Source organism: Nitrospira sp. MA-1 (assembly GCA_032139905.1).
Lineage (GTDB): Bacteria > Nitrospirota > Nitrospiria > Nitrospirales > UBA8639 > Nitrospira_E.
In genome coordinates, this window is sequence record JAQJDB010000004.1 from 173,014 (window position 1) to 358,917 (window position 185,904).

Here is a 185,904-nt window from a genome sequence, read left to right on the forward strand (position 1 = left end):
TGAGCCGGAATCCAGAGGGGAGATGAGGCTGACTGCAAGGGGGTGTTGAATAATAATTTCCAAGGGCATATTGACCCACAGACACGTTGCCTATCAGAGGCCTCGGGGCGGTTCAAAAAAAAATGATGCCCTGAGCCTTTCGAAGGGTTCGTCCAGACCTGCCCTGAGTCATGTCGAACGGAAGACCGCAGTCATTTTTGCGCGCAGAGCGTACTTCCCGTATGTGAGCACGGAAACATGGCAAAAACGCCGCTGGCGGCGTTTTTCAACAGCCCCCACTTGGATCGATGAGCTTACCAGGCAATGGAGTACTGGCGACGACCTCTCCCTCGAAACGGATGTGCTCTCACAACGTGCTGATCGGATCTGGGGGAAACGGAAGCCTCTTTCGGCGCAGGACGTCGGTGTATTCGATTAGGATTCTGTCATTGAAGCAGGCAGAGAGGCTTCTGGAAGCCACCATCATGATAATTTCTCCTTGTGGGCCGAAAGGAGAAAAGAACCCAGAGACAAGCGCATTGGTATCGACAACAACCCACACTTCCGCTTGGCTGTCCGAACAGCCTTTACTTCGGTCGTAATGTCCTCCAAGGACAACTTATCTGTTCCTGTCTCTATTGAATGAGATTGTACTTTTTCGACGGCCGCAACTGCGCTGGCCCGTCGTACCGCAGAAAATGATTCTTCAGGGTTGTCTTCCGATACCGCAGAAAGAATGGCCACAGGTTTGCCATTGGATATGAGAACAAGATCGCATTCATGGGCCAATTGATTCCAACCCTGTCCCGGACGTCCACCTAAACCACGAACGGTCATAAATTTCATATTAACCTCTGCCCGCGCGGATTAGTCTGTGCCCGCGCAGGCTCATCCGGTGATTGTCACTAGGAGCCTGTGGGACTGAGGATGAGGGCTGCAAACGTGTCGAAGCGGTCCATATTTCGCCGGCGAAATCGTCAAAATCCGGCCTCGCTCATCCGCTTTGTCGCTCTCGATTCCCCAAGCCGATAGACTCCTAAGCCGGTGCGCAATCCAGCAACTGCTTGATGTCCTTGTCGAGCGCATCGGCCAGCTCCACCGAAATATTCTTGTCGCGTTGCGCATCGACGTAATGTTCCAAGGCAATCAACCGGTTCGTCGCCACCAAGGACTGACCCTGTTGGAACAGGCGCTGCACCGCCTCTAGCTGGGCCAGCATCTGTTTTGGGGCCTGCCCGCTCAAGGACCAATCAGCCGGCAGCGTCGAGGACTCCGGATCGGACTGGAGGCGCGTAATGACGTTGCTCATTCTGCCCAGCTTCGCCACCGGATCCATGGTGACCTTGAGGGTTGCCTGTTGGGTGGCCGGCAGCGCTGTGCCGTCCGCGGGAATAGCCTTGACGAACAGGGTATGGAGACCGCACTTGCGTGGCTGGAACGGCACACGGGTCACGAAATCGCTGTCGGCCGGGATGCGGGGAACATTTTCCATGTCAAACAGTTGGGCGCCCTGCGCCGGGTCACCGTCATAGAACAGCACCAGCACGTCGTCCAAATCGGCACCGGGGACGTGGTAGTCGGCACGCACCTGAACGCGATCATTTATCGGCACTTGCGTGACCGGCGCGCCGTCCTTTTCCGCGTTCGCGCTCGCGGTCTTCAAGGTCTTGGATGTGGGCTCGGCTCCGGGCGATGGGGCGGTCTTGGCCACCACGGAGAACACCTGATTATAAAAGCCCAGGTTGTTGCTGTAGGTCTGAACCGGGATGTCGGCCAAGGAATTCACATCCGTGGGCGGAATACTTGTCAGGCCGTGGTCGGCCAATTCCGGTACGCCGCCGCTGCCGTCCTCGGGAAACGCCACAACCCAGAACTTCCAGTAGCTGGCTAAAACGGAATCCGGCAACGCGGGGGGATCCCAGGTGGCTTTTGCGTAGGCCCAGTTGAGTCGCGCATTTTGGTCGGTACACGGATCATCGGGCTCGGTCGACGACCCGCCGCAGAGGGCCGGGATCGGGTTCAAGACGTCCTCGCCGATGGCTATCGCCCGGGCAAAGCCGTGCGGGCCTGAGCCGGCGGCAAACTGCCCGCGCTGGTTGTCCCAGGGCTGCGCGTAGAAGCGCACGCGCACCGTGCTGCCCGCCGACAGGTTTGTAAGGCTGTAGTTGTAGACCCGCGCCCGCAGCATCACCGAATTGCCCTCCGTTATCCGCGTGATCTGCGGTCCTTCGGCCGAAGTCCCCGGGGTCACGAACAGCCCCTTCATCTGATAGAAAGGATTGGTGGCAAGATTCGCCGGGGTCGGCGTCTGGCCATTGGGCGTGCATCCCGGCGAGGCGAACGAGGAGCTGAACCCGACCGGGCAGTTGAAGGCCACGCGCTCCCCGTCGGTGCCCTGCGGTATTGTCTGCTGCCAGCGTTGCGGATGGTTGAACGCGATGTCCGGCAGGACATAGGTTTGTTTCCACCAATCACCGGCCTGGATACCGCTCGTGCTGAGCGGATCGGCCGCATAGCCTGCCGTGATGAATCCGTCGCCCTTGACCGTCTCCGCAGGCGTGCGGTCGTCGATGGTGCCCGCCGTCGGCAGTTGTCCAAAAATATATGACTGGCCCTCATACAGGTACGCCGAGTTGGTGGTTGTTGCGTCAGGGCCGAGCCCGCGGTTCAAGGTAATGCCCGTGGAGTCGGCGAAGCTGGTGGCGGTGGTGTTCAGCGTACTGCTGGAACGACTCTGATTGTAGGCAAAGCTCGCGCCGCCGCTCAGGCCAAGCCCTTCGATATTGGCGCTGCCGGAGACGCTCACCGAGACGTCGAAGGAATGGGTGCTGACCGAACCGGCGGAGACATTCGAGCCGTTGCCCTCAGTCCAGTTCACCTTAACGAGTTCATTGCCCCCCTGTGAGCCCCAGGCCGAGTTTGCACCTGAAAGCAGCTGCAAGGCGCTCGTCCCCGAGGCCGTCTGCGGCTGCTCCTGCTCCAGTTGCGCGAAACTGCCAGGATAGGAAAATGCCTGACCCGGCTGCTGAGGCGGCTGATACCATTCCAGACCAGCCCCCTCGGTCGGCTGGAGATGGATAATCTGATCCGGCCCCGAGAATTGCAGGATCATCGGGCGTTCCCCGGCGGGGCAGGCGCTATTCTCCCCCGCCGCCGAATCGCCGGCGCCGGAATCCTTGATGCAATGGCCGATGACGGGATAGGAATAGATATTGAGCCGTTTAATGGTCGCCGCGACCAGATCGTCGAACACCGTCGATGCACTCAGGTCGAAGGATTGTTTGGAATAGGTGTTGAACGCTTTGCCAGCCGTGTTCTTATACATTTGCTTGGCGGCCTCTTTTAGCGAAACCGAGACGGAGGCGATGTCCGGGATACCATAGGAGATCTGCTGCTCGGCGGATTCGTCGGTCGCGTAAGTGAAGCTGGTGGTGCTCTGGCGACTGACCGCGCTAGAAGAGGATGAAACGAAGTTGTATTGAGAATTGTAGGTCCCTGGGAAAACAGTCACGTTCACGGCGCTTGGCGTAGTCGCGCCGACGGGGTTGACCCAATCGAGGTGCATGGGCGGCAGGCCGAGGATGGTGTCTGGCTGGATGTGCGCGTTCACCGTCGCCTTGGTAGGCGTCCCGAGCAGCAGTGAGCGGCCCTGTAGGTCGCCGGCGGTCAAGGAGGCGGGGAAGCTGTACAGGACATCCGGCGCTGTCTGATTGTTAAGTGGATGGATTTCTAAAGGAAACGACCCGTTATCTTGTGGTGTGGATAGGGTAACCTTTCCGTTGCCATCAAAAGCGATACCATACACGGCCTGGTTCAAACGGAGATTGGGAGAAGAGCCATTCGTGCAGTACGTCGCATAAAGAATCGAAAGTTGCAGCGTCTTGGGGATTTCAATCGTGCCACTGTGGTCGGTTTGATCGTAATTGCCGATGGCGAAATCGCGCAAAGCCAGGTCGGGATACCCGGTGGCGCAACCCCGGAGATTGGTGAGCTCAATATCTCCCAGCACGATAGGGGTCGGCCCGGCGCTGTTCTTGCCGCCGATAAACACCAAGTTAATCAGTTTTTTCTTCCAACTACTGGTGTAGCCGAACACGATCTGCTCCTGGTTGCTCAGCCAGTTCAGTCGAGCAGCCGTCATGTTCCCGATACTCCCGACCCCCAAGAGTCCCGTGATTTTCATGACGGGTGTCAGTGTTGCGGGCGTCTGAGAGGTGTCGACATCGACATGGCCGGATGCCATAAGGAGTGTGGTCTCATCATTCCAGGTGAGAGCGAGCTGATCTCTTGCGCCGTTGTCCCCTGGCAACGGTGCGGCGCCAGTGAAATTCCCGGCCAGAATATGGATCTGGGTGTAACTGTCATAGGGGGGCCGATCCTCGTTCGGAGAGGGGGAAAATTGCCTGGAACCAGCAAGGTGAAACTGGCCATTCTGGCGAGAAAACCGGTAGATTTCTATTTCTATCCCAGGTTTCGTTGCTCCACCATGCACGGGCCAACCCACAATGACTTCCGGCATACCGTCCCCGTCGAAATCCCCCGAGGTAATGGATGCCGTGCCGAGAGCATTCGCGCCGACCGGAAAGTCGACGGAAGTATAAGGGCCGGCATTGAGACCCTGATTCAGGTCGTTGACATCGTTGGCGGTTACGAATTCAAGATAGCCATGCCATTTGCCGTCTTTGCCGAGGTCGGTCTGGGCCAGCACAAAATCGTCGAAGCCATCGCCGTTGAAATCGGCCATGGTTATGCCGTTCGGGACCGGGGTCTCGGTCAGGGGAAAGGCCTTGACGATAATGGGCGGACCCTGGTCGCGGACGGTGACGATACCTTGTGTCGCGGTGACGATGACGTCGCGAGACAGATTGAACATGCGCCCGACAGCGGTGGCGGATGCTGCCACGTTGTGACTGATCTCGTACTGAGACGCATTCTCTATCGGCGCTTGTCCATTTTTCGTCGGGCTTACGATAATGCTCACGTTCGCGGGCCCGCTGGTATTCGGCTGCCCGTAGGTCGTGACCAGGTCGTCGACCGGCAACAGCGAGCGCTGTCCCTGCAGGATGTCAGTGACCTTGGAAAAGCAGGGGTCGTTCGAGTTGTCCGCGCTGCTGCAACCGCTGGTGTCGCCCGGTTGCTGGGCGAGCACGGGCGGGCTTCCGGCCATAGGCCCGGAGACGATGAGTAGGGCAATCAAAAATACGATGCGTAAGCGCAGGAGCCGAGGTGTGAACATGGTCAATCCTTCCTTATGGTTTCTTTCCGGTCATTCCCCTACCGGCAGAAATCCCGGATCATCGATAAGCTGTGCATCCGCATTCCGCGAGGAGAAGGGGAGTAGGAATGTGAAAAGACCTTTTTGACTAGGGCGGAAAGTACCAAGAAATTTGTTGAGGAATCAATTCCCAATCTTCATCTCCTGCAATTTGGTTTGCTGCATGACGGTACTTTTCTACCTTTTTTCCATGGGCATACTCGCGACAAGCGAGGAGTGCCTTGCATGGATGATGGATGTTTTCGATTAATTATTTTTCAAATTTTCCTTGTCCAAAGAAATAGGGGTCAGGAAGCTTTTTTATGATATGGTTTCGTTTAAGGTGGCTTCATACCCAGACTTGTCCGCATAGAATAGGACAATGCCTAGTATCCTGTGATGAATCGTGGGAGACAGCGCCAACGGATCTTTCAGCCCGAAACGTAAGATCAAGCGTTTCTGAATACCCTAGCCGAAGTTCATCAATGGTTTGGAGTCGAGATTCATGGGTATTGCTTATTTGGGAATCACGGGCATCTCCTGCTTTAAACCCCGCACGGGAATCTCGGTCGCGCTATGCGCCCTACTTAACGGCGTGTACCCACCACGATATAACCGCCTGAAGCGCATCAATGAACCGTTATTCAGAGGACGGTTAAATCAATCTTGGTCGAGAGGGATCGCTATCTCTTGCCGCTCTCAGGCGATATTTATCGGCATCCCGTCGAGACGAGCCCTCCCGTGGTCAACCTGCTCGAAACTTATCCCTGGTCCAGCTATCCCACGTATCTCAATCACCCAAAAGAACCCAAATGGTTATCTCGGGAGAGTGTCGCACCCGCTTTTAAAAAACCGAAGGAAAATGCCTGGGATGTTCTTTCAATCGTTTCATCTCTCACATGACAACGCAGGGCACAAGTACACGATGAAATGATATCCTGCTGTGCAGGCTAAGGTGGCAGACATGTCGGAGACGGGGACGCTGGAGTTTTTTTATTTTTTACGACGGGTGCTGGGGCCAATCGTTTGAATGGGGATCATGAGGCATTTTCTGGTAGTGTCGTCCGGCATAGAAAGTTTATGAGTGCTGATGGCCAACACCACCATCTGGTGCCGATGTGGCTCTCCTCGGCTCCACGGTGCCGTACGTTCGAAATATTTTCAATGATGGCACTTCAATTGTCGCTGACGCCAGATGAAATAGATGGCGGGGATGACCAACAGCGTGAGCACGGTTGTCGTGACCATTCCGCCGATCATCGGCGCCGCGATGCGTTGCATCACATCGGCACCCGTTCCCTGGGACCACATGATGGGCAGCAAGCCCAGGATGATGGCCGAGGCGGTCATGATTTTGGGGCGGACTCGTAGGACGGCACCTTCGATGATGGCGTCACGAAGGTCCGCCAAAGACTGCAGTCGATTCTCCCGTTGCCGGCGGGCACAGGCCTCATCCAAAAACATCACCATGATCACGCCGGTTTCTGCGGCCACTCCTGCCAAGGCGATGAGTCCGACCCACACGGCAATGCTGAGATGATAGTTTAGGACATCCACATACCAGATAGCCCCGACCAACGAGAACGGCACCGATAGCAATACAAGAAGGCATCGGGGGACGGAATGAAAGTTGAGATACAGAAGGAGGAAGATGAGAAACCCTGTGAGGGGAATCACAATCTTGAGTTTTTCTTGTGCCCGCTCCAGATACTGATATTGACCGGCCCATTGTAATGTATACCCGGATGGAAGGGTGATGTGCTTCTGAACCAGGTCTTTGGCCTTGTGAACATAGGTGCCGAGATCCTCGCCCGCAATATCGACAAACACCATACTCGCTAACGATCCATTTTCATCTCGGATAGAAGGTGGTCCCGTGGTGGTGGAGATGTGAGAAAGTTGGGCTAGAGGGATCTGTTCGCCGTTTGGCGTGCTGACGAGGACGCGCTTGAGCGCTTCCACATCTTGTCGCAGATCACGTGGGTATCGAACATTAATCGGATAGCGTTCACGGCCTTCCACGGTCCATGCAATATTTTTTCCGCCAATAGCGGATTCAATGACATCCTGCACGTCCCCAACGGTGAGGCCATAACGGGCAGCGGCGGTGCGGTTCACGTCGATATCGACATAGTACCCTCCCATGACCCGTTCGGCGTAGGCACTCCGGGTGCCCTGAAGTGGTTGAAGCAGACTTTCAATCTGTAGCCCGATGCGTTCCAGTTCTTCTAATTTCGGCCCCAGGATACGAATCCCTAAACTAGTTCGAATTCCGGTGACGAGCATTTCGGTTCGTGTTTGAATCGGCATCCACCAAATATTGACCATCCCCGGGAATTTTACCTTTTGGTCCATTTCAGCAATGAGCTTGTCCCACGTCATGCCCGGCCGCCAATCTTCCTGAGGCTTCAGGGTCACCATGGTCTCGCCCATATGTAAGGGGGCCGGATCGGTTGCGGTGCGCGCCCGCCCCATTTTGCCCATCACCTGATCCACCTCCGGGAATTCTTTTAATAATCGGTCTTGCTTTTGGAGGATGGTGGAGGCTTGTTTGATGGACATGCCCGGTATGCTGGTGGGCATATACAAAATCGTGCCTTCGTTCAGGGGGGGCATAAATTCAGAACCTAACCGTTGGTAGATGGGAACGACGACGATCATTCCGATTATGGCCAAGCCGACCACCAGCCATCGGACTTTCAGAACACCTTTCAGAAGAGGGGTATAGATCCAGACCAGAAAACGGTTTAACGGGTTTCGACGTTCAGCCATGACCCGGCCGCGAATGAACCATTTCATCAAGAGGGGAGCCAACCCGATGGACAACAACGCTGCAAAGAACATGGCGAATGTTTTGGTGTAGGCCAGCGGCTTGAACAGACGGCCTTCCTGCGCTTCTAATGTAAATATGGGCAGAAACGAGACGGTGATGATGAGCAAAGAAAAGAAGAGGGGCTTGCCGACTTCCCGGGCGGCTTGAATAATGACGTCATCGCGTGAGCCTGAACGTTCTTGGGCTTCCCACTCTTCCAAGCGACGGTGGGCATTTTCCACCATGACAATGACCGCATCCACCATCGTCCCGATGGCGATGGCGATGCCCGAGAGTGACATGACATTCGAGGAGACGCCCAGATAATACATCGCAATAAACGATAGGAGAATCGCCACCGGCAGTAAGAGGGCGGGAACCAGCGCGGAGCGAAAGTGAAATAAAAAGAGGAGGCTAATCACGCTCACGACGATGGTGATTTCAATGACTTTTTCTTTGAGCGTGGCGATGGCCCGAAGAATTAATTCCGAGCGATCATACACCGGAACGATACGGATGCCTTCGGGAATGGAGGGCGTGATGGTGGCTATTTGTTCTTTGACCCGTTGAATGACGTCAAGCGCATCTTCGCCATAACGCATCACGACGATGCCACCGACGGTTTCTCCTTGTCCATTCAATTCAGCAATGCCACGTCTGAGATCCGGACCGAACGTCACGGTCGCGACATCGTGGACGGTAATGGGCGTCCCCTTTCCGTCCGTTCCGATGGGAATGGTTCGAAGATCGTCAAGCGATTGGATGTATCCACGGCCTCGTACCATATATTCCCGTTCACTGGCCTCAATGACCCGTCCTCCCACTTCATTGTTACTGCGTCGGACAGCCTGAATGACCTGGGGAAGGCCGATACCATATCCCTGTAATTTCACGGGATCGACCTGGATTTGATACTGTTTGACGAACCCGCCGATGGTCGCCACTTCCGCCACGCCTGGCACACTTTGCAACCAATAGCGCAAATACCAATCTTGAAACGAGCGAAGATCGGCCAGGCTATGGTTTCCGCTTTCGTCCACCAAGGCATATTGAAAAACCCACCCGACCCCTGTCGCATCTGGTCCTAACGTCGGAGAGATCCCTTCCGGCAGTTTTCCCACGAGCCCCTGCAGGTATTCCACCACACGGCTTCGGGCCCAATACATGTCGGTTCCGTCCTGAAACACAATGTAGACAAAGGACAAACCCAGCATCGATTGTCCCCGAACATATTTGATGCGTGGAGCGCCTAACATCGAGGTGACAATGGGATAGGTGATTTGATCCTCAATCAAATCCGGGCTTCGGCCAGGCCACTCCGTCAAGACGATCACTTGCACATCGGATAGATCGGGCAGGGCATCCAGGGGCGTGTGAGAGACCGCCCAGATTCCCCAACCCATCAGAAAAAGGGTCAGGATTCCTACCAAAAAACCGTTGCGCGCGCTCCAGCCAATGATTCGTTCAATCATGTTGGATCACTCACATTCCGGACATGCCCGGCATCCCGGACATTCCTCCGCCTCCGGCAACCAACGAAAACGTTTCCTGAATATCGGGCTGCCCTGCACGGTGAATCAGGATCGTCAGATCCCATTGTCCTGCCATGCCGAGATTGACCGTGGCTTCATAGGTGCCTTCCGCTCTTGCTGTCATGGGAACGGTAGCTGGGCGCATACCCGGCATTGGCATGGTGAAGGTGAGTTGAACCTGCACAGGAGAGACCGGTTTGCCCTGTTGATTGGAGACGATCACCTGAATACGGTTTTCCCCTATGCGTGCTGGCGAGGGGTTGGTTGACAAGGCCAGCGCGAGGTCACCGGCTTTCTTATGACTCGTTCTTGCCGGTGGCTTGTTCGCCGGCGCCATTCCTGATCCTGTCATGGCCTTGTCCACACTCATATCCATATCCATCTTGCCCATGTTCGCCTGCTCCATTTTGATACCTCCCATCCCAAGCGCACCCATCATGTTCGAACTCGCCATGAGCTTGCTTTCCGAATCGAGGAGAAACGTGCCGGACGTGGCGATCCGTTCGTCCAGAGCCAGACCCTCGACGATTTCATAGTAGCCGCCTACTTTCGGGCCAAGGGTGACTTGCCGTGGTTCAAACATGCCTTCTCCCCGGACCACATAGACGACCTGTCGGGTTCCGGAATCGAGCACCGCTTCTTCAGGAACCACAAGCTTCCTTCCGCGATTCACCTGAATCTGAACGGTTCCATACATGTCAGGTTTCAGCCGCAGCTTCGGGTTCTTGAACACCAGCCGAACGGTATTGGTTCGGGACTCCTGATTGAGGTAGGGATAGATAAAGGTAGTCTCTCCTTGAAAGGTTTCTCCAGGATAGGCCGCCAGGGTCAGGGTTCCCTGTTGTCCCACTTGGACGAAGGGCATTTCATACTCAAACACTTCCGCCTGCACCCAGACGGTAGAAAGATCGGCAATCGCATAGAGGGTCATCTCGGGTTTCACCAACGTGCCTTTAAACACCTGCTTATCGATAACGTACCCGGCGACTTGGGAATAGATCGTGACATAGGTCTGCGGCTTGCCACGACGCGCTAACTCATCGATCTGCGCATCCGTCAACGTCCAATGTCGGAGACGGTCGCGCGCAGACTGGACCATTTGTGCCGTCTGATGTCGGGTTTCGAGCAGGGGGCTGCTCTGAATCTGCTCGTTGGCCTTCATCGCAAGCAGATATTCTTCCTGCGCCGACACGAGTTCCTGGCTGTAGAGGGTGAACAAGGGCTGACCTTTTCGAACAAGTTGGCCCGTGGTATCCACAAAGAGATCTTCCACCCAACCTGAAATGCGAAGATTGATATGGGTGAGACGTTGTTCGTCATAGTCCACTTTCCCCACGGCGCGGATCACCGTTTGGAGCGGGCGCATGCTCACCAGGGCGGTGGTGAGGCCAATCAATTGTTGCCGCGCCGGAGTCACCATGGCATAGGCCTGGCTGGATTCCTTCTCCATGGAGGAATGGCCGCTCATGGTTCCCATGTCCTGCATGGGTTGGTCGGTATGCCTCGCCTCGTTCGTGGTCGTCCCCGTTGATTGGAAGAGGGGCCACCAGGATTCTTTGAAAAAGAACAGGCTTGCCACAAGGATACAAAGCAATACTCCAAGGATGATCCAGCGTGGGCGTGAGGTGTGCGTAATCATCGTGCGTCTCCTTCTTACAAGTCCGCGCCGAGCACGCGTTCCAGTTGGGCGACTTGCTGTTCCCGGTTCACGAGCGCCCGGATATATTCAAGCCGAAAGCTGATGAGGGCGCGTTCCGCATCGATCAGATCCAAAAAATCCGTGCGATCCGTCCGATAGCCCGCATGGGCAGCTTGGAGAACCTGCTGTGACTGAGGAAGGATGGTGGTGCGATAGAGTTCCAGAACCTCTTGAGTGGCCTGAATTTGCACCACCAGATCCTTGACCTGAAAGCGAGTGAGTGTGACAAGGGTCTGTTGCTTGGCTTGTGCGGATCTGACCTGCGCCGCCGCTTCCCTGACACCTGCGTCATACTTCGGTTTGGTCCAGAACGCAAAGGGAATGTTCATCATCACATTCCCGCCGAATCCGTCATCGGCGTTGTTGTTTTGCCAGCGCTGGAGTTCCACCCGAAGGTGAGGGTAGTACTGCAATTTGGCCAGTTGCGTGGCCGACTGAAATCGCGTCACCGCCAGATCAGCTTCTTGCAGTTCCGGGCGGAGTCGAAGCGCGTGCGCCTGGAGTTCTTCAAGCGAGCGTGTCAGCGGTTGTGGATGTGGTGCTCGCGGAATACCAAGCGGAGCATGGGGATCACGATTCAGAATGGTATTGAGATGAGCTTGAGCGGTTTCCCGTTGTTGATTGAGGACGGGTAATTGTTGGGAAATTTTGGAAAGCTCTACTTGAGCTCGCAGGACGTCTACCTGTGTTCGGGTTCCCACTCCGTATTTGGCATTGGCAATATCAAAGAACTGCCTGAGTAATTTTTGCTGTTCATGATGGACCTCAATGGCTTTGTGGGCGAACAACAGCTCAAAAAAGGCCGTCTTGACCGCAGCGGTAATTTCGCGGATTTTGGCAGCCACGCGTTGTTCCGCCTGGTCGGCTTCCCGTGTCGCCACCTCGGCTTTCTTCGAAAGCAACCCCGGGAAGGGAAATTGTTGGGCAACCCCGTAGATAACTGTTTGCGTTTTGGTGACATTCAGCGAGTCAGGAGTATTCCACAACTGAACCTTTAATTCGGGGTCGGCCAGGGCTCCTACTTGAGGGGCGCGCTCCTTCATGGCCAGGACCTGCTCTTGGGTCGCCGCGATTTCAGGATTCTGTTGAATCGCTTCCTGGATCAGGGGCACCAGCTCCAAGACCGGTTCAGTCGTGCCGGTTGGTTGAGCCGCGAGTGGACCTGCCGGACCAAGCCATACCATACCGAATGCCACTATCACCACGTATCTTGAAATAATCTGGTGCATGGTTGACTCCGCTTGTTATGTAGCGACCATGGACTTCTCACCGATTCTGCCTCATACCCAAAAAAGCAGGAAGGAGAAAAGGGTCCTGTCGATCAGGCCTGAAGATGTCAGACCGGGATCAGTAAGGTCGTGAATTCAGGGATTTGGTGATGAACGGAAAAACGGGGAGCGGATCAAATACGAAAAACCGAGATGAGGAGGAGAAGGTCTTTTGTTACGGCCACATGGCCGGTACCGGGCGGAAAGATGATATTTCTGGAGGGGACAAGGTCAGGAAGAAGCAGGGCCATTTCGCCAATGAAGGGGACGTGAGCCTGGTTGTTTGAAGGAGTATCGAGACTCGATTGGACCGCGAGAGTTTTAAACCCGTCACAGAACTGAGTAACCGGCTCTTCCCCTGGCATAGTGCAATCGCTCACTTGAGGGACCGGCATTTTGGCATAGACCGGCACCAGACAAGCGTAGGCGTTAAAGCTGAACGCGAGGAACAGACCAATCAGAAAGAGGGCTAACAGTTTCGGGAAGGATCTCATCAGAGTTATCCTACTCTTAAAACCCTTGTCAGTAAATAGCGTTTCTAGCTAGAGAGTGTTGAGTAATAAAAATTTCCAAGGGCGTATTGACCAACAAGCACGTTGCATATTAGAGGCCCTCGGGGCGGTTCAAAAAAGCATGCCCTGAGCCTTTCGAAGGCTTCGTCCAGTCCTGCCCTGAGTCATGCCGAAGGGAAGGCCGCAGTCATTTTTGCGCGCAGAGCGTACTTCCAGTACGTGAGCACGGAAAAATGGCGAGAACGCCGCTGGCGGCTTTTTTCAACAGCCCCAGCAAGCAGCCGTTGGGTATGCTGACTGGCCCTTCATGAATCCATGGGGACGAATGATCGTAACCGCCAATTTTGATGCTCTCTTGCTAAAAGACGATGGATGAAGTTTTCATCGAATAACCTTGAGAAGTAAAAACGGAAGTCATTACTGACCGCACTTGGATTCAGGATCAGGGAAACGGAAGGCCCTTCTGGATGAAGACGGGACAGCGCAGCTAATATGAAATTAGTGAACCATAGTGGCGGCAGGCCGAACTTTTTAAGGGATTGTGACTGTAGATTATTGAAGAAACCTGTCTTGGAACCTTGTTAGGGAGAACTAGGGTTGGAATGCTAAGAAGGTCAAATGGGGTTTTTCCCATACGGGATCAAATGCAGCGAGATGTTAGGATCTTGGGTTTACGGACAGCTGGACACCCACGTCGTCCACTGAATTTGACTTCATGAACTTGTAAAGCGCTTCCCCGACAAACAGGTGGTAGTCTATAACAGAAAGTATCCAGGCCAGCAGCTGCCACTCTATGTCAACCCCCTTGGAGGTGAAGTAGTCCCGACCAAGATAGCGGACTGGCTGGCCGCTAACGAGGCAGTCTCGCCAAGGCATGTGTGAATAATGAAGCGGCAGCTCATTGACCTCGCCGGTTTGAAATCCAATAAAGATTTTCTCCATCTCAAGAATTGTAGTGCTATGAACTAGATCATGACGCAATTGAGTTAGTGAAGAGAATTGTCTTTCATTTTTTCCCCGTGCAACAACCCTTTCAACTAATTCCATTGGCAGTACTGTCGCTCTCATCTTGGAAAGATCGGAAAAATGCTTACTTTGCACATTTTTAAAACGTAAAATAGGTCTAGAACATCCATTTAGAAAGTGCACTAGCTTGCTTGATATATCAAGCGATGTGCAAAGCGATATGACACAATATGTGATACTAGTTGCCGCCTTGTATGAACTTGGACCAGTGTGGACTATCTCCGGGGTGTCCATTTGCACTGCAGCCCAATACTCATTTTTTATTGTTGCTCTCTGAATCGCTAACAATTCAGCAAAGGCATTGATTGCGCGTTGCATGAGTGACATCAGATCGCTGCAAATTCTAATAAGTTGTATGTGCGAAAGCCTGATGGCAATGTATTCACTGGTAAATGGTACCTGTCCAGTTTTAGCAGCCGAATGCACCATGTTGTCGATTTCCTCAAGTTGCTCTCTGCTGCCTTCACCAAATCCGAGGTGAAAGTATCCGTTTGGCAACAATCTCGATAGCAAGTCGAACGTTGACACTGATGTAGTCCCGACCTGCCAATAGCGGAATTGGTCCGTTAAATTAGAAACGTAATACTTTTCTAGCTCGAACCACTGAAACGGAGGCAAATTCAACGAGAGATCAAGTGTGGCCTCATGGCAAAGCAGTTCCACTCCACATAATTTATTTGCCTTGGCTGAAGCCGACTCAATACCGTCAGCGCGAATTGGCAAAGTGCAATTACCAAATATGTCTTCCAAGACATACCGCTTGGAGTCTATTTCTCTCAAGAAGAGACCCTTGGTAGTAAAATATCGATTCATTGCCGATTCCTATGGGTTCGCACGAGGCTCGAGTTTAATTCCCTTTTTCACTCGAAGGGCGATTGACAAAATCACACCTAGAAAGCGTAGTGGTCAATATAACACTCTCCTCAATGCAGTAAATCTTGCCAATGTCAAATCATTTCGACCACAATCCCTTCGCTTTTCGTATGACTTACAAACATTTCCAAAGGCATCGAAAATGACAAATGGAGCAAGGATGGTTAGTATATCTTACCTTTTGGCCAAAGTCGTATAGAGCTGGATCAAGTGGAGTGCTAATTCCATGTATCCGAATACCGCATTCGGTTTCAATATTTTTCCTTTATTGCATAAATCAAATGAAGAAAATTCTTCGTAAAAATTGGTTGAACGCACTTTTACTTCTGTAAATAAAGTGCGCTCTAAGACCATATCTGCGATTAGAGGAAAGGGGAATGAATTAACAGAGGTTAGACTAAGACTTGCATTTGTAAGAGCTGGTCGCAAAGTTGGACAATGTATGGAAAGACCATTGTAGAAAAACCCGACTTTTTTCTAATAATCAAAAGCTAGCATTTCTTGGTGATGGGTGTTTTGGCATGGTTGACCTTTGTCTGGTCATATTCCAAAGACCAATCCCTCTTTTTGAGAAACAGAATTCAAGTTAAACTAAATGCGCGATCGGAACACGAAAAAATCGATTAAGAGCCGAAGGCATTAACGTTCTAAAAATTTGGAAACATGATATCAGAAAAAATATCAACTCTCTTTTGAAGAAAACTACTGAAAATTTAAATGAACCATCCAAACAGTTGATCTCCCTTGAAAAATGAAAGCCTTGTTGCCTTAGATCCTTGTGCTAAAAGCGTTTCAATTCGGCACCATTTTCTTTAAATATACGGACCCTACCAAAAATGTCCCAAAAGCCATTTTCCTCAAAGCCAACGTATTTGAGTTTATTCGCAGGGTGTGGTGGTTTTGACTTAGGCTTCCATAAGGCAGGATTCACTTGTCTTAATGCATTTGATATAAATCTTTCGGCTGTTGAGACCTACAACCAGAACATTCCGTCTTCGAAAGCAACAATCGCTGATTTAAATAATTGGAAAAACCTTAACCTAAAAAAAAGGGGTGCTGACGTTGTTGTGGCGGGCCCTCCTTGCCAAGGATTCTCAACCATTGGGAAAAGACTCCTTGATGATCCTCGAAATAATCTCTTACTTGTTCCTGTGGAAACTGCGATATATGTGGGTGCAAAAGTTCTTATTATAGAAAACGTACCCGGAGTATTGGCCGACCCACATTCCAAATTTTGGTTTCTGGCCCAAGCCCGCCTCGCCTCAAAGGGATTTCAAAGTAGGACAATATTTCTAGATGCTGGGCTTACCGGTCTTCCTCAAACAAGAAAAAGAATCCTACTTGTTGCGCACAAAGGAAAAGATCCAATACCCGAATGGCCAACGGACCTTGGCAACCCTAGATCTCCATTAGAGACTATTCTCTCCCTCAAATCATCGTTGCCTAATCATTCCCCTAAACTACTAATCCCGGGATCGAAAGAAGCCAGAATTGCAAAATACATTAATCCTGGGCAAAAGTTGTGTAATGTCCGAGCGGGGGATTCTTCTGTCCATACATGGGATATTGCAGAAGTATTTGGAAAGGTTACAAGGAACGAAAAAATGTTCCTAGAGACACTAATGGTTATTAGGAGAAGGGACCGGAAACGCGATTGGGGTGATGCAGACCCTATAAGCAGTAAAATTCTCAGAAAAGCCATGGGGAATAATTGGAATAAATTAGCGGAAAGCTTAATAAACAAAGGGTACGTACGAAAATTGAGAGGGAATTTGTATGATCTTTCTCACACCTTTAATGGTAAATACCGTCGATTACTTCCTAACAAACCCACTAATTGTGTATTGACTAGATTTTGTCAGTCTACCTATTTCCTTCATCCTTATGAGGAAAGGGGCTTCACTATTCGTGAGGCTGCAAGACTACAAGGGTTTCCTGATAATTTCATATTTTCCGGCAGTGAAAAATCACAGATGGAACAAGTAGGCAATGCAGTACCACCGCCAATGGCATATATGGTGGCAAAATGGGTTAAAAGGAATTTACTTTAGGTAGAGAATGAACTTCAATAATCTAGATGATTTGGTCTCCGACTTTGACACCGAGGATTTTGACGTGGAAGCCCGCATTGTTACAGATAAAAGACCAACCTTTAAAGCGCTTTTAAAAGAAATTCGCTTTCATGGAAATAAACGTTTTTGCCAATATATTCCCACCCATGCAAGTGGAATTGATTTTGAGCTTAGATTTGTTAAGTGGCTCAAAAACAATGCTATAACAAAAGAAATGGCCAAGGTTTTATTGAGACTATTACCTCAGATCCAATTTGTAGATCGAGAAGATTTGTTAGCCCTATATACAGCCTCGTTTAATGGGCCTATAAAAAGATGGTTCATGGATCAACTCTCTTTTGACTTTTTTCTTGCACAAGAAGATCTCAAAAAAAAATTAAAAGAGGCAATAGATTCCACATGGTTTTGCCCCATTACTGACAGTATGGATATTGCCCAATTTCACCATATTAATGGGATAGCCAACCAGGACCAAAGGCCGCCGTGGAGGACCCTTCGCGAGTTTGGCGATATAAAACTAATAAAAAAATACATGAGGGAAAAAGGGTTCCAAAGAATTGTTTTAATTGAGGACTTTGTCGGAACCGGGACCCAGGCCAAATCTGTCCTACAATTCGTGGAAAAGGATTTTTGTAAGGAATTTCCTGTTTTATTCCTCCCACTAATCATTTCTCAAATAGGAGTAGAGAGACTCGAGAACCAATTTGGAAAAGTAATGGGTCTCTACATCCAAAAATTATTTGTCCTGCCACTGCAAGTACACTTACTTAAAGAAGTACAAATTTTTGAACCTAGTATTTTTCCTGCACTTAGGGAACTCGTTGATGAAACTTTCGAAGATGTAAAACAACCCTTTCCCCCAGAAAAAAACCCGTTAAGGAAAAGGGAAAAGTTTGGATTTGGTGAAACGGGAGCCTTAATTGTCCTTTTTACAAATTGCCCAAATAATACGCTTCCGATTATATGGCACAACTCACCTAACTGGTCAGCTTTGTTTCCACGAGTACAACGGCATTGATGGAGAAAAAATGCGCGGTAATGGCGGAAATCCTTTCCAAGAGCTTTATTTGACCGAAGCGCTTGAGGACCCTAGGAAATATTGGAGCTTATTTAGCCCAAAGATTATTACAGGTGAAGCCCAGCTATTATTTAGAAAAGGCAATGTGGTCCTTAAAGGCAGCAATGGAACGGGCAAAACCATGCTACTAAAGCAACTATCCCCTGAAGTGCAGGCTGCCTGTCTGCAACAAAACATTGAATCTCCTATTCCAGACCGGAACCGGTTATTTGTGAGTGTTGGAATAAATTTTATACATGCAGGATTTGGTGTTCTTGGAAATAGAAAACTCGCAGATGACCCGTTTGAGAATATAACTCTTTGGTCCCTTGTCTTTGCGGATATGGTTAATCTCCACATCATAGTTGAAATCATTAAGTTACTTGAGTTCCTAAAAAGTGAAAAGGGGAGAATGCTTGCACAATACATAGATGCTGGTATTAAAGGAAATTGTCTTGAGGAGTTTGCTCAATATTTTTCGGCCCGAGACTGTTGGCAGGGTGCCCTTAAGAATGTGAATAGCCTCTCTGAATTCAAGGATAAGATTCACAAACGAATAAGTGGGTATCGCGCATTTATAAACTGGAATAGGGATGATCTGCCCGATATTGTGAAAACAACAAAAACTGAAATTGGCGTTCCAATCGTCGAATGCAAAGAAGCCCTAGAAAAATTCCAAATTCTCCGACCAGGTATACTATTATTTGTTACCCTCGACCAATACGAAACACTTTTGAGCATAGATTATGAAAGCCAAAATGATAAAAATAAAGCTGTAGGTCGGAGCTTTTGCCGAGTGATAAATTCGTTATTGGCTTCTCGAAACCCCAAGGTTTCTTACAAAGTGGGGGTCCGGCCATACAGCTGGGAATTGGAAGCACGTACCTTTGGGACTGACGCAAAATTAGAGGTAGGCCGCGATTATCAAATAGTCAATCTGGATGATATCCTCAAGCTAAAAGAAGATAGTGGAACTTGGATTTTCCCTGATTTTGCGCGTGATGTCGCGAGTAGAAGAATAGCTGCAGAAAAAGGTGGAGAGCATGATGAATATATAAACTGGTGGAAAGAACATCTGGAATCCCTTAAGCCCGAGGATGAGCTAAAAAAATACTGTCGGAATAACAATGAAAGATTATTACCTTTTGACTCAAGTTGGCCATCCGTCTGGAACAAGTTCCTAAAGAAAATTTATACCAAGAATAAATTTCAGGCGAAGCTGATGGAGACTTGGATAAATCAGGAACTAAAAAGGGCAAATACTCTCCCTGAGCATCCGCCCAATGGGCCTGATTTTCCCTGGCGCAAAAAATATTGGGAAAAAGAAAGGCGTGAGGCTTTGTTAATGCAAATTGCTTCTTTTTGTCGACAAAGAAGATTGTATGGGGGATGGGATACAATTATTACACTGAGTGCTCCAAATATACTCGTTTTTTTAAGTGTATGTCGCGAAATATGGGACAGCTCTGAAAGAGCTAAAGCTAAGCATAAATCATTGGAGGAAAAAATTTCACCAGAAATTCAAACACAAGCCATTAGGCTGGTCTCAGAAATGTGGCTAAAAAAGCAGAATGCGTGGCCAGGCGGAGCACGTCGAAGGGACTTTATAGAGAGACTAGGGATTGGAATTAAAAGTTCAATTTTAGAGGATAAAGGTCTTGTTTATCCTGGGCATAATGGGTTTTCTTTGTTAGAAGAAGAAATCCGTTCCCCCGAAGGTGAAGAAGTGCGGAGATTTCTCGAAGATGCAACTGATTTTGGAGCGCTGATTTCCTCACCCCACACTACAAGAAGTAATGACAGGAAATTAAGGAGGAAATGGTATCTTTTTCCTATTCTATGTCCAAATTTTGAGATCCCTGCGATCCGAACAAAAGAGCCCTACTATGCCAAACTTTCTGAGGTAAAAAACTGGATAAGTCTCAAAAGGCCACCAATTAAATTTCGCAAGTCGAGTCACATGACCAAAGAGCAGGCTCAGCAGCAATCCCTATTTGAATAGGTTTTTTATATTAAGGATAACCAATGAAACCATGGGGGCCAATTGATTGGTTACTTAGCAAAACAGGGGATACCTCAGCTTCCTTTTATTTATTGGGTTGCATAGCGGCGGAAGAACGGTGTCAAAAAATCCCTCTCCTAGCCAAAAGTTTAGGTACCCCAAGTGTTAGATTATTAAGAATCGATGATCCCGTTTCACATTATGTTGTATACCATAAAGAAAAAGTACTGAATAATGAGAAGGCTTTGAAAAAAGGAGGTTTAAATCAATGGGATCAGATAAATATCAAACTTGAGGCCTCAGATGATGAAATTGCCCAGACCTTAAACAATTTTCTACCTTCCGGTAATACAGAAAAACCCATAACATTATGGATTGATATTTCCTGCATGCCAAAACGTTTTTTCTTTTTACTCATTAAGCTTGCCTTAAGACACCCAACCATTGACAACTTATTGGCCACCTATACCCAACCTAGACCTGGACATTACACAGTCGACCGGCTTGCTGAAGACCCTGGTCCAGTTAAAGAGCTCCCAGGGTTTGGCGTGATGGGAGAGGAACCAAAAACTCTTGTGGTCGCGGTCGGTTTTGAATCTTTGGGACTTTCGCAATTAATTGATGAATTTAAGGACAAAGATTACAGGATTATTGTATTGCTACCTTTCCCTCCTGGCCAACCCTATAGCCGAAGAATTTGGGAAACAGTCCACGATGTGGGAGTTGAAGTCTCTGAACCGCTTATAAAGAGAGTAGATGCCATTGATGCCTTAGGAACTCAACAACTGCTTTTGGAAACCCTTCAAGATTCAAACCCAACGAACCCAGCGGGACTTGCTCCCTACGGACCTAAGCCTGTTTCTTTGGGCATGTGTCTTTACGCAATTCAGACTGGTTCACCAGTTTTCTATACTCAACCACGCGTTTACCATCCTGATTATACTATAGGGATTGGTGAATCTTGGGGTTACTATCTAAAGTTACGGGGTGGAGAAGTTTGGAAATGTTAATAAAATTTCAAGAAAGATGAGAGCCTAACTCTCAGAAAAAACATTTCCATAACAATTTTTCTCTGGGAGGGGTCCAGGCGGAATACGCGTAAGTGCTTGAATATATGGTGGGCCGTGTAGGGGTTGAATCTACGGCCCGCTGATTAAGAATCGGCTGCTCTACCTTCCCACTTCATCCTCACCTTGTTCTGCTTCATTGGAGATTCGAGCTAAGAGAATCGAGACTAACTGTGTTCTGCCCACCAAGGATTGTAAAATCGTCCATCCTCTGGAAGAATTGGCACCACCGCCCTTGAGGCCAAGGCTTTCTACTGTGGGCAACCCTTTGGCCTGCATCATGGAGCCATCAGTTCTCCCACCGGAGAGATAAGTGCCGACAATCTGTTCACCGATAACGGCGGACAGGCCCATGGCTTTAGCGATGATCTGATCTGTACTCTGATATCCATGGGTGCGATAAGCTTCTGCGAGGGCCTGCTTCGGCGTGTGTTCCGATGCAAGAGCGCAGAGAGCCGTGGCCTGATCGTTTGGGTTTGCTGGCGAGAAATTACTCTTTGGGCGAGGCAATCGAGAAAGGCCTGGGGGGGCACGATTTTGACAATTGCTTGTCGGGCATGGCTCCGACTGGTCACGTGATTTAGGGCAGGAGCAAATTGGAGTCGAAGCGGCCGAGCCATTGGAAGAGTCTGCATGGGGACCCTATCGTATTGCTAGACCTGACCCTAGGTCCGTAGAACACAACGGGATCCATTTTGGCATCATCGTCAAGTTCAGCGTAAAGCCTTTCTCTCTCAGTTAGTCTCCACACTCCCACCATAATTGAAAATGTTTCAGGGCCAATGGTTGAGATTTTTTCTGGTGAGGGTTTTCCTCAGTTGTACGTTCCATAAGATCTCCTTACAGTCAGTTCGACTCTAAGTGTGATATATGCAACGATAGGGTTCCATTTTGTCCATCAGGATTCACCAGACTAGGCCGACAGGAGCTGAGTTCCGTGGAGGAAGTGGTTTTGAGATACCTACATTTTGGGGAGGCATCCATGCGGAGTGACGCGTTGTGAGTCCGGTCAAAGTCATCATGGAGAGGCCTGAAGTTGCAGCGCCTCTGTTTCCCTTTAAGGTGACCTTTTTACAGGAAGGTAATCTCATTACTGTTCAGATTGATCCGGCGGAGATTCCCTACGGATCGACGGGGCTACCCGGCAGCATTTTGGATATCGCGCTTGGGGCAGATATAGAGTTGGAACATGCCTGCGGCGGGGTTGCGGCATGTTCCACCTGTCATGTGAAGATCAAGGAAGGACTTGAGACGTGCAATGAACCTTCGGATGATGAACTTGACCAACTCGATGAGGCACCTGACCTCTCGTTGAAGTCCCGCTTGGGATGCCAAGCCGTTCCGAACGGTACCAAGGATCTTATTGTTGAAATTCCTTCATGGAACAAAAATCTTGTCAAGGAGAAGCAGGGCTCCTAATGGGGAATATGGATAGTAAGCAAGCAAGAAGTGGTTCTCGTGACAAGCAGTGTAAATCTTTTTTGACAGGTGAACATATAATCGATTGAAACTCCATTTACTCCGCTAATAGTGTCTTTTACATAAGAGTTCACGTAATCTTAAATCCTTTTTTGTCGGGTGACTGATGCCAAAGATTGTCCGAGTTCGGAGATGATATCAATGGAAACCTTCAGATTACTTATCGTCTTTGTGGCCCTAGGAGCGTCCGTCTTCGGCCAAGATGTCATGGCAGAAGAGCTGCCATCCTTTACGACTGGTTTGGCGCAAACGGTCAATCCCGGCCTTTATGCGTGCAGTGATACCAACGCGCGCATCAGTGCAGTCGGAAAGATCAAGGCAAAAGACGGCACAGAGTGGATCGTGCCGGCCAAGACGCATTTCGAAAGCGCGGCAAAGGCGGCGGATCTCTACAATGAATGTAACGGAATCCGGTTGCGCCGGTCGGCAGATCTCGACCTCAAGTCGGTTCCCGTGATCGATGCCGGTGGCAGCGATATCTTCACGGCATACATTTTTGCCGACAACTATTTTGAGCTTTACGTCAACGGTACACTCCTCGCGGTCGATGCGGTTCCTTTCACGCCCTTTAACAGTAGCGTCATTCGCTTCAAAGCGACCCGGCCGTTTTCTCTCGCTGTGATGGGCGTTGACTGGGAAGAAAACCTTGGTCTCGGCTCTGAGCAGAACAGGGGACATGCCTATCATCCAGGTGACGCCGGGTTGGTTGCCGTGATTAAGGACGAGAGCGGGCAGACAGTTGCCGTCACGGACAAAACGTGGCGTGCTCAAACATTTTACATTTCGCCACTCAATGCCCGCGCTTGCCTGAAAGTACGTGGCCCGGTTCGAGACAGCTCTGCCTGTTCGATGGAAAGTGTTCGAGACGGCAGTTCATTCTCCGCGGCGCATTGGCAGGTTCCTGCTAGCTGGTTCGCACCGGTTTTCGATGATAGCGACTGGCCGCACGCCACCGTTTTCACCAACGACACCGTTGGCGTGAATAACAAACCGGCCTACATGAATTTTCGGAATGTATTCGATGACCCGATTGCCGACGCCGACTTCATCTGGTCATCGAATCTGATCCTCGATAACCTGGTGCTCATGCGAAAGGTCGTCGAATAACGAGAGGCACTGGGTGTGTTTGTTTCTAGGGAAAACTGCAAAGACCCGCATGGGTTGAATCAGCACATCTTATTGGCAGAGAGGCATCGTCCCTCAACCAGAGAGAGGTATCGACAATTTTTCACCAAGGAGCATACTCAGGCTTCATTTTGCCAATTGGTAATTGACGAATCCGCACTATTCAAGTGTGTTTACAGAGGAAGCGTGCTGACTCCCTGAGCCCCGGAGGTCGAGGCGAATTCTTGCTTCGGCAAGATCCAGGTGACTGAGAATCCCGACCGGTCGGGATTGATGATCCAACACTGGAGCCTGTTTCACATCCTTCATATACAAAACCCGTAAAGCTTTCCGGACAGTCTGCCCCTCACGGAGTGCGGCGACCTCATGCTTGGCGATCGTGTCGACGGACTCACCGAAATCCTGGCCATGGGTCATGGCCCGATAGAGATCCGTCTCTGTCAGAATGCCGGTCATTTTCCCTTCCGCATCCACGATAGGCAACAAGGTCTGTGAACAATTTCCAAAGGCCAGGATGGCCTCATTGATCGTGGCGGTTTCGGATAGACTCGGTGCGGATTTTTTCATCACGTCTTCGACCGGAGAGGAGAGCAGTTCCGTCGTCCAGCGTGTTTCGCCCAATACTTCTTCTTGTGACGGTCGTTGGGCCGTGTGACGAAGGATCTGACTGAGCGTTTGGAAACTCTCGACGAAGGTTTTGAATTCTTTTGAATTAAACACCATGAGGGTTGCTCCGGTCTTGGCTGTGACGGTGACGCGCCGCACCATCCCATATAAAAACGATCCCTCACCAAAGTGTTCCCCAGGGAGTACTTCGTCTTGCCACAGCACTTTCCCGTCGCCATCGTATCGGGTGGCTTCCAATGTGCCGTCTTCCACAATATAAAAAGCGGAACCTCGTTCCCCCTGGCGGAAAATCACATCCCCCGGTTCCACATGTATGCGCGCAATTTTTTGTGTTTTTTTTAGATCCAGGTAATTGAGATCCGGCGGGAAAAAGAGCTCAAAAGTCCAATCGACCATGACCCGCAGTTTGCGGTCGAGTCCGGGCAATTTCAGCAAATGAACTGTGCGTGTTATCCACCAGGCAATAAACCCGCTAAACTGGAAACCCATGATCGAACAGACGCCTTTGTGATGTCCGATCGTGGCCATCTGGCCCAGCGTTTTGTAACGGAACGAAGCAAGGGGTTTGCCGGAGGAAGATAAGGCAATGTTCTCGGCCGCATGCCGGCCAAGTTGTATGGCAAATTGGGCCGTTGGCGGACATTGATTCCCATACCCGTCGGGATTGGCTGCGCCATCCCCAATGCCCCAGACATGGGTATGTCCCTTGAGTCGTAAATATTCGTCGGTCACCAGCCATCCGTTGGCATACTCTGCGGCCAAATCTTTGAGCACCGGATTCGGGGCATTGCCAATGGTACAAATCTGGTTCTGGGATTCAAGGCTGGTGCCATCGTTCAAACGGATATATCCTGCGCTCACCGAGGAGGCCCGCCTGTTGAGCAACACGGTCATTCCCCGGGATTCAAGAAATCGTTGCGCAAAATGCCCGAGGTCTTCGCCCAGTTCAGGGAGTAAATGTGCGCCCGAGTGCACCAGGGTGACCCGCAACTCCGACGGGTCAAATGCGGGATAAAACCCTCTGGCATCCTGTAACAAATCAAGAATTTCACCAGCCGTTTCGACCCCGCTGTATCCACCACCGACGACCACGAAATGAAGGAGAGATCGGCGGATATCGGGGTCGGGTTCAAGATCCGCCTCCTCCAACCGTTTAATAATATGTTCCCGGATTCCCAGGGCATCAGCCAATGTTTTTAAAAATAACCCGTGCTCCATCATGCCCGGTACCGCGCGGAGATTGGTGCTACTTCCCAACGCGATGACCAGGTGTTCGGCCTCGACGGGTTCCAGGCTTGCCCCCTCATCCGCATTGAATTCGATTCGTCGTTCTTCAAGATCAATGTTCGTGACCTCGGCACGTTGCACCTTACAGCGGCGCAAGGCTAGTCGAATGGGATTCATGACATGGCGCGGCTCGATACCCGCCCCGATCACTTCCGAAAGAAAGGGTTGATAGACGAAATAGTTCTCAGCGCTGACCAGCAGCACGCGTTTGGCCGTGTCGTTCCCCCAAAGTTTTTCGAGTCGACGGGCGCAGGCCAGACCGGCAAATCCACCACCAAGAATGACGACTTCCCATTTTTTTTGCATACGGCCTATCGTCTTTTCTTTTATTGATCAGGTGTCGTGATTACGTCAATCTTGTGCAGGAACACTTCTCATCGCAAAAATTTTTTCGTTCGCCCAAGATGCTACCGAGTTTAACATGCTTATACTCCTCATCGCCCCTCAGGAGAACTGGGAATTTCCCTGGTTGGGTAGATGAAAGACCCTTGCTGAGTCTCCCGTTCTGACCTGTTAGCCGAGAAGATCCTGTTTCAGCTTGCCGGGCCTTCGCCGAAACAGCTAGATTTTCCTATTGATGACCGTGTCCAGGAAGCACGGTCAAATGAACCATGGGTCAAGGTGTGAGAGGATAGACAAAACTTTCACTGTGGCTCTTCGCCTGCCGGTCCTGCCACCGCGAGGCCAGGTGATTCACGACCATCGCGACGATTAGGAGATATGACATGTCGATTGAACTCAATCACACTATCGTCCCGGCGCATGACAAAGTGGCATCGGCAAAATTCTATGCGAAAATTTTCGGGCTCGTGTTCGACGAAGGAAAGGTCGGATATTTCGCGCCGCTACGGATTAATGAGACGCTCACGTTTGATTTCGATGATGATGAGGTCGGCACCTTCGACATTCATCACTATGCATTCAAGGTCGGTGAAGAGGATTTTGACCGGATCTTTGGTCGCATTCAGGCCGAAGGCATTCCCTATGGGAGCGGACCAAGTGCGCGGGAGGATATGACTATCAACCACCGGGGTGGCGGGCGCGGAGTATACTTTTGCGATCAGAACGGACACATTCTTGAACTCCTTACGGTGGAGTAGGGTGGGATCAATTGTCTTGATGGTCTAGGGAGGAAATGATGGGGAATGCTCGTTCAGATGCTCTTGTGCTTTTCGGGGCCACAGGCGACCTCGCACAGAAGAAAATTTTTCCGGCGCTTCAGGCCATGATTCAACGTGGGAAGATCGACGTTCCGATTATCGGTGTCGCCAGAGGCGGCAAGGATGTGGACCACCTCCGACAGCGTGCCAGGGACAGTCTGGAAAAATTCGGCGGCGGGGTCGATGAGACGGCTTTTGCCAAGCTTTCCGATTTGCTCAGATGTGTTGATGGGGATTATCAGGAGGAAGATACGTTTACCCGTTTACGTCAGACCCTAGATACCGCGCAACGCCCTCTCTTCTATTTGGCCATCCCTCCGTCTCTGTTTCCAGCCGTGGTGAAAAGCTTAGGAAAGTCAGGCTGTGCCTCCGGCGCACGAGTCGTCGTGGAAAAACCTTTCGGGCGCGATCTGGCTTCCGCTCAAGCCCTGAATGGTACCCTGCGCAGTGTTTTTGATGAATCGGCAATTTTCCGCATCGATCATTACCTCGGAAAGGAGTCGATTCAAAATCTCCTGTTTTTTCGTTTTGCCAATTCATTTCTTGAGCCCATCTGGAACCGCAACTACGTCGAAAGTGTGCAGATCACGATGGCGGAGCAATTCGGGGTAGACGGGCGTGGCAAGTTTTATGAGGAAACCGGTGCGATCCGGGACGTCGTGCAGAATCACTTATTGCAAGTGGTGGCCAATCTGGCCATGGAGCCACCCGTCAGTTCCGGTGGGGAAGCTCTGCGCGATGAACGGGTTAAGGCCTTCAAGGGCATTCGGCCACTCACGGGAAATTCCCTGGTGCGGGGGCAGTTCCGGGGCTATCGTGAGGAAGCCGGGGTGAGGCCGGATTCGCAGGTGGAAACCTTTGCCTCGATGCAGCTTCATATCGATTCGTGGCGGTGGGAAGGCGTTCCCTTTTTCATTCGAACAGGGAAATGCCTTCCGGTGACGGCCACAGAAGTGTTGGTCAAACTGAAACATCCCCCTCATCAGCTCTTTGACGACAGTCGGTCAGATGCATCGAACCATATTCGTTTCCGGTTGGGTCCGGATCGAGTCGCGATTGCGATGGGCGCCCGAGCGAAGAAGCCGGGCGAACGGATGACCGGCGAAGACATCGAGCTTTATGTCTGTCGCCAACAAGGGGACGAACAAGGAGCCTATGAGCGCCTCATCGGCGATGCGATGGCGGGAGATGCCGCGTTGTTTGCCCGGGAGGATGGAGTCGAAGAGGCCTGGCGCATTGTGGATCCAGTTTTGAAGATGTCCACCCCTGTCTTTGAATATGCGGCAGGGACGTGGGGTCCCAATGAGGCGCAGGCTGTCGTGGCGGATATTGGTGGATGGCACAATCCGGCCGAGGAAGATTGAGCTGATCAACTTGCTCTTAATAAGCCTTCACCCGTTTTTCTCCATTCGTTGAAACGTTCTTTCCTGCTGTATGTACTGATGAATGTCCCGGTCACATGGAGAAGGATCGCCTGACTAGGAAATTCTCAAGGAGGCCTGCAACAATTTTGGCGCAGGTATATAGAGGTTTTGCTAGAATTCAGAGTAGGCGAATCTGATAATGGGTGGGGCCGATGCGAGTATGGCGAACTTCTGCCAGTACCTGCGCTACTCTTCTGGTGGCGACAGCGTGCGGTGTCTTGGACGGCTTTCCTGTCGCCGCTGAACAAACCGTACCCACCCGATGAACAAGCCGGATGCCCCCTCTGTCGCGCCTCCCGCATCACCCCCAACGCCGGTGACCTTCTGGCAGGCCTTCGTCTTCTGGCTCAAGCTCGGATTCATCAGCTTCGGCGGGCCTGCCGGACAGATTGCCATTATGCATCAGGAACTGGTCGAGCGTCGGCGCTGGATTTCCGAGCGGCGTTTCCTGCATGCGCTGAACTACTGCATGATCCTGCCCGGCCCGGAAGCCCAACAGCTCGCCACCTATATCGGTTGGCTGATGCATCGAACGTGGGGCGGAATCGTGGCCGGGGCACTGTTCGTCCTGCCGTCGCTTCTGATCCTGATCGCCTTGTCGTGGATCTATATCGCGTTCGGTGACGTGGCGCTGGTTGCAGGTTTGTTTTACGGCATCAAACCCGCCGTGACGGCCATTGTGGTTCAAGCCGCTCAGAGGATCGGCTCGCGGGCGCTCAAGAACAATGTGCTGTGGGCAATTGCCGCCGCATCCTTTGTGGCGATATTTGCACTCAACGTGCCGTTTCCCGCCATTATCCTCTTAGCTGGACTGATCGGCCACTTCGGCGGTCTGATCGTTCCTGACAGGTTTAGAGCCGGTGGCGGCCACAACCAAACCGACACCTCGGTTGGCTCAACGCTTATTGACGACGACACTCCGCCACCCGAGCATGCCCATTTTCGTTTGACAAAATTGCTCAAAATCACTGTCGTTGGAGGCGTGTTGTGGGCTGCCCCGATGGCGTTGCTGGTGGCCAACTTTGGCTGGCAGCACACGCTGACGCAAATGGGCTGGTTCTTCACCAAAGCGGCCCTGGTAACTTTCGGAGGGGCCTATGCGGTGCTGCCCTACGTGTACCAGGGTGCGGTTGGGCATTATGGCTGGCTCACCCCCACGCAAATGATCGACGGTTTGGCGCTTGGTGAAACCACTCCGGGGCCGCTCATCATGGTCGTGGCTTTTGTCGGGTTCGTCGGCGGCTACGTGAAAGTATTATTCGGGCCGGAGTTTGTATTTCTCGCCGGGGCGGTTGCCGCAATACTGGTGACGTGGTTCACCTTTCTTCCCTCATTCCTGTTCATTCTGGTGGGAGGCCCCTTGGTCGAATCGACCCACGGCGACATCACATTCACAGCACCCCTTACCGCCATCACAGCGGCCGTTGTGGGAGTCATCCTCAATCTGGCGCTGTTCTTCGGCTACCACGTTCTATGGCCGCACGGCTTCACCGGCGCCTTCGACTGGGTGTCGGCTTTAATCGCGCTGGCCGCCGCCGTGGCCCTGTTCCGCTACCGGCGGAATGTCATTGAGGTCATCGTCGTCTGCGCGCTAATCGGGCTGATCATAAAAACATTGATTCTGTGAGGTGAGTCATGAAGTGGATTTCCGGGGACGATCCCCAAAAAGTTCAGGGCTTGCGTCTCATAAAGCGACAATAGATGAACGGTTGCTTGTTGCCCCCAGGGATGTGGTGGATCTGTTCAACCGACTCAACAAGCTCAAAATTATTCCCAATGGCTAAGGTCAAAAATTCAGGGGAATAGCAAACAACAGGTAAGCCGCTGCATGTTGGTGGCGCCTCATAGGCAAAGGCCGCGATGATCAAGTGACCTTGCGCACTAACAGTCCTGTGCATGGTCTCGCAGTATTTTTCTCGATCCTCCGCTTCGGTCAGAAAATGAAACAGGGCCCGGTCGTGCCACACATCGTACGTCTTGGACGAACGAAAATGGGTGACATCACCTTCGATCCAGGTCACCCGGTTCGCGCGATCGCACAGTCTGTCCTTGGCACGATCCAAAGCGGCGGCAGAAATATCGAGAACGGTAAGGTGCTCGAAGCCTTGGTCGAGAAGATGATCAACCAGGGTTGAATCGCCCCCTCCCACGTCGATTAGGCTTGCGGTCTTTTGAACCCCTGTTGACTCGATCAAATGCAATGACATCGTGGGATGGGACTGATACCAGCCCCACTCCTCGGCAGCTGTGGTCCGGTAGATCTTCTCCCAATGGGTTTTCCTGTCCATCTGTTAACCTCTTTTTTATTATTTAATACGCAATGATGGGGTTCGCAGATTGAAAAAGTTCGACCATGTGTTTCAATGCAATAGGGGTGACTTCTGGTGCGACGTCCTGAAGGTCAATATTATACAGGGGCATCATGGTCAGATTGCCATAGATAGGTACTCCCATCTTTTTCAGGAACGCCAAGTATTCTCCATACTGATGGGGAATCTCTTCCAACGGCATGCCCATCTGGTCAGCCAGACTGATTCGCTCGCGTTCCGGTAGCTCGGCCCGATCGAGGGCTGTTGTGTCTGAATGTACCAAACGCCGGAACCATCCAACCCCCTTTGTGACGGAGATAAGGTTCTGGCATCCGCTAGAATGGTGACCTGATGCCCGGCATTCACTATTGCCCAGGCCACGTTGGGGACCGGGCAAATCTGGGCATCATCTTCGGTCAAGGAAGACTTCATATGGATCGGGATGTGTTGACGCTGAATTTGCTCAGCCTCAACGGCCCTATTTCCGTAAGAAGTGGTAAGACGACGACGCACAGGCCCAAAATGAATTTCATGTTTTTCTTACACCATCTCCTTCGCGATTGTTACAACTATGGGGTTTACGTGTCCAAGTGGGTTGTCTGCTGAGGCGGACAGGACACCGTTCCATAGGAACAAAAGACGCAACAATCTCCTTTCTTGGGTTTGAGAATCGTCCGGCACTTCAGGCACTCATACATCACCCGGCAGGAATCAAGTGACATGGTTTCGGTCTTCTGAAAACCGCATTGCGGACAGCGTAGGACGGATTGTCGTTGTGCGCTTACTCCCATTGGCCATTCTCCATTTTTTTCTGCATGATCGTTCGTACTACCCCAATCTTTATTCCATAGAGTTAGTCCAAGTCAGGAAACGTTTCATACTTATAAGACAAGTTTCCTCCTTCCTGATTCTCATGGTACAACCTGTAGCAACTACAGATGCAAGAAGGTGTCTTAAGGAGCGAGGCAGCATGGATACGATCGGAGTCTTGTCTCGAAAGACCGGGTGCCACATCGAGACCATCCGCTATTACGAGCGTATTGGTTTGCTGTCGAAACCACCGAGAACCGAAGGCGGACACCGTCTCTATGACAAGGAACCACTCAGACGGTTGGTCTTTATTCGTCGTAGCCGGGAACTGGGATTTTCGCTTAAGGAGATTCGCACGCTGTTCAAGTTGGTTGACGGCGAGCGGTACACGTGCCAGGAAGTGAAGGGGGTAACGGAGCAACATCTCAGGGATGTCAGTAAAAAAATCTCAGATTTGCGTAGGCTTCAAAAAATACTTCGTTCGATTTCCTCTCAATGCGAAGGAGGTTTGGTTCCTGACTGTCCCATTATTGAATCGCTGTTTGAGGAGAAATGCCCATGAATACGTTAGCGGTTTATGTCGGAGCCGCTTTGGCTGAAATCGGCGGATGTTTTGCGTTCTGGATGTGGCTTAGGCTACACCGAACACCCTGGTTGGGAATAGTGGGAATCGTTTCCCTTGTGATTTTTGCCGTGATACTGACACGTTCAGAAGCGGTCTTTGCGGGGCGAGCCTATGCGGCCTATGGGGGAGTCTATATCATGGCCTCTCTGGTATGGCTGTGGGCTGTGGAAGGAATGCCCCCTGACCGGTGGGACGTGGTTGGAGCCGGGATGTGTTTAGCGGGAGCGGCGATGATTCTCTGGGCTCCCAGAATGGGGTAGAAGAAAGGCTAATCATGTCTGTCAGCTATGCGTTGTTTTTTATTAGGGAAGAAGTTTTTGATCATCTTAAAAAAAACAAAGGTTGGGAGATCGGCGTAGGTCCAAGCCTCATGGTGGTAGACTCCAGATTTGGAAGTGCACTTATGAGTACAACGGCCTGGGACGACATCAAGTTGGTGAAGGACGCGAGTTACGCCCGATTGGATCTAGGATTTTTTGAGGGGGTCGCCTTTGTCGGAAAGATACATGCCAACAAGCCAAGCCACCAGGACGGCAACATAAAATTGTCCGACAATCGCCTCGAGATAGGTGAGGGTGCGTGCGATCGGCTTAATGGGCGTGAGGTCGCCATAGCCTACTGTGGTAATGGTGATATAGCTATAATACAGTAATTCTGAAAATTGGACTCCTATGGCGGTAGATGTCAGGCCTTGAAAAGAGTTCGGGTTGGCCAGGTTGGTGAATAGATAGAACATTGCCCAGTTTAGTCCGATCAGGAGATAAATGCAGATGGCGCCAATGATTTTATTCACAGTGATTGAGCCTGTAAGAAGCAGATGTCGGTAGGCAATCCAGGTACTGACCAGAGAAAACACAAATAGAATAGACATGTTGACCAAATGAAGCTCAGGAATGCCTAAGAAGTAGTCGATTGTGGCAGTCGCGACCCCGCTTACTGCAAGGATTCCTCCCCCTATCATCAACCATTTTTTTTCACTGACATGGCTCCAAATCCCCATCAGGAGCATGAGACAAAGAACTGGCTCTAGGAACAGACGTCGGGTCTCACCCATGACTCCTTCCTCTTGAGCAAGGGCAACCGAGAGCATGAGGATCAAGAGACCTCCTAACAAATATCCAAAATTCATCCTTTTAATTTTCATTGATGTCGTCTCCAAATAATGAAATGGGGAGGCTTCATATTCATGAACAGACCTGGGTTCCCAGCACTTCAATGGCTCGTATGGTTAAACCTTGCTTACCGGCTGATCTGAATGTTTGACTTGTGTGTCCCACCGGCAGAGAGAATTTTCCTCTGTGGAAGTCATCGCCACAAGATAGAGGTGATTGGTTTTAGGACAATATGCCGGAATATCGACGTGTGGCGATTTCCGAATTCTTTCATCCCATACAAAGAGATTGTGTATCAGCATCTGTGAAAAAGACTGTATCCCGCCCACTCCTGTGCGGGGTTGAAAGGGTGAGGGCAGGGCCAAAAACCCCTCCTTTCGGTGCCAGGCATTCCGGAGAGTCTATCATAGAAAAAAAAGGACAGGATCCAAAAGTTTTTTAATGCAAAACTCTAGGGAAGCGTCCACACGACAATCCCTGAAGACAAGCGTGGGTGAATTCAATAGTTCCTCACGGGAAGTAAGTGTGGTGATGGGCCTCTACTACCTGGTCCTCCGTTCCATGAAATTTTTTTGTGGGTAGGCGGAAATTTTGAGTAGGGTTGCTTCTCAGCCCGAAACAGGTACTATAGCCATTCTTCCTTAGCTGGGAGGTATTCATGAGATTACTGTATTTGTGGGAGGCTTTTTATGATGATTTCTGGTAAAGGTGTTTTCATGAATAGGGGATGGTATTGGGTACAACGAACATGCGCATGGGTTGTCACCATTATTCTCCTCTCGGCATGTTCGCAAAATCGTGCCTATCTCTATGAGACGGGCGAGAGGCCGATACCTCCAGGCATCGAAAACCAAATCCTCCCTCATAAAACGACTCAGGATGAGGTATTGACTCTACTTGGAGAGCCGATTGCCCGCCTCAAAACCAAGACGGGTGGGGGGCATATTCATATCTGGACCTATTCCTATATGGATCTCCAGAGCCCCTCACATGACAAGGGTGAGTCATTGACGATCACCTTTGATGACAAATCCTTTGTGGTCCTCAGTGTCACCAGAGGCCCGCTCTAACTCAGGATGGGGAAACAAGGAATATCTCATTTGCGTCCCTTCGGATAGGCAAATGGATTTTGAGGGAACTCTCCCGGATGTATTCTTCGCATTTGTCCTGAGCCATGGGGTTACCTTGGAAAATGCTTGAAGGAAAAATTTCCAACGGATTGGCAGGAAATGCCTCAAGCGTCCATTTGCCTTATTGCCATTAAAGGGGGCAGGTCTCTGTTTGAGGACATAGCAGATCAACCGTTTCTCTAAATGGTATTTTTCCATCCTCATGATCATCTTTTACGGGTCCAATCCGTGCCTGTCAGCCCATGGTTGTTGGCTAATTGATAGTGAAAGATATTATCGAATATGTTAAAAGCATCATGGACGTGGTGGATCGTTCCATTGGTCTCCACTCAGGGGAGAGGATGTGTTTCCCGCTAGATCGAATGAGAATGACATGGCTGCCGTACACACCTTAATCGCCTGTCATGAATGTGATCTCCTTCATCGTATGCACCCTCTGCATTATGGTGAGCGGGCCAAGTGTTCAAGATGTGGTGCATCGCTGTATGCGAAAAAACGAGATAGTTTTGAGCATACCATCATCCTGGCGTTGGCCAGTCTCATTTTCTTTACCATTGCGAATGTTTTTCCGTTTATGACGTTTGAGCTCAATGGCCGTGTTCAGGAGAGCCTGCTTTCCACAGGGGTGAAGGAGTTCTTCGATCGGGAAATGTGGGCGTTAGGGGTGTTGGTCTTGTGTGCGAGTATCCTCTTCCCCGCCCTGAAAATTCTTGGCATGTTGTATGTTCTTGGGCCGTTGGAATTAAACAAGCGACCGTGGCACGCCGCTCTGGTTTTTCGGATGGTTGAGCACTGTCGGACCTGGGCCATGATGGACGTCTATTTGCTGGGAGTTATTGTCGCTGTGGTGAAATTGTCGGATTTGGCGAATCTGGTTCCCGGTGTCGCGATTTATTCATTCGTTGCCCTAATCCTGACCTTAGCTGCTGCCGATTCTGCACTTGACATTCATGCGGTTTGGGAAAAAATGGAGAAGATTTCATGATGGGCTTTTCCCCCACCGCAGCCCGGTCGGGACTCATGAGTTGTCATGCCTGTCATCTACTCAGTCCAATACCTCCGCTGTCGAGTGAGGGCGAGGCCATCTGCCCTCGCTGCGGGGCCACTCTCCATTTGCGAAAACCCAATAGTATTTCGCGCACATGGGCACTTTTGATTGCGGCCTACATTCTGTATATCCCGGCCAACCTGCTTCCCGTGATGACGGTGATTTCGTTTGGGAAAGGCGAGGCGGATACGATTCTGAGCGGAGTCAAGGAACTCATTCATGCCGGAATGATGCCGATTGCCTTGCTGGTGTTCTTCGCCAGCATCACCGTGCCGGTCTTAAAGCTTTTGGCGTTGACGTATCTGTTGCTTTCCGTTCAATACAAATCTCAATGGCGCCCAAGAGAACGGACCAAGTTATACCGGATGACCGAGGTGGTCGGCCGGTGGTCCATGATTGATATTTTTATGATTTCGATTTTAATCGCTCTGGTAAAACTTGATGCCGTGGCGACCATTGAACCCGGGCCTGGGGCGATCTCATTTGCGGCAGTCGTGATTCTGACCATGTTTGCCGCCATGAGCTTCGATCCCCGATTGATCTGGGACAGCATAGAGGAGAAAACATGAAGGACAGCGAACCCAATCCTGGCAATTTTGAGGAATTGGCGGAAGTGACGGTACAAAAAAAGCGCGGGATTTCTATCGTGTGGATTATTCCCGTGGTTGCGGCACTGATCGGAGGGTGGCTGACCTACAAAACCATTTCCGAAAAGGGTCCCACGGTCACTATAACCTTTGAAGATGGAGCGGGATTGGAAGCCGGCAAAACGAAGATTAAATATAAGTCAATTGAGATTGGAACAGTCAAAAGCGTGCATATAAGTCCTGATCTTTCTCACGTGGTTGTAACCACCGAATTCAGCAGACGGGCCGAGACTCATCTTACGGAAAATTCCAGGTTCTGGGTGGTCCGACCCCGGTTGGGATTAGGCGGCATTTCAGGGCTTGAGACCTTAGTGTCCGGAGCCTATATTACGATGGATCCTAGACCCGGACCGTCGGCTCGAACATTCACCGGACTGGAAAAACCACCTGGAGTGACACGAGAAGACGAAGGGGCTCAATTCCAATTGCAGGCGGAAAATCTGGGATCAAGTTCCCCCGGTGCCCCGGTCTTTTATCACGACATCCAGGTTGGACGTGTTCTTGACTATGTCTTGGACAAGGAAGGGGAGGGTGTGTTTATCGATATTTTCATTCATGCCCCCCATCATCTGCGGGTACGGGATACCAGCCGATTCTGGCAATTAAGCGGGTTTGAAGTTTCGATTGGGGCAGGAGGTCTGGATGTGAAAATGGAGTCGCTCTCCTCTCTCCTCACAGGTGGAATTGCATTCGATTCCCCGGCAACCGCAGGAGGGTCGGATGAACCCAGCCAACCGGGCACCGCCTTTAAACTTTTTAAAAATTTTTCCAGTATTCAAGACGAGAAGTATGTCATGACGCGTCCCTTTGTGGTCAATTTCGATGGATCAGTGAGGGGCTTGAGCGTCGGGGCTCCTGTGGAATTCCGGGGGATTAAAATCGGGATCGTCTCCGATATCGCGGTCAATCTTAATCCCAAGACGCTTGAGATTAAAATTCCCGTGCTTATCGAAATCCAGCCGGAACGAATCACAACGCCACAGACGGTGCAATCACATGTAATAGAGGATAGATACGCCATCATGAAGCATATGGTGAAACGTGGCTTGAGAGCTCGACTGGAAACCGGGAGCCTACTGACCGGACAATTGTTCGTCGGGCTTGACTTCCACCAGGATCTTCCGCCGAAAGAGCTGATCCTGACCGGAAAATATCCGGAGATTCCGGCAATACCGGCCGCGATGGATGAATTGCGACGGACGGTTAGCGATTTGATGGCGGAGATTCGACGGTTACCTCTTGATAAAATTGCTACGGAAATACTGAAAACCGTGGAAGGAGGCAACCGTCTGGTTAATTCCCCGGACACTCAAAAGGCCGTCCACAACCTCAATGTTGCATTAGGAAATGTGGAGAAATTCACTGAGGGTCTCGACCGGCAGGTTGATGGCCTGGTGAAGAATTTGGACAAAACTCTGGCAACGGTCCAGAAAGGGTTACAACAGATTGATCCCAATTCACCCGCTGCGGTGAATATGAATAATGCCTTGAAGGAACTATCTGCTGCCGCCCGCTCTATTCGGGTTTTGGCTGATTATCTTGAACAACATCCCGAGGCATTAGTCAAAGGGAAAAATTAAATGAGGTGGACATGAACTGGATCATAAAGGGGATTGTTTTATTCGTCGCTGGTGTCGGCGTGCTGAATGTCCTGGGGTGTGGGACGAGTCAACCTTCACATTTTTATTTGTTGCGAGCCGAATCGCCTCACTCTGTCCCGAGCCTATCGGACTCGAAACTATCAAGCCTGTCCTTTGGACTAGGGCCGGTCACCCTTCCCAAATATCTGGACCGGCCGCAGATTGTGACCAAAACGAGTGCCCATGAAGTCGAGCTGGCAGAATTTCATAAATGGGCTGAACCGTTGACTGGGAATGTGTCTCATGTCCTGGCCGAAAATCTTTCAGCCCTGCTTTCAACGGATCGAATTCTGGAGTATCCGTGGAGGAGTTCAATCTCCCTGGATTACCAGATTACCGTGGATGTCTTGCAGTTCGATGGCACTATGGGAGGGGAGGCCATTCTGGTTGCCCGGTGGAGTCTGTTGGGTGGCGATGAACAAACGGTGCTCACCACCAAGAAAACGCAGATGACCCATCGTCCGACCACCCAGGATTATGAATCGTTGGTCGAGGCCATGAGTCGGAATCTTGAGGATCTCAGTCGAGAGATCGCAGAGGCGATCACCACTCTTCCATAAAAAATCCAACCCGGTACTTTTTCCTAATCTGCGGGTGGCAGGGTTGTTCCTGCGCTGTGGGTAGAATTACACCCAAGAATGTCCGTGGTAGTGAGGTATCGCCACGAATAGAACATTCAACGGGATTTTTTATCCGGAAATTTTTATGATTTTCACCCTGTGATGGTGGACACTTAGATTTAACTTGCTGAATATGAGACGCACTTACACGGAGAACAATTCATGGGAATGCTTTCGTCAGTCAAGCATGAACTTAAAGAAGTCGGTTTAGTGACCCTGTATTTTTTCTGTTGTTTCGGGATCATCCTCACCCTCAAGAAGCTGATGTTAGAAAGTTATCATATTGAGTTCTATGCCTTCTCAACGGCACTGATCGGCGCACTTATAGTTGGAAAGGTTGTGGTTCTGTTGGGTAAAACCCGAGCGGGCTCCAGGTTCGATTCTCAACATTCGCTTGTCGCTGCTGTTCTATATAGGACCATGGTTTATAGTGGATGCACCTTCCTGGTTTTGTTTACTGAAAAAATGTTCCATGCTTTTCGCGAGAGTGGTATGTTGGGTGCGGCATTCATGGACGTATGGGAACATAAGGATCTTTCTCTCATTCTTGCTAAGGTTCTCTGCGTCGGGCTGGCCTTTATGGGGTTTTTTCTTTATAGAGGTATTGATCGGCGGTTAGGAGAAGGGACCTTGAGACGCATCATATTCGCATCTCCCTGATGCCCTTCTATGGAATGTGCTTAATGAATTTCATATGCAAAAATTTTGGAACATTGCATCTTTGCATTCCAACCCTCCTTTTAAATGGAAATTTTCCCGCCCCAATTTCTTGAGGATGCAATAAGTTATTGGGCACCACGATTCTCCCAAAGACTGGCGGAAATTTCCCAAGCCAGGTGGTCTGGGGCGATACCCATCTGTTCGCTGGCATATCCATGAGTGCGGGACCCTTTGGTGCCTATAAAAAGAAGAATTTCATGTATTCTTAGATTGTTTTCCCTGGTTAAACAATGAAGATCCACCTGCGAATCGGGTGTGTCATCCCAAAGAGCAAAAAAGGATGGTTGAAAAATTTACATCACACAAAGAGAGGAGCCATGTGCCCACTTTACTGGAGACCTTTGATGGATGCCCCTCAATCAGGTGGTCACCGAATTTTTCCGATGACCTTTTTCGAGAAAGGGTCATTTGAGGGCTTCGGCTCCGCCCACAATGTCCATCAGTTCCTTGGTAATGGCTTCCTGACGGCTCCTGTTATATTTGAGGCTGAGTTGCTTGATGAGTTCACCGGCGTTGCGAGTAGCGCCATCCATGGCAGCCATCCTTGCGGATTGTTCGGCAGCAGATGATTCCAACAAGATGCGGAATACCTGGCCCTGGGCATACTTGGGAAGCAGTGTTGACAGCAAATCCTCCTGATCGGGTTCATACAGATAGCCGCCGCCGGATGGCGCCTCAGCCGCTCCGAATTCTTTCAGCGGTTCGATAGGGAAGACTTTATCCACGACAACTTGCTGCTGGACGACGTTTTTAAACTCGTTGTACACGATATATCCTTCATCAAAGGCCCCTTCGGTAAACGCCTCTACGGCAGCCCATCCGACTTCAAGTGCATGCTCATAGGTCAATCGGTCAAACACATTCACATTCGGATCGCGAAGGGGCCAATGACGGCGGCGAAAATACTCGTTTCCTTTCCGGCCGACCACTCCCACGATGACCTTCGCCCCTGTTTCTTCGCATTTCTGGATCATCTGGAGAGCTCTGCGAATCACGTTCATATTGAACGCTCCGCATAATCCACGGTCACTCGTCACGACGGTCACTTGAATGATCTTGACCTGGCGTTTTTGGAATAGGGGGTGGATAGATTGATTGACCCGACCACTCAGGTTGGCAAGCACACGGCGTAATTCTTGTCCATAGGGGCGAAACGCCAGAATTCGCTGCTGTGCACGGCGGAGTTTGGATGCAGCCACCATCTTCATGGCCTTTGTGATCTTTTGTGTGTTCTTGACCGAGCCGATTTTACGGCGTAAGGCCTGAAGATTTGCCATCCCTGTTCCTCCTACATCTTGAATGCGATCTTGTGAATTGAATCATGAGTTTCCTATTTTTTTTCTTACAGTCTTCTCTTGAATTGTATGCCTTCTCATCCTGATCAGGATCTGACGAAGAAAGGCCTGCGAACCAGAACCGCGTGCCCTCCACATCGGGTTCTTAAAGCCATTGCTCCCTTTTTTAAGGGGTCCCATGACAAGTCGGAGAGTCTAGCAAGTTCAACCGGCGATTATGATCCCATGAGGCAGGAATGCAGAAAAGTATTGTGCATGGAACGAGGGAATGTTGCAAGAGGATGTGGTTGAAAAAATTAAAGGGTTTCCCTCACGGGTACAGAAAATCCGGTTCAAACTTAAATTTCATGATGGCCGGTAGACAGAGACAACCTTTTTCTGTCGCCGACTTCCGCTCGTTTAACTTTTCAGTTCAGGCTGCATTTCATGGTCTATTGGACCAGGTTCTGAAGGGGAGGAAACAGGCTGCCCCTCTTTATCTGTCGGCGACCAGCCGCCCCCTAGGGCTTTGTACAGCCGGACAATTGAACTCAGGTTTTGCTGGCGTGTAGAGACAAGTCCCAATTCGGCCTGAAAGAGGTCCCGTTGGGCTGTTAAGACATCCAGGTAGGAGGCGAACCCTCCGCGATACCGTTTGTCCGCGAAATTCAAAGCAGACTGTAACGATGAGACCTGGGATTCCTGCGCCTCACGTTGTTCGCCAGTTTTTTTGATGGTGATCAACGAATCCTCAACTTCTCTAAACGCACTCAGGATAGCCAACTCGTACCGGGCAAGAGCCTGTTGTTCCTGAGCGGTCGCCACTCCGACGCCGTAGCCCAGCGCGGTTGCATTTAACAGCGGACCGGTTAAGGTCCCTGAGACGCCTGCGGTCGCAAACGGTCCTGTCGCCATCGAGTTCAACTGAAAGCCGGCTACGCCACCACCGGCATTGAGACTGAATTGGGGAAAGCGTTGAGCCTGGGCCACACCGATGTTTGCGGTAGAGGCGGCAAGTTTTTGTTCCGCTTCCAGAATGTCCGGGCGCTGACTCAACAGGCTGGAAGGCAACCCGACCGGCACTTCAGGAGGCAGAGTCTGTTCCGTCAGCGCAATTCCACGAGGGATCGCCATCGGTCGGTGTCCCAACAGAACGCTGATCTGGTTCTCTGCCTGGACGACCTGCTGTTCCAGATTTGCCAATTGTGCTCTCGTGCCGGCTTGTTCGGCCTCGAAGCGATCCAAATCAAGCTTCGAAGCATACCCGTGCTCGTATTGTGATCGGCTTAATCTCACGGCTTCATTCCAAACTTTGAGTGTGCGTTCGGCAATCTCCACTTTGAGATCAAGAGCCCGGAGGCTGAAGTAGGATTGGGCCACGTCACTGACCAGGGCAATGACCAGGCCTCGCTGGTTTTCCACTCGTGCCAATAATTCTGCATGGGAGGCCTCGACGTTCCGTCGAATCCGGCCCCACAGATCAATCTCCCATTTAACGCCCCCCACGAAGGATTGCCTCGAAAAATCAAGGTCCCCCCGTCCACTTTGTCCGCCGGCTTGCCCGGGTATCACGGCCCCGTTTCCGGTGGATAACCCATTATTCGTATTGTGATAGTACATGCCCTCTCCTTGATATCCTAAGGAAGGGGCAAGGTCGAATTTGGCAATGATGAGTTGGTTGTTGAATTCAGCAACGGTCGCGGCGGCCACCCGAAGGTCAAGATTTTCCTGTAAGGCGGTGTGAATAAGTTTCTGAAGTTCTTCATCCTTGAACAATTCCCACCAGGGCATATTCGCAATAGATTCCGAGGTTCCAGGGGCGAGCCGCCAGGAATCCGAGGTGGGAACGTCCGGGCGTTTGTAATCCGGACCCATGGTGCAGCCGGAGAAGAGCAGGAGGCTCAGAACGATGGCTCCGCATTTGTTCATATCCGCGATCTCCCTAGAGCTTGAAAGGAGTTGGTGCATTTTTGGGTTGGGGGATGACTCCAACCGCATCTTCGTCTTCCATGAATTCAGGATCCACAAAATCATGGTCGTCGGGGTCTCGGTCAGGATGGTCGTCGTGGCGGTGGACTAATCGCTCCACCACGTAAAACGAGACCGGGATGAGGAAAATCGCGATAAAGCTTGCCGCGATCATCCCTCCGATGACGGTGACGCCCAGAAGGATTCTCCCATGAGCTCCGGATCCCGAAGAGAGAACAAGTGGAATCACTCCGAAGATAAAGGCGAAGGATGTCATGAGGATCGGCCGCAATCGCAGGCGGGCTCCGGTCAGAGCCGCATCGACGAGAGAACGGCCCTTTTCATACTCCATTTTGGCAAATTCAACAATCAGGATCGCGTTTTTCGCGGACAGCCCGATGAGCATGACGAGACCGATTTGGGTGAACACATCGTTTTCCATCCCGAGTGCCCACAAGGCGCCGAAGGCACCGACGACTGCAATCGGTGTGCAGATGAGAACACTGAACGGAAGCCCCCAACTCTCATATTGGGCCGCGAGAATGAGAAAGACAAAGAGAAGGGAGAAGCCGAAGATCACGCTGGCCGGGACTCCTTCGGAGGCAACTTTCTCCTGAAACGACATTCCGATGAAGTCGTACCCCATCTCCCGTGGCATCGTTTCGGCGAAGACTTCTTCCAGGGCCTGCATGACCTGACCGGAGGTAAATGCGGGATTCGCTGAAGCGAAAACCTGCGCGGATCGGTAGCCGTTGAATCGCATGGTGAATTCCGGACCAGAAATTTTTTCCATTGTCACCAGTGTCGAGAGAGGGACCATTTCATCGGATTTATTTCGCACGAAAAATTGCCCCACGTTTTCGGCCTTGGTCCTGAATTCTCCTTCAGCCTGCACATACACCTGCCAGACCCGCCCGAACCGGTTGAAATAATTTACCATTACGCCGCCCATAAAGGTCTGCAGGGTTTTATAGACATCTTCAAGTTTCACCCCTTGCTTCAGCACTTTGTCGCGATCGACATGGGCAAAGACCTGTGGGACGTCGGGGATGAAGGTGGTGTTCATGGACGCGATTTCGGGACGCTGTCGTGCAGCTTCCATGAACGTGTTGAGGTTGTCGGCGAGGAAGGCCACATCCTGTCCGGAACGGTCTTCCAGGATGAAGGAAACGCCACCCGATGTGCCGACGCCGGGAATGGCCGGAGGCGGGAAAAGAAAGGCGTTCGCTTCGGGTAAGGCGGCGAGTTTCTCGTTCACATTTTTGAAGATCGCCTGAAGCTTTTCCTCGGGTTGGGTCCGTTCATCCCATGGAGCGAGCGTGACGAAAAAGAACCCGTTATAGGTCGTATTGACGGTGCTCAGGAGACTAAACCCTACGATGGTGCTCACAAATTGAATTCCGGGAGCTTCTGAAAGAATGGCTTCGATTTTTTTTGCAACCTCATCCGTTCGTTGGAGAGAGGCGGCCAACGGCAGTTGGACGTTTAAATAGACATATCCCTGATCCTCCATCGGAAGAAACCCGGTGGGAAGTTTGGTTCCCAACAGACCGGCACATACCGCAGCCACGACCAGAAAGATCATCGCACGGCCGGACTTTCGGATCAGGTAGTGGCAATACCCGACATACCCGTTGGTGGCCCGTCCAAACCAATGGTTAAACCATCCGAAAAATGCCCCCAACGGGCCTCTGGCTGGAGTTCTGGGCCTCAGAATCATTCCGGCAAGCGCGGGGCTGAGGGTCAAGGCATTGAAAGCGGAGATGATCACCGATAAGGCAATCGTCAGCGCGAATTGTTGGTAGAGCCGCCCCGTAATGCCCGGAATAAACGCGGTGGGCACGAAGACCGCCGCGAGAATCAGTGCGATCGCGATCACCGGCCCGGAAACTTCCTCCATAGCTTTCCGGGTCGCATCCTTGGGCGACAGGCCTTTTTCGATATGGTGTTCGACGGCTTCGACTACCACGATGGCATCGTCTACGACGAGCCCGATGGCTAATACCAGTCCGAATAAGGAGAGCGTGTTGATCGAGAAATCCATCAATGGGAAGATCGCGAACGTCCCTATCAGCGACACCGGCACGGCCAGCAGAGGAATGAGCGTGGCCCGCCATCCCTGTAAAAAGAGGAAGACGACGATTATCACGAGCACAATTGCTTCAAAGAGGGTATGCACGATCTCCTTGATTCCCTCCCTCACAGCCAGTGTCGTATCGAGCGAGATGGCGTAATCAAGGTCTTCGGGAAACCGCTCTTTCATCTCCTCCATTAGCTTCTTTGCCCGATCAACCGTATCGATTGCGTTTGAGCCCGGGAGTTGGTAGACGGCAATGAGCGCGCTGGGCTTTCCGTTGAAACGTCCGATCATACTGTAGGATTGCGCACCTAATTCCACCCGGGCCACGTCCTTCAGTCGGATGATGGAACCGTCGGGATCGGCCCGAACGATGATCTGTCCGAATTCTTCCTCGTTAAGCAGACGACCTTGTGATCGGACCGTATACGTGAATTCCTGGCCTTGCGGAACCGGTTGAGCTCCGATCTGACCAGCCGGGTTGACGGTATTCTGCTTCTTGATGGCATCCAGGATCTCGGTCACGGTGATGCCCAGTTTGGCGAGATGATCGGGTTCCACCCAGAAGCGCATGGCATACTGGCCAGCTCCAAAAATCGTGACCTGACCGACCCCTTGGCTCCGGGAAAGAGGATCGTTGAGGTTCACATAGGCATAGTTAGCGAGGAAGATTTCGTCATAGGTGCCATTCGGGGAATACAGGCTGAAGAGCATCAGAGGACTGGTGGTGGATTTTTTGATGGTCACCCCGTAGTTCTTCACGTCGGAAGGCAATTGAGATTCGGCCTGCAGGTACCGCATCTGGGTCAGGATCTGGTCATCGTTGGGGACCGTGTTCACGTCAAAGTCCACGCGCAACGTCATCTGCCCATTACTGGCGTTTGTGGAGTACATATAGATCGAGTTGTCAACACCGGCCATCTGCTGTTCGATGGGGGTGGCGACCGATTGTTCGACGGTGACTGCGTCCGCTCCGACGTAGGTAGCCTGCAGTTGGATTTCCGGAGGCGCAATGTCGGGAAACAGCGCGATGGGAAGTTGCACCATGGCGATCAGCCCGAGGATCGTCATGATGATCGAAATGACGATAGCGACGATGGGCCGGTCGATGAAAAATTTAGCCATAAGACAGCTTTAGATTATGTGGCGCTAACCGGGTCTGGAGAACTCTCAGAGCCGGGTTGTGGTTCGTCCGAAGTTGCTTTTGGCGTGACCACCATACCGTCTCGAACCTTGAGAAGTCCCTCGACGATGACCATCTCGCCGGGGTGAAGGCCCTCGTCGACCAGCCAGAGAGATCCAATTCTTGGCCCCAGGGTCACTTTTCGAATCGCCACCTTGTTTTCCTCCCCGATCACGGCGACCTCATAGGTACCCTGAAGCTCCTTGACTGCCCGCTGTTGGACTAACAGTCCCCCGGTTCGAGTTTCGATTGGGGTGCGGACCTTGGCAAAAAGGCCGGGGCGGAGGATGTTGCCGGGGTTGGGAAAATAACTGACGATGGTGATCGTCCCGGTTTTGACATCCACCTGACGGTCGGCCAGGACGGCTCTTCCCTTATGTGGGTATATGCTCCCATCAGCCAGAATCAGCTCAAGTCTTTTTTCATGGGAGGGGTTCAAATTTTCCTGACCGCCGGCCTTTTCAATCCGTTCCGCCAGTTTTAAATATTCCCGCTCGCTAATGGGAAAGTTGACCTTGATGGGGTCCACCTGGGACACCGTCGTCATCAATGTATTCTCGACGATAAGATCACCGATTTGGGCTGTGGCGATTCCGGCTATCCCATTGATCGGGGCGGTCACGCTCGTCCAGTTAAGATTCAGTTGAGCATTCTCCAGTTTGGCACGCGCCGAAGCGACTGAGGCCAGGTTGACTGCGCTTGCCTGTAGAGCATCATCCAATTCTTTTTGGCTGATGGCGCCTTCTGCTGCCAGGGGGGTGTTCCGCTTAACGTCAAGCTGGCTCTTTTTATAGGCCGCTCCTGCACGGGCAAATTCGGCTTTCGCTTGGTCCAGGGCAGCCTGGTATGGTCGTGGATCGATTTTAAATAAAAGGTCATTGGTCTTTACCACCGACCCTTCCGTGTATTGGCGGGACAACAGATACCCCTGGATTCTTGCACGAATCTGTGCGTCCACATACCCGACGGTCGTTCCGACCCACTCCCCATAAATCGGGACGTCCTTTTGTATCACCTCAGCCACCAACACCTCAGGCGGCGTTGCGGTGGATTCCACCTCTTTTCGATCGCACCCCCAGGTTATACCTAATAGAAGGCATACCATGAGGCCTGCCACTCCCCGGAAGTCCCGACGGGCGGTTTGCGGTTGCGCCCTCACGATAAAAGGTCTTGGGGCCTGGGAAAAAGCATTGAAACGATTGATGGTCATACTCGTACTTCCTATGGGGGGGGGAAGAAAATGAAACGGCTGTGATTCTTTCATGTTTCGAGTTCCATTCTCAAGTAGGAATTCTAAATATATTTGAGTTGTTTATTGAAACTGGCTGGTGAATTTACATTTGAGGAAGCGTCGTGAAAGAGTAAGAAAATGTATTTCCGGGATTTTTCATGTTTCAAGGTGGCCATTTCGGACGATCGATGGTCTTCATTCGACGTCTTACCTTTCCCTGCTAAATTTGCATTCTCAAAACCTTCCTTTATGGGGATATTTCATCAAGAAAAAATGGGTAGGGACTGAAGCCGATTGTTTTGAACGTACAAAACCTTTAAATTTACTCCCTCATGACGCATTTTCCCGGAGGTAGGGTCTTCCTCCAAAAAGGATTGGACCGATCTCGGACGAACGGATTTAGATCTCACAAGAGATTAACCCTCAACGGAGCATTTTCTTATGACCTCTCTCACTCAACGACCTGTTTGGAATTCCCTTGAACAACATCATCAACAGGCCAAGAAACTCCATCTGCGCGACTTGTTTGCGGATGATCCTGAAAGAGGTCGACGGATGGCCGTGGAGGCTGAGGGGATCTACCTGGATTATTCGAAAAATCTTATCACCGGAGAAACTCTACGCTTACTCCATGAACTGGCGGAAAACGTGAATTTGCGGGGCCACATTCAGGCGATGTTCCGGGGTGACAAAATTAATATCACAGAACAACGGGCAGTTCTTCATGCCGCCCTGAGAGCGCCCAGAAACGCATCTATTTTGGTGGATGGCAGAGACGTGGTGCTGGATGTTCACGCGGTGTTGGATCAAATGGGGGATTTTTCTACACGAGTCAGAAGCGGAGAATGGAAGGGCTATACCGGGAAACCCATCCGGAATATCATCAATATCGGCATTGGAGGTTCGGATCTAGGGCCGGTGATGGCCTATGAAGCCTTAAAGCACTACAGCGACCGCAATCTCACGGTGCGGTTTGTTTCGAATATCGATGGAACCGATCTGGCGGAGGCTACCAGAGATCTCGACCCTGCAGAAACTCTTTTTGTCGTCTGTTCAAAAACCTTTACCACCATCGAAACCCTGACGAATGCGCAATCCGCCCGAGACTGGTGTCTCAATGCTCTTCATGACAAACAGGCTGTTGCCAAACATTTTGTCGCCGTTTCAACAAACCGTAACGAGGTCCAGAAATTCGGAATTGACCCGGCGAATATGTTCGAATTCTGGGACTGGGTCGGCGGGCGCTATTCCCTGGATTCGGCCATTGGACTTTCGCTGATGATCGGGGTCGGGCCTGATCATTTTCGAGACATGCTTGCCGGATTTCGAGCGATGGATGAGCATTTCCAATCAGCACCTTTCGAGAAAAACCTTCCGGTGCTTCTCGGCCTTCTAGGTGTGTGGTACGTCAACTTTTTCCAGGCTGAGACCCATGCCATTCTCCCCTACGATCAATATTTGTGGCGGCTCAGCGCCTATTGCCAGCAGCTTGATATGGAGAGCAATGGAAAACGGGTGACTCTGGACGGGACCGTTGTGGATTATCAGACAGGCCCAATCATCTGGGGCCAGCCCGGCACCAACGGTCAGCATGCCTATTATCAATTAATTCACCAAGGAACCAGGCTGATACCCTGTGACTTTATCGGCTTCTGCCGTTCCTTGAATCCCTCCGGGCCGCACCACGACCTGCTCATGGCCAACTTTTTCGCTCAAACCGAGGCCCTCGCATTCGGCAAGACAGCCAAGGAGGTTGAGACTGAGGGAGTCTCGCAAACGTTAATTCCCCATCGAACCTTTCCTGGCAACCATCCCAACAACACGATCCTGGCGGAGGAACTCACACCGGCTATGCTGGGAAAACTTATTGCCTTGTATGAACATAAAGTGTTCGTCCAGGGGACCATCTGGAATGTGAATTCCTTCGATCAATGGGGAGTGGAATTGGGCAAAGTGCTTGCCAATCGGATTGCTCCGGAACTGACGGCACAACGGGAATCGGACCTGGGTCATGACAGTTCCACCAATACCCTTATTCGACGGTATCGACAGAACCGTCGAGTCCAGGCTTGATGCTGCCATTTTAAGTCTTGAAATCCTCCCAACATTCATTTCTTTTTAGGATCGGAAAAGGGACGGTTGAATAAAGCCCGTGCGAGGCTTTCTCCTGGGGCGGTGACGGTCAAGACCATCTCCTGAAAGGGCCACGGAACAATCCAATCCATACTCATCTGAACCTTTGCAGGTAAGGTTTTTGATGTTTTCGATCAGCCTTTTTAGGTAGAATCGACTCCGGATCGTGGCATGCAGTTCCGAATGTGTTTTTCTTAAATTAAGGAGGGTTGAAGCTATGCGGAAGACTCGCCAGCGAACTTTCTTGGTTCTCTTCCTCTTTGTTTTCTTTCTGCAGGGGTGTGCGGCGACACAACAACGGCGAGATGTGGTCGAATCAGGATTTCTAACGGAGGGTGAGCATGCCATGCTCACAGAAGGTGTGAAAAACGAAGCACTCCTTCGTTACGTCAATCCGGATGTCGACTGGCGTTCGTATGACAAGGTGATTCTTGATTCCGTGTCAGTCTGGAAAGACCCCGAAACCCAAGATGTGTCTCCGGAAGATCTTAAGAAGCTGACCGATTTTGCCTATGGCCAACTGCATGACGCTCTGAGTCTGGACTATACCCTTGTGACCCAACCTGGACCCGGAGTCATGCGGGCCACCTTTGCCATCACGGAAGCGGAGGCTTCTAATCCGGTTGCAGATGTGGTGACGTCCATTATTCCTCAAACCAGAATTTTAACTGGAGTCAAAGGTCTCATTGTGGGGGGTAAACCTGGTTTTGTGGGAACAGCCGGCTTAGAGGCCAAGTTTACCGACGCCCAAACCGGGAAAGTTTTGGGTTTGGCCGTGGACCGGCGGGGCGGGACCAAAAATCTCAGGGGGATGACCGACAAATGGAATGATGTGGAGCAAGCGTACATTTTTTGGGCAGCATCGGTTCGCTATCGATTGTGCATGCTTCGTGGCGATGCCAATTGTGTGGAACCGGATTCCTAAGGAAACCATTTTGTGAAAAACAAGACAATTGAAGAGCGAGTGCGGGATTCTGTATTTAGTTTATCTAGAAAACCCTAGGAATTCCCTTTCACGCAGCGTTGGATGTAGAGTGAATGTGTTGCGAGTGAAGAGGAGAGGGTCGTCCGGGGTCCACACCGGCAAGCCGAATTCTCTTATCCGCGTCATGTCGGACAAGGGCTATTGCGGAGTTCCGCGATTCAGCCATGCCCGACATTGGTTATCGGGAATCGATCCTGGTTTCCTTTCTGATGCCTTGCCAAAAACTTCCGGTATGATCGAAGGAAAAATGAACCTCTGCCACTGATAAGCAGGTATGACAAAGAGGGGAGGAACCTCTCCTTCCCTGCCGGCAGGGATGACGATTAAAAGAAAGGGAAATACAACTGGTGTTACCAGGAAACAATCAGGCACGATCCTTTGGTGCGCCAAATTCTCAAACGTGTTGTTATTCGGACAGCCGCTAACTTGAGCTGTCTGAAGAATGCCGCAATCGAAACAAAAGAAACCGGCGAATGGGAGTGATTCCCTTGTTGGCAGCCTGCTGCAGGGATTCCTGATGAGTCTTTCGCTCTCTCTAGCGAAGGAGAAAAGTGAAATGCCGTTGGCCAAGAAGACGCAAAATCCAGTCGCAGATCTCCTCAACATCATTTCCTTGCACAGCGCATGAATTTTTGGCTGGGGCCTAACCCATCGGACACAAAACATGTTGAATTTTCAGCCGGGTATTCCTTTAAATCTTACCCGGTGCATAGAACCTGATTGACGCGCACGGAGCGTACACGTCTTACATGAGCTTAGCTGTCTGCGCGAAGCCACACTGGCGAAGGTAGGGAACGCGGCTGGGGGGCAAGAGGCGCATTATGCAGAGTCCTTGGGTACAGGATAATCTGGCGAATAACACCTGGTCGTTTGCCTGGAATAACCATCGCAAAGATCAGAGTCTGTTTTTTTATTTATTTGTTAATTGCCATTTACCCCAAGGCTGGTATCTTACTTCATTGCCTGCTTATCACTGTCGATTGGGAGGCGGAAGGCAAGGGGAATAAGTGGACGGTGCCTGCGAGGGAGGGAATGTCTTTATTGAGAAACGTTAACCATCAGCGTGAGACAAGAAAATGAATATACAGTCAAAGGCACAGTTGTCGGTGGGGTTATGCTTTCTCCTGCTGTCAGCCTGCGGTCTTTCCCAGCAATGGGTTAAGCCCGGTGCGACAGAGGAAGACTTACGTTCAACGATTACTCTCTGCGATCGGGAAAACCGTCATTTTAATCAGGAAGGCATTTCGCATTTTGGACCGGAAGATGAAACAATCCGACCAAGAAACTATCGCAGAGGTGGAGGGGACATGATGAGGGAGCAATGTCTGGAAAGTCACGGTTGGACACTTGAATATGTGGAGTAAACCGGCTGGTATCAAAAGGAAGTACAGCTCAAACGGGCCACGGGCCAATGCGGATAAACTGGGAAGTCTTCCCACGCTGGAAAGTGACCCGCTCTAGGCAACCAGAAAGTAAAATTCTGGCGTGAGTGAAGTTTGAGCCGGCACAACGAATTCATGTAACCGATTAACCGGTACAGAGTTTCCTGGTGAGGGAATAGGTTCTGGTGTGCAGAGTCTCCACAATCCGTTAAATTGCCAACACCCTGTAGGAAGGAATGCTTGGTGACCTCAACCCATGAGGTTTCCTAGACGAGAGGGTTTTGAAGAGTGAGAAGGCGCTCCCCCTTCCTCAATCCTGAATCCAAATGGGGAGTGCTCTCTCAGTGCAAAGTACTAATTGGACGGGTTTCCCATAGAAAAAACGGGAATCCGAATCTCCAGCCATCAGTTCCTCTTCATGGCATTTCATCCTATGAATTTGAGGTATTTCTCAGCAGTGGTCAGTAGGAATTTCAGGTCATTCAATTTGTGCTTGCAGGATTCGGTATCTTTCGCCATTCACGAAGCCGTTGGGCTAATTTATCCGCCCAATATTCAAATGCCTGGTGGGCGTCGTCCCATGAATCCATAGAACCATTCAGGGATCTGCCCCCTACTCGGCGATCCGCAGCCGCCATCAATAAGGTTCCGGTGTTGCCATCGGTTAATTTCGCCTCGATGCTGGCGCGACCCACAAACGCCTGTGTTCCTGTTGCCAGTTCTTTCGCTCCGGATACCATGGTGGCAGGTGGAATAATCGTGGACACGATATCCATCCCGACGTCAGATGGTTCAGCCTCCGTTAGGGCCAGTTGAATTTGCAACGCACCCGGAACAAGTTTGGGTACCACAAGAAAATCCTCTTTAAGTTTCCAGATGACTTTTGAACGTAGATCATCGGCCAACCGGTGTAATTCTTCCTGAGGCACGGTGGATTGTTTGGATAGCAATACGATGGCCGGCTCCACATACACAGCCCGATAAATTGAAAAATCAGCTTGAGGATTTTTGTAAACAAGAAGAGCTTCCCCTTCCTTGCCCGGTTGGAGAATGGAATAGTCTCCGAGAAACCCCGAGGTTTCCATATCTCTAGCTTGTTCCGTTTGAGCACATCCTGCTCCCCCGGACACCATGATCAGAATCGACAGCATCAAATGCCATCGTGCCAACCTGAGGTTTCCTTGAATTTGTAATTCACGTTCCTCCCCATCCATGCGAAAGGATTTATTGAGAGTGGGACTTGGCACTTGATTTTTCATCGGATAATCCTTTTGCTCATCATGTGATCCTGTATCTGAAAAGCCCTGCGATAAACCATACACCCCTCTTTTTTTCTTTGATTCTAATGTGTTCCCGTTCAGTAGTAAAACGAGAATTGTCTCAGCAGGGGAGTTGGGTTCCCACCAAAAACGCGGATCTGCAAATCCCTCCAGATCTGATGTGGAAAAAAAGGATACATATCAGGGTCACTGACCCCGATAGTGAAAAGCCGTGATCATACAAAAATTATGGTTCGAGCCATTCGATGTTGAATTCGAAACAAGCCATTTGGCCAAGCCCAGGGCAGGCCCTAGAAGGATGCGAGCCTCTCTTTGTCATTCTGAGACCAACGAAGGATCTGTGCCCAGATCGACCGGGCTCTGGCTTAGCCAGATGCTTCGCGCAGCTCAGCATGACAATCTTGTTGAGAGTGTTTTCCCCCCGGTCTTCTTGTCATCCTCAGACGTTCAATGGACCCCATCAGGATTCATCTCTTCAGGGTCATGAGTGCTGTAAATCGTAGACCCCTAAATTCTTTATGATCCGAAAGGATAGAGTGTGGTCGTCGCCGATGCCTTCACGCTCACTGCAGGCTCGATGGAAGTCAGCTACATTCGCGTCCCTCGGCGGATCGGGGATGGTCATGTGCCGTCTGGTTGAGGAACGACGTTTTAGTCAGCTGATTGAGACCTGGTTAGATGTCACAATTAAGACCTGACTGCATTCTTCTGATGGTGTGGGGACTGTGTGGCTGACTCAGGTTCCCTTGAGTGGATCGTTCGCACAGTCACCGGTGTTGCATCCACTCAAACCCCTGAGTACTTCCAGTCCTCGAGCTACCTTGCGAAGTTTCATCGTGACTATGCAGGATGCGTTAGAAGTCTTTAATTCCTTGGTGTCCACCCATTGGAGCCAGCCTGGACTCTATTCTTCTCCTTTCCCCTGGGAGCATGACGTCCGTTGACGTTTCCTTCTGATACGCGCACGGAGCTGCCTGGATCTTTCGGATGTTGCCTCGACCGTTCAAGAAAAAGTCGGATTGGAATCTCTGCTATTGCTCAAAAAGATTTTTGATCGTATTGAACTCCCCCTTCTCGAATCAGTCTCCGATACGGGGAGGGTGGCAAGGGCAGGACTCGACCAGTGGCGGATTCTTCAGACCGAGATTGTCGTCGCGCTGGTGAAAAAAGGAACCCGGTTTGAATTCCTCTCGTTTGTAAGGAGAGGCAAGGTGAAGGAGGGTCCTGCCTGGTACATTCGGGAAACCACGAAGGTATCAGCCATCCAGTGCCGTGAAGAGGCTACCTCCCCTTCGTCTTAGTCCCTGCTCGGAACCAAGCCTTACAAAGGAGGGGGACTGATGGACAATCAACTCTACTTTTTACCCATGCGAATGTCCGAAGGACTTATTTTTTGATCTGCTCTTTCGCCGCATCGACCATATGTTCAACCGTAAATCCGAATTTCCTTGTGAATTCCTTGAGGGAGGCCCGAAGCCCCAAAGGTCCCCATGCCGATGATTCGATCGGTTGATCCCATATATTGCTCCCAGCGGAGCGTAGAAGCTTCCTCCCCGGAGACCCTGCCGTTCGTCTTTCGTATTGACGGATTTGATCTCACAAAGTGGCAGCAGCAATTACAGCAAGATGGACGCATGACGGATGGACGGACGAAGCCATCCGGGTTTCCCCATATGGGGTCGTCAGGATCGAACCGTAGGAATCGATTTCATAAACAGCACCACCGGCGCCAGTGCCATCGGTGTGCCGGGATGTCCTGAGTTGGCCGCCTGGACCGCATCCATGGACAAGGTGCGGATGGTGTTGATGCAGAGTTGCTCAGATTGTTTGTCCGGCATTCTGTCACGGCTTCAAGATGTGGTTCAGAACTTTTCCGGGATGAACTTTCTTCCCTTCAACGTCGCCTGATCGTCGTACTTCCTCTTGTTCGATCGCTTGGGTATTTTTATTTTTTCACGCGGCAGCTTTTCGTAGGGAATTAACGACAGCAAATGGGTCATGACGTTGAGGCGTGCGCGCTTCTTGTCATCCGAGCGCACGAGATACCAGGGGGCATGCTTTGAATCCGTGGCCTCCAGCATTCGGTCGCGTGCGCGGGAATAGTCGTACCATCTCTCGCGTGACGGCAAGTCAATGGGACTGAGCTTCCACTGGCGCAACGGATCCTCCACGCGTGCCTCGAACCGACGCTCCTGCTCCTCGTTGCTTACCTCGAGCCAGTACTTGACCAGGATGATCCCGGATTGTGTCATATACCATTCGACATTTGGGGCATGTTCGAGAAAGCCTTTGTACTGTTCCTTTGTGCAGAAGCCCATGACATGTTCGACCCCGGCCCGGTTGTACCAACTGCGGTCCCAGATAACAATTTCGCCGGCTGCCGGGAAATGCTGCATGTAGCGTTGAATGTACATCTGGCTTTTCTCCCGGTCGGATGGGGCAGGGAGGGCCACCACGCGGAATACGCGTGGACTGACACGCTCGGTAATAGCCCGAATTGTGCCTCCCTTTCCGGCCCCGTCGCGACCTTCAAAGACCACCATGACCCGCAGGCCTTTGTGTTTAACCCAATCCTGGAGAATGCAGAGTTCGGCCTGAAGCCGACGCAGCTCCTTCTCGTATTCCTTGCGTTTGAGCTTCGATCCGGGCTCATCTTTTTGTTTTTTAGGCATGCCTGTTATCCTCCCTTAGTTTTGCGAACACCCAAAACGTTCTAAAAAGAATTTTCCATGATTCATAAGGCCATCCGACCCCTCTGAGGCCGTACGATAGCCATGTGGTTTTCCATTAGGAGCCGGGAACCGATCGTGAATCCCACGATTACGGAATCCGGCATGGCTTGACATTCCGGATATCGGCTGCGTATTCAGCAATGGTCCGGTCGCTGGAAAATTTTCCCGAACCGGCGATGTTTATAATTGCCTTGCGTGCCCATCCATCTTGGTCACTATACAAGTCACAGATTTGACAGTCAGCCTCGAGATAAGATGTGAGGTCCGCCAGATGCATGTAGTGGTCTCCGCCTGTCAGCAACGAGTGCCGCAGGGGTTCGAAGATGCCCGGTTCATACTGGTTGAAGTAGCCTGAGAAGATCAGGTCAAGCGCGGCGCGGGTTTCCGCTTCGTTGTCATAATGCCAGCCCGGACTATACCAACCCTTGCTGCCGGCAACCTGGTCGGCTGTGAGGCCGAAGAGGAAAAAATTCTCTTCACCCGCCTCTTCTGCCATTTCGATGGTCGCGCCATCTCGTGTGCCTAACGTTAACGCACCGTTCATCATGAACTTCATATTGCTCGTGCCGCTGGCTTCGTAGCCGGCGGTCGAAATCTGATTGGAGACATCCGTAGCCGGGATCAGCCGCTCTGCGAGGGAGACGCAATATTCCGGTAGGAAGACGACCTTGAGTTTCCCCCGAACGAGGGGATCCCCCTCGATGGTGCCGGCCAGGTTATTTATGAACTTGATGATGATTTTAGCCAAGTGGTATGCCGGCGCCGCCTTGCCGGCAAAGAAAAATGTCCGTGGGGTCATCTTGAGGTTCGGATTCTCCCGCAACCGATTGTAGAGCACGACGATGCGCAGCGCGTTGAGCAGTTGCCGCTTGTATTCATGGATGCGTTTGACCTGGCAATCGAAGATCGTGTCCGGATCGACCGTCTGCCCGGATGTCGTCTTGAGCCATTGGGCAAACTGTAACTTCGCCTCGCGTTTGGCGTTTTGGACGGCCCCGCGAAAGCTCTTGTCGGCGGCCAGTTTCTTGAGCTTACTCAATTGGCTGAAATCAGTAATCCACCCGTCTCCGATGGCTTCGGTAATGGCGTTGGAGAGCGCAGGATTTGCCAGGAGCAACCAGCGTCTTGGAGTCACCCCGTTGGTCTTATTGTTGAACCGTTCGGGATACAGCTCGGCCAGATTCTTGACTGTCCTTTTGCGGAGCAATTCGGAGTGAATGGCCGCCACGCCGTTCGTGCTATGGGTCCCGACAATGGCCAGGTTGGCCATACGGACTTTACGCGTCGGGCTTTCCTCGATGAGGCTCACATTGGAGAGCCGGCTTTCGTCACCGCCGAAACGGATGCGCGCTTGGGCAAGGTGCCGGTGGTTGATTTCAAGTATTATTTCCAGATGACGTGGCAACATCGTTTCGAACCATGCGAGCGGCCATTTTTCCAATGCTTCGGGCAGCAGGGTATGGTTCGTATAGGCGAGCGATCGTTGCGTCAGGTCCCAAGCCTGGTCCCAACTGAGATGCGCGTCGTCCAGTAGAATCCGCATCAGTTCGGGAACAGCCATCGTCGGATGCGTGTCGTTCATCTGAATGGCGACTTTGCCGGGAAGGTCATTCCAGTCGGTATTGCCTTGCCGGAAGCGCCGCACGAGATCAGCCAGGGAACAGGCAACAAGAAAATATTCCTGCAGGAATCGCAACCCCTGGCCCCGGACGGTGGAATCATCCGGATACAACACACGGGTTATCGACTCGGCCGCCAGGGTGCCCGGCAAGGCGGACGTGAAATCTCCGCTGCTGAACCGCTGAAAGTCGAAAAAGGCCGGGACGGCGGCAGCCCAAAGTCTGAGTGTATTGATGGTCTTGCCACCATATCCGATGACCGGACGGTCGAATGGGATACCAATAAGACTGGACGGCTGTCCGGGGACCAAGCGTACGTCCCCCTCACGTTGCTCGAACGAACAGTTCAATTTCACTTCCACCGCATCCTCGAGCCGCGTCACTTCCCATGGGTCCGGACGCCGCAACCAATTATCCGGTTGTTCGCATTGCCACCCATCCTTTACCGTTTGCTTGAACATTCCGTATTCGTAACGGAGTCCATATCCCATACCGGGGATCTGCATTGTCGCCATCGAATCGATGAAACAAGCCGCCAATCGACCGAGCCCTCCGTTCCCCAATCCGGCATCCGGCTCCATCTCGGCTAGGGCGAGGGGATCAAGACCCCGTTTTTTCGCGGCCTCAAGAGCCAACGGCCCCAGCAGCCCGTTGGTGAGGTTGTTGGCCAGCGATCGGCCGAGCAGGAACTCCATCGACAGGTAATACACCCGCTTAGGATTTTTTTCCTCGTAGGTTGTTTCGGTCTTGAGCCATCGTTGGGAAATGACGTCGCGGACCGAGCGGGTCACTGCCTCAAACTGGTCTTGCAATTCGGCCTTCTTGGGATCGATGACATGGTCGAAGATGAGATGGCGTTCATAGAGCGCATCGTTCGTGCCGGAAAATTTGATCGGTCCGCACCCGTATTGTTCAAGAATCTCCTTGCGACGGTCTTTCATACTGCCTCCCCAAAAAATTTAAAAAAATCAAATTGCCGGCAACCCGAGCAGCGGAACTGCTCGAAGGTCTTCCGGCGTCAAGACTTTAGCTCTGTGTCTGGATCAGCGGTGTTCTATCCCACTTTCTCACGCTGGGGATGCCGGGGTTCCCCGGCGTCAATGCGCGCGAACGCCACCACTACTGAGCGTTCCTGGGCGCGGTACGTCTGACCGGGAATCGCGGGTGAGATTTCCCACGGGACGATGTCCTGCGGCGAATCAAATGCCGTATCGATCCATCGGTGCCAGAGGCTCCCGTCTCCGTTGGGAACCGGAGGTAGTTCGAATTCAAGGGGCTCCCAAAAGGCGTTCAGAATAAAGTGGACGAGGAGTTTGGTTTTGGGAAGTTCAACGGTAAACGCAAGGATGTGTGACTGTGGGCTCCAGTCCGGTTGGTTGAGTTTGACGCCGTGCCACGCCTTATTGGCCTGTTGGATCAACTGGTTCAGACTCATCCGTTGCTGCTCTCGTTCAACTTCCCGCAACAGCCGACGTGCGTTGAGCAGTGTCACGAACCGATGGACATCCGCATGTTTCGCGAGCAGCGTCCAATCGAACCAATTCGTTTCGTTGTCCAGACAATAGGTGTTGTTGTTGCCATTCTGCGTGCGTCGTACCTCATCGCCCATCAGGATCATGGGCACTCCCGCGGAAAGCAGCGTCACGGCCAAAAAATTCTTGACCTGCCGGTTCCGTAGCCGTTCCACGGCCTGATCATCCGTCGGCCCTTCAACCCCGCAGTTCCAGCTTTTGTTGTCATTGGCCCCGTCGCGGTTGTTTTCGCCGTTGGCTTCGTTGTGCTTGTCGTTGTAGGAGACGAGATCGTTGAGTGTGAAGCCGTCATGACAGGTCACAAAATTGATGCTCTGCTCCGGCTCCCGTTCTTTATGACCATAAATCTCCGGACTGCCGATCAAGCGATCGGCGAAACGTGCCGACGATCCTTCCTCGCCACGGAAGAAATCCCGGATATCGTCACGAAACCGTCCATTCCATTCTTTCCAGCTGTCTCCGATAAACGAACCGACCTGGTAGAGTCCGGCTGCATCCCAAGCTTCCGCAATGAGTTTCGTCCCGGCCAGGAAGGGGTCGGAATCAATGTCCCAGAGAATGGGAGGATTCTGTAGCGGCCGACCGGCTTCGTCGCGGGAGAGAATCGATGCGAGGTCGAATCGAAAGCCGTCCACGTGCATCTCATCCACCCAATATCGGAGACTGTCCATAATGAGACGACGGACAATTGGTTGATTGGCATTTAATGTGTTACCCGTCCCGGTATAATTACTGTACCGGCTCCGGTCCTCCTCCAGGATGTAATAGACACTATTTTCGAGGCCGCGATAACAGAGCGTGGGTCCATCCTCATTGCCTTCGGCAGTGTGGTTGTAGACCACATCAAGAATGACTTCGATGCCCGCTCGACGTAGCGCCTTGACCATGTCGCGGAATTCGTCAACCACTTCGAGCGGATTCTGACGTGAACTATACTGCGGATGTGGTGCGAAGAAGGATATCGGTGCATAGCCCCAATAATTGACTCGCCCCGTGGGGCAATCTTGTGGATCGAAATGAAACACGGGTAGGAGTTCCACAGCCGGGATGCCAAGTTCCTGGAGGTACGGAATTTTTTCAATCAGACCGGCGTAGGTCCCCCGTGTCTTCTCCTCGACGCCGGAACTGGGGTGGCGGGTAAACCCGCGCACATGCATCTCGTACACAATGGTCCGAATTGCGGGCCGTTTGAGCGGGGTATCGCCCTCCCAATCGTACGCGTCCACATCCACCACCACGCTTTTCATTGCTGTGGGGCAATTGTCTCCCGGCTTGGATGCCGCGACCCGGCTGTATGGCTTCGGTACGGCCACTGCCTTGCCATAGGGATCGAGCAAGACCTTCTCAGGGTCAAATCGCAGCCCTCGTTGCGGCTCGAACGGCCCGTGGGCCCGATACCCGTAGATCTGGCCCGGTCGGAGACCAGGGACGAAGATGTGCCAATAGTGGCCCGTCCGGTTTCTCCAGGAATCGAGGGGGATACTCGTCGCCGGCTTCGTCTCATCCGGGTGATTGAACAGCAGCAATTCCATGAGCGTGCAATTCTTTGAGAAGACGCAAAAGTTCACTCCCTCAGGGGAAACAGTTGCCCCGAGGGGAAAACTTTTTCCGGCTATGGCTGCTCTAGCTTGCATATTCACTTTACTTGTGGCCACTTTTTTCTGGTCTTCGGCATGGGTTTCGATCCTCAGGCATAGATCTATACGCACAACTCTGAACCTGGAACTGATCTGGTGTCAGGGTGGCTCTCTGTCTTTTCTCTCCCTCGGCGTTGCTCCTCAGGGTTTGATGATTAGTTGTTTAGCAGTTTGGCTAAGTCTTCTTTGTATACCGGGGTATCAGATTCGTAGCCATCGGGGAGTGTATGGCCTATGCCTTTGTGGCAATCGATGCAGGTTTTCCCTTCCTTCATGGCTTTCTGCATGTCCCGTTGGGCAAGAAGCGACTGGGCGTGCCAGTCCATGGCCTCATAGGAATGGCAATTCCGGCATTCTTGGGAATCGTTTTCTTTCATTTCCAGCCAAACTTTTAAGGCCATCTGTTCACGCTTGGCCTCAAATTTTTCTCGCGTATTAATGGAGCCGGTGATTTTACCCCATAATTCCCATGTGGCCTTAATCTTCCGAACGACCTTTGGACCCCATGCTTTGGGCACATGGCAGTCGGCGCAAATGGCCCGGACACCTTGGGCGTTGGTGTAGTGAATGGATTGCTGATATTCCGGCAGGACGAAATCCGTCATTTCATGGCAGGCATTGGCACAAAAGGGGAGCGTATTGGACTGCTCCATGGCGGTGTTGAAGCCTCCCCAGAAAATAATCCCGGCTATTCCGCCCACGACGAAAATCGCTCCCCAGGAATATTTGCTGGTGGGGCTCCAAAACCATTTCCAGAGTCTCGTGAGCATTGAATGATGTAAACCCTATATTCTGACTCGTGCTTACTTCAATGAGCCTTTCCCGTAACGGGATTCAAATCCTTTTCGAACGGCGTCAAGCTGGGCAGGGTTCATCCCTTCAAAGTACCAGGCATGGCCAGGGATCGGTTTGAAATACTTTTCGAGTAATGCTTGCGCTTCTTTTTCTCCTGCCACCTTTTTAAGTTCGGGAATGAATTCGAAATAGGTGTGCTTGGCCACTTCGTACATCCCATGCCACCAGGTGTAATCGGGACCACTCATGGAGGCGCCATGCCGTGCTCGACGACCTTCGTGATGCCAGATTTCCCACCAAATCCATTCGATCTTCTCGTCGAAGGGGGCTGAACTGATGGTCCCGGCTTTCTGGAGGTCACCCATGATGGCGGCAATGGGCTTAGCAAATTTATCGTTATAGAGGTCCACTACCTTATCAAACTGGTTGTAATGTCCCAATATCACCGAATCGGTGTGACAGGCTGTGCATACATTTTGCATTTTCAGACGACGTTCTTTCCACGTCAGCACCTCAACCACCTTTGACTTCTTGGCCTTGTCTCCAACCTTGGGCAATGGTTGACCTTCCGGCACATCAAACTCACTGCCATCTTGAAGTTTCACCAGATTGTTTTTGACGGAAATAGGAGGCCGCAAGGTCCAGGAGATCCGTTCGCCCACATTATGGGTGGGCTTTTCTCCCCCTCCGGCGCTCATATGGCATGAAGCGCAGGTGGGGGCGGCCGAATAATCCACGCCGGCTTCCCATTTGTCCGATTCGAGATTCATTTCAGTCGTTTTGGCGTGATAGATGATGCCATGCTTGGATTCGTTATAGACCTCGATCTGAGGATGATCCGGACCGACATGACATTTTCCGCAGGTATCCGGTGTTCGTGCCTGCGCTTTGGAGAAGCGGTGCCGACCATGACAGGCGGTACAGGAACCCCTAGACCCGTCGGGATTAATACGTCCAATTCCGGTGTTGGGCCAAGTGGTGGGTAGAGGTTTTCCATCTTCACCAATTTCAATGGTTGAGCCGTGACATTGTTTACATCCGGCATTCACAGCCTCCGGGCCGCCAACGACCTCGCCCAAAAGATTATCGAACGATGCGAGAATATCGCCGGCTTTCGAATGATGCGACCCATCCATCTCTTGGAATTCCGTGTTATGACAGCGCGCGCAATCCTTGGGCGTCACAATGAGAGAGATCAATTGACCCTTGTGCCTGAACCCGTCCTTGTCTTTCCCATCCGCTTTGTGACAATCAAGGCAATTCACTCCTCGTTGCCCGTGCATGCTTTGATTCCATTCCTGGTACAACCCCGGTGTATGTTTCCGATGACATTGCACGCATTCCTCACCGTCGGGATTTCCCCAATCCTTGCCATAGGTGCCGTCGGGTCTTGCCGCATGGGCCTCGCCGGCTTCTCGAACCAGCATGGTGCCCCCGTCTAACAACACCATCGTCCAACTTCCGATCAGGAGAATCAGGATCACACTAAACGACATCCGAAGAGAATTTCCTAACCAGGAATCATTTTTGATGGTCTTCATGCGTTTTCCTCACAGAGCATTGGGTTGGCGGTGATGGGGTATTCTCTGGGGTTGATGTGCCCTTCACCTTGAGGGGCTCCCAAGTTCCTGCCACTGTACTTGAGAAACGTATTTTTTCGTCACTCATACATTATCGGCTTCCGTCGAGCTTTTTCTTCGCCCGGTGGCCACGCGCTGTCCCCATTGCCAACCACTTATTTCCGGCATGTCGTCGCCATATTTGGCAATGTACTGTTTGTGCTCAATGAGCTTGTCATGGATGGCCTGCTTGGCGTATGCCGCCCGAGTTTCCAGTTTCGGCACACGGTCGATCACATCGTCTACTAAATGGAAGCGATCCAGATCGTTCATCACACAAATGTCGAACGGCGTGGTGGTCGTGCCCTCTTCCTTATAGCCACGCACATGCAGGTTTTTGTGATTCGTCCGCCGGTAGGTCAGCCGGTGAATAAGCCAGGGGTATCCGTGAAACGCAAAGATAATCGGTTTGTCTTTCGTGAACAGCGCGTCGAAGTCCTTGTCGCTCAATCCATGCGGGTGTTCGCTCTGAGGTTGCAGCTTCATAAGGTTGACCACATTGATGACACGAACCTTTAACTCTGGAACATGGGAGCGAAGGAGGTCTACGGCCGCGAGCGTTTCCAGTGTCGGGACATCGCCACAGCATGCCATCACCACATCCGGTTCGCTTCCCCGATCATTACTCGCCCACTCCCAAATGCTGAGGCCTGCGGAGCAATGCTTAATGGCCTGATCCATGGTCAGCCACTGGGGAGCCGGTTGCTTTCCGGCCACCACGACATTGACATAGTTCCGGCTCCGAAGACAGTGGTCGGTCACGGAGAGCAGGCAGTTCGCATCCGGCGGCAAATACACCCGAACCACGTCTGCCTTCTTATTGATGACGTGATCGATAAACCCAGGATCCTGATGACTGAACCCGTTGTGGTCCTGACGCCACACATGGGATGAGAGCAGATAATTCAGCGACGCGATTGGTCGCCGCCAGGGGATTTCGTCGCATACTTTCAGCCACTTCGCATGCTGATTGAACATGGAATCAATAATATGGATGAACGCTTCGTAACAGGAGAAGAAGCCATGCCGTCCCGTGAGCAGATAGCCCTCCAGCCATCCCTGGCATTGGTGTTCGCTAAGCATTTCCATGACCCTACCGTCAGGTGCAAGATGATCATCGTAAGGAAAGGTGTCGGCCATCCAGGTACGGTTGGTCACCTCCAAGACGTCCTGCCAGCGGTTGGAATTGCTCTCGTCAGGACTGAACAACCGAAAGTTTTTGCTGCTCAAGTTCTGCTTCATGACATCTCGCAGGAATGTTCCCATCACCCGGGTGGACTCGGCGATTACTGATCCAGGGGATGTCACCTTTACGGCATAACTGCGGAAATCTGGCATGCGCAGGTCTTTAAGCAGCAACCCACCATTTGCATGGGGATTGGCGCTCATTCGTCGCTCCCCTTTGGGTGGCAGGTCTGCCAGTTCAGGGTTCAGCTGCCCATTCTTATCGAACAGTTCATTTGGTTTGTATGTCTTCATCCATTTTTCAAGAATTCGCACATGGTCCGGTTTCTCATGCATTTCTCCCATCGGGACTTGGTGAGAGCGCCAGTACCCTTCGGTTTTTTTGCCGTCAATTTCCTTGGGGCAGGTCCAACCCTTTGGGGTGCGGAAAACGATCATGGGCCAGAGTGGTCGCTTGGTACCTCCTTTTTTTTGCGCATCCGACTTGATGGCTTGGATTTCTTTGGTCACGATGTCGAGCGTATCGGCCATGAGTTGATGCATCTTCATGGGGTCATCCCCCTCAACGAAATACGGCGTATACCCATACCCGCGAAACAAGTGATCCAGCTCTTCGTGGCTGATTCTGGCCAGGACACAGGGATTGGCAATTTTGTAGCCGTTGAGGTGGAGAATCGGTAAGACCACGCCATCGGTTGCCGGATTCAAGAATTTGTTGGAATGCCAGCTTGTCGCAAGCGGTCCGGTTTCTGCCTCGCCATCACCGACCACGCAAGCCACGATTAGATCGGGATTGTCGTATACGGCGCCATAGGCATGAGAGACGGCATACCCCAATTCACCGCCTTCATGGATCGAGCCGGGAGTTTCAGGAGCGACATGACTGGGAATACCGCCGGGAAAGGAAAATTGGGTGAAGAGGCGCTTCAACCCTTCTTCATCCTGTGAGATGTTCGGATAGACCTCGCTATACGTTCCCTCCAGGTACGCATTCGCAACCAGACCAGGCCCACCATGTCCAGGTCCCGTAATGTAAATCATGTTCAAGTCGTGTTTTTTGATTAACCGGTTCAGGTGAACATAGAGAAAATTCAATCCCGGCGTTGTCCCCCAGTGGCCGAGAAGCCTCGGTTTGATGTGTTCTTTGGTCAACGTCTTTTTCAATAACGGGTTGTCATACAAATAGATTTGACCAACTGACAAATAATTGGCGGCCCGCCAATAGGCATCGATCAAATCCAGTTCTTTTTTTGACAACGTATTCGACATGCTGTCCTCCTTTAATGTGGCATCATCCAGCTTGAACACCGACTCAAGGTAAATGTGGTTCTTCCGGGTTTAGTGTGGGGAAATTCCTGGGACAATATAAGAGGCCCTAGGCCGACACATTCCTCGTCTTTATAAGGGGAAGTTGGGCGAGGTACAAGCGGATTCATCGAGACCTACCGGGTCCCTTCGAGACAACGTACCGTCTCACGGGCAATCCAGGTTTCTTCATCCGCAGCCCCGACATACACTTCCAACGATTGTTCATCTTTACTGATTCTGGTGACATCTCCCGGTTGAAGCCCGACGGCTTTGCTATTGAGGCTAGGATCCAACCGTAATCCGCACCACTCCATCCCTTCACAAATTTTGCGTCGAATATCGGGAGCCGCCTCGCCGATTCCGCCCCCGAAAATGAGGGCGTCCGCACCGCCCAGAACCGCAAGATAGGCCCCGATGTATTTTTTAGTGCGATAGCAAAACACATCAATGGCCATTTGCGATGGTTCATGCCCTTCGCGGTCGGCCGCCTGCAGTAGTTCCCTCATATCATTCGTTCTTCCGGAAAGTCCCAGAAGGCCAGACTGTTCATTCAGCCAGCGTTCTACTTCCGACGGTCCCACTTTTTCCTTTTGACAGAGATAACTGACAATGGAGGGATCCAGATCACCGCACCGCGTGCCCATGACCAGCCCTTCCAGCGGTGTGAATCCCATGGATGTCTCTACAGATCTTCCGTCTTCAACAGCAGAGATAGAACATCCATTCCCGAGTTGCACGGTGATGAGTCGGGATGGTGTCGACGGTCTTCCGGTTTTTTCAAAATAACTTCCAACCAACGAGGCATGTGCGATACCGTGGAACCCATAGCGACGAATATGATGGCGATTGGCTAACGCGTAGGGCAGCGCATACACTTTGGCATGCGAGGGTATGGTGGCGTGAAAGGCTGTGTCGAACACCGCCACCATTGGGACCTGGGGGCCCAGAATGGCCCTGACCCCCCGAATCCCTTCCAGACAGGCCGGGTTGTGCAAGGGCGCTAATTCCCCAAGCGTATCAATCTCGCTCATCACTTCGTCCGAAATCACGATCGATTGAGAAAATCGTTCTCCTCCATGGACCACCCGGTGGCCGACGGCTTCCACCCCGGCGAGGGAGGCGGGATCATGATCCGCGCTGTCGAGTTGTTTGAGTTGCTCAAACAGCCAGCGAATAGCCTGATGGTGGTTAGCAATCACCCGGGTGATTTTCGGAGAGGGTTTTTCTTCGACCGTACATTCAAAACTCGCCGTGTTGCCGATGCCCTTCACGGCGCCTTTTATCAGTGCCCGATCCGGCCGAATTTCGCGAGGTGACGCTTGAGGATCAACATCGAGCACCCGAAATTTGACGGACGAACTTCCGCTGTTCAGCACGAGAATTCGCATGGTCCCTTTCGACTCACTTCGCCGGCCAGGTCAAGATCGGTCGAGTGACAATCGGAGCCTCGGGCGAAAGGTGTAGCTCTTCATCTTCATGTCGGATCATCAACCCGTCGCCCTCCCGCAAAGCATACCTGGCCCCTTCGGGCCCCATTTCGATATCGAGGATTTGACCGTGATAGGTCAAAGGAAAGCGTAACTTTGCCGGCTGATCCGGTTGACGTCTAGGTTTGAACGTCAGGATACCGTCGAAGTCGCGCATCCCGGCCAGGCCATACACCATCGTCATCCAGGTCCCGCCCATTGAGGCAATGTGGCACCCGTCTTTAACATTTCCGCCCACATCGGCAAGATCCATCAACAAAGCCGCCCGTGCGTATTCCAGCGCTTTATCCATGTAGCCTATCTCCGACGCGACAATACTCTGAATGCAGGATGAAAGGGAGGAATCACCTGTAGTCAGGGGGTCATAATTGTCAAAATTACGTTTTTTCTGCTCCGGGGAAAGTTCTTTCCCTATCAGAAACATGGCCAGAATAATATCCGCTTGCTTAATGACTTGATATCGGTAGATGACCAGTGGGTGAAAAAACAACAAGAGAGGGAATTTTTCCGGTGGCGTTGCCTTAAGGTCCCACAACTCTTTTTCTAGAAAGGAATCATCCTGCGGGTGAATCCCTCGATTTTCATCATAAGGGATGTAAATATTTTCCGCAGCCCTCCGCCATTCCTTGATTTCTTCCATCCCGACGCCGGTCTTGCTGACAAGGGCGGCGAACACCTCGGGTTTTTGTTCCCGTAATGTCTCGATGGTCGACACCGCATACTGGAGATTTTCCCGCGCCATGAGATTCGTATAGGTATTGTTATTGACGACGGTGTTGTATTCATCCGGTCCGGTGACCCCATGAATGCAAAATTTTCCCTTCTTGTCGTGGTCTTCCGAAAAAACCCCCAGATCACTCCATAAGCGTGCCGTCTCGATCAACATTTCAGCTCCGTACTCATTCAAAAAATTCTCATCACCCGTTGCCTGGATGTATTTTCTGAGGGCATACATGATGTCCGCATTGATGTGATACTGGGCGGTCCCCGCGGCATAGTAGGCGGAGGCTTCTTCTCCGTTGATGGTTCTCCACGGAAACATCGCCCCTTTCTGACTCAGTTCCCGGGCCCGTTCCCTGGCTTTGTCCAACATGCGATAGCGGAACATCAGCAGGTTCTTGGCAATGGACGGAGAGGTATAGATCAAAAATGGCAGCAGATAGATTTCCGTATCCCAAAAATATTGCCCTTCATAGGCCTGGCCCGTCAGCCCCTTGGCCGGCACTCCGGTGGTATCGGCTCTGCCTGCTGCCTGAAGGATATGAAACAGGTTGAAGCGAATGGCCTGCTGGATTTCAATGTTGGAGCGCTTCGCCCGTTTTGGATCCAAGTTGCTGATCTGGATATCGCTTCTTTGCCAGAATTCGTCCATGTATTGCTCCTGGTCGGCCAGAATGCGAGGGAAGCCCTGTCCGAGGGCTCGATCTAAAGACCGTTCGGCCCTTGCACACAGTCCTTCCGGAGATGCGGTGTCTGTCGTGTGATAGGTCATGTATTTGAACAGGCGAATGGGGATGCCCGGCTTGGCCTCGATCGAGAAGACAATCGCCCCGAAGTCCTCGTAACACTTGTCCTGCATGGTGTACGCACAGTCAGTCGCCAGATCGTGATCCATACCGCACGCCAGTGTCATGTTGCTGTTCTTGGTACTGTGACACAGCACCACACGACGATCTTTGGCAATTTGCTTCCTGGGATGTAAGGTCCGGTCGAGTAAACCTTTGGCCAATCGAGGATCTCCATTTCCCTTCTGATGGTCATGAAGGTAGAGCATTTCAGAGGACAGCACGATCGGCGCTTCTGCATTCAACACCGTCACTTCATAAGAGATGGCCCCAAGGTGGCGGTGGGGAAATGACACCAGGCGCCTGGATTTGATGCGTACCTGTTTCCCGGACGGGGTCTCCCACAAGATCTCCCGGTCCAGTGTGGCGGATTTCATGTTCAGGCGACGGTCATAGTTCAGCAGATTGGCGTCGGGTAAATACAAAGGCTCGTCGTCAACATAAAGTTTGATTTTGTTGCTGTTTGTCACATTGACGATGGTCTGACCGGTCCGGGCAAAACCAAAGGCCTCTTCGCCGTAGACGATCGGCCAGGATTCGTAGAAACCATTGACAAAAGTGCCGTTTTGAACGGCGGGCACGCCCTCTTCCCCGCATCCTCGCATGCCAAAATACCCGTTTCCTATCGCAAAAGTTGTTTCGGTCATTTCGATGGCTGGAAGGTGGAATTTTTTTTCTATCAGATTCCATTCATCGGGAGGATAAATATGGGGAGGAGGTTTTACGCGCTCATGGTGTATCATGAATTTTTCACCTTTTAATCAAACGCCATATGCTCACATTGCTGCCGGATGTTTATCAGTGATGACGAACCGTACAGAGATGTGAGGGAAATATTTCCGGCAGCTTAATCGAGAAATTCTCCAAGATCTTTCACCACGATATCAGCGCCATGTTGCCTGAGTTCTTCGGAATCTCCTTTTCGCGCGACTCCGATCACCAGCCCGAATCCGCCATTCCGTCCTGCTTGAACTCCCGAAATCGCGTCTTCCACCACCACCGAACGTTTCGGGTCCACTCCCAATTTTTTGGCTGCGGCAAGGAAAGCATCCGGAGCCGGCTTTCCCGAGAGATTTTCGTCGTGGATGACGTTGCCATCGACTTTCACATTAAATAATCTTTCAATTCCTGCAGCCTTAAGTACGGCATCGCAATTCTGACTTGAGGTCACGACGGCGACTCCGATTCCTTCTTTGCGGATTTGTCGAACCAATGTGATACTTCCTTCGTAGACCTCAACACCATTAGACTCAATCACCGCGTTAATCATTTCGTTCTTGTGGTTTCCAAGGCCGCAAATCGTTTCCGTTTGGGGTGGGTCGTCTGGAGCCCCTTCCGGTAGTTCAATGTTGCGGAACCGGAGAAAATCCCTGACTCCATCAAATCGCGGTTTTCCATCGACATAGAAACGGTAATCCGTGCCAATTTCAAAGGGTTGGAACGACTCGCCAAGCCGGGTTGCCCGTTTTTGAAGATACTCGTCGAACATTTTTTTCCAACAGATCGCGTGCACCTTGGCGGTCGCAGTCAGAACTCCATCAAGGTCAAACAGTACAGCATCAAATTTGTCTCGGGTAATGGGATTGGGTGCTTTCTCTCCACTCATTGTTGGTGTTCTTTCCGGCTGAGCTTTGTTGCTCGAGCTACCAAATTTTCCTCATAATCGCCATCACAGTCATTCAAAACGGACATGCGATGCTTGTCTCCAAATCTTTCATGGTAAAAAGGATTCGTCCAAATGCGGTTTAGTCATTCTGCCAGTCTGCACGGTGTGCCGGTGCAGTTTTCGGTGACGAATCCGCTTCCATCTCTTCTGCGTATTTCCCGAAGCACGCAGCATTGTTACATTTGGCTCTATGATAAAGAGCCTGTTGACCGGCCTGGATGTTTTGGCTTTCCCCATGCCAGGCCTCCAGCGTCGGATCCTGTAGAGCCCGGCCATAGGAATAGCTGATTTTCCATGGGTTCGTGGAGGGAAGTTGATTGATGGCATTTAAATGTGCGGTGGCAAGGCGATCATGTTGACCGCCTGATAAGAACACGATCGCGGGAGCAGCGGCCGGTACATGGAGGGACAGACAATGTAGCGTAGCTTGAGCCCCATCCTGAACCGAGGCCTGCGTTGAACACTCCTTCCCCGAAATGACCATGTGGGGTTTCAGGAGCATACCTTCCAATGAGATTCTCTGGTCATAAAGGGCGTTGAAGATCGCGTGGAGTACCTGACCGGTGACCTCTCCGCAGTGTTCGATGGTATGGGGACCGTCCATCAGCACCTCGGGTTCGACAATCGGGACAAGCCCCTGCTCCTGACAGAGCAGCCGCGTAGCGTCCCAGCGCGTGAGCATTGACCACCAGGCAGGTTTGGCTTGGTAACCCCTCGGAAATCCGAATGACCGCTCTCCATTTGGCAAACCGGGCACCCATTTTGTAATAGTCACTCAACCTGTCCCGAAGGCCGTCTAATCCCTCCGTCACTTTTCGCCGGGCGATCCTGCAAAATCCTTCGCCCCTGTATCCACTTTGATCCCAGGGATGATTCCCAGTCTGATGCAAATTTCTGGCAGGGGAGTTCCATGGGAGCCTTTTTGTCGAATGGTTTCGTCGTACATGATCACGCGCTAATAAACTCCGAAACTCCGGGGGCGGAGACCAGCATTTCCCGGTAGGTTCGGCGGCTGTCTTCCGTTGCACTGATCTTCAGGGACTCAAATCGTTTCGTAATCGTTCCGACGGTTTCATCGGCCGCCAGAATACCTTTCCCTTCAGCTACCAGGGCTTTCGCCGTCGCTTCAAGACTACCGTCTTTCATGATGAGATTCCCTCTCACGTGCCTTTGTTAGTCGAAAAAGCAAAAGAAATGCCATTGAGTTCAAATTGGAGCACTCATGATAATAATACAGTGAAATGGTTTCAAGCAGTGCGGTTTGATGTTCAAAGTACAACGGTGCTTGATGACGCAGGTGTGTAGACACCTCCAGGGGCGTCCGACACTCAGGTGTGTGTAGGATAGCTTATTCCTTACAACACCGAAGCCCATCCTAGCCTAAAGTCCCTCAGAACCTAAGAAGAAAAAATGGGGAAGAATGGGGCAAAGGAGTTGTTAAGACTGTTCTCTTTTGGGACATGAGTTGACAGTAGGGGAGGACAAAAAGTTAGAGTTTTTTCTTTCTTCGAGAATTTCATTTGGAATACTCATGTCAGATAATCCGCAAGAAATCTACGTCATTCGTCATGGAGAGACGAAATGGAGTTTGAGCGGCCAACATACCGGAACCACAGATTTGCCTCTCACCGAAAATGGTCGAAATCTGGCGAGGCTTCTCAAGCCCCTATTTGCCAATCACTCCTTTGACTTTGTTCTCACCAGTCCTCTGCAGCGTGCCCGGGAAACATGTCTGTTGGCAGGATTTGGCGAGAAGGCAGAGGTGGACGGCAATCTTGTTGAATGGAATTATGGAGAGTATGAAGGGCTTACCTCCAAGCAGATTGATGAAAAAAGACCCGGTTGGATAATTTTTGCCGACGGTTGTCCGGGTGGCGAAACCCCCGAGGAGGTCGGCGCCAGGGCCGATTGTGTCATAGCCAGGGTCCGAACGGTGAGTGGCGATGTTGTCCTATTTGCTCATGGTCATATATTGCGAGTGTTGGTCGCTCGATGGCTCGGTCTACCAGCCGCCGCAGGCCGGCATTTTCTCCTTCAGACCGGCACATTAAATGTTTTGAGCTATTATCGGGGAATTCCTGCCGTGAAGATATGGAATGCTCCACTTATTTCCGCCGAATAAGGCATTTAGCTACTCCGCCTCCCGCCTTAAAGGTTTTCTCAAGATTGCCATGTATGGCCTGGTCTCCTGACCTTCATGAGATGGTAGACGTTCACTTAACGGAATTAAAACAGAGGAGGGGCTGAGGCGCATTGGCGGGTCGGCGGAACATATTGGGGCTTTTGAAAAAAGCCGGCAGCGGCGTTCTCGCCATTTTTCCGTGCTCACGTACTGGAAGTACGCTCTGCGCGCAAAAATGACTGCGGCCTTCCCTTCGGCATGACTCAGTGCAGGACTGGACGAACCCTTCGAAAGGCTCAGCGCATGCTTTTTTGAACCGCCCGGAGGGCTCTCATATGCAACGTGCCAGTGGGTCAATATGCCCTTGGAAATTATTATTATTCAACACTCCCTTGAATGAAAACGAGGACGGTCTCCTTGTTCCGTGGTAAGCGTAGACGCTCTTTGACTGTTTAGAGCGGGAGATCTTTGGGAATAGAGTAAGGAGTCGAGACGACAGGCTTACTCAAGAGTAATAGGCCGCCACCAGGACGTCCGATACAAGCTTTTTCGTATATGTAGGAGAGTAATGTCTCGGCTTCTGTCACTGGAACCACGATATTTACCATCCTCACCAAAATTGACTCGGGTAACCCTCCCTTTTTCGTGATTGCTTCCCGAAGGGCAGCAATGCCTCGACAGGAAACACTCTCCGCGCGAATGATGCCCTTTTCCTCGCGCAACGTCTTGAGCAAGACTCTGTCCGTGCCGTCATCGGGCAAAACGCAGGTAATAATCTGACGCTGTCATGTGCGTGTTTGCCTAGCTGCTGCGATTGAGTTCTCTGGTCAGCGAAACCATCCTGCTCGGGAGCAAGGCGGGCGCGGTACTTACGATAGCCTTAACCCAGTTGCCCAAGGCTGTTCGGAGTCGAGGGTGGCGAGGAGCACTTCCTCGAGCGTCTCATCATCCTGGGCGGCTAGCTCCCCGATACCACCACAGGAGCGTTAAAGCTGGTGATATGCGATCTGTCCACTTCACCCATCGTTGATCTTACCGGTGTGCGCATGCTGGCAACCCTGCATGCGATACTCGAAGCGATGGGGATTCGCCTTCCACTCGTTTCGCCGCACGCAACGGTGCGCGATATCCTGCACGCCGAAGGATTGGAGGAACGTGTCGGCTACTTTGGCCATGGGGTCATGGTGGTTGATACCATTGACGAGTTACAGGGGTATCCAGGAGCGAGGAGACAAGCCGCTCAAATTCCACCGGCAACATAGCATCCACCCTCACCCCTGCGTATTTCGCGTCGACCGGGCAGATCCTGCTAATGGGTACCACCGCTTTCCATCCTTTGGCGGTTCGGCGGGAAATTTTTGACGCCGGACCTCATGACCTCCGGCAGATTTCAGCTTCCTTCGAGTTTATCTTTTCTTAAAGGAGGGTAGGGCGCCATCCTTTTGGTTGGCTTTCATCTCGACTCACACTCAAAATCTAGATTATCCCGATAAAAATGATTGCAGGGGTCCTCATGTTATAGAATGAAAGGTATATGTTCCGACCCTCACGAAAATTTTGGATCAGCCTGGCTCTCATTTTTGTAACCTGTGGCGTTCTTGCCTATGTGTTATTCCCGTTTATCAAAACCGAACTCTATCGCGAAACCCTTGAACGGGGGTTTTCGGCGGCCATGGGAAGAACGGTTTCCCTGGAAGGACCTCTCTCTCTGACTTTTTCCTTGCATCCGCGGTTAATTCTGGAACATGTTTCTGTGTCTAATCCTCCGTGGACTTCTCAACCACATTTTCTCCGGGCCGACCGCCTGGAGATCGGACTCTCCTTGGTACCGCTTCTCCAACGTCGCTTGGAGGCTGAAAAGATTGCTCTTGAGGGTGCTGAACTTTTTTTAGAAGAAGGGTCGGAAGGTCTCGACAACTGGACTTTCCGAAAGGACAGCCAGCCTGGAATCGTCTCCCGGGCTGCCCCGTCGGTCTTCATGACTATTTCCAATAGAGGGGAGATCTCAATCGAAAGTTCCCGAATTCGGTACCGGTCATATCCGGCTGGGGAAACGACAGACGTGGCAATTCATCGGGGAGTGGTCAATGCCCCGGACGACCAGCACAGAAAATTTTCAGTTGAAGGTACCTACCAGGATAGCCCTGTCAACATTGAGCTGATTGGCGGGCGTATTATGGATCTGTTCACCCTGACCGAAGCCTGGCCGTTCGATGGCGTGCTGTTTACAACGGGCGCATCCGCATCTATCAAAGGAAGCGTCGGAGGGGCGAACTCCGACCAGATGTATGACCTCCAGGTCCAGATTAACGGGGATCGTTTGAGTGCGCTAAATGCTCTTCTGAATGTTGGCCTTCCCGATTCCGCCCCGTTCATGATCGCTGCCAATGTCGTGAAGATTTCGGATGTCCTCAACTTAAATAATATCCGGGGAACGTTGGGTTCCTCGGATCTTGGCGGGCAATTGCGGATACAGAACGGAGTAGGACGTCAAAAGATGACCGGTCGATTGACTTCTAACTCCTTACAGATTCATGACTTGACGTCTTTATCACATACCAACGGATCTCAACAGGCAGCTTCTCTGGAACAACCGGAGTTCAAATCTTCTGCCTCGATGCCTTTGGATGTTGATCTGGATGTGATCATCCCAAACCTGTTACTGGGTGAGACGGACATTGGTTCGTTATCTCTTACGGCCGGCATGCAGGAAGATCAGGTTCTTCTCGATCCAATTCAGATGAAAAGTTTTGGAGGAACGTTGCAAGCCAATTTAGAGGTTGATCTGAAAAATTCCGCACCACGGACCAGGTTGAAAGCCCGGTTCAGCTCTTTTAATTTTGGGGAGGCGTTGGAGGCGTTCGGGGTGCCAGAAGGTATTGCCGGACAGATCAATCTGGACGTGTTGGCCGATGGGCACGGGACCACTCTTCAGGAAAGTCTTTCGACGTTGAACGTCGATATGCGGATGGATCGCACCACAATCTCTCGGTCCGAATCAATTCCAGAAAACCGACTGCCCGTTGCCTTTCCCCAGCTATCGCTGAGGATTTCAAAAGGCGGCCCCATAGAGATTCGGGGCAAAGGCACTTTTCAGGATAAGACCTATGGAGTCCGACTCATGACCGGCTCTCTCATTGAAATGATCGAACCGAGGAAGCCCTGGCCCATTTCCCTCACCGCTCAGAGGGGTGACGCGGTGCTGGCTGCAACGGGGACCTTGAATCCTGATCGTCCGGAAATGGGCGGCACGTTAGGGGTATCGCTCAAAGGCAAGAATCTGAGTGAGCTTCATACCGATCTGCCGGCAGTTGGTCCGTACCATTTCAAGGCCCGGGTGACCAAAGAAGGACCTCGTTACCGCATGAATGATTTTCAAAGCCGATTCGGGACCAGCGATCTGTCAGGAACCCTGGAGGTTGCTACAGAAAAAAATCCCCCTCAATTCACGGGGACATTGAACGCAGAACATGTCAATTTCAGAGAACTGTCCACTCCAGGTGATACCTCTATTCCTACGGAAGCCTTTAGCACCGCCAATGGGAATTTGAAGTTAAAAATTTATCAAGCCAATATTGGAGAATTTCAGTTGTCAGATCTGATTGTGGATGCCAAGCTTCATGCCGGCCTTCTCACCGTCAAGGATGTGCAAGGGACTCTTTTTAATCAGCAATCATCTTACGGAAATTTTCAGGGTAGGCTCGATCTGGATACCACCAAACCGATTCCCTCTGTTTCCGGGCAAATGACTTTGAGCGATATCAAATATGAGTATGTCTTTTCTGATGTACAGTTTGTAAATCCAAACGATCATGTCATAAATCTGCATGCGAAATTTTCAAGTGTTGGCACAACAGTTGACACTCTCCTGGCTCAACCTACGGTTTCCCTCACAGGACATAATCTTCAGGTACGTCTCCATGGAGGAACGAACCGTGGCGAGCCTCTGGATCTGCGTTCCAACCTCTTGGTCGAAAGCGTAACAGGCGGCCCTTTGCGCTTGTATGCCGAAGGGCGGCTTGAAAATACCCCTTTTCGCCTTCGTTTTTCGGGAGGCCAAGTGAGTGACCTCATGAACAACAAGGAATTTTGGCCGGTAAACATCCGGGCAGATGTGCCACGTGCCATGGCTGAGCTGAGCGGCTATGTGGCTCTTCCTCATCCAGGCGAGAAATTTTCGTTCCAGATACATGTAAAAGGAGATAATTTGAGAGATCTGGACTTCATGGCGACATCTGATTTGCCTGATGCCGGTCCGCTGGAAATATCCGGCCTCGTAACGAAATCTTCCGTGGGATACCACGTCACCAATTTTGAAGGATCTCTAGCCGGAAGCAATATGAGTGGCGATGTAACGGTCTTAACGAAAGGTATTCGTCCACGAGTGAATGGGAAACTTACCGCAGAGAATCTTGTCCTGGATGCGGTGAAACAACCTTTAGATGATTCCTCAGCGCAACAAAAGCGATCGACCCTGAAATCCATTGGTGACTCGGTGAAGGGCATTGGATCATCGGCTGTTAATATCGTACGCGATACCATCGGCATGCCGAAAAAATCTGAGGGTCTACCACTTAAGTCGATTCCGGATGGGGTTTTTCCGGTTGAGGATCTCAGGGCCATTGATCTCCTGCTTGATGTCGGGGTCAAACACCTTCGAAAGGGAGAAGAAGATCTGGGCCATGCCTCATTTCAGATTGCCCTTGAGGAGGGCTTACTTGCCCTGCAACCGGTAACGGGAAATTTTTGGGGAGGAGCCTTCGAGGGGAAATTGATCCTCGACGGAACACAATACGTTCCGACCCTGGATGTGCATCTGCATGTTCAAGGTTTGGATTATGAGCGCGTCGCCAGATCTTTCGGAGGCTCTGATCTGGTAAAGGGGCAATCTCAATCCATTAAACTCGCCTTAAAGGGGCGGGGAGATACGTTACATGAAGTATTGGAACAAGCGAGTGGACATTTTGAGTTGGTCGATGGTCCCCTTGAATTGGCCACAAAATATATCGATTTGTGGGCGGCTGATTTGATCACGACAGCTTTAACCACCGCCTGGAAAAGTGAATCGGTGACTAAATTGAATTGTACGGTCGGGTATTTTGATATCGAAGAGGGAGTGGTAAAAAGTGAGGATATCCTCATCGACTCTCATCGTCTTACTGTCGCGGGCATCGGAAAATTGGATTTGGCCGACGAAACCATGGACCTGCTCCTGACCCCACGGCCCAAAGACCCCAGTTTATTCAGTCTGGCTCACACGGTCCGCATCACCGGTCCGCTTACGGATCCGGATGTGTCAAGCGATAAATTGCGGATTGCCGAAAGCGGAGGGTGGGGATTGCTGGGTTTGGTGAATCCCCTGGGATGGATCATTGCGATTCCACAGATAGCGGGAACCACTGTGGGTACGATGAATCAAAATCCCTGTGTTGAAGCCCTGAAGGGCCGACAGCAAACCGCTCAGGCTCTTGATGAGATCAAAGGCGGCTTATGGGGGAGGATCAAAGGAATCTTCTCAAGTCCCCGCAAATCCTCCGATTAGTTTCACGGTAATCCAATTAAATGAAGACAAATGATGATGGGTCCAAGCCAATCCGGTTTTTTTTTGATCCTGGCGTTCGTTTTCTTTTCTTGTGAGATGTGGAGAGGAGGACCCCCTCCGAAGACTATCCTCTAAGCCCAGCGGAGAATCAAATCTGCTCGGGAGCATAAACCCCGTTACTCTGTGGGGACTGAAGTCTTTTGGGCCATCTAATGAACATTCAGAATCAAGAAGGATGATCGCATTCATCAATCGTGTGATGAGGGAATTTCCGGCTGTTTCTAGACGGGTTTTTCTGACCGGACGGTTTTTGGTGCGGGCTCAGGCGACAACTCGGCCTGTGTATTTTCTGGTGGTTTGGCGGGCGGGGTGTACCATTGGTCCTTTGGGACAATTTTGGGTTGTTCGGTGTCCGCCATATAAGCGGGTGTCATGATTTGCACACCATGTTCGTTAAACGCATCGAGAATATTCTGGTTGAGACCCGTATACAGATCCATCATATAAAACGGCCGGTCGCAGTAGACGTTGAGTTCATAGGTGACGCAGAAATCGCCCAAGGCGAGTTCCAGGACGAAGGGCCGGGGATCTTTCAACAATCCGGAAGTCCGGTCGGCGGCCTCAAGCAGCATCGCCTCGACCTGCCTCCATGGGGTCTCGTATCCGATTCCAACTGTGGTATGAAGGATGAGACCCTTCTCTCTGGCGGCAGCGGTATAGTTGGTCACGTGGCTGTTCAGAATTTCCGAGTTGGGCACAATGATTTCTTCGTTTTTCAACGATCGAAGCCGAGTCGTCAGAATTCTCCTTTCCATGACATCACCGAGAATTTCATTGACCTTGATACGGTCCCCTTCCTGGAATGCCCGCCGGTAGACCAGTGTATATCCGGCCAGGATATTGCCGATAATCGAGGAGGACCCGAGCGACAAAAGTACCCCGAGGAAAATCGTGACCCCTTTAAAGGCCTCGGAGGTGGATCCGGGTATGTAGGGATACCCCACCACAATCCCAAAGGCGATCACCAGTGTCCGGAAAATCCGGTAGGTGGGCCAGGCCCATTCCCGATCGAACCCAGGCCATGTCACCTTTCCGATGGCCAGATTGGCAAAAATTAATTTTCCCAACTTCAGAAGGTATCGAAGTAAGACGACCAGAATGACGAGAAAAACCAGGCTGGGAAATGAGGAAAGAAATCCCCTCACAATCACCCGAATAGGATCGAGGAGGATATTGAACAACTGCTTGCCCATGTAGGCGGTCCACGGGAACTGACGGAACACAAAATTGAGATACGCATACACCAGCAAAAAGAGCAGGAATGCTCTGATTCCGTGCAGGCTTCCACGAAGTCCGGCCCACAGTTGATGGGCCTGAAGGATAATCACCTTTTGAACCTTTAAATCCTTAACTTGTTCTTTGTATCGTCGCTCGATTATGGCATCCAGCCTTTGGAGAACCCATCGAGTGCCCCACCAGGCAGACGCAAGAATAGCGGTGGCCAGCAAGGAGAAAGCAATGTGAATGAAGATGTTGATGGGTTTGCGGTTCTCCCTGTGCGTTTCCACGGCTTCCGCGATCCGTTTAAGGTGGACCCGAGCCAAGACTTCACGCTCCACTCCGCCTTCCAGCCGGCCGTCGGCATTGGTCACACCGGTTAATGGTTGATCGCCCGCGAAAATCATGGTGACCCCTTTTTCGTCAACCAGTCGCAGGGATTGAGTTGACCGACTCAAATCGGAGCCAAACTCATCAATACGCTCAAGAATCCTTTGGGCGCGTTCCTCTGCGGGTAAGGCCGACACGCCGCGTACCTGGAAGAGTGTTTCCCCATCAAGTATCACGGGCGCGGTGGGAATCAGAATCGGTGGAAGGGCCATTTCATCCTCGAATTCTCCCTGTGACTTTTCTTCCAGAAGAGGAAACACTTGAGCCAAAGCCGGCAGAGGACCCACACTGACGATCATGATCCACAACACAAAGAGGCAAGCCAAAAGGGGAGGAATTGGCCTCAGCTTCTGAGAGCGTAAGGAAAGGGATGAAGCGTCTGGGGGAAGAAATGTGGGCATTGGTCGTCTCTCTCCAATGAAAGAATCTCCTGCCCCAAAATCCTTTACGATGTGGACGAATAGCCCTGTTGTGACGACTCTCTCGTAAGAGAATGTCTTCTTTGAGCAAGAGGATGGACACTTCAAGAAAATCACTCCCATCGGGTTTGAAGTATCGTCAGATCCGGGGGAATTATTTTTCAACTTCGAATTTCCGTAATGTTGGTATGAAGAAAGTGGATACGATCATACTCGAAAGATGAATCCGTTTGGTAGTGGGAAAAGGGCAACCAGTGCGTGTGTCGGCCGTTCCAACAAGCGATTCACCCTAATCCCTTCGTCCGTTCGGATTATGTCATTCGTTAGTTTTCCCGCCACGGCAAAAATTCGAACTTCAGGGGAGAGCATCATTACGATATGGGAATATTCTGGTGAAGTTCAATGACCCGAATGCCTGCTCCGTGCATATTTCTCAGGAAAGGAGGGCAGCTGGTTGGAGGTTGAGAGTTGGCCATTCAGGATCTAACCATCCCATGTGCAGCATGCGGCATGTACTCCATGGGAATCCCTTTGGTGGATACGTTCGATCGTATCGAGGGTTGAAGGTCAGTGATGGCAGATGTTCCGGAACAAACCCAATGAACCTTTGGCGTGAAGAGGAGCAATATCTTTGAAGGAGTATGGATGAAGTATTGTAAGAAAAATGTCCATTCTCTATCGTGATCTCCAATCTGGGTCGTTTGCGACTAATTGTTCCAATGCCTTCAACTGATGCAGAGCAGAGTTGCTTGCTGGTCGACATGAGAAGGGAACGACCGGCCCGGATAGGGAATGGAATTTGAATCGTCGTATACCCATGGGCCTCTCCAATGTTGCCAGATCATCGCATAGGGGATAAGCCGGCAAGACACTTGTTGGCTCCCTACTTCTCGATTTCTAACTGGCGTACTTTCGTGTGGAGGAACCGGACCAGATCATACTCGAAAGGAGAGCCAGTCTGGTAGTAGCGAAAGCGCAAGTTGTGGCGTATATCCACGGCCCACACCAGAGTTGCGGCGGAACTTCGATCAATATGGTTGTTAAAATTTACGGGTGTATAGAGGTAAAAGTAACGGGCCGCCGCATCTGCCAGTAAGCCGGTGGTATCACGAATGGAAGATGGTCCGAAAATGGGGAGGACCAGGTAGGGGCCGGGATTCAGGCCGTAATATCCGAGTGTTTGCCCGAAATCTTCTGTCTGTTGGTGGATACCTAATGGAGTGGCATGATCAAAGAATCCCCCGAGGCCGAACGTGCTATTGATCAGAATCCGTGACAGGGTGTTGAGTGTGACCTCCCCTTTGAGTTGAAGAATGGAATTCAACAGGTTACGAAGGTCGGCGATGTTCGAGAAAAAATTTGAAAGACGATCCTCGAAAAAATCCGGCATGACGGCTTCATATCCTTCGACGACAGGTAGGAACACATATTCATCGAATTTCGCATTGAATTTGTATATCGACCGGTTGAATCCTTCTATTGGATCATAGACATGAATCACAAAGCGTTCCCCGGGATGCACCACCTCCTGAATCGGGCGCCGGGCCGGTTCAATGACCCCCGTTTCAGCAACAGGAATCTTGCCGCCAGGTATGAGAAGTGTGGGGTCCGTCTGGGAGGGTTTAGACGCAGCCGTCATGACCCCTGTTCCCTCAAGAGAGTCCTGGGACTCTTGTATTCTTCGTTCCAAGACCAGAAACTGTCGATTGAGTTGATCGCGAAGTTCTGGATAGTTTTCGTAATTTGTGCTTTGTGTGCTATTGGAGCCTGGAGCCGATTGCATTAGCGGTGGCTCCTTCATGCGGAAACTTACCGGAGTAGCGAGGACCGGAACCGGGTTTGGATTGTTCCGGAGGATTTGGGGAGATTCGGGATTGTTGAAGTATTCAACGATGTAGGCCAGGGTGGCATGGTGTGCAAGATTGCCGCAATGCCCTCCTCGTGGATAAATTTTAGCCCGGGGGCCAAACACCGCCAATAAATAATCCAGTTCACCCTCACCCAGAATGAAATCATCCGCGTTATGTAATAATCCGATTTTGTTGGAATGTTTCAGATAATCTTCCAGGCCGGTCAGGCTCAGGTTTTCGATGAGGCTCTGTTCAGTGAGCTTGGGATATTTGGTTTTAAAAAACGGGTAGAACATTTCACGGAAATAATCTAGAAACGTCACACGAGCAGACACTTTATAGTAGTCGGTCAAGGAATCGGTCGTAGAAAGGACCAGATTTTTCGGTTTGATATAGCCGGAATTGGTAAACACGTCCGACGTAAAGATCATATTTGCTGAAGAAAGACGGAACGAAGTCCCGATGAGCGCTGCCATGACTGCTTCGGCAGGTTGCCGATCCTGATAGGCGGTATACAAAAAATCCCCTGAGAAATTGACGAAGTCACCCTTCCGATACACTTCCGAAAACGCATGAAACACCTTGTCAAAAAATTCCGGAAACGTATCCGCGACTCCGGGAATATTATTAGCCAACATGTCATCCAGGATAGAGGTCGAAGTATACAAGCTGACCGGCGGGTTGATCATGAGCACCTTTTTAAAATGAAAGTCTCCTTGTTCTTCATCCAGCTTTGACACAAAGGCCGCCTGGGCTGCGCCCAGGCTGTACCCGGTGAGATGGAATTCGGTGACTTGAACATCGCTTTGATGTTCCAGCCAGGCCAACCGCATGACACGATACAAGTCTTGTGAATCCTCTAGAAGATGGCCGGGCATTCCGGTGCTGGAGGCCGAGACGATGAAATTTGGATGGGTTGGGGAAGACAGCGACAGAACATGGAAGCCGGCTTGAAAAAAGGCATGCTGCAAGACCTTCATTTTTCCGGAATTATAGCCTGCCCCGGTCCCGGCGATGACAAAGATTAACGGAGCGGGCTTGTTCTGGTTAACCAGGGAATATCGCAGTTTCTCGTCATACCAGAGGACGTGAGGGACCTTATGATCCAGGAATACCTTCAGTTCAAAATCCTTCACGGGGATTTTCTTTGGAAGCTCAGCTCTCAAGGCGATCGGCGTTTCCGCAACGGTTGCCGCATAGGGATTCAGGCCAGGATAATCATACATGACCTTCTGGGCATGACTGATTCCCGTCAAGCCCCATGCCATGATGACTGTCAAAAAAAGCTGAACAACCTTGCGCATACCTATCCCTTTTATTTTCATCTATCCTCTATAATTCATCAAAACCACTGAAAGGCCGAAGCGCCGCCAACTCTGCCAGATGATTCAAGGCATTTTCAATAGAAAGGGGAGGCTTGTAGATCAGTGGGCTGGTGAGAAAGAAATTTTCAAACTCCTACGCCCCTATGTCTCGGTTCGATTCATGGAACAGGTCAAATCGGTTATTCTCCCGGTGCTGTATTTGGCGTTGTTCCAGATTTTGATTTTGCGCCAACTGGTCCAGAACTCCATGGTGATCATGAGCGGCGTGTTTGCCGTGATAGTTGAATGAATGTTTTTCATGGAGGGGCTCAAGCGCGACTCATCCCGTTTGGCACCATCATCGGCCATCGCTTACCCGAAAAATCACCTTTACCATTGGTATTCGTCATCACCCTTCTTCTTGGAATAGGTGTCCTCTTTGCCGATCCGGCTATCGGGGCATTGAAAGTGGCCGGGCAGAATGTCGTGGATGAGAAGGCCGCCTATCTGTATGCTGAATGACTGGTCTGAAAACTTTGTGCTGGATCGGGTTCAGTGTGGGCTTAGCGGCCGCCATCGGCACCATGCGGTTCTTGTATGGCTGGAGTCTCAAACCGTTTATCTACGGGTCCCTGACTCCTATGCTCGCCTTGACGTTCTCTGGAGCCTCTGATCCGGATCTGACCAAGGTCCTAGGATTGGCCTGGGATGCCGGCGCCGTGACCACAAGGCCGGTCACCGTGCCCTTGTTCTGGCTTTGGGTATCGGCATTGCGATGGCCGCACGGAAAGGCGATTCCCGATTATCCGGTTTCGGAATTGAGCTGAAGCCTTTTGATCTCAACGTGGATGGGCTTCCGTGGCGTGGGTATACCGAGCGTGGAAGATTACGGTATTGTCACGGCTGAAACTTACCCTTAAATGACGTGCACACTAAGGGGTTAGTCCATCTGGGAAACTTTAACAATCTTTCTCCAAATCGATAAATATTTTTCCAGAGATTACCATGAGAATAGGCCGTTTCAGCAGGATCATATGGCGAAGCATTGTATTTATCCCGCATCCTCTCAGCCTGAGTTCAGCTGGGCTTGGAGTATCGTAGGATGAGTCGTTGATGTGAAGGAAGAGTGGTTCGGGAAATGTGATGATGATGTCTTCTCAGGCTCCTTGGCTGCCAGCGTCGCAGCCAGCCAAGCTTTAAGTTCTCAACCCTATTTCATTAAAACAGCCCGGGATAGCCCTCAGCTTGCGGAGGGGAGCTTCACTCCTTGAGATTTTTTTTCCAGGTTTTGTCCCGCATCATGGCAAGGAGGATAAAGACTCCACCGATGATGGCTCCAACCCCAAAAATTTGGTAGATATTGATCCCCCCGATGATCGGGCCCTTGGAAAGAGCCATAACAATCGAGGTTCCGATGACCAGAGCTGAGGTTATCGCAGCCACTGCCAGCCGACTGACAGCTCGTATGAGCACGTGTTTGAGTTCATCAAGTTGAGTCAGTTCTATACAAAATTTCAGATTGCCGGTTTTGACGGTATAGATTCCCCGGCGTATCTCCTTGGGTATGTCAGCGAATAACTCTAAATATTGTATGAGAACTTTGAGACCGCGTTTCCCGAGGGCTTTAGGAGACAACTGGTTGAGTACAGCCTCTTGAAGGGTGGGCTGTATTGCGGCCATCATGTCAAAACCAGGATCAAGCTTCTTAAACGCCCCTTCCAGTGACACAAAAACCTTGAGCAGCATAGCCTGATCGGGAGGCATGGTAAGCTTGTTATTCCGGATCAATGCTAACAGGTCTCCCACCATGACCGACAAATCCAAATGTTCCATGGATCTCCCGGAATACTTGCCCAGAAATTCATCAACAGGTACCAAGAGGTCGCCCGGGTCTTCTCCTTCCCGCTCAGACCATTGTAAAAGGATTGAGCAGAGGCCTTCGGCGTCATTTTGCAACAATGCCTGCAACAGTCTCATGATTTGTTGCCGTCTGATTTCAGAGACGCGTCCAACCATGCCAAAGTCAATGAAGGCAATACGTTCACCCGGCAAAATGAAAAAATTTCCTGGGTGCGGATCCGCATGGAATAATCCATCAACCATAATCATTTTGAGCACGGCATTGGCCCCCGTCCGGGCAAGGCGTTTGCGGTCCATCCTTGCTTGATCGATGGCCTGAATATTCACGCCGGGAATCCCCTCCACAAATTCCTGCACGCTAATGCGTTCCTTTGTCCATTCCCAGTAAATTTTGGGAATCACGACCTGGTCATTGTCCTCAAAGTTGGCCGAGACTTGCTCCGCATTCTGTCCTTCCGTCATGAAGTTCAGTTCATTCTGCAATGATTTCACGAATTGCTGAACAACTTTTTGAGGATGATAGGTGGCGAGTTCCGAAACGTTATTTTCTGCTAACGAGGCCACGTGGGTTAATAGACGCATATCGGCTTCGATCTTCTCCCGGATTCCAGGGCGTTGAATTTTGAGTACGACTTTCGTTCCGTCTTTCAACGTGGCCCGGTGAACCTGGGCCATGGAAGCGGCAGCCAGTGGTTTGGTGTCCACCTCTGCGAAGAGGTCTTCAAGTGGCGCTCCCAAATCTTCCTCGATCTGAGGGCGAAGCTCCTCGAAGTCCAGTTGTGGTGCCTGCGATTGAAGTTTTTCAAATTCACTGATCCACTCAGGTCCGAACAGGTCAGGGCGAGTGGCCAGGATTTGACCAAGTTTGACAAATGTTGGCCCGAGTACTTCAAAGAGTTTCCGTATACGCTGAGGACGTTCAAGGTGGGCAATGTCCTCTGCATATTGCCACCCCATAATCTTGCCTGTTTGTTCCGCTGCGGCTTCAAGCCCCATTTTTTTAAATATATCCCCGAATCCTGCGACACTGAATGCTCTGATGATTTCGTGCAACCGACCCAGGTCGGCCATTTTGGATTGGAGCCCCATCCTCAATTCCTCCTTACCATGTCCATATTTTTGGTGCTATTGTACTTCCCTCCAGGGTTCAGCCGGACCCCAAAGACAAGTTTTGAAAAATCCCCATTCTTCAGAAGAAAGGGTGGAATGCTTTTTTAATGTCTGTTTACGACTACTTTGTTGTTCCAATCTGGAATCTTCCAGGAAAATTTGCTGTAATATTGACACAATTAGTTGGAGAATAAAAAGGAAAGACAAATCAAAATGTCGGAAGTGATCATCGGGTTCTGTAAACCGGGAAGAGGCAACTATTCTTTCTGAAGCCTCTTGAGAGTTTTTTGCGGGTACAATGCTTAACCACTCCAATGGCATAGATGTTTGCTCTCTAGCAATCGTGTCACTAACCTTCAAAAACGAATGACAGGTGTATTTTCATCAATGGTTTTTTATCAGGAGAGGTGAAATAACTATGTGGATTTCATCTGGTGTGAGTCGTTCTTTAGCATTACCTTGGGTTAAAAGAGGGTTTTTGAAATCTGGGTTCGCGACCATGGTAAGTCTCTGTTTGATCCTGGTGGCCTTCGCCAGTCCTGCGATGGCCGTTCCTACCGCCGAGGAATTGCTCAAGACTTTGCCTCTTTCCGAGGGTGAGCAAAAGGGTGTCCTCGATGGAGAGATTGTGCGTTTTACGACAGAGGAAGGCTCAGATCGGGAACTGGCGCTGGGAGCCGTTTTGTTAGTGCCGAAAACCCCTGAAAATTTACTTCCGCTCTGGCGAGAGGCCGTCGTATTTAAGCTTGTCGGCGCGGTGACTGCGTTCGGCGAGATTCCTGACAAGGCGACAGTGAGTGACTTGGCAGGAGTGAAATTACAGCCCAATGGGGAAAAAGAAGCGAAACGCTACCTCGAAGCTGAACCGGGCGATACGTTGAATCTGGACACGAAGGAAATTTCCGCGTTTCAAGCCCTCAAGGCTAAAGGCGGATCCCTCGCTCAAGTTGAAACACTGGTGCGGGAACAATTGCTGGCCCGGTACCAAGCCTATCGCGAAAAGGGTTTGTCAGGCATCCCTTCCTACTCTCGGGGGAAGGAAGAGGTGTTTCAGTTGAGTCAGGATCTTCTTCTCGCCACCAATGAGGCAAAACTTGTCGCCAAATACTTTCCCTCTTTTTATCAAATCTTACTCAAATATCCAGCCATTCAGGCCAAGCAACTCGAGACCCGGTTTAACTGGGCCAATGTTGAGGTGTTTAGCCGTCCGACATTGATCTTGAGCCATCGCATGTTATTCAATGAGGGCGATGCGTATGTGGTGGTTGACCGACACTTTTATGCCAGCCACGAATATAACGGCTTGCAGTCAATTGGAGGGGCACTTCCCACGAAAGATGGCTCGCTGTTGGTTTCCCTCTATCGTATTTCCACCGATGGTGTGGCAGGGTTCGGATCCAAGGCGAAGCATCCAGTCGCTCGTGGGTTGATGGGGCCCTATTTCGAAGAAATCTTTGAAGGCATTCGTAAGAAAGCAAAATAATCTCAGATCGTGGTGGAAAGATCTCGTCCCACTCTGTCCGTGCTATAACAAGGCAGGATAAGGCCAGGAAGCAGGTGTTATTGGGACTGTCATCCTGCCGGATGGGGATTGAAGTTGGAAGGGAGTGCCGAAAATGTTGGCATAAGCATGTTCAATGTAAAATGGTCTTTTAAGAAAAACAACAAGGACAACAGTAGCCCAGCGAATCCCTCAAGCAGGCTCGACGGGAAAGATGTGGGCTTTCACAAAAGGCAACAACTAATGCAGTTTCCCATTCAGACCTTACACATTCTCAAAGTCGGAGTGATTGTTGGTGTTTTACTGAGTTTTCCCATGACAAGTCTTGGAATGACCAAGGTCATCACAACCCCTCCTCCCGTGAGTGGTCATGAACTTTCAATTGAATCCATCACCCCGGCTGATGTGTTCGCACGCGTCGAACTGGTACGGAAAGAACTGGACGACATTCGTTTTGAAATGGGGCAACCCAAGAGTCGGGAAGTAGGTCTCCTGGTTGAAAATGCGACTCCGCATGAGGTGTTCTTTCAAGCCAAAACCCTTAATCAAAAAGTGGCGAGGTTGGTCACGGAACTCACCGAAGAACCGGAACGCATTGGAACAGAAGAAGACCCTGGCGATATCCGTCCATTTCATGTCTGGAAAATGATCGATACCTCTCTTCATCGAATCCTGTTTCTTAAGCAGCAACTGGGGCTCCCCCTGACTAATAGTGAAGCTTTGGCCGATGTTGAAACTTCCCCCAATCAAGTCTTTTTTGTTATTGGATTGGCGAATACCCAACTCAATCTTTTACTGATGCATCAATTTTCTCCGAGGGATGCTGCAGAATTAATCCGCCTGGGAATTGAATACACCACGCACCTCTTGCGTCAATTTCCTAATGCTCCCGCGTCTGCTCCTCTCCCACCGCTTGAACGCGGTCGCAAGTCATGGAATAGCTATGACCATCTCATTGATTGCTATATGGTGTTAGGAAGCATCGCCAGGGCCTCCAATATTCAAATGTTAACGCTGGCCCCTCAGAATCTTGATCGTCCCGACATTCAGTCAAATGATGTCTATGATTTAGGCACCCTGGTCATTTCTGAACTCGCATATCTCCATGCCCATCTTTCTCATAAGGCTCACCCCCAACCGGTCAGACTTCATGGTCCTATCCTGCCTTCCCATGTGTATCAACAGGTTGGTGGACTCCTGGCTCAATTGCAGGTTTTACAAAGACAGGTGCAATCCCATCCCGATTGGATTCAATAGACTGTTCATTTTTATGAGGCCGGAACCATACGATCACTTCTTACGACAGGATCCACTCAACATGAGTGACGGAGCATATCCAATCATCGGAAGGGTGCGGCTCTGCAAATTAAATCTCTGTTCCCCGTGATAGCGACTTTTGAAGCAGGGACTGGTTTATCCCTGGGCCTGTCGCCGTCGATGCCGGTCGTGGTTCTCTTTGCTGCTCCACGGGTTTTCTGGTGGGTCGTCGTGCGAAGCCGCACCCTTCTCCCCTGGTGCCGCCTGGATGGCAGCCTGTCGTGATGCACAGAGCCAGGCGTAGGGTTGCTCGCAGCCATAATGCTGAAAAACACGGCTGCCGTCGTCGTATCTCAGATGGGTTACTATGTGGCACCGGCTTTTGCCCGGGAATGGTGCTGCATGCTGGGCTGAGGGTGTGGTGTTAGGTATGCGTTGGTAACATGAAGGTGATGGTAAAAATGGTTGAGATAAAATGTTTCTTCTCTATCTGGAAAGCCATTCTGGATCGTCTGTCACTAACTTTTCCAGTGATTTCAACTGATGAAGTAGGACGGTAGCTTGCTGGTAAACCAGGGAAGGGAAGGTTCGTCCCGGATAGGGAATGGGCTTTAGAGAGTCGTGTTTTTTCAGTTGTGTATAAAAAAAGGCGAGATCCGAGACCAGGAGTGTAGCCATATCATAGACGTCGCTTGGGTATAATTGCCGCGAAATGCCCACATTATGTGCGGCAGGCAGATCAAGGTGAAGCACCGGAATGCGGGACCGTTGCGCAATTTCCTCCAGAATGGCATAGCATTGAACCAAGCGAAGGAATACATCGGCCGGCTGTTTGCCCCTCACTAAAGGGGAAGTCTCTAAAGGCACGTTTGATGGGGGAAACCGGTCCAGCAAACGTTTAGCGTACTGACTGGCCAGAAGCACTTGTTGCGATACATCACTGGGTGAGAAATGGCGCTCCTGCAGTAGGTTGAGTTGCCGGTTGGCTTGTACAATGGCGCGTCCGATTTCTGTCAGACTTGTCGAGGAATCTTCGGGGCGTTCCGGGATTTTTTCCTTCAGACCTAATTCCTCTTTGATGGTCAGAATTCGAATGTAGCTCGCGTTCACCATTTTCCAGATATGCAAAGGCGCAAGAGCAGAAAGCGAAATGGGCTCCAGTGGAAATCCTGTGCTCCCGGTGAGTTCCAAAGCGAGACGATCAGCTTTATGATAGAGGGTCAGAGCTTGGAAATAGGCTTCATGGGAGTGGACATTGGTGACGATGGCATCGGACGGGGTTACCAGTGGTTTTCCCATTTCAAACCGGATCAATTCCAGGGTATCCCGAAGCATCTGAACACGGGCCATGACATCTGCGGACGTGATTTCTTCAAGAGAAATAGAATGCCCGCTTATGGGATTTGATTCATTCGGGTTTTCTACGTTTGAAGCCAGCCCCGTTCCCATTCCTGCCATGAAGAAGAACGTCACACTGAATATGCTGGTTATCATGGCCTGAATACGTCTTTCCACTTTATCCACTATTCTCATCCCTTCTTGCGTCATGCGGAATTTCATCGCCCACGTATCTTCCGAACGTTTTTTCTATTGTGATTGGTCCATGGCCTTTTCCGCTTCTTCGGAGGTTACGACACCTTCCTGGATCAGGTTTTGGAGCGCACCTTGAAATGCATGAGAAGCGGTCTTTCGGATTCCTCTCACCCGTAAGACCGGAGGGTATAAGCGAAGAAGGTCCGGGTTTTTGATTTCGATGGGGAAGGATTCACTTTCCCCGTATGGGGGGAGTTCTGTCTGGCCATCAACAGGAACCCGAAAATACGGTTTCCCATCTTCAGTATTCCCATCGGTTCCTCTTATATCAAGGCTGGTGGTCACATCGCGGAGCCGTGCCATTTCTTGAATTTTGTCAACGACGAGGATCAGGGAGTCGGCTTCGATGGGATCACCGGTCTGATTTTTCACTCGAACCACATAACGGACGTCGCCTCGAGAGGAAAGACTTCCTCCTGAATTTAATTCGCCTCCTCCAAAAAAGCTTCCTCCGGAATCATAGGAGAGCAATGGAATGACTCCTCCCGTGAGATCCACGAGTTCGCCGTTCGGAGAATCTCCATAGGCTCTTGCACTGCCCCCTCCATAACCCAAAAGAAACAGCAGCAGAAACGCCCGACCAAGATTCGTAAGGTTATCCCTATCCGGCAATCGAAGTATCATGGAGGCATCATACAAGGAATGTGATGAACCCGCAAAGGGACAAATGCCCATCGACTTTGCAATATTCAGTTTCCATTTTTTGGTGTATAGAAACCGAATCAGATCATATTCGAACGGAGCCCCGGTTTCGTTAGAGCGAAAATTTATCTGGTGCCTCGTATTCACCAACCAGGTCAGAGTATGGGGGCACTGCGTTCGAGGGCATGATTGAAATGCAATGGGGTGTACAAATAGAAAAACCGGCAGCGGAACCGGTCAGGTGCCCGGCGGTCTCTCTCATCGATGAAGGTCCGAAAATGGGAAGCATGAGATGGTCGCCGGGTTGTAGTCTGTCATGTCCGAGCGTTTGTTAGAAATCCTCCGTCAGTTGTGGCATTCCTAATGGAGTGGCATGATCGAAAAACCTTCCTAATCCAAAGGTGCAATTGATGAGGAAGCGTCCCAATGTATTCAGCGTAGCCTTTCAATTGAGCGGGAGCCTGGCGTTGAACAAATTACGGATGTCGGCGATGTTCGAGAAAACATCAGAGCGACGATCCTCCAAAAATTCAGGCATGATGGCTTCATTTCCTGCCACCACAGGCAGAAACACGATCTGTACGCTAAATTTATATTCCCCACGGGTAAACCCTTCGATGGGATCTTAGGCGTCCATGAGATATCTGGCGCCAGAATGCACCACGTCCTCTCCTGTGGTCCTTACCCTCCTATCATGGCTAAAGAACTAGTCTGAATCAGACTCATGTCATATTGGAAGTTGCTGTGCTTTTAGGATGGGAATTATATAATATGGTCCGGGAGAAACGACGGTGACCTGAAATGAACCATAGGCCGGAAAGGCCCATGGAAATCGAGATGTCACTGTGTACCCCAAATCAAAATAATCCTATGTGGAACGAACAAAAACCAACCATACATTGAAATTAATCTTCGACCGAACTCCATCAAAAAACTTATGCCACAGTCTTATCTGAAACGCATTCTTGATGCGCGCATCTATGACCTCGCCATAGAAACACCCCTGGATAACACTTCCCTTGTTTCCGAACGCATGGGTAATCATGTGTTATTGAAAAGAGAAGATATGCAACCTGTGTTTTCGTTCAAAATTCGTGGTGCGTACAATAAATTATTACACCTCACCGATAAGCAGCGGGCGGGTGGCGTCATTACGGCCTCGGCGGGCAATCACGCCCAGGGTCTGGCGCTTGCGGCGAGGCACATGGGTGTGAATGCCACCATTGTCATGCCGCGAACAACGCCCGCAATTAAGGTGGATGCTGTAAAACGCCATGGCGGGAAAGTCGCGTTGTTTGGCGACACATACGATGAAGCCTCAACCCATGCGCAAATCCTGTTGAAAGAAAAAGGTCTGACGTACATTCCGCCCTACGATGATCCGGATGTTATCGCTGGTCAGGGGACGGTTGCCATGGAGTTATTGCGGCAGCATCCCGCCCACATTGATGCCATATTTATTCCCGTAGGTGGGGGTGGATTGTGCGCAGGCATGACGGCCTATATTAAATGTGTGCGGCCGGAAATCAAAGTGTTTGCCGTTGAGCCAGAAGACGCGGCCTGCCTGAAGATGGCAATGAAAGCAAAACGACGAGTGAGGTTGCCTCAGGTGGGCATATTCGCCGATGGGGTTGCTGTGGCGCGAATCGGCAAGGAGCCGTTCCGTGTGCTAAGGAAAACTATCGATGGCGTCATCACTGCCAACGCAGATGAAATGTGTGCCGCCATTAAAGATATCTTTGAGGACACCCGCTCGATTGCCGAGCCCGCCGGAGCGCTTTCGTTGGCAGGATTGAAAAAATATGTGGCGGAGACAGGCTGCAAGGGCAAAACATTAATCGCGATTGATAGCGGAGCCAACATTAATTTTGACCGTTTACGCTATATCAGCGAACGCACAGAAATCGGCGAGGGTCGGGAAGCAATTCTCGCAGTCACTATCCCTGAAAAGCCTGGAAGCTATATGAAATTCTGCAGCTTGATGGGGAAACATTCAATTACAGAATTTAATTACCGATTTGCGGATAATCTCGATGCACATATTTTTGTTGGTGTGCAGATTTCACCCGATAAAAATGATCGCGAAGATATTATTTCGCTCTTGAAGGGAAAAGGGTATCAGGTGGTTGACATGACCGACAATGAAGTGGCCAAGCTGCACATTCGCCATATGGTGGGAGGACATGCGCCACAGGCCAAAAATGAAATCGTATTTCGTTTTGAATTTCCCGAAAGACCGGGAGCCCTCCTGAGATTTCTCACCAAGCTTGCCTCCCGCTGGAATATCTCCATGTTCCATTATCGTAATCACGGTTCTGCCTATGGCCGTGTGCTTGTGGGTATGCAGGTGCCTGAACCGGAACGCAAACAGCTTGATCTTATTCTGAAAGACCTGGGTTACCCCTACAGGGATGAGACTGAAAACGAAGCCTACCAATACTTCTTAGGTTAAATCGCGGGAGAGTCGTTTTTCCCACTCCAGAAAGAAAGCCAGGGAAATTTTCATGAATAATCGGTGGGCTCCATTTTTTCTTGTTGCGGCTTTTCCTATCTTACCCTTGTGGGTTTACTTCTCTGATCAAGTCCTACAAGAATTAATTTCTGTTAGGATTCATCCAAACGCTCTCTGGTTAAGTTACTTCGTTGTCTGGCTGACTTTATTCGGAATGTCTGCCTTTCTTGTTTGCAGAAGTGCGCCTTTCCCAAAAAGAGATAGTTCCAATTTTATTTTTTGGGGATTCCTAACTTTAATCTTTATTCCTCCCATTTTAGTTGGAATATGGGTTATTTCTAGTCCGCACATCCCTATAAGAATTTTTCTGCTCTTTTCTCTGACCAGTTTTTTCCCTCTTGCCTTTTTTCTGGTATGGGAGTTTTTTTTAAAAAACCTGGTTGTCGGAGAATCATGGGTTAACGTCATTGTTCTCCCGGTAAGCTCTGGACTGCTTACGCTCATTCTTTTTGAGGTTTTCTTTGGCAGTGGTTTACGGAAGCAAAATCTGGTTCAAAATATTTCAGCTATGAATAGTCCGGATCGGTCCTATTGGTATTATGCACGATATAGGGAAAATGGAATAGAAAGAGCAAATTCCTATGGGTTTGTAGGACCTGAGCCAAATTCTCAGATACCTGACGAGAGGGTTCTCCTTATTGGGGATTCCATTCCAGCTGCCGAGCGCCACCCTAGAAATTTTCCTACAATCTCCCAGGAAAAATTTAATAAAGAATTTCACCATGATGAAAAACTTGAAATGATCAATGCCAGTATTGCCGCTTATAGCGTGGAACAGATATACCTGTTTTATTCAGAAAAACTTCGAGACCTTCCCCACAATTATTTAATCTTTAGCTTTTATCTGGATGATGTTAACCGAAACCTTCGTTACCGAAAAAATAATCGTTTGTATTCTCCGGATTGGGCTGAATGGCAGCAGGATGTTTATTGGCAATGTTATCTTTGTCAGCGTCTCTTGAGTCTCTGCAATGTGTCGGATCACCTTTTTCTTAATTATCGGAAACGAAGTTACGAAGAAGCCTTTCCAGATGCGTTGAGGATTCTTGAGAAAACCCGCCTTCTGGCAAATTCACGCGGAGCCAAATTTGCCGTTTTAAATATCCCTCGTTTTACTTGGGAGGGAGTACTTCCGAATGTTGAAACGTATCAATATTTTGAGATGAATAAGGCTTTGGAACGGTGGTGTATAGCCAATGGGGTGCCTTGTTACGATACCCTGCCGTTGTTGATTGGGAAAGAAATTTCCACCATTAGGAGGAGCAAGACAGACATTCATTTTACTTATATGGGGCACCAGATAGTGGGCCTTGGCCTCAAGGATTTCCTTGCTTCACTAATACGGTCTGGCACAAACACAAGGGGGCCTGGTGAGTTTGTATCGGCCATGTAGATGAGAAGCCGTCTTGCGTAGGAGTCGAGGCTTCGCCATTTCTACCTCCAGCAATACAAAGAGTCCCATCGTTGGATTACTTCCACCTTCCCACCCGTGGTGGGGGACGGAAAAAACGTGGACTGCAAAGAATGGAACCGTTCATTTTTCCAGGGTGATTATTGTCCAGCAGTTTTGCCGCAATTGGAAAGGCTTTCCGTCGTTTGGGTGGAGACTTCATTTAAGTTTTTGGACTCCCTCTTTGGTAGATATATGGCCGTAACCTTTCCGGGTAAGAAAGCCGTTGCTGGCGGTTATAAAAACGTTGACCCTGGGCTGGATGAAGTTGGATAGAAATCATGGCCAATACGAGCAAGGGTGAACTCCAGCCCCGACAGCAATGATTCAACCATCCGAATGCACCAAGCTCCCTTTTCGCTCTCGTGCTGTGATACCTTGCCGTTCTCCCAGGGTTGTAGCACCAAGTCATTAAAATCTGACTTCGGTTTGAATGTAGAAATAATTGGTATTTTGGGCCGGAGGATTTCCTGGCACGTTCGTTTGGTTTTTAATATAGGAACCTTTGAGAAAGTAGTCATAGCCGGCATCTATGCTGAGATTGGGCGAGGGATTCCACCGAACGCCTACCTCCAGATCCTGTCCCAACACGTTGCCCGCGGCGCCGGATGGATCCTGCAGGCCGGAATTGACCCACGCATCACGGGATTGGGCCAAATACCAGGCCCGGAACTTCAGGTCGAGTCGAAGGACGGGAAGTGGGTTGAGAATCAATCGAATGCCCGGGGAGCTGATATTGGAACGGTAGAATGGTCCAAACAGACTCGTGGGGGACAATTCATTGCGGCGCGCTCCAAATAGAGGATCAAAGGTCTGGCTCTCGTTCCCATTGGGATTCTTTGTGCCACTGGCGTAATCGTACATGGCCATAATCCGAGGTGCCCAGGGGAGCGCAAAGGTATACCCTAAGGACAAATGTTGGAAATAGGCAAAATGATCCTTGCTATCCAACGTGCCTATCTGCCAGGCGGTTTCCCCATCATAATCAAATGATCCGATTTTGGGTGGCTGATAGAGTCTCAGTCCAAAAGTGGAATGCGCGCGCGCCACCTGGTCATCTTCAGCATTATTATTCCTCCCGAAATAATACATGTGAATTCTGGACCAGGCGAGCTGGTGGGTTTCATATGAAAGTCCCCAGAAATAATTCCCGCTATTGGTAAATAAGCCCAGACGATTCGTGGTGTCGGCGGTTAACACCACTTCAGAAAAAAAAGTCCGGAATTGCCACTGACCTTCATTGGCGAGATTCCAGTGAATGCCGTCAAAGGCCTGTGAGGTATTGCTAAAGCGACTGCGGGCAACGAGGCGACGTGCTCCGATATCCAGGTTGATGCGCCCGACATGAAGATCGGTGCGAAGTCCCGTCTGCCAAAAATTTGCCAATGTGTGCGCCACAAACAACTGCTGAACGTTTCCGGCACTGAACGTCGAGTTCCCCACCACATCGGTGGCGGAATCGACACCGGAGGTGGACCCTTGAAATTCCAGCTGAGCGCGGAAGGCCTTCCATCGTGCGCTGGCCCGGAAACGGGATCTGGTCGCCCATTGCCAGGTGCTTCCCTTCTGGTCCTTTTTAAACGGATAATCAAAGCCCTCGCGCCTCAGACGAGCGGTCATGCCGAGGTCCAACCATTTCGGCGCATTGAGGGCCGCAGACAGGTACCGGGTCCAATGTATTTCTGCGTCCTCCTGCAAGAGCACCTGATCGGGATATTCGTTCCAATTCCACTCCTGACCGTTTCGAATCCGTTCTTGGATATTTTGAGGAATTTTTTTGGCTCTTTCCCTGACTTCATCCAATTGCCAAAACAGAAACGGATCATCTATTGGAGGAGTTGGTTCTTTGTTGGGCTCTCCGCCATGCGAAAAGGGTGCAGCCAGCAGGATCCAAAACATGGAAAGAGCCATGACCTTTCCGGCATTCCTGCTGTGGGTGAACCATATCCGCATGGAAGCTAAGCTATGTACGAAGCTCGGACTCAGGCTGGCTTAACATTTGTAATGTGCCGATTCCCTGGGTTGCTCGGAGGATCATGAATCTCGCTACGAAAAATTAAAATGCCCATTTGGCGCCTATCCAGGTATTGAGGTTTTTTAACCCCTTCTCAAAACTTTCTTTTCGATGCGCTCCTTGAAAGCCACCCGTCAGTTGAAGAAGATCGTTTACCTGATATCGAACGGCAATATCCCCTTGCACCACATTTTCATGTTGTCCCTTGCGTTCATCCCCCTCAAGGCCTGTGGTCCATCCGTTAAATTCATAATGGAGCGCCATTTCCAGTCCAAACCGTTCCGTGATTTCCAGGTCCATCTCCCCGGTCACGAAATGATTAAAGTAAGACGTATCATCCTGTAATTCTGGCTGGTTCCGTCCATCTGACAACCCCCGTTCATAATGGTAGCCCAGAGCCAACCCGATTTTCTGTGTGGGTTTCCATTCCACGTGTGTCCCGATAGTCCAAAACCGGGTATCCCGTTGTGTGAAGGGTTTGTCGTATTCCCGCAATCCATAGCGGCCATAGAGGATAATCCTGGCATCGTCCACACCGGGGATTTGTTGAGCAAGTCCTCCTGCCCAATAATTGGTGGTGACCTCTTCCTTTTTTACTTTTGGTGTATTTCCGCCAGTCTCTTCAAGTGGCCGCACCTCATTTTTTCCTAAATACAGATCGGGTCCGAAAAAATAGCGCATGAGGAGGTGTGTGGAGGAGGTCAGGTTATGGGAGACCTCCACACTCAGGGATCCGTGATTAAATTGAGTATTGTTCGTAAATAAAAATCCTTGTCCGCGGACACCCAATTGGGTAGATCGACCCATTATCGGGAAGGACTTCGTAATATGAGCCATGGGTTCATACACCACATCGTCCCCTTGGTTAGCAAGAAGGCTATCAATAACCGGTTGAGTAGGGTCCTGGCTTCGGCTCAGCCTCCGGGTTGCCGAGAACAGGGCGGCATCGTCGGTATAATAGACATTGCTCTCGCCCGTGACCTTCCACTCGGCAAACGTCGTGGGCGCAAAGAATAGAATGAGAATGACAAGAGATAAAAAGACCGGCATGTAAGCAGTCTCACCAGGGTCGGTTAGTCTCAAGAGCATAGGTTGTGGGATTCTCATTTGTCCGCGGATATCTATCTTTTTTACATCATATCTGCGTGTCTGTGGCAGGTAACTATCTAAAAACCCACACAGATAGATTCTCGAAACTCAATGTCGGGAATGACTACTGTGGAGGGGTTCCCTTTTGCACGTGTTGGGAATGTTCTGGGTGGAAAGATTTCCGATTTAACCTTTCAGGAATAACGAGGTTGAAGGTGCACGGTGTGCACGAAAAAAATAAAAAGTGGGGGCTCACTTTCAAAATTTTTCGTAGGCTCACCCTTCTTTAGACATAGTCGGTTTATGGTGACCTGTTTGCCGTTCAGGCCCAACATGCCCCCGGTCGCAGAAGATTGGGACAGGCGACATGTTCTTTAAGGTATACATCCATAATGATGCAAGCACCAGCCCACCCCTCCTCCGCCTTCCTTGAGGAGGTACATAGGATCTGAAGGTCGCGAGTCGAAAAGGGCGAGAAGTGTCTGCTATAGTTTTGCGCCGCGAAACCAATCGAGTGCAGATTGATGTTCTCCCGGCAGAATTAGCCGACTCACAAGGGAGGGTATCGAGCTCAATGAAGCGAGAAAATTCAATAGTCAATGTGGCTTTCACCAAACAGAGGGCTGAAATTGCTCACAGATTTGAGTTCATCGCACTGAGTCTTCGACATGCCATGATATCTGTTCCTGGGAAGACCGCTCTGTGAGAAATATACTGAATCTGAAATTCTGGAATGCGATGAATATTGTAAAAGAAAGGGTATTCTTCATGCGATGTTTCATGGGGCTTTTCGTTTTGTTGTCATTGCCGGTCTCCTTCGGGTGCTCCAGTATTTCTGTAAGTTCTGATTATAGGGAGTCCACGGACTTTAGTAAGCTGAAGACATTTTCATGGATGCTGAAAACGCCAGAAGGGGAGATTGATCTTGGTGGGGCCAATCAAATGGCCCGGCAAAGGATTGAGAGTGCGATCGCAGCCGAACTGGCGAACAAGGGATACATCGAAATAGTCGCTGGAAATTCAGATTTCCATGTGACCTATTATGTTGGTAGAGAAGAGCGCATTCAGGTCCAATCTATGGGAGGTCCACTAATGAGGCCTTACTGGGGAATGGGTATGGGCTATACAGAAGTTTACCAATACGAGGAAGGGACGCTCATCATCGATCTTCTTGATGCGAAGGCGCCGCAGCATATCATCTGGCGCGGGGTTGCTAAAGGCGTGGTGGATTGGAAGGGAACCACAGGAGGGCAAACCGGGCTGATCAATGAGGCAGTCCAGAAAGTTTTGGCACAATTCCCTCCAAAACCTTCCTGATGAGTCACATCCAGCTTGGTGGAGTTTGATTGCCAGCGGGAACTTTTAGTGACTCTTTTCCATCATACGAGATATTGCCTCAGGGAGTGTTGAATAATAATGATTTCCAAGGGCATATTGACCCACAGGCACGTGGCCTATCAGAGGCCTCGGGGCGGTTCAAAAAAGTTCGTCCAGCAAGGCCGCAGTCATTTTTGCGCGCAGAGCGTACTTCCAGTACGTGAGCACGGAAACATGGCAAGAACGCCGCTGGCGGATTTTTTCAACAGTCCCCCTCAAGCAACCGGACAGCCCTTTCCTTTGCATGGGGATGAAAGTCAGCGCCGGGCATGAAGGGGATGCGGTCGTTTTCGGTTTGGAAGCAGACCCGCAATATAGCAGGAAAGCTTCACTAAATCTTTCTGATTATGATAGTATTTTCTTCGTTTCTAAGAAACATTTTATTTACAGAGGAGGATAACATGGAAGCTGTCATTGGTGGTGTGGTGGTCGGAGCTGTCGTTGCAGTGGCGGTCCCCTCAATTGCATCTGGAATAGGTTCGGTGCTGCGCCCCCTCGCTAAAGGAATGATTAAAGGAGGCCTTGTGGCCTACGCCGCTGTTTCAGAAATGGTTTCTGAAACCGGGGAACAATTCAATGACATGATTGCTGAGGCAAAATCGGAAATCGGGAACAACGATAAAAAAATGACCAGGACTAAATCCCAGCGTGCTTGACCACAGACATAGCCCTATTTTTTCAGACAATAGCACCCGAAGCTTCCGGAAATTTCATTCAGGAAGCAGAGGGGCTGTTGCCAAGATTAAAATGGGGTCTGGAGTAGTTTTGGTGGCAGTTGCCTGGTGGTCGGTTCTGATCCATAGGGCATCCTGCCAGAAATTTCTCAAGGCTTTGATAATGCCCCCCGACAAATTTTCCATTGGTCATGACTGGCACTGGTTAGGTCGGTAACTTTAAGATTCGTCCGGCATGAAGAACTGCACTGGCACAGGGAGTCAAACTTTCATATTTCCCTCAGTAGACAAGCGGGTTCCTTTAATGACAGGTTTTCCACCTGAAATTTAGGATCGACAACAATCCGTTCTTTCCAATTCCTCGTTCACCTGGCAATTGTGGATCATACGGAAATTAAGGATCGAGTCCTTCGAGGTTACTCTCCCGACAAATCCTAGAAGGCTCCGTGCCTCTGCTTCTCATCCTGAGAGAAACGAAGGAACTGAGTCCAGCTCAACCAGGCCATGGCTCGGCCAGATGCTTCGCGCGCCTGCCCTGAGCGGAGTCGAAGGGGCTCAGCATGACATTTCTGTTGAGGTTGTCTCCCTCCTGATTTTCTTGTCATCCTCAACCGTGTATGGACCCCATCAGGATTCATCTGCTCAGAATGGTGAGCGCTGTGGGGCGTAGAACCCTGTATTTTGTATGATCCGCAATGGCTCCAAAAGTTTCCCCACCAAAGAGTGCCCAGGCAGGATATTCTTATTCATGTTCCATTCGTTCAATTTGCTGGGTGGTTTCAGAAATCTCCTGAAGCCGTTGGTAGTTGTATCTTATTGGGGAAAAGCACGGTTTTCCTTTCTTTATGAATTCGTTCCTTCCCAATTTAAAGCCCTTTGGTTCTCATGGCAGGCCAGATGCAGCTGTCAGTTTAAAGAAGGATGGCTTTTGGGGAATTCACGGAATATTTATGACTGAAGAGGAATGGATATAGAGATCTTTCGGGATTCCGGCCCACCTGTTACGCAACGCGGGCCATCCTGGTAGCGAATGGCAATCCCTGTGAGTGATCTCACGGTAGTGTCATACATCATGGGCGTGCCCATGCCATAGGGTGAATACCCGAATCCACCAATCGTGTATCCGGTCGTACCGTATCCACCGTATCCAACCATACCGTATGAAGAATAGCCCCACCCTGGGTAGCTATAGTTATACGCATAGCCTCCGTAGGCAGGAGTCGCAACGGTTCGCTTGGTCCCTCGATGGAGCACCACGCCGTCGGCCCCCAAATCAGCGGCTTTTTTGAGAATCGCGCCTTCCTCGTCTTCATAGCTCACCGCTGAATCCATGACACTCAATTGAGCAATGGCGATATGGGGACATTTTGGTTCTAGGGCCATCACTTCCACATCTAGGACTGATTTTTTGGGTGGAAAGGTTTGGCTGGTAAATCGAATCGTATCCACTGACGTGCACCCGGTCATAATGAACCATATCCCCGTCAGGCCTATGAGAAGAAATAAGGTCGGTCGTTTCACACAATCCATTGTTGGCTCCTTACCTTATCGCAAGTATTGTTCAATCAATTTCACTTCGGTTTCTATGCGCAACACTTCGATACCGGCCCGCTGTTGTCGATAATCGTTCATCCTCTCTTTGAATTCTTTAAGTCGGTCAAGCCAGGCTTGTAAGGCTTCTGGTTTTTCCTCGGGATGGTCCTGGACCTTCCGCAAGATTTCCTCCGTGAATTTCAATCCGTCGCGTTGCACCTTCCATTGTTCTTGATGCAGTTCCCACCCTCTCAGGTCAAGACTCCGGACTTCTTGAATGAGAGGATCCTTGGAATCAGGAACCTCATGTAAAAACTGTATTCGATCCGAAATCTTTTTAATGTTAATGGTTAATTCCGCAATTTGGCGTTCGATATCGCTGAGGATGGCTGGCAAAGGGTGAATTTCCTCATTTGCGGCCATGGAGGTTCCTATGATTCCCATGGTGAAGGTCAGCACCAGTGCGAAAATGTTCGTCATGCGTGACATGCTCATAGCCTAGGCCTTTCTTTGGTAATCCAAGTTGGGTGCGAAAAAAATGAAAATTCTGGAATACTGGTTTGTTTTTCTGGCAAGGGGGTTGCGGAAAGCACATCGCAAACTGAGGGTTAAATTGGCATCCTCGTTATCATTTCATGCTGGCAACCTTCGGAACTAAGCGCCATTTCACCATAAACCCTTCTGACCTCGCAATGAAAGATTCCACCCATCAGGATTCTTTTGGAAGGATCTCAGCCTTGGAGATTTCGTCCAATAGCGTGGGTGGCCAAGTCTAGATAACACGTATGGCAGATATCCGACATCCTCAGACATCTTGTGGAGCGTCTACAATGAATGAACCGTGGTGGCTTAGGAAAGCGGGGACCATATGAAATACGCACCGAATACGATTGCCAGGAAACCGGCACTCACTTTCAGGTTGTGATGCCATGATCGAGAAACAAAGACAAAGGGAAGGCTGATCAGCCCGCTCATCAGAAGCATACCCCCAATCGAACCCACACCAAATAGGAGAATATAGATCATGCCCATTGCCATGGATGGCATTGTCGTTAGTACCGCAAGGGTTAAGGCGGCACTGCCTGCCATTCCATGCACAAAACCCACTAACAGAACTTTGGCGCGAGAACCGTCCAGATGATGGGAGTGGCTCCCATAATCCTGACCATGAACATGAACATGTGAATGGCTCGTTTCCTCATGGTCATGCTCATGAAGGTGAACGGTCATTGGCTGGAGGGTCCTCCACAGAAGGTGCACTCCCAACGCCACAATCATGGCTCCCACCATTATTTCCATGTTGGCTGCCATTTGTAACGGAATCGTCCACTTGAGGCTCAACACTAGATAGCCGACAAGGGCTAACGCGCAGGTATGTCCGACTCCCCAGATCGCTCCTAATAAAGCCGAACGACGGATATCCCGTGATTCTGCAGCCAACGTTCCCATGGCAATGAGGTGGTCCGGGTCGAGGGCGTGCGTCATGCCCAACGTTAGGCCCAGCAACAAGGAAGTGATGAGTAGATGATCCATGTGAGAATCTGATTTGAATGTTATGTGTCCGGAACGGCACTCTAGACCGAATTCACCATCAAATCCCAAGGAGGGGAGGGATGGCTCTCGTGAGTTCTCAAGTGTCTGCGGGGGAGTCTTCAATCGGACGCTGACAGATTACCACTTTCTCCCTATGACTATGCTATCCACCGAATTTTATCAGATTGCCCCTTTGTTCGGCTCATCATAATCTAATGCCTCATGAAAAATCTCAGGGTATGCACCTTGTTGGTGTCGATAAAGCTTAGCCTGAATTTCAGAGGGAAAACCCACTCTTTGTAATACTCATTTTACTGAGAAGATCATGCAGAATGGCGAGAAACCGAGGTCCTGTCCACAGAATCTTGGCGTTGGTCCCAGATGCGGACGGGCATCTTCTTAATGGAGTTATCTTTGGGAGTCGCGACTGCGTTGAATCTCATGAAGCTCGTTTCTCAATTGCTCCAGGTCTTGCTCCTGTTTGTGAACCTGTTCCTCCAGCGCGCGGAGGGCGGGGTCTTCCAACACCGATTCCCCTTGGGCAGGAACGGTCTTCTGGTTCTTTGGTGTAATAGCCGTCTCGCGGCTGTGGGTACGCGAAGGTGCTTCCGTCTGACGGATGAGGGAGCGGACTGGCTGTTCACGAGCCTTTTGCAACGTTTCGAGAAGCGGATAATTGATCGCCAGGGTCACCTCGTCGGGGTGGCCAACTTTCTGCGGAGACTTGTCGGGCCTAAGGGTTTCCTCGGGTTCGAAAAGCACAGTCCGACCACCAAGGCCGGTCGGATCGGGGGCCTGACGGTCATCCACGTAAACAAAATTTATTCCCTCGTGTTTCTGTGTGAAGTGGGTAATGGTTAGAAAAAGCAAGTCTTCGCGGAGGGAGAGAATGCCCGCCGTCATCCTTGATCCGTATTCCCAGGGATAGATCCGTTGAAAGACTATCTCCTCTTCGGGGGTGGCTTGCGAGAAGGCGGAGAGAATGTGTGGGGTCAGAAGCTCTACGTCTTCATCGGAGAAAATTCTATTGGGCTCTTGTTGCCCTCTGAAATGTTTGTCGAATGCGGCTTGTAGCTTTTGCACGCGCAACCCCCGTAACGCTCCATGTATCACGGTCGGCGAGAGAGTAGCTGGATGGGAGGCCCGAAAAGAGTCTTGCGGGACCCACTCCAGATAAACTCGGCTGGTCTCATTCTGGTGAAGGGGAGTGCGTATGCCGGATCCGGCACAGCCAAGAAGGAATGTACAGGCCACAACGCCTGCCAAGGTCATGCGACTTAGATCCACAGCACGGACTTTCACGTTTTCCCCTCGGTGACATCATCATCGGCTTTGGGTCGATTGGTGCGCAAGTATATCATAAGAAACGGGAACACAATCATCAGGCTTGTCCCCCCATTATTTATATGTCGGAGCGCAGAAGAATGATCTGTTCAATATATTCTTGACAATTTTCTTGGCTTTTCACATAGTGCAAGTCTCGCATGAAACACAGCTACATTAATCCGATATGAAACATATGCTTATGAGCTTGACTTCGAATCTTGCTTACCTGCGGACGATTCAGTCGTGCGCTATTGCCGTCATGTTCATCGGGATGGTTGTGATCGCGCCGGTTGTGCATGGAGCAGGAAAAATCGAAATTGACGACACAAAATGGATTAGCGTGGGTCTTGGTCTGAAAACAAGTTTTTTCACGCAGGAGGATGCGGCGTCGAACGGATCGAATTGGAGTAATAACTTCCAATTGGACAATCTCCGTCTGTATGTGAATGGGCAAATCCATAAATATATCAAAGTTGAATTTAACACGGAATGTAATAATTGTGTTTCCTCAGATAATACTCAAGGCGGAACCATGATTGTCCTCGACGCCATCGGCAAGTTTGAATTCAACCAGTACTTCAATGTCTGGGCAGGGCGCCAGTTAGTTCCACAGCACCGTGGAGAACTCTCCGGTCCGTTTTTCCAAAGTACCTTTGATTTTGTTGAAACGCCGTTTTACACCTCTGATTTCTCCGGCTCCATTGGGCAGGGGGGACGATTCGGCCGTGACGACGGTGTCAACATTTGGGGAGCGTTAACTCCGGATAGAAGATTGACCTATGTCGTGGGGATCTTTGGAGGGCATGGCGGCGCGTCGAATCAGGCGGACAATCTCCTCTATGCCGGTCGTATCAGTTACAACTTTCTCAATGTCGAAAAAAATCCCGGTTATTACACCAGCAGTACGTATTACGGGAAGGGCGGCGATATTTTGACCGCAGCCTATGTGCTCCAATATCAGAACGATGGGGCCGGCACCCAGGCCTCTCCCTCGACCTTTTATGGAATGAATGGGGATCTGTTGTTTGAGAAGGTGTTGCCCAATAAAGGCGTTCTTACCCTGGAGGGTGAACTCAAGTATTTCAATCCCAATCTGAGCGCCCAGGCGCTTGCAGACCCCAATTGTTTCTGCCTGTTCTCCGGCGTTTCCTGGATGGCCACAGGATTATATCTCTTTCCTCAAAAAGTGGGGATCGGGCAGTTTCAGCCTTTTGTGCGTTATGTGGACACCAATCCTAATGAGAGCTCCTCTCGATACCTGTTCGAGGGAGGATTGAACTACGTCATTGATGGGCATAACGCGAGGATTTCGCTGTTTTATCAATATGGCGATTTTTTGACCAAAGGCAGGGCCTATACGCCAGGCGTCAGTGGCGATGCGGTCAGCGCTGTGGGATTGGGTCTTCAACTCCAACTGTGATGAGGGAGATCTGACATGGCAACAGAGTCCATCGTGACCGATCGCCAAACATTTTGGGATCCGGAGAAATTTTTCCAAATCGTCCTGCGCGGGGTTGGTCAAGTGATGTTCCAGGGTCATGCAGGCACAGGAATGTTATTCCTGGTGGGGATTGCGGTCGCGTCGCCTCTGATGGCCGTAGGCGCGTTGATCGGAGCGGTCCTCGGTCCAGTGGTCGCTACCCTGGCGCGATTCGACGACAAGGAGATTGCGGAAGGGCTGCATGGCTTCAATCCCGTCCTGGTGGGCATTGCCACGGTTTTCTATTTGAAACCTGAGCCCCTGACATGGGTCCTGCTCGTGGCGGGGTGTGTGGGCTCGACATTCCTGACCTATGCGATGCGCCGATATCTGAAGTTCCCCACCTACACTGCTCCCTTCGTCCTCGTCACGTGGTTGGTCCTGATCATGGCTCATGGGATAGCCGGAACGACAATCGATGTGATGCCGGCCCCTCCGGCGTATACGCCGTCCGGTTTCGTAGCCGAGGTTTTGGCGGGGGCGGCCGAGGTGATGTTCGGTGCGACGGTGGTGACCGGAATTCTGTTCCTTGCGGGGATTGCCCTCTGCACATGGCGGCACGCGGTGCTAGGGCTGTTGGGATCAATAGTGGGAACCCTCGTGGCGCTGTATCACAATGACCCGACATCGGCAGTCCACCTGGGCATCTATGGGTACAACGCCGTTCTGGCGCCGATCGCGGTATACCTGTGGGGGAAGTCTCTCCTGATTGCGATACTGGCCGCCATGATCTCCGTCCCCCTGACGGAGTTCTTTCCCTCCTGGCTGGGAATCCCTGCCCTGACTGCTCCATTTGTGGTAGCGTCCTGGATCATTATCGCCGTCGGTCAGATCGACGCGTTGTACCTGCGGGAGCCGGTTGAGAAGTCGGGGTAACGTCGAGAGGCACACGGGTTCGCGAGAATCGTTTCGTGGGCTTGCGGGGGCCGGATATCTTACACTACACGTTCACTATTGAAGAGGAGAGCATGTCATGCATCTAACACCTCGTGAGACGGAAAAATTGTTGATTTACCAACTTGGCGATATTGCCCAACGGCGGAAGACCAAAGGCCTGAAGCTGAATCATCCGGAATCGATGGCGCTCATCTGCTCGACAGCTCTCGAAGGGGCCCGCGAGGGAAAGACGGTCGAGGAGGTGATGACGGAGGCTGCGGGTGTGCTGACACGTGATGACGTCATGGAGGGAGTAGCCGAGATGATCCCTTTCGTTCAACTTGAGGCCGTGTTCACCGATGGCACCAGGCTAATTACGGTCCATGATCCGATCAAGTAATCCCTATTTATTCTGAGACAAAGAGGAGGATGAACATGGCTCAGTCAAAAAAGAATCCCCCCAACTCTGGAGTCGGGAAGTGGTTGCGGCACAAGCATGCCGGCCCTCAATCGGAAAATACGGATACGGCCCCAATTGGGGGCCTCGTTCTGGCTAAAGGGGATATCGAAATCAACTCCGGTCGGCCGACGACCACCCTGAGAGTGCGGAACACCGGCGACCGGCCCATTCAGGTCGGCTCCCATTTTCACTTTTTTGAATCGAATCGTTACCTGCAGTTTGATCGGTCGGAGGCGTTTGGCAAGCGGCTGGATATTCCGTCAACGACCGCGATCCGGTTTGAGCCTGGCGACGAGAAGGAGGTGACTCTGGTCCCGATGGGTGGCAAACAGTTCTGCGTCGGCTTCAACAATTTGGTCGATGGCTGGACGGGCGACGGGCCAACACCCGACTACCGTCCCAACTATGACGAGGCCATGCGACGCGTTAAGGAACGTGGATTCAAGTCGACCAAACCCTGACAACAAAGGAGTCTCTGCGATGTCTAAGATTTCACGCAAACAATACGCCGATCTCTATGGACCAACGACCGGCGACAAAATCCGATTGGGCAATACGGATCTTTATGTCGAGATCGAAAAAGATCTGCGTGTGTACGGCGACGAACTGGTCACCGGAGGGGGTAAGACTCTCCGTGATGGAATGGGGTCCGACAATCAAATTACCCAGGCGGCCGGCTGTCTCGACCTCGTCATCACCAACGTGACCATCCTGGATCCCATTTTGGGTGTGATTAAGGCGGACGTGGGTGTCCGCAACGGGCGGATCGTCGGCGTCGGGAAGGCCGGCAATCCTTCGACCATGGACGGGGTCACTCCGGGACTGACCACGGGCACCTCGACGGATGCGATCACCGGAGAGCATCTCATCCTGACCGCCGCCGGAATGGACACGCACATTCATTTCATCTGCCCGCAGCAGATTTGGCACGGGCTCTCGAATGGGATCACCACTCTCTGGGGAGGCGGTATTGGACCCACCGACGGGACCAATGGCGTAACGACGACCAATGGTCCCTGGAATATGGAAATGATGCTTCGCGCAGTTGAGGGATTGCCGGTGAACATGGGCTTTTATGGCAAAGGCAATTGTACCGGCAAGGCACCGCTGGTTGAGCAGTTAGAAGCCGGTGCCACTGGTTTCAAAATTCATGAAGACTACGGCACGACACCTGCCGCCATCCGGTCTGCCCTGTCGGTGGCCGAGGAGTATGACGTGAGCGTCGCCGTGCATACGGACACGCTCAATGAGGGGGGATTTGTCGAGGACTCAATCGCAGCCTTCGACGGGCGAACGATCCACACGTACCACTCTGAGGGCGCCGGAGGCGGCCATGCGCCTGACCTCTTGAAGGTCGTCGGTCAGCCGAACGTGCTGCCGAGCTCGACCAATCCAACGTTGCCTTGCGGTGTGAACTCGGTGGCAGAACTCTTCGACATGATCATGGTTTGCCACAACCTGAATCCAAAGATCCCCTCGGACGTGGCCTTTGCCGAGAGCCGGGTGCGTGCCGAGACGATCGTGGCCGAGAGCGTGCTGCACGACATGGGGGCAATCTCGATGATCGGCAGCGACTCGCAGGCCATGGGTCGCATCGGAGAGAATTTCCTGCGGGCGTTCCAAACAGCCGACGCCATGAAACAGGCACGCGGCAAGCTCCCCGAGGATGCCCCGGGCAACGACAACTTCCGGGTGTTGCGTTATTTGTCAAAGGTGACCTCGGCTCCCTGCATCGCTGCGGGGATCTTCCACCAGTTGGGATCGATCGAGCCTGGCAAGCTGGCCGATCTGGTTCTCTGGGAACCGGCATTCTTCGGGGCAAAGCCCAAGTTGGTGCTCAAGGGTGGTTTTGTGGCGTGGGCCAACATGGGGGATCCGAACGCCTCGCTGCCGACACCGCAGCCGATGATGTACCGCCCCATGTTCGGGGCCATGGGCTCGACGCTGCAGAGTACCTGCATGACGTTTGTGTCCCAGGTTGCTCACGACAGGAACGTCAAGGAGAAGTACGGGTTGGGCCGTATGGTCGAGCCGGTTAGCCAGACCAGGGTCCTGACCAAGAAACACATGGTCCGCAACGATTATTTGCCAAAGATCGAGGTCAACCCGCAGACATTTGCTGTGATGGTTGACGGCGTGCACGCCACGGTCACGCCGCCGAAAAATATCGCACTCAACCAGTTGTATTTTTTCAGTTGATCGGCATCGATGGCTCCTGTGCCCGGCACCAGTCGGTTTCGTCTGACTGGTATCCGGGCTTCAGGATTATTGAGAAGGTCCATGGACGCGAGAGCAAGGATTAACTATTGGGGAACGAATCGATGATTATGGTTGAATCGGTGTTAGGCCACGTCAAGGATCCCGACTGGAAGGCCAAACTTGATGGCGCGCATGTTGACGTGATGCATCTCGACCAATGGCAGGCCCAGAAAACCCGATTTCGCCTGAAGTCGGAGGGGGGAGTGGAGTTGGCTGTGTCGCTGGAGCGGAATACTCATTTGCACGATGGAGACATTCTCCTCTGGGATGACACTACGCGTGAGGCAATCATTGCCCGCATTCAACTTCAGGATGTGATGGTGATCCGGCTGGATGGTTTGCTCTCGAAGACCCAGGAATTCCTCGCGCACATTTGTCTCGAACTTGGACATGCGTTGGGCAATCAACACTGGCCGGCGGTGGTCAAGGGCACGACGGTCTATGTACCCCTGACCGTGGACCGGCAAGTGATGGCTTCAGTGATGAAGACGCACGCGTTCGAGGAGATCACCTACGAATTTTCGCCGGGTGCCTCGGTCATTCCCTATCTCGCGCCCCACGAATCCCGGCGGCTGTTTGGTGGTGCCAATTCAACACCCCACTCCCATGTACATGAACACTCGCCTACCCTGAATCATCATGACGATCACTCCCATCCGCACACGTAAACGACGAACCACGACCCCACGCAACCATTCGATAGGAACACGATCATGCTGACCATCTCCGAGCTGATGCGTGTTCTGCAGTTCGGCGATTCGGTGCTGCCGGTCGGGTCATTTACGTTCTCAAATGGATTGGAGTCGGCCGTGGAGCATGGGGTGGTGCACGACCTCGCATCGCTACGACAGTTTGTGCGAATCGCCATCGACCAGGCAGCGACCTCGGACGGCATCGCGGTGCTTGCCGCGTTCCGCGCAGCCTGTGCGGGCGACAATGCCCGGATCGACCAGGCGGACCATGCGGTCTTTAATCGCAAGCTGAACGAGGAGATACGAACGATGACCGTGCGTATGGGCCGCAAGCTGGCGGAGATGGCTGATCGCGTGGTGGGGCCTACTATTGCCAGTGCGTGGCTGTGCCGGATTACGGCTCATGAGACGCCAGGCTGTTACCCGATTGGCCAGGCACTGGTTTTTGCCTCGCTTGGGCTTTCGGAGCAGGACGCCTTCGCGGTGCACCAGTATGGTCTGGCCAGTATGATGCTTGCTGCATCGCTGCGCCTCATGAAGCTGCATTACCTGGATGCCCAGGCTGTCCTCTTCGAGATTAACTCCGAAGCCGGGGTCGCCTACCAACGTATTGCCACCAGCTCACTTGAGGACATGGCAACCTTCGCGCCGGTGATCGACATTCTGGCATCTTCGCATGTGCAGGCCAAGGTACGCATGTTTATGAATTGATGAGTAAGGAGAACACGCATGAAGACAATCACACGGATAGGAATCGGTGGCCCTGTTGGATCCGGCAAAACGGCCATTGTCGAGGCGATCACACCGAAACTGATGGATATGGGAGGGCGTATTCTGATTATCACCAATGACATCGTGACCACCGAAGATGCCAAGCACGTCCAACGCACACTGAAGGGTATCCTGTTAGAGGATCGTATCCTGGGAGTCGAAACCGGATCATGTCCGCATACGGCGGTTCGCGAAGATCCGAGTATGAACATTGCTGCCGTCGAGGATATGGAAGCACGGTTCCCTGAAACCGATGTGGTCCTGATCGAGAGTGGTGGTGACAATCTGACTCTGACCTTCAGCCCTGCCCTGGTCGATTATTTTATCTATGTGATTGACGTCGCCGCCGGGGATAAAATTCCTCGCAAGAATGGACCGGGGATCACGAAGTCGGACATCCTGGTGATCAACAAAACGGACCTGGCCCCATACGTTGGAGCAAGCCTCGACGTCATGGATCATGATTCCCGCCTGATGCGGGGGGACCGACCATTCGTGTTTACCAACTGCAAAACCGGGGAGGGGATTGATCAGCTGGTCGAGCTGATCAAGGAAAATGCACTGTTCGACCTGAATCTCGTGGAACCGAAGGTATGAGGGTGTTAGCCCCGGAACTCGCTCCGTATCAAGACCAGCCGAAGCAATTACCAAGTGGTGCATTGGGCAAGGATGCCCTCTTGCGTCTGCGCTTCGAGGCCCGGCGTGATCGCTCGATCCTGGCATTCTCGGAGCGAAGGGCTCCGCTCCTGGTGCAGAAGGCCCTGTACTGTGATGAGGGCATGCCCGACCTGCCTGTGGTGTTCATCATCACCAACTCCGGTGGTATTCTCCAGGGGGATCGTTACACGATGGAATTTTCGGCCGGGCCCGATGCCTGCGGACATATCACATCCCAAGCGGCCACCAAGATTCATGAAATGGACGCGAATTACGCTGGACAGACGCAGGAGATGACATTGGAGGAGGGCGCGTACCTGGAATATCTCCCTGATATAATCATCCCATTTCGACATTCCCGCTTTCATACCCGCACCCGGATCAGGATTGCCTCAACAGCCACTCTGCTCTACTCGGAGATTTTGATGGGAGGACGTCAGTTTTATGGCGACGGCGAACTATTCCAGTTTGACTTGTTCTCCTCCACGGTTGCGGGAGAGCGATTGGACGGGACGAAGCTGTTCGTTGAAAAATTCCTGATTGAGCCGAGCCGCTTGGAACCGTCCCGGTTGGGCGTCATGGGAGATTTCACCGTTTTTGGAAACGTTATTTTGCTGACCCCTCGCGAGCATGCGGAGGCGATCCAGGCGCGGGTGGCCGCAGCCTGGAGCCGCGAGGAGGGGTGGGCTGCCGGTGTGAGCCGGTTACCCAATGATGCCGGATTGATCTATAAGGTAATCGGTAAGGAGTCGAGTACCGTGCGCGCGAAGGTACGAGAATTCTGGTCATTGGTGCGGCCCCAGGTCACCGGCTTCGCCGTTCCTCCGAAATTTCCTTGGCATTGAAATGGTATCTGCGACCTCTCCTGGCTGAGAGAATGTTTTGACGCATGCGTGGATCGGACCTTATCTTGGCTTCTCTTGGAGGAGGAATCGGTTCGCTTGCGCGTTGGTTGGTTGGAGTCGCCATAGGCAAATGGTACGGTGGGACGTTTCCCCTGGCGACTTTCCTGCTCAATATCTCGGGAGCGTTTCTGATAGCGTTTTTTGCCGTGTTTCTGGACTTTGGCTGGACGGAACGCTTCGGACATCCCTTCAACACCTTCGTCCTGACGGGAGTCCTTGCAGGGTATACGACCTTCAGCGCCCTGGCTCTCGATACGACCAAGCTCATTCACTCCCAAAAGGCCTCCCTCGCCTTGATATATTTGTTCGGGACCATTGTCTTGGCGTTCGTCGCCGCCTTGCTTGGGGCAGCGTTTGCGTCCGGAATGGTATAAGGAATCCCGGTTTTCATGCTTCACCAAATGATCTTGGTATTTTTGGGAGGAGCCATCGGGGCAGCTATGCGGGAAACGATGGTGTTCGCGGGGATGAATTTCCATAACCATTACCCTACGGCCATACTTGTGGCAAATCTGACTGCGGCTTTTTTTATTGGATTCGTCACGGCACTCACCGGAAAAAACGGTCCAATCGAGAGAAAGACTCAATTGTTTTATAACACAGGGATGATGGGTGGGATGTCCACCTTCAGCACGCTCATTTGGGGGACATTGGTGCTCCTGGTGCTGGAGCAACATCAGATTTGGATCGGAATAACCTACCTGGTCGTCAGCATTATGGCTGGAATTGCATTGGTTCAGCTTGGTCTCCGGCTCGGAGCATTACGAAGAGAATCGAGATTGAAATGATTGGCTCTTTATTCCAAATCTCAATCCGAGTCACAACGCAGTTTGCGAAATTGGTATCTTTTCGGTGCGGCTGGATATACCATCTGTGAGTTTACTCCGAAATGGAGCATCCTCCTCCGGGCTCTCTCTTTTCTCTCCGGTTGTATTCGTAACAGGTTCTTGCAATCTGAATAAAAAGAGCCCCATGCCTTTGGCATGGGGCTCTGGGTTTTTGGGATTCTTGAGTGTTGACCCCAAAGGTCTAAACCGCTAAGGCACCTAAGACCGTAAAAGCCGCCAGCACTCCCAGGAATGACGCGAGAATTTCAGACAGAAAGGACATGGCATCACCTCCTTTGAATTCGCATGGTTGAACCGTCCATTGCCTTTTAGGGGCAACAGCATGACCTCTTCCACATTAGATGGAAAAGAAGTATTTGGAAAGAAGCAAAACCGGCGCTCCCGGCAATCCTGGAATGATAAACAGGACCGCACCCACGACCAACGAAAGCCAACCCATAAAATTATAAAATGTCTTTTTCACGTTGACTCCTCCTTTTTGGGGGTGATTGTCGTTCCGACACGCATTCCTCTTCACTTCATACAGTGCTTGAGGCAATTCTCTCTTCTCAAGAATACCAGGCTTTTCCATTTATTAGCGAACCCACACCGGGTGCTCCTTTGATTATTTCTGAATACCCCACAGAGAATGGGCGTGATGTTATTTACCATTGTCCTTCTTGAGAGGGGTATTGCCAATTTATATCCAATGACCTCATGGAAAAGTGAAAAAATGAAGAAGACTATGGATCAGCAAAGTATCTTTCACCAAAAAATTTTATGTTGTGAAAAGGACTAAGGTCCTTTCGGAATTTGGTATGATGATCGAAGGTAGGGCAAATTTGGGGTTGAACAACCCAAATTAGACTATTGTGAAGGTATAAAGCCAGACTGCCATAGTCAACAGTCCTTGGTATTCAAAACGAATTGATTATTATAGGTCCTTTTTTGTGAGCTTGCCTTCCCTGAACTGGATGGTCTTCTCAATAGCCTCGGTGAACGATTCCCCATAGGCGAATATTCGGTAACCGAGATAGCCGGCAATCATAGCTCCTGCTATCTCTCCGACCCCAAAGGTCATTGCCGCAGCCAGTCCCACCCCTCCGGTTAAGGTCCCACCGACATTGGGATGTTCGTGAAATATTTCCCAAATCCCACCTGTGAGCGAGGTAATGGCTCCCTCGAGGCCTCCTAGTGCCTCCTTGCCACTTCCGGCGATTGCGTCACTCAATGATTCAGTCTCTGTTCTGCTAGTTGCCCTTTTTGGCATATCAATTTCCTTTTAGATAAAAAAATTTCACCCTCAATTCACCAAGGAATTCTAACGGAACCATGGCAGGTTGTAAAATCATGTGAAGAATTCCAGGCCGAGAAATCTGGGACATCGACCTATAGGGATGCCATAAAATTATGATGACGATGAATGTGTCAATTCCGCCTGAACCTCACTGACTAGGTCGGAATAGGTGGCTTCCACAATCAACCCTCCCATGACGATTCCTTTTATGACAGGGCGAACGCTTTGCTGAAGACCAGAAATGATATAGGGAGAAAAATACCCCACCGCAGCCGTAGCCGCGAATCCGATTGCACCCCAAACCAAACCTGCAACACCTGTCTCCATTGAACCCTCCTCGTTTTTGAATTTTTTTTGGTGTCCTTTATTATTCCAGCTTGGAACACGCTACCCTTTGCCTTTTGTTTTCTTTTCCTGATTGACTTCAGATTTGGCCTCAGCGACCAGATCTTGAAATTGTTCCCCTGACTCAGAAACATATTCTGATGCCGCTGAATAGGCTGCAATTCCCCCTTTCATGGCTTCCTTGGCCATGGACCGCACCCCCGAAGTAACTGTCGAAATAAGTGATGGGGCTGCTACCGCTGCAATCGCACCAACGACTATACCACCAATGATTGGTAACATGAATTCTTACTCCCTTCTTGAATAAATTTGCGTTGTATCCTGAAGGCTGAACCCGGCCAAGCTGACAAAAACCGGGTACATTCCTCAGGTCTGAATCCCTTGCCTTACGCGGAAAGCTCTATGAGTTCTTTCTCGGAAACCTGCTGACGTTCTTCTGCTGTCTCATTTTCCCAACTATCGCTTTTTATAACCTGTGATTCCAGAACCCGTATGGTCCGTGGCGGTTCGGCAGGCTTCCCCATAATGGGTCGAAGGCCATTCAAGGTGGCAATGATGGCTGAACCATTACTGAGTAGCGTGGCACCGATGGGTCCGAGAATTCCAATACAGGCCAATCCCAGCGCAAAGGTATTCGGGATAGAAATTATTTTCCAGTTCTGATGGATCAAGCTGATGGCTTCGCGGCTAATATCAATGGCTGCGGGAATTTTCCACAGGCCTCCATGTAACAAGGTCACATGGGCCGTATCCTGAGCCACCTGGGTTCCCCCCTCCACGGCAATTCCGACATCGGCAAAGGCAAGGGCCGGTGAGTCGTTAATTCCATCTCCTACGACTGCCACCTTGTATCCCTGTCGCTGAAGGTCCTTCACCACATCCGCTTTATGGCCGGGGAAGACTTCGGCAATATAGCGGTCAATCCCTAAATCCAGGGCCACCCGTTTCGCGACTTTTTCATGGTCCCCTGTGAGCATGACGATTTCTTTAATTCCGCGTTCCTTGAGAGCGTGAATCACGTCAGCCGCCTCCGGCCTGATAGGGTCGGTGTAGGACAACAAGCCTGCGAGTTTCCCGTCCACGGCTACACAGAGGGGAGAAACGGCACGGTCTTCTAATTCGCTGATTTGCTTTTTGATTTTTTTCGAAAGAGAGATGCGTTGTCCGGTCATATACCGGTGATTCCCAACCAGCACGATTCGACCGTCCACTATTGATTCAACACCCAGCCCCAGGGTGTAGTCGGAGGTGGTTCGCTCCGAGATGATCAGCCCACGTTCCTGCGCTGCCCGGACAATCGCTTGGGCCACAGGATGTGTCAGTCGATTCTCCGCAGCCGCTGCCAGGCTCAGGACTTCATCTGCTGAGAATGAGCCAAGTGGGCAAATGTCCACCACGTCGGGGTGTCCCATGGTTAGGGTGCCCGTTTTATCAAAGACCACGGCATCCACCTCAGCCAGATTTTCCATATGGCGCCCGCCTTTAATCAAAATGCCATGGCGGATCGCCTTGGTCATGGAACACAGGACTGTCGTGGGAGCCGCGATTCTGATTCCCGTTCCATAGTCCACAATCAACACCGCGGCTGCGCCGGGAATACCGCCGCCAATCACGGCGCCGACCGCGCCGAGGCCAAAACTATAGGGGACCAGGTCATTGGCCCATTTCACGGCGTAGTTTTGAATTTTGGTCTCTCTGGCGGGAGCGCCCTCCACCAACCGCACAATTCGAGCGGCCTCTGTTTCATCGCCGATTTGCTCAGCCTGAATGTACAGTTCCCCTTCACGGAGGACTGTAGCGGCATAGACCGGATCGCCGGTATTTTTTTCGACCGGCATGGATTCGCCGGTTAAGGTCGCCTGATCCACCAGGGCTTTACCCGATTGGACAGTCCCGTCTATGGAAATCCGTTCCCCGGGAAAGACCACCACGGTTTCTCCGCGTTGAATCTCGCTGACAGGAATCTGAATTGTTTGACCGTCCCGAATGACCCAAGCCCGGGTCTTCTGGTAGGCCAGAACTTCTTCGATCGCCTTTTTGGACTGTAACACCGTCAGGTCACGAATATAGTCCGCCACATTGATTAAAAAGACCATACCGGTCGCCATGGGAAAGGCGCCTTGTATCGACATCAGAGCGGTCGCAGAGGCATCGAGAACATCCACATTGAGTTTCCCCTCAACCGCGACGGAATGGTAGGCCCGTTTGAGCATCGGCAGTGCGGCAGCCAGGAGGAAGGCGGGAACAGCGATAGCAGCTAGGGGTTCAACGAACAGAGCGATGGCAATTCCGGTGCTTGAATACCACAGTTCCGGGCCAGATTCCTCATCGACGGCATTCTCTTCCTGTTCTTGCATGACCTGTTTGGGCTGGTAAGCCTCAATCTCTTCATGCCGAAAGCCCCGGAGAAAGTGACATAACTTTTCTCCATTCCACGTGATCGAGTCAAAGGTCACCGTGACGCTCGAGCAGCTGGAGTTAACACTGACTTCCTGAATGCCTTCCTGGTCCTGTAAAAAGATAGGGAGGGCATCGGCAAGCTGGGCACGAATCTGCAAGGCAGGGACACGAAGACGCACTCGCTCTGGAAGTGAGTGGACGACCTCAATGGAGGCCAGGATGTTGGGCATTGTGGCAGGTAATGTCACAGGTTTTCTGTTGGAAGCTGGCTCCACGCCATTCCCGTTCCTCTCGTCATGCTCTGCTTCCCCTAATGCTGTGTTGAAATTGTCGATGCAAATATCCTTGGGTGAAACTCCAAGGGTTTTCGCGATCATGCGAAAGAACTTCGGATTGGTAGCCTGACATTGGTCATAGTGAAGAATGAGGTGCCCTGTCGCTGGATTTTTCGAAACTTCATCCACCCCGTCCAGTCTGGACAGTTTGAGATCGATCCCCTCTCCGGAGTCAATGTGTTGTTCAAATCCCGACAATTTTAATCGAAGACGGCCGGGGAGAGCATGGACGATGGAAGCCGAGGGGGTGCTCATTATGATAAATCCTTTGCAGAAGAGATGAGAAATAAAAGGGAAACCAATTGAAATCCGGACGCAATTTTTCAGTCGCTTTTCATCTCGTGGGATGAATCAACCGGGTTGGTATACCCACTATTGTTAGATCTAGGATTTGCCTCGTGTTTTCTTTAAAGGCTTCTTTGGTAAAGCCTTTTTGGATGCTTTTGCCTTGTCTGTTCGCGCTGTTTTTGAGGATGTCGTGTGCTTTTCTGAGCGGGAACTTTTCCTGACGGTGTTTTTACATTGGAGAGAGGTAAGCCTAAGAAGGACGCAACAGAAGAATGGAGGCCTAGGACTTCTACAATATTTTGGCCGTATTCAATGAGGAGGCTGCTTGTTTGGGTATTCGCCGCCACATGTTTCATTCCCGACATTTCAAGAAGGTCGCGTTGAATTTCAGCAGCATTCGCAATGTTGTTTTTCAGCCGGTGAAGCTTAAGACGCACCCGACCGGGCAGGGCATGAACAATCTGAGCATCACTCTCCTGATTCATCTCTTTTCATCCTTGGCCTTTTGTCCCTTTTGTCGGTTGGCATCAGCTTTTCCCCGGGCCATACTTCGCTTTCCCGGTTTTACTTCCCCTGGCTTTTTTATTCGTTCCTCCCTGGGTACTGTCAGGGGAGGGTGTTTTGAGAGTTTCCGAGCGTGCCTCTTCCAAAAGTTCATTGAATTGTTTCGTCACCATTGAAGTCTTCTCGGAGACTGTGTCGAAAGCCACAAGGCCGGCTTTGACAAGCTCTTTGACTAATGGGCGAAATGCACCGGAAATTCCGGTGGAACCGTCCTCGGATTGCGGGTTGTCCGTTGAGGCAGAATCTTCTTTATCTGGCTGAGACATGGTCTAACCTATTTCTGCTTCATTTTGAGGATTTGGCTTTTGCTGGTTTAGCAATTTCTGCTTTTGCTTCAGCGACAATGTCATTGAATTGTTCCCCGGTCTCAGCAACCATTTCCGAAACGGCGGCATAGGCCACAATGCCTCCCTTTAAAACTTCCTTAATTAAAGGACGAAATACTCCACCGAAACCGGACAGAAGGGACGGGGCTGCTACTCCTACCACTGCTCCAACAACCGCACCGCCAATTACAGCTTCCATTTGTCAAACCCTCCTTCAAGAAATGGTTATTCACACCTTTTCCACGCAGCGATTACTTCTAAATTAAAATCAAATTTTTTGCAAGGGATTTTTCATGAAATAGGTGAGGTTTTCAGGGAATTACACATTCCATATTCCAAATTCGTCACTAAAGTATTAACACTTAGGTTTTTGCCGGGCGCATTCACTCTACTCCAAAACAATGGTATGTCGATTTCCGTCGCGAACCCAGTAGGTCTCTCCAGGCCAGATATACTCCATGCCCTGGGGCCCATGAATTTGGATGCCCGTGAGAACTGCATAGTCATTCTGCACGGGATCAACGGTTAATTGGATCATTCTTTCAAGTTCCTCAAGAATGACAGCATACGCGGTTTTCGTCAGACTCAGGAGGTCCGGAATGTCACCGTAGGTGAGTTTGCGAAAGAGATGTTGCTTCAGCAGGCTTTGTTCGATGTCATCAAGATCGATTCCCAAAGAGACGCACCGATTGGCCAGTTCAGCTTGGAATCCGTGCAATGCCCCGCAGGCATGGGACGGTTGCAAACGCCCGGGACGATCATGGCGACCAATTTCGCCTTGTGTATCCACGCCGATGTGCGGCAGGGCAAAATACACATAGCGTTCACGCCCATCTTCATTCGGCGCATGGTGTTGCGCGGCTAAAAATCCGGTCTTTCCCAGAAAGAGCATGCCGCCCAGACTGGAAAAAATAAAGGCTTCTCCCCAGGTTTTTTTCACGTCCTCGACGAAGGGCAATGTCAGTTCATCCCGGCACAGGCTGACGAAGGCAATGGTATTTTCAGCCCGGAAGCCTTCAGCCTGCAAGAGATCATAAGAGCGTTTGACAAAATCCTCTTGGGGTATCGCCTTCGGAAAGTGTGTGGAGAGGACTGTGTTAAAGCTTGCCATGGATTTGCCTGGCTACATCGGGAGAAAGAAAAATCCAATGCCCAAAATTACATAGACTCCCAATAACATCACGCCTTCCATCCAGTGGGATTCTCCATCTTTGGTGAGGTTCCCGTTGACGAGAATCGCGATGACAATGGCCGCAATTTCAAATGGCACGAAAAGCAAATCCAAGGGTTTGGGGCCGAGAAGGTAACTGACGAATACCAGCATCGGCGCCACAAACATCACCACCTGAATACTCGCCCCGACGGCAATGCCCATGACCAGATCCATTTGATTATTCCTGGCGAACCGCACCGAGTTCATCAGCTCTGCCGCATTCCCGAATACGGCCAGAAAAATCACACCGGCAAAGATGGGAGTGAGGCCGATGCCTGCGGCGGCGGGTTCAATCGCTCCGGTTAATATTTCGCTCATGAAGGCAATGCCCACTGTCACGGCGGCCAACATTCCAATGGCTTTGTTTTTACTCCATACCTCTTCTTTTTCTTCCTCTTTTTGTGGTGCGCTCCCTTCGATCGGTTCTTCGGCTTCCGTGCGAAATAAATGCTGATGAGTTTTCAGGGTAAACACCAGGCTGAGGAGATAGGCGATGAAGAGCACAACGGCGATTTCGGTACTGAGTTCTGTTTCCTGTTTGGAAGTGAAATGAAACAGAGCAGGGACAATGAGTCCGACACCTGCGAGGGTTAAGAGTCCCGAACTCATCCCGGCCGCCGTCGCATTGAATTTTTGTTGTTTATGGCGAAGACCGCCGAGGAGTATCGCAAGCCCCATGCCGAGCAACAGGTTTCCCAAAATGGATCCCGTGATTGAGGCTTTGACCACATCGTACAGCCCCGCTTTCAAGGCAAAGATCGAAATAATCAATTCCGGGGCATTTCCCATTGTGGCGGCCAGTAATCCTCCCAGGGTGGCCCCGATGTAGACCGACAGGTTTTCCGTCGAGCGCCCCATCAACCCGGCTAAGGGCACAATGGCGAGGCCCGAGACGATGAAGACAAGAATGGGGTTGGCTTCATACCAGTCCAGTCCTATTGCAATGGGGATGAAGACCAGGAGTAAATTAAGTCCCATCGTTGCCCTCTTATTGAAGTGGTTAAGGGAACCCGAAATTTCGGCAGTGTACTAAATACCTACCACACTATTCATTACCTGTCTGTATAAAAGTATTTTCGCGCGCGAGAATTGAAACCTCCTTGAGGGCGGAATGTAATGGATCCCCAACTCACAAAGAGAAAAGAAATCCGAAATAGAGTATGGCGCTTCCGCTCAACAGCCATGGCCGCCAATGTCCAAGCCATTTCAAATGGACATAACATACGCCCATAGCCAAGAGCGCCAGGATCATTGGCGTCAGAGCTTGAGAGTCCAGGTTCCAGTCGGTCCCCACCAGTCCTATGGCCACAGGAATGGTCCCCTGAAACACCATGGCCCCGGTGATAATACTAATCGCGAGGGTATCTTTTCGGTGTTGGAGCCAGAGCACACTATTGGCTAATTCCGGCAACTCCGTGGCCAGTGGGGCAATTAATAAGGTGAGAAGAAGTGGTGAGACCGCTAAGGTCGATGCGAGATTCTCCGCCACGTACACGAAGATTTGAGAGCCTAAAATCAAGGTTGTGACGCCAACCACTCCTTGCAAAAGAATGATCGCGTAGGAAGGGAGTGTGGTCTTTCGTGCAAAAATCAGGGGAACGGGATTGAAATCTCCACCGGACTGACCGGAAAGCTTTTTTACGACATAGAAAACATACAGACCAATTAAAAATACTGCGCCAACCAGGTGCAGCCAGCGATAAGTGAGAAAGGCGCAACCAATTCCCAAACTAAATGCCAGGAGGAAACAACGCAAATCGGTTCGTACCGCTAGGACATTCAGCTTAAAGGTTGGTGGACGTCTGCCGTATCGAGAGAACACCAAAAGCAGGATCGCCAGGATTGGCAAAATCAGCGTACTCTGGGTGAAGGGAGCACCAAGAATCGCGCCCATTCCCACATCTGTTTTGGGAGCACCCGCAGTTAAAAAGAATGCACTAACAGGAATGGCCGTTTCCGGTAGAGTCGTACCCAACGCCGCATAAATGCTACCCACGGCACCTTCTGAAGTGCTGGTCCGTTTCCCCAGCCACTCAACAGCGTTGGTAAATACGGAACAGCCCCAAAGGATGATCAATACCGCGCATAGGAAACCACCCACATAAAAAATAATGTTCATGATTCAACGCGGAAACGATATTCGGATTATGTGTAAGGGGAGAAAACGGTAGGAGTAAAGGTCCGTCCGCGACTATAAATAATTCAAATTTTCAATGACAAAAAAGGGATAATAGATAACAAAAGTGCGTGGGGAGTAGCAAGTGTTTCCAGGACAAAAAAAATTCCATGAATTTTTATGCCTGAAAATCTGAGGCATGAACTCCCAGACAGCATCTCATGAAAGGGGATCATGTTGAGTGTCGAAAATGGAAGACCTTTTACTGTTCTTTCGGGTAAATCGTGATCTCTCTTCTTCGTCATTCCCGACAACCTTTGGTATCTAGGCTTTCCTTTGGATGGGTACCCGCCTGAAACCGCGGGTATGACGGCAACAGGATGAATACCTGCCAATGACTACAGGGCAAGCTCCATCTCCGGAGATATGAGCCAGGGTGTTCTGTCAGTGCTGGTGAAATCTCAATTGTTTCCGACGGTGTCTGACAACTGCATGTGTTTCTTACTCTGGGATCAATGAAGTAGGAAAGTCCGAGCGTTGCACCACCTTATCGACCTGAAGGCACCCTGCACCTAAGACGAACAACGCTAGTTTTTCCGACTCTTCGCAAGGTTCCGCCCAACTTCGACTCGGTCGGTATGCCGGTATCTTCTATGCTTCAGGTATTACACAATTCGATTCACCGCGCAGCATGCACAACCGATAGCGAGAAGCGGCCGCCCAATAGATGTAAGTTTTCTCCACATCATTCCATTCGTTGGTCATTCCGCTGAGATCTTTGGTCCCCCCGCGCCGGTCGACGGCCATCGCGAGAATCTTTCCGGTCTGGGCGTCAGTAATCTTGACCTCCATACCGGCCGTTCCCACAAAGCCCGGCTTGCCGCCCACGACCAGGCCTTTGACGCCGGTCAGGATTCTGGTTTGAGGAATAATCGACGTCACCACATCCGCCCCCGGACTTGAAGCCTCCGCTTCGGTAATGGCAAAGGTTGCACGCATGACGCCAGGTCCGGGTAGGCCCACAATGGCATAGTCTTTGGTCAAGGCCTCATGGAGGTGGCTATAGGCAAAATCGGTCAGCATTTGAAGTTTCTCGGGAGAGACATCTTTCGTTTCTTTGTCTTTCCAGACCTCCACGGAATCAAGAATTATCCTGTCGTAGGAACGCCAGTCTGCATCTGGGTTGATGTAGCGAAGCAGGGCCTCATGGTCACCCTTCCCTTCTGTGAGCATGGATTGTTCACTCGCACTCAGAAAACCGGTTTTGACTACGTCTCGTCGTTGTTGCGTGGCCGCGCATCCCTGTAAAAGGAAAAGAAAGATGACCAACATCAGGGTTGTGCGATGAATATTCATCTTCATGAAAGTATTTCTCCTTTATGTGTAAGGAAAATTAGTACGTTGTACAGTTAAGAAGAACACTACTGGTCTTCCCCCAGTTTCACGGACGGGTTAAAGAAGACTGTGGATCGTGTTGCTCCCTAAAATTCTTCGGGGCCAGTCCCTGAGTAAAGGAGTGGCTCCGCTGATGATTGTAAAACCGCTCAATGTAGTCAAAAATATCGGCGCGGGCCTCTGCCCGGGTTTGGTACTGCCGCCGATGGACTCGCTCTCGTTTGAGGAGGCCAAAGAAACTCTCTGCCACGGCATTGTCATAACAACTTCCCACGCCACTCATACTGCTGACAATCCCATGAGCCTGGAGAAAGGCTTGAAACTCCTGTGAGGTATACTGGGTGCCTCGGTCGGAATGCAGGATGACAGGGGCCGCACTCGTCCGCTGCCACACGGCCATCAGCACGGCTTGGAGGACCAGGTCCCGTCCCAGTTGTGGCTGCATCGACCACCCAATCACTTGCCGAGAGAACAAATCGAGCACCACCGCCAAGTACAGCCAGCCTTCTTGCGTGGGAATATAGGTGATATCCGTCACCCATTTGGCATTCGGACCTGGGGCTGAAAAATCCCGGGCCAACTGATTCGTGATTCCAGCCGGTCGGTCTCCAGATCTCCGCCGTTTCCAACGCGTGGGAGCAGGAATCCCTCGCAACCGCTCCCGTTGCATTAAACGGGCAACACGATGTTTCCCACAGCCCTCGCCTTGCCTGCGTAACACCTGCCAGATCTTCGGGCTCCCATAGACCCCATCACTGTCTGCATGGATGATGCGAATGGCGGCCGTCAGGCGCTGACAGTCTTGAGCCCAGGGACTCGGAGAGCGGCGCTGCCGGGCATAAAACCCACTCGGGGAGACGTGGAGGAGACGACACATCAGACGCAGAGGAAACATGGTGCGACAACGTTGAATCATGGCATCCCTTATCGGGAGGTCTTGGCGAAGAACGCTGCCGCCTCTTTTAAAAAATCCCGCTCGCGAGTGACCAGGGCCAATTCACGTTTGAGGCGAGCCAACTCTTGATCGTGAGGCATCCCAGTGCCTGGAAAAGCTTTCGCCCCTCGCCGTCCGGCCTCCCGACACCACCGCCCCAACATGGCCGCATTAAGGCCTAAAGCCTTCGCCACTTGGGTAATCGCCCCACCGGCCTGTTTGGTCAGTTGAACGGCTTCCTGCTTAAACTCTTGGCTGTACTTTCTCCGTTGCTCCATGACACACCTCCTTGCCTAGTATGAGGCTTTTTAGATGTGTCCGTAAATTCGGGGGAAGACCACTACCTTAGCAATTTCAGGGAAACATCCCAAATAAGTACATTCAGAGAACGTATGGTTCATGTCGTTCAATGTACGTCGCTACCAAGCCTCTGAATGGCCAACGTGTTAATCCGGGAGTCTCTGTCAATAATTACAGCGGACGCAAAAGAAATGTTGGCAGTAAAGAAAGTCCTCTTGGGTCTATGGCATGTGGCAACGGACCGAATATTTGAGCTATGCTGGCGCCATGTATTTCGCCATGTAGCTATGGGGATATTGGGTTGGACCAGAACGACAGCCCGGGTTAGCCTGCCCGTGAAATCTGCCCTCGCATGTATGTCCTGTCGCGCGTCGACGCGCAGGGGGGAAGCGTGGTGCAGGCACGAGAAGGGATCTTTTGCTTGGTGAGTTGTCAGGAGGGAGGAAACGCATGACCAGAGGTTGGGCTACACCCTATCCCTATCCGGTGAGAGATACTCGGGGATGGACATGGTGCGGGGAGACATGGTTTCTCACGATGGTGATGATCATCGCGGGGGTCTTGAGTCTGAATCCAGCGGTGGCTGCAACAGGGGAGGAGAGCTTGAAGAAGCAGAATTCCACGGTGCTGCGTCTGAGTTTGGATGATGCGATTGCCTTGTTTCTCCGTCAAAATCTGGATCTTCTTCAAACCAAATATGGCATTGATACCGCCAAGGCCAAACGAATTACCGCCGGCCTCTTCCCGAATCCCGAACTCTCCATCAATACCCTCAGCGCGTACACCCAGGATTGTAACCTGAGTAAATGCGGAGGAATTATGCCCGTGATCAGTCAACTGTTTCTGGTGGCGGGTAAACGCGGATTCCGTGTTGAAAGTGCGGAGTTCGGGACGCAATCAGCCGAAGCCGGATTCGAAGATACGCTTCGACAACTCAGTTTTGCCGTGAAGGATGCCTATTATCGGGTTCAAGTGGGGCATCGCCTTCTGGAGGATGATGAACAGAGGTCCAGCCGGATCAATGGTGCTATCGAGAAACTAGGTGGTACATTGGCAAAGACACAAAATCCGGAGGATTTAATCCGCCTTCAAATTCGAGCGGTTAAAACACATGCTAATATTATCCGGGATATTCAACAGATTGATTCGGACCGATCCGATCTCCTCCTGCTCTTGGCCCTCTCACCGGAAACGGAATTAGAACTGACGACGGATCTGACGTTCGAGCCGATCGCCCCCGATATTGTGGCTCTGAAGAAGCGCGTCGAGGATGCCAGACCGGATCTTCGCGCCAAGCGTCTGCTCTTGGCCAAGCGCCGTTCAGAATCGAAGCTGGCGATAGCCAACCAGTACCCGGATGTAACGGTGGACCTCGGGTACAATGTCCAGGGACCTCAAGGACCTGACAACCAGCAACAATGGACCATCAATTTGGGCATGCCTATTCCCGTGTTCGACAGAAATCAGGGAGGCATCAAGGAAGCAGCCGCCACAGTGCATATTGCAGAAGCCGACCTGCGCAAGACCGTGAATGAAGTTCATCACCAAATAAACACGGTCTATCGGCATTTAGGGCAAAGCCGTCTGCTGGTCGAGACCTACCGCGCGGGTGCCTTCGAGGCCAGCGAAGCCTTGTTCAATAGGGTGGAGCAGGACTTCCATTCGGGAAAGACGACGATTCTGCATTTGCTCGATGCCTTTCAGGCAAAAATTGATATTGATAAGGCATACATCAACGCACTCTATGAATATCAACGCGATATTCTGCTTCTCGAGAGTGCGGCTGCTCAGCCAGTCAGCTAAAGATCCCGGCCTATGATGTGTTCCCAATCTTCCTTTTGTCCTTTTTCACGCGTTCGCGACCCCGCAAAACCAGTGCCGGTGATTCGGTTCTTCCTGAAGGCATGCATCATCATGGGCTTTCTTGGCTGGCTGGGGTTGGGAAGCGTTGGCAGCGTCATGGCGGGAAAACAGGAAGACAGGCCTGCAGAACAGAAGCCCGCAGTCCAGCGTCTGAGTCTGGATGATGCGATTGTCTTGTTTCTCCGTCAAAATCTGGATCTTCTTCAAACCAAATATGGCATTGATACCGCCAAGGCCAAACGAATTACCGCCGGCCTCTTTCCGAACCCGGAATTTTCTATCAATACCCTGAGTTCCTACACCCAAAATTGCGAACTCTCTGATTGTGGAGCGATTAGCTCCGTCCTGAGCCAACAGTTTGTCGTGGCGGGCAAACGCGGTTTCCGTATTGAAAGTGCGGAGTTCGGCATGCAATCAGCCGAAGCCGGATTTGAGGACTCGCTTCGACAGCTCAGTTTCGCCCTGAAGGATGCGTATTACCGTGTTCAGGTCGCACGTCGTCATTTGGCTTTCGATCAAGAGACTCGTGATCTCCTCTCTCGTGTGGTGGAAAAAATGACGGATGAGTTACAAGGGATGGGCAACTACAAAGACCTTACCCGGCTCAAACTTCAAATGGTGGATGCACAATATGAGTTAATCCGTGATGTTCAGCGAATTGATTCCGACACCGCCGACCTCCTCTTGCTCTTATCCCTCTCCCCCGAAACTAAATTGGACCTCACAACGGACCTCACGTTCCAGTCGATCGCCCCTGATATGAATGCATTGAAAACACGGGTTGAAGAGACACGACCGGACGTTCGGGCCAAGCGTCTTTTGTACGCGAAGCGTCGCGCCGAATTGAAGCTTGCTTTCGCCATTCAATACCCGGATGTGACGGTGGACCTCGGGTTCATGGTCCAGGGATCCAGGGGACCTGACAACCAACAGCAATGGACCTTCAACGTGGGTATGCCCCTTCCCGTGTTCGACCGGAATCAGGGCGGCATACAGGAAGCTGCCACCGTCGTTCAAATCGCCGAGGCCGATTTGCAGCAGACGCTCAATGAGGCGCATGCTCAAGTTGACTTGGCACATCGTCATCTGGTCCAAAGTCGTCGGTTAGTGGAAGCCTACCGGGCCAGGGCGTTGAATGCCGCTCAGTCCCTGTTCGATACCGTGAAGAAATCTTACGAAGCCGGGAATAGCGAAATTCTGTCCTTTCTTGATGCCCATCAGATGAGAAACGATATTCAAGAGGCATACCTTGATGCTCTCTACCAGTATCAACGTGATATCCTTCTCCTCGAAAGTGCGGCCGGACAAACCATTAGCTGAGTAGGATGGAGTGACCAATCTCAGTTCTCCTTGACTTTTTAGCCGGCTTTGCTGAAACTCGTCCATGTCTTTTTTATGTTCCACTGACCGTTTCCTGATCCAATAACAGGGGCATTTCCTTTCTCAAGCTATGGGTCGCGTCATTGCCATCACCAACCAAAAGGGCGGGAGCGGGAAGACGACAACCGCCGTGAATCTTGCCGCGACGCTTGGCGAACTCAAGCGTCGAGTTCTGCTGGTGGACCTCGATCCCCAGGCCTCAGCCTCCAACTGGTATGGGATTGCCGAAGAGGGAAAGGGGCTCTATGAGGCCTTTACGGAATCCAAAAATCTCAAGGATCTCATTCAATCGACCTGTGTGCCTCGGGTTGACATGATCCCTTCTTCATCCTGGCTGGTGGGGGTCGATAAGGCGTTGGCCGGGGAAGTCGGAGCAGAGATGATTCTCAATCGTCATCTCGCTGACCTGTCTGATCACTGGGATTATATTCTTCTTGATTGTTCTCCCACGCTTGGCATTGTGACCATCAATGCGTTGGTAGCCGCCAAAGAAATTCTCATTCCCGTAGAGACACATGTGATGGCCTTGCGTGGATTGGCTCATCTGCTTCAAACGGTGGAGACGATTCGTGTCAGGTTAAACTCGGCTTTAGCAATTTCCGGGATTCTAGCCTGTCGGGTCGATGCTCGCACGCGGCATGCATTAGAAGTGGTGGCCCAACTCCGTGAGCGTTTTAAAAAGCAAGTGTTTAAAGTGGTCGTCAGAGAAAGTATTCGGTTGGCGGAATGTCCATCATTCGGGAAACCCGTGACATTGTATGATCCACAGGGGAATGGCGCAAAAGACTATCGGGCTTTGGCAAAAGAGGTAATCAGGCAGGAACGGGTGTGACTGATTGGGAAGTATTCAAGGTACCCTTTTTTTTTTAGGAGAGGTCGCGTATGACGAAACGACGTACAATTGGAACAAATCCACTGGATGAGATCATTCCGAATCCATTGGGAGCTGCGATACCTGGTCAACAGGAAGGTCCGGACCAATTCGCGCTTCAGGAATCGCGAAAACAAGGAATTGCAGGCAAAACCGCCGGTCAGCATTCTGTGCCCGATCGCGTGCAACATGACAAAAAAGAGGTGAGATTCCTTCATCTGGTTTCAAAGGATGAGGGTCTAAAAGGGAATTTCAAGAGCTCCCAAGCGGTTCCTGCAGCAGCACCTCAAGTAAGAATTGAGATGCATCCGGCGACCGGTCATTTATCTGAACGCCTTGTTGAACTCGAAGAGGAAAACCTTTGTCTGAAGTGGGCATTGGGATTGATTCTCGCGCCCTTTGTCCTTTTAGCCTTTTTGGGCTAGATCCGATTCAGTCAGATGACACCTCTATGCCGGGTAAAAGGGGCGGGTGCCTTTTCTGGTTTTCCTCAAGAAGAATCTTGCCGGACCTTTTTGAAATTCCCCTGAGAAACCTGCTTAAGGTCATGGGCAGTTTAGTCACACACACATCCCCCATTTTTATGCGTTCTGCTTTAAACAGGATCAACTTCACCGTGATCTTGGACTTCCAAGGTCTTTGATAAGATTCATCAGCATCGGAAGGTGCTCCTCATGAAAATCCATTGCTTCCGACTCCAAGAAAAGGGTTTGCTTCAACTCACCGAGGAAAGACCTACGGCATCATGGCTTGAGGATGGAATCGTCCGTTTATTGGATGTGGATTACCCAGATGTTACCAAAGATCTGCGTGAACTCCTTTCCCCCCTGAATCTGGAAGGCGCTCTGCTGGACAAGATCGAATCCCAAGCCGACGGTGTCTGTGTTGAAACATTCTTGAACGCCTTGTTTCTTCGATACCCACGCCCGGCCATTCATGACTTTAAGGATCTCTATATTTCGATGATCTGTGTGCGAGAAACCCTCATTATTCTCCACAATGGAATGCCCTTGTCCCTGGAACAAATTTTCGCGAGGATCGACCGGTTCGGAGGGATCGGAACCACTGCCATCACGGACCTTCTTCTCCATATCCTGTTATTGGTCATTAATCGTGATATCGAATTGTATCAGCAAACTCGACAATTGATCGGGGAATTGTCAAATAACTTTGATCAGTGTCTTAACACCGAAGTACTCAATGATATTCAGAATCTGACCAATCAGGTTAGCCGTCTCCAATCAACGACTGAAGATCGTCTCATTTTCTTGGGAGGCTTACTCACGTTGAAATCCCCTCTATTGGAATTGCATGACGTGCGATTGTATTTTAAAGAGGCCATGAACGAATTAATGCAAATGCAGCGTTGGTTGGAACGTCTGGAGGGAAGGCTACAGGGTTTATCTCAATACTACAATTTGTCGCTGCAGAATAGCACCAACAATCGTCTTCAAGTCCTGACAGTCATTTCGGCCATTTTTATGCCACTCACCCTTATTGCCGGTATTTACGGCATGAACTTCACAAATATGCCCGAACTTCAGATGCACTACGGCTACTTTATCATTCTCGGTTTCATGGTTTTGCTGGGTGGGGGATTGGGAATATTTTTTTATGTACGGGGCTGGTTTCATTAAAGGCCCCTTTCCATTGGCGTGACATTCTTGAAAGAGTGGTTGGGAGGCCTTTTCATTCCCAATGGTCAACCCTATTTGTCAGGGGATCGCTCATCTCCCGGTTCCGTGGCCTCACTGGCCTTGGTTTGCGGGCTGTCATCAAGAATCGATTCAAACTCATCCCAGGAAATGGCACCGTCCTTGTCCTTGTCGAGTACCTTCAGGACGCCTTCCATCCATAGTTTTCGGGTCAGGAAGTTTCCGACCTTGGCATCGGCTAAGAGTTGCTCCAAGGCGGATGAGCCGATCTTGAAATCCTCTCCATCGATTTCATCGTAGTGGTCGAAGCCTTTACGAAAGTCACCGTCAAACCGTTCATTGACCAGTTGACGAATTTTGATTTTCAACTCTTCCTCTTCGGCTCCCACTGGTATCTCCTTTCTATCGTTTGCAGGGCTTGGCATCCGCATCGGCTTGGTGCGGGACCTTTCGAAAATCGAACATAAAACCATCTGAGCTTTTCAGTTGGAGTTGATGACCAATGAAGGCATACCGGAGGATGACTGTTTCACCTTCCGGCTCAGTCAAAAGGAGGGTGTGGTCTTGGACACGATAGGTTCCGAAGTGGCAAACCTCTTGAGGGGCAAGCCACACAAACCCACCGGCCTGGTCAAAGATAAGGGTGATAGGTTTGTGCCGGTCGTCGCCCAGAGTCTCAGTAAAGAAGGGCGACGGATGTGTCATTTCTGCACTCACCCACGACCCTGTCAATACCAGGTCCTGGGAGGCACAGGCAAAAAGGCCGACCCCCCACCATATGGTTAATATGACCCAGAATCGGCTCAGTGATAGCTGTCCCTGTTGATTGGAATTCATCATCTTTTTCTCTGACCGGATGCGTGTTCTTGTTCTAAGTCCGATTACTTCTGTGAGAAAAGACGTGTCCAGAGCGGGGCGAGGAACCAGAAGGCAATCGCTCCATTGACGCTGTTGAAAGAGATGAGGATAGAACCTATCGCGAAAAGTGGTGCGGGGTACATGGCCCACAAGTTCGGGTTCGTCCAGAGCTTGGGAGCACCCTCCAGATGCCAATCGCGTTTGGCGGCCACATACTGGTGGAGGATAAGTAAGGAAAAACTGGCCAGACCAAGAGTTGAGGAGAAAATGATGACCGCAACGGCATCTTCTTCGTAATGTCCGAGCAACGAGGCCGCGTACGGGATGAGGGATACAAACATCAGATGAACAAAGTTTAACCAGAATGTCTTTTCATCGCATTTCCCAATGTGCTTGAGAATCCAAAAATTCCGCATCCACAGAAACGCCGCCATATAAAAACTGAGTATCCAGGCAGCAAAGTTTGGGATCTGCTCCTGCAGATCGGAAAGAAGCTGTCCTGTGGTCAGTCCAGGAGTTTCCGGCACCTTCAGATCCAGCACCAGAAGCGTGATCACAATTGCGTACACACCGTCAGTGAGGGCATTGAGCCGTTCCAGTGAGGTGAGATGGCCTAAAAAAATCCCTCTGCTCCAATTCCTCATATGCGTGTGGTGTCCATGAAAATGAGTAGACTCTCAGACCTTTTTGATCTTGAGCATCCAAGAGTGTGAGTGACGTATTGTATGACGTTGAAGGGGCTGCCCGGCTGACGGAACCGATGAAAAATTCTAACGCAACTTGGAAAATATTACCTCAAAGAAGACGACGAGTGCCACTCCGATCGTCCCCCGATTGTACGGATATTCCCCAAAACCATCGGTGCAGGCAAAGAGGAGGATCAAGAGAAACACATTAAGAGGGAATAGCGTGAGAAGTTCAAGCCTGAAGGCATGCCGCGATAAAGGCTGGTCAGGGGGTCGACAGGAAACATAAGACCAAAAAGGCCTGGACCGCGTTCAATCCCCCTTTACCGAAATGGTCAATTCCTTTCTCAGGTGAAGTGTCCAGGCTTAGAGTGTTTGGGTTTGTGATCGCTTTTCCCATCAATGTGCTGTTCGCTTGGCTCATGGAAATGAAACTGCCGTAGCTCATACTTTTGACCATTGAACAGAAACATACTGCCTGGCATATAGTTCACCTGGACGGTATGGCGGTTGTTGACCACATGGACAGGCGATGACTGATAATGGAACAACAAGGATGACGGAACTTCGGGCCCCTGAGAAGTTTAGACCTGGATAGGGGATTGTTCACGACCTATTTCGCATACAGGTATCCTATATCCCCCAATGCTCTGGACCATCGATGCCCAGGTAATCCCAATGGGCCTGATGTGCAGGGTTTTTCGCGGAAGCCGGGATGTCTTCAGCTCTGGATATTCCGGACGGACCACCTATCAACACCAACCCTCCTAGCAAATAGACACAAGGTCCCCTCATCAGGAAAAAGAAAGAGATGGTCACCCGATTTTCCCGAAACTTTTCAGGTCTTTTCATGTGAGTGGCTTGAGACCTCAATGAACGACAGTTTTCCCGTGAACGAGAGGAGCTGCCTGACCCGACTGCCTGATCACCGTAAACGATTGGATCCTCCCTCCGGTGTATCGACAATAGGAAATTCATCTACCCGAGGATTCGGACGTCGACCCATCGGGGTTATGCATGTGAAGCGGATAGACGGTCTTCCAATCCTGTTTCATGTCCACCACCGTCCACCTTTTGCTTTTTGCTTCGTCAAGTGCCTTATCAAGATGGCCGATGGATGACTTGCGGTCATAGGCCCATTCACGTTCAGGGTCGGTGTGGTGGATGAGAGCCATGAAGCGCGCTCCGCTCCCGCTCGCCGTCCACTGGAGCATTTGAAGATCGCCGTCCGAGTTGCCGAAGGCAAGAATGGGTTTCCGTCCGATGTGTGTTTGAATGCCGACAGGTTTACCGTCCTTGTCGTCAATGAAATCGATTTCAGGAAGTTTGACGAGCATCGGATGCCCGTCACGTACCGCATACTTCAGCTTGCCGCTGCTGCCGACGACCTGTTCGGGTGGGATTCCATACACCTGCTCCGTCCACGGCCGCATGAATTCAATTCCGCCGCCCGAAACAATGAACGTCTTGAAACCATTCGTCCGAAGATACGCCAGCAACTCCAACATGGGCTGATACACCATTTCACTGATCAAACGTCCAGTCTGCGGGTGCTTCGCGGTCGAAATCCAGTCTTTCACGGTTGCCTCGAACTCATTCGTCGTCATCCCCGCGTGGGTGGCCATGACGATTTTGAGGATTGCGTGTTCACCGCCAGCCAGAGCGCCCTTTACATCCCCTTTGAGCAGAGAGGCGAACGGCTCCGTGGTTTTCCATTCGGGATGTTGTGGCGCGAGTGCTTTGACGCGGTCAAGTGCAAAGAGTAATTGGAAGTACATGGGCTGTTCCGCCCAAAGAGTGCCATCGTTGTCAAATACCGCAATGCGAGCAGCTTCAGGGACAAAGTCGGGACCTGGCGTGGTGACACGTTTGACGAAATCCACGACCGCCTGTTTGTTCATGCCGTCGTTCCAGGATGGGAGATCCTCTGCGGCATAGAGCAGGGTTGGGGAAATCATCGCGATGCAAAAGAACGCGGCGGCAACGAAAGTATGGGTATGGTTGGTTTTCATCCGGGGTTCCTTTCCGTGATTGAAATGGTGTTTGGACGTGTTCTATTGATCAGGTTCATGGGCGTGATTGAAGGCACACGATGCACCATATGGCCAGCACAGTGTGAAGCAGACCTGCAGGCCAAAGACCACTTTTAGAAAGCCCCAAGCCCATGCCCGCATACACAAGGACTGCAACGACGGCGATGTTGTAGACCAACATCGCCGACACCAACCCTATTGCCGCGTCGCTCTGTCCGTCATCGCGCGCAAACCAGCAGGCGACACCAAGGGAAAAGATCGCGGCTCCTGCAATGCGAGCCACGATGAGACCGCCATAAGTATCGAGCGGAGCACCAACCAGAATCGCAGCCGGTGTCGATGCGGCGAGGACCAGCGCCAAACCAGTCCCTGCCTCAAGGATAGCTGTCATGATAAACAGAGATCTGAGTTGCACCGGAAGTGTTTCCAATGAGTGTACAATGGGTTCGCCCGCATCCACCGGAGAGGCGGATGCGGACTGAACCCTGGACTACAACATCTCAGTCGGCTCGGCATCACTGATGAGAGCCCCCCGTCACGGCTTCCATCACGTGGTCAAGATTGAAGCTGCCGGGCTTCTGGCGTGGTGGAAATTCGCGGAAACTCTGGAGCCACTTCCCGACGTAACCCGCTGCCGGTGCGAACATGAACATGTGCTCGGCAAACCAGCGATCGTAGTCCATGCCGATTTCATGGGCATGCTCGAAAGGATCCATGCGCAGATTGGTGAGCATCGGGGCGCGCAGCTTTACGAAGGGCTCCTGCCAGACACGTAGTCCGTCAGCGTCCTGCCGCAGGAAGGTCGCTTTCCAGTTCCCATAACGCAGCGCAGCGACGTTGCCGTCGTCGGTCCAGTAGATGAATTCCTTGCGGGGCCACTGGCCCTCGCCCTTAAGTGCGGACAGGAGGTTGTAGCCGTCGAGGTGCACCTTGTAGGTCATACCGTCGACTTTTCTGCCCTTCAGTAGATCTTCCTTGACCGTGGTGTCGCCTGCAGCGGCGAGCAATGTCGGGAGCATATCTTCATGCGCAGCGATGGCATTGATGACCGTGCCGGGTTTGATGACACCCGGCCACTTGATTGCGGTCGGCACGCGGTAGCCACCCTCCCATTGCGTGTTCTTCTCCCCGCGGAACATCGTCGTTCCACCGTCCGGCCAGGAGAAGGATTCCGAACCATTATCGGTGGAATACATAACAATGGTGTTCTCTTCGAGGCCCAGTTCCCTGAGCTTGGCAAGCACCTCGCCCACGTGGCCGTCATGCTCGACCATGCCGTCGGCATAAGTTCCCAGGCCGGTCTTTCCAGCAGACTCCTTCTTCAAGTGCGTGAAGATGTGCATGCGGGTGGAGTTCCACCAAAGGAAGAACGGCTTGTCCGCTTTCTTGGCGCGCTCCATGAAGTCCAGTGCCTTAACGTTCACCTCTTCGTCGATCGTCTCCATGCGCTTCTTGGTCAGGGGGCCGGTATCCGTGATGCGCCCATCGGCATAGCTGTGAATGACCCCGCGTGGACCGAACCGCTTCTTGAATTCCGGATTTTTCGGATAGTCGGGATGCTCCGGCTCTTCCTCCGCATTCAGATGATACAGGTTACCGAAAAACTCGTCGAAGCCGTGGTTCGTCGGCAGCATGTCATCGCGGTCGCCGAGATGGTTCTTGCCGAACTGGCCGGTCATATAGCCCTGGGCCTTGAGCAACGTGGCGATCGTCGGGTCTTCCTTTTTCATCCCCTCGGGAGCGCCAGGCAGGCCGACCTTCGTGAGGCCGGTGCGCATGGGCGACTGCCCGGTAATGAAGGCCGCCCGTCCGGCTGTGCAGCTTTGTTGGCCATACCAATCCGTAAACAGTGCGCCTTCCTTTGCGATTTGGTCGATGTTCGGGGTCTTGTAGCCCATCATGCCCATGTTATAGGCGCTGATGTTGAACCCGCCAATGTCATCCCCCCAGATGACCAGGATGTTGGGCTTTTTTTCTTCTGCCTGTGCTGTCAGTCCGCCGAATGCCAGTCCGACGGCCAATGTAAGGCTGGTGAGAAAGACTTTCATGTTTTCAATTTTCCTTCTGTTGCCGATGTTACAATTGCACGTTCCTTTTTACTCTGGATGATCTTGCATCGAAAAAAAATCCTTCGTCAGCGATGGAACCCCAATGAACATGTTCATCGGAGTTGGCTCAGTCGGCGATTGCTAACTTATGTCTGGCGGTTGCCTGGCCTCTCTCCTCCGCGGCTTTGTCGGCCTGTTTCATTTCCTTTAAATCGATAGTCACTTTGTGAATTGATCCAGAAAACCGATAGGGCGCCGGAATCCCATAGTCCTCAACAACAGGCGTTTCCCCATCTTCACCCACATCGGCTCCTTCATCAGCCGAAAAGATCATGGCTTGTGTATGTTCAACCCGGCCTTGGGCAACTTTCTTCTCATTGACAAAGATCGTTCCCGTTCCTCCCTTGCCCAAACCGCCGCCGTCATACGCGAACTCGAAACGGATGGAAGCCTTCCCAGCAGGCAGCGAATCATCCGCGGCAATGGTAAAGCGCATTAAGCCAAGGAAGTTGTAGGTATAGATCGGTTTGCCCTCCCTCAAATACAGGCTCCAGCCGCCGAACCGGCCTGCCTGAGCAAGAACCACTCCATTGACGCTTCCCTCGGGAATCTCCACGTCGGCCGTGATGGAATGCGATCGGTTTTTGGTGTTGATGAAGACATTTTCCGACATGCCCGTCATCCCCTCGTACACGGAGAGTGACGTCCGTCCGGCCATGAGATCCGGTCTGCCGGCAAGGGCGGCATTGACGCGCTCGATCGTTCGATCATCAATCGGAAGGACGTGATACTTCACCGCTTCCTCTAAGAACAGGTCCTGCAACTCTTTGAGTTTGGCGGTATGCTTGTCAGCCAGGTCATTGATCAAACTGAAGTCGGTCCGTGTGTCGTAGAGTTCCCACTTATCCTCTTGAAGAGGCCGGCGGGGTTTCGATTCCCATGGCGCCCGATGCAACGTCCCCGCCAACCATCCGTCATGATAGATTGCACGATTGCCGAACATTTCGAAGTATTGAGTCTGGTGGCGGTCTCGCGCCTTGGCGTCATGAAAGCTGTAAAGCAGGCTCACGCCTTCGATGGGAGTCTGAGGAATGCCGTTCACCGCTTTCGGTTCCGGCAGCCGGGCGGCATCCAGGACGGTCGGGGCGATATCGATCACATGATGCCACTGCGTGCGCAATTCGCCCTTTGCCTTCACCGACTTCGGCCAATGGACGATCATTCCGTTCCGCGTGCCTCCGTAGCTCGAGGCAACCTGCTTGGTCCAGGTGAACGGGGTATCTCCCGCAACCGCCCATCCGGCGGCGTAATGGTTGTAGGTGGTCGGACTTCCAAGATCATCATAATGTTTCAGGATATCTTCTACCTTCTCCTGTAGCCCGTTAAAGTAGGTCATCTCATTGAACATGCCGTTCATTCCGCCTTCCGCACTTGCCCCGTTGTCGCCGAGGATATAGAAGACGAGGGTGTTGTCGAGCTGTCCCATGTCCGTAATGGCGTCAACCAGTCGGCCGATCTCGGTATCCGTATACTCGGCAAACCCGGCAAAGACCTCCATTTGGCGAATAAAGAGCTTCATTTCATCCGCTGTCAGCTTGTCCCAATCCTTAATGGCTTCCGGTTTAGGCGCGAGCTGCGTGCCCTCAGGCACGACGCCCAGTTTGATCTGACGAGCCAGGGTCTCCTCTCGCACCTTATCCCACCCCTGATCGAACCTGCCTTTGTTTTTGGCGATCCATTCCTGAGGCACATGATGCGGGGCGTGCGTGGCTCCAGGTGCAAAGTACATAAAAAACGGTTTGTCAGGGGTCAGCGATTTTTGAAATCGCATCCACCTGATGGCCTGGTCGGTCATGTCGGTCATGAAATGGTAGTTCGGATCCTTCGGCACTTCGACCTTGGTCATCCCATCATAGACAGCCGGTGACCACTGGTTTGTCTCTCCCCCCATGAACCCGTAGAACTTATCGAACCCATTCCGGGTCGGCCAGCGGTCGGTTGGCCCGGATGGACTGACTTCCCAGGCGGCGGTCTCGTGATTCTTTCCGAATTGCGCGGTGGAGTAACCGTTGTTTCGAAGCATCATGGCCAATGGAGCCACGCTCTCGGGACGTCGGCCGGTATTGCCCGGAAAGGCCGTCGCGGTTTCCATGATCGAGCCCGTGTTGGTCGTGTGGTGATTCCGGCCCGTCAGAAGCGCGGCACGGGTCGGGGAGCAGAGGGCCGTGGTATGGAAATGATTATACCGGAGCCCATTATTGGCTAAACGGTCCGCAGTCGGCATTGAAATGGGCCCCCCGAAAGCGCTGGACTGGCCGAATCCCAGATCGTCGATGAGCACGATAAGCACGTTTGGAGCGTCTTCGGGCGCTTTCACTTGAAAGCGCGGAGGTGGGGTGGCATTGCGGACATCCAACTCAGTGACGGGAGGGTATTCCGGCTCGTGAATCGGGAGTACTGTGCGGTCCAGCTTATCTGCGGCCCAGGCAGGAGCACTTACAGCCGCCATGGCCAAAAGCATCCCCGTCCGTATGGCGGTATTGATAAAAAGCATTGGGTCTCGTTGCATATGTTCTTCCTCTCCTAATTTAAAGATACATCGCTGCATTAGTCTTTACACGACGGACTCAGCCGACGTTCACGAGGGGCTATTTGGTTTCAATCGTTACATGCTCTATGCGGCCATTGAAGGCAAACGGCACTTGGTAGTCCTTCGACACGGCAGACACGGTATCGCGTCCAATGTCGAACGGCTCCACGCTGTAGCGGAACGGCACTGTTTTTCCGATGCGCCCGCTCCCGGTTTCCTTGCCGTTGACGCTTAGCGTGATATCGGCTGGTTTGCCTGGACCAGGCCCCACAGGCGTGAACTCAACACGCACGCTGGACTTGCCCTTCGGCAGCGACTCGGACGACTGAACGCGCGCATGGTCCACCTCGAAAAAGTTGTAGTAAAATGTCGGCTTACCGTCCTGCACATAAAGCGACCAGCCTGATGTGACGCCGCCGATAGCAGCGAGCACGCCGGCGCCGCCACCTTCGTCGACTTCCACCTCGACGGTGATGCTAAACGGAACTGCGTGGGTGTTGAGTACGGCGGACTCGCTGATGCCGGTGACACCCGGGCCGTAGCTGAATTTCTTCAGACCGGCTAACGGATTGGGCCGAAGCGACGCATCGAAACGTTCGGCCAAGCGGTCATCGAGCGGCAGGACATTGTATTTCTTTGCCTCGACGAGGAAAGCGGCCTGCAACTCCTTCACCCTGTCTGGATACTTGGCCGCCAGATTGTCAGCCTGGGAAAAATCTTCATCCACGTTGTACAATTCCCAGGGGTCGCTGTCGAAGGAACCGAGGCCTACGCCTCCTGTCTGCCATGGGAGGCGACCGTGCCGCGTCGTGGCTATCCAGCCGTCTTTGTAGATGCCGCGGTTTCCGAACATCTCAAAATATTGCGTGGTGCGGCGGGACTTGGCCTCGCTATCGTCGAATGAGTAGCGCATGCTGACACCTTGAATCGGCTCCTGCTTCACGCCGTTCACGACATGTGGTTGCGTGATGTGCGCGGCATCGAGCACAGTCGGAGCCACATCAATAATGTGATGGAACTGGGAGCGCAACTCGCCCTTTGCGGCAATGCCATTCGGCCAGTGCACAACCAGGCCGTTGCGCGTCCCGCCGAAGTGCGAGGCGACCTGCTTGGTCCATTGGAAAGGCGTGTCGGCGGCCCAGGCCCAGGCTGCGGGCACATGGGGCTCGGTTTCCGGCCCGCCGATTTCGTCGAACTTCGCTTCGAGACCGGCCAGACCCAATTGGACGCCGTTCAGGCTTGCCACTTCATTGACCGTGCCTTCAAGCCCTCCTTCGCCGGAGGCGCCGTTGTCACCGACGATATAGAAAATCAGGGTGTTGTCCAACTCGCCGGCTTTTTCGACGGCAGCGAGCAGGCGGCCGACTTCCACGTCAGTATGTTCGAGGAAACCGGAGTAGTTTTCCATCAGGCGACGATACACGCGCCTGGCATTTTCCGGCTGGTCATCCCAGGCCGGCAGTTCCTTCGGTCTGGGCGTCAATTTGGTGTTTGTCGGAATGACGCCCAGTTCTTTCTGACGAACAAACGTCTCCTCGCGGTACTGATCCCAACCCCCGTCAAACCGGCCTTTGTATTTGTCACGGTAGGCCTTGGGCGTATGATGTGGAGCATGGATGGCTCCGGTGGAGAAGTACATAAACCATGGTTTTTCGGGATTCGTGGCGTTCACCTGGTTCATCCACCCGATGGCGTCGTCTACCAGGTCTTCGGTGACGTGGTAGCCTTGTTCCGGTGTCTTCGGTTGGGGGACCGGTGTGGTATTGCGGTAGAGTACCGGATAATACTGGTGGGTCTCTCCGTTCATGAATCCATAGAAATATTCAAAACCCCAGGTCTTTCCGGTAGGCCAGCGGTCGAAGGGTCCTGATGGCGTGATTTCGTTATCGGGCGTATTGTGCCATTTGCCGAAGGCGGCCGTCGTGTACCCGTTCTGCCGGAGAATTTCCGGGAATCCGGCCGTGGTGTTGGGCACAATACCGGTATAGCCTGGAAACCCCGTGCCCAACTCGATGATCACGCCCGTGCCCACGCTATGATGATTGCGCCCGGTGAGCAGTGCGGCCCGTGAGGGCGAACAGAGGGCAGTCGTATGGAAACGATTGTAGCGCAGCCCGTCCTTCGCGAGCCGGTTGAGCGTGGGGGTGGCCACCGCACCGCCGAAGGTGCCGGCGTGGCCAAAGCCGACGTCATCCAAAAGCACGATCAGCACATTTGGTGCGCCTGCCGGCGCCTGAAGAGGTTTCGGAAAGTCCGGCTTCGAATCCTTATAGGTCTTGCCAATGGTACCATGAAAGGCCGGTTCCGGCTTTGGTAGGACGTCCTGCGCGAACACATCGTCCGCACCTAATCCTATTGCCAGCGCGAGCACCATAAGTGATATAGACCCCTTCCACTCCACTCGGACCATGTTCATTTACTTCTCCTTTGCGTGTGTAGCTTTTCTATCGAGCGATTGCTCTTCTTTGGATTTCAATGAGCGGACCGTGCGAAATCCAAGATGATTGGTTCCCGTGTTGATTTCACCTTTTCCACGTGTGCCGACCATGTAGCGGGAACAGTATTGGTCGGTGCACAAAAACGACCCTCCACGGTGCACGCGCTTTTTTTCGCCGGGTTCGGTGGGATCGAACGGGGAGTCGGGCCCTTGGGGATTGTGTGCGACTCCGCCGGCTATTATGAGTCGTGCGTAATAATCGGGCCGATACCAGTCGCTCGTCCATTCCCATACGTTTCCGGCTACGTCATACAGTCCGTACCCGTTCGGGGGAAATTTTGCCACCGGCCCGATGCCCGTATACTGATCCTTCCCTGTGTCCTGTTGTGGAAAATGACCCTGAAAGCTATTGGCCATCCATTGGCCGTCTTTTCGAAACTCATCGCCCCAGGGATAGACCTTGCCGCTTAATCCTCCGCGCGCGGCGAATTCCCATTCCGCTTCAGTCGGGAGTCGCTTGCCGGCCCACTTCGCATAGGCCAGCGCGTCCTCATATGCGATGTGCACAACAGGATATTCTTCGCGACCATTGAAATCACTCCCTGGACCAAGCGGATGACGCCAGTTTGCGCCTTTAATGTAACTCCACCATTGAAAATGGTTATCGAGGGGCACAGAATGGTCCGGTGGAGAAAACACGACGGATCCGGCCACCAGGTTCTCCGGAGGGGCACCTGGAAAATCCTCCGCGCGTGGTGTGCGCTCTGCGACCGTGACATAGCCGGTGGCGTCAACGAACTGCTTGAACTGCGCATTGGTGACCTCGGTTGAATCCATCCAGAATCCATCGACGTAGACACGATGAATCGGGCGGGAATCCCGCGTCGCGTGCATGCCGACATCGTTTATCTCATCATCGGATAAATCGGCTGCCCCCATGGAAAACTCACCACCGGGAATCCAGACCATGCCATCCGGCGCAGGTTCAGTTGGACGTGATGAGGCTATGGCATCATCTGAAGCATTGGCGGCTGAGATCCCCGGGTTCACAGATGAGGTGGAAGGCGCACTGGAGACCGATGAGGCTCGTCCGGACTTCGCAGCAGAAATACCCATATCGCAGGTCATGCTGCTTTGCTGGTTCACAATAGGCGATCGGTCTGATTGTGCCGTGCTATACCACCAGGCTCCGATGACCAAGAGGACGACGAAGGCCACTGCGCCAATTGGCTTGAGCGCATTATATAGGGAAGGTTTCCCTTGATCCTTCAAACGGCGTACGGCTTTCATGATGACTTCACACAATTTGAGAAAAAGAATTGAACTCTTGTTGCGGTGAATTGGGACTCACACGAATCTACCAGGACTTGTCGATCTTTTCTACCTGTTTCGCGCCTATCGCACGAACGGCGTTTGTGAGGATTTTTGTCTCCATAATGTGGTTCGACCGTGATAAGGACCTATTTGATCAAATCCTCCTCCCTGATTCTGATACGTAGTTCTTTACCGATGGCCCTAACTGTACGTTTGGCCGCCCCTTCGATTTTGGTCCTTCCTATCATTTCACCTCCACTTCTGCCGTTCCCATCACAATTAGGCCGTTCGGGTTGGCAGTGGCTGGGTTCGGCATACTTTTCTTTTGCCGTGGACCAGAATGGAATAGCTGCATGGGTTGGCGCAAAAGGATACACATAGATCCGTTCGGGCTTCACGATTTTTTCCGTGCCTATATGGCGATGACGCCCGACTACGTTGGTTAAAGCGCATCCGATGGTCGACATGAGGACTCACACCGAGACAGCATCACGAGGAAACACCTGCATAATAGAACTCTTATGAGGAGGATATTTTTCGGGATGAAATGATGCGCAACATTTTTTGGCGGCACAAATCCATCGGAGGGATCGGTCAGTCCACCATGCTGATGGGGACAGCTTTTTTGTCGGGGCATCAGGTGATGAGCGATTCTTAACCCCTGAGGGAGGCTCCGGCAACAAGCGGGAACATCTACCCATGAACCTCCGTTTTGCTCATGGCGTTCCCTTCGTCTCCGTGGTGTCCGCCATCATGTCATTGATCGCAGACGCGCTAGGCAGGACCACCTCGTAGCGGGATTTCATCGCCTCAAACGTCCGGCGGCAAAGCCCACGGGATTGGCCGTGGCAATGAGGGCGGCGGTCCCTACCGTGGCTCCCGGGGTTTTACTTCCTCCGGAATGTACGGTGCCGGATCCAAGTTTTCGCGGCCCCTGGACCGTCATTTGGAAGCCTTCGGCCGTTACCGTCAACTCAGATCCCCTGGAGCCAAATCCGAATGCGACGCATTTGGTGGCATCACCCTCGTCGAGCGAAAGGAGATAGCCCCGGATCACAATATCGTTGGTTCCGGGTTTTGTGCCACTTGAATCCCGCAAGACCGGGCTTCCCATGCCGCGGATCTTCTCGGGGGTTTGGGGCGTGGGGTGATGGACATGCTGCCGGGCGAATGCCGAGTCGGCCGGAATCTCAGCGGGCGTGGCGGCGAAGTGGTACACCTAGAGGTGACCAGATCGAGGAAGCTTTTCGCCCACGGCCTGCGGCTGGGTGGTGGAATTAGTTGAGGCGCACCCGGCAGCGATGATCAGTACGAACGGACAGGAGAAAATACGAATACAAGATTTCATGGTGAATTTCCTATGGTGAAGTGGTGGGGTGGAGTTGCTTCCGGTAGGCCTGGAGTTTTCAGAGGACGGAGAATAGCACACCGATTTTCCAAACGATTAATGGTTCACCAGGATGCTTCTGTTCTTTCTCAACTTTATGCACGGCCTTTTTCCCAGCCGTTTCGGTATTTGAAATAATAGAAGATACGTTCCGGCGTCTGGTTGATTGACTCCTTGAATACGGTTCATGTGGGCTACATGTTGTCGGAAACGCATCCTTGGTAAGTCTCGGCAAGTAGGGTCACGGCGTGACCGCATTAGGCGCGGGCTCAGCCAGCTCTTCACAGACCCAGGCTTGAAGCAGGCGGTATGAGACCGCCAACAGCATCGGACCGATAAAGATCCCTACCAGACCGAATGCGATAAGTCCTCCAATCACCCCTGTCAGGATTAAGAGTAGCGGCAGGTCGGCGCCTCTTTTTATGAGGATCGGCCGGATCACGTTGTCCAAAGTACCGACCATAATCGACCAGACCAGCAGGGCCGTCGCCCAGCCCGCGAATCCCGCCCAATAAAGCCATCCAACTCCGAACAGCAACACAAGTAGCGGTCCGATCTGTGCTATGCAGAGCAGGAACATCATGGCCGTCAAAATTGTTGCGAAGGGCACGCCGGTGACGGCAAGGCCTATGCCTCCCAGCGTGGCCTGGACGAATGCCGTCCCGACCACTCCGAGCGCAACGCCTCGAATCGCCTGACCGGCAAGGATCACGGCATTCTCCCCGTGGACTCCGGCCAGCCTCCGTCCGAAGCGACGCACGCTTTCGGTCACCGTCTCTCCGGTCGCGAACAAAATAGCGGCCATGACCACCGTGAGCAGGAACTGCATGGCGATCATGCCGAAACTGCCGAGCTGGTCCACGGACCAACGAACAAGCCCCGCTGCGTATGGCGCGAGCCTATTGGCAAGGTCCTCCTGCCCTGAGGCAGCCCATTCGCCCCACGTCTGCGCCGCTTGCTTGCCGACGAGTGGGATGGTCTGAAGCCAATCCGGTGGTGGTGGCAGCTGAAGCGTGCCAACCGCCTCGACCCAGCCAGCGATGATGTTGGAGTTGGTCACGATGGTGACGATTGCCAGCGAAAACGGTACGACAAAGATAAGGAGGAGAATGCAAGTCATCACTGTGACGGCGAGCCACCGCCGCCCCCATAACCACTCTTGAATTCGCAAGAGGACCGGCCAGGACGCGACAACGATCATCGTCGCCCAGATCACCGCAGGAAGAAACGGCCGAAGAATCCAGAGCGAACCGGCGATGAGCCCGCCGATGAACAACACCGCCAGTACCGTGCGCGTGATGTCCTGTGTGTGGAAAGGGGTATTCATGAGCGGAACCCATTCTCTATTCTAACGAATACGGTACAATTCATAGGAAGCCTCTTAATTTGATTTGGTGTGTGATCACGGCTCCATTGGCCTGGATCGTGACGAGCCGGGATGGTCCTGCTCGCCGGTATCGACCTGGGCATAAAGCCGAAAAGCCATGTGAATGCCATTTCCCTTTTGTCTCCTGAACATCCTGACGAAGATACAGCGGCTCGTATATATCAGCGACCGCGGCGGGCGTGATAGAAATAGGTGCCCACACTGATGAAATTCGTCGCCACCGCGATGATATTCCAAAGGCTCACGGGTCTCAAACAATTAACAACCCATAGTAAACCCAGAGGATTTGGAACGCCCCCATAATGGCAGCCATCTTTGGATTCATGCCCTTGCTTGACCTCCGCTTGAGCATTCAGATTAAGTCGGGAAGGGCAGCAAAAATGGTTCCTAAGCCCGCCACAAAGCCGATGGTTTCAGACCGTCGAAAGCTGGGGAGTAAGAGGCTTTCCGTATCCGGTATGGCTAACTCTCCACAGCCCGCAAGGATGAACCCGCTGAAAAGAACTCTAAGGATTTGAAGCCTCTTTGGAAATACCATGGTCATGATCGGGAATCAGCAGGCGAACCGCACGGCGCTCAACCATCCCGTCGAAGTCCACCCTGAATTCCCTTGACGGGATGGGCGCGCCCGCGGCTTACTCGGAGCAGTTGGCGGCTCGGCAAAGAACGTCGTGGTGGTGAAGAGCAGCAAGACAGGGGCGAGACGAAGAGACTTCAATGGGGGGAACTCTTCTATGTGCGGGATGTTGTCATTTGATTATCTCTGAATATCGGATACGCTGTTCACTTTTGCTCGATCTCACCTTCATCATGACGGAATCTAGGATCTTCCAGCGCTGCCTGTCACCGCTTCGGAGAATCGGATGAGGAAAAAGGCGATGATATACATCATCATCAGTATTGTAAATTGCCCGTCACCTGCTACGCCAAATCCACGATCTTTCCCCGGGATATGCAGTCGCCCCACCATGATTGCAAGTGAAAGGTCTTCGGGCTTGGCGGCAACGTGCTGCATGGTCAGGGCGAAAGGCTTCCCACCTGCGGGAATCTCTCCTTGCTCCCCAGCTAAGGCTTTGTGTCAGCTATATGAGCCCAAAAACCTGGATCATATTTTTTAGTTTCTCATACTCGGTGAAAAAGTTTTTCGGTGTGTAAATGGGTCTTTTTTTGAGATGACATCATACAAAATTCTTCGTCAATATTTCTGGCCATCTGCCGGCACTAAATTCCTGGTAGACAATGTTTCATTCCCAATATATCCATGGATTGTGTGAGAGCCTGTCCCCCCTCATTCATGAAGTTTCACAGGAAATCTGCTTGCTAAGGAAGCACGTTTCTGGCTCCATGGGCAAACGGAGAAAGATTTTGCGTCAATTCCTATATCTTTCCAGAGGGACGCTTGAGTTGAACTTTCCTTCGAGACCAGAGGGTACAGTCAACGGGCACAGGTCTCCAACACTGACTCTCCAGGTAGAGCTCCCTTCATTCCCCCGGGGACCGTTTCTAGGAGGTATTCTGACGGGTGGGCATGACGTTCTCTGCCGGTTTTTGAGCAAGGATCTGGATGGGATTCCGGCTAAGAATTCCCTTGATTGCAGAGGGTAATTGCATTCCGTAAGCCTGCCGCGGTCACGGATGAACTGCCAGCGATGCGCACTGGTGACAACTAGGCCGATGATCAATGCGGATACTCATGGCTCCCCGCGTGGCGGCTTTCATCAAGCTCAACTATGTTGACGGCTGTTGGGATGATACGGCTCCTTCGGTTGAGGGGCTTGGCCTGGCGGACCCACATTTGGTCTGATCCGGTTTGTTTACTTGATCCACCCCTGTTGTTGGAATCTTGGCTTGATCTTATCGGCGATTTCCTTGGCAATCGCCTTTTCCCGGCCCTCAATCTTGGCGCTACCGCTGTATTCCCCGTATGCCTTCATCCCGCCGCCGACAATAAGGCCCACGGGGTTGGCCGTGGCAATGAGGGCGGCGGTCCCTACCGCGGCTCCGGGGGTTTTACTTCCTCCAGAATGTACGGTGCCGGATCCAAGTTTTCGCAGCCCCTGGGCCGTCACTTGGAAACCTTCGGCCGCCACCGTCAACTCCGATCCACCGGAGCCAAATCCCACCGCGACGCGCTTGACCGCACTGCCTTCGTCGATTGCGAGGAGGTAGCCCCGGATCACCAGATCGTTGATCTGCGGGGTTGTTTCACTCGAAGCCCGTCTGGCCGGCAGTCCCATGTAGCGAATTTCCTCGACCAGTTGCTCCGCAATGTGAATGCCCACCCGCCGACCGGCCTCGATCTGTTCGGGGGTTTGGGGAGTCGGATGATCGGCATGCTGTCCGGCGAGCACGGAGTCGGCCGGAACCTCGTTGGAGCTGGCAGCGAAGTCGTACACCCAGATGTGATGGGGACGAGGAACCATTTCGTCCACGAGTATCTGGCGGTTGGATGTCTCGGTCGAGGCGCATCCAACTGTAACCACGAGGGACAACATCCATACTGCGGAACGCATTAAGGCCTTCATGGCGGATCTCCTTTGGGAGTGTTGAATAATAAAGATTTTCAGGGGCAAATTTGCCCAGGATTAGATTACTCATCAAAGGCTCCGGGTCGGTTCAAAAAAGTCGGTCCAGCAAGGCCGCAGCCGTTTTTACGCGCGGAGCGTACGCTGAGTACGTGAGCACGGAAAAATGGCGAGAACGCCGCTGGCGGCTTTTTTCAACAGACCCCCTTTGGTTAGAGGGCATGTGCATCGCCTTTGGTCTCACACCGGACATCGGGCGGGGCAAGGATCGGGACCCCGCCGCACATGATTAAATCGATGGATCGACTATTCATTTCCTGCTGGTCGATTATGACCGTTTTTGATTGTTAAGGCGATTTCTGTTTTGGGGTTTATGTCCCCGGATTGTACCAGATGGGTGAAGTGTACGCCCTTTCCTGGAGCACCATTCTGGTATCCGGTAGGGGTTTCACGCCAAAACGTTTCGCATCGTAGGCGGTCCAACGAGGCGTCGGAATCTCAAGGACACGTGCATAGTAAAAGGCACGAACCGATGGGTCAAAATCCGGATCCGTCCAGACCGTGATTAATTCCGGATCACCGATGGTGTTGGTCCAGATGGCGTTTTCGAGATCCACGGTGCTACCCACAGGTGGTAGCTTGCCTTCAGACCCGGGCTGGCGTTTATCGGCGTCCCCCCAAACAACATCGTAGACCTTTTCCTGAAGAGCCCCGTCCTTGCTCAACCATCCTTTGATTATTTGGATGCGGTCAAGGTTCGCGCCGATTGGATCTTTGAGCGCGGCGACAAGAAACGTGGGCGATCGACCTTGGGGGGCGTCGCGCAAATCACCGCCCATCGGAACACCTTTTGTGTAGCCGATATTGGCGGGTATCCGGTTGTGTGCGTCAGCAGGTTTGAAATCGAAGCCGCCGAAGAAGCGAACAAGCATGCGCGGTCCGGTCGTGGCATACGTCTCCTTTCGTTCCATCGCGTCCCAGAGCGCCTCGCGGGTATTCTCTGTTGCCCAGACCCCGGCGTATCCCGCCGCAGCGACCTCCCAGTCCATCACCTTCACCCCGGTTTTGGGATTATCAAAAAAGGCTTTGGTCATCCGCTCCGGACTGGGTTCCTGGGGGGTGGTTTTGCCAAAGAAGTTCTCTTCTTCCAGCGCGGAGAGACCGGTGTGGGCATCGCTGCTGCCGATCAGGCCGAACTTGAATGGATTCGTGCCGAATTTCTCTTCAAGCATGAGGCCGTTTTTCAGGCCTGAGCGGGCATATTCGAATTCGAGCATCTCTTTTGTTTTGGCCACGCTGCCGTCAAGATTGCCTTTATCCCATGTCTCGAAATCGGCAAACTCATCATTGGGTGAGAGGAAGGGGTGAGCCTCCCCGTCGCCTTTGGTCTGAGTCGCCTCGTAGAGGCGTTCCCACTTCGCCCGGGTCTCGACATACCCGCGATCAATCGTTTTGCCAAACGTCTCGATCGTCGGAAACATGAGGCCGTTGCTCAAATTGCCATTGTGGGCAATCGCCAGCACGCTGCCGCCGGTTTTTTGCTCATAGGCGGCCATCCATTTCCAGAGATCCTCGGGATTATCACTACCCATTGGTGGATAGACGGTAAATGGCTCAACCTGGCTGGCCTTATCACCATTGTCGCGGAAAATGATGTTGCGGTGCAGGTTATTGCCACCGGTGTTGGATGTCCACTCAAACCCGATAAAGGCGGTAAAGCGGCGTGGTTCGTTGAATTCCTCGGCGGCCTTGATCGTTTCCTGCCATGCGTTTCGATAGGGCCGTGTACCGGGAAAATACATCAACGACTTCGGAAAGGTTCCGTGCGAAAATGACATGATAATCTCGATGGCTGCCTCCGCCCCCTTGCCGGATTGAAGCATGTCGTACCACTTTCGTCCGGTCGGGTCGGCCAGCATCTCGGGCTTTCCTGCGAAGAGATCGGGGAAAAACCCCATGTTGTCGGAATGATCCGCAACCACAAGAAAGTCCAGCGGCCGTGAGAGCTTCACCGGTTGGCCGTTCGACGCTGTGACTTCCTCGCCTCTGGCGAACTGATACGCATCACGCGGTGTCAGTCGTGCGCCAAACGCCCCGGCATCCATCGAGAACGACGTGTGCAGATGGGTATCGCCGAAGAAGGGTCTCGTAGGAAAACTGCGGCCGGCATAGGGCGAGTAGGGGGGCTTAGATGGAAACGCCTTTTCCACCGTTTCCTTCTCAGGGGCACTGAGTCCAGGCGCGGCGCCGGTAGCGGCATCGGCCAGAAGAACACTCAGGGTACAAGCCATCATGCCGCTGAGGATCGTTTGACCAACAACTCGTGTTTTCATCGGGCGGCCTCCTTTTTAAAATGCTGAAAGGCGTTGAAAGACCCAGAACATCGCCACACTGCCGATGGTGTATGGCGGGATATATTGGGTCCATTGTGGCATTCGAATGTGAACCTGTCGAAAAGCTGCCATGACACCCATGACGGCAGCGATAAACAGCAATTGACCGGCCTCCACCCCAAGGTTGAAGAATAACAAAGCCACCGGAATGTGTCCCTGGGGGAGGCCCACTTCGCTCAAGGCCCCCGCAAACCCCAATCCATGCAGGAGTCCGAAGGTCAAGGCGACAACCCAGGGGGCACGCGCCGTGATGCCTTCCCGTCCTCGACGTGTATGAATGATCTCCGCTGCCACGAAAACGATGGAAAGCGCGATGACCACCTCGACCGGTGCCGGCGGTACATGGATGAACCCGAGTGTGGCGAGGCCCAGCGTGATACTGTGTGCCAGGGTGAAGGCCGAAACCGTTTTCACCAGTTGCCACGTCCCGGGAGAAATCAGCAATAGTGCCATCACAAAGAGCAGATGATCCATCCCGATAAGAATGTGCTCAACGCCGAATGTCAGGTATTCGCGGGCGACATTCCATCCGCTGAGGTTAATGGGTATCTGCGTCGAAGGTTCCGTCGCCGTCAGCCGTTTCACCCACATCCTGCCGTCGGCATATTTCACCCGTACCAATGCATCGGTCATGGTTCCTTCCAACCCGGCAATCCGAACCGTTTGGCCTTGCAATGGCTGGTTGGCCCGTACCTGCCATGTCTGCACGGCCGCGCCGCCTGATTCGCGCGTGGTGATCGGAGTGAGATTCTCTGTTTGTCCGGAAAACTCCGGCTTGAGCGCCAGACGCCTGTCCCCCCGCATGGGGGTTTTCCAGAGGACGGCAATCTCCCCGGATTGGTTTTCCCGCAATTCCAAATAGGCAGGTCTGACCTCGTGTGCAAAAACCATCAACGGCGCCAAACAGAAAATTGCGAAGAGTGAAGCCTGGAACGCCAGATAGGGGATCCGAGATTCACGATGCGAAATGCGGGATAAAAGGCTCATATATTATTGTTCCGTCTGGCTCTATTCAGGTTGTTCTTCCCGGACGGAGGGATGGTGAGCGGCGACGCTCTTCATGAGTACGTTGTGCTTGCCGCCTCCTTGGTCCGGTTGTTCATGGAGCCATTCATGGGAGTGTTGAAAAATGCCGCCAGCGGCGTTCTCGCCCCTAGGCCGTGCTCACGTACTCCTCCGTACGCTCCGCTCGTCCAAGCGGCTGCGGCCTTGCTGGACCGGCCTTTTTGAACACTGCACTATTTTTCTCTGGTGAGTCTCCATGACTCAAAAGCGAATGAAACGGCAAAATTTTTAAAATATTCAACAGTCCCATTCATAGCGAAGAGGATCTTCCGCGAGCCTGTTTCATGGAGTGTTTCAAGGTGGTCCATGGTTTCGTCCTAAGAGGGGAGGGCATTGGTCAGGCATCGAATGAAATCAGGCTTGTATTGCCGCTGGCCATAGGCTTCGACGATGTTGCCCTAACGGACTTCATGAAACGGCGAATTTGCAACCCTCTTCCTCGTCAATCCCAAGGTTCGGGAAGCCATTGAGGCGTTTCAAGTGAATATCCCAGACCATTCCCTCGCAAGTTGCCAAACCTCAAATGTTCCGGAACTCGTCTGGTATCCCCTATCTCGTCCTCCGAATTACGGTTCCCTTTCCTTCAATAACGTCAGAGGGCCAATGAGTGACTTGATGCTTTCATCGACCACCACGTCGTACTTTTCTAATAGGGCAGAGAAATACCGCTCTTGCCCTTCCCGCTCGCGTTGTTGGCGCCAGAGAGTCACCACATCCTTTTTCACCATCCCGAAGTCGGGCAACGCTGCGGGTTCTTTCTTTGTCACGTGAACCAAATGCAGGCCATAGCCTGACTCAAGGGGTCCGTGCCATTCTCCAGGTTCGACCGTAAAGACGCGGCGGGTGAATTCCTGACCGAACACGCTGGCCACTGCCTGCTCTTCGGCTTCATCAAAATCGTACTGTGAGAGAAAGCGATCACCAAAATCATGTGGGTTTCCTATCCCCGCCTGCGACAATTGCTCAAGGGCTTCGAGTGCATCAGCACTTGTCTTCTCTCTTCGTTTATCATGGTTGAAAAAGACATGCGTGAAGGTAATCCTCTCCGGGATCTGAAAATGTTCAGGGCGGGATTCAAAAAGTTGACGAAGCTCTTCCTCGCCCGGCTCGGCGAGCGGTGTCGTATCCTGCACCATGAAATTCATTTTCTGCGCCAGGCGTCGCCGTACGATGGTATCATTTTCATCCAATTTCAATTCCCGAGCCTCCCGTGCCAGTAACTCCTCCTTGATATACCCGGCGACTAGCCCCTGGAGTTCATTCTCGTCTGGCGGACGACCCCATTGTCGGACCCAGGTCTGTTTCAGCCATTCGACCTGACTTGCTGTGATGCGGACCATCCGCTCTTTCTTCGATTCAACGGCGGGTCCATCGTGAACCAATCCGTATACGGCAAATACGAGGGCTCCTGCCAGCAGGAAATGTATGAGGGGCTCCTTGAGTAAATTGTTCATCTTGAATTGAGGCAAAGCACGAGACTATCAGGATTCTTGACCTGCCGCCCGTTCATGATCTGGACCGCAACAGGTGACCCGGTTGAATCATCCGCCCTCCTTTTGGCAGCATCCGGAAGACCGGCACAACCGCATCCTTAACCGAGCCGACATTTCCTCCGACTTGAATTGACTGTCAGGTTGGGCAATAGCTTATTGGATCCATCCCTGTTCCTTGAATTTTCCCTCAAGGTGTTCGGCGATGGCATCTGCCGTTCGTTTCCCAGCACCCTCGATCGTATCCTTTCCCGACATTTGCCCATACACCTTTGCCCCTCCGCCGACAATCAATCCGATTGGATTGGCGGTAGCTGCCAGGACGACAATAGGTAAAGCCATTCCCGGCATTTTATTTCCCGCGGAATCCATCTTCCCGGATCCGAGTTGCCGGGGGCCATTGGCTGTCCACTGGTACCCTTCCGCAGCCGTAGTGATTTCAGCTGCCCCGGATCCGAAACCCAAGGCCATACGTTTGAGGGTACTGCCTTCATCGAACGTGCCAAAATACCCCACAATCAACAGGTCATTGACCCGGGGTGTGGTCTGTTTACCCGCTATCAAGGAAGTAAGACCCATCTGCTGAATTTTCGATACCAGTTCCTCCGCGACGGTGAGACCCAGTTTGCGTCCCGCCTCGAGATGCTCTGGCGATGGAGGTTCGCCAGGGGGATCATGGTGTTTGGCGGCCGAGGACCAGGCCGGGAGATCTCCCTGGGTGGCGGCAAAGGGATACACATAGATGCGGTCCGGCTTGGGAAGTTTCTCCTTCCCGTACATGGGATGTGTTTCGGTGATCTTGGTTGAGGAGCAACCTGCCGCCACAGTCATGGCAAAGATACCTAGGACGAGACCCGTGAGGGATTTCATGACAGACCTCCAGTGGTTGGATGATTATTGAATGTGCAAATTGTTTGTGCAGGATTTTCCGTTAGGGTATTGGATTAGCAAGAATGCTTTTCAATCGGTAGTTGTGACAGTTCAAAATGGATCAGGAAAAATCTGTGAAGCTTATCAGTGGGGCATTGTAGGTTAAGCAGCCCTAAAAATCGAGAACATGCCACAGGCTTTTTGGTCTGAGCTTTTTCCCTTACACAATTTTTGTGAGTCTGGGGGCGGAAAATATCGTGGCGAACACAAATTGTCTGCCGTTCGGCTATTGAAGTGATGACGAGTTGAAGTGCCGGTTAGAGCACGGGCTTTTTGATCGGATTTTTTAGACGAAAGTGCGGATCAGGCTTGGTCACGCGTGGCATGGGAACCGGCTATCATTATTCATGACAAGCCATTAGATTCTGAAAGATACCGAACGCGCTTTGCTTTTCCCAAAGAACGAAGTCGCTGCTCGAATGTGCTGTATGGAAATAAAGAAATTTGTGGTCCGGGATGAGATGCAGCTTTTCCCATCGTAAAAATTTTTGCTATATTGACCCGCATCGTTACATTTTTGCTTAAACAAGGAGGAAGATTCTATGAAGCGATTGGTGAGCGGAATCATAACAATGGCCGTTCTCATTGCGGTCACGTTGCTCCCAAGCGGGTATGGGTATGCAGAGGAGGGTAGCGTTAAGGCGATGTCCCCGTGGAAGGGGGTCGGCTTTGCCTTTCCGGTTGGACCTGATCAAGTGTATATGGTGGCCGTTTACAGTGGCGTGATGTTGATGGATGACGCCAAGGGAGCGCTCCATGCGGCGTCGATCGTCTGTCCAGGCACCGTAGATGCCGATATGAAAAAGGGAACGAAAACGGGTTATGCCAAATGCGTTATTACAGGAGAACAGGGCAATCGTGTCTTTGCGGAGTTCAATTGCACCGGTGATGTGGAAGGGTGCCGGGGGATATTTAAGATCACCGGCGGCACCGGCAAATTTGCCGGAATTACGGGTGAGGGCGAAATGATTTCGAAGATCCAGGCGCGAGAAATTACGATGGTCAGCGGGGTTGAGTCGGCCCAACAACTCGGAGAGGGAGTCGCGGTGTGGCCTAACCTGACCTATCATATTCCTGACCAGAAGTAAGTGCTGAACGAATCATTCTCTAGATGTGGAGGCATTGATGCGTACGTATATGGTCTTGGGGCTGGCGCTTGGATTCGGGATGCTTCTCCATGTGTCCCACTTGTCGGCGCAGACCTTTGTGTTCCCTGAAAAGGGACAGAGTCCGGAACAGCAGGAATTGGACGACTTTACTTGTTTTAAATGGGCCAAGCAGCAGACGGGCTACGATCCGGAACATCCGGACCTGGCCGCAACGCCGCCGCCGCCATCGGGCGGTGGTGCGATGCGCGGGGCGATGGGTGGTGCCGCACTCGGAGCCATTGGCGGAGCGATTGCCGGCAATGCAGGTGAAGGTGCGGCGATCGGTGCCGCTGCCGGCGGCGGAATGGGCATGATGCGACAACGGCGGGTTGAGCGAGGGTATCAGGAAGAGGTCCAACAAACCTCGGCTAAGAACCAGCAGACCCGGGCCACCTTTGACCGTGCGCATAACGTGTGTATGGAAGCCAAAGGCTACAAGATTGGTTAGGGCATTGGTCCTTGACCGAATAAAGGAGAAAACGATGAGGGTACAGCGGTCGTGTATTATCCTGTCATGCGTGGTCATGCTGGCAGGCTGTGTGGGCACTCAGCAGGGTGGGCGACAGCCATCGGGTTCTTCTGTCGACTCCGCGCCTCCTCCTCAGGCGCGGACCTTTGTATTTCCGGAAAAGGGACAGAGTCCGGAACAGCAGGAACAGGATGATTTTACTTGCTATAAATGGGCTAAGCAGCAGACGGGTTACGATCCGGAACATCCGAATCTGGCTGCAGCGCCTCCTCCGCCATCAGGCGGGGGTGCGTTGTTCGGCGCGATGGGTGGTGCCGCGCTCGGTGCTATCGGAGGGGCCATTGCAGGCGATCCAGGTATGGGAGCCGCCATCGGTGCCGCTGCCGGCGGCGGGCTGGGCATGATGGGACAGCGGGGTGCTGAGCAAGAGTATCAGCAGCAGGTCCAACAGGCCGGAGCCCAGAATCAGCGCACCCGGGAAACGTTTGATCGTGCCCATCGTACCTGCATGGAGGGAAAAGGGTATAAGGTCGGCTAAAGCAGACGGTCCCTGACCACCGGGATTGTGCCGCAAAAAAATTTCATTGCCCCGTGCTTCATCTGTTTGTAACGTAAGTGGGCCAATGCCAAAGCGGTGGAACCCCAGGCTCATACAGTCAGTCGAATATACCTTGCCCTTTCCACCGCGATCAGGCCGAAAATGGGCAGATAGCCATCATGATCCAATACCAGGTGCAACTCCACCCAGATTGATGCGCCGAACTTCCCTCAGTTATTCCTCAAAAGACACAGATCGATCACGGAGGAATCCAAGCTGACCGGTGTATGCTTGAATTGGAACTTGCATGTCCCGCTTCCCTCAGCCGTGACAACTTCATGGGGCCTGCGGCTTATCCGCACAAGGGGCATTTCCAATCGGAGAGAATTTGCCTAAGACAGGGACGAATGAGAGGGGCCAGTCATACCCAAACGGACCAGTTTCCCTTCACCGCTTTTCAGGCCCCCCTTCGATCTGCACCGATGCTTGGGGCAATAAGGTCGAGCAGATTTCTTTATGAGAGATCCTGGACATCGGGAGATGGAAGGTCCCGTTCGTTCCGCTTGATAGCCGCATATGGATGTAAGGAACAAGTGAAAGTTAACCGTTCTGTAACAAACCCTTGACCCTTCCGCAATAAGTTCGAGGTAGGCTAGGTCTCTCAAATGAGAAAAAAATCGTCCATGCAAGGGGAATCAATATCATGCTGTTTCCTTCTGCATTGTCAGGACTTTTTGCTTAACACAAAGGAGGATGTTCATGAGGACAGGGATGATCGCACTTGGAATATTTGGACTCGTGAGTCTGCAGATGGGATGCGCGGCATTACCAGGCTCTGATCTCTTGTCGTCCAAAGCGAATGGGACAAAGACGGTGACCACCGACCAGCAGTTCGATGAATTAGCTGACAATTCGTCAAGTTTCCTGAACGAGGAAAAGAAGCTCGCAGGTGCAGTGGTGAGTATTGATCAAACAGACGAAGGGTATCTCATATTAGCTGAATGGCTGCCCTATCCAAAAACAGAACTTGCGGAAGGACCCAAAATCGGTCAATCCGATATGAGCAGACATTTTCTTATTCGTTTTATTGGAAAACGGGAAAAAGAATTTTACACCACTCGGGGGAATATATTTCTTTTAGAAGGGACGGTTGAAGGAACAAAAAAAGCATTAGTAAATGTTTTTGGTCCACGAAAAGATCTGCTCTATGTTAAGGCGAAATGTATCCGTATCTGGGACACCGGACAAGATAGGGACCCCTCCAGCCAATTGGACTCCCAGTATCCTCCACGGATAAGTAGAACACTCTGTGCGGATTAACATCAGAGTCCTCTTGGGTTGGGGATTGTACTTTTGCTCCATGCCATGGCCGCAAGGGGATGTTCTTCCTCCCTATACGGCCAAGGAGGTTCCGAAACAGCGGGAGGATAAAATGGAAAAATGATGGATGCCGGTTAAGCGGGCTTATCTGGAAACAGGATTTGAAATTGGAGCTGTAGCGTCCAATCGGGCGCCCGGTCAGGTTTTTCCAGATAATAAAATCCCTGGAGTTTGATGTTGATCGGACGTTTTTCTCCACGGAACACCACTTTTCCGAATCCGCCTCCAAGGGGTACCGTCCACCGGTTCCTCCTGTCCTCCGCCTCCCAGTTTGCGGTGATTGCCGGGGTAGAGGTCAGGTACCAACCATTGGAAAAGTTGTAATTCACAAATGGCTGAAGTGTAAACAGGTTGACCTTCGGGCGTTGTTTCTCTCCCGCAAATGACCAGACATTTCTGATGACGGCCCCCACTACCCATGGGTCCGGTATGCTGACAAGCGCAAGCGTGGGACCCACGCTCCATTTTCCCAGGCCCAGATGATCATCAGTCGCGGTATTCAAAATAAAAGTCGGGCCTATACCACCAATCAGTTTAAACCGTCGTTTGGATTCGTCACGGGCAAAGAATCCCGTGTACTCAATATCTCCTAACCCGGTCATACTGCCCGTTTTATCCTCTATGGCATTGGCCGGAATATATGGGATGGGAATAGTGAGGCGATTGAGGAGGGCCCAGTTGCCAAATCTTCTTGTGGTGGAGGCCTGAAGATTGAATACATTGACGAGATGGTTGTTGGCCCCGGCCCCGAAAAGCGTACCATTTACAAACCCCACCCGCACAAGGTCGGACACGGGGTTCTGCACTTCTTCGGCTAGTTTTGTAATCTCCTCCGCATGGGTTGATTGACTTCCGAAGAATCCCAGGATCACTCCTATCATGACCCAGCTTCTACATGGTTTTTTCGAGGCCACCGAATATTCCTTTGAGCCCACTAACAATCATGCAGGTGATAAATCGTGGGGAATAACCAATGGGAGGGTTGGGTAGAATCATGAATCGTGTGATTTTTGGGGAGTGTAGCATGGACGTTTGAGAAAGATCTGTCTTGTATTCAGCCACCTATTCCCGGCAAATTGAAACCCCAAGTAGGAGGAACCTTTGTGGCCATGCGAGTAGATTCGCACCTTACCGGGTTTTTCTCCTCAGAGACGAGCTCCCGACCGTTGTCGACTCCTATGGCGTAGGTGGCACACAACTGTGTTCGCCGCGCCATTGGCACAGGCGATAGCGTAGAGTATTGGCCCAGTATTCAAATGATTCTTCGACGTCATTCCATTCTGAAGTGACTCCCGACAAAGACTTTGCACCGCCCCGGCGATCGACTGCGGCGGCCAAAAGCGTCCCATGTTCCACATCCGAAATTTTAGCTTCTATGCTGGCACTGCCAACAAATGTTCCGGTCCCGGTTGTGAGAGATTTGGTCCCAGAAATGACATACCCGGTTGGGAGGACACTGGAAAGGGTATCTAACACCGTATTTGAGGCTTCGGCTTCTGTGAGTGCCACACTCAAACGCATGACATGAGGCCCGGCCTCACGAACAATCCGGTAATCTGCCAAGAGCGCATTCTGTAATTTGCCCGAGAGGAGAGAGGTCAACCGAATACGGTCTTCTTGGGGAATGTCCCGAAGAGAAGATCCCTCACCCAGCCAGAGTTGGATCGGGTCAATCATGATTTTGGAATAGTGTTTCCAATCTGCAACCGGGTTGACGTATCGCAGAAGGGCTTCACTGTCTCCCGCGCCTTTTTGAAGCATCGAATAATCCTCGAGAAACCCGGATCTATTGACCGTGTTTGCCTGTTGAGTTGTCGCACAAGCCGTCATGGCAAAAAAAACAAGAGCCAGTAAAAATCGCTCACTCCTGGGCATGAATGCTCTCCTTTGTCTCGACAAATGGTTTGATGATTTGGAAAACGGCGGAATGAAATTTTTTGTTTCTCCGTTAGCTTCCTTGGTGCTTGAGAAGCCTGGCGGATTGCAGAAAGGGGCATATTTGAAATTTTCCTTATGTGTAGAAGCCTTTTTCAATAACATGGGCAATGGTCAAAAATAGGATAGCCATTGGAGGGCAATGTCAGGTGAGATTGAGCCTGAGGCTAAAACAAAAAACAGACGTGTGATCAATCCCGGTAGTTCGTAGTGGAGGTTCATCCGACCACACGATTGTGGTTGTACTTGATCTTAACTGTAATCAAGTGTTGGATTCCATACATTAAAAATAGTCATAATGGCACTTCGGACTTTGCACATGATAGGTTTTAGGTATATGACCATGCTGAATACAAAGCTTCACAAACCCACATGGCTCGCTTGTCTTGTGCTGTCGATCCTGTTCCTGTTCGTAATTCCTGGCTCTGAGTCAGGGGCTTCTCAGGAGTCGGAGAATCAACTGTTCAGCCCGAAGTTTCCTCAGGCTCTGAAGCCGTGGACGGGCGATTGGGATGGGATGGTCAGCCGCAATCAAGTTCGGGTGCTTGTTCCTTTTAGCAAAACATATTACTTTTTGGACCGCGGCAGACAGCGTGGCCTTACATACGACCTTATGAAAATATTTGCTAAGCAGATTAACCAAGATTTGCAGCGGAAGATCGTGCAGGTTCAGTTTATCTTCATTCCCGTGAACCGTGATGAACTCATTCCGGATTTGCTCAATGGGGTAGGGGATATTGCCGCTGGTTCTCTTACGATTACACCTGAGCGAAAGAAACGTGTGGATTTTTCCGACCCGCTTCTCACCGGGGTGCGCGAAATTATCGTCACGGGTCCTAGCAGTCCTCCGCTCTCTAGTTTGGATGATCTGGCCGGCAAGGCCATCCATGTGCGGAAGTCCAGTAGTTTTTACGAACACCTTGTTCGCTTGAATGCCTCGTTCGCCACTACCGGGAAGCCGGAGATCACGCTCATCCCTGAAGAGGAGAATCTTGAAGACGAGGATCTTCTTGAAATGGTGAACGCCGGTTTATTGCCAATGCTGGTCATGGATAGTCCCAAGGCGGAATTTTGGGCGAAAATTTTTGAGCATATTCGTCTGCATCCGGACATTACTCTTAATGCCGGCGGGGAAATCGCTTGGGCCTTTCGCAAAAACAGCCCAAAGCTGAAAAGGGTGATAAACCGGTTTGTGAGTAAAAATAAGAAAGGCACCTTAATCGGGAATTTGTTATTCACCCGGTATTTAAAAAACACCCGGTACGTTGAAAATGCCGTGTCAACGCAAGAACGCAAAAAATTTCAGAATCTCATGCATGTATTTAAACAAAGTGCCCGACCGTATGGGTTTGATTGGGTGCTTGCCATGGCCCTTGGCTATCAGGAGTCCATGTTGGACCAACGAAAGCGAAGTTCTGCGGGTGCAATTGGTGTGATGCAGCTCTTGCCCAGTACCGCTCGGGATCCCAACGTCAATATTCCCAATATTAAACAGCTTGAGCCTAATATTCATGCCGGAGTCAAGTATTTGCATTTTCTTCATGACCGGTATTTTAAAGACCCCAAAATCAGCCTGTTGAATCAATGGCTTTTTGCCGTAGCCTCCTATAATGCGGGACCTGCCAGGATCGCGAAACTTCGGACGAAGGCGCCGTCGATGGGCTTGAATCCGAATCAATGGTTTAAAAATGTGGAGATCGTGGCGGCGAAGCATATTGGTCGGGAGACCGTTCAATACGTGAGTAATATTTACAAATATTTCATTGCATATCGCCTGATTCTGGAAAAAGAGGAAAAGAAATCAACAGTGCAATATTAAGCTCTGTGAGGGGCACCGACCGGAATAGTCTTCCTTGGGTAAGTGTGGACATCTAGGAGCATCTTGAGACATTCCCGCCTCATTCTTCCCATTCATCCCGCTCCCGGCTCCACTTATTTGAAATAGAATACTGCCTGCCACATCAATTGCAACCCGGCCACTTTCATTCCGTTTCTTCCCTGTTCTATGGGTTGACCGAATTCACGTGCGAGGTCGTTTCGCCAGCATAGCCTTGGGTCTGGCATTAGTCACATGGACATTATTGGGACATGTGGCAATCAGTGAGGCTGATGTCGTTTTTCTTGAAAACGGTGACCGCGTGAGTGGGGACCTTATCGCCTTGGATGACACGGTTCTCGCTATCGACACGGATTACGCCGACATTGTCAATATCGACTGTGATGATGTTGCGGGATTAACTCCTGACAGCCCTCTCTGGTTGGCGTTTCATGATGGGGCTATAATTCCAGATGGCTTAGGCACTCCGGATGGGGATCGCCTGATCCTTCCGGCCTGACCCGGATGGCCCGATTCAACTAAATCAGGTCAGAGCGATTCATCTCTTTGAACTGTCCTACCGCGGCAACCTTGGGCTTGGCAAAAACGTTTTTTCCCAACATCAAACCAACCAATAACAGGCTCATCCTCATTGTCATCAGTTGTCCTGCCAGTATGGTTCCCATACGCTTTTCCTCCTTTCGGTCTTCATTCTCTGCATTCGTATACGTTGGGAGTGAGTCGGGAGCCCTTAAAATAAAACTTGAAGTTCAACATGACGTATTGACATGTGTGAATCGTAGTGGGCTTTTTGCTTTTTCATGGTTACTTTTATGAAAGGATTTTGTTAGGATTTTCCGCTCTCAGGAATACTTGAGAGGTTCCTTCAGGTTTTCGCAAGCTTGTGTTTCATTGCCCTCAAACAAAAAAGATCGGTGCCTGAGGACGTCGCCAAAAACCTGATTGGTGAAGCGCTCAAAACCGAAGGAGCGGACGTCAATATGCGGCACGAATATGCGGAAAAATTCACTCACGTGATTCCTGTGATCAACGTCGCACGGTATTCTTCAAACGGAGAACAAAAGCCGGACTGCGATTCAAGGGCAAACTTGCGACGAATATTCACTTGATCTATTCAGGAACAAACGGAACGGTGTGGTTGCTCTTGCCTTCAATTAGCTTTCAATCTTTTGATGAACATTGTGAAGTTTTCCATTTTACTCCTTGTTGAAGAAAGGAAATTGCTTATGGTTCAAAAACGCCTCGCGAATATCTCGGGTCACAGTCTTCTGGCCTTGGCCGGGCTGGTGTTATGTGCGGGACTGTCGCCCGCTTTTGCTCAGGACAAGCCCAATATCCTGGTCATTTGGGGCGATGATATCGGACAAAGCAATGTCAGCGCCTACTCGAAAGGCATGATGGGCTACCAGACCCCGAATATCGATCGGGTGGCCAACGAGGGGATGATCTTCACCGACTACTATGCGGAACAGAGCTGCACGGCAGGGCGCTCGGCCTTCATCACCGGCCAGAGCGTATTTCGTTCCGGTCTCAGTAAGGTGGGCATGCCCGGCGCCGAGCTCGGCATGCATAAAGACGACCCGACGATTGCCGAGTTACTCAAGCCACTGGGCTACGCCACCGGCCAGTTTGGGAAGAACCACCTGGGCGACAAAGATGAGATGTTGCCCACCAACCATGGCTTCGATGAGTTCTATGGCAATTTATATCATCTCAACGCGGAGGAGGAGCCGGAGCTTCCTGACTACCCGAAGGAGTCTGACTTCCCCAATTTCAAAAAGAATTTCGGCCCCAGGGGGGTCATCCACAGTTTTGCGGACGGGCGAATCGAAGACACCGGCCCTCTCACCAAAAAACGCATGGAAACCATTGATGACGATGTCGCAGCTCGGGCTGCGGAATTTATTGAAAAACAGCACAAGGCCGGGAAGCCGATGTTTGTCTGGGTGAATTTTACGCACATGCATTTCCGGACACACACCAAGCCGGAAAGCCTCGGTCAGTCTGGACGATGGCAGAGCCCCTATCACGACGCCATGATCGACCATGACAAGAATGTCGGCCAAGTGCTCAACAAGCTCGATGAGCTGGGTATTTCGGACAACACGATTGTGATGTATGGCACTGATAACGGGCCCCATATGAACACCTGGCCTGATAGCGGTATGACACCCTTCCGTAGCGAAAAAAACTCTAACTGGGAAGGGGCCTATCGCGTTCCTGCCATGGTGCGCTGGCCTGGAAAGGTCAAGGCTGGTTCGATCTCCAACGAGATTATGTCACACATGGATTGGATGCCGACGTTCCTGGCTGCTGCCGGTGCCCCGGATATCAAGGAAAAGCTCCTCAATGGCCACCAGGCAGGGGATAAGAATTTTAAAGTTCACCTCGACGGGTACAACTTTCTCCCGTATTTGACGGGTCAGACGCAAAAAGGTCCTCGTACAGAATTCTTTTACTTCTCCGACGACGGAGATCTTACGGGTCTCCGTTATGACCATTGGAAGGTAGTCTTTGCTCAACAGAGAGAGGCTGGCACCTTAAAACTCTGGGGAGAACCCTTTGTGAATACGAGAATTCCATGGCTGTTTAATTTACGCATGGATCCGTACGAGCGGGCCACCATTACCTCCAACACTTACTGGGATTGGTATCTCGATCATGTGTACCTATTGTTGCCAGCTCAAAAAGTTGTCGGAGAATTTTTAACAACATTTAAAGATTATCCGCCACGTCAAAAGGCGGCTAGCTTCACCATCGACCAGGTGATGGAAAAGCTGGCTCCCCCAACAAACTAATTTGTCTGAGAGGATTTTAGCAGCAATCCTTGAGCTTTTTGTCGATCGTGATTGCGAGAGGACCGGGCTCAGTTCATCACTGAGACCGGTCTTTTCGTTGCAGATAAGAACACGACAGCGTAGTTATAAGGCAAATTCAATAAAAAGAGATCTGGCCATGGTCTGAAAAATTCACAAAATTCGATTTTGGTTTCTTGGACGGACCGTGTGTCTGTCGGTCTTCTCCACCATGGGTTTTGCGCAGGGCCCATTGCCGTGCAGGAATGAGAGACAACCCAAACAACACATTCTCGATTTCGTCAGGAATTTTCGTGCCAACGAATTTAAGCCCTTCATTGTCTCCCGTGTCGGATTCGAGTTCATGCGTCCATGGGCAGAACAGCTTGCTGGTGACATCCGACGAACCGGTCTCGACCTCGATCCTGTTGGAAATGGCGGGAGAGGCAGAGGAACTGGTTAGCATACTTGTGGATTTCGTCCTGCATCGTTCCTTGGAAGAATCCCCGAATCCGTTCGCGGGGCGAGCACATCCTTTCTTGGCCGTCTGTTTCCTTGAAGGCTGATCAACTGGGCCGACTGCGTGACATTCTTGAAGCGGCTCTTTCCAATCCACCCACAAAACTTACCAAGCTTTCAACAGTCGAACCTTCAACGGATTCGGTGAAATTTTCTTCTTCTATTCTATGTGAAAAATCCGCCTAGTGACGTAATGGCAAATATTGACTAAACGTCAAATGTTTGCTACAAATGACTTATGGCTGTATCAGAACGGAAGAAACGTGAATATGCCCAACGAGAGAGTTTGATTATTGATACGGCCAGAAAGCTCTTGCTTGACCGTGGCTATCTGGATCTCAACATGGATCAAATCGCTGAAGTGACAGAATATTCAAAAGGTACCATCTATCAACATTTCTCATGCAAGGAAGAAATTTTAGTGGCGATGCTTTCCGAGTCAGCCGATAAAGCCGGGCAGTTTCTTCTCAGGGGTTCAAACCTGAAAGGCAATCCGCGTGAACGGATGGCAGCCATGGCGTTGGGTTATGATCTCTTTGTGTGTCTGAATCCGGACCACTTTAAGGCGAAACTCCTGGTTCAAAATGAATCAATCATGAGAAAGGCCTCGCCGACTTTTCAAAAAAAAATGGATGCCTCGAATCAGGAAAACATGCGCCTCGTGGCCGGCGTGTTGCGTGATGCGGTGGCGGAGGGACATGTTCAATTGAAAGAGGGCATCACCCCTGAGGAAGTCGCGTTTGGTTTATGGACAGGGGCCTTGGGGGCATACGTGTTAATGTCCTCCGAAGTGAACCTTCATGCTCTGGGAATAACCGATCCGAGAAAAGCAGTTTGGGAAAATATGCATGCGTTACTCGATGGATTCGGCTGGCGTCCATTGTCCAGCGAATTGGATTATGAGCAGACCAGAATCCGGATTTTGAAGGAGGTGTTTCCCCAGGAAGCCGCTCAGGTAGGAAAGGCCTGAGGCAACTCTTTTTTTATTCTCTGTTGACGAAAAGTCAAAATTTGACGAAGAAAAACATTGTATAATAAGGGAGGATCAATTGCCGACTGCTTTTCTTTTTGTTGTAAGAGCAAACCTGATTTGGATTAGAAACGAAGCATGTGGTTATGAACCGTTTACCATTCAAGGAGGTGTCCAATGGATAAAGTTATGTGGAAGGTCTCAGGGCTTGTATTTGTCACCAGCTCCCTGGTCGGTCTCATAGGTGGACTGCTTGCGGCTCCGCAGTCCGGTTTACGAACCCGGAAAAAAATTCACCGTGGGTATGAGCATATGAAGAAGGATATTAAGGGGCAAGTGAAACAGGAGGTCCATGATCTTAAGGGGGCGGTGGCCAACGTGGCGAGGCAAGGGAATGCCTATCGGGAAAAATTGTTGGCCTGGAAGGGATTCTCAGAATGGCAACAGGGGTTTTTAGATTTCCCACGGGCTGCACCGGTCAAGGTCCTTCGCTGGCATCCCAAAGATGTTCAGTGATAATCTTTCTGGAGTCGCAACGTGTCAATTACAAACATGCTTTGAGTGGTCATCCTGGGGGGTAGAGACCCCAGGATGCGGGGATGAACAAAAAACTCTTTTATGATAATCGTGAGGTCATCCAAGTATCGGCATTGGTGAATAGTCATCATAAACGGGAGAGCAACAAGGGAGTAGATTTATGCGGACATTGATAAGTAAAAGAGTGGTACTCGCCACCATTATGTCCCTTGCAGGGTTTCTTCAGGGCGGTCTGGACCGTGCATCTGTCCAAGCTGCCGTGAAGGGGCAGGAGGTGTTGATGGCAGAGGTGCATCCACCTCGGGAAATTGGGGGATCCTATCCCAATTTATCCAATAACGATGGAGAAGGTGCGGAAGAAAAGGTAAGAGGGGAAAGATTGTTTCAACGCAATCTTCAAAGTGGGGTATTGCAGCAATCGGGGAATGGAGCTCGTCTTCAACTGAAATCTCCCGGCAAGTTGCCGGGGATTGAATTGGGGGTCGAAATGCACAGCCTCCAGGCTTTTCAATCCGTCATTCCGTCAGAGAATCTGCCGCAGGGCCTGGATGTCAAACAGAAGCAACCCATTCTGCTCCGCCCTTCCATCAATGCTCCTGACTATAACGGTGGGTTCCTCCGGTTTACATGGTAAAACCGGAAATTATTTTTTACTCTTGTGCTGCCGGCGCAAAATGGAGGTCCACTTCTCTGCTATCGTCGAAGGGGATGGTGAAGTTGCCGGGGGATTCAGCGAAGGCTGTGCCTTGGAGATGATACCGCAGTTTGGCGGCCGTGGAATTCATTCCTTGAACCTGACGAAGGAAGCTGTCGAGGCCGGTAATCACCTCTCCCGTGACCACCTCGGATTCCAATCGCGGGACGATCACTTTTGCTGGTGACATGCCGTTGCCGAATTCCTTGTCGTTCAGCTCAATATCAAAACGAATACCGTTGAGACCCAGATCGAAATTATTGGGATTCTGGATCCGGAGTTGCACCTCAAAACGCTGTTCAAAGAGGGTGACATCTTTCGGAGTAATGCCGGCAATAGAGATCTTTGGTGTCTCAAAATTCCCAGGGAGAGTTGAGCAGGCCGACATAAACCCGATAACGAGTAGGATGAGGACGGATATTCGCAACCTCCTGCTGAACACAATCGGCATAGATTTTTTCCCTTCATGGGTCTGTTGAAAAAAGCCGCCAGCGGCGTTCTCGCCATTTTCCCGTGCTCACGTACTAAGCGTACGCTCCGCGCGGAAAAACGGCTGCGGCCTTGCTGGACAGACTTTTTTGAACCGACCCGGAGCCTTGATGAGTAATCTAATCTTGGGCAAATTTTCTCTTGAAACTATTTTTATTCAACACTCCCTTCATGGTGAAAGTGCGGGTACGCCGCACCAGCAAAGAATCTTCCGTCTACTTCTGTCCAGTCCACAAACGGCCAATACCACTCTAGGGCACGACCGCTTGTCATTTGCTATAGCGTACTTCATTTGGTAAAACCCGTTTCTGCGAGTGGTAGTCTCATTGAACGGGGGAAGCCAAAGGTGTTCCGGAAGCAAGATTCCAAGCGAAGGGGGCGTGCTTTCGTGCCCCTCGCATCCCGGTGGCGGGGTTTCGCTGGTTCGATACTGGTCGTTTTGTTTGCGGTCGTGGTGGGCAATGTGCAGCCAGCGAAAGCTCAAAGTGCGGACACCTCACCAACGGGAATGGTGGCATTCTTTCCACAGACCGAATGCCCTGCGGGGTGGGAAGTGGCCGATTATCTGCAGGGCAGGCTCGCCATCGGCATCGTCGACACGGATGAATGGACACTCGGAGCGCAGGTGGGCACGGCACTCAAGAATGTCACCGCGCCGTCCCACGACCACGAGTTTGATGTCACCCTGACATTAAGCGAAAAGAAGCTTAAGGCCGGGGACTGCGGCGGGGATACCTCCGGCGCTGCAAAAAAAGGTGACTATCCCGTTAACGGTCCGACAGAGAGCGGCGGAAGCGCCGACTTGCCGTTATATCAGATCCTCGCGTGCGAGAAGCAGGATAGCGGGGTGCCGCCGCCGACGGATGGCTATGGTACTTCGGCGCTTGCCTTCTTCAATCTCTCGTCCTGCCCGACCAACTGGACGGGGGCGACCGCATTGTCCTCGGGTTCGACCACGTACAGTAATGTGAACGGTTTTTTCGTCCTGCCGTTCGAGAACCCCTCCGATGGGACCGTCGGCAGTGCGGTCGGCAAACCTTACACTGATGGGGAGCAGCGCACGCATACGCATACCCTTAATTCGAGCATCACACTCGGCGAGGTCAAGTACGAAGGGTTTGCCGGCAGTTGTGGGAAACTAACCAGCGACGGCACGCACAGTTTCAGTGGCACAACGGATGCTGCGTTCGACAACGTCCCGTACACGCAGCTTCTGATGTGCGAACGCTATCCGAACATGAGCGCGACCAACCCCCCAACCGGCGTGCCGACCAATATTGTGCTCTTCTACGCCGTGGAGGAATGCGCCCTGGGCTGGAAAGCGAGTGCCACGGGAAGCGGGCGCTTCTTTGTCGGCCTACCGGAAAATGGCACCGAAAATGAGGCCTTCGGCAGTGGTAACCCCATGGTGACGCCGGGCGAGGGCATCTCCCACGACCACGCGATCAGTGGTTCGGTCACGATCTCCAATCAGAAGGTTGCTTTAGCAAAGGGAACCGATTCTGATCCCTACGGCCAGAAGGGCACGTATAGCTACGGCGGCAGCACTGATGTGAGTGCCTTCTCCCTGCCATATGTGGTCGCAGCCGACTGTCAGCCATGCAGCATCAATGATACCAATCCGCAATGCCAACAGGCAGCGCCGTCCGAAAAGGAAAGCGTCGAAGCCGACGCAAAAGGGATGTGAGACCGGCTTCGCCAGCATGACAAATTAAACGAAGCCGACGAAGCACTGCAGCGAAAATGCGCTGACAATGGCGGTTGTTCAGCAGCCTGTCAGAGCCATGATGGTGTGAGGGAACGGACATGGTCGCAACCATTCAGAACATCACCGTCGGCGTAAATCTTATCGACGACTACCTGTTAACGCAGGAAGCGCCTGTGGCCAGCCAACTGACGCGGCAGCTTTTCACGGTCGTGCAAAATCCCGTCGGCACGGCGGACAACGCCTGCGAACTCTTGACCATCAATGGAGACGGCGACCCGGTGCACTTCTACCCCGACGCGTCGTCCCAGTCCGGCTGGTCGACGACAACCATTTCCGTTACCCAACCGACCAACACCGGCACATGCGACCGCATCCTGGGTTTTTATCATAAAAACGTACTTAATGCCTTGTTCTACTATCCATTGACGAGCGGGTCGGGCAGTGCGGTGGTGTGGATGCAGTCTTCACAGCCGGGAACATGGACCACTGCACTCCTTTCCCCGATGGCAGAGGACTGGATCGGCTTTACCTATCAGACCGACCAGTACGTCGACTCCGACGGCAACGCCTATCTCTATGGGATAACCGGCAACGTCAGTCCCCATGCATTTTTCATCATAACCTACGCCACTGATCCACAGACGGGCCAACTGGCTTGGATTCCTATCGCCGAGTTTTTTCCGAGCCAGTTCTCGCCCGAGATCACCAGTCCGGACACCGCCGCCTTTCTGATGACCGAAGGCGCCGGTGGCGCGGGCACCGTGACCGTTCTTTGGGTGGACGACGATAACATTTCGCATCAGGACGCCACCCTCACCTGGACACAGAATTCATCTCAGTTTCAGTGGATAGGGGAATCAGCCACGTTCAATCCCAATGTCGGCACGTTGACCGCGAATAATCTCTACAGCATTCCCAGCGATCTCGGCAGCGGCCATCTTCTGATTCTCGACAACAATAGCAAGCTGTATCAGGTCTCGGATTTCTATTCATCCAATCCGACCATCACGGCGCTGACGGGAGACACAACCGAAGGCCAACCCGGAAGTGCCACCGCTGTCGGCATCGGCGTCGACGCCAGCAATATCGTCACGATGTTCATCGTCGAGGGTAGCAGCAGCAATCTGTGGTACCTGGAGCAGACTGACACTTCGTCTCTGAGCTTCGGTGCCTGGTCGAATTTGGGCGGGACCCTCTACGCCGTCAACTGTCCGCCGTATATGCGCGCCGGGCCGGAGCTGTTCAGCGCCGGGATTGGCACAGGTACGCCAGCCGCCTATCACACCGATCAGAACCTTTCCGATGCCGGCGATGGAACCTACATCTGGTCGACCCGAAAAATCTCGGGGCCGCCGCCGCCGTCCGACACTACGCCGACCGATACCGCGACCTACTCGATGGAGCTGCAGGCCTTCGACTCCGGGCAGAATCCGGTCGCCAATAGCACGGTGACGGTAACGGCGGACCAGGCCGTCACCGTGATCTGGAACGCGATGGCCTCGCACATCAGCCCCAACACGCCTCTCCAGGTGGGCTTGGACGCCAATGGCCAGGCTACCGTGCTCTACGAGGCCGTGGGCCTGACCCCGCCTGTGATCACCTTCACCGCCTATGATACCAGCGAGGCCGTGAGTGCTTCGCGATGGTGCCGCGGCGACGTCGTCCAATACATCCAGTCTTTGGACGATTCGCCGCCACCGACGCCGGACGATTCAGTGGCACCGCAGTTAAGTACGGTCACTGGGTCGGAATTGATCAGCAACAACCTGACCGGAGGGGATTACTCGCAATCGGGACCGGCCGATTCAGCGGCTCAGGCGATCAATTCAACCGGCGGATATATGATACAGAACGCCAATGACCAGAATGGGCAAGGCACTATCGACGTCGGCCGCATCAAGGTCCCTCACTGGCAGATCGACTTTACCCATCCCGACGGCCCGCGCTTTCGTGTGCTAAGTGCTGAGGAAGCTGCAGACCTCCTTGCCTGCCTCCGCAAGCCGGGCGAGGCCCCCGGCGGTATCGGCAAAGCGTTCGGCGATGTAGCACACTTTTTCAAGCATGAGATCGACCAACTTGAACAATTCACCGCGACTCTCCAGAACGATGTCCTCACCATTGTTTTTAATGATTTGGCACCCTTTGTCATCTCCACGATCAAGCAGGCAGGAGCGGCTTGCCAGACCATCTTCGCCAAGATTAGAGACCTGGCCGACGAGATCTACACGGCGATGCAGGAGGTGATTGCCTGGCTGAAGATGATGTTTGACTGGAGCGATATCTTGAACACGCACACGGCGATAAAGTCCACGGTCACTCAGACATTGACCAACATGCAGAACAGTATCGCCGGCGCCGAACAAGACTTCCCGAATTATTTCTCGTCACTCAATACCGAGATCACCAAGGTCTTTACCGATCTTGAGCAGTATTTTGACAACTCCACATCGTTCAATGCCATGGCCAATAATGCCCAGACGCAAGCCGCGGCGCTCTCCGGTTCCAGCGGCAACGTTCTGGCCGCCACAACAATTCTCAACAAGGAGCGAGAGTACGCCTCGAAGTGCAAGTATATCTATAGCCGGTCGAAGTCTTACTTCGGCGACATCGCCCCGGCTGCGCTGGCGGGGCTTCCGCCGCGGCTGGGAGACGGTGATCCGACGCAATCAATTCTTCAAGCGGTGCAGACTTACATCCTCGACCCGAAGGACTCCCAGGGTCACTCGTACTTCACGCAATACTTCGACACATTCAATAAGACAATCATGAACACCGTCTCCGATCCAAGTGAGTTTTTTGATCTCATCATCTTGTCTTTCCTGGAAGCGGCTAAGGATCTCACTCTTTTCATCGTCGATGCGATCGAACAAGTCTTGGAAGCGATTATCAAATTATTGGGGCAGGCGCTATCGGCATTCGAGGGCATGCTCAACGCTAAAATCGACATTCCTATCATTTCGTGGCTGTGGAAGACCTGGATTAGTCCCGGCGATGAACTGACGCTCCTCGACTTGTCCTGTCTGATCGCCGCCGTCCCGGCCACGATCCTGTACAAGCTCTTGTACGGTGATAACAATCCGCCGTTCAACAGCACCACGCTAAATGAACTCACCAACGGGGGGCTTGCGTGGCCGACGATGCCCGGCTTCATCAACGCGGAGATTGCCGCGCCCCAGCAGTTGGTCCGCACGCAGGCATCAAACGATTATATCGTGCCTCTGCAGGTCGTCGCCGGCCTCTCCCTTTTCTTTACCGGAATCGTGACGGTCGCCGCAGATGGCAAAGCCGCCAACGGGGAGGCCGATGACACTGCCAAGACTCTGTCAGTCATCTCAGTCGTGCTGGCGGCCCTTCAGGCGGGGGCCGGTGCGCCGTACGATGTTTTTGCCGAGGCGCCAGCGGATCGAACCAACGCCGATAATTGGGCTATCGGCGCCTGGACAGCATCATTGGTCCAGTTGTCTTGCGATACGTGTTTCGTCGCCCTTGGCGCGACAAATACATTAACCGAGTTTGTCGAAGTTGTCGGTCCGACGGCAGACACGGCTTTGGGAATTTGTGAGGAAGCGTGTGGCGTCGTGGCCTGCATTTACCAGAGTGACTCGGGGTCTTACTCGGGGTGGGATTGCACGTTGGATATCGTTTCTCCTATCAGCGAAAGCCTCAGGGCCATGCTCGACTGTGGTCAGGAGGCCGCGACATTCCTGATGGTGGCTGACACGGTCCTCTACCTGGGCACAATGGCGGTCTCCATCCCCGCCGCCGACAGTGATTGAGCCGGGCAAGTATGGTATTGTCCCGGTCACGTTTTCAAGTATGCCGTTCAATGAGCCAGAAGGTCTTTCGAAGCCTGCCGCAGTATCTTTCGGGCAAAAATGGCGATAATGCAAGATGACACCCGGATTGTTGATTGTCGTTTCCCAGGTATATCAATCTTCCGGAATCTTCTGCTTAGTTCGCGAATCTCATGCCTCTTGTGTGTCAGGTTTTGCCAAGAGCAAGAGTAACGTGCTCCTCAATCCTGACACATGCTCATAAAGGAATGTTCCTGCGACAGAGAATAAGGTACGTCGGTCTTTCTCTGGGAGCATTCCTGATTGTTGGAATGGGGGGCTGGGGCACCTTCGCGTTATATTTTGACGGGCCGGAATCTGACATGCTCCGGACATTCCTGGCTATATGCTTTGCCGTAGCCAGCCTTGCGGCGTTGGTCGGCTTTTGCACCAGTCGATTTCGATGGATGGCCACTGGATCCTATCTCAGCCTGTTTATGGTGCTTTTTGTCTGGTGGAGCATGATCGAGCCGTCCAATGATCGCGTGTGGCAACCGGAAGTGGCCCTCCTTCCCTATGCCTCTTTCGATGGAGATTTGATCACCGTCCACAATATTCGAAACTTTGACTATCGTACTGAAACCGATTTTACGCCCGCCTATTACGACCAGACCTACGATCTCACCAAACTGGATTCCGTGGACCTTATGGCCGCCTATTGGATGGGTCCGATGATCGCGCATATTTTTCTCACGTTCGGATTCGGTGATGACCACCTGGCCATTTCCATCGAAGCAAGAAAGGAAGCCACTGAAGGCTATTCTTCCATCAAAGGATTTTTTAAACAGTATGAGCTGATCTATATCGTGGGCGACGAACGGGATCTGATCCGGGTCCGGACGAATTATCGAAAAGATCCTCCTGAAGATGTGTACCTGTATTCAGTAGCCGGATCTCCTGAAAACCTCAAACGGATTTTTCTGGGGTACATGAATACCATCAACGAACTCCGCGAGCGACCGAAGTTCTACAATACCCTCACCGCTAACTGCACGAATGTCATCTGGATGCACACGCGTTTAAATCCCGGCCATGTGCCCTTTTCCTGGAAAATTCTGTTAAGCGGGTACACTCCTGCCTACCTCCACGAGCAGGGAAAATTGGGTGCCGGTCCTTCATTCGAAGCATTGCAGGCTCGTGCCCATATTAACGAACGGGCCGGGCAGGCCGACCGAGCTCCTGATTTTTCCAGTCGCATCCGTGCCCATCTTCTCTCTCCCTGATATCCGCAACCAGGATTTAAGTTGATTCTCAATCTGCAGCCGTTGTGCTATTTCAGTTTTACCAGTTCCCACAGAAAGGCTGAATAAACTTTCCGCTAGCGTTTACTTTATTTTACGCCTTTGCTACGCTTGCTGCCGCCGATTCAGGCGAAGATGTGAGAGAATTCCATTCTCTCATCTAGCATTCATCATCATCTACCCACAACCAAGGAGTATTAGCGTTATGAAGCAGTTCATCATGTGTACCATTGCCGCCGTCATTCTGTGCGTGACTCCAGTTTTCGCGGAGAATGCACAAATCACGAATATGCAAATTCTGATCGATAAGGTCAAAGCCGATAAGAAACTACTCATCGCCAGCAATATGGATTTGACGGACAAAGAATCCAAGGATTTCTGGCCGCTCTACGAGGGCTATCAAAAAGAACTGGAGAATTTAAACCAGCATTTGGGCGGACTCATCAGCGAGTATGCCGAGGCGTACAATAAAGGGTCCGTGCCTGAGAAAGTGGCTAAGGATCTCATCAACGAATCAATCAAAACTGAAGGGGCGGAAGTCAAAATGCGGAGGGAATATGCCGAAAAACTGAGCAACGTCCTTCCGGCTCATAAAGTGGCTCGCTATCTGCAAATGGAGAACAAAATCCGGGCTGCGATCAAGTTTGATCTTGCCGCCAATATTCCGTTGATGGATTAGTCCAGGATTCAAGAATGTTTTCGGATTTGTGCCTCAGCACGGCTGCTATCGGTTGAATTTCTACGTTCATCACAGATAAGGCGACTTGCTCCTCCGTGAATGGAGGAGTAAGTCGGTCGTCCGAAGATGAAAACGGCTGAGTCAATCCCGAAAAAAAATGATTCGGGATTAGCCGTAGTCAGTCTTCACCCAATTTTCTCAAAGGAATCGCAAGGAACATGACTCGTACCCAATCTCACGGTCTCTGGTTTTTTGTCATCTTCACCGCCGTCATGATGACCGGTTGCCAGTCGCCGGTAGGGGTGACTCGTGTCGATTCTGAGACCGTTCGGCACCAATTAACCAAAAACGCGATTTCTTCAGGGGAAACCAGCCCCTATACCGAAAATGTGCTCCGTGTCACCGATCTGACTGAGGCCTATTTTGATGATCCCCGTGAGGCGTTGAACACCTTGCACCATATCTTCCTCGCTGAAGAGCAACGAAAAGCTCCCGTAGCGTTCGCGCTCGCTGAATTGTCTTTTCTCTATGCGCAAAAAACCAACCAACCGTCCTATTATCTGGCCGCGGCCTTGTATGCGTATCTATATTTGTTTTCCGAAAATTCGAGCAATCATTTCAACCCATTTGATCCTCGTGTGCGGATTGCGGCTGATTTGTACAATAGAAGTCTGACGTCAGGATTCATTTCAAAAGAGCGTTCCGTCATGATTCTGCAATCGGGAAGCTATGCCCTTCCCTTCGGAACCCTCCAGGTGGCCCTTCCGGAAAATCGGCTCCAGTGGGAAAACCGGACACTCACCAATTTCATCCCCGTTGCAGAGTTGGAAGTCCGTGGATTACACAACCGGTATCGGCAAGCCGGAATCGGAGTTCCGTTAGCGGCCGATCAAATCCCCTTAGGGCAGGAGGAGGGTTTACAGATTGCCAAAGGCAAAATGCCTGTCACGGCCTTCATGAGGCTTCCCAATCTTATGGAACAACTGAAGAAGGGGACTATTCAGGGAGACTGGGAGGTATATAACGCCTATGACCGGAGAACGATCAGTATCCAGGAAAGTGATGTGCCGTTGGAAATTGAATTTACCTCTTCCCTGGCAGCCAGTTTGGCCGATGATCGGGTCTGGGCACGGGAACTGAAGGGGTTTTTTATGGGAGATTCGTTGGCCGGTGAGTCAGGAGAATTAATTGCTCTGGAGCCGTATAGACCAGGCCGTATTCCGGTCGTCTTTGTCCATGGGACGGCCTCCGGCTCCGGAAGGTGGGCAGATATGACCAACGATCTGATGGCGGACCCCTCAGTTCGTGATCGATTTCAGTTCTGGTTTTTCACATATGATACCGGCAATCCCATTTTGTATTCTGCGGCTTTGCTGCGGGAAACCCTGCAAACAACCGTGAACGACCTGGAACGGAAATATCAGGATCCTGCTCTCCAGGCGATGGTCGTCATTGGACATAGTCAGGGTGGGCTGTTGAGCAGACTCACGGCCGTCGAAACCGGAAATATCTTTTGGGATGAAGTGAGCAACCAACCACTTGACGACATGAAGGTTTCCAACCAGACCCGGGACTTACTGCAACGAATGCTGTTTATTACCCCACTTCCCACGGTCAACCGCCTTATCTTTATTGCTACGCCCCATCATGGGAGTTACGTGGCTGGAAGTTGGGGTGCCCATCAACTGGCCAAGTTCGTAAAGCTGCCGGGCCGATTGATGTCAGGTGTCACAGATCTCCTGTCGTTAAAACTCGACACACTCAAGCTGGATTTACAAGGAATGAATGTGGGAAGTGTGTCGGCAATGGAGCCGGGAAGTCCGCTGGCGAAAGGCCTGGCTCAGACGCCTTTGGCTCCCGGAGTTTCGGGCCACTCAATTATAGCAGTGGAAGGCGATGGTCCCGTGGAGGACGGTAACGATGGAGTGGTGGCCTATCAGAGTGCTCATCTGGAGGGAATGGAATCGGAATTCGTGGTTCGTTCCGGCCATTCCTGTCAATCGAATACCCATACCATCCAGGAAGTCCGACGCATTCTCCTTCTTCATGCCCAAGAACGGTGTGAAACCCATAGCGTGTGTCACTGATGAGTTAATCTCTGTCATCAAGATCGCGGGTCATGCCGGTTCGGGATGAAGAGGATGAACCGGCCTTATGGGTCAATATGTTAATTTTTCTCTCAGTTCGCTATACTCCGCGTCTAAGCGCATCCCTGTTTAGGAATTGAAAAAATCGTCAGATTTAAATTTTCAACGAATGGAGGAATGTTATGAGCCCTGTCAACATCGGCTTGGTGCTGATTCTGTTGGTAAGCCTTTCCGGTTGCGCCAGCACCCAGCAAACTCGGAACGTGGAACAATCCGGATTTCTTGGAGACTATTCCATGTTAAAAGAAGGGAAAAAGGACGAAACCCTTCAAATCTATAAAAATCCTCAAGCCGATTGGAAGAAATACCACAAAATTATTCTTGATCCCGTGACTCTTTGGATCGGCAAGGATTCCCAATTACAAGACGTTTCCGCCGAAGATCGTCAACGGATGGCGGATCTCTTCTGGGTCAAATTACATGAAGCCTTAAAAACCGATTATGAAATCGTGACCTCACCCGGTCCGGATGTTATGCGTATTCAGGCCGCTATCACGGAAGCCGAAACCTCCAATCCCGTCTTAGATACGGTTTCAAGCATCGTTCCTCAGCTGAGAGTTTTAACCGGAATAAAAGGTTTCGCGACAGGCGTGTCCGGATTTACCGGTTCGGCGAGTGTGGAGTTGAAAGTCACAGATTCCTCGGACAAGACGCTGTTGGCCGCTGCGGTGGATCGCAGGGGAGGGACGAAAAGTCTGAGCGGAGTCACCAATTCGTGGAACGACGTCGAGGAAGCCTACCGGTATTGGGCGGAAAAAGTACGCTGGCGGGCATGTATGCTTCGAGGTGAAGAAAATTGTGTGGAGCCTGAGGCCTAATGGCCCGGCTTCCCCAGCATGGTTCGGTCGAATCATCGATGTGTTCACAAAAAAGGAGATGCGTATGAGAGTTGTGCCCTGGTGGTCGAGTTGCGTGATCCTTGCATTGACATCCTGTGGTGGAGGGAATCTCCAGCAAATGGATGCTACACCTTATGCTGAAATGATCGAACGTCCTAACGGCGAGTGTCCGCACTCAAAGGTTGAACAAGGTATTGTCAACAAGCATCCGGAGGCGACGGTCATGGTGACCGTTTCCGAGATTACTGGAGACAAGGTGATCACGACTTCCCAAATACCTGTGAAAGGTGGTGAAACCGTGTATATCGGGTGCGCCGTCCTGCCGTCGGGCCAGGATGCCGCTCGTAAGATTCTCAACGTCCAATTTGAATAAGCGATTTCAGGGCCATGTCGGAAGCGTGGCCCTGGACTTCTTCTGCAATGCATCCATCGGATAACGAGGATTGATGAAAGTATGTTTTTGGTGAAAGTCCGATTTCATATCCTGTGTCTACTCCTGGTAGGAACATTACTCCTGCCTGTAATGGCTCAAGCCGGAGGGCTCTTCCTGACTGAAATTGGCACTCCCGACGTGGGACTTGCCGGAGCGGGATGGGCGGCCCGCGCACAGGATGCGTCAACCTTATTTAAGAATCCCGCCGGCATGTCCCTCTTGGAGGGGGCTCAATTTCAGGGTGGCGCCCAACTCTTATATGGCGATGTTGGATTCACCTCCGACGGCAAATCTACCCCGTCCGGCGGGGGAGGCGGGAATCCTATCGATGTGTTTCCCGGAGCCAGCGGGTTTTATGTGCATCCCCTTGGAGATGATTGGAGAGTGGGCTTTGGCATCTTTTCCAATTTCGGTCTGGGATTAAAATATAAGGGAGAATGGGTTGGGCGCTACTATGTCAAGGATGCGCTGCTGGCCGGAGTCAGTTTTATGCCCACCGCCAGCTATCGGGTGAATGAATACCTGTCTGTCGGCGGAGGGGTCAACGTGATGCTGGGCGCCGTCAAACAAACCGTTGGTATCAACAATCTCGGGAGTGCCAATGACGGTCAAATGCAAATCAAAGATCAGGCGGTCGGGGTGGGAGGCAATATCGGTATTATGTTCACGCCGATCCGAGGGACACGTTTCGGCCTCACGTATCAATCGCCCATTGATTTGAATTTTTCCGATAAGCCGAAATTTTCAAATCTTGGTCCCATCGGCACCACCTTGCAGAATAACGGTCTGCTGAACAAGAAGCTCGATGTGGGTATTACCGTCCCCCAATCGCTGATGTTCAGCGCCTACCACGACCTGACGGGGGCATGGTCCATCATGGGTGACTTTGGATGGCAGGACTGGTCGGAATTCGGGAAGGTGGATATCGGCGTGGATACAGCCAACGCCACAAACCTTACCGCCAATCTGAACTACCAGGATACCTGGCATGTGGCATTTGGAACCCAATATCGCTTGAACCCCGCATGGGTGGTCTCGACCGGGTTTGCCTACGATAGTTCCATGGTGAAGGATAAAAATCGTACACTCAGTATGCCCGTTGGCGAAACCTACAAATTCGGGCTGGGAGCCCTCTGGCAAACGACGCGCACTCTCAATCTTGGTTTTTCCTATGAACTGACCTGGATAGGAGATATGCCGGTTGATCAAAATCGTGGACCGCTTTCCGGCCAAGTATCCGGGAACTTTAAGGATTCCGCGATGCACTTTTTTGCCTTGACCGTCACCTGGGGAGAAGGGGTGAAGATGGGGCCAGGAGGAGCCTAAGGCCAGCGTCGTTTTCGAAGGCGCCCCGACAGCAGGGCGCGCGGGTGGACCGTTGGTTCATATGTGATCCCTTCCTCCTGCACGACGATCATGACAACATGAGGCAATCATTTTCTCCAACTATTCGCTTTGGCATTGGGTGAAGGGTTCGAGAAGCGGCGCTACCTGAAACATCGTGTGAATAGGAATGGCAATCCCGCCAGGGATCCGGGTTTCTTTCGAATCCTCCCTCAACAGTCGATCTCCCCCTGTACATCGGTACCATTTTCTGCTCTGTCGTCGATGAACGTTCCATCACCCCAAAGACTCATTTTCGTAAGGTGATTAACAGACGAGCACACTAGTGGTGGGTCTCGGACTCTATGAGAGCCGGGACCATGGTCATAAAAATTGAAACCCGCCCGGGCACCAAAACCTGCGCCGGTCACACGGCCATTCAAAAAGTCTCCCTAAGACGCACGCTGTGCTCAAACCAGAGCCGGGATGGCTCATTTCGCACAAAACATTCTGCACATATCAGTATCAAAAAAAGGTGTGTTGAAAGAAGCATGAGTCGAATGTGAGTAAACATGGCTGATGGTGCCCAATTCAGGTTTGAAGATTTTCTCGTTTTCTCTGTGAAATCGGTTTATTGCAAAAGGTCATGAAAGGTGAATGAGATTAGCCATTTTCGCTATCCCTTGGATATAGTGGGAGTCGTGAATAGGACCGTGAAAAAATACATGGACCTGAACAATAGAAAATCAACCCTGAGGAGATAAGATGACAGATCGTCCATACGCCCGTATTGTGTTTATCCTGCTTCTCACGATCATCGTGGGTGGTTGTGCCCTCTATGCCGGGATGCAGCTGGATCAACAATTCGGGCCTTCCTCGCCGCAAAACCGGCTGACGAACACAACCGAGGTGACAACCGTCAGTTATCGGCAGGATGTGAAACCGATTCTTGAGGCCCGATGTATCGTCTGTCATGGATGTTACGATGCCCCATGTCAACTCAATCTCAGTGCCCATGAAGGGATTGAACGCGGTGCCAACAAAGAACTGATTTATAACCCCGGTCGATTATTGGCCATGGAACCCACCCGGCTTTTTGTCGATGCGCATTCACCCTCCGAATGGCGGGAGAAGCAGTTTTTTCCGGTGTTGAACGAACGGGTGCAGACAAAAGAGGCCAATCTCCAAGCGAGCCTGATGGCGAAGATGTTGCTCCTGAAGCGACAGCACCCGCTTCCCGCTGTCAGCCCGCTCCCCCCCAGTTTTGATTTTGGCATCGAGCGGCCTCAATATTGCCCGACGCTTCCGGAGTTTGACGCGTTCGCGCGGGACAATCCCTTATGGGGGATGCCCTTTGGATTACCCGGTTTAGGCGATGAGGAACATGCCACATTGATGAAGTGGTTGGAGGAGGGCGCCGACGATGAAGCACCAGCTCCGGTGACCGCAGGTGTCCTGTCAAACATTTCGGAGTGGGAAACGTTTTTGAATGGCCAGACACCGAAAGAACAATTAATGAGCCGGTATCTCTACGAGCATCTCTTCCTGGCCCATCTTTATTTTGATGACCTCACCCCCAAGCAGTTCTTTCGTCTCGTACGATCCACAACCCCTCCAGGTGAAGGCATTGATCTCATTGCCACCAGACGGCCTTATGATGACCCGAAAGTGGATCGTTTTTTTTATCGCTTTGAGCCGGTCCAGACCACGATTTTGGCCAAAACCCACATGCCGTATGCGCTCAATCCCGACCGGATGTCCCGGTATCGCACCCTCTTTTTAGAACCGGCCTATGGGGTGCCGACCTTGCCGTCTTATGCCCCGGAGACGTCGGCCAATCCTTTTGAAACCTTCAAATTGATTCCGGTGAAATCCAGGTATCAGTTTCTGCTCGATGAAGCCCAGTTTACCCTGATGAATTTCATCAAGGGACCTGTCTGCCGGGGACAGGTGGCGCTCAATGTAATTAATGAGCGGTTCTGGATAGTTTTTTCAAACCCCAATAGCACGACCATTGCTCAGGGGGCCCAATTCCTTGAAAAAGAAGCGAAGAATCTTCAGATGCCCATCGTCGAGCAGAGCAACGCCACACCCCTGGGGACCTGGCTGAAATATTCTCAATTAGAAAAGAACTATGTGGCCGGCAAAATTAAGTTTATCCAGCAACATGTCTCGACACCGGAAGCCATTTCACTCGACCTGCTTTGGGATGGCGATGGGCAGAATGACAATGCGGCTCTCACCGTGTTTCGACATCTGGATAATGCGACCGTCGTGAAAGGGTTTGTCGGCGAGGAGCCCAAGACGATGGTGTTACTGGGGTATCCCTTGCTTGAGCGGATTCATTATCTGTTGGTTGCAGGGTATGACGTGTATGGCAATATCGGTCACCAGTTAAATTCCCGCCTGTACATGGATTTTTTGCGAATGGAGGGGGAGCTGGATTTTCTCACCCTGCTCCCGGAACGGACGAGAACCCAGGAATGGAAATACTGGTATCGAGATGCCGGGGATAAGGTCGAAGATTTTGGTGCGGTATATTTCAACAGCATCAATCGTCAGACAGGAATTCAGTATCGCACGGCAGACCATAAATTAGAATTAATCGGGATGGTGCGCGAACGCCTCGCGCCGGTCTTGCACAGGCCATATGCGATTGAGGATTTTGGTAATGACCACGTCCGTCAACAGCTGAAAAAGTTATCCCACTTCCAAGGAACAGCCGTGTCCTGGTTGCCCCAGAACGCCATCTTATCAATTGGCGGGTCCCAGGCTCAGGTGGTAACTCTCATCCATGATAACGGGATGAGCAATGTGTCCCATCTGCTCTTTGAACAAGAACGGCGTTTGCCGGAAGAAGATACCCTAACCGTGGTGCGAGGGTTTTTGGGTGCCTATCCCAACGCTTTTTACCAGGTCGACGAATCCACACTCGAAGAGTTTGTCAGCGCCGTGGAACATCTCGGTAGTGAGGAGGATTATCAAGCTCTGCTCAATCGTTTCGGTGTCAGACGAAGTGATCCTGATTTTTGGAAGCATAGTGATGCCATACAAGCTGCCTATAAAAACGAGTCACCCGTTGAAGCAGGGTTGCTTGACTACAGTCGTCTGGAAAACAGGTAAGACGTGGCGAGGGAATGATCATGCGTTCAACGATGAAGACCACCCCCGGACAGGGAAAAAACAACTCTCGGTTGAGAAGAAGCGTTGTCTAAAAGTTAAAGAGTAACCATGACGATCCAGCGCATAGGTGCTTCACCCCGGCGACCGTGATCGTGGAATTCTTGCCTCTTATCCCCTTAGTTTTTGTGGTGATCGGGAAACTGGAGAGAGGTTTACTGAATATCTTTTTGATATTCGCGTATCCCGCGTTCCTCGTCTAACCGTTGTCGAAGTTTCCTTGCCCAGTAGTCAAATATTTCCAGCACGGGTCCCAGGGAATCCTTTTCGCGCGTCAGGAGAACCTCTGAGCTCATCCGTTTTTCAACATAAGCAACCAACCGTTCCTGGCTCTGTGTATCCAATATCTCGGCCTCAATCGCGGCCTCTCCCTCCAGGGCATTCATGCCGGAAATTTTTTCGGCACCCTGGATCAGGAAATCGTTGGCCAGGGGAAGCAGCGGGATCGACGATTCCAGTGCCGGGCGCTCCAACATCACATCCGTCAAGGCTGCGCGGAGGCGCAGGACCCCGGGACCGGGATCTTTCACGATCACATAGCCTCCTGCCAGTGCGCGGCTCATGCTTTCCTGGAATGCCAGAGCCAATCTCCAGGCTGTTAACCCATCAAGGCCACCATACTCAGAATGTTGGCTGGGAAAGATCACCAGGGGATCCAGCATGATGGTGTTGTAGTCTTTGAAATTGACGCCTGGCTTCCGGTAGGTCCAGGCACCGCTGTCATCCGGGGAAGGACGAAGGCTGTTGTAATCAGTTAAAAAACCGGAAAAATCCAATGATTGGGTTTTTTGCGCACAACCGGGCAGACTGAGGACCACACAGAAGAGAAAACTCAGCCTCTGTATTTTTGAAAAGGTGTTCACTCTGGTATCCTACATTTCCTTTTGAGATTGAAAGTTGACGAGTATATCTCGTCTATTCCATAAAGACCATATCAAGGCCACATTTCCACTCAACTCCATTTAGAAAAAGAGGGTATCTCATGATGAGAGCATGGCTGGTGGTTTGCGTTGGAAGTCTGTTCCTCTATGGATGCACTGACGTGAAGTATGTCAAGGCCGGTGCCACGGAAGCGGATTTAGAGGCGGATCGAGTCGATTGCCGCAGTCAAATCCTGATGCCGCCCCCCGGCCCGGGCATTCCCAGTGGTCAAATGGGAAAACCAGGGGTGAGCCAAGGGTTCATCACTCGATCGGCCGAGCAGTCGGCACAACAAGAAGTTGACCAGTGTTTGCGAGCAAAGGGATGGGAGCTGGAACCCCAACCCAAGTAAGTTGCTGAGAGGATGTAAGCGTAATATGGCTGTCGTTGTGAAGAACGACTCGTGACAAAAATTTCACTCAAAAATACGTAAGGATGTAACGAGACTATGAATTCAGCATTGCATGATAAGACCATTGCGAAGGAATTGAAGATCACCGACAAGCAGGTCACGGCCACGGTGAGTCTGCTGGATGATGGCGCCACGGTGCCGTTTCTTTCACGGTACCGCAAAGAAGTCACCGGCGGGTTGGATGAGGTTGTCATTACCTCCATTCGGGACCGCGTGGCGCAGCTTCGAGAATTGGATAAACGGCGGGAGGTCATCCTGGCCTCGCTCGAGGAACAAGGCAAGCTGACCGATGTGCTGCGAGAGCAGGTGCAGGCGGCCACGACCATGACCGAATTGGAAGACATCTATTTACCCTACCGACCCAAGCGCCGCACCAGAGCCATGATCGCCAAAGAACGAGGATTGGAACCGTTGGCGTTGAGCCTCTGGGCACAAGATGCCCAATTGAATGTCGAAGCGGAAGCGCAGAAATTTTTGAATCCGGAACTGAGCGTCGAGACGGTGGAGGACGCGTTGGCCGGTGCGCGCGATATCATGGCCGAATGGATCAGCGAAGATCTGCAGGCTCGCGCCTCCATGCGTGCCCTGTATCTGGAACAAGGGACTTTCAAGACCACGGCTGTGCGCGGAAAAGATGTGCAAGGCAGTAAGTATCGGGATTATGTTGAATGGGAAGAACCGGTGGCCAAGGCGCCATCCCATCGTGTGCTGGCCATGCGGCGTGGCGAGGTGGAAGGTTTTCTGACCTTTCGTGTGCTGGTGCCGGAAGCCGAAGCCCTCTCAATTCTGCATCGCCTCTTTGTGAAAGGAAAGGGGCCCGCATCGGAACAGGTCATCCTGGCCGTCAAAGATAGCTTTACCAGGCTCCTGGCCCTTTCCATGGAAACCGAAGCCCGCTTGGTCACCAAAACCCGGGCCGATCAAACGGCCATAGAAGTGTTTGCCCAAAATGTGCAGCAACTGCTCATGGCGCCACCTCTGGGACAGAAGACCGTCCTGGCCATCGATCCGGGATTTCGCACCGGATGTAAAATGGTCTGTTTGGACCGACAGGGCACCTTGCGTCATACGGAGACCATCTTTCCGCATCTGGGAACAGGCGGAGCCGCTAAGGCGGGAGACACGGTGGTGGAGTTGTGTCAGCGTTTTCAGGTTGAGGCGATCGCAGTGGGCAATGGGACGGCCGGGAGGGAGACCGAAACGTTCCTGCGCGCGCTCAAATTGCCATCCGCCATCCCGATCGTCATGGTCAACGAAAGCGGCGCGTCCGTCTATTCCGCGTCTCCGGTCGCCCGGGAGGAATTTCCCGATCACGATGTGACGGTGCGCGGCGCGGTCTCGATCGGGCGGCGTCTGATGGATCCCTTAGCCGAACTGGTGAAAATCGATCCCAAGGCCATCGGCGTCGGGCAATACCAACATGATGTTGATCAGAGCATCTTAAAGCAACGGCTCCAGGATGTGGTGATCAGTTGCGTCAATCGGGTAGGGGTGGACGTCAATATGGCCAGCCCGCAACTGCTCACGGCCGTCTCCGGCGTCGGGCCGCAACTCGCCACGAATATCGTGGCCTATCGACAGGAACATGGTCCGTTTGCGAGCCGGACGGCATTAAAGAAAGTCCCCCGCCTGGGAGCCAAAGCGTTTGAACAAGCCGCAGGATTTTTACGCATCACCGATGGGGAGCATCCGCTGGATGCCAGTGCCGTGCATCCCGAACGGTATGCCGTGGTTAACGCGATGGCGAAAGATTTAGGCTGCACCGTCAAGGATCTCATGAGGGATCCTGCCAGACAACGCACGATCGATCTCACTCGATACATCACGGAGGAAGTGGGTAAGCCGACCTTAACGGATATTCTCACCGAATTGGCCAAACCCGGCCGTGATCCCCGTCAACAATTTGAAGCCGTGAAATTTGATGAAGGGGTGCAATCCATCGAGCAGGTTAAGCCGGGCATGATCATGTCCGGGGTGGTGACCAATGTCACGGCCTTTGGCGCGTTCGTCGACATCGGCGTGCATCAGGATGGGCTCGTCCATATTAGTCAACTCGCCAACAAATTTGTCAGTGATCCCAACACGGTGGTGCAGGTCAACCAACAAGTCAAAGTCACCGTGCTGGAAGTCGACATACCCCGCAAGCGCATTTCCCTTTCCATGAAAGCGGCCTCAAACGGGAAGCTCTGAGTCGCGAGGGTCATTTCGCTAAGCCATGTGGCTGTGAGCTGGCCCAAGATTCTTCGTTACACTCAGAGTTGGCGTCCCTCCTCTTCAATGAGGCCAAACGTGGCGTCAATGGTTTTGGCCACTTTTGCCGAAACAGAAGTGGCTCGGCTGCCGGGCCGAAACCCGGCATCGGTCAGTCCTTGCAGCTCATTCCAGGCGTTCGTTGAAGGTAATCCAACTTCTTTCCGTCATTATGCCTGCGCTCTTCCCTCTTTGATGGAAATTTCTCAAAAAAAACTTCCCTATGTTTTCCGACGCCTGCCGGTTGGCCCAAAGGAGGGACGCTCTTGGCTGCGGTTTCAACCGGTCGCTGCAACATCTAATCTCTAATAATAGAGAGGAGGAT

At 51.7% G+C, this 185,904-nt stretch carries 151 protein-coding genes and 2 pseudogenes; 73 read left to right on the top strand and 80 right to left on the bottom strand.

Features of this window, described 5'->3' with window-relative positions; translation table 11 throughout:
• Positions 1-462: 462 nt before the first annotated feature.
• The 7 genes from PJI16_03810 to PJI16_03840 form a co-directional block, all read right to left on the bottom strand.
• Entirely contained in the window at positions 463-825 is a 363-nt protein-coding gene (locus PJI16_03810; GenBank protein MDT3776684.1) for a type II toxin-antitoxin system Phd/YefM family antitoxin, read from the bottom strand.
• Positions 826-1,015: 190 nt separating this feature from the next.
• Complete coding sequence (locus PJI16_03815) at positions 1,016-5,215, bottom strand: VCBS repeat-containing protein (GenBank protein MDT3776685.1); 4,200 nt, start codon at positions 5,213-5,215, stop codon at positions 1,016-1,018.
• A 1,179-nt stretch (positions 5,216-6,394) separates the two neighbouring features.
• Positions 6,395-9,517 (bottom strand): CusA/CzcA family heavy metal efflux RND transporter, encoded by a 3,123-nt coding sequence (locus tag PJI16_03820; protein ID MDT3776686.1) that lies wholly within the window; start codon positions 9,515-9,517, stop codon positions 6,395-6,397.
• 10 nt (positions 9,518-9,527) lie between these two features.
• Positions 9,528-11,216 carry a FixH family protein gene (locus PJI16_03825; GenBank protein MDT3776687.1) on the bottom strand — a complete coding sequence of 563 codons (1,689 nt, stop codon included), beginning with the start codon at positions 11,214-11,216 and terminating at the stop codon, positions 9,528-9,530.
• A gap of 14 nt (positions 11,217-11,230) precedes the next feature.
• Positions 11,231-12,505 carry a TolC family protein gene (locus tag PJI16_03830; GenBank protein ID MDT3776688.1) on the bottom strand — a complete coding sequence of 425 codons (1,275 nt, stop codon included), beginning with the start codon at positions 12,503-12,505 and terminating at the stop codon, positions 11,231-11,233.
• A gap of 173 nt (positions 12,506-12,678) precedes the next feature.
• Complete coding sequence (locus PJI16_03835; GenBank protein ID MDT3776689.1) at positions 12,679-13,038, bottom strand: hypothetical protein; 360 nt, start codon at positions 13,036-13,038, stop codon at positions 12,679-12,681.
• Between the two features lie 675 nt (positions 13,039-13,713).
• Positions 13,714-14,895 carry a hypothetical protein gene (locus PJI16_03840; GenBank protein MDT3776690.1) on the bottom strand — a complete coding sequence of 394 codons (1,182 nt, stop codon included), beginning with the start codon at positions 14,893-14,895 and terminating at the stop codon, positions 13,714-13,716.
• An 896-nt stretch (positions 14,896-15,791) separates the two neighbouring features.
• On the opposite strand from PJI16_03840, the gene PJI16_03845 reads away from it, so the two are divergent.
• From PJI16_03845 to PJI16_03860, 4 genes are all read left to right on the top strand, one after another.
• Positions 15,792-17,006, top strand: coding sequence for a DNA cytosine methyltransferase (locus tag PJI16_03845; GenBank protein ID MDT3776691.1), 1,215 nt, complete (start codon positions 15,792-15,794; stop codon positions 17,004-17,006).
• A gap of 64 nt (positions 17,007-17,070) precedes the next feature.
• Entirely contained in the window at positions 17,071-18,045 is a 975-nt protein-coding gene (locus PJI16_03850) for a hypothetical protein (GenBank protein ID MDT3776692.1), read from the top strand.
• 10 nt (positions 18,046-18,055) lie between these two features.
• Positions 18,056-20,086: a hypothetical protein gene (locus PJI16_03855; protein ID MDT3776693.1), complete on the top strand. Its 2,031-nt coding sequence runs from the start codon at positions 18,056-18,058 to the stop codon at positions 20,084-20,086.
• A 23-nt stretch (positions 20,087-20,109) separates the two neighbouring features.
• Positions 20,110-21,096, top strand: a complete 987-nt coding sequence (locus PJI16_03860) for a hypothetical protein (GenBank protein ID MDT3776694.1) — start codon at positions 20,110-20,112, stop codon at positions 21,094-21,096.
• Between the two features lie 159 nt (positions 21,097-21,255).
• On the opposite strand, the gene PJI16_03865 is transcribed toward PJI16_03860, so the two are convergent.
• The gene (locus PJI16_03865) at positions 21,256-21,663 is read right to left on the bottom strand and encodes a hypothetical protein (GenBank protein ID MDT3776695.1); all 408 of its coding nucleotides are present in this window, start codon (positions 21,661-21,663) and stop codon (positions 21,256-21,258) included.
• A 489-nt stretch (positions 21,664-22,152) separates the two neighbouring features.
• On the opposite strand from PJI16_03865, the gene PJI16_03870 reads away from it, so the two are divergent.
• The gene (locus PJI16_03870) at positions 22,153-22,572 is read left to right on the top strand and encodes a 2Fe-2S iron-sulfur cluster-binding protein (protein ID MDT3776696.1); all 420 of its coding nucleotides are present in this window, start codon (positions 22,153-22,155) and stop codon (positions 22,570-22,572) included.
• A 201-nt stretch (positions 22,573-22,773) separates the two neighbouring features.
• Complete coding sequence (locus tag PJI16_03875) at positions 22,774-23,739, top strand: hypothetical protein (GenBank protein MDT3776697.1); 966 nt, start codon at positions 22,774-22,776, stop codon at positions 23,737-23,739.
• Positions 23,740-23,916: 177 nt separating this feature from the next.
• Here PJI16_03875 and PJI16_03880 read toward each other — a convergent pair whose 3' ends face one another.
• Positions 23,917-25,977, bottom strand: coding sequence for an FAD-dependent oxidoreductase (locus tag PJI16_03880; GenBank protein MDT3776698.1), 2,061 nt, complete (start codon positions 25,975-25,977; stop codon positions 23,917-23,919).
• A gap of 419 nt (positions 25,978-26,396) precedes the next feature.
• Here PJI16_03880 and PJI16_03885 point away from each other — a divergent pair, with 419 nt between their 5' ends.
• The 3 genes from PJI16_03885 (at position 26,397) to chrA (ending at position 29,882) form a co-directional block, all read left to right on the top strand.
• Positions 26,397-26,771, top strand: a complete 375-nt coding sequence (locus PJI16_03885; GenBank protein ID MDT3776699.1) for a VOC family protein — start codon at positions 26,397-26,399, stop codon at positions 26,769-26,771.
• A gap of 38 nt (positions 26,772-26,809) precedes the next feature.
• Entirely contained in the window at positions 26,810-28,195 is a 1,386-nt protein-coding gene (gene zwf, locus PJI16_03890; GenBank protein ID MDT3776700.1) for a glucose-6-phosphate dehydrogenase, read from the top strand.
• Between the two features lie 322 nt (positions 28,196-28,517).
• Entirely contained in the window at positions 28,518-29,882 is a 1,365-nt protein-coding gene (gene chrA, locus PJI16_03895) for a chromate efflux transporter (protein MDT3776701.1), read from the top strand.
• A gap of 43 nt (positions 29,883-29,925) precedes the next feature.
• Here the strand turns inward: chrA and PJI16_03900 are convergent, their stop codons facing one another.
• The 3 genes from PJI16_03900 to PJI16_03910 all read right to left on the bottom strand — a co-directional run bounded on the left by PJI16_03900 (position 29,926) and on the right by PJI16_03910 (position 31,355).
• Positions 29,926-30,543: a class I SAM-dependent methyltransferase gene (locus PJI16_03900; GenBank protein ID MDT3776702.1), complete on the bottom strand. Its 618-nt coding sequence runs from the start codon at positions 30,541-30,543 to the stop codon at positions 29,926-29,928.
• A gap of 22 nt (positions 30,544-30,565) precedes the next feature.
• A complete protein-coding gene (locus PJI16_03905) occupies positions 30,566-30,847 on the bottom strand; it encodes a hypothetical protein (protein ID MDT3776703.1) in 282 nt (93 codons plus the stop codon).
• A 295-nt stretch (positions 30,848-31,142) separates the two neighbouring features.
• Positions 31,143-31,355: a GDCCVxC domain-containing (seleno)protein gene (locus PJI16_03910; protein MDT3776704.1), complete on the bottom strand. Its 213-nt coding sequence runs from the start codon at positions 31,353-31,355 to the stop codon at positions 31,143-31,145.
• Between the two features lie 179 nt (positions 31,356-31,534).
• On the opposite strand from PJI16_03910, the gene PJI16_03915 reads away from it, so the two are divergent.
• Positions 31,535-31,936, top strand: coding sequence for a helix-turn-helix domain-containing protein (locus tag PJI16_03915; GenBank protein MDT3776705.1), 402 nt, complete (start codon positions 31,535-31,537; stop codon positions 31,934-31,936).
• Positions 31,933-32,259 carry a YnfA family protein gene (locus PJI16_03920; GenBank protein MDT3776706.1) on the top strand — a complete coding sequence of 109 codons (327 nt, stop codon included), beginning with the start codon at positions 31,933-31,935 and terminating at the stop codon, positions 32,257-32,259. The genes PJI16_03915 and PJI16_03920 overlap by 4 nt, the downstream gene beginning before the upstream one ends.
• Positions 32,260-32,465: 206 nt before the next feature.
• Here the strand turns inward: PJI16_03920 and PJI16_03925 are convergent, their stop codons facing one another.
• Positions 32,466-33,143, bottom strand: coding sequence for an ion channel (locus PJI16_03925; protein ID MDT3776707.1), 678 nt, complete (start codon positions 33,141-33,143; stop codon positions 32,466-32,468).
• A 657-nt stretch (positions 33,144-33,800) separates the two neighbouring features.
• Between PJI16_03925 and PJI16_03930 the strand changes: the two genes are divergently transcribed.
• The 6 genes from PJI16_03930 (at position 33,801) to PJI16_03955 (ending at position 38,856) form a co-directional block, all read left to right on the top strand.
• The gene (locus PJI16_03930) at positions 33,801-34,181 is read left to right on the top strand and encodes a hypothetical protein (protein MDT3776708.1); all 381 of its coding nucleotides are present in this window, start codon (positions 33,801-33,803) and stop codon (positions 34,179-34,181) included.
• A 433-nt stretch (positions 34,182-34,614) separates the two neighbouring features.
• Positions 34,615-35,226, top strand: coding sequence for a paraquat-inducible protein A (locus tag PJI16_03935; protein ID MDT3776709.1), 612 nt, complete (start codon positions 34,615-34,617; stop codon positions 35,224-35,226).
• Complete coding sequence (locus tag PJI16_03940) at positions 35,226-35,858, top strand: paraquat-inducible protein A (protein MDT3776710.1); 633 nt, start codon at positions 35,226-35,228, stop codon at positions 35,856-35,858. Before PJI16_03935 ends, PJI16_03940 begins: the two co-directional genes overlap by 1 nt.
• Positions 35,855-37,516, top strand: coding sequence for an MlaD family protein (locus PJI16_03945; protein ID MDT3776711.1), 1,662 nt, complete (start codon positions 35,855-35,857; stop codon positions 37,514-37,516). The genes PJI16_03940 and PJI16_03945 overlap by 4 nt, the downstream gene beginning before the upstream one ends.
• 11 nt (positions 37,517-37,527) lie before the next feature.
• Positions 37,528-38,136: a PqiC family protein gene (locus tag PJI16_03950; GenBank protein ID MDT3776712.1), complete on the top strand. Its 609-nt coding sequence runs from the start codon at positions 37,528-37,530 to the stop codon at positions 38,134-38,136.
• Positions 38,137-38,358: 222 nt separating this feature from the next.
• A complete protein-coding gene (locus PJI16_03955; GenBank protein MDT3776713.1) occupies positions 38,359-38,856 on the top strand; it encodes a hypothetical protein in 498 nt (165 codons plus the stop codon).
• 464 nt (positions 38,857-39,320) lie between these two features.
• Here the strand turns inward: PJI16_03955 and atpG are convergent, their stop codons facing one another.
• The 4 genes from atpG to PJI16_03975 all read right to left on the bottom strand — a co-directional run bounded on the left by atpG (position 39,321) and on the right by PJI16_03975 (position 46,628).
• Positions 39,321-40,193: an ATP synthase F1 subunit gamma gene (atpG, locus tag PJI16_03960; GenBank protein ID MDT3776714.1), complete on the bottom strand. Its 873-nt coding sequence runs from the start codon at positions 40,191-40,193 to the stop codon at positions 39,321-39,323.
• 417 nt (positions 40,194-40,610) lie between these two features.
• Entirely contained in the window at positions 40,611-42,119 is a 1,509-nt protein-coding gene (locus PJI16_03965; GenBank protein MDT3776715.1) for an efflux transporter outer membrane subunit, read from the bottom strand.
• Positions 42,120-42,132: 13 nt separating this feature from the next.
• Complete coding sequence (locus tag PJI16_03970) at positions 42,133-45,360, bottom strand: multidrug efflux RND transporter permease subunit (GenBank protein ID MDT3776716.1); 3,228 nt, start codon at positions 45,358-45,360, stop codon at positions 42,133-42,135.
• 14 nt (positions 45,361-45,374) lie between these two features.
• Positions 45,375-46,628, bottom strand: a complete 1,254-nt coding sequence (locus PJI16_03975) for an efflux RND transporter periplasmic adaptor subunit (protein MDT3776717.1) — start codon at positions 46,626-46,628, stop codon at positions 45,375-45,377.
• Positions 46,629-47,090: 462 nt separating this feature from the next.
• Here PJI16_03975 and pgi point away from each other — a divergent pair, with 462 nt between their 5' ends.
• The 3 genes from pgi (at position 47,091) to PJI16_03990 (ending at position 51,131) form a co-directional block, all read left to right on the top strand.
• Positions 47,091-48,722: a glucose-6-phosphate isomerase gene (gene pgi, locus PJI16_03980; GenBank protein ID MDT3776718.1), complete on the top strand. Its 1,632-nt coding sequence runs from the start codon at positions 47,091-47,093 to the stop codon at positions 48,720-48,722.
• Positions 48,723-48,999: 277 nt separating this feature from the next.
• Positions 49,000-49,707: a DUF3313 domain-containing protein gene (locus tag PJI16_03985; GenBank protein MDT3776719.1), complete on the top strand. Its 708-nt coding sequence runs from the start codon at positions 49,000-49,002 to the stop codon at positions 49,705-49,707.
• Between the two features lie 1,136 nt (positions 49,708-50,843).
• Positions 50,844-51,131: a hypothetical protein gene (locus PJI16_03990; GenBank protein ID MDT3776720.1), complete on the top strand. Its 288-nt coding sequence runs from the start codon at positions 50,844-50,846 to the stop codon at positions 51,129-51,131.
• A 500-nt stretch (positions 51,132-51,631) separates the two neighbouring features.
• On the opposite strand, the gene PJI16_03995 is transcribed toward PJI16_03990, so the two are convergent.
• Entirely contained in the window at positions 51,632-52,408 is a 777-nt protein-coding gene (locus PJI16_03995) for a DUF3313 domain-containing protein (GenBank protein MDT3776721.1), read from the bottom strand.
• A 1,040-nt stretch (positions 52,409-53,448) separates the two neighbouring features.
• On the opposite strand from PJI16_03995, the gene PJI16_04000 reads away from it, so the two are divergent.
• Positions 53,449-53,730 carry a hypothetical protein gene (locus PJI16_04000; protein MDT3776722.1) on the top strand — a complete coding sequence of 94 codons (282 nt, stop codon included), beginning with the start codon at positions 53,449-53,451 and terminating at the stop codon, positions 53,728-53,730.
• Between the two features lie 318 nt (positions 53,731-54,048).
• Here PJI16_04000 and PJI16_04005 read toward each other — a convergent pair.
• The 11 genes and pseudogenes from PJI16_04005 to PJI16_04055 form a co-directional block, all read right to left on the bottom strand.
• Positions 54,049-54,267 (bottom strand): annotated as a pseudogene (locus PJI16_04005) (transketolase).
• Positions 54,268-54,291: 24 nt separating this feature from the next.
• On the bottom strand, positions 54,292-55,101 hold the full coding sequence (gene ppk2, locus PJI16_04010) for a polyphosphate kinase 2 (protein MDT3776723.1): 810 nt from the start codon (positions 55,099-55,101) through the stop codon (positions 54,292-54,294).
• Between the two features lie 148 nt (positions 55,102-55,249).
• A complete protein-coding gene (locus PJI16_04015; protein MDT3776724.1) occupies positions 55,250-57,721 on the bottom strand; it encodes a glycogen/starch/alpha-glucan phosphorylase in 2,472 nt (823 codons plus the stop codon).
• A gap of 113 nt (positions 57,722-57,834) precedes the next feature.
• Positions 57,835-59,946 (bottom strand): glycogen debranching protein GlgX, encoded by a 2,112-nt coding sequence (gene glgX / locus PJI16_04020; GenBank protein MDT3776725.1) that lies wholly within the window; start codon positions 59,944-59,946, stop codon positions 57,835-57,837.
• Between the two features lie 158 nt (positions 59,947-60,104).
• Positions 60,105-60,719: a NapC/NirT family cytochrome c gene (locus PJI16_04025; protein MDT3776726.1), complete on the bottom strand. Its 615-nt coding sequence runs from the start codon at positions 60,717-60,719 to the stop codon at positions 60,105-60,107.
• Positions 60,720-60,752: 33 nt separating this feature from the next.
• A complete protein-coding gene (locus PJI16_04030) occupies positions 60,753-62,171 on the bottom strand; it encodes a multiheme c-type cytochrome (GenBank protein ID MDT3776727.1) in 1,419 nt (472 codons plus the stop codon).
• 237 nt (positions 62,172-62,408) lie between these two features.
• Entirely contained in the window at positions 62,409-64,817 is a 2,409-nt protein-coding gene (locus PJI16_04035) for a phosphoketolase family protein (GenBank protein ID MDT3776728.1), read from the bottom strand.
• A gap of 173 nt (positions 64,818-64,990) precedes the next feature.
• Entirely contained in the window at positions 64,991-66,244 is a 1,254-nt protein-coding gene (locus tag PJI16_04040) for an acetate kinase (GenBank protein MDT3776729.1), read from the bottom strand.
• 13 nt (positions 66,245-66,257) lie between these two features.
• Entirely contained in the window at positions 66,258-68,651 is a 2,394-nt protein-coding gene (locus PJI16_04045; protein ID MDT3776730.1) for a glycosyl hydrolase family 65 protein, read from the bottom strand.
• Positions 68,652-68,755: 104 nt separating this feature from the next.
• Positions 68,756-69,514: a beta-phosphoglucomutase family hydrolase gene (locus PJI16_04050; GenBank protein ID MDT3776731.1), complete on the bottom strand. Its 759-nt coding sequence runs from the start codon at positions 69,512-69,514 to the stop codon at positions 68,756-68,758.
• A 139-nt stretch (positions 69,515-69,653) separates the two neighbouring features.
• Positions 69,654-70,720 (bottom strand): annotated as a pseudogene (locus PJI16_04055) (fructose-bisphosphate aldolase class I).
• Positions 70,721-71,105: 385 nt separating this feature from the next.
• Between PJI16_04055 and PJI16_04060 the strand changes: the two are divergent.
• A complete protein-coding gene (locus tag PJI16_04060) occupies positions 71,106-71,696 on the top strand; it encodes a histidine phosphatase family protein (GenBank protein MDT3776732.1) in 591 nt (196 codons plus the stop codon).
• A gap of 452 nt (positions 71,697-72,148) precedes the next feature.
• Here PJI16_04060 and PJI16_04065 read toward each other — a convergent pair whose 3' ends face one another.
• The gene (locus tag PJI16_04065; GenBank protein ID MDT3776733.1) at positions 72,149-72,430 is read right to left on the bottom strand and encodes a hypothetical protein; all 282 of its coding nucleotides are present in this window, start codon (positions 72,428-72,430) and stop codon (positions 72,149-72,151) included.
• A 261-nt stretch (positions 72,431-72,691) separates the two neighbouring features.
• Here PJI16_04065 and PJI16_04070 point away from each other — a divergent pair, with 261 nt between their 5' ends.
• Both PJI16_04070 and PJI16_04075 read left to right on the top strand, forming a co-directional pair.
• Entirely contained in the window at positions 72,692-72,958 is a 267-nt protein-coding gene (locus PJI16_04070) for an STAS domain-containing protein (protein MDT3776734.1), read from the top strand.
• Between the two features lie 272 nt (positions 72,959-73,230).
• Complete coding sequence (locus PJI16_04075) at positions 73,231-77,238, top strand: AsmA-like C-terminal region-containing protein (protein MDT3776735.1); 4,008 nt, start codon at positions 73,231-73,233, stop codon at positions 77,236-77,238.
• Positions 77,239-77,519: 281 nt separating this feature from the next.
• Here PJI16_04075 and PJI16_04080 read toward each other — a convergent pair whose 3' ends face one another.
• The gene (locus PJI16_04080) at positions 77,520-79,307 is read right to left on the bottom strand and encodes a mechanosensitive ion channel family protein (GenBank protein MDT3776736.1); all 1,788 of its coding nucleotides are present in this window, start codon (positions 79,305-79,307) and stop codon (positions 77,520-77,522) included.
• A gap of 901 nt (positions 79,308-80,208) precedes the next feature.
• Entirely contained in the window at positions 80,209-82,479 is a 2,271-nt protein-coding gene (locus tag PJI16_04085; protein ID MDT3776737.1) for a VacJ family lipoprotein, read from the bottom strand.
• Positions 82,480-82,660: 181 nt separating this feature from the next.
• On the opposite strand from PJI16_04085, the gene PJI16_04090 reads away from it, so the two are divergent.
• From PJI16_04090 to PJI16_04100, 3 genes are read left to right on the top strand one after another with little or no spacing between them, the layout of a single operon-like run.
• Positions 82,661-82,789 (top strand): hypothetical protein, encoded by a 129-nt coding sequence (locus tag PJI16_04090; protein ID MDT3776738.1) that lies wholly within the window; start codon positions 82,661-82,663, stop codon positions 82,787-82,789.
• Positions 82,786-83,001, top strand: a complete 216-nt coding sequence (locus tag PJI16_04095; protein MDT3776739.1) for a DUF1538 family protein — start codon at positions 82,786-82,788, stop codon at positions 82,999-83,001. Before PJI16_04090 ends, PJI16_04095 begins: the two co-directional genes overlap by 4 nt.
• On the top strand, positions 82,998-83,306 hold the full coding sequence (locus PJI16_04100; protein ID MDT3776740.1) for a DUF1538 family protein: 309 nt from the start codon (positions 82,998-83,000) through the stop codon (positions 83,304-83,306). Before PJI16_04095 ends, PJI16_04100 begins: the two co-directional genes overlap by 4 nt.
• Before the next feature lie 433 nt (positions 83,307-83,739).
• Here the strand turns inward: PJI16_04100 and PJI16_04105 are convergent, their stop codons facing one another.
• Positions 83,740-85,428, bottom strand: coding sequence for an AarF/UbiB family protein (locus tag PJI16_04105; protein ID MDT3776741.1), 1,689 nt, complete (start codon positions 85,426-85,428; stop codon positions 83,740-83,742).
• A gap of 439 nt (positions 85,429-85,867) precedes the next feature.
• Here PJI16_04105 and PJI16_04110 point away from each other — a divergent pair, with 439 nt between their 5' ends.
• On the top strand, positions 85,868-86,932 hold the full coding sequence (locus PJI16_04110) for a hypothetical protein (protein ID MDT3776742.1): 1,065 nt from the start codon (positions 85,868-85,870) through the stop codon (positions 86,930-86,932).
• Between the two features lie 261 nt (positions 86,933-87,193).
• On the top strand, positions 87,194-88,207 hold the full coding sequence (locus PJI16_04115; protein ID MDT3776743.1) for a hypothetical protein: 1,014 nt from the start codon (positions 87,194-87,196) through the stop codon (positions 88,205-88,207).
• Positions 88,208-88,693: 486 nt separating this feature from the next.
• Here PJI16_04115 and PJI16_04120 read toward each other — a convergent pair whose 3' ends face one another.
• Both PJI16_04120 and PJI16_04125 read right to left on the bottom strand, forming a co-directional pair.
• A complete protein-coding gene (locus tag PJI16_04120; GenBank protein MDT3776744.1) occupies positions 88,694-89,755 on the bottom strand; it encodes a hypothetical protein in 1,062 nt (353 codons plus the stop codon).
• A 39-nt stretch (positions 89,756-89,794) separates the two neighbouring features.
• On the bottom strand, positions 89,795-90,424 hold the full coding sequence (locus PJI16_04125; GenBank protein MDT3776745.1) for a hypothetical protein: 630 nt from the start codon (positions 90,422-90,424) through the stop codon (positions 89,795-89,797).
• Between the two features lie 955 nt (positions 90,425-91,379).
• Here PJI16_04125 and ilvA point away from each other — a divergent pair.
• The 3 genes from ilvA (at position 91,380) to PJI16_04140 (ending at position 94,680) form a co-directional block, all read left to right on the top strand.
• Positions 91,380-92,894: a threonine ammonia-lyase, biosynthetic gene (gene ilvA / locus PJI16_04130; GenBank protein ID MDT3776746.1), complete on the top strand. Its 1,515-nt coding sequence runs from the start codon at positions 91,380-91,382 to the stop codon at positions 92,892-92,894.
• Between the two features lie 52 nt (positions 92,895-92,946).
• Positions 92,947-94,347: an SGNH/GDSL hydrolase family protein gene (locus PJI16_04135; protein MDT3776747.1), complete on the top strand. Its 1,401-nt coding sequence runs from the start codon at positions 92,947-92,949 to the stop codon at positions 94,345-94,347.
• A 117-nt stretch (positions 94,348-94,464) separates the two neighbouring features.
• Positions 94,465-94,680: a hypothetical protein gene (locus tag PJI16_04140; protein ID MDT3776748.1), complete on the top strand. Its 216-nt coding sequence runs from the start codon at positions 94,465-94,467 to the stop codon at positions 94,678-94,680.
• Between the two features lie 135 nt (positions 94,681-94,815).
• Here PJI16_04140 and PJI16_04145 read toward each other — a convergent pair whose 3' ends face one another.
• Both PJI16_04145 and PJI16_04150 read right to left on the bottom strand, forming a co-directional pair.
• Entirely contained in the window at positions 94,816-96,315 is a 1,500-nt protein-coding gene (locus tag PJI16_04145; GenBank protein ID MDT3776749.1) for an alginate export family protein, read from the bottom strand.
• A gap of 145 nt (positions 96,316-96,460) precedes the next feature.
• A complete protein-coding gene (locus PJI16_04150) occupies positions 96,461-97,507 on the bottom strand; it encodes a hypothetical protein (protein MDT3776750.1) in 1,047 nt (348 codons plus the stop codon).
• 738 nt (positions 97,508-98,245) lie between these two features.
• On the opposite strand from PJI16_04150, the gene PJI16_04155 reads away from it, so the two are divergent.
• From PJI16_04155 to PJI16_04165, 3 genes are all read left to right on the top strand, one after another.
• Complete coding sequence (locus PJI16_04155) at positions 98,246-98,824, top strand: DUF4136 domain-containing protein (protein MDT3776751.1); 579 nt, start codon at positions 98,246-98,248, stop codon at positions 98,822-98,824.
• A 220-nt stretch (positions 98,825-99,044) separates the two neighbouring features.
• Positions 99,045-99,284 carry a hypothetical protein gene (locus PJI16_04160; GenBank protein MDT3776752.1) on the top strand — a complete coding sequence of 80 codons (240 nt, stop codon included), beginning with the start codon at positions 99,045-99,047 and terminating at the stop codon, positions 99,282-99,284.
• A 1-nt stretch (position 99,285) separates the two neighbouring features.
• Complete coding sequence (locus PJI16_04165; GenBank protein MDT3776753.1) at positions 99,286-99,540, top strand: DUF5132 domain-containing protein; 255 nt, start codon at positions 99,286-99,288, stop codon at positions 99,538-99,540.
• Positions 99,541-100,506: 966 nt separating this feature from the next.
• On the opposite strand, the gene PJI16_04170 is transcribed toward PJI16_04165, so the two are convergent.
• The 4 genes from PJI16_04170 to PJI16_04185 form a co-directional block, all read right to left on the bottom strand.
• Positions 100,507-101,088 carry a hypothetical protein gene (locus PJI16_04170; GenBank protein MDT3776754.1) on the bottom strand — a complete coding sequence of 194 codons (582 nt, stop codon included), beginning with the start codon at positions 101,086-101,088 and terminating at the stop codon, positions 100,507-100,509.
• A 15-nt stretch (positions 101,089-101,103) separates the two neighbouring features.
• Complete coding sequence (locus PJI16_04175; GenBank protein MDT3776755.1) at positions 101,104-101,571, bottom strand: hypothetical protein; 468 nt, start codon at positions 101,569-101,571, stop codon at positions 101,104-101,106.
• A 369-nt stretch (positions 101,572-101,940) separates the two neighbouring features.
• The gene (locus PJI16_04180; GenBank protein MDT3776756.1) at positions 101,941-102,624 is read right to left on the bottom strand and encodes a sulfite exporter TauE/SafE family protein; all 684 of its coding nucleotides are present in this window, start codon (positions 102,622-102,624) and stop codon (positions 101,941-101,943) included.
• A gap of 408 nt (positions 102,625-103,032) precedes the next feature.
• Complete coding sequence (locus PJI16_04185; protein MDT3776757.1) at positions 103,033-103,926, bottom strand: hypothetical protein; 894 nt, start codon at positions 103,924-103,926, stop codon at positions 103,033-103,035.
• A gap of 223 nt (positions 103,927-104,149) precedes the next feature.
• On the opposite strand from PJI16_04185, the gene PJI16_04190 reads away from it, so the two are divergent.
• From PJI16_04190 to PJI16_04240, 11 genes are all read left to right on the top strand, one after another.
• Positions 104,150-105,370, top strand: coding sequence for a hypothetical protein (locus PJI16_04190; GenBank protein ID MDT3776758.1), 1,221 nt, complete (start codon positions 104,150-104,152; stop codon positions 105,368-105,370).
• Between the two features lie 15 nt (positions 105,371-105,385).
• Positions 105,386-106,306 (top strand): urea transporter, encoded by a 921-nt coding sequence (locus tag PJI16_04195; protein ID MDT3776759.1) that lies wholly within the window; start codon positions 105,386-105,388, stop codon positions 106,304-106,306.
• A 97-nt stretch (positions 106,307-106,403) separates the two neighbouring features.
• Entirely contained in the window at positions 106,404-106,706 is a 303-nt protein-coding gene (locus PJI16_04200; GenBank protein ID MDT3776760.1) for an urease subunit gamma, read from the top strand.
• A gap of 35 nt (positions 106,707-106,741) precedes the next feature.
• Positions 106,742-107,227, top strand: a complete 486-nt coding sequence (gene ureB, locus PJI16_04205) for an urease subunit beta (GenBank protein MDT3776761.1) — start codon at positions 106,742-106,744, stop codon at positions 107,225-107,227.
• A 19-nt stretch (positions 107,228-107,246) separates the two neighbouring features.
• The gene (locus tag PJI16_04210) at positions 107,247-108,965 is read left to right on the top strand and encodes an urease subunit alpha (GenBank protein MDT3776762.1); all 1,719 of its coding nucleotides are present in this window, start codon (positions 107,247-107,249) and stop codon (positions 108,963-108,965) included.
• A 122-nt stretch (positions 108,966-109,087) separates the two neighbouring features.
• Entirely contained in the window at positions 109,088-109,693 is a 606-nt protein-coding gene (gene ureE / locus PJI16_04215) for an urease accessory protein UreE (protein ID MDT3776763.1), read from the top strand.
• Positions 109,694-109,738: 45 nt separating this feature from the next.
• Positions 109,739-110,428 carry an urease accessory protein UreF gene (locus PJI16_04220; protein MDT3776764.1) on the top strand — a complete coding sequence of 230 codons (690 nt, stop codon included), beginning with the start codon at positions 109,739-109,741 and terminating at the stop codon, positions 110,426-110,428.
• A gap of 18 nt (positions 110,429-110,446) precedes the next feature.
• On the top strand, positions 110,447-111,085 hold the full coding sequence (gene ureG / locus PJI16_04225; GenBank protein ID MDT3776765.1) for an urease accessory protein UreG: 639 nt from the start codon (positions 110,447-110,449) through the stop codon (positions 111,083-111,085).
• A complete protein-coding gene (locus tag PJI16_04230; GenBank protein ID MDT3776766.1) occupies positions 111,082-111,990 on the top strand; it encodes an urease accessory protein UreD in 909 nt (302 codons plus the stop codon). The genes ureG and PJI16_04230 overlap by 4 nt, the downstream gene beginning before the upstream one ends.
• Before the next feature lie 44 nt (positions 111,991-112,034).
• Positions 112,035-112,424: a CrcB family protein gene (locus PJI16_04235; GenBank protein MDT3776767.1), complete on the top strand. Its 390-nt coding sequence runs from the start codon at positions 112,035-112,037 to the stop codon at positions 112,422-112,424.
• 15 nt (positions 112,425-112,439) lie between these two features.
• Positions 112,440-112,838, top strand: a complete 399-nt coding sequence (locus PJI16_04240; GenBank protein MDT3776768.1) for a CrcB family protein — start codon at positions 112,440-112,442, stop codon at positions 112,836-112,838.
• A gap of 397 nt (positions 112,839-113,235) precedes the next feature.
• Here PJI16_04240 and PJI16_04245 read toward each other — a convergent pair whose 3' ends face one another.
• The 14 genes from PJI16_04245 to PJI16_04310 all read right to left on the bottom strand — a co-directional run bounded on the left by PJI16_04245 (position 113,236) and on the right by PJI16_04310 (position 124,368).
• Positions 113,236-113,361 carry a hypothetical protein gene (locus PJI16_04245; GenBank protein MDT3776769.1) on the bottom strand — a complete coding sequence of 42 codons (126 nt, stop codon included), beginning with the start codon at positions 113,359-113,361 and terminating at the stop codon, positions 113,236-113,238.
• A 450-nt stretch (positions 113,362-113,811) separates the two neighbouring features.
• On the bottom strand, positions 113,812-114,147 hold the full coding sequence (locus tag PJI16_04250) for a hypothetical protein (protein ID MDT3776770.1): 336 nt from the start codon (positions 114,145-114,147) through the stop codon (positions 113,812-113,814).
• Positions 114,148-114,285: 138 nt separating this feature from the next.
• Positions 114,286-114,501, bottom strand: coding sequence for a hypothetical protein (locus tag PJI16_04255; protein ID MDT3776771.1), 216 nt, complete (start codon positions 114,499-114,501; stop codon positions 114,286-114,288).
• Positions 114,502-114,561: 60 nt separating this feature from the next.
• Positions 114,562-114,801, bottom strand: coding sequence for a DUF5132 domain-containing protein (locus PJI16_04260; protein MDT3776772.1), 240 nt, complete (start codon positions 114,799-114,801; stop codon positions 114,562-114,564).
• A gap of 104 nt (positions 114,802-114,905) precedes the next feature.
• A complete protein-coding gene (locus PJI16_04265; GenBank protein MDT3776773.1) occupies positions 114,906-117,509 on the bottom strand; it encodes a heavy metal translocating P-type ATPase in 2,604 nt (867 codons plus the stop codon).
• Between the two features lie 152 nt (positions 117,510-117,661).
• A complete protein-coding gene (locus PJI16_04270) occupies positions 117,662-118,027 on the bottom strand; it encodes a hypothetical protein (GenBank protein ID MDT3776774.1) in 366 nt (121 codons plus the stop codon).
• A gap of 42 nt (positions 118,028-118,069) precedes the next feature.
• Positions 118,070-118,372, bottom strand: a complete 303-nt coding sequence (locus PJI16_04275; GenBank protein MDT3776775.1) for a hypothetical protein — start codon at positions 118,370-118,372, stop codon at positions 118,070-118,072.
• A gap of 19 nt (positions 118,373-118,391) precedes the next feature.
• On the bottom strand, positions 118,392-118,631 hold the full coding sequence (locus PJI16_04280; GenBank protein MDT3776776.1) for a DUF5132 domain-containing protein: 240 nt from the start codon (positions 118,629-118,631) through the stop codon (positions 118,392-118,394).
• 189 nt (positions 118,632-118,820) lie between these two features.
• Complete coding sequence (locus PJI16_04285) at positions 118,821-119,543, bottom strand: hypothetical protein (protein ID MDT3776777.1); 723 nt, start codon at positions 119,541-119,543, stop codon at positions 118,821-118,823.
• A 12-nt stretch (positions 119,544-119,555) separates the two neighbouring features.
• On the bottom strand, positions 119,556-120,623 hold the full coding sequence (gene cax / locus PJI16_04290; protein ID MDT3776778.1) for a calcium/proton exchanger: 1,068 nt from the start codon (positions 120,621-120,623) through the stop codon (positions 119,556-119,558).
• 151 nt (positions 120,624-120,774) lie between these two features.
• Positions 120,775-121,764 (bottom strand): sodium:calcium antiporter, encoded by a 990-nt coding sequence (locus tag PJI16_04295; GenBank protein MDT3776779.1) that lies wholly within the window; start codon positions 121,762-121,764, stop codon positions 120,775-120,777.
• 648 nt (positions 121,765-122,412) lie between these two features.
• Complete coding sequence (locus PJI16_04300; GenBank protein ID MDT3776780.1) at positions 122,413-123,123, bottom strand: DUF3313 domain-containing protein; 711 nt, start codon at positions 123,121-123,123, stop codon at positions 122,413-122,415.
• A 79-nt stretch (positions 123,124-123,202) separates the two neighbouring features.
• Positions 123,203-124,072, bottom strand: coding sequence for an IS3 family transposase (locus tag PJI16_04305; GenBank protein ID MDT3776781.1), 870 nt, complete (start codon positions 124,070-124,072; stop codon positions 123,203-123,205).
• 8 nt (positions 124,073-124,080) lie between these two features.
• Entirely contained in the window at positions 124,081-124,368 is a 288-nt protein-coding gene (locus PJI16_04310; GenBank protein ID MDT3776782.1) for a transposase, read from the bottom strand.
• A 472-nt stretch (positions 124,369-124,840) separates the two neighbouring features.
• On the opposite strand from PJI16_04310, the gene PJI16_04315 reads away from it, so the two are divergent.
• The 5 genes from PJI16_04315 (at position 124,841) to PJI16_04335 (ending at position 130,141) form a co-directional block, all read left to right on the top strand.
• Positions 124,841-126,193 (top strand): TolC family protein, encoded by a 1,353-nt coding sequence (locus tag PJI16_04315; protein ID MDT3776783.1) that lies wholly within the window; start codon positions 124,841-124,843, stop codon positions 126,191-126,193.
• Between the two features lie 12 nt (positions 126,194-126,205).
• Complete coding sequence (locus tag PJI16_04320; GenBank protein ID MDT3776784.1) at positions 126,206-127,573, top strand: TolC family protein; 1,368 nt, start codon at positions 126,206-126,208, stop codon at positions 127,571-127,573.
• 130 nt (positions 127,574-127,703) lie between these two features.
• A complete protein-coding gene (locus PJI16_04325; protein ID MDT3776785.1) occupies positions 127,704-128,465 on the top strand; it encodes a ParA family protein in 762 nt (253 codons plus the stop codon).
• A 50-nt stretch (positions 128,466-128,515) separates the two neighbouring features.
• The gene (locus PJI16_04330; protein ID MDT3776786.1) at positions 128,516-128,929 is read left to right on the top strand and encodes a hypothetical protein; all 414 of its coding nucleotides are present in this window, start codon (positions 128,516-128,518) and stop codon (positions 128,927-128,929) included.
• 249 nt (positions 128,930-129,178) lie between these two features.
• Complete coding sequence (locus PJI16_04335; GenBank protein MDT3776787.1) at positions 129,179-130,141, top strand: CorA family divalent cation transporter; 963 nt, start codon at positions 129,179-129,181, stop codon at positions 130,139-130,141.
• Positions 130,142-130,212: 71 nt separating this feature from the next.
• Here the strand turns inward: PJI16_04335 and PJI16_04340 are convergent, their stop codons facing one another.
• The 15 genes from PJI16_04340 to PJI16_04410 form a co-directional block, all read right to left on the bottom strand.
• Positions 130,213-130,548 carry a hypothetical protein gene (locus tag PJI16_04340; GenBank protein MDT3776788.1) on the bottom strand — a complete coding sequence of 112 codons (336 nt, stop codon included), beginning with the start codon at positions 130,546-130,548 and terminating at the stop codon, positions 130,213-130,215.
• A 13-nt stretch (positions 130,549-130,561) separates the two neighbouring features.
• Positions 130,562-130,999 (bottom strand): hypothetical protein, encoded by a 438-nt coding sequence (locus PJI16_04345; GenBank protein MDT3776789.1) that lies wholly within the window; start codon positions 130,997-130,999, stop codon positions 130,562-130,564.
• 41 nt (positions 131,000-131,040) lie between these two features.
• A complete protein-coding gene (locus PJI16_04350) occupies positions 131,041-131,661 on the bottom strand; it encodes a TMEM175 family protein (GenBank protein ID MDT3776790.1) in 621 nt (206 codons plus the stop codon).
• 1,016 nt (positions 131,662-132,677) lie between these two features.
• Entirely contained in the window at positions 132,678-133,715 is a 1,038-nt protein-coding gene (locus PJI16_04355) for an HAD family hydrolase (protein ID MDT3776791.1), read from the bottom strand.
• A gap of 55 nt (positions 133,716-133,770) precedes the next feature.
• Complete coding sequence (locus tag PJI16_04360) at positions 133,771-134,151, bottom strand: hypothetical protein (protein MDT3776792.1); 381 nt, start codon at positions 134,149-134,151, stop codon at positions 133,771-133,773.
• Between the two features lie 100 nt (positions 134,152-134,251).
• Complete coding sequence (locus PJI16_04365) at positions 134,252-135,784, bottom strand: arylsulfatase (GenBank protein ID MDT3776793.1); 1,533 nt, start codon at positions 135,782-135,784, stop codon at positions 134,252-134,254.
• Positions 135,785-135,911: 127 nt separating this feature from the next.
• Positions 135,912-138,305: an arylsulfatase gene (locus tag PJI16_04370; GenBank protein MDT3776794.1), complete on the bottom strand. Its 2,394-nt coding sequence runs from the start codon at positions 138,303-138,305 to the stop codon at positions 135,912-135,914.
• A 127-nt stretch (positions 138,306-138,432) separates the two neighbouring features.
• Positions 138,433-140,790, bottom strand: coding sequence for an arylsulfatase (locus tag PJI16_04375; GenBank protein MDT3776795.1), 2,358 nt, complete (start codon positions 140,788-140,790; stop codon positions 138,433-138,435).
• A complete protein-coding gene (locus tag PJI16_04380) occupies positions 140,791-142,101 on the bottom strand; it encodes a formylglycine-generating enzyme family protein (GenBank protein MDT3776796.1) in 1,311 nt (436 codons plus the stop codon). It lies immediately after the preceding gene.
• Between the two features lie 170 nt (positions 142,102-142,271).
• Positions 142,272-142,592, bottom strand: a complete 321-nt coding sequence (locus tag PJI16_04385) for a hypothetical protein (protein ID MDT3776797.1) — start codon at positions 142,590-142,592, stop codon at positions 142,272-142,274.
• Between the two features lie 335 nt (positions 142,593-142,927).
• A complete protein-coding gene (locus PJI16_04390; protein MDT3776798.1) occupies positions 142,928-143,344 on the bottom strand; it encodes a DUF4410 domain-containing protein in 417 nt (138 codons plus the stop codon).
• 409 nt (positions 143,345-143,753) lie between these two features.
• Positions 143,754-144,839 carry an AI-2E family transporter YdiK gene (ydiK, locus tag PJI16_04395; protein MDT3776799.1) on the bottom strand — a complete coding sequence of 362 codons (1,086 nt, stop codon included), beginning with the start codon at positions 144,837-144,839 and terminating at the stop codon, positions 143,754-143,756.
• Positions 144,840-145,251: 412 nt separating this feature from the next.
• On the bottom strand, positions 145,252-145,443 hold the full coding sequence (locus PJI16_04400) for a hypothetical protein (protein ID MDT3776800.1): 192 nt from the start codon (positions 145,441-145,443) through the stop codon (positions 145,252-145,254).
• 276 nt (positions 145,444-145,719) lie between these two features.
• On the bottom strand, positions 145,720-145,914 hold the full coding sequence (locus PJI16_04405; protein MDT3776801.1) for a hypothetical protein: 195 nt from the start codon (positions 145,912-145,914) through the stop codon (positions 145,720-145,722).
• A 799-nt stretch (positions 145,915-146,713) separates the two neighbouring features.
• On the bottom strand, positions 146,714-147,424 hold the full coding sequence (locus PJI16_04410; GenBank protein ID MDT3776802.1) for a DUF4410 domain-containing protein: 711 nt from the start codon (positions 147,422-147,424) through the stop codon (positions 146,714-146,716).
• Positions 147,425-147,474: 50 nt separating this feature from the next.
• Between PJI16_04410 and PJI16_04415 the strand changes: the two genes are divergently transcribed.
• Positions 147,475-147,717: a hypothetical protein gene (locus PJI16_04415; protein MDT3776803.1), complete on the top strand. Its 243-nt coding sequence runs from the start codon at positions 147,475-147,477 to the stop codon at positions 147,715-147,717.
• Positions 147,718-147,795: 78 nt separating this feature from the next.
• Here PJI16_04415 and PJI16_04420 read toward each other — a convergent pair whose 3' ends face one another.
• The 4 genes from PJI16_04420 to PJI16_04435 all read right to left on the bottom strand — a co-directional run bounded on the left by PJI16_04420 (position 147,796) and on the right by PJI16_04435 (position 153,242).
• Positions 147,796-149,757, bottom strand: a complete 1,962-nt coding sequence (locus tag PJI16_04420; protein MDT3776804.1) for a DUF3604 domain-containing protein — start codon at positions 149,755-149,757, stop codon at positions 147,796-147,798.
• A gap of 15 nt (positions 149,758-149,772) precedes the next feature.
• A complete protein-coding gene (locus tag PJI16_04425; GenBank protein ID MDT3776805.1) occupies positions 149,773-150,708 on the bottom strand; it encodes a HupE/UreJ family protein in 936 nt (311 codons plus the stop codon).
• A 740-nt stretch (positions 150,709-151,448) separates the two neighbouring features.
• Positions 151,449-152,336, bottom strand: coding sequence for a peptidylprolyl isomerase (locus PJI16_04430; protein ID MDT3776806.1), 888 nt, complete (start codon positions 152,334-152,336; stop codon positions 151,449-151,451).
• Between the two features lie 192 nt (positions 152,337-152,528).
• Positions 152,529-153,242 (bottom strand): DUF4410 domain-containing protein, encoded by a 714-nt coding sequence (locus PJI16_04435; GenBank protein MDT3776807.1) that lies wholly within the window; start codon positions 153,240-153,242, stop codon positions 152,529-152,531.
• A 602-nt stretch (positions 153,243-153,844) separates the two neighbouring features.
• Here PJI16_04435 and PJI16_04440 point away from each other — a divergent pair.
• From PJI16_04440 to PJI16_04455, 4 genes are all read left to right on the top strand, one after another.
• Positions 153,845-154,390: a hypothetical protein gene (locus tag PJI16_04440; GenBank protein MDT3776808.1), complete on the top strand. Its 546-nt coding sequence runs from the start codon at positions 153,845-153,847 to the stop codon at positions 154,388-154,390.
• Positions 154,391-154,427: 37 nt separating this feature from the next.
• On the top strand, positions 154,428-154,898 hold the full coding sequence (locus PJI16_04445) for a glycine zipper domain-containing protein (protein ID MDT3776809.1): 471 nt from the start codon (positions 154,428-154,430) through the stop codon (positions 154,896-154,898).
• Positions 154,899-154,932: 34 nt separating this feature from the next.
• Complete coding sequence (locus PJI16_04450; protein MDT3776810.1) at positions 154,933-155,457, top strand: hypothetical protein; 525 nt, start codon at positions 154,933-154,935, stop codon at positions 155,455-155,457.
• Between the two features lie 759 nt (positions 155,458-156,216).
• Entirely contained in the window at positions 156,217-156,777 is a 561-nt protein-coding gene (locus PJI16_04455; protein MDT3776811.1) for a hypothetical protein, read from the top strand.
• A gap of 134 nt (positions 156,778-156,911) precedes the next feature.
• Here the strand turns inward: PJI16_04455 and PJI16_04460 are convergent, their stop codons facing one another.
• Both PJI16_04460 and PJI16_04465 read right to left on the bottom strand, forming a co-directional pair.
• A complete protein-coding gene (locus tag PJI16_04460) occupies positions 156,912-157,718 on the bottom strand; it encodes a neuromedin U (protein MDT3776812.1) in 807 nt (268 codons plus the stop codon).
• 295 nt (positions 157,719-158,013) lie between these two features.
• Entirely contained in the window at positions 158,014-158,712 is a 699-nt protein-coding gene (locus tag PJI16_04465) for a DUF3313 domain-containing protein (protein MDT3776813.1), read from the bottom strand.
• Positions 158,713-159,115: 403 nt separating this feature from the next.
• On the opposite strand from PJI16_04465, the gene PJI16_04470 reads away from it, so the two are divergent.
• Complete coding sequence (locus PJI16_04470) at positions 159,116-160,591, top strand: lytic transglycosylase F (protein ID MDT3776814.1); 1,476 nt, start codon at positions 159,116-159,118, stop codon at positions 160,589-160,591.
• Positions 160,592-160,796: 205 nt separating this feature from the next.
• Positions 160,797-161,108, top strand: coding sequence for a hypothetical protein (locus PJI16_04475; protein MDT3776815.1), 312 nt, complete (start codon positions 160,797-160,799; stop codon positions 161,106-161,108).
• Positions 161,109-161,127: 19 nt separating this feature from the next.
• Here PJI16_04475 and PJI16_04480 read toward each other — a convergent pair whose 3' ends face one another.
• Entirely contained in the window at positions 161,128-161,274 is a 147-nt protein-coding gene (locus PJI16_04480; protein MDT3776816.1) for a hypothetical protein, read from the bottom strand.
• Between the two features lie 561 nt (positions 161,275-161,835).
• Here PJI16_04480 and PJI16_04485 point away from each other — a divergent pair.
• Complete coding sequence (locus PJI16_04485) at positions 161,836-163,407, top strand: arylsulfatase (GenBank protein MDT3776817.1); 1,572 nt, start codon at positions 161,836-161,838, stop codon at positions 163,405-163,407.
• Positions 163,408-163,543: 136 nt separating this feature from the next.
• On the opposite strand, the gene PJI16_04490 is transcribed toward PJI16_04485, so the two are convergent.
• Positions 163,544-163,870, bottom strand: a complete 327-nt coding sequence (locus PJI16_04490; GenBank protein MDT3776818.1) for a hypothetical protein — start codon at positions 163,868-163,870, stop codon at positions 163,544-163,546.
• A 291-nt stretch (positions 163,871-164,161) separates the two neighbouring features.
• Between PJI16_04490 and PJI16_04495 the strand changes: the two genes are divergently transcribed.
• The 3 genes from PJI16_04495 to PJI16_04505 all read left to right on the top strand — a co-directional run bounded on the left by PJI16_04495 (position 164,162) and on the right by PJI16_04505 (position 166,064).
• Positions 164,162-164,893 (top strand): TetR/AcrR family transcriptional regulator, encoded by a 732-nt coding sequence (locus PJI16_04495; GenBank protein MDT3776819.1) that lies wholly within the window; start codon positions 164,162-164,164, stop codon positions 164,891-164,893.
• 177 nt (positions 164,894-165,070) lie between these two features.
• Positions 165,071-165,409 (top strand): YtxH domain-containing protein, encoded by a 339-nt coding sequence (locus PJI16_04500; protein MDT3776820.1) that lies wholly within the window; start codon positions 165,071-165,073, stop codon positions 165,407-165,409.
• 181 nt (positions 165,410-165,590) lie between these two features.
• Positions 165,591-166,064 (top strand): hypothetical protein, encoded by a 474-nt coding sequence (locus tag PJI16_04505; protein MDT3776821.1) that lies wholly within the window; start codon positions 165,591-165,593, stop codon positions 166,062-166,064.
• Between the two features lie 16 nt (positions 166,065-166,080).
• On the opposite strand, the gene PJI16_04510 is transcribed toward PJI16_04505, so the two are convergent.
• Positions 166,081-166,575 (bottom strand): LEA type 2 family protein, encoded by a 495-nt coding sequence (locus PJI16_04510; protein MDT3776822.1) that lies wholly within the window; start codon positions 166,573-166,575, stop codon positions 166,081-166,083.
• Positions 166,576-167,001: 426 nt separating this feature from the next.
• Between PJI16_04510 and PJI16_04515 the strand changes: the two genes are divergently transcribed.
• From PJI16_04515 to PJI16_04555, 9 genes are all read left to right on the top strand, one after another.
• The gene (locus tag PJI16_04515) at positions 167,002-168,300 is read left to right on the top strand and encodes a hypothetical protein (GenBank protein ID MDT3776823.1); all 1,299 of its coding nucleotides are present in this window, start codon (positions 167,002-167,004) and stop codon (positions 168,298-168,300) included.
• A gap of 119 nt (positions 168,301-168,419) precedes the next feature.
• The gene (locus PJI16_04520) at positions 168,420-172,097 is read left to right on the top strand and encodes a hypothetical protein (protein ID MDT3776824.1); all 3,678 of its coding nucleotides are present in this window, start codon (positions 168,420-168,422) and stop codon (positions 172,095-172,097) included.
• 380 nt (positions 172,098-172,477) lie between these two features.
• Complete coding sequence (locus PJI16_04525; protein ID MDT3776825.1) at positions 172,478-173,377, top strand: DUF4105 domain-containing protein; 900 nt, start codon at positions 172,478-172,480, stop codon at positions 173,375-173,377.
• A 223-nt stretch (positions 173,378-173,600) separates the two neighbouring features.
• Entirely contained in the window at positions 173,601-174,074 is a 474-nt protein-coding gene (locus tag PJI16_04530) for a hypothetical protein (protein MDT3776826.1), read from the top strand.
• 218 nt (positions 174,075-174,292) lie between these two features.
• Positions 174,293-176,161, top strand: a complete 1,869-nt coding sequence (locus PJI16_04535; protein MDT3776827.1) for an alpha/beta hydrolase — start codon at positions 174,293-174,295, stop codon at positions 176,159-176,161.
• 182 nt (positions 176,162-176,343) lie between these two features.
• Positions 176,344-177,039, top strand: a complete 696-nt coding sequence (locus tag PJI16_04540) for a DUF3313 domain-containing protein (GenBank protein ID MDT3776828.1) — start codon at positions 176,344-176,346, stop codon at positions 177,037-177,039.
• 64 nt (positions 177,040-177,103) lie between these two features.
• Positions 177,104-177,433 (top strand): hypothetical protein, encoded by a 330-nt coding sequence (locus PJI16_04545; protein MDT3776829.1) that lies wholly within the window; start codon positions 177,104-177,106, stop codon positions 177,431-177,433.
• A gap of 81 nt (positions 177,434-177,514) precedes the next feature.
• The gene (locus tag PJI16_04550) at positions 177,515-178,819 is read left to right on the top strand and encodes an outer membrane protein transport protein (protein ID MDT3776830.1); all 1,305 of its coding nucleotides are present in this window, start codon (positions 177,515-177,517) and stop codon (positions 178,817-178,819) included.
• A gap of 762 nt (positions 178,820-179,581) precedes the next feature.
• On the top strand, positions 179,582-181,939 hold the full coding sequence (locus tag PJI16_04555) for a fatty acid cis/trans isomerase (GenBank protein ID MDT3776831.1): 2,358 nt from the start codon (positions 179,582-179,584) through the stop codon (positions 181,937-181,939).
• 212 nt (positions 181,940-182,151) lie between these two features.
• Here the strand turns inward: PJI16_04555 and PJI16_04560 are convergent, their stop codons facing one another.
• On the bottom strand, positions 182,152-182,859 hold the full coding sequence (locus PJI16_04560; protein ID MDT3776832.1) for a DUF3313 domain-containing protein: 708 nt from the start codon (positions 182,857-182,859) through the stop codon (positions 182,152-182,154).
• 119 nt (positions 182,860-182,978) lie between these two features.
• Between PJI16_04560 and PJI16_04565 the strand changes: the two genes are divergently transcribed.
• Together PJI16_04565 and PJI16_04570 are read left to right on the top strand one after the other, a co-directional pair.
• Entirely contained in the window at positions 182,979-183,269 is a 291-nt protein-coding gene (locus PJI16_04565; protein MDT3776833.1) for a hypothetical protein, read from the top strand.
• Positions 183,270-183,365: 96 nt separating this feature from the next.
• Positions 183,366-185,519: a Tex family protein gene (locus tag PJI16_04570; GenBank protein ID MDT3776834.1), complete on the top strand. Its 2,154-nt coding sequence runs from the start codon at positions 183,366-183,368 to the stop codon at positions 185,517-185,519.
• Positions 185,520-185,904: the final 385 nt, after the last annotated feature.

Excerpts from the sequence above, each read along its gene's own strand:
- PJI16_04375 (MDT3776795.1), bottom strand. The coding sequence starts at position 140,790 with ATGAACATGGTCCGAGTGGAGTGGAAGGGGTCTATATCACTTATGGTG.
- PJI16_04120 (MDT3776744.1), bottom strand. The coding sequence starts at position 89,755 with ATGACGCAAGAAGGGATGAGAATAGTGGATAAAGTGGAAAGACGTATT.
- PJI16_04365 (MDT3776793.1), bottom strand. The coding sequence starts at position 135,784 with ATGAAAGTCTTTCTCACCAGCCTTACATTGGCCGTCGGACTGGCATTC.
- PJI16_04050 (MDT3776731.1), bottom strand. The coding sequence starts at position 69,514 with ATGAGTGGAGAGAAAGCACCCAATCCCATTACCCGAGACAAATTTGAT.
- PJI16_04250 (MDT3776770.1), bottom strand. The coding sequence starts at position 114,147 with ATGCCAAAAAGGGCAACTAGCAGAACAGAGACTGAATCATTGAGTGAC.
- PJI16_03915 (MDT3776705.1), top strand. The coding sequence starts at position 31,535 with ATGGATACGATCGGAGTCTTGTCTCGAAAGACCGGGTGCCACATCGAG.
- PJI16_04060 (MDT3776732.1), top strand. The coding sequence starts at position 71,106 with ATGTCAGATAATCCGCAAGAAATCTACGTCATTCGTCATGGAGAGACG.
- PJI16_04440 (MDT3776808.1), top strand. The coding sequence starts at position 153,845 with ATGAAGCGATTGGTGAGCGGAATCATAACAATGGCCGTTCTCATTGCG.
- PJI16_03815 (MDT3776685.1), bottom strand. The coding sequence starts at position 5,215 with ATGTTCACACCTCGGCTCCTGCGCTTACGCATCGTATTTTTGATTGCC.
- PJI16_04265 (MDT3776773.1), bottom strand. The coding sequence starts at position 117,509 with ATGAGCACCCCCTCGGCTTCCATCGTCCATGCTCTCCCCGGCCGTCTT.
- PJI16_04025 (MDT3776726.1), bottom strand. The coding sequence starts at position 60,719 with ATGCTCACGAGACTCTGGAAATGGTTTTGGAGCCCCACCAGCAAATAT.
- PJI16_03900 (MDT3776702.1), bottom strand. The coding sequence starts at position 30,543 with ATGGACAGGAAAACCCATTGGGAGAAGATCTACCGGACCACAGCTGCC.
- PJI16_03845 (MDT3776691.1), top strand. The coding sequence starts at position 15,792 with ATGTCCCAAAAGCCATTTTCCTCAAAGCCAACGTATTTGAGTTTATTC.
- PJI16_04125 (MDT3776745.1), bottom strand. The coding sequence starts at position 90,424 with ATGATACTTCGATTGCCGGATAGGGATAACCTTACGAATCTTGGTCGG.
- PJI16_04280 (MDT3776776.1), bottom strand. The coding sequence starts at position 118,631 with ATGGAAGCTGTAATTGGCGGTGCGGTTGTTGGAGCAGTGGTAGGAGTA.
- PJI16_04460 (MDT3776812.1), bottom strand. The coding sequence starts at position 157,718 with ATGATAGGAGTGATCCTGGGATTCTTCGGAAGTCAATCAACCCATGCG.
- PJI16_04490 (MDT3776818.1), bottom strand. The coding sequence starts at position 163,870 with ATGCTAACCAGTTCCTCTGCCTCTCCCGCCATTTCCAACAGGATCGAG.
- PJI16_03835 (MDT3776689.1), bottom strand. The coding sequence starts at position 13,038 with ATGAGATCCTTCCCGAAACTGTTAGCCCTCTTTCTGATTGGTCTGTTC.
- PJI16_04135 (MDT3776747.1), top strand. The coding sequence starts at position 92,947 with ATGAATAATCGGTGGGCTCCATTTTTTCTTGTTGCGGCTTTTCCTATC.
- PJI16_04105 (MDT3776741.1), bottom strand. The coding sequence starts at position 85,428 with ATGGGGCTCCAATCCAAAATGGCCGACCTGGGTCGGTTGCACGAAATC.
- PJI16_04335 (MDT3776787.1), top strand. The coding sequence starts at position 129,179 with ATGAAAATCCATTGCTTCCGACTCCAAGAAAAGGGTTTGCTTCAACTC.
- PJI16_03985 (MDT3776719.1), top strand. The coding sequence starts at position 49,000 with ATGCGGAAGACTCGCCAGCGAACTTTCTTGGTTCTCTTCCTCTTTGTT.
- PJI16_04450 (MDT3776810.1), top strand. The coding sequence starts at position 154,933 with ATGAGGGTACAGCGGTCGTGTATTATCCTGTCATGCGTGGTCATGCTG.
- PJI16_03920 (MDT3776706.1), top strand. The coding sequence starts at position 31,933 with ATGAATACGTTAGCGGTTTATGTCGGAGCCGCTTTGGCTGAAATCGGC.
- PJI16_03930 (MDT3776708.1), top strand. The coding sequence starts at position 33,801 with ATGATGATTTCTGGTAAAGGTGTTTTCATGAATAGGGGATGGTATTGG.
- PJI16_04110 (MDT3776742.1), top strand. The coding sequence starts at position 85,868 with ATGTGGATTTCATCTGGTGTGAGTCGTTCTTTAGCATTACCTTGGGTT.
- ureG (MDT3776765.1), top strand. The coding sequence starts at position 110,447 with ATGAAGACAATCACACGGATAGGAATCGGTGGCCCTGTTGGATCCGGC.
- PJI16_04085 (MDT3776737.1), bottom strand. The coding sequence starts at position 82,479 with ATGCGCAAGGTTGTTCAGCTTTTTTTGACAGTCATCATGGCATGGGGC.
- PJI16_04535 (MDT3776827.1), top strand. The coding sequence starts at position 174,293 with ATGACTCGTACCCAATCTCACGGTCTCTGGTTTTTTGTCATCTTCACC.
- PJI16_04380 (MDT3776796.1), bottom strand. The coding sequence starts at position 142,101 with ATGAAAGCCGTACGCCGTTTGAAGGATCAAGGGAAACCTTCCCTATAT.
- PJI16_04235 (MDT3776767.1), top strand. The coding sequence starts at position 112,035 with ATGCGTGGATCGGACCTTATCTTGGCTTCTCTTGGAGGAGGAATCGGT.
- PJI16_04255 (MDT3776771.1), bottom strand. The coding sequence starts at position 114,501 with ATGGAGACAGGTGTTGCAGGTTTGGTTTGGGGTGCAATCGGATTCGCG.
- PJI16_04210 (MDT3776762.1), top strand. The coding sequence starts at position 107,247 with ATGTCTAAGATTTCACGCAAACAATACGCCGATCTCTATGGACCAACG.
- PJI16_04200 (MDT3776760.1), top strand. The coding sequence starts at position 106,404 with ATGCATCTAACACCTCGTGAGACGGAAAAATTGTTGATTTACCAACTT.
- PJI16_04270 (MDT3776774.1), bottom strand. The coding sequence starts at position 118,027 with ATGAATCAGGAGAGTGATGCTCAGATTGTTCATGCCCTGCCCGGTCGG.
- PJI16_04045 (MDT3776730.1), bottom strand. The coding sequence starts at position 68,651 with ATGATACACCATGAGCGCGTAAAACCTCCTCCCCATATTTATCCTCCC.
- ilvA (MDT3776746.1), top strand. The coding sequence starts at position 91,380 with ATGCCACAGTCTTATCTGAAACGCATTCTTGATGCGCGCATCTATGAC.
- PJI16_04420 (MDT3776804.1), bottom strand. The coding sequence starts at position 149,757 with ATGAAAACACGAGTTGTTGGTCAAACGATCCTCAGCGGCATGATGGCT.
- PJI16_03855 (MDT3776693.1), top strand. The coding sequence starts at position 18,056 with ATGCGCGGTAATGGCGGAAATCCTTTCCAAGAGCTTTATTTGACCGAA.
- PJI16_03970 (MDT3776716.1), bottom strand. The coding sequence starts at position 45,360 with ATGGCTAAATTTTTCATCGACCGGCCCATCGTCGCTATCGTCATTTCG.
- PJI16_04435 (MDT3776807.1), bottom strand. The coding sequence starts at position 153,242 with ATGAAATCCCTCACGGGTCTCGTCCTAGGTATCTTTGCCATGACTGTG.
- PJI16_03945 (MDT3776711.1), top strand. The coding sequence starts at position 35,855 with ATGAAGGACAGCGAACCCAATCCTGGCAATTTTGAGGAATTGGCGGAA.
- PJI16_04425 (MDT3776805.1), bottom strand. The coding sequence starts at position 150,708 with ATGGTTTTTGCACACGAGGTCAGACCTGCCTATTTGGAATTGCGGGAA.
- PJI16_04040 (MDT3776729.1), bottom strand. The coding sequence starts at position 66,244 with ATGCGAATTCTCGTGCTGAACAGCGGAAGTTCGTCCGTCAAATTTCGG.
- PJI16_03885 (MDT3776699.1), top strand. The coding sequence starts at position 26,397 with ATGTCGATTGAACTCAATCACACTATCGTCCCGGCGCATGACAAAGTG.
- PJI16_04510 (MDT3776822.1), bottom strand. The coding sequence starts at position 166,575 with ATGCCGATTGTGTTCAGCAGGAGGTTGCGAATATCCGTCCTCATCCTA.
- PJI16_04095 (MDT3776739.1), top strand. The coding sequence starts at position 82,786 with ATGAATGTTTTTCATGGAGGGGCTCAAGCGCGACTCATCCCGTTTGGC.
- PJI16_04570 (MDT3776834.1), top strand. The coding sequence starts at position 183,366 with ATGAATTCAGCATTGCATGATAAGACCATTGCGAAGGAATTGAAGATC.
- PJI16_03910 (MDT3776704.1), bottom strand. The coding sequence starts at position 31,355 with ATGGGAGTAAGCGCACAACGACAATCCGTCCTACGCTGTCCGCAATGC.
- PJI16_04500 (MDT3776820.1), top strand. The coding sequence starts at position 165,071 with ATGGATAAAGTTATGTGGAAGGTCTCAGGGCTTGTATTTGTCACCAGC.
- PJI16_03975 (MDT3776717.1), bottom strand. The coding sequence starts at position 46,628 with ATGACCATCAATCGTTTCAATGCTTTTTCCCAGGCCCCAAGACCTTTT.
- PJI16_03925 (MDT3776707.1), bottom strand. The coding sequence starts at position 33,143 with ATGAAAATTAAAAGGATGAATTTTGGATATTTGTTAGGAGGTCTCTTG.
- zwf (MDT3776700.1), top strand. The coding sequence starts at position 26,810 with ATGGGGAATGCTCGTTCAGATGCTCTTGTGCTTTTCGGGGCCACAGGC.
- PJI16_03995 (MDT3776721.1), bottom strand. The coding sequence starts at position 52,408 with ATGAAAAATCAAGTGCCAAGTCCCACTCTCAATAAATCCTTTCGCATG.
- PJI16_03955 (MDT3776713.1), top strand. The coding sequence starts at position 38,359 with ATGGGAATGCTTTCGTCAGTCAAGCATGAACTTAAAGAAGTCGGTTTA.
- PJI16_03875 (MDT3776697.1), top strand. The coding sequence starts at position 22,774 with ATGGAAACCTTCAGATTACTTATCGTCTTTGTGGCCCTAGGAGCGTCC.
- PJI16_04455 (MDT3776811.1), top strand. The coding sequence starts at position 156,217 with ATGAGGACAGGGATGATCGCACTTGGAATATTTGGACTCGTGAGTCTG.
- PJI16_04310 (MDT3776782.1), bottom strand. The coding sequence starts at position 124,368 with ATGGAGCAACGGAGAAAGTACAGCCAAGAGTTTAAGCAGGAAGCCGTT.
- PJI16_04195 (MDT3776759.1), top strand. The coding sequence starts at position 105,386 with ATGGCAACAGAGTCCATCGTGACCGATCGCCAAACATTTTGGGATCCG.
- PJI16_04175 (MDT3776755.1), bottom strand. The coding sequence starts at position 101,571 with ATGACGAACATTTTCGCACTGGTGCTGACCTTCACCATGGGAATCATA.
- PJI16_04275 (MDT3776775.1), bottom strand. The coding sequence starts at position 118,372 with ATGTCTCAGCCAGATAAAGAAGATTCTGCCTCAACGGACAACCCGCAA.
- PJI16_04370 (MDT3776794.1), bottom strand. The coding sequence starts at position 138,305 with ATGCTTTTGGCCATGGCGGCTGTAAGTGCTCCTGCCTGGGCCGCAGAT.
- PJI16_04525 (MDT3776825.1), top strand. The coding sequence starts at position 172,478 with ATGCTCCGGACATTCCTGGCTATATGCTTTGCCGTAGCCAGCCTTGCG.
- PJI16_04035 (MDT3776728.1), bottom strand. The coding sequence starts at position 64,817 with ATGTCGAATACGTTGTCAAAAAAAGAACTGGATTTGATCGATGCCTAT.
- PJI16_04320 (MDT3776784.1), top strand. The coding sequence starts at position 126,206 with ATGATGTGTTCCCAATCTTCCTTTTGTCCTTTTTCACGCGTTCGCGAC.
- cax (MDT3776778.1), bottom strand. The coding sequence starts at position 120,623 with ATGGGACTTAATTTACTCCTGGTCTTCATCCCCATTGCAATAGGACTG.
- PJI16_04115 (MDT3776743.1), top strand. The coding sequence starts at position 87,194 with ATGCAGTTTCCCATTCAGACCTTACACATTCTCAAAGTCGGAGTGATT.
- PJI16_04550 (MDT3776830.1), top strand. The coding sequence starts at position 177,515 with ATGTTTTTGGTGAAAGTCCGATTTCATATCCTGTGTCTACTCCTGGTA.
- PJI16_04300 (MDT3776780.1), bottom strand. The coding sequence starts at position 123,123 with ATGAAGATGAATATTCATCGCACAACCCTGATGTTGGTCATCTTTCTT.
- PJI16_04220 (MDT3776764.1), top strand. The coding sequence starts at position 109,739 with ATGCTGACCATCTCCGAGCTGATGCGTGTTCTGCAGTTCGGCGATTCG.
- atpG (MDT3776714.1), bottom strand. The coding sequence starts at position 40,193 with ATGGCAAATCTTCAGGCCTTACGCCGTAAAATCGGCTCGGTCAAGAAC.
- PJI16_04100 (MDT3776740.1), top strand. The coding sequence starts at position 82,998 with ATGACTGGTCTGAAAACTTTGTGCTGGATCGGGTTCAGTGTGGGCTTA.
- PJI16_04230 (MDT3776766.1), top strand. The coding sequence starts at position 111,082 with ATGAGGGTGTTAGCCCCGGAACTCGCTCCGTATCAAGACCAGCCGAAG.
- PJI16_03990 (MDT3776720.1), top strand. The coding sequence starts at position 50,844 with ATGAATATACAGTCAAAGGCACAGTTGTCGGTGGGGTTATGCTTTCTC.
- PJI16_04520 (MDT3776824.1), top strand. The coding sequence starts at position 168,420 with ATGGTCGCAACCATTCAGAACATCACCGTCGGCGTAAATCTTATCGAC.
- PJI16_03880 (MDT3776698.1), bottom strand. The coding sequence starts at position 25,977 with ATGCAAAAAAAATGGGAAGTCGTCATTCTTGGTGGTGGATTTGCCGGT.
- PJI16_04030 (MDT3776727.1), bottom strand. The coding sequence starts at position 62,171 with ATGCTGGTTCGAGAAGCCGGCGAGGCCCATGCGGCAAGACCCGACGGC.
- PJI16_04540 (MDT3776828.1), top strand. The coding sequence starts at position 176,344 with ATGAGCCCTGTCAACATCGGCTTGGTGCTGATTCTGTTGGTAAGCCTT.
- PJI16_04325 (MDT3776785.1), top strand. The coding sequence starts at position 127,704 with ATGGGTCGCGTCATTGCCATCACCAACCAAAAGGGCGGGAGCGGGAAG.
- PJI16_04330 (MDT3776786.1), top strand. The coding sequence starts at position 128,516 with ATGACGAAACGACGTACAATTGGAACAAATCCACTGGATGAGATCATT.
- PJI16_03810 (MDT3776684.1), bottom strand. The coding sequence starts at position 825 with ATGAAATTTATGACCGTTCGTGGTTTAGGTGGACGTCCGGGACAGGGT.
- ppk2 (MDT3776723.1), bottom strand. The coding sequence starts at position 55,101 with ATGCCTAAAAAACAAAAAGATGAGCCCGGATCGAAGCTCAAACGCAAG.
- PJI16_04385 (MDT3776797.1), bottom strand. The coding sequence starts at position 142,592 with ATGTCGACCATCGGATGCGCTTTAACCAACGTAGTCGGGCGTCATCGC.
- PJI16_04145 (MDT3776749.1), bottom strand. The coding sequence starts at position 96,315 with ATGGCTCTTTCCATGTTTTGGATCCTGCTGGCTGCACCCTTTTCGCAT.
- PJI16_03820 (MDT3776686.1), bottom strand. The coding sequence starts at position 9,517 with ATGATTGAACGAATCATTGGCTGGAGCGCGCGCAACGGTTTTTTGGTA.
- PJI16_04015 (MDT3776724.1), bottom strand. The coding sequence starts at position 57,721 with ATGAAAGACCGTCGCAAGGAGATTCTTGAACAATACGGGTGCGGACCG.
- PJI16_04465 (MDT3776813.1), bottom strand. The coding sequence starts at position 158,712 with ATGCCCAGGAGTGAGCGATTTTTACTGGCTCTTGTTTTTTTTGCCATG.
- chrA (MDT3776701.1), top strand. The coding sequence starts at position 28,518 with ATGAACAAGCCGGATGCCCCCTCTGTCGCGCCTCCCGCATCACCCCCA.
- PJI16_04505 (MDT3776821.1), top strand. The coding sequence starts at position 165,591 with ATGCGGACATTGATAAGTAAAAGAGTGGTACTCGCCACCATTATGTCC.
- PJI16_04075 (MDT3776735.1), top strand. The coding sequence starts at position 73,231 with ATGTTCCGACCCTCACGAAAATTTTGGATCAGCCTGGCTCTCATTTTT.
- PJI16_04555 (MDT3776831.1), top strand. The coding sequence starts at position 179,582 with ATGACAGATCGTCCATACGCCCGTATTGTGTTTATCCTGCTTCTCACG.
- PJI16_04305 (MDT3776781.1), bottom strand. The coding sequence starts at position 124,072 with ATGATTCAACGTTGTCGCACCATGTTTCCTCTGCGTCTGATGTGTCGT.
- PJI16_04150 (MDT3776750.1), bottom strand. The coding sequence starts at position 97,507 with ATGCTCTTGAGACTAACCGACCCTGGTGAGACTGCTTACATGCCGGTC.
- PJI16_04495 (MDT3776819.1), top strand. The coding sequence starts at position 164,162 with ATGGCTGTATCAGAACGGAAGAAACGTGAATATGCCCAACGAGAGAGT.
- PJI16_04350 (MDT3776790.1), bottom strand. The coding sequence starts at position 131,661 with ATGAGGAATTGGAGCAGAGGGATTTTTTTAGGCCATCTCACCTCACTG.
- PJI16_04190 (MDT3776758.1), top strand. The coding sequence starts at position 104,150 with ATGAGCTTGACTTCGAATCTTGCTTACCTGCGGACGATTCAGTCGTGC.
- glgX (MDT3776725.1), bottom strand. The coding sequence starts at position 59,946 with ATGCAAGCTAGAGCAGCCATAGCCGGAAAAAGTTTTCCCCTCGGGGCA.
- PJI16_04155 (MDT3776751.1), top strand. The coding sequence starts at position 98,246 with ATGAATATTGTAAAAGAAAGGGTATTCTTCATGCGATGTTTCATGGGG.
- ureE (MDT3776763.1), top strand. The coding sequence starts at position 109,088 with ATGATTATGGTTGAATCGGTGTTAGGCCACGTCAAGGATCCCGACTGG.
- PJI16_04295 (MDT3776779.1), bottom strand. The coding sequence starts at position 121,764 with ATGAACATTATTTTTTATGTGGGTGGTTTCCTATGCGCGGTATTGATC.
- PJI16_03950 (MDT3776712.1), top strand. The coding sequence starts at position 37,528 with ATGAACTGGATCATAAAGGGGATTGTTTTATTCGTCGCTGGTGTCGGC.
- ureB (MDT3776761.1), top strand. The coding sequence starts at position 106,742 with ATGGCTCAGTCAAAAAAGAATCCCCCCAACTCTGGAGTCGGGAAGTGG.
- PJI16_04240 (MDT3776768.1), top strand. The coding sequence starts at position 112,440 with ATGCTTCACCAAATGATCTTGGTATTTTTGGGAGGAGCCATCGGGGCA.
- PJI16_04285 (MDT3776777.1), bottom strand. The coding sequence starts at position 119,543 with ATGGCAAGCTTTAACACAGTCCTCTCCACACACTTTCCGAAGGCGATA.
- PJI16_04260 (MDT3776772.1), bottom strand. The coding sequence starts at position 114,801 with ATGTTACCAATCATTGGTGGTATAGTCGTTGGTGCGATTGCAGCGGTA.
- PJI16_04405 (MDT3776801.1), bottom strand. The coding sequence starts at position 145,914 with ATGCAGCACGTTGCCGCCAAGCCCGAAGACCTTTCACTTGCAATCATG.
- PJI16_04090 (MDT3776738.1), top strand. The coding sequence starts at position 82,661 with ATGGAACAGGTCAAATCGGTTATTCTCCCGGTGCTGTATTTGGCGTTG.
- PJI16_04565 (MDT3776833.1), top strand. The coding sequence starts at position 182,979 with ATGATGAGAGCATGGCTGGTGGTTTGCGTTGGAAGTCTGTTCCTCTAT.
- PJI16_04410 (MDT3776802.1), bottom strand. The coding sequence starts at position 147,424 with ATGAAGGCCTTAATGCGTTCCGCAGTATGGATGTTGTCCCTCGTGGTT.
- PJI16_04445 (MDT3776809.1), top strand. The coding sequence starts at position 154,428 with ATGCGTACGTATATGGTCTTGGGGCTGGCGCTTGGATTCGGGATGCTT.
- PJI16_04545 (MDT3776829.1), top strand. The coding sequence starts at position 177,104 with ATGAGAGTTGTGCCCTGGTGGTCGAGTTGCGTGATCCTTGCATTGACA.
- PJI16_04400 (MDT3776800.1), bottom strand. The coding sequence starts at position 145,443 with ATGACCATGGTATTTCCAAAGAGGCTTCAAATCCTTAGAGTTCTTTTC.
- PJI16_03940 (MDT3776710.1), top strand. The coding sequence starts at position 35,226 with ATGGGCTTTTCCCCCACCGCAGCCCGGTCGGGACTCATGAGTTGTCAT.
- PJI16_04430 (MDT3776806.1), bottom strand. The coding sequence starts at position 152,336 with ATGAACAATTTACTCAAGGAGCCCCTCATACATTTCCTGCTGGCAGGA.
- PJI16_04470 (MDT3776814.1), top strand. The coding sequence starts at position 159,116 with ATGCTGAATACAAAGCTTCACAAACCCACATGGCTCGCTTGTCTTGTG.
- PJI16_04485 (MDT3776817.1), top strand. The coding sequence starts at position 161,836 with ATGGTTCAAAAACGCCTCGCGAATATCTCGGGTCACAGTCTTCTGGCC.
- PJI16_04165 (MDT3776753.1), top strand. The coding sequence starts at position 99,286 with ATGGAAGCTGTCATTGGTGGTGTGGTGGTCGGAGCTGTCGTTGCAGTG.
- PJI16_04530 (MDT3776826.1), top strand. The coding sequence starts at position 173,601 with ATGAAGCAGTTCATCATGTGTACCATTGCCGCCGTCATTCTGTGCGTG.
- PJI16_04480 (MDT3776816.1), bottom strand. The coding sequence starts at position 161,274 with ATGGGAACCATACTGGCAGGACAACTGATGACAATGAGGATGAGCCTG.
- PJI16_03830 (MDT3776688.1), bottom strand. The coding sequence starts at position 12,505 with ATGCACCAGATTATTTCAAGATACGTGGTGATAGTGGCATTCGGTATG.
- PJI16_03935 (MDT3776709.1), top strand. The coding sequence starts at position 34,615 with ATGGCTGCCGTACACACCTTAATCGCCTGTCATGAATGTGATCTCCTT.
- PJI16_03860 (MDT3776694.1), top strand. The coding sequence starts at position 20,110 with ATGAAACCATGGGGGCCAATTGATTGGTTACTTAGCAAAACAGGGGAT.
- ydiK (MDT3776799.1), bottom strand. The coding sequence starts at position 144,839 with ATGAATACCCCTTTCCACACACAGGACATCACGCGCACGGTACTGGCG.
- PJI16_04355 (MDT3776791.1), bottom strand. The coding sequence starts at position 133,715 with ATGAAAACCAACCATACCCATACTTTCGTTGCCGCCGCGTTCTTTTGC.
- pgi (MDT3776718.1), top strand. The coding sequence starts at position 47,091 with ATGACCTCTCTCACTCAACGACCTGTTTGGAATTCCCTTGAACAACAT.
- PJI16_03825 (MDT3776687.1), bottom strand. The coding sequence starts at position 11,216 with ATGATTACGCACACCTCACGCCCACGCTGGATCATCCTTGGAGTATTG.
- PJI16_04345 (MDT3776789.1), bottom strand. The coding sequence starts at position 130,999 with ATGATGAATTCCAATCAACAGGGACAGCTATCACTGAGCCGATTCTGG.
- PJI16_04180 (MDT3776756.1), bottom strand. The coding sequence starts at position 102,624 with ATGGATCATCTACTCATCACTTCCTTGTTGCTGGGCCTAACGTTGGGC.
- PJI16_03840 (MDT3776690.1), bottom strand. The coding sequence starts at position 14,895 with ATGAATCGATATTTTACTACCAAGGGTCTCTTCTTGAGAGAAATAGAC.
- PJI16_03965 (MDT3776715.1), bottom strand. The coding sequence starts at position 42,119 with ATGAACAAATGCGGAGCCATCGTTCTGAGCCTCCTGCTCTTCTCCGGC.
- PJI16_04170 (MDT3776754.1), bottom strand. The coding sequence starts at position 101,088 with ATGGATTGTGTGAAACGACCGACCTTATTTCTTCTCATAGGCCTGACG.
- PJI16_04080 (MDT3776736.1), bottom strand. The coding sequence starts at position 79,307 with ATGCCCACATTTCTTCCCCCAGACGCTTCATCCCTTTCCTTACGCTCT.
- PJI16_04315 (MDT3776783.1), top strand. The coding sequence starts at position 124,841 with ATGACCAGAGGTTGGGCTACACCCTATCCCTATCCGGTGAGAGATACT.